We start from the raw sequence: 179,052 nt of genomic DNA, 5'->3' as shown, positions 1-179,052 counted from the left end.
ATGAAAGCCGTCCCCGACCAAATCCGCCAATTCATCCCCAACGACTTCGCCTCCCTCGGAGCAGACGGCTTCGGCTTCTCCGACACCCGCCAAGCCGCCCGCCGCTACTTCAAAAACGACACCCACTCCATCGTCGCCAAAACCCTCCAGTTGCTGGCGGCGAGGGGCGAAGTCGAGGAGGGCGCGCCGTCGTACGCTATTGACCGCTACAAGCTGCTCGACGTGAACGCGGGCACCACCGGCGGAGCAGGCGGCGACGCCTAACAACCCGCAGAAATACAGTTGGCGGCAGTGTTCGTGAAGAACACTGCCGCCAACTTGTTTTTGTGTGTAGTACCGGGGAGGCCTAGGTGCCCAGATTCCTCCGGTCTACGACGAATCCGGTTGCCGCGTTTTCGCGGACTGCGTTGATACCGGCCACGACGGCCTTCAAATTGGGAAACTGTGGCGACACTGCCACAACTGTGCCGTCATCGGCTGTGAGTCGGAACCTGAACGTGTTCGTCCCGGCCTTGAGTATCTCGAAACTGCCCGCCATCTTCCCCTTTTCCTCCACGCATCATTGCATTAGAGCTGATTTGAACAATTCCCTACCGACAATAATGGCCGTCGGAACCTACCAACAGACCTACTGAGGAGTAGTTTGCAACCGATTTTGGTAGATGTCCCGGAAAGCTCTGAGCAAGCTACAGACCGCGTGCATGCCCGCGCGTATCGTGAGGATATGACTGGATCCGGCGTGGCGCCCACTACGGGCGTCCTGCTTGCCGCAGGGGCTGGTACGCGCTTGGGCCGCGGACCGAAAGCGCTGCTCCCCTACCGCGGCCGCACGCTGGTTGAGGTGCTCGCCGATACTCTCTTCGACGGCGGCTGCCGGGAGGTTGTGGTCGTGGTCGGGGCCGAGGCGGACCGCGTTCGAAGCACCACAGATCTACGGACCTACACAGTGGTCGAGAACGAACACTGGGCCAAGGGAATGGCTGGCTCTTTCCGCGCAGGAATCGAGGCGGCCTCCCCGGGTCACAGCATCATGGTGGCGCTGGTGGACCAGCCCGGATTAACCCCGACGGCGGTCAGCAGGTTGCTGGGCAGCCACCGTCCCGGTCGGGTCACCGCAGCCGCCTACCCTGACGAATCAGGGCGCCTTAAGCGTCGGCACCCGGTGATTATCGACGTCGGGCTCCGATCCCAAGCCGCGGAAGCAGCGAACGGTGACACGGGCGCGCGATCGTTCCTTAAGGCGCATCCGGGCTTGGTGGATCTGGTGGATTGCAGCGACCTCTGCTCCGGGGAAGACCTGGATACAAAGGACCAGTTGCACCTGCTGGAGGACTGACTGCAGTTGGCCAATCCAGAGCCGGTACATTGGAATCCATGATCCAGATTGCCCCTGACGACCCCACGCGCCCGGATGTCCATCAGCTCCTGAGCGAGCATCTGGCCGACATGTTTGCGACGTCGCCGGCAGAAAGCGTGCACGCGTTGGACCATTCGGCGTTGTCCCATGAAGCGATCACGTTCTTGACGGCCCGCGAAGACGGCGTGTTGCTGGGATGTGGGGCGCTGAAGGAGCTGGCCGCTTCTGACGGAGAGGGCCGGTTTGGCGAGATCAAGTCGATGCGCACCACCGCCGCCGCCCGTGGGCGCGGCGTAGCCACGCTGATGCTCAAGCACATCGTGGCCGAAGCCGGCCGCAGGGGCTACGAACGCGTGAGCCTGGAAACTGGTACCGAAGATTACTTTGCGCCCGCGCGTCGTTTGTATGCCCGGCATGGATTCACCGAGTGCCCGCCGTTCGCCAACTACACCCTGGACCCGAACAGCGTGTTCATGGAGCTCGCCGTCTCCCCCAAGTAGCCGTCCTACCCAAGTAAGTCGCAGTTAAGCGCGTTCTCACGGCTCAAAACGCGCTCAACTGCGACCTAGTTGGGTAGGACGGACTCAGTTGGGGATCAGGGTTTTAGTTGGGGATCAGGGTGCGGTCGCGGAGGGCCAGGTAGATTTTGTCCCGGGCGATGGGCAGCTCGCCGAAACGGATTCCGGTGGCGTTGCGGATGGCGTTGGCCAGCGCGGGTGCCACAGGGTTGAACGGGCTCTCGCTCATGGACTTGGCGCCGAGGGGTCCGGTGCTGTCGTTCGTTGTTGCGAAATAGACCTCGCTCCGCGGCACGTCCGCGAAGGACGGAATGTGGTACTGCCGCAGGATATCCGTGGTGACATGTCCGGCGTCGTCCACTTTCACTTCCTCATACAACACTGCTCCGAGCGCCTGCGCGATACCGCCTTCGATCTGCCCACGGCACTGCCGCGGGTTCACCACAACGCCGGCATCTGCGGCCTGCACGCTCTGCAGGATCCGCAGCTCACCCGTTCCCGTGTTAACAGCAACGCGGAAACCGTGCACGTTGAATGCCACCGACCGCGGCGTTCCTCCCCAGTTGCCGTCGGTGGCGAGCCGAACGCCTTGGAGACGGGCGGCGTCGTAAATTTCCTTGAGCGGAACCACGCGGTCGCCGCACTCGACAGCTCCGTCCACCAAGCGGCAATCCGTTAATGCAGCCCCCGTGAGCGATGCCGCAACGGTCTGGATCCTGGTGGCAAGCTCGAGGGCTGCGCCGAGCGTCGCCTTGCCGGCCACCACTGTCCCGGACGAACCGAACGCGCCGGTGTCGTGCTCCACGAGGTCCGTATCGGACTGACGGACGGTAATTTTTGAGGCGGCTGTCGCCAGCGCAGTAGCGGCGAGTTGCGCATGCACGGTTGTGGTGCCGTTCCCGAACTCTGCAGTACCGACGTCGACGGCGAACCTTCCGTCCGCTTCCAGGCTCACCCTGGTGTGGGCGAAGTGGCCGCGCGGCGGGACGGTATCGATCATGGACAGGGCCGAGCCCTCCCCTACGACCCAGTCGGGGCCGAGGTCCTCCAGGCCAGCGGCCCGGTAACGCTCCTTGCCCCGGTCCAGAGCGTCCCGGACCAAGGCCACGCACTGGTCCAAACCGTAGCTACCGTAGTGAACGTCTTCCTCGGGCTCGGGTGTTGTGGAGAGCATGTGATCGCCTGGCCGGACCATGTTCTTGAGCCGGAACTCGAGCGGATCCATGCCGATGCCGATGGCAAGTTCGTCGACGGCGGACTCGATCGCAAAGATCATCTGGCTCAACCCATACCCCCGGAAAGCACCAGCGGGAACGGTGTTGGTGTAGACAGCCTGGGCGTCCACTTTCTTGTTGACGCATTTATAGACGGCCAGCGACTCGCCACAACCATGGAACATCACGCCGGGCGCATGGTTTCCGTAGGCCCCGGTGTTGGTGATGACGTCCAGTTGAAGGGCGGTGAGGTATCCGTCCCGGCTGGCGCCCGCCTTGAGATTGATGGTGAAGGGATGGCGCGTTGTGGTGGAGGTGAACTGTTCGGTCCGGGTGAACTCCAACTGGACGGGCCTGCGCAAAGCCAGTGCCGCGAGGGCGACAAGATCCTCGGTGAGGACCTCCTGCTTGCCGCCGAAACCACCCCCGACGCGGCCAGCCACCACACGGACAGTCTCCTCCGGCAGGTCAAACAACCGCATCAGGGTGCGCTTGACCAGGAAGGGAACCTGCGTGGAGGAACGGACAACCAGTCTGCCTTCCTCGTCCAGCCAGGCAATGGACGCGTGCGTTTCCATCGCGACGTGCTGAACCCTTTGCGTCTTGTACGTGTGCTCATGGATGAAGTCGGCTGCCGCGAAGCCGTCGGCCACGCTGCCCAGCTCGGCGTGGACCTCGGCTACCACGTTCTCCAGGGGCCGGGAGATTCTGGAATATACGCCATCCTTGTCACCATGGATGGCGGGGGCGCCGGGAAGGATCGCCTCCTGGGGCGTGAAAACTGGTTCCAAAAGCTCGTACTCCACAGCAAGCGCTCGGGTTCCGGCCTCCGCAGCACCAACAGATTCGGCCACAACAGCAGCTACGCGCTGGCCGATGAACCGCACCACGTTGTCCAGCACGCGGGTGTCATCGGGATCATCGGTGAAGTGTTCGTGCTGGGCCGTTGAGAACAACTGCGCTGGTGCATCTTCGTGCGTGAAAACAGCGACGACGCCAGGAACCGCCAGTGCCGCGGTCTTGTCGATGGACACGATCCGGGCGTGCGGATGCGGTGAACGCAGGAGCTTGAGGTGCAGTAGTCCAGGCAGCTGCTCGGCCGGAACATCCAGCGTGTACCGGGCAGCTCCGGTAACCACGGCTTGGCCGGCGGGTGCGGGAACGTTGTCCCCGAGCTGGCCGGGAGTAGCTTCCACAGCCACGGGATGTCCGGCGGTGGGATTTCCGGCTGCAGGCTGTCCAGCTGCAGGCGATTGTGCGCCGGAAACGTCAGCTCCGGCGTCGTGCTTGAGCTCGACGCCATGACCGTCGCCGTGACCACACACCGCGTCCGCGATGGAGCGGTAACCGGTACAGCGGCACAGATTGCCCTTGAGGTTCCGGGGCAGGTTGGCGCGTTGCTCGTCGTCAAAAGTGGCTGCGGTCATGACCATGCCGGCGGTGCAGAAACCGCATTGGAAACCCTGGGCTTCGAGGAACTGCTCCTGCACAGGGTGAAGATTTTCGCCGGTGGAGAGACCTTCGATCGTGGTCACGGCTTTGCCCTCGGCGCGGAGAGCCGGATAGATGCAGCTGTGGACCGCGGTGCCGTCGACGTGCACAGTGCAGGCGCCGCAGTCTCCGCCGTCGCAGCCCTTCTTGACGCCGAAGTTTCCTTGTTCCCGAAGGAAAGTGCGCAGGCATTGGCCGGGCCGGGGTGTGGCCTGAGAGGCAGCGCCGTTGATCTCAATTGCCATGGGAGGCCTCCTTCTGCGGGTTGTTCTGTGCGGGTTGCGTGGATGGTTGCGGCGAGGTGGCGTGGGGCGGCCAGAAATCGCCTGACACGGCCATTGACTCGCCCAGCAGCTCGGCCCGGATTTCCTCGGCCAATTTGAACGTCATATCGCGACGCCACTCCGGGAGACCATGGATGTCATCGTGGTACAGCGGCCAGGGAATGGAATCCCCGACGGCGTCAGCCAGCATCCCGGCGTCGGGAACCTGGCCGGCGGGGAACCGTAGTTGGACGGGCTTTTTGGTGGAGGCGGTGACGGTGATGACCAAACCGCCGTCGAGATCGAGGCATCCGATGAGCAGCACGCCGGAGCGTCCAAGGTTGCTCAGCGACAGACGCCGGAAGGCGACCCGGGCGGAGAGAGCCGAGGCTGGAAGGTGGATGCTGCGGAGCAACTCCCCCGGGGCCAGGACATTCTCCATGTCCCCGGTGACGAAATCGGCCACAGGTACTGTGCGGCTGGTGCCGTCAGGGCTCTGGATGGTTGCCGCGGCGCCGAGCCCGGCACACAGCGAAATCATGGGGCCGGCCGGCAAGGATGTGCAGATGTTGCCGCCCACCGTGGACATGTTCCAGATCTTGAAGGAGGCCACGAAGGAGTCGCAGCAAGGACGGATCAATGCCAGGCCGGGCCACTCACGGTTGGCTATTTCCGCGGACGCCGGCAGGGCGTAGAGCTCGGCAACAGTGCAGGTTGCGGCCAACTCAATGCCCTGATCGGTTACGGTAATGGCCTGCCAATCCGCTTGGCCCAAATCAAGGAGCCGTTTAAGGATAGTGCTTCCATAGGAGAAGAGGACAGTCCCTCCGGCGAGCCAGGCATCGCCGTCGCGCCATTGCGATGGATCCGTGGTGGGAACCACGGCCTCGATGGTGTTCATGTCCATGGGTCCTCCTGAGTGAGGTGTTGAGGTGCTGGTTGAATCGGCGCTGGGTGAATCGGTGCCGCGTGAATCGGGCCGGTGCTGTCCTTCAGCGAGGGGAAGCCGGGCTTTTTGTGGGCTGTGGCATTCTGGGCTGCTCCCCGCTCGGCGATGATTTCCGCCGTGATGGAGACTGCGACTTCGGCTGGTGTCACTGCACCAAGGTTTAGTCCGATCGGGGAATGCAGCCGTTCGAGCGCTTCGGAGGGCGTGCCGGCCTCAAGCAGGGCGTCAATCCGTTGCCGGTGGCTGCGACGCGAGCCCATCGCGCCGACGTAAGCCAGGTCCAAGCGGAGGGCTGTTTCGAGCAAAGGGATGTCGAACTTTGGATCGTGGGTCAGGACGCACACCACGGTCCGGGCGTCGACTCGTCCGGCCGCTGCTTCGGCTTCCAGGTAGCGGTGCGGCCAGTCTGTGACCACCTGGTCCGCGCCAGCGAAACGGCCCTGCTGGGCAAACGCAGGGCGGGCATCACACAGGGTGACGTTGTAACCAAGCAACTGTCCGGCGGGGAGCAACGCGGCGCCGAAATCATTGGCCCCGAAAATGAGCATCCGCGCAGCCGGCAAACGGCTTTCCACGAACAGGGTGATGGGCTCGGGCTGGGTTACTTCTTCCGGGTCCGCCGACGCCCACCTGTCCACGGTCACCCAGCCATCGATGCAGCCCTCGGGTGCGGCCAGCCGGACCAACCCGGTGCGTCCGCCTTGGAGCAGCGGCTCAACCTGGGCCGCCGCAGCCATCAAAGTGGCGGGATGATCGCCCACCAACCGCGCCAGTTGCGTTGATTCCATGGCGCGGAACCGAACAGGGTCATCAACGACCACCACTCCCCCTCCGCCACCGAGCCTGCGGATGAGCGCCAGGGCCGTGGGTTCGTTTGATACGGGCATGTCCAACAAGGCCATTTCGCCGGAATCGCTACCCAGTGGCTGGATATGGACTTCCAGTTCTCCTCCACAGGTGAGCCCAGCGGCGAAGGCGTCCTCGGCACTGTAGCCAAAAGACTCAAGGCGTGGGCCGCCGTCGCGCATTGCTTCCAAGGCTGCCTCAACGACGGCCCCTTCCACGCAACCGCCGGACAGGCTGCCCAGGATTTCGCCATGTTCGGAAACCATCATGGAAGTCCCCATGGGGCGCGGGACTGAGCCGCCGGTCCCTACGATCGTGGCCACAGCGCATTGTTGGCCAGAGACCGCAGTCCGCCAGCTGCCCAGTGAAGGCATCAGATCCAGCATGGCAACACGTCCTTTTTCCAGGTGTCCCGGCTGGGTGGCCCGGCCGGAGCAGTGCGCGATCTTGCCCTCATAATCTCATTTCCGGAGGGTGTTGAGGGGAAGTCGCAGCTAGTCAATAAGAGTTCATAGGAACGGGGGCAAGGGCTTCATCTCCCTGCCCCCGTTCCCTGACGGAGCATCAGCGCCCGTTCCTGAATCAACAGGGCCGCCGCCCGCCGTCGTGCCCGTTCCGGAGGTGCTGTTCGGGCAGGGACCACGACGGCGGACGCCTATTCGTGCGGTGGGCGCGGATGGACCGCCGTTCGAAGTGCCGGATGTGGACCCGCCGGCGCGGGGTAGGGCTCCGCGCTAGACGCCCATCAAGGCGTTGATCGGGCCCCGTGCGAAGTAGATAATGAAGCCCGCCGTGACCACCCACATGAGCGGATGGACTTTCTTGGCCTTGCCCGATGCCGCGCTGATCACCGCGAAGGAGATGAACCCGACGCCGATGCCGTTGGCAATGGAGTAGGTCAGCGGCATGGTCACGATGGTGAGGAACGCCGGCAATGCGATGGCGAACTTGGTGAACTTGATCTCGCGGATCTGCGCCATCATCATCGCGCCCACCACCACCAGTGCTGCGGCAGCCACTTCCAGCGGGACAACCGAAGTAAGCGGCGTGAAGAACATCGAACCCAGGAACAGCAGGCCAGTGACGACCGACGCCAGGCCCGTGCGGGCGCCCTCGCCGATTCCTGCTGCGGAGTCGATGTAGACGGTGTTGGAGGAACCGGACGTCCCGCCGCCCACTACTGCGCCCATGCCTTCAACGATGAAGGCTGACTTCAGCTTGGGGAACGTACCGTCCTTGTGTGCCACGCCTGCGCTCTTGGCCAGGCCCGTCATGGTGCCCATGGCGTCGAAGAAGTTGGTGAACACCAAGGTGAAGACCAGCATGGTCGCAGCCAGTCCGCCAATCCTGGCGAACGAACCAAAGAGGTCGAACTGACCCACCAGGCTGAGGTCCGGGACGGACATCAACTGGCTGGACAGGATCGGCACGTTGAGGTGCCAGCCGCCAGGGTTGTCGGCGGTGCCCGGACCAATGTGGAACACGGCCTCGGCTACAGCGGCGAGAACTGTCGTGGCGACGATGCCAATCAACAGGCCGCCCTGGATCTTGCGTGCCACGAGGATACCCATGACCAGCAATCCGATGATGAAGACGAGAGTTGGGATGGAGGTGATGGAACCATCCGTGCCCAGCTGGACCGGCGGGCCGCCCTTGGTGGGGCGGACAAAGCCGGAGTCGACGAAGCCGATGAAGGCGATGAACAGGCCGATGCCGACGGTGATGGCGGCTTTGAGTTCCTTGGGGACTGCCTTGAAGATCGCCGTCCGGGCACCAGTGGCGCCGAAGAGGACGATCAGGATGCCGTTGATGACCACCAGGCCCATGGCTTCTGGCCATGTGACTTCCTGGATGACAGCTACGGCGAGGAAGGAATTGATGCCCAGGCCGGCTGCGAGGCCGAAGGGCAGGTTGGCCACGAGTCCGAAGACGATGGTCATGACGCCGGCGGTCAGGCCAGTAACTGCGCCCACCTGTGCTGCCGAGAGCCAGCCGCCCGCCACATCCACCGGGGCGTTGTCTGCCGAGAAGCCGCCCAAGATGAGCGGGTTGAGGATGACGATGTACGCCATGGTGAAGAACGTGACCAAGCCGCCGCGGAATTCTCGGGCCAGCGTGGAGCCACGCTTGGTGATCTGGAAGAACTTATCCAGGAAGGAGTTCGACACCGGCGGCTTGTTGTTGCCATCTGCCAGGCCGGTTGCCGTGTGCTTTGCGTTTGCCGCTGTGGGCTCTGCGCTCTTGCCTCCGTTGGGGAGGAGCGCAGCCTGCTTTTCAGCTGCGGTCTGCATTTCTGCGGGATCCAGGATTGTCATGTCAGCCACCGGCCCTAGTAGTCGATCCTGGAATCAAGCGTGTTCCATGTGGTGAACGGCTGGAGGGCCGCCGGAGCCTGGGGGTCGCCCAGTTCCAGCTTGGCTACCGGCATCAGCGCGTCCCGGTTGTCGTTCTCGAAGAACTCGTAGAAGACGGCGTCGTCGAAGCCAACGGATGCGGCGTCGTGACGGTCTGCGGCAAAGAACACGCGGTCAACGCGTGCCCAGAGTGCGGAGGCCAGGCACATGGGGCATGGCTCGCAACTGGTGTAGAGGGTTGCTCCGCTCAAATCGAAGGTTCCCAGTTCGCGGCAGGCGTTACGGATGGCCGTGACTTCTGCGTGTGCGGTGGGATCGTTCGTGGCGGTGACGCGGTTGACGCCTTGGAAGGCTTGTCCATCCGCGGTAACAATTACGGCGCCGAAGGGGCCACCACTGTTGAGGACATTGGCTGTTGCCAGCTCAATGGTTGTGGCCAGGAATTGCTCGGCCGTGACGGTTGTACTCATGTTGCGACTTCCTTAGTGCTGAGGAAGCCAGGTGACCTGTTGGGGGCGCTACGGAACGGAGCTCCAGTTAGCTTGGTTACCAGGCTTCAGCATGTGCGATGAAGGTTAAGTTGCGCCTGGTAGATAGCTTCCCGAGGGCCGGGTGCCCGCCTTTGGCAGTTAGAGCGTAGCACCAGATTTGTGAGCCGCGCCATAGTTTTTTGAAAATTTAATTTCGTCATACGAAATCTTGGGGTGGCGACGGGATGTGACCGTGAGACGCCTGCGGGGGTTGACTGCCGCCGTCGTGCGTCTTACGCTTTTCGGACCGGACGCACTTGTTGGCTTCCGGCTCCTGGATCAGCAGACAGGGCCTAACTGAGCTGGAACGCAGACATGCCGACCAGACAAGGACCCTCATGACCCCTCTTTGGATCAAGAACCCGCTGGGTATCTTCACCGCAAACGACCTCGACGCCGGTGGCGGCTTGGTGGTTTCCGACGGGAAAATCGTGGAGCTCGTGCCTATGGGCGGGCAGCCGTCATTGCCTTGTTCCGTCTTTGATGCCTCGGACCACGTGGTCCTGCCCGGACTCATCAACACGCACCACCACTTCTATCAAACCCTTACCCGCGCCTGGGGTCCGGTGGCCAACGCCCCGCTGTTCCCGTGGCTGCAGAATTTGTACCCGGTGTGGGCACGGTTGACGCCCCGGAGCCTTGAGCTTGCAGTGCAGGTTGCACTCGCCGAGCTTTTGTTGTCCGGCTGCACCACCGCCGCCGACCACCACTACCTCTTCCCCGACGGCATGGAAGACGCCATTGACATCGAAGTGGGCGCGGTGCGGTCCATGGGGATGCGGGCCACGCTGACCCGCGGGTCCATGACATTGGGAGAGGACGACGGCGGGCTGCCGCCACGGACCACGGTCCAGTCACCGGAGGTGATCCTTGCGGACAGCGAACGGCTGATTCGTGAGTACCACGAGACAGGTGATGGTGCCGTTGTGCAGATTGCCCTTGCCCCCTGTTCGCCGTTCTCCGTGACCAAGGAGATCATGGCCGAGAGCGCCGCCATGGCCGAACGCTTCGATGTCCGGCTGCACACGCACCTTGCCGAGACCATTGACGAGGAAGACTTCTGCCAGTCCATGTTTGGGCTGCGGACCGTGGATTACCTGGAGTCAGTTGGCTGGTTGGGGCCCCGGACCTGGCTTGGACACGGCATCCACTTCAACGACGACGAGATCGCCAGGCTGGGAGCCGCGGGCACCGCCGTCGCACATTGCCCAACCTCCAACATGCGCCTCGCATCCGGGACAGCGCGGGTGCTGGAACTTGAAGCCGCGGGCGTTCCCGTGGGACTGGGAGTGGATGGCTCGGCGTCGAACGATGCTTCCAACATGATCCTCGAGGCTCGTCAAGCGCTGTATCTGCAGCGGCTCAGGTATGGCGCCTCGGTTCCCGTGGAGAGGGCACTTGGCTGGGCAACACGCGGGTCGGCTGCCGTTTTGGGCCGCTCGGACATCGGGCAGTTGGCTCCGGGGCTTCAGGCGGACCTTGCCATGTTCAAGCTGGACTCGCTGCGGTTCTCCGGGAGCCACGACCCCGTGGCTGCGTTGCTGCTCTGTGGGGCTGATCGTGCCGACCGGGTGATGGTGGGCGGTGCTTGGCGCGTGGTTGATGGCGCGATTCCCGGGCTCGACGTTGCCGGGCTCATCGCTGAGCACTCGGCTGCGGCGCGGAAGCTGGTGGCGGGGTAGGCCTGTTTTTTGTGGCGGCCACCCGATTCGATGGTTCCCTGCGCGCTAGACGGTAGGAGTCGTCTAACGCGCAGGGAGTCGTCTACTCGGCCGTGCGGAGGGTTCGCAGGACACGCAGCTTGAATTCCTGCTCCCGGAACAGATCCCTCCACGTGATGCGGATGAACTTCCAGCCCAGCTCCATCAGCGCCTTCTCGCGCTGCCTTTCCTTGAAGATCACTTCATCTGTTGGCTCGTAGTCGAAGTACTTCACCCTGCCGTCGAACTCCAAAGCCACCTTCTTCTCGCGCCACGCGAAGTCCAAGCGATGTCGGCCTTCCGTTGTTCGAACTCCTACTTGAAGGTCTGGTGGCTCAATGCGGAGTCGCTGCAGCAGTTCCCGGCTGAGAGTCTCGCCGGGAGACTCCGAGCGCGCATCGGCATTTTCCAAGGCCCGGCGCAACGAAAGCACTCCATTTCTCCCCGACAGAGCTAAGCAAATTTGCGCCAGCCTCTCAGCATCTGCACCCATGCGGAGGGCATGATCCATCAGCACAAGGCTCCGCCGGTAGTCCAACATCAAGCAACAGTCCGCCAAGGTCCGCTCCAGCGATGTACACGGGAGTCCGTCCACGAGGACTACATCGCCTTCCAGGAGCACCGTGGAATGAGCGACTACGTCGCGGCCATGCGAAATCGGCGACGGCGTCTTCTTCTGTGTAATGTGCACGCGATCGTCAACGTCCCACAGGAGTAATCGGTGGAGGCGCGCTGCAGAGGTGTGGCTGTACACCAAACCGCCGACCGATGTCGTGAGCGTCCCATGAGCGTGGGCGGCGATGAGTTGGCGGCTGCGTACCCACGGCTTCTGGGCGGACCAGGTGCTGCCACGGATGTAGCAACCTCGTCGGAGCCTTACCAGTTCACCCGACCGCACCAGGGTGGCTATACTCCGGTCATTGAATCCGGCTTCATTGAGTTCGGAGGTCCTCCACAGATCCATGCCCGCGGGGAGATCAGCCATTTTCGCCATGGCACAAGCATTGTCGAGCCTTAAGAACTTGCGACAGGGGACCCAGGGCGTATGTGGAAAAGCCCGTTTCGATGGCTCGCTGCAGACAAGACGACTCCTACCGTCTTGCCTGCAGCGAGCCGTCTAAACGGGCGGGAGCAGGGGCGGGCGCCGCAGGGAGTGCTAGGGGCGTTGGCGGCCGAACACCGGGAGTGCGCGGAGCCAACGGGAGAACCCGCCGGCATTTCGGTCGCAGTCGGCCGGGATATAGAAGTCCGGGTCTGTTGCACCGAAGGGCAGGTACAGCTCCTGACCCGGTGCCGGGAATTCAACGACATTGTTCGTATCCTTCGAGTCCATCTGTTCCTCCTCTTTCCAGTGCAGCACTTTTCCGTAGTTCGGAAAATCTTTATTGCTATGTGAAAAGGATAGGCAGGGCCCCGAGCAGCCGTCAAGACCTGTCCAGAAGGCACGAAGAGTCGCTCCGGTCACATTTGGCTGCTTCATAACGATCTCCAAAACCCATATACACAAGCCGAAATCATGCGCTACTCTCGAATGAGTTCGTGGCGTACGTCACGTAACCTGAGAGCAGCAGGCAGGGTCGTAATGAGCTGGCATCAATGGATGCCGGCTCTTTTTTGTTGGGTCGGCTCCACCAGAAACGCGGTGGAAACACGCGCTTAATTTCATTGATGGAACGTAGGTTCCACCTCACAGAAGTTGGGATATGACCATGAGCAACAACATCGTCCTCGGCGAAAACCAGTACGGCAAAGCGGAAGTCCGCGTCGTCAAGGTCACTCGGGATACTGACCGCCACCACATCGAAGACTTGAACGTTACTTCGCAGCTGCGTGGCGATTTCCAGGCTGCACACCTCGAAGGCGACAACGGCCACGTCGTTGCCACCGATACCCAGAAGAACACCGTCTACGCTTTTGCCCGTGACGGCATCGGCTCACCGGAGTCCTTCCTGCTGCGCCTTGCCAATCACTTCACCGGCGAGTTCGAATGGGTAACCGGTGGCCGTTGGGAAGCCGAGGCCTACAGCTGGGATCGCATCCAGGCACACGGCGCGGGACACGATCACAGCTTCGTCCGCAACGGACAAGAGGTGCGTACCGCCGTCGTCGTCCGTGATGGCGCAACCACCCACGTGATTTCCGGCCTCAAGGACCTGACCGTCCTCAAGACCACGCAGTCCGGCTTCGTCGGCTACCCGCGCGACAAGTACACAACCCTGCCGGAAACCACGGACCGCATTCTTGCCACTGATGTTTCTGCCCGCTGGCGCTACAACACCAACCTGGACTTGGCTGGCACGGACTTCAACAAGAGCTACGAGGACATCAAGGCCCTCCTGCTGGAAGGCTTCACCGAGAACTACTCGCACGCGCTTCAGCAGACGCTGTTCGACATGGGCAAGAAGGTCCTGGAAGCACACAGCGAAGTGGATGAGATCAAGTTCTCCATGCCCAACAAGCACCACTTCCTGGTTGACCTGAGCCCGTTCGGCTTGGACAACCCCAACGAGGTCTTCTTCGCCGCGGACCGCCCGTACGGCCTCATCGAAGCAACCGTCCAGCGCGACAACACCACTGCCGCGCCCGTTGCATGGAGCGGCATCGCCGGCTTCTGCTAAGCCCGCACCAAACCAGCACTAAAGACGCACCATCCAGGGGTTGTGTGCAGGTCCCCCAACGGCGCCCGTCAAGGCCGGACCTGCACACAAACCCCAGCCCCAAAAGAACCCAAGATTTTGTTAGCCAGACACAGTTAGCCAGACGAAGACGTCTGCCATGAACCCAGAAAGTCTGCCATGAACACGAAGAAGAAAACCCGCCCTGCGAATAGCACCCCTTCGCAGAAGCATCAGCCAGAACGTCCCGAGGACAAGCGCCTCTCGATCGGAAGCACCTTCGCATACGGCTTCCAGCATGTCCTCACCATGTACGGCGGAATCATTGCCCCGCCGCTGATCATCGGCGCGGCGGCAGGCATGTCCTCGCAGGATATCGGCCTCCTCATCGCAGCCTGCCTCTTCGTTGGCGGGCTGGCCACTATCCTCCAGACGGTGGGCATCCCGTTCTTCGGCTCGCAGCTGCCGCTGGTTCAGGGCGTCTCGTTCGCCGGCGTCTCAACCATGGTTGCGATTGTCCAAGGTGGCGGGGGCATCCAGGCGGTCTTCGGTTCGGTCATTGTGGCGTCCCTGATCGGCCTGGCCATCACTCCCCTGTTCTCCAAGATCATCAAGTTCTTCCCGCCAGTGGTCACCGGCACGGTCATCACCACCATTGGCCTGACGCTCATGCCGGTCGCAGCCAACTGGGCCATGGGTGGAAACGCCAAGGCCGATAACTACGGCAGCATGGCCAACATCGGCCTTGCAGCAGCCACCATGGGCGTCGTCCTGCTCCTGAGCAAGGTTGGCAACGCCGCTATTTCCCGGCTCTCCATCCTGCTGGCCATGGTCATCGGCACCATCATCGCGTTCGTTGCAGGAATGGCAGACTTCTCCAAGGTCGGCCAGGGCGACATCGTCGCTTTCCCCACGCCCTTCGCTTTCGGTGCTCCCACCTTCGAGATCGCAGCAATCGTCTCCATGCTCATCGTCATCCTGGTAACCCTGACCGAGACTTCCGCGGACATCATTGCTGTGGGCGAGATCGTCGATACCAAGGTTGACTCCCGCCGCATCGGCGACGGTCTCCGCGCAGACATGCTCTCCAGCGCCATCTCGCCCCTGTTCAACTCCTTCACGCAGAGCGCCTTCGCCCAGAACGTGGGCTTGGTGGCCATCACCGGCATCAAGAGCCGTTTCGTGGTCAGCGCCGGCGGCCTCATCCTGGTTGTCCTCGGCCTCCTGCCGATCCTGGGCCGAGTGGTCGCAGCGGTTCCGACGCCCGTCCTGGGCGGTGCCGGCGTCGTGCTTTTCGGCACAGTGGCAGCCAGCGGTATCCGCACCCTGGCCAAGGTTGAATACAAGAACAACATGAACCTGATCATCGTGGCCGCGTCGATCGGGTTTGGCATGATTCCCATTGCCGCTCCGAAGTTCTACGACCAGTTCCCTTCCTGGTTCTCCACCATCTTCCACTCCGGCATCAGCTCCGCCGCAGTCATGGCGATCCTGCTGAACATCCTGTTCAACCACTTCAAGGCAGGCAACACAGACAACCAGTCAGTGTTCGTCGCTGGTACGGACCGCATCGTCAGCGAGGAAGACATCAAGTGCCTGAGCGAAGGCGACCGGTTCGAGAACGGCAAGCTGATCGACGCCGACGGCAAGGAAGTCCCGCTCAAGACGTCCAGCGCGTCCGAGCACTAGCTCCCGCCCAAAAATGGCAGATGACGGCAGCGTTTCCTTGGGGGACGCTGCCGTCATTTGTGCTGCCGAGGGAAGCGCCGAGATGACAAATAACGCCCATGTTTATGGAAAACATGGGCGTCAAGTGCCAACTCGGCGGGTGGTGTGGAGAAGGAGAAGCCTAGTTCTGGTTGAGCTCCGCGGAAATCGCCAGGGCGGCCTCGCGCAGCATTGGCACAGCGCGGTCGGCGAAGCTCTGGTCCACGCGGGTGATGGGCCCGGAAACGGAGATAGCCGTGGGGGTGGGAGCGTTGGGCACGGCCATCGCGAAGCACCGGACCCCGAGTTCCTGCTCTTCCTCGTCAATGGAGTAGCCGCGTTCGCGGATCAGCTTCAGGTCCGCGAGCAGGGAGTCGATATCGCCGATGCTCTTGGCCGTGGGCGTAGGCATCCCGGTTCGGGCAACGATGCCGCGGACCTGCTCGTCGTCGAGCTGCGCCAGGATCGCTTTGCCAACGCCTGTGTCATGGGTGTGGGCCCGGCGGCCAACCTCCGTGAACATACGCATGGAGTGCATGGACGGGACCTGGGCCACGTAGATGACCATGTCCGAATCCAGGACCGCCATGTTGGACGTTTCGCCAAGGCGCTCCACAAGGGTTTTCAGCTGCGGACGCGCTACGGCACCGAGCTGCTTGCTGGCACCTTCGCCAAGCCGGATGAGCCGCGGGCCCAGGGCGTAGCGGCGGTTGGGCAGCTGGCGGATGTAGCCGAGGGACACCAGGGTGCGCAGCAGGCGGTGGATGGTGGGCAAGGGCAGGTCAGTGGACGACGACAGCTCGCTCAGAGTGACGTCGCCGCCCGCATCCGTGATCAGTTCCAGCAGTTCAAAGACGCGCTCAACGGACTGCACGCCTCCGGAGGCTTTTTCAGCCATTCCCTTGTCTCCAATGACTCAGATTCCGACAACTCTTATCCGCATCGTGAAAAGAATTGCTTAGAACACCCAAGATACAGCACAGCGGGCACCTGCGCGACGAGACGCAAAATGACCGGGCAAGGGGTTGTGTTTCCACTTGGTAGATAATAATATCCATAATACGAAAACATTTAGTTTGGAACGGCGGCCCGGGAACGGGCCTAACAGGAGGAATTTCAATGGCGAATCCGAGCCCCGGAAACTCGATCACCCTGCGCGTCGCCGCACCGTCCAGCTTCACAGCTACGAGCGAACTGGCAGCAGCCGTCGGCGCAGCCGGTGCCGCAATCACCGCTCTGGACGTCACGGAATCCCACCACGAGACGATCGTCGTGGACGTCACCTGCAACACCACTGATGACGACCACGCAGCACGCGTCAAAGATGCCCTGAATGCCCTCGACGGCGTCACCGTCCAGCACGTCTCGGACCGCACTTTCCTCATGCACCTCGGCGGCAAGCTCGAGGTGGTCCCTAAAGTAGCCCTGCGCAACCGTGACGACTTGTCCCGTGCCTATACTCCCGGCGTCGCGCGTGTTTGCCTGGCCATTGCAGAAGACCCCGCCGCTGCCCGGAACCTGACTGTCAAGCGCAACACCATCGCAGTCCTCACCGATGGTTCCGCCGTTCTGGGCCTTGGCAACATCGGCCCCGCCGCAGCCCTGCCCGTGATGGAAGGTAAGGCCGCACTGTTCAAGCAGTTCGCCAACGTGGACGCCTGGCCGGTCTGCTTGGACACGCAGGACACCGAAGAAATCATCATGATCGCCAAGGCCATGGCTCCCGTCTACGGCGGCATCAACCTCGAAGACATCGCCGCGCCGCGTTGCTTCGAGATCGAGAACCGCCTCCGCGAAGAACTGGACATCCCGGTGTTCCACGACGACCAGCACGGCACAGCGATCGTCACCCTCGCTGCCTTGGTCAACGCCCTCCGCGTAGTGGACAAGAAGCTGTCCGAGGTCAAGATCGTTGTCTCGGGCGTTGGCGCTGCCGGTTCTGCCATCATCCAGCTCCTCAAGGCCCAGGGCGCGCAGCACATCATTGCCGCCGGCCGCTCCGGAGCCATCCACTCCGGGGAGAAGTACGACGACGAGCACCGCAGCTGGATTGCCGAGAACACCAACGAAGAAGGCTTCTCCGGAACCCTGCATGACGCCCTGAAGGGAGCAGACGTGTTTATCGGCGTCAGCGCCCCGCATGTGATCGGCGAGGAGCAGGTGGCTTCCATGGCTGAGAACGCAATCGTCTTCGCCATGGCCAACCCGACGCCGGAAATCGACCCCGTCATCGCCTCCAAGCACGCCGCCGTTGTTGCCACGGGTCGCAGCGACTTCCCGAACCAGATCAACAACGTGCTGGCCTTCCCCGGCTTCTTCCGCGGACTGCTGGACGCCGGAGCATCGGACATCACGCCGAACATGCTGGTGGCCGCCGCCGAGGCAATTGCCAACCGGGTAGCTGACGATGAGCTGAACGCGAGTTACATTATCCCCAGCGTCTTCGATCCGCATGTAGCCGCCGATGTAGCGACCGCCGTAGCCAATGCTGCGCACGCAAACGCCGCCAGCGCTCTCTAGAAAAGGACACCGCCCCATGGCTATTACAGTCACTGATCCCCGGCCGATCGATCGCGCCGAGGAGATCCTCACCCCCAAGGCACTGGGCTTCATCGAGGAACTGCACAAGCGTTTCGCCGGCACCCGTGCCGAGCTGCTGGAGGCGCGCAAAGCCAAGCGCCAGAAGGTTGCGGACACCAGCCGCTTGGACTTCCTCCCGGAGACCCAGGAAATCCGCGACGGCGACTGGAAGGTTGCCGAGGCACCGGCAGCTTTGCAGGACCGCCGCGTTGAGATGACCGGACCGGCCACCCCGGCCAAGATGGCCATCAATGCGCTCAATTCCGGCGCCAAAGTCTGGCTCGCGGACCTCGAGGATGCCAGCACTCCCACGTGGCCCAACGTCATCGACGCCATCCTCAACCTCCGCGACGCAGCACAGGGCACCCTGAGCTACACCTCCCCGGAAGGCAAGGAATACCGTCTCCGCACTGACGCTCCGTTGGCTGTCGTTGTTGCCCGTCCGCGCGGTTGGCACATGGAAGAGAACCACCTGCTGATCGACGGCGAACCTGCAGTGGGCGCGCTGGTGGACTTTGGTTTGCACTTCTTCCACATCGCCAAGCAGCTGCTCCTCAATGGTCAGGGCCCGTACTATTACCTGCCCAAGATGGAGAGCCACCTGGAGGCCCGCCTGTGGAACGACGTCTTCGTCTTCGCCCAGGACTTCCTCGGCATTCCGCAGGGCAGCATCCGCGCCACCGTCCTCATCGAGACCATCCCGGCCGCGTTTGAAATGGACGAGATCCTTTATGAGCTGCGCGATCACGCCTCGGGCCTGAACGCCGGCCGTTGGGACTACCTGTTCAGCATCATCAAGTACTTCCGTGATGCCGGCGAAGAGTTCGTCCTCCCGGACCGCGCCACCGTTGCCATGACGGCTCCGTTCATGCGCGCCTACACCGAGCTCCTGGTCAAGACCTGCCACAAGCGCGGCGCCTTCGCCATGGGTGGCATGGCCGCCGTCATCCCGAACCGGAAGCAGCCCGACGTCACCGCTGCGGCCTTCGACAAGGTCCGTGCCGACAAGACGCGTGAGGCAAACGATGGCTTCGACGGCTCCTGGGTTGCGCACCCGGACCTCGTCTCCACGTGCCGCGAGGTGTTCGATTCGGTCCTCGGTGACCCGGCCAACGGTGGAAAGCCCAACCAGCTGGACAAGCAGCGCCCCGAGGTGAACGTCACGGCTGAGCAGCTGATCGACGTCGCCTCCGCAGGCGGCACCGTGACGGAGGCCGGCCTGCGGCTAAACCTCTACGTCGCCGTCGCCTACACGGGTGTCTGGATCTCCGGCAGCGGTGCGGTTGCCATCCACAACCTCATGGAAGACGCCGCGACCGCGGAGATCTCCCGCTCGCAGGTGTGGCAGCAGATCCGCAACAAGTCCGTCCTCGCAGACACGGGCAACACCGTGACCCGCGAACTCGTCAGCCGCATCCTCGGCGAAGAAACCGAGCGCCTGCGGATCGAGTTCGGCGACGAGAACTTCAAGGCTTACTACGAGCCGGCGTCCAAGCTGATCGAGGACATCTGTCTGTCAGACGACTACACCGATTTCCTCACCACGCCCGCGTACGAACTGGTGGGCTGAGATGGGCTCATTCTCTTCCTCTGATCTGGCTCACATCGAGTCACAGCTTGCCGCGACGGACCAGCTTCTGGACCGCAACTACCCGGGCGACGACGGCTCGCGCCAGCCCATCCACACCGTCTACATCCCGGCCGACCGCTTCACTCCTTCCTTCGCGGCAGAGTGGGGCGCGCAGGCCTTGGCGACGGCGGAAGCTCACGGTGGCCTGGAAAAGCTCGGCCAGCTGTTGGGCCAGGAGCCTCAGCTGGCTGCCGCTGTTGCGGAGCGTGTGGCGGCGAAGCTCTCCTCCGAGCCGATCGAGGATCTGCGCCTGGACTTCGAGGACGGCTACGGGGACCGCGGCGATGAGGCTGAAGACGCCGACGCCGTTGCTGCCGCCAACGCCGTGGCTGCTGCGGTTGCGGCCGGAACTGCTCCGCCGTTCATCGGCATCCGCTTCAAGTGCTTCGAAGCCCCTACGAGGGCCCGCGGCCTGAAAACGCTGGACTTGTTTGTGTCCACCCTTGCTGCAGGGGGCGAACTGCCCGCAGGTCTGATCCTCACTCTGCCTAAAGTCACCACGGTGGCCCAGGTGCAGGCCATGGACTTCGCGGTCTCGCGCCTCGAGGAAGTCCACGGGCTTCCCGCGGGGAGGCTCCGGTTCGAGGTGCAGGTGGAAACGCCGCAGCTCATTCTGGGCGCCGACGGAACATCCCCTGTGGCACAGCTCCCCCACGTTGTTCCGGGCCGCATCAGTGCCTTGCACTACGGCACTTATGACTACAGCGCCTCATTGGGAATCTCCGCGGAGTACCAGTCCATGGAGCACCCCGTGGCCGACTTCGCGAAGGAAGTCATGCAGCTCGCGGTGGCCGGAACGGGTATCCGCCTCTCTGACGGTTCCACCAACATCATCCCTCTGGGCGATGCCGTGGAAGACGCCTGGAAGCTCCACGGCCGGCTGGTCCGTCGCTCCCTGGAGAACGGTTACTACCAAGGATGGGACCTCCACGCCGCCCAGCTCCCCAGCCGTTTCTCGGCGTCGTACGCTTTCTACCGCGAAGGCCTGCCTGCCGCAGCGCTGCGCCTCCGGAACTATGTGGAGCACACCGAAGGCGGCGTCATGGACGAGCCCGCCACCGCCCGTGCACTCGCTGGTTTCGTCCTTCGCGGCGTCCAGTGCGGCGCAGTGGGGCCCGATGAGGTCAAGGCGCTTGCCGGCGTCGAACTTTCACAGCTGACCGCACTGGCGCACCCGCGGCTCGCGCAACCGACTTCCCACTGATAGGAGCATTTGGCATGGGCAAGTACTACTACCCGCAGGGCGGCCTGCCGCCGCAGACCCACCTGACCACGGAACGGGCGATCGTTACCGAGGCTTACACGGTGATCCCCAAGGGCGTGATGACGGACATCGTCACCAGCAACCTGCCTGGATTCTCCAACACGCGCTCCTGGATTATTGCGCGGCCGATTTCCGGCTTCGCCACCACGTTCTCGCAGTTGATCGTTGAGATCGCTCCGGGCGGCGGGGCTCCCAGGGCCGAGTTCGAAGCAGGCGTTGAAGGCGTCATCTTTGTCACCAAGGGCCAAGTGAACCTGAGGCTTGACGGCGAACTGCACCACCTCGAGGAGGGTGGCTACGCCTACCTTGCCGCCGGCGCAGAGTGGGGCCTGGAGAACGTGTCCGACGACATCGTCTCCTTCCACTGGATCCGCAAGGCCTACGAACGCCTTGAAGGCTTCGAGGCCAAGTCCTTCGTGACCAACGAGAAGGACGTGGAGCCTACCTCCATGCCGGACACCAACGACGTCTGGAAAACCACCCGCTTCACGGACTCCAGTGACCTCGCCCATGACATGCAGGTCAACATCGTCACCTTCCAGCCGGGCGGCGTGATCCCCTTCCCGGAGACCCACGTCATGGAGCACGGGCTGTACGTGCTGGAGGGCAAGGCCATGTACCTGCTCAACAATGACTGGGTTGAGGTGGAGGCCGGCGACTTCATGTGGCTACGCGCGTTCTGCCCGCAGGCCTGCTACGCCGGCGGTCCGGGCGAGTTCCGTTACCTGCTGTACAAGGACATGAACCGGCAGGTGAAACTCACCTGATCTGCGCCGAGATCGCCGGAAAGCTGCCAGTTCGCTGGGAGCCTTCCGGCGATTTCGTGCGTTTCCGGCGGTTTCGGCGCGGGCTCTGTGGAAACCACCCAATGTTCGCTTCCAGGCCATTCCATGCGAGGACGCAACCCACGATCACCGCGATCAGGCCAAGCAAAGGCACGACGGCGGCAAGGACTCTGCGCGCAGGCTGCCGTGTGTTGCGTTCCCCAAGTTTGCTGTGCTCCCCCATGCGGGCGAGTTTAGCCCGAGCTCACGCACCCAAGTAAGTCGCAGTTGAGCGCGTTTTGAGTTCTCTAAACGCGCTCTGCTGCGACTAGTTGGGTTCGTTTAGCGGGGGACGCCGGCGATCCTGTACGACTCCCGAAGCAGTTCATCGAGTTCGTCCACGTTGATGTTCTCCAGCCGGACCAGCAGCAACTTTGGTGACCGTTCGTGGTGAGGGGTCCAGAAATAGGTATCCGGCTCCATTGCTGCCAGAGCTTCGCGCTCATCCGTTTTGACCGTAACAACCCCCTCTTCCCAGATCCGAGCCATAAGGGACTTGCCAAACCAGGCAGGCTGGCCCCAACTTGGGCGCTCGGTGACGCCTGGCATGCCAAGGCAGATACGCCTGACGTCCTCTTCGGTTGCCATGGTTCACTGTGACACCGGCATCCGGGCCCCGGCAAGGAACGCGTGGACTCTCGCAGACTAGCTAGGCTAGGCACATGTTGACCATCGGCAGCACCGTCCTCGGCGTCAATGACATCACCCGGGCCACTGCGTTCTGGCACGCCGCGCTCGGCTATGTTCCACGGGAGCCTGGCGATGACACCTGGGTGATCCTCGTTCCGTCCGCCGGTCCAGGCCCCCAACTCGCGTTGATGCTGAGCGAAACGCCTGTCCAGGAGCATCCACGTACTCATCTGGACCTCTATGCGGATGACCAAGCTGCCGAAGTGGAGCGGCTGATCTCCCTCGGCGCTCAACGCGTTGACTGGGACCTGTATCCGGAGAATCCGGATTTCGTAGTCCTCGCCGACCCTGACGGCAACCGCTTCTGCGTTATCGACAAAAGTCCGCGGTAGCGCCGTCGTCGAGCCCCAACTGCCTGGCAGTAGTGGTGGTTTTGAGGGCTGAAAACAACCACGACTGCGACTTACTTGGGCGCTGCCAGTTCTGTCGGGGCCCTTGGGTAGAGTGCCATGCATGGACGACAAAGCGACATTGCTCGGTTATTTGCGCCTTCGTCGCGCGGACCTGCTCGGGAAGCTTGATGGCTTGGGTGAATACGATGCCCGAAGGCCCCTGACACCGACGGGTACCAATCTGCTGGGGCTCGTGAAACACGTTGCGAGCGTGGAGTTGGGCTATTTCGGGGAGACTTTCGGGCGCCCGAGTGGGCGCGAATTGCCGTGGCTGGAGCAAGACGCAGAACCGGATTCCGATATGTGGGTCCCGGCCTCGGAGAGCCGTGCGGAAATCCTGGAACTGCACCACTTCTCGGCAGCGCACAGTGATGCCACCATCCAGGCCCTCCCGTTGGATGCTCCCGGCGTTGTGCCTTGGTGGTCCGGAGAGAAGCGGAATGTGACGCTCCATCAGATCCTCGTCCACATGTGTGTGGAAACCGCACGGCACGCCGGGCACGCTGACATCATCCGCGAACTGATCGACGGATCCGCTGGCCAAAGGCCTGGGGATCCCAACATGGCTGGCCGCAACTCCGAAGAATGGGCAGCACACAGGTTCCGCATCGAAGAAGCAGCCTTGGAGGCAGATCTCCGCCACTGAAGACCCCTAGCACTGCTCAGCACGCCCCGATGGCATACTACCTAGCCGTCGGGGTGTGCTCTGTCGTTTTCAGGGCGGTGATGTTGGCCGGGTGTTGGCCTGTGGCATCCAATCGATCCCCAGCGCCTGCCGACTGCTGCTCGCGAATCTGCCCCAGCAAAGTTAGACCCCACAAACAGGGCCCGACGGCGGTACGCAAGTGCCGCCGTCGGGCCCATCTGAGTAGCAGTTAATGCCGTTCTGAGCGTCAAAACGGCATCAAATGCGACCTAGTTGGGCCAACCACCGCATGAGGTGCCCCGCCTCCGCAAGGCCGACCCGCAAACTTGATGCGAAATTGAGCCAAACAAACAGAGTCCTTGATTTTGCCGCGCCACGCTGGAAGCAGACGAAGCCTCATTACATCAATCCATCAAGGTTTCGGCGACGAATAAACAACGAGAATCACAATGATGTGGGGGACCCAATGGAACAGGCAGCAGCGCTAACAGAGGTGATCGCCATCAAGGGCATCATCCAGGACCAACACCCCGTGGATTTCCACGCACTGGGTGTCGCAGGATGCATCGACAGACTTGCTGCGCCGCTTCGACGCTCCGGCGTGACCGTCCACTGGCACACACCCCACCACGGCATCGAGATCTCCTCCGCATCCGCCGCCCTGCTGTACCACGTAGCCCAGGAGACCTTCAGCAACACCCTGAACTACGCCGACGCCAGCGAACTGACCATCCGTCTCAATGCCGTCTACCACGGAATCCAAATGACGATTATGGACAACGGCAAAGGTTTCGAAATCCACGCCGCCCCCAGCGGCCGCCGCCACGGCTTCGGCCTGCTGCTGATGTCCATTGCAGTGCACGACGCCGGAGGGTCCGTTGAGATCGACTCCGGGGCTGGGCGGGGCACCAGTGTGAGGGTCACGCTGCCACTGGATTGAGTCCAATTTGGGACCTTTTTGGGCTCCCAAACCATGGATTGGCGGCGTCCCCGGACGTATTCTGTAGCTACTTTTCAGCCTGACATCTCGACGGAATGGCACGAAATGGCGCGGAACAAGGGTCCCCGGTTAGGTCTTGGCAAGGTCCTTCTGAGGATCTTCGGGTTTTTCTTCGTGAGCGCCCTCTGCGGGGTGCTGATCTGCGGCTTCATGGTGCCGGTGGTTCAGTTCACCAGCACCACCATGGGCGGTTCCATCGGCTTTTACGAAAGCCTGCCCAGCCAACTCGACGTTGATTCGCCATCCCTTTCCAGCAACGTAGTCACTGCTGACGGCCAGCACATCGCCACGTTCTATGCAGAGAACCGGGTGAAGGTACCCCTGGACCAGATGTCACCCTTCATTCGGCAAGCGATCGTGGCAATCGAAGACAGCCGCTTTTATGAGCATCCCGGAGTAGATACGCAGGGCATCATCCGTGCGCTGACATCCAACGTGACCAAGGGGACCCGACAGGGCGCGTCGACCCTGACCCAGCAATACGTCACCAACGTGCTGAACGAGTCCCGCCTCTCGAAGGGCCGGCCCGAGGATGTGGTGCTCAGTGGGGACAAGAGCATCGGTGACAAGCTCCGGGAGATCAAGCTGGCCCTGGAGCTTGAGAAACGCTTCAGCAAAGACCAAATCCTTGAGGGGTACCTGAACATCGTGTTCTTTAACCGGAACGCGTATGGCATCGAAGCCGCTTCGCGGTACTTCTTCAGCACCTCAGCCAAGGATCTCACTTTGCCACAGGCCGCGCTGTTGGCCGGGCTGGTGAACGGGCCGAGCGTCTATGACCCAACAACCGCGCCTGAAGCAGCGTTCAGCCGGCGAAACATTGTGCTGGACAGAATGCTCGAGCAGGGAAAGATCACTCAAGCAGACCATGATGCGGCAGTTGCCGCCCCCGTGGAGCTGAAAATCACCCCGTCCCATCAGGGCTGCGCCGGGGCCTCCATCGCCATCTACTTCTGCGACTACGTGTCCCACCTGATCATGAACAACGAGGCCTACGGAGCAACCATCGAGGACCGCGAACGGCTCCTCTACCGGGGCGGGCTCACCATCACCACCACGCTGGACAGCCGGTTGCAGGCAGCGGCCCAAGTACAAGTGGATGCGTCAGCCGGCGTAAACCCGGACAAATGGGGCGCTGCCATGACCACCGTGCAGCCAGGCACAGGCAAGATCCTGTCCATGGCCCAAAACACGGTGTTCGTTCCGCAGGACGGGAAGTTCGATACCCAGCTGAACTTCAGCGTGGATGCCAAGGACGAAAACGGCAACGACCTCAATGGTGCAGGCGGATTCCAACCCGGTTCCACCATGAAGCCCTTCATCTTCGCGGAGTGGCTCAATGAGGGCAAGTCGCCCACTGCCGTGGTGGATGCTTCCCGACGGGTCTACCCGGTTGGCTTCCCTTGGCGCTCGAGCTGCGGCAAAGTGCTGGGTGGCTACAGCACCGCGCAGAAGGCGCAAAACCTGGGCGCTGATGATGACCTGCAGAACAACGACGAGGGCTACTACCGGCCCATGCCCATCAACTACGGCCTCTACAACTCGATCAACACCGCCACATTCGCTACAGCAGCGCAGTTGGATTTCTGCGGCATCCAGAAAATGGTGGACGCGGTTGGCCTGCACAGCGGCCTGGACAACGCCCAGATCAACATGCACCAGATCGGCAACCTCCTTGGCTCCATCGGCGTCGCTCCCGTCATCCTGGCGAGCGCCTTCGCAACATTCGCCAACGATGGCACCTATTGCAAGCCCATCGCCATCACCGATATCAGCGACTCACAAGGCAGGAAGTACCCGGCCCAAACACCTGAATGCAAAGAGACCGTGAAACCGGCCGTGGCCCGGGGAGTCACATCGGTGCTGCAGGACGTCCTCAAGCTCGGATCCGGCGTCTACATCGAACCCAAGGTCCAGAACCAGGTCCCGGTGGCCGCAAAGACCGGCACCTCGAACAACAACGGCGCAACCTGGGTGGCCGGATACACTACCCGGCTCGCCACGGCCTCCTTCTTTGGGGACACGACGGCGGGACAACAGCGAGCAGGACAAAACGTCACGATCAATGGCAAGTTCTACAAGTCACTGGACGGCTACATGATTGCCGGCCCGCAATGGGCCAACTACATGATGCAGGCCACCGCCCTCTACCCGAGCGGCGCCTTCAACCCACCGCCTCCCCCGCCGTCGCCTGGCCCGAGCACGTCGCCCGCAGCACCTCGCTGAGTGGCTCTGCGTTGCGAGGCCTGGTCTGCGTGCTATTCCATCCGGCTCAGCTGGCAGACACGTTGAAAGCCAGCCATTCCTCCCGCAGACTGGGCCTGTGAAGCCCTTCCTTCTGTTGGCCACCCGCGCTGAAGACGCAGCAGCGGATGACGAGTACCAGGCCTACCTCCGGTACTGCGGGCTCCGGGCTGAGGAATTGTTCCGCGTCCGGCTGGAGGCGGCACCACTGCCGGACATTGAGTTGGCCGATTACTCAGGCGTGATTGTGGGCGGCAGTCCTTACACCTCCAGCGACCCTTTGGAGGAGAAGAGTCATGCCCAGCTTCGCGTCGAAGCTGAACTCTCAGCACTCCTGGATCGCATCGTGGCCGAGGACTTCCCCTTCCTGGGTGCCTGCTATGGCGTTGGAACCTTGGGGGTTCACCAAGGAGCCATCATTGACCGTCGCTACGGAGAACCGGTCGGGGCTACGGAGATCAAACTGACCGCAGACGGGGAGCGCGACCCCCTGCTCAAAGGCATGCCACACACTTTCGAGGCGTTCGTTGGGCATAAGGAAGCCTGCAGCCAACTGCCGGAAAACGCCGTGTTGCTCGCAAGTTCCGCAGCCTGCCCTGTGCACATGTTCCGCATCAGGAAGAATCTCTACGCCACACAGTTCCATCCGGAATTGGATGTCGATGGCCTCATCACCCGGATTAACATCTACAAGGACGCGGGCTATTTTCCGCCGGATGCTGCCGACGAGCTCATCGAAACCGCCAAGCATGCTTCGGTGACTGAACCGATGCGGGTCTTGAGGAATTTCACGGAGCTCTACGCTCGCTAGGGATCTTGCGGGGCCCGCTCTGCGCCCCGAGAAAGGGGTTTCTATCAGAGCCTCCCTCGCGCTGCGTTGGCTGGGTAGCGTTGTGAGTACTCACCCATGCCCCCAAAACGTGATTCATCCATGAGGAGCAATCTTTGAAGCAGGACCCTTTGGCGGTCGAAGCCCATGTACACGCAGCACCAGATGAAGGAAACACCAAGCCAACCCCAGCGAAAACGCGGGCAGCGAGCAAGATCCCTTGGGGTGGCCTTTTGGTGCTGGCAGCCGCCGGTTTCACCGCAGTAACCACAGAGTTGCTTCCGTCCGGCCTGCTTCCGCAGATCAGCCGGGATCTTGGGGTGGAGGAATCGGCTGTAGGTTCCCTGACCGCAGCATATGCAGCCATCATCGTTTTCACGGCCCTTCCCCTGTCCCGGCTCCTCGGTGGGCGTGTCCCGCGGAAGACCCTGTTGATCGGGACCGTGCTTGCCTTTGCACTAAGCAACGTCCTGCTGGCCTTGAGCCCAAATCTTGAAGTGGCCATTGCCGCAAGGCTTCTTGGTGGCATTGCCCATGGCATGTTGTGGTCCAGCATGGCACCGTATGTGGCGCGCATCGTTCCTGCCCACTCGGTGGGCAAGTCCATGGCGGTGGTCTTCAGTGGTACGAGCATCGCGTTGGCTGTCGGGGCTCCGATTGGCACACTCATGGGCACGCTCATGACCTGGCGGGTTTCCTTCGTGGTCCTGGCCGGGGTTGGTGTCCTGTTGGCAGTTTTGGCGTTCTGGCTCCTGCCTGCTGCACATGATCCGGGCACCCACAAGACGCCGTCCATCCGGGCAGCGCTCAAGCTACCGGGCGTGATCGCCGTGGCCACCGCTTGGCCACTCTTGCTGCTGGCACACTTCACTCTCTTTACGTATGTCGCGCCTTTCCTGCTCGCCTCCGGCTTGCCCGAAGCCCTCACTGGCATTTCCCTGTCGGTGGTGGGGATCTCGGGCTTGGTCGGGATCTGGATTGCTGGCCTGACCGCCGATTCCCATCCACGGCGTTCGGTGATTACCGCCGTCGGGCTTCTGTTGCTTGCCTTCGCGCTGCTGCCGGTTCTTGGCGGCACGTGGGTGGGGGTTTTCGCGCTGATGGTTGCCTGGGGCGTTTCCTTCGGGGCGATCGGCATCTACAACCAGGCGGCGATCCTACGGGCCGGCGGCGAGCACAAGGATGCGGCCAACGGACTCACGGTAGTGACAATCCAACTAGGAATCGCCGTCGGTGCCGGGTATGGTGCATTGGCGCTGACCACTGTTGGGGCTCAGTTGGTGCCGCTGGCCGCTGCGCTGCCAACGGCAATTGCCTTGGCGATCATGATTTCCAGCAGGCGCGGCGGATACCCGGCAGGACCGCGCGAGAAATGACCAGGCGAAACAAAGGCGAGCGAAAAAGGACGCCGCGAGAAGCGCCGGTAACATTCCCGAAACATGCCGGTCACGTGATCTTCATGAAGGTGGGGTTTCTGTAACTTCCCTGCAACTTAGCTCTTCCGAGTCGGAAACATAGCTCACCGAATATTGATCGGGGGGTAGTGAGGGCCGTGCATCAACGGGCCCGTTTCGGACAGGCTTGATCAGAAGGGAACGCAGGTGGAGATCTCTGCGCAACACGTCTGGCTGATGTTGTCATCGGCAATGGTGCTTTTCATGACTCCGGGCCTCGGCCTGTTCTATGGCGGCATGACACGCGCCAAGGCAGCGCTCAACATGATCATGATGAGCTTTATCTCTGCAGGCATTGTGGGCGTCGTGTGGGTCTTGTGGGGTTACTCGATGACCACCGGCGACGGCTTCCTCGGACTGTTCGGCAACCCGTTCGCGCACTTCGGCCTCCAGGACCTCATAGGTTCGCCCGATCTCCTCAAAGCAGTCTTCGCCGCTACCTTCGCCATCATCACCGTGGCACTCATCAGCGGCGCCATCGCCGACCGCGCCAAGTTCAGCGCATGGGCGCTCTTCGTCCCGATCTGGGTCACCGTGGTCTACTGCCCGCTGGCTTACATGGTCTGGGGCGGCGGCTTGATGAGCGCAGGTGGAGCCGTCACGCAGATCTTCGGCCAGGTGATCGACTTCGCCGGCGGTGCCGTAGTTGAGGTCAGTTCAGGTACCGCCGCTTTCGTCCTCGCATTGATCGTGGGAAAGCGTCACGGATTCGCCAAAGACCCCAACCACCGCCCTCACAACGTCCCGTTCATCATGATCGGCGCAGCAATCCTCTGGTTCGGTTGGTTTGGCTTCAACGGCGGTGCCGCAACCACCGTTGAGCAGGCAGGCCTGATCTGGGTCAACACGCTGGTGGCCCCGGCCGCGGCGATGCTGAGCTGGTTGGTCACGGAGAAGATCCGCCACGGACACCCGACATCACTGGGCGCGGCCTCCGGCGTTGTTGCCGGCTTGGTCGCCATCACCCCTTCCTGCGCCAACATCACCCCGCTCGCGGCACTTGGCCTGGGACTCGTTGCAGGTGCCGCCTGTGCCGTGTTTGTGGACCTGAAGTACAAGTTCGGTTTCGACGATTCCCTTGACGTCGTGGGCGTGCACTTTGGCGCTGGCGTGATCGGCACGCTCTCTCTTGGCTTCGTTGCCTTTCCCACCGAAGGCGTGGCCGGCGGCCTCCTTTACGGCGGCGGAGTGCAGCAACTCGTGGCGCAGACCGTTGCCGTGCTGCTCACCATCGCCCTCTCCGGCCTGGGCACCCTGCTGATCGGCCGTGCTATTCACAAGACCATCGGTTTCCGCGTGGCCCACGAACACGAAGTTGCAGGAGTGGACCTCACCCAGCACGCAGAATCGGCCTACGAGTTCGGCCTCACAGCCCATGGACACTTCCGCCAGCAGCAGGCCCACCTATCGTCGCTGATCAAGGGTGGACGCAAAGAGTCGGAGCAGGCAAAGGAAGACAGCTTCGCCTAGCGGCCCCACCTTCAGAACAGCAGCCGACGGCGGAACCTAGGTCCCGCCGTCGGCTGCTGTTTGCGCCGTCTTACCCATGTAGGGTTAGCCGAAGCCGTTCCAGAGCCGCTGCCACCACGTTCGCTTGGTTGGTTCCTCCGGCTCTGGCTCGGATGGCGCCGCCGCGGCCCGCCGCTCGCGCCATCGTTCCAGCTCGGCGTCAACATCCCGCAGCTTGGTGGTCACTGGCGGCCCACCCTGGAGTTGGCGACGGGCCTCAACCACTCGCTTGTTGAAGTCCTCAAGGATGTCGCGGACCTGCTTCTCGGTGTACTGCTGATCCAGCTTCGCGTCGAGTTCAGCGTCCTCGATCCGTAGGAGAATGGCTGGCGGGCCGATCCCGCTGAGTCGCTCACGCTGGATCAGACCTTTGACCCACCAGTCCGGATCATAGTGCTCGCCCAGACCCGGGATCAGCTTGCCAGCGTATTTGAGGTTGTCGAACTTGCCCTGGTTCATGGCGTCCCGGATCAAATATTCGACCCGCGCGGCGTCGTCCACCTTCCGGCGTTTCTCCCGCTCTTCCGCCTCGGCCGCCTCGAGCTCTGCGTCTTCCTCGGCATTACCGCCCCACGAGCGGACGGCCCGCAATTCCGCGCCCCGCTCGAGCTTCCGCCTGAAGGCGTTGTTCTCGGCGTTCACGTTTCGCCACCTCCTCGCACGGCAGTCCTCTCCTGCCGGAAATCGTGGTTCCGGCTCCAGTATTCCGCACTTTGCTGGGCCACGGGGAGGGCTGAGCGTTACTCTCGATCCAAATACCCACACAGGAAGGGCCGCGCGTGACTACTGTTTCCAATGCATTCATTCCGGTCTCGGATCCGGGCCAGGCAGCCAAGTGGTATTCGGAACACCTGATGCTTCGGACTGTCACCGTTTCGGCGTGGTCGGCAGTTCTAACGGGCGACGGCGGCGCCACAGTTACGCTGATGGGTCCGCTCAGTGGGATCGCGGCTGAGCCCGGGCTGGCATGGGCGACCTGCGGTTTCCTGGCGGAGGACCTCACAGGCATGCGGGATCGCTTGCTCAGGAATGGACACGGCGTGTCAGTGGTGGAGGGCGATCCGGACACCTGCCTGTTCTTCACAGTCCGGGACCCCGACGGGAACGTCCTGCTGCTCACGGATCGCTAGGCTCGCTGGTTCCAGGGCGCCTCATCCCGTCCACCAGAGCCGCAGCCCTGTTGCTTCACCACCCCCTTTGATCGCCGGGCGGCCCCCGACACGCCGGGATTAGCGGCGTGTCGGGGCCACTGTCAGCTCAAAGCAGGTGATGGAGCAACGCAGGCTAGCTGGCAGGCTAGTGAACGGCCATGCTCGGATCCAGTTGCTCGATGCCCTCAGGAGTAACAAGGACCACCCGGGCCGTGCAGATGTCGTAGAACAAGCCCGTTGCCTGCACTTGCCCGGATGCCAAGGCCGGCCCGGTGACCGGATGCTCTTCGAGTTTCTGGAGCTGGACGGCGACGTTCACCATGCTTAGCTGGTCGAGGCGGCTGTAACCTTCAGCTTCGGCAGCGAGGGCGACAGGATGGCCATCCAACAGCGCGGTGTAGCTCGGCCGGGCGTGCTCCAACCACGTATCGAAGCCCGCGCCCAAGGCTGCGGGCGCACCCTCGGCGTCGGCTATAACGGCCTTCATCGCGCCACAGTTGGAGTGGCCGCAGATCACGATCGAGTCCACGGACAACCCCTTCACCGCGAATGCCAGTGCCGAGTCGATCGAGGCATCTCGGCCGTCGGGGCACACAACGTTGCCAATATTCCGCAGTGTCAGAAGGTCGCCTGGGCCACTGCTCGTGATGAGGTTCGGATTGACCCTGGAGTCGACGCAAGCAACAAACAATGTGTCAGGGTTCTGCCCTTCGGTCAGATCCTGTACCAGTGGGCGAACCTTGTCTGCGTACCGCCGATGGTATTTGTCGATGCCAAGGAGGATCGACCGCAGCGGAAGCTGCCCGCCGTCGTCGTGCGCTTCCTGCTGGGCAACACCCACGGGCGACGGCTGCCAGGAAGTCCTGGGCGGAAGCGGGAATTCACGTGGATCCTGACGCTGTGGAGTGTTGTCCGCGGCGTCGGTGAATGCGGTGGTTCCGTGCTCCTCCAGCACCACCGAGGCGCCGCTGGAGCGGTGTTGCGTCTGCCAGGCAACCAGCGCCTCGCGGAACGCGTGATCTAGGTAATCGGCGTTGAGTTCAACCACTACGTCCTGGCCCTCGGGAAAGGAGTGCAGGACGCGGTTCAGTCGGGGCAAGGCGAAGAAGCTGCAGGAGCCGGCGATTGTGACGCGCCACGGCAGCTGCTCCCCGGCCGGAGCATAGGCATGGATCTGGGCACGGAGTACCCGCCACAACACGCAGAGGGCCGCGAGTGCAAGGCCGATAATGACGCCCTCGAGCAGGTTCAGCACAACAACGCACGCGAGCGTGACCACGTAGACCAGGAGGTCGCCGGTGCGGAGACTGGTCTTGATGTCGGCGACCTTGATGAGCTTGGCGCCGATGACGAGCAACAGGCCCGCGAGCACGGACAACGGAATCAGCTGGATGAGACCGGCGAACAGTGCCGAGAACACCAGGACCCACACGCCGTGCAGGATGGCGGACGCCCGGCTCGCGGCGCCGGCCTCGACGTTGGTGGCGCTGCGGACGATCACGCCCGTCACCGGGAGGCCACCGAGCATTCCCGAGACCATGTTGGCGGAGCCTTGTCCGACGAGTTCCCGGTTGAGGTTGGTGCGCGTGCCTGCGTGCATCTTGTCCACCGCGACCGCGGACAGCAGCGATTCGATGCTCGCGATCAGGGCTACCGTGATGACTGCCATGGCTGCGGCGCGCCAGTTGCCGTCGGGCAAGCTGGGCAGGGCAACGGCGTCGAACAGCGAACCGCTGAAGCTGATGCGCTCGACGCTGGGCGCAACTGCTGCAGACAAAGCGGTGACAGCGACCACCGCCGCCAGCGGGCCGGGAATCTTCTGCACTGCAGTGGGCAGATATTTCCAGGCAAGGAGGATGGCAACAACTGCCAGGCCGAGAAGGGCGGAGTGCAGCTCGACATTGGTGATGGCCGCTGGAAGTGCGGTCAGGTTTTCGACGGCGGACCCAGCCGCCTGCCCACCGAGCAGCACATGCAACTGCTGCAGGATGATCGTGATGCCGATGCCAGCCAGCATCGCCTTGACCACTACGGGCGAAACTGCCAGCGCGGCCCGGCCTACGCGGCTGATACCCAGCAACAGCTGCACGACGCCGGCGGCTGCGGTAATGGCGCACGTCACCTGCCAACCGAACTCGTCAACCAACCCGGCGACGACGACGGTCAGTCCGGCGGCGGGGCCGCTCACCTGCAATGGGGAGCCGCCGAGGCTGCCAGCAACAATGCCTCCGATGGCCGCTGCAATGAGCCCGGCCATGATGGGTGCTCCGGAGGCAGCGGCGATACCGAGCGAGAGCGGAAGGGCAACAAGGAAGACGACGAGGGATGCGGGGAGGTCGGCTCCAAGGTTGCTGAGGAAGCTCGGCTTGGGTGCTTTGCCCCGGCTTCCGGGCGGGCTGTGGGAGTCGGTGGAGATGGAAGCGGAGTCGTTTGTTTGCGGCACTGGAATTTCCTAAGGCTCGGGAACACTGACTTCTCCAGCGTAGGAATGTTGTCACGTGCAATGACAAGATGATGTGATTCTTGTGACAAAACTTGTGAACAGGCAGCGTCATGTGGCGACCAATGGGAACTTCTGCAGGGAGTGGGATCGTTGAGGACTCCATGTGCGTGGACATAGTCTGAAGCAATGGATGAAGAAACCCGCACAATGGACGAACACAGCACACGGGGCTCGTACGTCACCGGCAGCGAGTTCAATCGGGATACCAACTACATCGAGGACCGGATCACCCGCGAGGGCACTCCCGGCCCGAACGATGAACCCGGCTGGCCGGTAGAGCCAGGTAGATACAGACTGATAGCAGCCCGGGCCTGTCCGTGGGCCAACCGTTCGGTCATCGTCCGCAGGCTTCTGGGCCTGGAGCACGTCATCAGCCTCGGACAGCCGGGCCCTACCCACGACGCCAGGTCCTGGACCTTTGATTTGGATGCTGACGGAAAAGATCCAGTACTGGGAATCGAGCGGCTACAGGAGGCCTACTTCCGCCGCTTTCCGGACTATCCCCGCGGCATCACGGTTCCGGCAATCGTGGACATCCCCAGCGGGGCCGTCGTGACCAACAACTACCCCCAAATCACGCTCGACTTCTCCACAGAATGGGCAGAGTTCCACCGTCCGGGCGCACCACAGCTCTATCCGGAGCACCTGCGCGAGGAAATCAACACGGTCAACAAGCGCGTCTTCACCGAGGTCAACAATGGGGTCTATAAGTGCGGCTTCGCAGGGTCCCAGGAGGCTTACGAAGCCGCCTATGTCCGCCTGTGGAGCGCCTTGGACTGGCTCGAGGAACGGCTGGCAAACCAGAGGTACCTCGTGGGTGACACCATCACCGAGGCGGATGTCAGGTTGTTCACCACCTTGGCTCGCTTTGATGCGGTCTACCACGGGCATTTCAAATGCAATCGAAACAAGCTCAGCGAAATGCCGACGCTATGGGCCTATGCCAGGGATCTGTTCCAAACGCCGGGTTTCGGGGACACGATCGACTTCGTCCAGATCAAGCAGCACTACTATATAGTGCACGAGGACATTAATCCCACACGCATCGTCCCCATGGGACCGGACCTCTCCGGTTGGCTGACCCCGCACGGAAGGGAATCGCTTGGCGGGCGTCCGTTCGGGGACGGGACTCCACCAGGGCCGGTCAAGGCAGGCGAGGAAGTGGCTGCTGGTCACGAGGCCGTCTAACCGGCGGCAGCTTCAGCCCATCTAATCGGCGACCAGCCGGTCTGTCACTGACGAAGGCCAGCCAGCGCCGCCTCCACCGCAGCGATCGCAGCAGCCGTGATCGAATCCCGCTCGCCGGAGCCGTCCACCATCAACAGAATTCCGCGTTGCGTGTACGCAGTCACCACAGGCTGCGTCTCATCCCGGTACAGCTCCAATCTGCGCTGAATCACCGGTTCAGTGTCGTCGCTGCGGCCCTGTTCCTGCGCCCGTTGAAGCATGCGCGCAACGAGCTCGGCATCCTCCACTGTCAATACAAGAACCACTTCAAGCGTCTGCTGTTTTGCCGCGAGGATCTCATCAAGGGCGCCAATTTGGATGACAGTCCGCGGGTAGCCGTCGAGTAGAAACCCGTTCCCCGTATCGGCGTCCTCCAGGCGCTGACGGAGCATGGCCGTGGTGACGTGGTCCGGAACAAACTCGCCCCGGTTCATGTACTCGCCGGCTTCTGCACCGAGTTCTGTCTTGTCCCGAACATGTGCGCGGAAGAGGTCTCCCGTAGAGATAGCGGGGATGGAGAAATGCCGCGCGATCACTTCCGCCTGCGTGCCTTTGCCGGAACCTGGAGGGCCCATGATGATCAATCGCGCCATGACACAAGTCCGTTTCAAGAGGCGGCCGGGACTTAAACGATACGCCGACGACGGCGCGACACTCCCGCCGTCGCCGGTTTTTCTTTGGGGTCAGAACAGCCGGATTCCGGCTCAAGCACCCACGCGCCGCGGGAATTGAGGGGCGACCCTCGAATGCATCCCCCGCCACGTGGATCCCGGTGTCGAGGTGCTTTCTGGGTGGCGCCCGGGCAGTGACGTCGCGAGACCAAAGCCCGGTCACCCCTTGCGGCGCGCAACACCGGCAGGTAAGTTTTTGAAACGTACCAAAGAAAGCGCTTTCCGAAACCTTAGGTGGAATCGAACATGACTCAGCACCAGATCACGTGGCTCGACGACGAACCGCCCGCGGGACTTAGCAGTGGGACAACGTGGGGGATGCCCTTTCCGCGGGGTACCGTGCGGGGTCCGGAAGAGCTGGCCGTTTTCGATGCCACCGGCGAGGCCGTCAACGCCCAAACCTGGCCGCTCGCCACTTGGCCGGACGGCTCGCTCAAGTGGGCGGGCGTCGCGGTCGGCGCGAGCGATAAGCCCTCGGCCGCCTATAGCGTCAGCACCGACAGTGGCGCGCACCCACCGGAAGAGCCCGACGGCGGTCCGGCAGCCGCCGTCGAGCGCTCACCTGACGTGACTGTCACCGAAACTGAAGAGTCCGTGACGGTCTCCACCGGCACTTTGGAAATGGTGCTCCCCCGATCAGGCCCCACGCTGTTCAGCACCCTGACCCGCAACGGTTCGGTGGTGGCGAAGGACGGCAGGCTCGTAAGTCTGCTCCAGACCGGGCTGAGCGAGGGAGCCGGCAGCACAACACGTCAGGGTTTCACGGGCCAAATCACCTCCGTGACTGTGGAACAGCAGGGGCCTGTTCGGGCAGTCGTGCGCCTGGAAGGCCGTCATCGGGCGGACCGGAGCGAAAGGGAATGGCTTCCGTTGACCGTCCGCTTCTACTTCTATGCCGGCGCGCGGAGCATCCGGATGATGCATTCGTTCATTTGGGACGGCGAGGCTGACAAGGACTTCCTCGCCGGGCTGGGCGTCCAGTTCAGCGTCCCGCTCGAAAGCGAATTGCACGATCGTCACGTCCGGATCGCCGGCGCGGACGGCGGATTCCTCGTGGAAGCGGTCCGCGGGTTGACGGGCCTCCGACGGGATCCGGGCGAGCCCGTGCGTCAAGCCCAAATTGCCGGAGAACCCACACCGCCGCTCAACGAATGGAGCCCGCTGGTTTCCGAACGGCTGCATCTCATCCCGTCGTGGAACGACTACACGCTGACTCAGTTGAGCGCCGACGGGTTTGAGCTGCGGAAACGTACCGCTCCCGGCCACGGCTCGGTGGGAATTTCCGGCGGCACGCGCTCGTCGGGATTCTGCTCCCTGAGTGACCTGAGGGGTGGATTCGGGATTGGCGTCAGGGATTTCTGGCAGTCGCATCCGGGCCAGCTGGACATCCGCGGCGCCGCAACCCCGGAGGCCACGATGACGGCTTGGCTCTACTCCCCCGAAGCCCAGCCCATGGACCTCCGCTTCTACCACGATGGCCTCGGCCAGGACACCTTTGAGGAACAACTCGAGGGCTTGGAGATCACGTACGAGGATTACGAGCCCGGCTTCGGCAATCCCACCGGAATCGCCCGCACCCACGAGCTGACCCTGTTCGCCTACGAAGCCACGCCCTCCACGGAAAGCCTCGCCGCCGATGCCCTGTCGGCGTCCACTCCCCCGCTTCTGCAGCCGACCCCAGAGTACCTGCACGCGGCCGGGGTCTTCGGCGACTGGTCACCCGTGGACCGCAGCACCCCGGCCCGGGCAGAGCTGGAAGACAAACTGGATTTCCTGTTCGGCTTCTACCAGGGCCAAACGGAACAGCGCCGCTGGTACGGGTTCTGGAACTACGGCGATGTCATGCACACCTACGACTCCGACCGGCATGTCTGGCGCTACGACGTCGGCGGTTACGCATGGGACAACTCGGAACTCTCGCCCGACCTCTGGCTCTGGTACATGTACCTCCGCTCCGGCCGCGCCGATGTTTTCCGCTTCGCCGAGGCCATGACCCGCCACACCGGTGAAGTGGATGTGTACCACCTTGGCCCTTGGCGCGGCCTGGGCTCGCGGCACAACGTGCAGCACTGGGGTTGCAGCGCCAAGCAGCTTCGAATCAGCACCCCGGCCTACCGGCGCTTCTACTATTACCTGACCGCGGATGAGCGCACCGGCGATCTCCTCACCGAACTCGTGGACAGCGACCAGAACTTCCTTGGCCTGGATCCGGTCCGCAAAGTACGTGCCGACGCCGATACTTACCGCCCGGACCGCCGCGCCTTGGGCGTCGGGCTCGGCACAGACTGGGGCTCGCTCGCAGCCACCTGGCTCACGGATTGGGAACGCACCGGAAACCCCCGCTCACGCGACCGCCTCTTGGGCACGATGGCCGATATCGGCGCCCTGAAGTACGGCTTCCTCACGGGCGAGGCCCTCTACGACCTTGACAAGGGAAGGTTCGACGCCGGCAGGGAAGCCATCAGCGTTTCGCACCTGAGTGCCGTGTTCGGTTTGGTGGAAATCTGCAGCGAACTGATCAGCCTGGTGCCGGACGCGTCCTTTGAGAAGGCGTGGCTGCAATACTGCAGGCTGTTCCTGGCTTCGCCGGAGGAGCAAGCCGCCGAAGTGGGGCAGCCCCTTGCAGGCATCTACCTGACTCAGGCGCACAGCCGACTCACTGCCTACGCCGCGGCTCGACTCGGGTCTCCTGATTTGGCGGAGCTGGCATGGGAGAGCTTTGCCCAGGGCGGGGAGAACCTGAACCATGCCGAGGCCTTCACCTTGAAGAAGATCCTGCCGCCACATGTCCTTCAACCAGTCGACGAAGCCCCCACTGTTTCCACCAACGACACCGCCCAGTTCGGCCTGGCCGTCATCCAAAACCTGGCCCTCGTCGGAGGTGCACTGCCCGGGGAGGAGGGCCCGGCGTCGTAAGTCCTGTTGACTCCTGACGCCACCACTTCCGGCAGGTATCGGGAACCTCTGGTTACTCCGCTCAAAGCTCGATATTGTAAGTATGCTGACAAATATGGTAGCGAGTCAGAGGAGGAGGACATTATGACCACGAAAGTCGACAAAACCATCATGGTCAACGTTCCGGTAAGTACGGCCTACAGACAGTGGACGCGGTTCGAGGAATTCCCCCGTTTCATGGGCGGAGTGGAACGCGTGACGCGGCTGAGCGATGACCGTCTGGAATGGGTGGCCGAAATCGCTGGCGTCCATCGCCGCTGGGAAGCGAAGATCGTTCAGCAGGACATGGACCGGGCCGTGGCATGGGCCGCGGTGGAAGGTGCCAAGAATGCCGGGTGGGTGGACTTCAAGGAAGCTGGCCCGAGCCAGACGTCCTTGCATCTATCACTCGAATACGAGCCTCACGGCGTCCTTGAATTCCTCGGCGACAAACTGCATGTGGTTGAAAGGCAGGCGGAGTCGGACTTGAAGAAGTTCAAGGAGTACATCGAGAAGAAGACCCCCCAACCGGATGCTGACATGGGCACCACGGGGACGAAGGACACTACGACAACCGGCACAGCCGCCAGCACCAGCGCAGCAACCGGGGCCACAGCAGCGGCCGCACCTGAGGCCGGCACTGATAAGCCCGGCGACGTCCCGATCGTAGACCCCATTACGCACGCCTTCGATCAGACCAACGGCCTGGCAGATCTGGACGGCGATTCCGACGAGACAGCGGACAGCGATACACGCAGCGCCGCGGAACGGAAGGACGACGAGGGTTTCGGCCCGGGCTACATCCCACCGATGGGTGGCCTGCCCGGCCAGCGGTAGCAGCCACCGCACGAAACAAAACAACCACTGCCGCCCGGATCAGCACGATCCGGGCGGCACGCCTGAGTGGTCCACCTATGAAAGGAACGTCATGACTACCTGGCTCATCACAGGCTGCTCCACCGGACTCGGCCGCGCGCTGGCCCAAGCCGTGCTCGCACGGGGCGATAACGCCGTCGTCACCGCCCGCGACGTCTCCAAACTGCAGGAGCTGACCACCGAGTTCCCGACGACGGCCCTGGCCGTGGCGCTGGATGTCACCGAGCAGTCGCAGGTCGACGCCGCCGTGCAACAGGCCGAGGACCAGTTTGGCGCGGTGGACGTGCTGGTCAACAATGCCGGCTACGGTTACCGCGCAGCCATTGAAGAGGGCGACGACGGCGACGTCCGGGCGTTGTTCGACACCAACGTTTTTGGTCCGGTCGCCATGATCAAGGCCGTCCTGCCGGGCATGCGCTCCCGTCGATCCGGTGCGATCGTGAATATTTCCTCCATTGGCGCACGGATCTGCCCGCCCGGTTCCGGTTATTACTCAGCGTCGAAGGCTGCACTGGAGGGCCTGTCCGGCTCGTTGCAGAAGGAACTGAAGCCTCTGGGGATCTCCGTGACAGTGGTGGAGCCCGGCGGGTTCCGAACCGACTTTGCGGGGCGTTCGCTCACGCAATCGGCACAGGCCATTGAGGACTACGCCGAGACGGCCGGCAAGCGGCGCAAGGAACATGACACGGTGCACGGCACCCAGCCCGGCGACCCGGACAAAGCAGCTGAGGTGATCATCGCCGCCGTCGAAGCAGCTGAGACGCCCGCGTTCCTGCTGCTGGGTGCCGACGCCGTCTACGCCTACGGCGCGGTGGAAGAGGCCCAGCGTGCCGAGGTGGAACGTTGGCGCGAGCAGAGCCTCAGCACGGGTTACACGGAGTAACTTCCAACGTGTAATCGGTCACACTTGGCCGGATGAGCTTGTCAATCGCGGTTGGCAGCATGAACCATGAATGAGGGAACTCGCTTCCCATACAAGCTGAATCAGCAATCCTCACCGACGAGGATGCGGCCCCTGCGAAGAAGCTTGGGGCTGTTAACGGCCTGAGTGAAAGTACTGACAATGACGACACATACTGACTCCATCACGCTGAAAATCTGGGACAAGTCGGCGATCGACCACACCATCGACGCCGCCATCCGGGATCTTTCCCCCCGCGCCGCTGCCGAAAACTGCGGCATTGCAGTAACGCTCAGCGGACCGAAAACCTTCACCGTTAGCCTGAGCCGCTAAGCAGCTCAAACTCACCACAAGAGGACGACGCCGGAACCTCCCGGCGTCGTCCTCTTGCGTTTTCTGAATCGTGACGGCGTCAGGGAACTCCTGATCAAACCTTGAGACTTCCTTGATGCTTTGCGGACAGGTTTCTTGCGTTTCCGTTGAAACTCTAAGTGAAACACCACTTCGAGTTCGAACGGAGGAATCCCGGATGCATCGGGCCGTCATTTCAGAGACAACTGCTGCACCACGGGGATCCCACCGTGCCCCCGGTGGTGTGGTCACGGTTCTGGTCCCGGCACACAACGAATCCGCCGGCATTACCGAAACCCTCATCTCGCTGAACAACCAGACCAAACGCCCGGATCGTGTGATCGTGGTGGCCGATAACTGCACTGACGATACTGAAGAACTCGCCCTGGCCCAGGGCGTCGAAGTCCTCCGCACTGCTGGCAACAGGGATAAGAAGGCCGGCGCCCTGAACTTCGCTCTGGGGCAACTTCTTCCCGGAGCCGATCCCGAAGACCTGGTTCTGGTCCAGGACGCCGATTCGCAGCTTGCCCAGGACTTCATCGAGAATGCCACGAACAACCTCCTCAAGGACGAACTGTTGGGGGCGGTGGGTGGAGTGTTCAGCGGTGGGCCGGGAGGCGGGTTCGTCGGACACCTGCAGCGAAATGAGTATGCCCGGTACGCCCGGGATGTGAAGCGCCTCCACGGCAGATGCCTGGTAGTCACCGGGACCGCGGCACTCTTCCGTATAAAGACCCTGCGGGACGTCGTCGCAGCACGGCTGAACGGTACGCTTCCTCCCGGAAACGGCGAGGGCGGCGTCTACGATACTTCGGTTCTGACCGAAGACAACGAACTGTCCTTTGCACTCCTCACCCTCGGATACCGCATAGCTTCACCGTCAAACTGCACGCTGGTCACCGAAGTCATGCCGACCTGGCGGGAACTATGGGCGCAGCGGCTCCGGTGGAAGCGCGGAGCCGTGGAGAACTGCGTGCAGTACGGGTGGACCAAAGTGACCAGGGCCTACTGGGGACGGCAGTTCCTCTCCATGCTCGGCGTCCTGGTAACCCTGGCCTACCTCGGATCCATCATCTTTGCCCTGACCAGCGGAATGGGACTGAACCTCCACCCATTCTGGCTCGCCGTCACCTGCATCTTCGTCCTGGAACGCATAGTAACTCTGCGTTTCCGGGGCTGGAGGTACATGTTGCTTGCCGCAACCATGTACGAAACCGTCATCGACGTTTTCCTCCAGGCAGTCCACGCCAAGGCCTACCTGGACGCCGCACTCAACAGAAAGAAAGTTTGGTAAACGACTCATGTACAACAACCCAGCAGGATCCGTAGGCGCAGCAATTGCAGGAGGAGCCGGCTCCGGCACTCTTGCCATGACCGGCGCCGGGGACCTCTTCTGGTTCGCACTGGCCGCCTTCGCCATGCTGGCCCTTGGCCTGGCCATCAAGAGGATCGTCCCGGTCCGCGCGCAGAAAAACTAGCAAGCCCAGCAAACCCGCAGTTGTGTCGGATCACGCCCCCAGCGCGACACAACCGCGGGTTTGTTGTTTTAACCCCGCCGTTCGTTAACTAACGAGCGCCGTATCAGCCGAATACTTGGAAACGGTGGTGTACCCGGCCTTCGTTCCGGTAACCCGAACTCGCATGGTGTCTGCTTGGTCGGCGGCCACAAGAACGTAGGTCTTGGCTGTTGCCCCTGTGATCGCCACACCGGAACGGTACCACTGGTACGTCAGTGTGGTTCCCGAGGTCCACGTTCCCGGGTTGGCCGTCAGCGTGGAGCCAACGGTGAGCGACCCCGTGACCGTGGGAGTGGGTGCGAGCAGCGTACCGGCCACCACGGCAGCCGTGGGCGCCGATTCCTTGGTGGTAGTTGCGTAGCCCGCCTTCGTGCCTGTAACCCGGACGGTCAAGGTGGCACCTTGATCCGCGGCTGCAAGGACACGGGTGGGCGCTGTTGCACCAGCGATGGCCGTGCCGTTCTTGTACCACTGATAGGTCAACGCAGTTCCGGTGGTCCACGCACCTGGATTGGCAGTCAGCGTTGACCCAACTGCCGCCGTTCCGGAGATCGTAGGTGTTGGGGCCGTCAACGGGATCCCTGGAACAAACGAGAAATCACGAATGGTCACGGACTCAGGTGCCACATGGGCAGCATCACCGCCACCACCTCCGGTAACCCACAGGTTGAAGTGGATCTGTTCGTTGGCCGGAAGTGGAACTGTGGAGCCCTGCAGGACCGTCCGCTTCAACAGCGTTCCTCCGTAGCCTTCGCCGGCAAACGTCTCGAAGGTGAGCTTGCCCGGTTCCCAGACCATCCTGTGGGTGAGGATCGGGGCGTTGGTGACATCGAAAGTGACCGTGTTGTTGCCCTGCCCAGGTGGCAGTGTGGCATCAAACCAATAGCCATGGCCTTGGGTGACAGGCCAGTTCTGGCCATAGGCAGCTCCGCCTCCCCAAGCGGACGCCTCGCAGAGGTCGATCTCCGTGTAACCAGGCTCGGCCGCGGGGTCATAGGTGAAGAGGCAACCCCAGACCACCTCCTTCTGGAGTGCGCTCACGTCCTTTTCCACAGTGGTGCTGTACGTTCCGTAGCCGAACCCCTCCCGTGTGGACTGGAACTCTGCACCCTTGGGAGCCGAGCCGGTTGGGTTGGTGATGGACAGTTTGACGTATCCGTTGGCGTCCGGGTTGCTCACGTTGTTGGCGTCCCAACTCGCGTTGTACATCGGGGCCCCACCCCAGAAACGCTTCTGCCAGTTCAAACCTTTCCAGGCGAAGCTGCCCACAGGGCCAGGGTCCTCAGCCAGGGGGGTTGTATCGGCCGCGTGTGATGGGCCTGTTCCAGTGAGCATTGATAAGCCCACCGCCAGCACGACGGCCAAACCTGCTGCTTTTATTCGCCCATGCGGAATGAGCCCTACTGACCATGCCATAGCCGTGTCCTCCATTGATGCGCCCAGACTCGTCGTCGGCAAAAACCGGCGACCGCAAAGACGTTCCACCCCCACGAGGAACGTGCAGTTCCTCGATTATCAAGTAGACGTGGGTCCTTAGGAAGGGAATTGAAGAACCAAAATGGGCGATGTGCCATCAATTGGATAACGGCAGCGTGCCCGGGAGTAATCTTGGCTTTGTCCGTTCATTTCGCGTTCAAATCATCACGTCGGGAGGCCACATCACGATTCGCAGCGCTGGAATCCTGCTTTACCGGCAAGGTTCCTCTCGAGAGTTGGAGCTTTGGATTGCCCACATGGGTGGACCTTTTTGGGCGCATAAGGACGAACACGCGTGGTCAATTCCCAAGGGTGAATTCCTTGAGGACGAGGACCCGCTGATTGCTGCCCGCCGCGAATTCACTGAGGAAATTGGAACCCCACCGCCACCTGGCGACTACGAGCTATTGGGGGTTTTCAAACAGCCCTCCGGCAAACTCATCACCGCCTTCGCCGCAGAAGCAGACTCCTTCCAGCCCGATGAGATCGTCAGCAATACCTTTCCCATGGAATGGCCGAAGGGGTCCGGCTCCATCAAGGAATTTCCGGAGATAGACGACGCCCGTTGGTTTGGTGAAGCCACGGCCCGGACCAAGCTCGTCAAAGGGCAACTGCCCATTGTGGACGCCTTGGTCCGGAACGTTGGCGGGAAAGCCCTTTAGAGACAGCCAGCCAGCACGAACTAGGCGCTCTTTTTGGTAACAAACTGCCAAATCCAGTCAATGGTCTCCGGGCGGTCCAGGTGCAGGCCATGTCCCGCCCCGGGAACCCTTACCAAGACCGAACGGCAGATATGCTCGCGGAGGAGGACGGCGTTGCGTAACGGCGTAAGCGCGTCCTCGGTGCCGTGAATTATCAGAGTCGGGGCTTTGATATCACCCAGCCGGCTCCATGCATCGTGCTCACGACTTGCCTTGAAATGACGTGCCTTGGCCCAGGCTGAAGCGTTGGAGGAGAAGAAGGTGTGAACGGCCTCCGGATTGTTGGACGCCCAGTCCTCATCAAAGAACAGCGGTACCAGGCGGTCCATATCCCCGCTGACCAGTGCCTGCAGGGCAGCCTTGTCGGGGTCCGTACCCTCACCTGGCCACCTTCCTCCGCTGGTGGCGGCCAAGGCCAGCGTCCGGACTTTCTCCGGGTAGTCGATGGCCAACCACTGCGCTACGCGTCCGCCCATGGAGTGACCGTACACGTGTGCTAAATCAACGCCTGCAGCCTTGAGAACCTCGGCTGCATCTGCGGCCATCAGCCTCGTGGTGTAACGGCCAGCGTCACCCTTGCTGCTGCGGCCTATGCCCCGGTGATCGAAGCGGATAACGCGGTAAGAGCGGGACAGTCGCTCCGCCGTCGGGCCCCAACCGTCCACGGCGGTCGCTTGGCCGGCAATTAACAGCATTGGTTCGCCGTCGCCTTCGGACGTCCAGGCGAGTTCAGCGCCATCAGGGGCCACGGCAAAGTTCACCGTGCCACTGTATCTTCAGGGGCGGCGCCGGCGCTGTGGCGTACGGCATAGGGCGCTGCCGTTCCGAGCGCCGAGGCATTAGCGTTGAATGATGACTGCTGAATTCAGGTACGACGTCGAGGTCCTGCATCTCTTGGTATCGCCGGCGCACGCCTATTTTGGCCGCGCCCGCGAAGGCGCCGCGGATGTTCCGACGACGGACGCTGAGCAGGCCGAGCTTGTGGCGGGCAAGGGTATTGTGGGTGACAGGTTCTTCGGCAAGGCCGCCCACATGGACGCCGCAGTGACCGTGTTCGCGGTGGAAGCGCTGGAGTCAATCGCCTCCGAACTGGACGCCGGGCCCTTCGATCCGTTGATGACCCGGCGAAACGTGGTGCTTCGCGGGGCCGAGCTGGCTCCCTTACTGGGGCATGAGTTCACTTTGGAATCCGGCGGAGATTCCGTGCGGCTGAAGGCAGGGAGGCCAGCACACCCTTGCGCGTGGATGGACCAGATGCTGGCACCGGGCGCCCACAAGGCGATGCGCGGCAGGGGTGGGGTTCGCTGCCAGGTGATCTCCGGGGGACTACTCCACAGAGGTCCGGCTGTGTTGGTGAGTCCTGTGCCCTTGGATCCAGCCAGGGCCGGCGAGGCAACGGCGCTGCGGCCCTCGCGGCTTCCTTAATCCCCGTGGCTTCCTGACCACCGAAGGCTCACACCTCTTCAGCCGCCGGCGCCGCAAACTGCGCCTCATAGAGCCGTGAGTACGCCCCGCCCGCAGCAAGCAGCTCAGAGTGGGTCCCCTGTTCCACGATCTGCCCGGATTCCATGACCAGTATGAGATCGGCGTCGCGGATGGTGGAGAGCCTGTGCGCGATGACGAAGCTGGTCCGGTCAGAGCGCAGTGCGTTCATGGCTTTCTGCACCAGAACCTCGGTACGGGTATCAACCGAGCTGGTGGCCTCGTCGAGGATCAGCACAGAGGGACGGGACAAGAAGGCGCGGGCAATGGTGAGGAGCTGCTTCTCGCCGGCAGAGACATTGCCGCCTTCGTCGTCGAGTACTGTGTCGTAGCCCTCGGGAAGGGAACGGACGAACCGGTCCACGTAGGTGGCCTGCGCAGCCTCAAGGATCTCGGGCTCAGATGCGGTGGGCCGACCATAGGCGATGTTGTCGCGGATAGTCCCGCCGAAGAGCCACGTATCCTGCAGGACCATGCCCATCCGCGAGCGCAGTTCCTGCCGTGACATGGAGGCGATGTCCACGCCGTCGAGGGTTATGCGTCCTGCATCAAGTTCGTAGAAGCGCATCATGAGGTTCACCAGCGTTGTCTTACCGGCTCCTGTCGGCCCAACGATGGCAATGCTTTGACCGGGCTCGGCCACCAGGCTGAGGTCCGTGATGAGTGGCTTGTCGGGCAGGTACCGGAAGGACACATTCTCGAACACGAGCCGCCCACGCGATGGACCGGACCGCGGAACAGGAGCAGGTTCGGCCGATTCTTCTTCCTCATCCAGCAGGTCGAACACCCGTTCCGCCGAGGCAACGCCCGACTGCAACATATTGGCCATGGATCCCAGCTGCGCCAACGGCATGGTGAACTGGCGTGAGTATTGAATGAAGGCCTGCACGTCACCCAACTGCATTGCACCAGAGGCCACTTGCAGGCCGCCCACCACGGCGATGCCCACGTACACCAGGTTTCCGATGAACGTCATGGCCGGCATGATCAGGCCACTCACGAATTGTGCCCCGAAGCTTGCTTGGTACAGCTCGCTGTTCTTGGCGCGGAACTTCGCTTGGACTTCGTTTTGCCGGCCGAAGACCTTCACGAGTGCGTGACCGGTGTACGTTTCCTCAATTTGCCCGTTGAGCTCACCGGTGTTTTTCCATTGCGCGACGAAGAGTTTCTGTGAACGCTTGGCAATGACCACCGTGGTCCCCAGGGTGAGCGGGATGGTCACCAACGCGATGACGGCCAGCAGCGGCGAGAGCAGGAACATCATCACCAGCACGCCCAGCACGGTCAGCAGCGAGGACACCACCTGACTGATGGATTGCTGCAGGCTTTGGGAGATGTTGTCGACGTCGTTGGTCACGCGGCTGAGCAGCTCACCACGTTGGATGGAGTCGAAATAGCGCAGCGGAAGCCGATGGATCTTCGCTTCGATCCGCTCGCGGAGCCGGTACACAGTCCGCTGTACGACGCCGTTGAGCACGTACGCCTGCATCCAGCCGAACGCTGAGGCCATGACATACAGCGCCAGCACCCAGAGCAGCACGGATGACAGCGCAGCAAAATCAATGCCAATGCCGGGTGTCAGGTTCATGGCGTTCAACATGTCGGCTTTGTTGTTCTCGCCGGAGGCCCGAAGGCCTGCGATCACTTGGGCTTTGGAAACCCCTGCGGGCAGTTGTTTGGACACGACGCCGGCGAAGATGAGGTTGGTTCCTTCGCCCAGCAGCCGGGGCCCGATGACGGACAAGGTAACGCTGACCACCGCGAAAACCAGGACCAGCATCAGCCAGAACCGTTCAGGCCGCAAAGTGCCCAGGAGCCGCCGGGCCGAGGCACCGAAATTGGAGGCTTTCTCCGCCGGGATGCTCATGCCAGCGAACGGACCGCCGCGTCCAGGCCCCATGGGTGGCCGCTGCGGCCCACGTTGACCTGCTGTCATGGCGCTCATGCCGCCTCCTCCGCTGCCAGCTGGGAGGACACGATTTCCCTGTACGTTTCGGAAGCCTCCAACAGCTCATCGTGTGTTCCCTGCCCAACGATCCTGCCGTCGTCGAGCACTAATATCTGGTCCGCGTCCGCGATGCTGGAGACGCGCTGGGCGATAATCACCAGCGTGGCGCCGTTGGTGTGGTGTTTGAGGGCCTGCCGGAGGCGGGCGTCCGTGGCGGTATCCAGCGAGGAGAACGAGTCGTCGAAAATGTAGAGCTCCGGCTGTTTCACGAGTGCCCGGGCAATGGCCAGGCGTTGCCGTTGCCCGCCGGAAACGTTGGTGCCGCCCTGCGAGATGGGCGCATCCAGTCCACCTTCCATCTCTTCAACAAAGTCCCGCGCCTGGGCCACTGAGAGGGCCTGCCACAGTTCGTCGTCGTTGGCGTCGGGTTTGCCGTATTGGAGGTTGCTGCGGACGGTGCCCGAGAAGAGATACGGCCGCTGCGGCACCAGGCCGATGTGCCCCCACAACAGGTCCGGATGCAGGTCGCGGATGTCCACGCCGTCCATCCGGACCGCTCCCGCAGTGGCGTCGAAGAGCCGTGGCATGAGGTTTACCAAGGTGGTCTTCCCGGCGCCAGTGCTGCCAATGATTGCCGTGGTCTGGCCGGCCAGGGCGGTGAAGGTAACGCCGCTGAGCACGGGCTGCTCGGCACCCGGGTAGGCGAATCCGACGTCGCGCATTTCCAGTTCGCCACGGCGGATACCGCCTGTAACAGGATTCGACGGCGGCTGGACACTTGAGGCGGTCTCCAGTACCTCCCCGATCCTGTCGGCAGAAACGGACGCGCGGGGGATCATCACGGCCATGAACGTGGCCATCATGACGGACATGAGGATCTGCATGAGGTAGCTCAGGAAGGCGATTAGCGTGCCTACCTGCATGGAGCCGTCCTCGATCCGGAACGAGCCGAACCAGATCACCGCCACACTGGAAATGTTCATCACCAACATGACCACCGGGAACATGAGCGCCATCAAACGGCCGGCGCGCAGCGCGACGTCCGTGACGTCGTCGTTCGCCTTGCCAAACCGGGAGGTCTCCATGTCCTCACGCACGAACGCACGGACCACGCGGATGCCGGTGAGTTGCTCGCGCAGGACACGGTTGATGGCGTCGATCCGGACCTGCATTTTGCGGAACAGCGGCACCATCCGGGTCACGATCAACCCGACGGCCACCAGCAATACAGGCACGCACACCGCAATCAGCCATGACAGTTGGGCGTCCTGTCGGACTGCCATGATCACGCCGCCAATGCTCAGCATGGGAGCCGCGACCATGAGCGTGCAGGACATGAGGACCAGTTGCTGAACCTGCTGGACATCGTTGGTGGACCGCGTGATCAAGGACGGCGCCCCGAACTTGGTGACTTCCTGCTCCGAGAACTCCCCCACCCTTGCAAAGACGGCGTCCCGCAGGTCGCGGCCCATTCCCATGGCTGCCTTCGCGCCGAAGTAAACGGCCACCACCGCACACGCGATCTGCAACAACGTGATCAGCAACATGAGACCACCCATGCGCAGGATGTAATCGGTATCGCCGGTCGCAACGCCGTTATCGATGATGTCGGCGTTCAGAGTGGGCAGGTAAAGGGACGCGATGGACTGCGCCAATTGAAATACGACGACGGCAATCAGCAACCGCTGGTGCGGCTTCAGGAACCGAACAAGAACCTTCCAAAGCATGGGAACTCCGAACCAACGTAGTGAACCGAAGGCCAGTTTACGTCTGGTTGCTGTGGGCAACTAGAGGGATTCTCAGACCACTGCTTTCCTGTTCAAACCTTGCAGGGCGGCCTGCGTTCCGGTTCCGCTTTTGGGTAGGTAAGTGAAAAGACGGAGGGCCCGGAACTGCGGGACACCCAGCACCATGGGAGCGAAACTTAGGCGGCCTACCTCGGGGTGATCATAAACAACATCCACGTGGTACGAATCGCCAACCACTTGCCGCTGCCATAACTCCCGGAAGGCTTCCGAGACCTGGCAGAGGCCGCGTGCCATGGCATCGAAACGGTGATCGTCCGGGAAGTTGGCTGACTGCGCACGGAACTGCGCCACCATGGAGCGGGCCATCATCTCCTTGTGCACGTGGGGCCTGGCGAGCTCCGGATCCGTGAAGAAGCGTTGCAGGCAGCTTTCACCTACGCGGGTATCGAAGGTTTCTGCGGCGGCGGAATTCATGACCACCACCGTCCAGAAAGGGTCAGCGACGTAGCTGGGATTCGCGATGGCATCCACCAGTTGCTGCAGCAGCGCAAGCTGGGCGTCATCGACGTCGAAGCTGTGACCGGTGGCCTGTCCCGAAGCCGGACCGCCGGTTGCGCTGACCGTGTTGCCGGTAGGGCCCGAACGGCGCCCGGACGCAAGCCGCCGGACATAGGTCCGGTCCTCAGGGCTGAGCCGCAGTGCGTTCGAAATGGCATCGAGGATTTCCTCCGAGGCGCCGATGGCCCGTCCCTGTTCCAGCCACGTGTACCAGGAGACCCCAACATTGGCCAGGACTGCCACCTCTTCGCGCCTGAGTCCGGGAGTCCGGCGTCGTGGGCTGACTGGTAATCCGACATCCTGCGGACGGGTCTGCTCGCGACGCGTGCGGAAGAACTCGCCAAGGCGGGCGTGGTTGGAACGGGCTTGATGGGAAAGAGGCTGGTCGGTAGGCAATGGGTCTCCAGTAAAAAGACGAGCGTCCGGCCACCCGCTGGGCAGCTACGGCACAGCGGATGGCCGGACGAACCGGTGAGCAGGATCCAAATGGATATTTCCTGGTTACTGCAGGACCCGCTCCCGTTCGGAGCGCACGTCCAGCTGCGCGTATTCCTCAGCTGCCAGGCGCGTGGCGTCCTGGGGACTCATGCGCGGCTCCAGGTTGAACAGGGAAGCAATCCGGACCAGACGCTCCTCCACGGAACCGGACACAACATGGAAGGGGATGCCCAACTCGTCCATGGTGTGCTGCAGGATCTCATCCGACATATTCCGGAATTGATCGTTGACCGGGCGGTGTCCATCAGCAGAGAGCGGAAGCTCGTTCTTCAGGTGCACGAACACATCGAAGGAGTTCTTGACGTGCCTCTTGAAGCTGTTGCCCAGGCTGGTCATCACCTCTTCGAAGAATGCGAGTTCCGGAGTCTTCTCCACGCTCTCCCCCGCCGCCAGGTGTGCCGAGGCACTGGGGTTCAGCCCAAGGGAAACCCGCACGGACCCGTAGATCCATTCCTGCAGCGATGAACCGTCGGAGATGAAACCGGCCGAGAGCTTGTCCTCATACACGGCACGCTCCACGTGACGGGTCACGATCATCTGGATGAGCTCCGCGGCAGTGCATTGCTCGAGGGTCTTGCCAGGGGCGGCCTCGGGCAGGATTTCCCGCATGGTCCTGGCCTTGGTGCGGGGCAACCCGGTGTAGTGGGACAAGGCCATGGAGGTAAATGTCTTGCCTGAGGAATAGGTACCCGAAATGCCGATGCGCACAGGGAGCTCCTAGTCGTTGACGAGCTGGAGGGTACCTGCGGCGCTGAGCTTGCCGGCGAACTCAATTGCGGCGTCGCTCAGGTCCGCTTCTGCAACCTTGCGGGTGCCATCGACGTCGCCGTTCAGGACGGTGGGGGCGAAGCGGACGTGGGTTGCGTCCTCGATGCCCACAAAGTTCAGCCAGTCAGCGAAGAAGGTGCTGCTGAAGTCGGAGCCGAAAGCGGCCGGAACACCCGGCGCGTAGACCCCGCTGGTGTGGATCGCAAGGGCCTGCTTGCCTTCCATGAGACCGCGGTAGCCCTGCTCCGGGTCAAAGCCGAAGCTCCAGCCGGGCTGGGTGATGATGTCGATCCACTGCTTCAGCACGTAGGGGACGCCCGAGTTCCACATGGGGACGTTGAAGACGTATGCGTCGGCTGCAGCGAACTGATCGAAGACAGCGCGGGCGGATTCCCAAGCGGCAACCTGCTCCGGCGTCTGGTCCTGTCCGGTGAAGACGGCCATCTTGGCGGCAGCCGCGATCCGACCGAAAACAGGCAACGCACCGTCGTCGAACAAGTTCAGGGTCTCCAGCTCAAAGCTCTCCGGACCGGCAGCCTGGACGGAGTCGATGAAGTGCCGGGCCAACCGCAGGGAGTCGCTGTTGGCGTAGCGCGGAGAGGCGTTGATGTGGAGGATGGTAGGCATTGGCTTCCTTTCGAGGCTTTGCTGCGGGGACGTTTTGTGCCCCGTATTCGATCCTCACGGACATCGCATCGGCGCGTAAGAACGCACTTTTTTGTGCCTAGGGCACCTCAAAGTGCCCTCCCCTGGAAGGCTTCCATGTGCCGGAGCGGTCCCTAGGATTCTTCCTGTGGAAGAATCCGGAAACAGCTTGCAGGCCGCCTACACCGACATCGACGGCACCGTCACCGCCTACAACACCATCTTCGAGTTCCTCCGCTTCGACGCCGGCAACTCCCGCAAAGCCGAGGCGGAGGACTTCCTTGAGGGCCTGCAGGCGGCAGCCAGGAACCGCGTACCAAGATCCGTGACGAACGCCCGGTACTTCAGCTGGTGGCGGGGCCGCAGCGTGAGCGAAGTCCAGGAACTCGGCGAGCGCTGGGCAGATTTCCAGGCCGCGTCGCCGAACGGCTGGTCCTTCCTGGAACCCGTCGCCTCCCTCCTGGACAAACACACCGCGGAGGGACGGCGCATTGTGGCCGTCACGGCGTCGTTCGAGCTTGCTTTGGTACGTGTTCGACGGCGGTGGCCCCAGCTCGAGCTGCTGTGCACGTTCCCTATTGCCGCGAATGGCATCTACACCGGCGACATCGAGGAAGCCCTGGTAGCCGACGCCAAAGCGCGGGCCGTGGCAGCGCACGCCGCCGAGTTCTCGGTGGACCTCTCAGGCAGCTTCGCCTACGGGGACCACAGTTCGGATCTTCCTTTCATGGCATTGGCCGGAGAATCCCTGCTGATCACCCCAGAGGCAGTTAAGGTTTGAGTCGCAGTTTCCCCACCTGTAACAACCCCCAAGTAAGCTGTGGCAAGCAGTCCATTTGATGAGGAAAGTATTGGGGAAATGACTCTCACGGCTGAACAGAAACGCATGAAGGCCCAGAAGCACTACAACGCCTCCCTGGATCTTTGCCCGGCACGCCAACTGCTTGAGGCCATCAGCAGCAAGTGGGTCACCTTGGTGATGCTCGCACTGGAGGACGGGCAGCAGCGGCACAGCGACCTCCGCAAGCGGATACCCGGCGCAAGCCAGAAAATGTTGACCTCCACGCTGCGCTCGCTTGAACGGGACGGGCTGGTCCTAAGGCATGTGACCGTCTCCGTCCCCGTGCGAACTGACTACGAGCTCACTCCGCGCGGACATTCGCTTCTGCGGATCATCTTCGAGATGAAGGAGTGGGCTGAGGAACACATGGACGACGTCGCCGCGTCCCGCATGGAACACGACCGCCACCGGCTCGCTTTCAACTAGCGCCAGGACGCCGGCATGCACCTGTTTTGCCTGCACCACGCCGGCGGAACCACAGCCAGTTTTGCGGGCTGGCGTTTTGACGGCATGCACGTCACCAAGCTCGCATATCGCGGCAGGGATTTCCGTTCGATTGGCGGTGCCGCGGCCGCTATGGCCGAACGAATCGCAAGCTCGCAGTCCGGGCAATTGGCGCTCTATGGCCACAGCATGGGGGCGGTGCTCGCCTTCGAGGCCGCCCTTTGGCTTCAGGAAACCGGGCGGGTGGTGCACGTGTTCCTCGCAGCCGCCCGGCCGCCGTCGGGAATGTACGACGCCGGTGCTGCCGCGGCAGCCGCGTCCGGCTCCCGGTCCGGGACAGCACAGTCCGGGGCTTCGCCATCCGTGGCGGCCCTGGCCGAGCTCGTGCTCAGCACGACCGCCCTGTCCGAGCGGGCCCGGGAAGTACTGCTTGAGGATCTGGCATTGTTGGAGAGCTATCCCGGCAGACTGCCTGCCCGCCAATTGGAGGTGCCGGCCACGGTCCTCTACAGCTCTGATGACCCTGTGGTTACGGCTTCAGAGTCACTGCGCTGGGCGGACTGGTGCGCGCAGAAGCCACGATTGATCGAGGTCGTGGGCGGTGGCCATCTGTTCCATGTAGGCAACCCGAAGGTCAGGGCGATCGTGGCAGCCACCCTGTCCGCCGAGGCCGCTTATGACACGCATGCCCCCTTATGACACGCAAACTGGCTGTGACACGCAAACTATTCGGCGCCATGGAAAAAGCCTGGCGACGCCCGGATATGGGCGTCGCCAGGCTTTTTCCGCGGCGCTGAGACTAGAAGGACCTAAGCTCCCGCGCTCACGAGTTGGCGGTCAAGAGCGGTCTTGCCGGCGGCGAAGATAGCGGCCATCTCCGCAACCCGCCGCCCCAGGTGCTCCGCAGTAGCGATGTCTGCAGGGTGAACGCCTTCCACACCGACGTCCGAGAATGTCTGGGCGGCGGCACCGTTGAAGTAGCCAAAGCGGTTGAGATCGTTTTCTGTGCCCTTGGTGCTCTTCCATCCCGGGAGCAAGCCCAGGTTGATCCAGTTCATACCGTGTTGGGCTGCGAAAGTGGAGAAGTAGTCCAGGGTGGAATTCTTGTCACCTGCCTTGCAGGCGGCATTGGTAAAGCCCGCACCCAGCTTGTTGTGCCATTTCTGCACGGCCCAACGCCCTGCAGTCTTCTCGGCGAACGCATGGAAGGCCGATGGTGCGGTGCCCATGTAGGTGGGGGCGCCGAAAATGATGGCGTCTGCCTGGTCGATGAAATCCCAGGATTCCTGGGTCAGCTCATCCACGCGCAGGAGGGCCGTTGTGGCTCCGGTGGCGGCGGCAGCGGAAACCACTGCGTCTGCCAGCACCTTGGTGTGGCCCGAGCCTGAATAATAAACAACTGCAATCGCCGGAGTGGGCATGGGTGTCCTTACTGTTTGCGTCTTCTTGTGGTGGTGTGGCTAGATGGCGGGCTGCATGGCCAGCTTTGCCGTGAGCATGCTGGCTGCGGCGCGGGCGCTGCCTGCCTCGGTGAGCTCGAATTCATCCACGCGAACACCGAATTTGTTGCTAAGGATCACGGCGGCTTCAACAAGTGACAGTGAATCGATGTCAAGGTCGGCGAACGAGTCGTCAGGCCCCATGTGGCCGAGCTCGTCCATGGTGGACCCGATCGCCCCTACGACGTCCATAGCTGTAATTTCCATTTGCTTCCCCCTTTTACAGGTGGCCCGGGTTAGCCGGCGCCACAGTGGTCCTGCATGGCACCCCGGCCTGCAGGAATCGGTGTCCGGCCCTAGTGCGGGTCGACAACCGAGATCGATGGCCAGGTCATGGCAATGGCCCCCCAGGTGGTTCCTCCGCCAAAGGCCGTCAGGACCACCTTGTCCCCGGGGCTCCTGTGGCCTTTGGTTCCGGCGTCGGTCATGGCCAACGGGATGGATGCGGCTGACGTATTGCCCACCCTGTCCAGGTGGACCTCGGCCCTGGATTCCGGAATGCCGGTCACCGAAGCAACGGCGTTCAGAATCCGAAGGTTCGCCTGGTGTGCAATCAAGGAATCCACGTCGTCGGCAACCCAATCAGCGCTTGCGAGCACTGTTTCCACAGAACCGGACATCGCCGCGACTGCCTGCGTGAACACCTCCTTGCCCTGCATCTCAAAAAATGAACCCAGGCCTTCCGGCACATGGATGAGCGTTTCGCCCTCGCCGTCGGAGTGCAGCGTCGACGCCTTGATGGCTCCGGGTTCGTCTGCCGTTCCGGCCGACAGGTAAGCCGCGCCCGCTCCGTCCCCGAAGATCACCGAGGTGGTCCGGTCCGTCGGATCGAGCAGGCGGGTGAACGTGTCAGCGCCGATTACCAGTGCCGAGTCCACGGATCCCGAGCGGATGGCCCACGTGGCCGTAGTCAAGGCATAGACAAATCCGGAGCAAACCGCGGATACATCGAATGCAGCGATGCCCTTCAACCCCAGGTTTGCTGCCACCTTGGGTGCCGTGGCCGGGCAGACCTTGTCCGGCGTCGAGGTCGCCACAATCAAGAGCCCAGCCGAATCGACGCCGGCACTGGCCAAGGCTCGCCGCCCGGCCGTGGTGGCCAAGACGCTGGTGCTTTCCGTTTTGTCCGAGTGGCGGCGTTCGGCGATGCCTGTCCTGCGCCTGATCCATTCGTCGGAGGTGTCCATGACGGCAGACAGGTGCTCGTTGGTGACCACCTTCCTGGGCAGCGCGCCACCCAGTCCCCGGACAACGGCGGACGCCGCACTCATTTTTCATCCCCCACGGAAGCGCGCACGGCCGCAATTCGGGACGGCAGTTGGTGGGCAACGCTGCAAACTACTTCGCCGCCGTCGAACGTTCCTACGACGTCGGCGCAGCGCCACCATCCGCCGTCCTTTTCGATCAACCGGCTCTTATGCAGGCGCACCGCAAGGCCGGTCCCCTGCCCGCCCCCATTCTTCGGGCAGGTGCCGCTGAGCGTGATGCGGGTTTTGCGCATCCACAAGGTGTTGCTGTCCGCACGGTTCAGGGAATCGAGCCGGTACAGGAGAACCTGTCCCAGCTGCAGCGAGGCAACAAAGTACTCGACGGCGGACAGCGCCTGTGGGTAGGCGGCCTCCAGCCCGCGGCGGTCATCCAGGCGTCGGCTCAGTGAGGGCTGCTGGCGGAAGGAGAGCCTGGCGCGGGCCGTTCCTTCACCGGCATCTCCTTCATTCGGATCCAGGACGACATCCAGCAGCGAAACCTGCCGTTCTGCCCACAGCCCACCGTAGAGACGCGTGCCGGCGTCACCCACCAAAGCTTCCTCGGACGGCGATTGGACTGACGCGAGCCCGAGTTCGGCGTGCTCGTGGGCCACCTGCAATACCGCGGTCATGGACGCAACAGAGCAGCGAAGGACCGAAGCGTTTCCCAGGTCCTGCAGCGTCGCCCGGCATTCGAGATCGCCCAGCGTACCTTCCACAGGTTCACTGCCACCCGAGATGGTCACCGACGCCAGGTAGGCGGCAGGTAACAGTTCAGGTGAATAGCGGCTGGCCAGCAAGGCCTCTGCCATCCTGGCAGCCAAAACAAGGACATCCGTGGTGCCAAGGTGCGGTGTTTGCTCGGAGTTCCCCTTGATGGACCACGTACCTTCAACGCCGAGAGCGGCACGGGCCGTGAGCGTGGATTCGGAGACCGTATGGTTCACGCGGAGTTCCCGGAGCCTTGGATTGGTGGTCTTGTAGCCGTGGCTGAAGAACCGACGGCGGCCATCGCCCAGGAGTTCGTCGATGGAGGCGTAACTCCGGGTGCTGGAGCGTAGGGCAAGTGGCATGGGTATTCCTAGGATCGTCATCGGCGGTGATCCTAGAATCCATCGCGCAGCCCTCGGCAACCAGTGTCCGTGGATGGTGGTGGTGGGAACACCACCCTCACCGCTGTGGGCGTGTCTCTGTATGTCTGGACAGTAGGCTGGACCTGTTCCACCCAGAACCGCTAAGAAGGGACTTCAGTTTTGGCTTACATCACCGTCGGAAACGAAAACAGCACCGAGATTGAGCTTTATTATGAGGACCACGGGACGGGCCAGCCAGTGGTCCTTATCCACGGGTATCCGCTGGACGGTTCATCGTGGGAGAAGCAAACTGCTGCCCTCCTGGACGCCGGCTACCGCGTCATTACCTACGACCGCCGGGGCTTCGGTAGGTCCAGCAAGCCCACAGTCGGCTTTGACTACGACACCTTCGCCGCAGATCTCAAGACCCTCCTGGAAACCCTGGACCTGAACGATGCCGTGTTGGTTGGCTTCTCCATGGGAACGGGAGAGGTTGCACGCTACATCAGCACCTACGGTTCGTCCCGGGTGGCGAAGGCCGTCTTCCTCGGTTCCCTGGAGCCCTTCATGCTGAAGACCGACGACAACCCGGACGGCGTTCCACAGGATGTCTTCGACGGGCTGTATGAGGCCGCCAAGGCCGACCGCTATGCCTTCTTTACCGAGTTCTTCAAGAACTTCTACAACACCGAAACCTTCCTGGGGACAGAGCGCCTCAGCCAGGAATCCCTGGACGCCAGCTGGAACATTGCCAGCCAGTCGGGTGCCTTTGCTTCCGCAGCCGCGCAGCCCACTTGGCTGACCGACTTCCGTGCAGACATCCCCAAGATCGATGTTCCCGCTTTGATCGTTCACGGCACCGCGGACAACATCCTCCCCATCGACGTCACGGGGCGGCGCTTCAAGAACGCACTGCCCAGCGCCGAGTATCAGGAGATCGAGGGCGCACCCCACGGTCTGTTGTGGACGCACGGCGCCGAGGTCAACGAAGCCCTTCTGACCTTCCTCAAGAAGTAGTACCTCTACTTTTTGAGGCGGAGCTTCCGGGCTTTCTTGCCGCTACGCAGATACTGCTGCTGCGCGGCGTCGGCCTTCGCTCGTTCTGCGGCATGGAGCAGGCCGTAAGTGAAGGCGCTGTTACCGGCACCGGACACGGACCCCAGCTTCAAAAGCTCGGCACGGGCCATGGCGCTGTCCTGATGTTCACCCAAAATGGTCTGGACATCATGGGCAGCGTCAGCGAGCTTCGCGGCGCGCTTCCCGTGGACACTTTCAGCGGTGGCCGCGGCGAAGCGCAGCTTCTTGGCAGTCTTGCGCACATTGTGAAACGCCGCGTCACGTGAAGGCCCGACGGCGGCACCCACCGCTGCGTCGTGTCGTTTGGTGAGGCGTTTGGCCGTTTTGTTGACGAGTTTCACTGTGGTCTTGCGTGCAGGCCCGGTTCCTTTCGGCGCAATGGCGGGAGAGTCCAGGAAGGCTTCGAGCCCATCCAGGAGCCTGAAATAGCGGGGGCTGTTGAGCCGTGTCCTGATGGCTGCCATCGCCGTGTCCGCCCGAACCTTCATCCGCTCATCCAGCTCAGCGTGAAGCGGACCCAAAACCAGCTTCATCGGCAGCTCATCCACATCCTTCCGGAGCCGCTCATGGAGGACCTCCACGTCCCGGTAGCGTCCAAGCGTCTTGGCCAACGATTTCAGCTCGAGCTCAAGTTCCTGAACCGGGGAACCCTTGAAAAGCTTTCGGTAACTATGGAGTACCGAGCGGATCCGCCGGGTCAACGAGCGCATCTCATGGACGGAATCGTCACGGTTCATTCGCACATGCGCGTCCTGCAGGAGCAACTTGGCCACCTGGGCGTCGAGGTAGTTCAGCACAGGCACAACGGCCGGACCCTTTCGGCTGGGGACCTCGCGGCCGGTCCCCTTTGCACGCGGCCAGGAATCTCCCAAAGCTGTTGCCAGTTTGGAGGTGCGTTCGCTGGGGCTTGCCCCGGCCTCGGTGAGCCGGGCTGCGACGGCATCCAGGATGTCGTCAGCATGGTCCGCGTGCCCGCTACCGTTGAGTTCCACTTCCCACTCGCGCCACTGCTGTTCAGTGGGAGGTTGTTCAGCGGTGCCGAGTGAAAGGGAATCCCCCAGCGAAACGAGCGCCCGCACGTGGTCATCCACGAACTCCGCCACCCGGCCGCCGTCGTCCTGGTAGAGGGGATAGCTGGTTCGTTCGGTATTGAGTGTGGCAACTGCAATGACCGCGTGTCCCCGCGTATAAGCAAGGACCCGGTCCATCAGCTCCACCGGCACGGTATCGGCCTGGCCCAAAGGCGCGTGGATCTCGGTACGACGTCCTGGGCTGTGGGGCAGCTTGAGGTGCCATCCGGCGTCGGGACCTCCGGTGCGCCGCCGCAACGTGATTCCGCGGGCCGCGAGCGCGAGATTGCTGGTGTCGAAGTAGACCGCTTCCAGGCTATGGGTGGCTGGCTCTCCCACCCGGGCCACGCCGTCGATCTTTTCAAGTGTGGGAAGCGGCGTGGACGGATCGACGTCGAACTTCCGTTCTTCCTCTACGTTGCTGGACGTGGCCATCACTTCTCCTTGCTGGAGCTTATTCTTCGTGGCACCCATGGAGGCCGGCCCGTTCGCTGGCCGACCTCCAGGGTAAGAGGCTTAACCGGAAGCCGTTAAACCAATGCTCCTCCGCCTTCGTCCACATCGCCACCCGATACCGTGCCACGCCAGGCTCCGGTTTCGTGTCCCTGGGCTTCGATGAACTTCTTGAATTTGTCCAGATCCGCGCCCACACGCAAACTGTCAGCTCCGACTGCCGAGCCGGCCTTTTCAGCGAGGGTGTCCGGCTCCCAATCGATCTCCACGTTGACGCGGGTGTGTCCGGTGTCCAACGGTTCAAACGTCACCGTTCCCGCGTTACGCGGGCCGTCCACGCTCGCCCAGCTGACCAGGGAATCAGGTACCTGCTCAATGATTTGGGCGTCGTATTCGCGCTTCACGCCACCCACGTTCGTTGCAAAGTGGAGCGCGGTGTCATCGATCTGCTCCACGGATTCAACCCCGTTCATGAACTGAGGAAAAGTCTCGAACTGCGTCCACTGGTTGTAGGCAACGGACACAGGTACATCTACTTCGATTGTTTTATTGACGGTAGCCATGGGTTGTCGCTCCTTCAATGTTCTCTTCTTGTACGGACTCTTTTGAGTTGGGTAATGCCGGCGGCGCGCCAGCCGGCTGGCTGCATAACCGTTGGCGCGCCTGTCTTATGGGGCGCGCCGGGGTTACGGCCTAACCTGCGTCGAAATCCTCTTCGTCGTCGTCCTTGGGTGACTGGTCCCGTGGCAGCTCATTGCCACTGCCATCGGCCAGTGAGTCAGCAGGCTGGTCCAGATTCTGCTCGGCCTGGGACTGTTCGTCGATGCCGCCAAAGCGGCCTGCCCCCGGTTCGCCCGCGCTGTCCGAGTCCTCAGGATCCAGGTGGCTGAGATTTGGGGCGCCGGTTACGTATGTTTCGCCGTCAGGGCTGTCCTCGCTCAAGCCGGCTTCGCTGAGATCCTCTTCCACGCGGGGCTGGGCTTGCGATCCGCCCGCTTCCTGCTCTGCTGTAGGGGTGCCGTAGCCCCCCGCTTCCTCTTCAGGCGTGGCGTTCTGCTTGTCCATGTGACCTGTCCTTTCCATGCGGTGGAACGTGTTAATGGAACACTTCGAACCTATAAGGACGGTTGGCGACGTGTCCATGCTTTGAAGAAATTAGTCAGCAAACTTAGCAATTTGGTGCTTGGGGCGCTATCGTGGCAGCCCGGATTCGTAAGCCACGAAGTCCGGACGCAACACCACCTCCTGTGAACCCATCATCGCTATGTCCTCCCACAACACCAGGAACGATCCTCTATGCCACCAACGCATGAACTGCGCCACCGGCCAGGGCTGCGTCATCCCTTGCCGTTCAAATCCAAGGAATGATGTCGCGGTGCGCGGACTGACGATGATGCCCACCAAACGGGCCCGGCTCAGTGGCTGGGTTGGCGTCGCGTCCAGTGCGAAGCGGGCGTCCGAGATTTGCCCCAGCAGCTCACCGTTGCTGTCCACCACCCTCGTTCCCAACACGTCATTCAGGATCATGTCTACCTCCCGGAATCCGGCCGATGACACGATCCCGAAGCCACCGCTCCACCCATGATGCTTCGAGCGAGTCAGAACGCACTCCAACCGTAATAACAGTGTCCACACCGGAAACCGCATCCCATGGAATACGGATCAACCTGTTCGACGGCGGCCTGCCGCCGAAGATCCGCGTGCCCAGTATTGCGCCTGTTAGCAGTGCAGTAATAGTGGGCGGTTCTGCGCCTTCCGGGATGGGCTCGTCAGCCGCGGGACCGCTCAACTCGAGGTCGTCCACGGTGGTGACAGGTACGCCGTCGACGTCCAACACCTGCCGGTCCAGCAGGTGGAGCTGGGCGTCAAGGACCAACCCGGCCGGGCGCGGCGCAGGCCTGATTTCCCTCGGCTGGATCCTCTTGCGCTTGGTGGCACTCATGCGCCTGCTCCTGTAACAATCATGAGCGGAATGGCCGCCAAGGATGCAGCCAGGATGATCACCAAATACACCATTCCGGCAATATTCACTGCCCTGTTGTTAACGTGCTCGCCCATATATTGGGGATCGTTCGCGACAATCAGGATCGGTAGATAGGTGAGCGGAAGGGCGATCGCGGAGAACACCACCGAATACTCCGTCACCAGGATGGGATCTACACCAGTGGCGAGGACTGCGGCACCTGCCAGAAGGACCACGATCATGGAGATATGGAACCTGGCTGCCTGAGCCGGGCGCCGGAACTTTCCCCACGACCACCCAAAGAACTGCGCCAACGTGTAGCCGCTTGAAAGCGTCGTTTCCAGAGCCGCCCCGAATGTAGCGGCCACAACGCCCAAAATCAGCACAGCCAGCGCTAACTGGCCTCCCCCCTGCGCGACGGGCAACGCCACTTGCGAAAGCGTAGTGACGCTGATCCCCGCAGGCAGGAGGACGACGGCGGCGCAAGCGGCGATTGCCACGGAAAGGAACCCACCCAGTGGGAAACCAAGCAGGACATTCATCCGGGCCTGGAGCAGATCCTTGACCTTCCACCTTTCCTCCACAGCGCCCGAGGAGAAGAAGAAGACCTCATAGGGTGTCATGGCAGCCCCGAACAGTGCGATGGCGAAGTACCAATAGACCCCTGAGCCCTCCTCCTGTGGGACCGACGGTGCGAACGCCTGGCTGGCCAGGACACCCCAATCGGGCTTGAGCAGGAAAAGGGCCACTGCAAAGACGATCAAGGAAAGTCCCAGGAGCCCGGTGACGTTCTCCATGATCTTGAACTTCACGCGCCAAATGACCAGCCACACAGCCAGCAACGCAACGGGGACCCACAGCAGATAAGCCACGCCACTGGCCAACTGCAGGGCCAGGGCGATGCCGCCGATCTCGGCGGTGACGGTCATCAGGTTGATCAGGAAGGAAGCGGCAAGGTTGGCCAGCCCGGCACGCGGCCCCATGCGCTCACGAATCACCTCGAAGGTTGCCCGGCCTGAGACGGCCGCCACCCGTCCTGACATGTTGGCAAAGAGGCAGATTCCGACGACGCCGACCACCACCACCCACGCCAGGGAAAGCCCAAAGCGTGAACCTACTACGGCATTGGTCACCAAATCCCCGATGTCAACAAAGCCCCCGATCGCCGTCAGGATGCCCAGGGCAACACCGAGGAGCCGCTTCACTGGATGCCGGCCTTGGTCATGAGGGCTTTGAGCTGATCGGTGGCACTGCGCAACTCACCCAGGACTTCTGGCAGGCCGTGCGCGCCTGATCCCGATTGCCCCTGTTCAGGGCCGCCGCTCGGGGCAGTCAACGCATCACGGGCATGGAGCAACGCGCGCGAGATGGTGGCGAAGGAGGCCAGCATGTCATCCCGAAGCGACTTTTCCTCCTCGGTTGGGGCTGTGAAACCTTCAACTTCATCGGCAGCCGACTGGACCTCGCCCAGCATGTCATCTGCCGCAGTGGACCCGGCAGCCGCCGTCGTGCTGTCCTTGATCCTGAGGTCTACAGCCAGGGTGGCGGCTTGGACGGCGGAAAACACGTCTTTCGCTGGTCCCTTAAGCGCGTCGGGGGAAGGCCGCTGTGAGCATGCGGTCAGCACCCCGGCGAGTACCGCCAGAGCCAGGAGAATCGACGCGAGGCGCCTGCCATTCGAACTCACGATGGCTGCGGAATCTGGCAGCCGGCTTGTGGATCCATCCCCGTGTAATTAAGGGGCCCGGCCACAATATTCAGGGCGATGGTCGCAAACTGCGAACACTGCGCGGGTGGGGCGTTGTAATAGCCGCGTTGACCGGCCGCTATTGCTCCAATGACGAGCCACACAACTACGAACAGCCCAATAATTGAACCGATTCGCATTTCTTCCCCAATCGATAAAACGGGAAACCCAGGTATTACTACTTTCTGGGTGGCCAAGGGCGCGGTCGGGGCGGGGATTCGTACCCTGCCCGCGACCGCAAAACCCGTGTCAATCCGAAGGATTGGTTTCGGTAGTCAAACCGCGATCATCTGCGGTTCGCTCATCCTTTTCTTCTGCCGGCCCGGGTGGATTCGCTGATTCATTCCCTCCAGCATCGGCGGCATCTTCCGAACCCTCCCCGGATGCGTCGCCAACAGGTACCTGATCGTTGGAGGCGGGTGCCCCAAGATCACGGGGGATCGGATGACCTGGTGTCGTGATCCCATCGTGTACCTGGCTGAAGCCGGCAACTTCGGTTGGATCAGTTGTCATACGCGCGACCGGCCCCGGCCAAGAACCCAGCCAATAAGGGCCAAGACCAGCAAGATAATTCCTACCCACAGCAGGAAACTCAAGGCCTGGTTAAAACCGCCAACAAGCAGCAGCACGATCGCAATGACGCCGGCAATCACCAATAGTGTGTTCATCTAAGCTACGCATCCCTTCAAACAAATTTGTCCAGTTAGGAAGGCGTCCGCTGGGACTCCAATTGGAGCTCCACCCCAAAGCAACGGGCACCGAACGGAGAAATGATCTCCTTATTCCGTACTTACCCCAAATGACAACAGTTCAAACAGAACCACTGCCCTCCGAAGCACGTGCACAGCATCATGATAGGCGCGCGTTCTGTCCCGGCGAAGTATTTCGACAGGAAACTTAGTACCTCTTCGCCGAAAAGGCTCCGAGTGCCTGGCTGATCTCCCGCGCAGTACCCGCAGCGGCCTCGCCGTACTCCTGATACTTGGCAGGCACGATCCTGCTTGAAGGCCCGGAGATGGAGATTGATCCTGCGGCCACGCCGCCTGGTCCCAGCAAAGGAACCCCGATTGAGGTGATTCCCGTACTGAGGCCCTGTTCATTGATGGAGTATCCGCGGGCGCGGGTTTCCCCGATCATGGCCCGGAGTTGGGCCGGGTCAACGACGGTTTGCGGTGTTAGGGCTTCAAGGGGTGTGGCCAGATATTCATCCACGATTGCGTCGTCAGCAGCTGACAAGTAGGCAATCCCGGTGGAGGACGCATGCATCGGCAGTCGGGATCCCAGCGGAAGGAAAGCCCGGAGGACGTGGGGCGTGTCGAGGCGTTCGATGATGAGCATGTATCCGCGGTCCGGGACTGCGAGGTGGACGGTCTCCGTGGTGTCCAACTGCAATGCGTTCAGAGGGCCCATGGCGGCGTCGCGGATGACGGAGCCGCTGCTGCCACGGCTTGCCACAGCAAAGGCATGGTTGGTCAGGACCCACTTTCCCGCCTGGGCTTCAGACTGTGCCACCCATCCCAATTCCGCCAGGGTCCTCAGCATACGAAGGACCGTAGCCTTCGGGACGTCCACCTCACGGCTCAGCTCCGATAGCCCTGCCGGCTGGTTGTCCGACACGGCTTCTAGAACCCGTATCGCCGTGACCACACTCTGGGTACTCATTCGCACTCCCCCTTGACCGCTCACTTTCTTATGCCCTACGGTACAGGCGATTTCCCAGAATGAACCATTGGTTCATCCAGTGAACCGACGATGTTTGATTGGAGAACGGCTCTTGGAACAACAAATAGCTGCCCTCGCCATCTTTGTGGGCGTCTTTGTCCTTGCAACCCTGCGCAAAGTGCACATTGGCGTGCTCATGTTCGCAGCGGCTGCCGGCGTTGGCGTTTGGATGGCAGGAATGACCATCGACAAGGTGGTGTCGGGCTTCCCCATCGGGATCCTCGTCCTGCTCGTAGGCGTCACGTATTTCTTCTCGATCGCCCAGGCCAACGGAACCATCGACCGCATCATCGAGATGGCCATCACCAAAGTAGGTGACCGCGCCTTCTTTCTCCCCATCGCATTTTTCGCGCTCACCATCGGCATCTCAGCTATGGGTTCCCCCTTGGCAGGCTTGGTCATGGCCCCCATCGGCATGCCGCTCGCCAAACGCTATGGCATCGACCGCATGCTGATGGGCATCGCCATTGGGTCCGGCCTGAGTGCAGGTGGCTTCGCCCCCACCAGCTTGTACGGCATTGTCACGTACGGCACAGCCCGGGCAGCGGGAATCGACCTTGATCCCCTGGTCCTCTTCAGCGTCGCCCTGGGAACCAATCTCCTGCTGCTGGCCGCCGCCTATGTGATGTTCGGCGGGTTCAAGCTGCTCAACAAGCGTACCGCTGATGGTTTCGGCACCCAGCTGCCGTCCTTCAGCGCAAACCGCCCGACGCCGTCGCACCCCTTTGAGCGCGAAGGCAACATTGCTCGCGGCAAGCAAGCAGCCGTTCAGGTCCTTGACCCGGCAGCCGCGCCTCAGGCAGCGGCGCCGGAGGTACCGACGTCGACCTCAAAGCTCAACCGCAACCAAATCATCACGGTGCTGTGCATGGCCGGCCTGGTTGTCACCGTCGTCCTCATGTCGGTCTTGGGCTCAAATCCGGACATCGGCGTTCTCTGCTTCGCGTTCGCATCAGTCCTCACCCTTTGCGATCCGCAATCCGGCAAATCTTCTGTCGCCAAAATCGACTGGTCCACCGTGTTGCTGGTGGGCGGGATCATCACGTTCGTCGGAGTGCTTCAGACCATGGGCGCCGTCGCAATGCTCGGCGAAGCAGCGGGCGCCGTCGGGACTCCCCTGCTGGCCGCGCTGGTGATCTGCGGGATCGGCGGGCTCATCTCCGCGTTCGCCTCCACCACCGGAATGCTCGCGGCGCTCGTGCCGCTGGCACTGCCGCTCGTGGCCTCGGGAGATATTGCCGGGTGGGCCGTCATCGCCGCACTGGGGGTGTGTTCCTCCATCGTTGACGTCTCGCCGTTCTCGACCGTCGGCGCCACCTTCGTGGCCACGGTCGATGCAGATGAGCGGCCCCGCATCACCAGGCTCCTCACCCGTTGGGGGCTGTCCATGGTGGTGGTCGGGCCCCTGCTGCTGGTCGGTGCGCTGGTGGTTCCGTCCAGCCTCTAGCTTCCTTTTCACACTCTTCTATGCACTCAAGTCTCCTATGCACGAAAGGTGCCCACCATGCTCAAACCACTCCGCGGAATCACCGTGGTCGATCTTAGCCGAGCCCTCGCGGGACCCTACTGCACCGCACTCCTGGCCGATATGGGTGCCCGGATCATCAAGGTAGAAAGCATCAATGGGGGCGATACCGCCCGCCAATGGCCGCCGTTCCAAGATGGCCACAGCCTCTACTTCGATTCTGTGAACCGGAACAAATCCTCTGTATGCGTCGATTTCTACTCAGCCGAGGGACGCGACATCCTCTCCACGCTGATCGCCGAGGCCGACGTCCTGGTGGAGAACTTCAAACCCGGCACCCTTGAGAAAATGGGGTTCGCCTCTTCACGATTGGACGAACTCAATCCCGGGCTCGTCGTCGGATCCGTCACCGGGTTCGGCAACACTGGGCCTCTTAAGGACGACGCCGGACTGGATCAGGTCATCCAGGGAATGTCCGGACTGATGTCGGTCACGGGGTCCGGTGCCGGCGAAACATACCGGGTTGGGATACCGATCGTGGATATCACCTCCGGAATGGTGTGCGCGGTTGGGATCCTCGCAGCGCTGCTCGGGGCCCGCAATGGTGTGAACGCCAGCAGGGTGTCCACTTCACTTTTGGAAACCGCGTTGAACCTGTCTGCTTTTCAAGGACAGAAGGCGCTCAGCCTCGGCGAAGCGCCCACGCCACAAGGGAACAACCACCCAGTCATCGCCCCTTACGGCAAGTTCGCCACCGCCACCGAACCCATCAACATCGCAGTGGGCAGCGACAAACAGTGGAAGGAATTCTGTGGCTTGTTAGGCATTCCCTTGGCCGTAGAGGATCCCCGCTTCATCACTGGTGCAGACCGCTCAGCCAACAGGCAGCTGCTTACCGAACTCATCGAAGCTGCCTTGGCGGGCAAACCAGCTGCCGAATGGGTGTCCTTGATCAGCCAGGCGGGTATCCCCTGCGGTCCCATCTACGACTACGTACAGGCGCTGGCTTCCGAGCAGGTTGCCGCTCTGGGTCTTGTCCAGCACACCCAGCGGCGGGATGGCTCTGAGCTTCCACTCCTGCGCGGGCCACTGAGCTTGGACGGCGAGGCCAGCGAGATCGTGTCGCCCCCGCCGCTGCTCGGCGAACACACCACCGAAGTACTCATGGAACTGGGAATGACGCACGACGACGTCACCCGGCTTGGGCGGGAGGGTCGCGTTCTCTGCGGGCCGGCGTCGGTTTCGGCACAGATTGGAGTCCTGCGATGAGCACAGTTTCCCAGGCTTCGTCTGTTTCCCCTGTTTCGCATGAGGGCGTTGTGGGCGTTGTGGGCCTTGTGGGCCGCATGGCGGTTTCGGTGGCTGGTGGCATAGCGACCGTGGAAATCTGCAACCCTGCGCAACGCAATGCCCTCACCAAGGCCATGTGCCTGGAAATCCAGGAGCTGATGCCCCGGCTCGAAGCCGATCCCGAAATCGCTGTGGTGGCTCTGCGCGGTGCGGGCGACACCTTCTGCGCAGGGGCTTCCATCAGCGAACTCTCGTCCGTGCTGTTGGATCCCCAGGCGGACGGTTCGGTGGTTGACCACCTCAGCCTGGCCGATCACGCCATTGCATCGCTTTCCAAACCGACCGTAGCCTTGGTTGACGGAGCCTGCATGGGCGGAGGGTGGCAAATCGCCTCGGCCTGCGACTTCATCATTGCCAGCGAGCTCGCCGTCTTCGGACTGACCCCGGCCAAAATCGGCATCATCTACCCCCGCCCGGGCATTGAACGGCTGGTCCGCTTGGTGGGGCACGCCAACGCCAAATACATCCTCCTTACTGGGCAAACATTTAGCGCAACGCAAGCCCAAGCGCTGGGTTTGGTGGCCGACGTCGTTCCTTCCGAATCCTTTGAGCAACAGTGCGAGGCGCTTCTTGGTTCCCTGCGGAGCCGCTCGCGTTTCTCGGTGCATTCCATGAAGCGGCTGGTGGACCTGGAGGCTGCGGATGCTTCGGACTCGGGACAGCCTGACATTGATCAGGAGTGGGCTGCCGCCTGGTCCGCGATGCCTGACAGTCCTGACATGGAGATCGGCATCAGCGCCTTCCTGAACCGTGAGCAACCCCGGTTTAAGTGGCGGCCTCTTGGGTGAGCAGGGCTTGCCCGGGACGTGATCTATGCCTCGATCAGGGACAAGACCGGCCTTTCCTCCGTTGGAATAGAGACGACGGGAGGCCCCATGCTCATTGTTCTGACAGGAATAGACGGTTCAGGAAAGACGACGGCGGCCCGCGCCTTGGTGGATTCGGCTCGCGCTGAGGGGCGGAACGCGCTGCTCCTCAGCAACCATGCTGCACGCCGACGGATGTCGCTCATTTCGGAGCAATTCGGGTGGAAGTTGCCGCCACGCGGTGCCGATTTTGTAGAGACGTGCATCCGCGTGGGCAACGTCCTTGTTTCACATACGCGAGCCCGGAACTTCAGCGGCCTGGTGGTCATGGACAGGCATCTGTACTGCCAACTTGCGCTGCGCCGTGCTGCTGGATTGAGCCGGGGCCGGCTGCTCCCCTGGCTGGTGGAAAAGCTCCCCGATCCGGACCTCATAGTCCACTTGGACGTTGACCCACGCCGTGCACATGAACGGGTCATCGAGCGGGGCACGGACCACGAAGAGCTAGCGGATCTGGAAGCTTTCCGGGCTGCGTACCGCTCGCTCCCGGAGTTCGCCGACTTCCTCGGGGTTGACGCCAACGGAACGCCCGACGACGTGTTCGCCAAGCTGAACCGGGTGCTCGCCGCGAAGGAACCGGTCCGCGTTTAAACCCCAACTGGCTGGCAGTAGTGGTTGTTCTGAACGCTGGGAGCAACCACTACTGCCAGCTACTTTTGAATCTCGGGCCGGCGATTAGTCGCGTGGGCGCATCAGGGGCGGGTTCAGGACGGCCTTGGTGGGGTGGCCCGGCGTCTGGCGCGCTTCCGGGGCGAGACGGAACAGCGCGGCCGGGCGGCCGGCGTCGCCCGTTGTCATGCGGCCAGTGTCCTCAAGGAAGCCAGGAGTCCCTGTAGCTTTTCGGTGGAAGTTGCGCGGGTCCAGGCGGGTTCCCCACACGGCTTCGTACACGGCCCGGAGATGGGCGATAGTGAATTCCTCGCCGCAGAAGGCTGCGGCCAAGGGTGAGTATTCAAGCTTGGACTTGGCGCGTTCCAAGGCGTCGTCGAGGATTCTCGCGTGGTCGAACGCCAGCTGGACGCTGCCGTCCAGAACCTGTTTCACCGGGTACCAGCCAGCCTGCTCCGCATCGCTGCCGGCCGCGAGAACCGGAAAGTCCGGCGCCAGCAACAGGTGGGCAACGGTGAGGACGTCGCCCCGGGGGTCGCGCCCCTTCGGGCCGTAACTCCCCAATTGCTCCAGGTGTCCGGGGAGATGCTCGACGCCGGTCTCCTCCGCGAGCTCCCGGCTCGCCGCCTCGAGCAGTTCTTCGCCGGCGAGTACGAAACCGCCCGGCAGGGCGAGCTTGCCCTGAAACGGCTCGATCAGGCGGGTAATGAGCAGGACGTTCAGCCCGCCGTCGCGAACGGTTAGGGCGACGACGTCGACGGTCACCGGAAAGCGCACGGGCGCCGCATGGGATTCAGGCATGAAGCAATCGTAGAGACTTAATCGTCACCTTGACAATAATCCCAGGCCAGCCGTACTGTTTTAATATCGTCAAATTGACGATAAAGAAACGAAAAGGAGAGCATCATGGCCACCATCAAGCGCTACCCCTGGATCAACCACTTCCTTGGGAGCCCCACTGGCTACGTCGTTCACCTGCAGAAGGGCACGGTGAAGCACCAAGGAGTGGGGCAGGCATTCTGGTTCCGGCCCGCGAACTCCGTACTGAGCGAAGTTCCCGTTGACGATCAGGAACTGCCCACGCTGTTCCACGCCATCACCCGCGACCACCAAGACGTGAGCGTGCAGGCCAATGTGACCTACCGCTTCATCGATCCTGTCGCCGTTTCCACGCGCCTCGACTTCGGCCTGCAAACAGCCGGATCCGCACCGGCAACGGGCCGGGAGCAGGTGTCCACGATCATCGGCCAGCTCTGCCAGAGCCACGCGATCGACCAAATCGCCGCCACCACGCTCGCCGAAGCACTCGAACGCGGAGTCAGCCAACTACGGATGGTCCTTACCGATGCCCTGCGGGCCGACGCCAGGCTCCAGTCCACGGGTATCGAAATCCTCGGTGTCCAGGTCCTCGCGGTGCGGCCCGAGTCCGACGTCGAACGCGCGTTGCAGACCCCAGTGCGTGAACGGCTCCAGGCCGAAGCGGACCGGGCCGTGTACGAGAGGCGGGCAGTCGCCGTCGAGCGTGAACGTACGATTTCCGAGAACGAGATGGCGAGTCAGATCGAACTCGCAGTGCGGCGTGAAAACCTGGTGGCACAGGAAGGAGCCAACGCACGTCGCAGTGCCGAAGAGAAGGCGGCCGCCGGACTCATCGAGGCCCAAGGATCCGCGGAACGAAAGGGAATCGGCGCGGCCGCCGAAGCCAACCAGATCCGACTGGTAGGTGAAGCAGCCGCAGCCCGCGAAGCTGCCACCATGGAGGTTTACCGCGGAATGGAGCAGGCTACCCTGCTGGCCCTGGCACTCAAGGACGCAGCTGGATCCCTTCCAAACATCGGGAACCTGACCATCACTCCGGACCTGCTGAGTGGAGCGCTTGCCGGCCTGTTCAAGGAACCGACCGCGATCGTCACGCCGGAAGCCAAGTAGGGACAGGTCATGGCAACCCCACGCGTCGTTTTCGTCCACCGACGGACCGAACTCCAGGAGCTCCTGGACCGGCACGCCACCCGCGGCCAAGCCGAATTCTTCCTTCGCACCCGCGGCCGGACCATCCAGGATGTTCAGGACCGGCACGATCGCCTCACCGCCGCCCTCGCGACGGTCCGGGCAGCAGTCCCTGCCGAATGGCGGCAGGCCGAAGTGGAACGAGCTGACCTGAGCCGATTCCTGCTCACAAGCGAGGACATCATTGCCGTGGTGGGGCAGGACGGTCTGGTGGCGAACGTAGCCAAGTACCTGAAAGGGCAACCGGTCATCGGAATCGATCCTGAGCCCGGCGCCAATCCCGGCATCCTTGTCCGGCACACACCGTCGGCCGCAGCTACGTTGCTGGGTTCGGGAGATATTGCACGGCTTCACTGCCAGAACCTCACCACCGTGACAGCAACGCTCGACGACGGCCAGCAGCTTTCTGCGCTGAATGAAGTTTTCATCGGGCACGCTTCGCACCAATCAGCGAAGTACTCAATCACTGCGCCGAGCTTCACGAATGCGGTCGGGCAAACCGAGCGGCACTCGTCGTCGGGCCTTATCGTTTCCACAGGCACCGGCGCTACCGGATGGTGCGCCTCGATCGCCTTGGAACGGGGCGGACGGGCACTGCCCGCACCCACAGACCCCCGGCTGGCCTGGTTCGTTCGCGAGGCATGGCCCTCCCCCGTCACCGGAGCCTCCTTGACTGAAGGTCTGCTCGAAGCCGGCGAGGTCCTTCGGATCACAGTGGCCTCGGACCAGCTGGTGGTGTTCGGCGATGGCATGGAGGATGATCGGCTGACCGCCTCGTGGGGGCAGGAAATCATCGTTCAACTGGGGCAGCGACCCTTGCGGCTGGTTGCCTAAATCTCCGGCTGACAAGGGAATTGATAGGCATAAACTATCGATGCCTCTGAAACCTCCCTATACCCAAAGGACCCCACACCGTGGACACGCGAAAGCTCAAGTACTTCCTCGCCGTCGTGGATCACGACGGTTTCAACCGCGCGGCCGAGCATCTTCTGATCGCCCAACCATCACTGTCCCAAACCATTGCGAGCCTTGAGAAAGAGCTCGGCGTTCCCCTGTTCCATCGGATTGGCAGGCGCGCAGTCCTGAGCGAAGCCGGCAAGGAACTCGTGGGCCCGGCTCGCCTGGTGATGAGGGATCTCGATGCGGCCCAATCTGCCGTCCAGTCTTTGAGGGGAATGCGCAGCGGCCGACTGGACATCATCACGATGCCCTCTCCTGGCATCGAACCTTTAACCTCCATGATCGCCGCTTTCACCAAGCTCCATCCGTGGGTCCGACTCAACGTGGGCGCCGCTTTCACGCCGGAAGAAGTGATCGAGTCCGTCCGCAGCGGCAGCAGCGAGATCGGCTTGGCGGGCTCGCCTACCAAAATCAAGGTGCCTGGCGTCGAAGTACTGGAGCTTGAGCGCCAACCCCTGATCTTGATCGTCAACCCACAAGCGGACACGTTCGCGCCGAAGGACACAGCCATCCAACGCGAGGACCTCGGCAATCATCGCCTCATCGTCAGCCAGCGTGGGTCACTCATGCGCTGGATGGTGGACGACGCTTTGGCGCACGGCGTGGAAGTGGAGATCGTGGTGGAAGTCGCCCACAGGACGTCCATCCTTCCGTTGGTTCTGGCAGGGGTCGGTCACGCTGTGATGCCGTCGTCATGGGCACCCACGGCGCATAAGGCGGGCCTGAGGACGCTGTTGATCGAGCCAGTCAATTATCTGGATGTCGCTGTGCTGAGCCGGAAGGAAAATCTCACGCCTGCTGCCAGAGCGTTCTTGGACGTGGCCCGCACCCACCGCGGCGAAAGAAACTGATAGGCGTTACCTATCAGCCGTATCGAAACTAAGTCTTGGACGCCAACGGACGCTGAACCGTCTACTTGAAGAGGAAGAACAGTGTGACCCCGCTAACAGGCTCACTGCTAACAAACTCAACGAGGAGGTAGGCATGAGCGCCACCCAGAAATTCACCATCGCATCCATTCCCGCAGACGGCGTGGGCAAGGAAGTTGTCTCCGCCGGACGCCGCGTCCTGGACGCACTCGCCGAGAACTCCAATGGCAAGTTCGCCTTCGAGTGGACCGAATTTCCTTGGGGCTGCGGCTACTACGAGAAAACCGGCCAGATGATGGATCCCAAAGGCCTGGACGCCCTCAAGGACTTCGACGCCATCTACTTCGGAGCCGTCGGCTGGGAGAACGTCCCGGACCACATCAGCCTCTGGGGCCTGCGCCTGAACATCACGCAGAACTTCGACCAGTGGGCCAACATCCGCCCGGTCAAGTTCCTTCCAGGCATCCAGTCCCCGCTTCGCAAAGCCGACAACACCGAACTCGACTGGATCGTTGTCCGCGAAAACAGCGAAGGCGAATACGCCGGTCTTGGCGGCCGCAACCTGAGCGGCCGCGGTCCCGGCAACGAAGTCGCTTTGCAGACCGCGCTCTTCACGGAAAAGGGCTGCGAGCGCATCATGCGTTTCGCGTTCGACCTCGCCCGTACCCGCACGGTCAAGAAGGTTTCCTCCGTCACCAAGTCCAACGCACAGCAGTACGGCATGGTCCTCTGGGACGAAACCTTCCAGCGCGTAGCACTGGACTACCCGGATGTGCAGACCGAAAGCGTGCTGGTTGACGCCATGAGCGCCAAATTCATTCTCAAGCCCGAGGACCTGTCCGTGGTAGTTGCCTCCAATCTGAACGCCGACATCCTCTCGGACCTCGGCTCCGCGCTGGCCGGCAGCTTGGGGCTTGCCGCGAGCGCAAACCTGAACCCGGAGCGCCGCTTCCCGTCCATGTTCGAGCCGGTTCACGGTTCCGCACCGGATATCGCCGGCCAAGGCATCAGCAACCCGATTGGTGCGATCGCCAGCGCGGCACTCATGCTGGACCACTTCGGCCTCCACGAGGAGGCCCGCCGCGTCGAAGCAGCAATCGAGCAGGCAACCGGTTCCGGACACCTGACCCGGGACGTTGGCGGCGAGGCCACCACGGACGACGTCACCGAGGCCATCATCTCTGCCCTCACCCACACTCTCGCGGCAGTCTAACCCAACAGAGTAAACGTTCGACGGCGGTCAGCCAGCCGCCGTCGAACCTCCCCTTCAGCTTCTCCAGAGACATTCCACAACGAGGTAGGAATCATGGAACACATCACCGCCGGCGCATCGCCAGCAGATAAGAACATGCCACGCAAGACCCGCTGGTATCGGCAGTTGTACTTTTGGGTGCTCACCGCGATCTTGGTCGGCATCCTCCTGGGCTGGCTCGCTCCGACCGCGGGCATCGCCATGGAACCCATCGGCACCACGTTCGTGAACGCAATGAAGATGCTCATCGGCCCCATCGTGTTCCTAACCATCGTGGGTGGTATCGCCAGCGTGGCCGATCTCAAGAAGGTGGGAATGACTGGCCTGAAGGCCCTCACCTACTTCCAGATCGGCACCATCTGCGCCATGGTGTTCGGCTTGGTTGCCATCAATGTCTTCAGGCTTGGGGACGGGGTCAACGCTGACGCCAGCAGCATCAAGACCTCCGAGTCTGCCGCGAAACTGATCGACGCCGGGCAGCACCAGGAGTGGTGGCAGTTCATAACCCACATCATTCCCAACAGCATCGCGGGCCCGTTCGTTGAGGGCGACATCCTGCAAATCATCTTCATTGCTGTGGTGTTCGGCATCGCCCTGAACGCCATGGGCAAAGTTGGCGCACCGGTGCTGGACGGCGTCCAGCGGCTGACCGGCGTGATGTTCAAGATCCTGGGCTTCATCATGAAGGCTGCCCCGCTAGGCGCCTTCGGCGCCATGGCCTTCGCCGTAGGCAAGTACGGTGTCTCGTCGCTGACCAGCATGGGCGGATTGATTGCCCTCTTCTACGGCACGTCCATCCTGTTCGTGATTGTGGTGCTCGGCTCCATCATGGCCATGCTGCGGCTGAACATCTTCACCATGATCCGGCATCTTAAGGAGGAATACATGCTCATTCTGGGCACCTCCACGGCTGAGCCTGCCCTGCCTGGGCTGATGCGCAAGCTGGAATATGCCGGCGTGAAAAAGGAGACCGTTGGCCTGGTGGTGCCTACCGGTTACAGCTTCAACCTGGACGGCGCCGCCATCTACCTTTCTCTCGCTGCCCTGTACATCGCACAGGCAACCAACACTGAGCTGACCATTGGCCAGCAGCTCGGCCTGCTCGCGGTGATGCTCCTGACGTCAAAGGGTGCAGCAGGCGTTGCCGGTGGCGGTTTCATTGCCCTCACTGCCACGCTCACTACGCTCGGCACCATCCCCGCGGCCGGAATCATGCTGATCTTCGGCATCGACAAGTTCATGTCGGAGTGCCGCGCCCTCGTGAACTTCACGGGCAACGCCGTGGCCACTCTGGTCATCGCCCGCTGGGACCGCACACTGGACACCGACCGAGTCCGCCGCGTCTTTGCCGGCGAGACCGTGGAACCGATGCCCGTGGATTACACTCCGGCGATCCCTATGGAGGAGGAGACCGAGCCGGACGAGGCACCCAAGCACTCAGCCGCCGTCGTGCCTTCTGGACCCGCTGCCTCCGCCGACCGGCGCCCCGCCTACTCGAAATCCCTCTGACATGAACAACTCCAGCGCCCCGAAGACGGTGCTCATCGCCCCCGACAAGTTCAAAGGCAGTCTCACCGCCGGCGAGGTTGCGGAAGCCCTGGCTGCCGGACTCCGTGCCGCCAGTCCGGTCGGGGCGCTTGGCTGCGAACTCCTTCCACTCGCGGACGGAGGTGACGGCAGCGTCGATGCCGCCGTCGCCTCCGGCTTCGGCCGCTACAACTGCACCGTCACCGGTCCCACGGGCCATCCCGTCCAGGCACACATAGCGTTCGACGGCGCCACGGCAGTTGTGGAGGTCGCGAACACGTGCGGTTTGGCCGTCCTGCCGCAAGGTGACTTGGCGCCGATGGAGTCCTCAAGCCGCGGTTTCGGCGAAGCTGTGTTGTTTGCTTTGGGCCTCCGGCCGGTGCGTTTGGTGCTGGCGCTCGGCGGCAGTTCCAGCACCGATGGTGGAATGGGGATGCTCGCCGCGTTGGGCCTCCGGTTCCTCGATGTGTCCGGTCTCGCGCTGCCAGCCAACGGGCGCTCGCTCTCGCTGGTGCATTCGGTGTCCGGCTCGTTGGTGCCGGAGCTGGCGAATGTGGAACTCATCCTCGCGAGTGACGTCCACAACCCGCTGTGCGGTACCGACGGCGCGCCCGCGGTTTTCGGGCCCCAGAAGGGCTGCTCCCCCGCCGATGTTTCAACGCTCGACGCCGGTCTAGCGCACTGTGTCTCGGTGCTCGCCGACGCGGGGTTTGCGGACACCGGGTTAGCTGAATCGCCAGGCGCGGGCAGCGCCGGTGGGATCGGCTTCGCCTGCTTGGCTTTGGGTGCGAAGCAAGTGTCAGGCGCCGACTACTTCCTGGACCTCTTGGACTTCGATGGCCGCAAGGAGAACTGCGATCTTGTGATCACCGGCGAGGGCAGCATCGACGAGCAGACCCTGGCCGGGAAGCTGCCAGCCGCCGTCGCCCGCCGTTCCGGCACCCGGCCCATCATCGCCGTCGCCGGCCGCTCGCTGCTGCCGCAGGAGCGGTGGGCCGAGATGTCTCTGTCCCGGGTGTATGCGCTGGCTGACTACACATCGCAGGACTCCTCGAAAGACCCTTTGCTTTCAGCGGAGTTGCTTCAACAGATCGGGCGGGAGATTGGCGAAAGTGTGCTGGAGGCTGTTGGCACTTAGAGGGCCGCGTGCGCCGCAGCTGGCCCGGAAACCGGGCCAGCCATTCCGCCGCTACGCCAGTTCTTCGCAGATGTCCCGCTGCTGGCCTGAACTACTCACAAGAGTGAAAACGCCTGTAACAGGATCGATGTCGTAGACCAATTTTCCGATGTAATGCGTAGTCGTAGGCCCCGCAGGAATGTCCGTCGGAAACAAAATCAGCCCGTTGTGGCCAGTTGCCGTGACCGTGAGCGTCCCATCGGCATTGAGCCGCGTGCTGGCTACCGAACCGTCAGTCCGGATCGTGACAGACTTCCCGGTATCCAGGTTGGTGTAAGTCAGGAGGACGCCCTTGCCGGCTTCGAGGAGACGCACCACGTTGCCTTCTTCGTCCTTGAATTCTCTTGTGTGGATGATGCCGCCAGATCCTTCAAGCAGCAGCGCAAACGAACAACCCTCCCCTGCTGGAAGGGATATGGGTAACTGCAAGGCGGCTGCCGCCGGCACCGTGGGGTAAAGCATGGCAGCGACCAGAACTGCAACCGGCGCAAGCCTGAGCGCGTTTTTGATTTTCATGGGGTTCCTCGATTTCGAGCGGAGCGAGTGTATTCCGCGGCACCATCCATGGGTTGTGGAAGGAGACCAAGTGCCTGCGCTCACGGGACAAGTCCCTAACAGCGGCCATTCCCCGAGACCGCCTGGCCGATGCCAGCGAAAAAGGGGCATCGGGCGAGAGATTACTCTCCATCGAATAGAAAAACCACACGTTGCGGCCTTCAAAAGAAAATCAGCCCGAGCCGTGAGGCGAGCGGGCTGATCGTGATAAGTAACAATACCACCGGGCTCCTTGGCCCTTCTTTACCCTTTCTGCACCCGGAATTACAACCGTTGAATCTCCCCAATGTCCCGAAGTAGGGTGGCCGGACCGTCAACCACATCATCGTCTGGGAAAAATCTGGGAGAACCATGACACATGTGAGACGCCAATTGGCTGCGGTCACAGCAGCCCTGGCCCTAAGCGTGACAAGCGGAGCGGTGGCGATTCCTGCCTTCGCCGACCCTCGCGAAACCGACAAAAACCCTACTGCCACCGGGTACGGCGGCGCCGTGAGCACAGTCGATCCGGAAGCTTCAGCAGCCGCCATCGAAGTACTCCGCAAAGGTGGTAACGCGGCCGACGCAGCTGTCGCCGCCGCTGCCACCCTGGGTGTCACCGAACCGTATAGCGCCGGCATTGGAGGCGGCGGCTACTTCGTGTTCTACGACGCCAAGACCAAGAAAGTCAGCACCATCGATGGCCGCGAAACGGCGCCGGCAACCATGCCGAACGATGCGTTCATCGATCCCGCCACAGGCAAGCCCTACCTCTTTACGACCAAGAGGCCTGAGCTGCCAACCAGCGGCGTCTCCGTCGGCGTCCCGGGGACTCCGGCCGCCTGGGAGCGGGCCCTTGAACGATGGGGCTCAGTAAGCCTGGGCGAGGCCCTCAAGCCTGCCATCAAAGTAGCCAACCGCGGCTTCGTGGTAGACGATACGTTCCGAAACCAGACCCTGGACAACAAGTTCCGCTTCAATACGTTCACCTCCACGCAGGACCTGTTCCTCCCCGGCGGTGACGCTCCCGCCGTCGGGAGTATCTTCAAGAACCCCGAGCTGGCCGAAACTTACCGCCTGTTGGCGAAGCAAGGCACCAGTGCTTTCTACACGGGCCCGCTCGCAGAAGAAATCGTGTCTGCAGTGAAAGCGCCGCCGAAATCGGGCGAGACTGATCTGCCCGTTCCAACCGGATTCATGAGCACTGACGATCTGGCGGCGTATAAGGCTGTGGACCAGGATCCGACGCACGTGAACTACCGCGGCTATGACGTCTACGGGATGGCGCCATCCAGCAGCGGCGGCACCACGGTTGGCGAATCGCTGAACATCCTGGAACCCTTTGATCTCGCCGGCATGGAACCGAAGGATGCCCTGCACCACTATTTCGAGGCCAGCTCGCTGGCCTTCGCGGACCGTGGCGCCTATGTGGGTGACCCGAAATTCGTTGACGTTCCCACCGATGTCCTCACCGACCCGGTTTACGGCAAGGAACGCGCTTGCGAGATCGACCCCAACGTGGCTGCCGAGAAGCCGGTCGCCCCGGGTGACATAACGACGTACGACGGCGTGTGCCCGGCCGGAACCGCACCGCTCGCTGACGAGACGGACACCGAGAACCTTTCCACCACCAACCTGACTGTCGCTGACAAGTGGGGCAACGTGGTGGAGTACACCCTGACCATTGAGCAGACGGGTGGATCTGGAATCGTCGTCCCAGGCCGCGGGTTCCTCTTGAATAACGAGCTGACTGACTTCAGCGCCGAATATAAGGCGACGGACCCCAACAGGATCCAGCCAGGCAAGCGTCCCCGTTCTTCGATGTCGCCAACCATCATCCTGGAAGACGGTGACCCGTTCCTGGCTCTCGGCTCCCCGGGCGGATCCACCATCATCACCACCGTGTTGCAGACGATTCTGAATCGCGTTGACCTGGGGATGGATATCTCTGAGGCCATCGCAGCTCCGCGTGCAGCTCCTCGAAACGGGCCCACCGTGAGTTCCGAGCCGGCGTTCATTGATGCTTATGGTCCTGCACTGAAATCGTTGGGCCATGATCTGGTCCCGGCCGGTGATGCTTTCACCTCAGCGGCCGAAATAGGTGCGGCTACGGCGATTGAGTTCGGCGACGGCGGAAAGCTTACGGCTGCAGCTGAGTCGAAACGTCGTGGAGGTGGATCGGCCATGGTTTTGAAGCCAAGCAGCGGGCCGTGATTGACGTATTAGCCAGGAAACAGGCCTCGGACTGTTGCCTGCAGTTTTTCCAACGTCGGGCTCTCTTGGGCGCTGGCAGCGAACTTCATAAGTCCGCGGCAGGCGAGTCCCGCGTCTGTCAGTTCACCGCTCAGCAGGAAGTCCATCAATTCATCGCTTGGCAATAGTCGTACGAAGCCCGCCTCGGAAGGGTCCCACGATGGGTCGCTTCCGAGGCGGGCTTCTGCTGCAATGATCAAATGCTTCCGGCGGGACGAGTTGGCGGACCACCATTCGGATCCTGCGTAGTAGACGGCTGACGATTCATAGCCTGTTTCTTCGGCCAACTCGCGTTGGGCGCCATGTACCGGAGTTTCGTTCTCATTCAGGTATCCCCCGCGCAGTTCCAGCAATGCCTTTCCTGGGCCCACGCGGAACTGCTCAAACAACACCACATCAGTTCCGCCCTCTGTGAAGGCGAGAACCGCTGCCGAGTCGGGGCTTGCGATGACGTCCCAGGTTGAGACTGAGCCGTCAGCTTCCAAGTACGTGTCTTGATTGATGGTGACAAAGCCTTTGTAAGCACGCGTAGTCCAGAGCTTTCGCCACAATTCGTCGGAATTGTTCACTCTTGGCGGTTGGTCTTGAGTTCCCGGCAGAATCTCCACACCATCACCAACGAAGCTGCCGCGATGATGATTCCGGAAATGAGGGACCAGACAGACTCGCTGCCGCTTGAGAGGAAAATGTAGGTGGCATAGGAGGCCATAACGAGGGCGAGAAGCAGCCAAACCATCGGTTTACGATTCACAATGAGTTCCTTGATTGAGTGGTAGTTTGTCAGGCCAAGTCACGCCTGGAGAACACGGCGCAGGCTGCCCCCAAGATGATTAACAGCCAAGCAACGGCCCCGAAGAAAGACTCCGACGCCGGTATGTGGACTGCCGCTTGATTCGCCCACTCGGCAGCTTCGAATGGGAAGAGGTAAGTCTCGGCATTGCCCAGGGACAGGATCTGCGGCACAACCAAACTGAGGGGAACCGCGAAGAGGCTCACAAGATGGCTGCGAAGGAGGGAACCGATCGCGAATCCCCAGGCCGATCCCATGGCTGCCATTCCAGCGAAGGCCAGCACCACATGCGGGCTGACCTGCCATCCTTGGGCGAATATTCCCCCGGCAAGACCGAAGCAGATGCCCACCATCGCGCCGCTCAGGATTGCTGCCAGAGCAGTTGTAAGTGCTCTTGCAATGAACGCCGGGTTCCTTTGAAACAACAGAACCCTGCGTGTAAGGCATCCTGCCCGGAAATCCGCGGTGAAGGAAAAAGAGCCCATCACACCCGCACCCGCGAGCATGAGCGATAACCCTGCCCCTCGAAGAACGCCTTCAAGATCCGGAGGGGGCGTGGTGGATTCGAGGATGGCTGCCACCACGAGCGTGGCCAGGAGCCCGATCACCAGCAGGGAAGCAATCCCTGACCCCTTCCACAGCCACGGGCGGCGAAGATCCGCAAGAAGTGCGGACACCATTTAGAACTCCTTTCTCGTGAGCACCGCAACGGCGCCGGCACTCGCCGCGAGGAGCCACGCCAGCGAGACCAACAAGGCGGGACCTGGTGGGAGAAGGCCCTCAAAAGGAAGAGAGGCAATGCCTGCCAACGCACCGGACGGCAGCCAACGCCCTATATCCGGATCGTTTGCCAAGATGGGCAGTTCGACGGCCAGCGGAATAAGCATGGTGGCGATCGTCGTCGCGTAGTAGTGCTGAATGATCCAGCCGAGCGAGCAACCCCACAGGGAACCAACAGCGGATGCAAGCACGACGCCGGGCAGGGCTCGCCAAGAGTCGGGGGAAATGAGGTCCGCGCGCACTTCCGGTGCCAGGGTGAAGGCGACGCTGGCTCCCCAAGCCGCGATCCCGGCCGCCAGAGTGGCAAGGCCGACCACAAGCGCCGTCGCATACTTGACCGCCACAAGGTGTATTAGCCCGGACATCACTACGCTGCGTCGGAGCGTCCCGTAGTAGGACTCGCGTGTGACCAGGTAGCTCCCGGCAAAGGTGGCCACGATCGCAATGGTGGTGGCCAAAGCCCAAAACGCTTGAATGTTCTCGGTCGCTGACAGTTCGTCTGCATTGTCCGGCCAGCCCAGGAAGTTGGCCACGAACCAAGGCACCAAGGCGCTGAATGCGATGACGCCCAGAATGGAATATCCGCTGAAGTACCTGAGTAGCTCAGCGCGTAGTCCACCGGCCCAGTTGGCGTTCGAATGCCCCATCATTGGGCATCCGCGAGGATCTTGAAATAGGCGGATTCAAGGCTTCCACCACCAAGGGCCTTCACTTGCTCGAGGGGTCCTTGGAACAATGTCCGCTGCTTCAGGATGACGACGTCGTGGGCAATTTGTTCGAGCTCCATCAGCTGGTGGCTTGAGACCAAGGCACTCCCGCCGGACTCAGCGAACCTGCGCAGAAAGCCGCGCAGCCACACGATGCCCGCCGGGTCCAGACCGTTCGCGGGCTCGTCCAGGACAAGTAGCCGAGGGTTTCCGATGACGGCAGATGCAATCCCCAGCCGTTGTTTCATCCCCAGCGAGTAGTCCCGGACCTTTCTGTCGGCGTGGGCCGCTAGGTCCACGATTTCCAGGACCCGCTCAACGTTTTCCCGACTCACGCCTGCTGCCAACTGACAAATCTGAAGATGACGACGGCCCGTCAATCCAGGCTCTACTTCCATCCCGTCCAAGTTCACTCCAACGTGTACGGCAGGCCTCTTGAGCGAGCGGTAGGCGGTTCCGAAGACTGTTGCCCGGCCCGACGTCGCCTCCACCAAACCTGTCAGCCCTCCGAGTGCCGTACTCTTTCCGGCGCCGTTGGGTCCGATGAGTCCCACAACCCGCCCGGCAGGCACATCGAACGTCAGATCCTCGACGGTCAATCGTTTGCCCCTTCTCTTGGTGAATCCCTCGAAGCTGGCGTGGATTGTCATGAGTGCCCTCTCGTGGAGTCGTCGCGTTCGGGTTGACCAGGCCATAACGGGGAATGTGAAATGGCTTTCCAGAGCCACTCCCCCAAAGTTGTTTGGCTTCGGCTGGTTACTTCCGCCCGCCCCGAAGCAGGAAGGGATGTGCTTTCTTCCACCTGACCTACGTAGGCCAGCACAGGCAGGGCGGTACCTGCGAGCGCAATGGGAACGATGGTGTCCACAGGTGCCGTGGATAACGACGGCGGGTGCTCCCCAATCGTGGCGCGGCCCAGGTTTTCGTGAATGACCATTCCCTGTGACTGCAAGGTGACGCTGTCGCCCGGTTCCAGCGCACCATCGCTGGCTCCGTTGGGCGTCACGATGAGCAGCTGGCCATTTATATAGGTGTAGCCCGCAACGGTCACGGGACTCACGGGGATCACGGCGAGAAGTGCACCGATGGCCAGAGAGCCGACGAGCGTGGCGAGGGCACGCCTCCACAGTGGGCTGCCGTTCTTCGCAGCCGCGCGGAAAAACTGAACCACGCTCCTGAACGCCACCACTATGAGCAGGCAGAGGATGGCAAACACCACGATGTGCCCTGAGTATCCGAGCTGCAGGAAGATCGGCACTATGCGTTGAAAGCCAATAATCATGAAGCCGACGCCAGCGATGAAACTCGCCAGTCCGAACCATGGAAGCAAACCATTGCCGCGAAAGGTGGCCCGCGCTCCAAGAATCCGGAAGCCCACGACGTCAGCCAGTGCCTTTACGGATTTCTGGCGAAGGTGGGGGATGTCCACAGCCGACATCAACGCAACGTAGCCGTCCAGCTTGATGAATGGGAAAAGATTCAGAATGGCAACAGCCCAACAAATGACGCCGTAGAGCAGAGCCGCATCCTTCACAGAGGACGCCGGAAGTAAAGTTTGCACCGCCAGCGCGATGCTCCCCAGACCAAGATGGACCAGGGGCCCGGCGAGGGCGATCACCACCCGCTGTTTTCGTGAGCTCAGCCGCCAGCCATCGGTTACGTCGCAGAAGAAGGCCGGGGACAGGTAGAACAGCATGATACCGATTCGCCGAGGGGTGCCGCCAAAGTAGCTGAGAGCCATTCCGTGGCCGAATTCATGAAGCAACGTGGAGGCAAACATCGCAAGAGCAACGTACAGATATACCTCAAGTGGCAGCGGCGTCGCCAAGACCCGCCAAATGCTTGGGCCAGCCGTCAAGGCACCCAGCATGCCGCCGATGAGAAGCAAGGCAAGGGGCAAGGCAACTATTGGCCGCGCAAAGGCAGCAATAACAGGGCGGAACCGCAGTAGGAGCGGCACCGGATTGAACAAGGTGAACTGCACCGTCAACGGTGCCCGGAATTGAACCCGCCGGTCCCTCGGCTGGTTCGTGCCGCCGTCGAAAATGCCAGTGTGCGCCAACTGCCGAACGATCCCCATGACGTCGGCAGCCGTCCACGGCAACCCCAAAAGATGGGCAACCTGGGCGGGGTTTCTCTCACCATCAACTGCTCTGAGGACGGCGGCCACATCTGCTGAAACCCGGGCTTTTGGAACACTGTTTGTGGCAACAATCCAGGGGCCGCCGTCCGCTAACGGTTGATCAATGGAGGCCGCTGGCGCCAGCTGAACCGGCCACTGAACGGGTGTCGGGGTCTTGGACGATCTGAGCATGGCGAGCTTTCTCATATCAGCGGGTGCGGTGTTAGGGACATACCGGAGGGGTCACAGACCGAACCGGACGGCATCTGGACCAGTCCTTTGGTTTCATCCATCGTCAGCGGAACAGCACCGGGACAAATCGCCTTGCCCGCTACCCACCCGAGTTCCTGAATTGCCGCTGGGAGGCGGTGGGTGAGGCTGACCCAGTGTGATCGAATGTGTCGCCCCGCCAAAAACTTCACCAGGACGTCGACGTTCGGAATGGGTTTGACCTGCGGAAAGTGGGCAGGCCTGAACGTTCGAACCCACAAGAGTAATTCAGCCAGGGCTTGCCCTGTGGTCCAGAAGTCGGCACGGGATTCGTCGTCGATCACTTCCGGTGATGGAACTGCCGACGGCATCCGTGAAAGGAACAGTTCGCGAATCTGCAGGCCTTCCTGCAGGGCTCCCTTCAGAGCGGCGACGGGGTCGGCGGCCGCCTTGAGTCCAACAGCACCGAAGTGGCCGTGCCCCGTGTCGCCAGCGATGATGCAGACCGCAATATGCAAGGGACTTTTACCCTGTGGGATGAAGGCCAGCGTTGGGGCGATGTCAGCTTTGCGTGCAGCCTCCAGAAGCAGAAGCAAACCCCGTGTGCCTGGGGCGTGGAGGACATCTGCCGGCATCGACCCAGCCACGAACTCGTGGAGGGGAACCCTTTGGCGCCAGGCAGAAAGGAAGGCATCCCGTTCTATGACTTCACCGATGCCGGATGCTCGCGCGAAGTGTTCTGACGGACCGGACGCTGCGCCATTCGGCGATGGATCAAAGAACCCGTTCCATGGATCCGGATGCGTGGATCCAGCAGCGGCGTAGTCCACCACAGGAGCTGGTACGTGTGATTCCTGGCCTGTCAGCAAGTCCGTTGCCCGGTACCACGGGAAGTCGAAGGCGAGGGCGGAGGCGCGTCCCAACCCTGCAGACACAAAATCGATCCGCTTGTCGATTGCGTCCCTGCCTATAAGGAGGTGTTCGACGTCAGCTGCCACCGGCGCCAGCGCGAAACGCTCTACGGCCTCGCCTGCGCCCCGCGTCATGGAGGACCGCTTCTTCACATCAAAAGCTCCGACGGCGGTCGCGAAACCCTTCCCGTCGGGCCGCCCATTTGCGAGCGAGGCTACGGTTCGCCAGAGCCCTACCTCGTTTGGCAAATAGACCGTCGCGGAGGAAACAAGACCCAGCGACGGATCAAGGGTAAGTACAGGATCGATGCTCATCTGCCACACACCCATAGCTCGATGTCGTTCAGGCCGGGAACCTGCGTGGCAATGCGGACTGGGCGACGCTCGAAGATAGTGAGGCCTTCTGCCAGCACTTCTTCCTCGATGAGGCTGTTACTGACGAATGCGATGTCGCTTGAATACGCGGACGATCGGTACGTGCCGCCTTCATCGAAGCCAACGTGGATCATGGTTACGTGCCTGGCCCCGTTGACCGGATCACGGCTTTCCACGGTGATAAGGAATGCGTCCTCGCCCAGCGCCGAAACTGTGGTCCCGCCGTCGTATCCTTCCGATGCCTGGTGAGTGTCGGCGTTCAGTACCGTCAACAGGAAGCGTCCGTCGGGCGTCAAGCAGTCACGGACGCGGCGGAACAACTCCCTCCTGTCTTGGGGGTCCAGGAGCGTGATGGAACTGGCGCCCAGAACGACGCAACCGAAGCCGCCGTCGATCTCAAATCGGGACATGTCCGCCTCGAGCAATTCCACCGGCACTTCGCGGGGATTAAAGGCTCTGGTGCCGATCCTTTCCGCGAGCATCGCGAGCATTTCCGGCGAGGAGTCGACGGCGGTCAGAGGACGTCCCAGGGCGAGGAGCGGCCGGGTGATCCGGCCCGATCCCGCAGCCAATTCCAGAATGGGGCCCGTGGTTTTGCGTGTCTCAGCCAGGATCTCGGGAAGTTCGGTCAGGTCATCAGCGGTGATCTGATCGTAAAGGCGGGACCCTGCAACGCTGTATAGATCCTCAGGAGGATCCAGGTGGCCAAGGACGCGCAGGATGGCATCGGCAGATTTGTCGGGAGGCATATTCATCAGCTCGTGTTCTCCGGGAGTTGGTAGGAGTCGGGGATCCACGCGGGCGGCGGCGAAGCGTCGCGCCACCCGCGTGCACCAGCTAGGTGGCGGCGATTCCGATGACGATGCCGGCGATGATGATGACGTCACCAACGCGCATGTACCACGGGGTATCGTCCGGGGTGTCGAGGTTCTCCAGTTCTTCGATGGTCAGCTGAAGGTTCGAGTTTGCGATCATTGCGTTCTCCTTTCTCTTGTAGTTCGTGCTGTTGTTCGGCCTGTCCGTTTCCCGGACGCGTTAGGTGATGCTGACGGCGATAATGCCGATGGCAACTCCCTGGGACACTCCGATGAACCAGTTGTTGAAGTCCGGGGTGTCCAGCGATTCGATCTCCTGGATGGAGATGTTGAGCTGTTTCTGCATTTGCGTTCACCTCCCTTCGCTGCAAGTTGGAAGGCCTGCGCGGGCTCGTCAGGTGATGCTGACGGCGATCCCGATCAATGCGAGGCCAACGGTGATGCCGTGGATGCGTTCGCTCCAGTCGTCAGGGACATCGATGCTTTCCAGTTCCTGAACGGTGAGGTCCAAAGTCCTGGGTGCAAGAGTGCTGCTCATGTGCTCACCCCCTTTCCCTTACCGCTCGTAGCTCGCCCACTGGGCCTGGCAAGATTTGTTGTTCCAGCGCTGCCTTGGAGAGGACGTACTGGATCTGCACGCCATCAAGGCCCCGCAGCATCGGCAACCCGCCACCCCAGTTCCGGAGCCCGGCGGCGGTGGTCTTCATCAACGCCTGCTCGCTAATGGCGTCCAGTCGCGCGATGCCCCACCGCCACATCAATTGGTTGATGCCCTTGGCGGGGTTGGGGTCCAATGAAGGATCCGCATCTGTAACCACTGACCAGAGCTCCAGAAGGCGGCTACGGTCACCCCAGGCTGCGGTTCCGTTGGCGATCTCCTCCCAGATGGGACTGATCACCGAGGCTGTGGCGGTCATCTTTCTCGCCCCAGTGATATAGGCGAGTTCGCTGGCGACATACCAGTGCTTCGCTCCGTAGGGGTCCCGAGCTACCAGGGCCCAACCCGTGTGCGTCTCCATGCTGAGGTGCGCCGCCTTCAGTCTGAGCTCGGGCCCGTCCTCACGCGTCACTCGATTCCCGAGCCTGACGATCCGCGCCAAAAGTGAGTAACCGTCGTCGTCGAAAATGTTGGAGCTGCTCCCGAGCATGGTGCCGGCCACCCGGAGGAACGCCTCAAGCAGCCCTTCGAAAAGCAGCTGCCTCGGCAGGGTGGCGAGATTGCCGGAGTCGAGCACTGCCACATCACCTGACAGGTGACGTGAGGCGATCAAACGGCGCCCGACGGCGGTGTCCAGGCACGCTACAGCGCTGACTTCAGCACCGGTCCCCACTGTTGACGGCAGAAGGACGGTTCGGGGACGCTCATTTGGATAAGCGACCGGAGGTAGAACGACGAGACCCGAGCGCTTGGCATGACGTTCGACGAAGATCGTGAGGCTCGGGTCTGCGGTGAATAATGCCGCCAGTTTTACGGCGTCCAGCACCGAACCGCCGCCAAGTCCCACAACGCTCTGAAGTGCGTGTTTGCGAATGAAACTGCCCACAAGCCTCAGGGTCTCCACTGTGACCGGGGCGGCTTGTAGGTCTAACGTTGGCGCTCCCTTGAGGTCGCCGGCCAAGAGGGCATCCCTCTGTCCTGCGAGTGCACTATCCACCACGAGTCCGGTCCGGCCGCGGGTAAGCCCGCCAATGTATCGGGGTGCCATCCCTGGATCGAGGACGACGCAACGCGTGTTCCACGTGCGATCCGCGATCATGCGAATACACCGTCGCGTTCTGCTTTTGCCAACCCGTCGACGATGGCCGCGTGCAGTTCCTCGAAGTTCTCCTGCGTATAGGTCAGTGCTGGCAGGAGTTGGATCCGGCCTGGCCCAGGCTGCACGATGGCTCCGGCTTGATGGATCCGCCGTACGACGGCCAGGACACCGTTGGGAGAAAGGGGTGATCCAGTCTTGGTTCGCAACAGGATGCCCCGCATGCAGCCCCGGCCGGAGGATTCTCCAACCCCTGGAATGCCCTGGAGTTCGGCAATGAGCTTGTTTACGGCTTCTGAGACCCGCTGGGTCAAAGTGGCGTGATCCAGCCTTTTCATCTCGGAGATCGTGCTGAGAATGGCAGCGCAGGTTGTTGGTGTTCCGGCCTGGGTTTCGCCGTGGACAAAGACGGCCTCGTTCTTATCAAAGAGCTGGATTACGCGCTGGCCGATAAGAAGGGCGGCGCATGCGCTGGTGCCGTTGGTCAGTCCCTTGGAAGTAACAATGACGTCCGGGGCTTCCCGCCACTCATCTGAAGCGAACCACCCTTTAATACGGCCGAATCCGGTGGCGACTTCGTCAGCAACAACAAGGAACCTCTGCTCCTCCCGGTGTTTGAGGAGTGCATTCACGAAAGCGTCCGGTACGACTTCCGCACCCGAGCCAAGGACGGGCTCGATGATGACCGCCGCGATGCGATGGCCCTCCCTTTGCATGAGATGGGCCAGCTCGGCACCACCGTCGTCGAACCGGACGTGCCGAATGTTGCGCCTGTCCACGCCATAGACGGCTTGGCCGAGCTCGTCGCCGCTGAGTGCCTGGCTTCCGTACGTGAGCCCGTGGTAGCTGCCGCTTAACCCGACGATGAGTTTGCGATCGGGTTGTTTGTCCAGGACAAAGTAGTGGCGGGCGAGCTTCATGCCGGCGTCGTTGGCGGCACCTCCGGAGGTGGAGAAGAGGACGCGCTCGAATTGATGATGGGGCAATTCAAGGAGGGCTTTCGAGGCCTCGATAGCCCTACTGTGCGCGGTCCGGAAGAGCGGGAGGTAGGACGCTGTTTCCAGTTCTTTGGCTATTGACTCCGCAATCCGTGCGTTGCCGTAGCCGAGGTTCGCGTTCCATAGGCCGCTCTTCGCGCAGAGCCGTCGTCGCCCGTCTTCGAACGTGACATGGACACCTTGTGCAGTGACCGCTGTGTAGCTTGCTGCTTCGAAATCGTGTTGGCTTACCAGAGGGACCCAGAGGGGGAGCTGCGTCGGGGGTTTTAGGGGTGCGGTCATCGGTTTGTGCCGATAAGGTCAATGCCGAGCTGTTCGAATTGATTCAGGACCGCCGTCACGGACCCTGTGGCTACGGCCTCTGAGACGTTGAGGGCTGGTGCTATGACTGCCGCAGCAGCGCTGACGTCCCGGAAGTTGGAGATGGCTTCGATGATGGTGGCGGCGTCAACCCCAATCTTGAAGACGCGACCCGACTTGGTGTCCAGGAGCGTGTACTCCCCTGCCCTTTGGACGATGAAGGGAGCGAAAGCCGAGGGGACCCCCGATGCTGCGCTGAGTAGGCTGACTCCGAAGCCCACAAACCTGGTGGTCTCGCGGGCTTCACGAGGGATGAACTTCCATGCATCGAAGGCGGCAAGGTAGCGCGGAATCCACGGGTTGGCTTTGAGGGCCTCCACGTCCACGTTGCAGTTGGCCATGGCTGATCCGGGGTCCAGTGCCTTTGCGCGCAGGTCTTCAATCGCATTGCCGACCCGGCCAATCTCTGCTCCATATGGGCCGCTGAGAATTCTTCCATCCGACGTGATGTGAAGCCTTGCCAAGGAGATGGTCTGCTGTTCTATCCCTGCGAGCAACGCCCGCTCGGACAGAACAGCATTCACTTCCGTCAGTTGCCGGACGAAACGTCCCGAACGCCGCGCTTCTTCAGCATCGTCAAAGAAGGCATGCCAGTCCTCGCTCGTGGTCATCCTGACCACTGTTACGCCCACCAGATTGACGAAAGGAATGGCCACGTAGTCCTGGATTTCCAGGCTGAGTGTGCCGTCTACCAGGAGTTCTTCCCCGGCGGCGTGGAACGAGCCGGACACGGTTGTGATGGCTTCGTCGTCCTTGTCCCCGTTGAGAGCAAGGATGACTGAGCCCTCAGTGACCAGCGTCTTCGCGTAGTCGATATGCTCGGGATTCTCCACGAAAATAACGCGGCCTGCGATGCGCCCTGGCATGCCGGTAATCCACTGATCCACTGCTGCGGCAATGGTCTGCTGCTGACTTAACGTCAATTCCCCAACCCCCAATAGTCCTTCGTTCTTGAGACGAAGCTATGGGCCGGAGTGGATGCCATGGTGGAGGAAATTGAAACTAGGTGGTGGAATGCCCCAAAGATAGGTGCTGCGTGGCGCTATCTAGGTGGTGGGGAAAGGTGGTCTAGGTGGTGGGAATCAATGCCCGATCATGTCGAGGCAACCGCCGTCCATGATGCTTCCACCTGGGCCGATGCCCACTTCGCCATCGAGCGAAACGTATCCATGGACGCAACCACCGCTTGGCGCTGCAGCTCCGAATCTGACGCCGCTGCCGATATCGTCTGTCTGAATCTCATTCTTGTTCAGGACTAGGGATCTTAGGGAGATGAAGTGGCCGACCCAGGGTGACTGTCAGTGACGCCTCGCAACCGGCCACAGTGAGAGCTGAGATCGCACTAAGGTGAGGCCGGCAGGGGTGAGGCCGGTAGGACCATCTTCTTTTCCCCATTCAAGGCCCCCTTTTGGATGGGCTACGGCAGGCATAGGCAATTTAGCTATCGATTTGATATTCTGGCGTTTGCCCTTCACGCGTATCGAAGAATCTTTGGGGGAACCTACGACGAACGCGAACTCAGCCAAGCGGGTCCGGAGTTACTGGATGGGATTAGCCATCTCTTATGGGCTGGCCCTTACTGTTGCGACCGTGGCCGATTGGCCATGGCGCCTGGTTGTTCTGGGCGTACTTATCCTGTTCATCATCCTGCAGGGACTCCACTATGGTCAGATCGGCCGCAGGGTCCATCGGGAGCCAGCCTCAGATGCACCAGCGATTAGCCTCCTCGCCTCCGCATTCACGGCTGCGGCGATCCTCATTCATGGAACGTCCATAGCGATCTGGGCCGGCCCCCTCCTGGGTGGGGTCGCCGCCGTCGTCATGTATTTGGTCTTGGCTAAGTATGGCCGGTTCTACAGTTCGTCTTCTGCGGGAACGGATCGGATCGAATATCCAAGGGTGGAATAGTGCGAAGAAGCCTTGCACTAACCCACCCTTATGAAGACCTACAGAACCGTCGTCCGCGAAAGCGACAGGTTCTTCGTCTCCCGGAAGAACAGAACGACAACGACGGCGGACACGAGAGCCATACCCATCAAGTAGAAGGCCGGAGCCAATGGCGTCCCGAAGCCCGCTACGAGCCCGGTAGCAACGAACGGCGCGGTCCCGCCGAACAGCACGTATGCCAGCGTGTACCCAATCGCGGAACCCGAGGCACGCACGGACGAAGGGAACATCTCCACCAAAGCCGGCACATTGGACGTACCGATCACGGCGACCAAGGCGCCTAAGATGCTCGTGCCCAGGATTGCGAAACCAAGTCCCAGTGGCATGATCGAGAAGGCCGGAATCGTCATGACGACGAATCCCACACACGCCACCAGCAGCATCCGTTTGCGTCCGTAGCGGTCACTGGCACGCGCCGCCAGAGGGCAGACCGCCGTGTAGACGAGCATCGTAATCACACTCGTGATCATCGACTCCGTACTGGAGTAATGAAGGCTTGAGGTCATGTACGCAATCATGTAGCTGCTCATCAGGTAGTAAGCGATGGCGTTTGTGATGCTGTATCCGAAGAGCGTGAAGATCTGCCGGGCGCAGAGACGAATTGCATCACCCAGCGGCTTCTTAGCCACGTCGCCCTTCTTCTCCAAACCACGGAAAACGGGGGTGTCGTCCACTCTGGACCGAATGTACAAACCGATCAGACCCAGCGGCGCAGCGAGAAGGAATGGGATGCGCCAGCCCCAAGCTTGAAGGTCGGCGGTGCTCAAGGTCGCGGTGATGGCTGCTCCCAGCAGCGCACCCGCTACGGAAGCCAGACCAACAGTGGCCGGGATGATGCTGGCATAGGTCGCCCGCTTCCCTTCCGGCGCGTACTCCACGATGAACGCGGAAGACCCCGTGTACTCGCCACCGGTCGTGAACCCCTGAACCGCCCGGAACAGGAACAGCAGGATAGGAGCCCACACTCCGATCACTGCGAACGTCGGCAGGATGCCAATGCAGAACGTCGCCGCGCTCATGATCACCACGCACAGGCCGAGCATCTTGTTCCGCCCAATCCGGTCACCGTAGCGTCCAAAGAAAGCCGCCCCGAGCGGCCTCGCGATGAAGCCGCCGGCGAAGATCGCCCACACGGCCAGAAGTGACGCCGTCGTGGAGTAATCGGGGAAGAAGAGCTTGGCGATGGTGACGGACATGACTGCATAAGCCGCGGAGTCGAACCATTCGACGAAATTTCCGACGGCGGCTGCCGCGGCGACGCGCTTTAGGCTGCGCCGGGGGGGAAGATTCAGTTTCAGCAACTTTCTCGGTCATCGTATTCATGATTGTTGTCCTTCGAGGTGGGGAGAGGCTACAACGTGTGGGAGTTCGCGGAGCTGGGCCCGCTGGACTTTTCCGGTGGCCGACTTCGGCAACGCGGTGACGTATTCAATGAATCGCGGGTACGCGAAGCGGGAGAAGTTCTTCTTCACGTGAGCCACGATGGTTTCGCTCAGGGCCGCTCCCCCAGAGTGACCGGGCATCAGTTCGATCCAGGCCTTGATGGACTGGCCGCGGAGCTCGTCGGGCACGCCTGTGACGGACACGTCCCGCACGGGATCGAGTTCGCGAATGACTGCCTCCAGCTCATAGGGCCCCACCCGGTAGCCGGACGTTTTGATGACGTCGTCGGTCCTCCCCAGGAACCAGAAATAGCCGTCGTCGTCTGCGTAGGCTTGGTCCTTGGTGTGGTACCAGCCGCCCCCGAATGCGCTGGCGGACGCCTCCGGCATGTTCCAGTATCCCAAGGGAAATTGGGGGTTGGAGCGTGCCCGGAGGCAGATCTCGCCGGTCTCACCGACGGGGACTTCCTGCTCGTTTTCGTCCAGCAGGCGGACCTCCCATCCAGGAAGTGGACGGCCCATCGAGCCGGGCTTCACCGGCACATCTGGGTAGTTGCCCAACAGCGGGTAGGACTCCGTGGAACCGTAATAATCCAGCAGCGTCACCCAGTACTGCGTTTCGAACCACGCGATCAGGTCCGGCGTCAGCGGCTCATTGGACGAGCAAACCGTCCGCAGGGACAGCGGGAAGCGTGTACCGGCGTCGGGCACTTCCTCGCGCATCTTCCGCAGAAATGTCGGGTTGACCAGAGCGCTGGTGACGCCGTGGCGACTCATGCTGTCCAGCAGGGCTGCGGGGTCGAAGCCGCCGTTGGGCCGGAAAACCAAGTGTGTTGCGCCTAGCCGGAGCGGTCCCATGAGCTTGGCGAGCGACCATGCCCAGTCCCCCGCGCCATAGAAGACGTCACCCTCGCCGATCTGGTGACAGTACTCGAACTCGTTGTGGCCGAGCAGGGTCCGATGGGCGTGGACGATGCCCTTAGCCCGGCCGGTAGTCCCGGAGGTGTAGAAGATGAGGGCGGGGTCGTCGGCTTTCGTTTCGACGTCCTGGAATTCTGCTTCGGCGGCGGCGATGTCTGGGCTGTCGATGTCGATAAAGGTGCCTTCGTAATCCTTGAACAGGTGCTTCGCGGAGTCTTCGGCGATGATCACCGAAGCGCCGCTGTCTTCAAGGCGGAACCGGATGGGTTCCGGGGCCCAGAGCAGGGACATCGTGACCAGGATGGCGCCGGTCCGGAGCACGCCGAGGTAGGCGGCGGGGGTGTCAGAACGCTGCGGCAGCAGGACGGCCACGCGATCGCCCTTCTTGATGCCGGCTTTTTGCAGGGTGGCGGCGATCTGGCGGGAACGGTCCTGGATTTCGCCCCAACTCACCTCGCGTTGGCCCTCGACGGCGGACTCCAGGATGAGCGCGCGCTTGTCCCTTGGGTGCCGATCGGCGACGTCGACGGCCATGTTGTAGAACTCCGGAACCTCCCAGCGGTGGCTGTTCCGCAGTTCAATGTAGCGGTCTTGGGTTGCGGTTTTCATGGTGTTGTCCCGTCCTTTCAGCGGCGGCCGGCGAGGAACCGGGCCATTTCGCGCTGGGGTTCGCCGGTGCCGTAGGCCTCGCGGTGGACGCGCTTGGCTTCTGCCATGGCGTCGCTGAGGTCGTCGTCTTCCAAGCTGCGCAGGCGGTTCTTTGTCAGGCGGACGGCGCCCGGGGGAAGGAGGCTCAAACGGGCGGCGAGGTCCTTGGCGTAAGCCAGCACGCCGCCGTCGTCCGCCAGGTAGTTAAGGAGACCGAGCCGCTGGGCCTCGGCAGCGTCCACGAGCTCGCCGGTGAGGACAAACTGGGAGGTCTTGGACTTGCCGAGGATGCTCCACATGGCCCAGATGCCGGTGATGCTGGGGATGCCGGAGAGGACTTCGGGCTGGCCCATGCGGACTTTCGAGTCGCCGACGCGGAGGTCCGCGAGTAGTGAGTACTGGAAGCCGGAGCCGGCGGCGACGCCGTTGACCGCGGCGATGGTGATCTGATCGAGGTTACGGACGGCGCGGTAGAGACGGTCGAAGCCGTCGATCCAAGCCTCGGCGGATGCGTGGTCCTCTGGATTCATTCCGGCCGTTTCGGCAAGATCCTGCCCTGCGCAGAACGCGCGACCGCTGCCGGTGAGGATGACGGCGCGGACTTCGTCGTTGCCCTTAAGGCCTTCCAAGTAGTCGATGAGTTCGTTGCGCATGGCTTCGGTCCAGGCGTTGAGCCTGGGAACCCTCGGCCGCGGCTACTGCAACCGGACCTAAGCTCCCCCTGTCAACAAGAACCGAAGCCAAATCGCGATACTTATGTTGATGCGCAAATAAGCTATAAGCTTATGATATGTCTCATAATGTAATAGCACTCATAGTGGACATTGTGAATTCTCGCAAGCTCGAAGATCGCTTCGGAGCCCAGAGGTCTATCCGCGCTGCATTTGAGGGGGCACTGAGGGTTCACCCACACCTCCGGCCACTATGGCCTACTGTGGGGGACGAATTTCAAGCCGTGTTCCCGACGCTCGGCTCCGCCTTGATGGCGACGACGCACGTGCGCCTGACACTTCCGGACACTGTGGACTGCAGGTTCGGGTTGGGGTGTGGCGAAACGGTGGACGTAGACGAGTTGGCCCCAGGCGCCATTCAAGATGGATCTGCTTGGTGGAATGCGCGAAAGGCCATCGTGGAGACGCATCGTCGCGAGCATAAGGGCGAGCCGTACCTCCGTTCGTGGTTCATTTCAACTACCCCCCGTGAGGCGGGTTCCATGGCGCTAGCCAACAGCTTTTTGCTACTTAGAGATGCGTCAATTAGCTCAATGCGCCCGCGTGACCGACGCCTGACTGCTGGGTACCTGATCGGACATTCACAGTCTGAACTCGCCGACCAAGAGCAAATTAGCCAGTCTGCCGTTTCTCAGAGTTTGCGCCGCTCAGGGGGCGCGGCCCTCGTTGTTACTCAACAGGAATTGATGAAAGGCGAAATCTCTTGATCGGGTCCGTGCTTTTCCTCATGGTGGGGCTTGGGGATTTCGTTGTCAGAGGACTCCGCTTCTCGCTACCGATCTATCTGCTGGTTCTCGTGGTCATCGCCCTGCTAGCGATCTTCGGCCTCGGGTTCCAACCGCAGATCGCCATCGGATGTATGGCGCTTTCCCTAGGTTGGATGCGGGCCACTCGCCCCCTCAAATCGTCAAAGCCCGGGGTGGATTCAGGCACGCCTGCTCCCAGGCTTTGGCCGGCCGTAGTCCTGTTCGCCCTCGTCTTCGTCATTACGGCATACGATCAAACACCCGAAACCGCTAGGGGCTTCATCGTCGACGCCTACTCGTCAGTCGCGCTGAAGTCTGCAACGTCAACTTCGCTTGAGGCTGTGTTAGCCGCGGGAGCTGTCGGCATCTTCCTATTGAAGAGCGCTAACGACATAACACTCGCAGCGCTTGGACGCGCCCACAAGAGCGACCCCGCGGATACGCCAACAGAAGTAGCCGATGCTAGCGCAAAGCCATCAGCCGTCCCCCATAACAAGTGGGAGCTCTTCGTCAGGAACGTCAGGCTGGCGAGCGTACGGAGCGGAGAAAAACCGAATGAAGGCCCAAAGCTCAAGGGTGGCCGAATCATCGGACCCATCGAGCGCCTGCTAATCGTCGTACTAGCGTTTGCCGGGACTCCACAGATCATCGCCGCCCTGGCAGCGGCGAAGGGCATCGTGCGCTTCCCCGAGATTTCAGAGGACCGAAGCTCGGGTTCCAAAGCGGAGGAGTTCCTGGTCGGCAGCCTCACGAGTTGGACCCTTTCAGCCCTCGCTGTCCTCTACATAAGCCTTGTCTCGAACGGCTAATACTCCGTGCCATATAAGCCATTAGCTAATACTCCATGCGTATAAGCTATATAGTAATGCCATCGACAGTCCTAGTCGGGCCTCATAACGAGAACCCGAATTTGCACGAGAGACCGCAAGGCTTTTCTGTCAGTGCCAACAGCTAGCGTTGGGCCCAACTACGACTAGGAGCAGTGTGACTTGAAACTTGTGGATCTGTTGAATTCCGTCAATTATCGAACGTCTGACAGGTTTGAGCGTATGCCCAAGGTCGAGCATAAGAGCACCCTGAACTTGGACCTACTGCCTGTCGACGCCAAAACGTGGCACCGCCTTGACGATTTGGTAGCCGTCTTCTTCGATCTGAAATCTTCCACCAATCTGGAGTCAGGGCGCCGCCCTGCCAGTACTGCCAGTATCTACGACGCGGGGGTTGGTGGCGTGGTCAAGATCCTGGATGCGTTCGACGCAGATTTTGTGGACATCCAAGGTGATGGTGGATTCGGGTTGTTCTGGGGCGAAAGACGATACGAACGGGCCTTGTGCGCCGCCATATCCATCCGTACCTTCAGTGGTGACTTCACGACAAAGCTAGAAAAGAAGTGGCCTGATGCGCCATCAACTGGCTTCAAGGTTGGAGTCGCTAGCGGCCCCATTCTGGTTAAAAAAGTGGGGCTGCCCAGACATCTTGAATTGCAGGAGCCGGTTTGGGCCGGTAAGCCGGTGAACTACGCTGCCAAGGCAGCCCAACAAACAGATCCCGAACACGTCCTAGTAACCGGCAGCGTCTGGGATGCAATTGAGGACAACGACTTCCTTGCGTTCTCTTGCGGTTGCGACGACGGCAGGCCAGACGAGGCTACCCCTAGTCTGCTCTGGGAGGAGAAAACTCTGGAGAAGATCCCCGACGACGAGCAATTCGGCCAGGCTTTGAAGAGCAGCTGGTGCAAAATCCATGGGGAGGACTTCTGCAACGCCGTTCTCGCCGGTGAGACAGGCAGAGCAGGAGTGGGCGAGAATGCACTTCACGGCCGAAACCTTCTTGCTTCCGGCTCCGTCGAGAGGACTGCAGCCAGCAAGCGCAGGCGTCACGCTCGAGCTGCGCTGCGTGACGAATTCAGGATCGAACAGGACAAAGAACGGCGTGCTTTGCTAGCGAAGCTAACTGCAGAAGCCGGAAGTGCCTGAGAATGAACAAGTCCATCTCCTCGACAACCCTCCCGCAGCCGGACTTGGTTCCTTCTTCAGCGGCTTATCACCCCAGCGACTCGTGGCCGAAGCTCTCCAAGTAACCCAATTAATCGGGCCTCAGAGCTTGGCCGAAGTCTCGCCCTTCAGACGTGCCTTCCGGTTCACGACCAAATGGGCGCCTCATCCACATCGAAGCCATTTAGTCGTGACAACGAACGGAAAACGAATGCCCTGGGCAATGAGAAGAAACCCCGACGAGCCGTCCATGCCGCAACCAGAGCCCGACCATGCTTGGAAGGCCCTCTCGATCACCAACGAGTGGATTCGCCATGCCGACACAAAGACTGGCGTGACCTTGGCATTTGTCGGCGCCACCACCACGATCCTGTTCCAACTGATCAAAGACGAAGACAACTGGACGTGCCTTCTTGCAACCGCCGTCACCGTTTGCTCGACGGCACTGCTGGCGTCCGTAATTTTCGCTTGGCTTGCACTTTTTCCTCGCGTAAAGGGGCAACCGCACAGCGGCAACGACGCAGATGAAGATGCAGTGAATTTGTTGTTTTTCGGTCACATATCCCGTCACTTTTCAAAGGACCGTCCCACTTACCAGCAGGTGCTTTCAACACTGACCACAGACCCTACGCGTCTCACGAAGCACGTGGCTGCGCAAATCCACGAGAATTCTCACATCGCCACAACCAAGTTCAAGTACGTCAACCGAGCAATCATGGCGGAACTCGCAGCGGTGGGCATGACGGTGCTGACCGCTGTGGCTGGAACGGCGGGGTGGTGACGTGGACGGCAATTACAAGTACTACTCATATACCAGCAGTTCTAAACGTATCGACGACATCCTGGATCAGCCCTCAGGCTAATTCGAAGAAACCAACAGTCTGCCGGACAGGGACAAGCTCACCTACACCAACGGCTACTACAGCTACTGCACGGCTATTTTTGTCGATATACGTGATTCATCCGGACTGACACAGAAACACAAGAGGCCGACACTTGCCAAAATCTACAGAGCATTCATCTCAGAAATGGTGGCAGTCCTCAATGACTCGCCCTACGTGAGGGAAGTGAACATCGTTGGCGACTGCGTGTGGGCCGTCTACAACACCCCATCCAAGCCGAGCATTGACTCCGTTTTCTCTATAGTCAGCACCGCGAACACCCTGAAGAAGTTGCTGAACGTCAAGCTCAAGAAGAAGAACTTCGGCCCCCTCAAGTTCGGCATTGGTGTCGAATACGGCAGAGCTCTCATGATCAAGGCGGGTTACAGCGGCAGCGGCATCAACGATGTGATCTATATGGGTGATGTAGTCAATCAAGCCGCCCATCTAGCCAACAAGGCAGGCCGTGGCTGGGCAGACCCTATATGGGCTGGCGAGACTTTCGCCCAAAACCTCAATGACCACAACGCTGGTTTGCTTACCCAAAATTACGAGTTTGGGATGGGTACGGTACGAAAAGGTGACGTCATCCAAACCACCATGAACGACTGGATTGACGAGACATTCGGCTGACCGCACGTTACGAACTGCACTCCTTACTAGTTCAGCCCGACTCGAGTAGTCGTGATTGAGCCCCATTTTCCAACACCGCATTCTGCCCTTGATATGGTGAACGAAAATTCAGTGAAAGGTTGGTAATGGGGCGTCGTCGGGGATTCTTCGCGGAAATGCAACATCAGGCACGGCTGGCTGAACAGCGACAGCGGGCCGCGGGCCGTGAGCAGGCGGCAGCGGCCCGGCGGGCAGAGCAAGCCTTCAAGGCGGAACAACGGGCAACTGCTGCGTTCCACCGGGCTTCAGAGGCTGAGCGGAAGCGTTTGGAGAAGGAAGCTGCCGACGCCCATGTCGCTGCAAAACAGGCTGAAGTGGAGCAATTGAATGCCGACCTTTCTGCGCTGTACGACCAAGTCGATTCTCTTCTGGAAGCAACTCTCGAGGTTGACGACTACGTAGATCTTGAAGCGCTCCGGCAGACGGCCAAGCATCCTCCGTTTGATCGGTCACTTGAGATGCCGACGCCTCCTCCTGTCGTCCTCTTGGATCCCGAAGAGCCAATATTTCAGCCTCCGGTTACCCCGACTGGGTTGTTTGGCCGGAAGAAGAAGCTGGCTGAAGCGCAGGCCCAGGCTGAAACGGAGTACGCAGCTGCCCGTGGGGCTTGGGAGGAGGAGATGGAGCAGTTACCCGGGCGCCGGCGTCAACTCGCGGAGCGGCACGCAGCAGCTGAGACGAAAAGGCAGGAGCACCTTGCGCAGTCGCGCAAGGTCTACGAGGCCGAGTGCGCCGCTCGAGAATCGGAAGTCGCCGAACACAATGCCTCCCTGGATCAGTTGATCGCGGGTTTGGGTTATGGCGTCGTCGATGCCGTGCAGGAGTACGTTGGAATCGTGCTGGCTAACTCTGTGTACCCCGAGGCTTTCGAGGTAGAGCACGAATCTGAGTTCGATGCTGCAACTGCTGAGCTTGCCTTGCGAACGCTCGTGCCGGGCCCGGACCGTGTCCCAACGATCAAGTCATACAAGTACGTCAAGGCATCGGATGAAATCACGCCGGTTGCTTTGTCTCAGAAGGACTCAAAGGACCGGTATGCCGGCGCTGTGCACCAAGTCGCGTTGCGTACGCTGCACGAGGTTTTTGAAGCCGACCGGCGTGGATTGATCCAGAGCATCTCACTGGAAGTGGGAACGAATACCATTAACCCGGCGACGGGCCATGACACCTACATTCCGTTCGTTGCTGTAGCTGTCCCACGCGACGTCTTCGCCGACATTGATCTTTCAGCCGTCGTACCTTCCGCCACGCTTGAGCATCTTGGGGCTTCTGTCTCGAAGAATCCGCTGGGTCTGGTTCCTGCCAATGTGTCTGGAGTACGTACTTCCTGATGTCGGCTGAGCAATCAATGATTTTCAATCCCCCGCCGGGGTGGCCCAAGCCCCCGCTTTCGTGGCGCCCTCCGGCTGGATGGACGCCCGATCCAGCATGGCCGGCCCCACCCGAGGGCTGGCAATTATGGCTACCCGCCGATACTGATGGGGATGACCTAACTCAAACGCCGCCAGCGGCGGTCGACGGGCAAGACCAACCGGTCGTTCGCACCTCCGGCGGTCAGTCTTCCGAATCAGCCAGGATCGCGTTCCTCGAGGCAGAAAACAGCCTTTTGAAGCAGCGTCTTGAACGGACCCCGACTGCCGCAGCGTCGTATGTTGAACTCAACGACGGACTGGTACTTCAAGAGGTCGGCATCTACCGCTATCACCACCCACTCGAGCACGCAGCTTCCTACCGTGACCGGCTAAGTGAGATCGAAACACGCATCGCCGACTTGGTACGGGCCGGTGGCGCCATCATCAAGTCCAACATGTTCACCTTCGACAACTCCTTGGCCAAGGGCAGACGGATGACCGAGGACTTGGCGAAACTCATGCTCAGGGCATACAACGCCGAAGCAGACAACAGCATCAGGTCACTCAAACTCGGCAACGTCATAACCGCCAAACGGCGTCTGGAAGCGTCACGGGTGGCCATCGCCAAGCTGGGTGCATTGATGGAAATGCACATCAGCGATGAATTCCATGACCTCCGGCTCGAAGAGATTGAGCTTACGGCCGACTGGTTGATGAAGAAGCAGGAAGAAAAAGAAGCGCAACGTGAAGAGCGCGCCCGCCTACGCGAAGAACAACGCGTCGAAAGGGAACTCGCCGAGGAACGCTCTCGACTGGACAAAGAACGTTCACACCTTCTCAATGCCCTTGCTGCCCTCGGCGCCTCCGGCCAACACGACGAAGAACTTGAACAGCGTCTAAGAGAAGTCGACGACGCCATCGCCCAGAACGACTTCCGGGCGGCCAATATCAGGGCCGGGTACATCTACGTGATCTCAAACCGAGGAGCCTTCGGCGAAGGGGTCGTGAAGATCGGTCTCACTCGCAGGCTGGAGCCAGAACAACGCGTGGCCGAACTCAGTGGCGCATCCGTCCCCTTCGGATTCGACATCCACACCCTGTACTTCTCCGAAGATGCAGTCACCCTTGAGAACGAACTCCACAAACACTTCGCCACCCGTGCGCTGAACCGGTCCAATCTCCGAAAAGAGTTCTTCTTCGCTACACCAGCCGAGGTACGCGATGTCCTGGAGCATAAGATCGGCAACCTGCTCGAATTCACAGAACATGCCGACGCAACCGAATACTTCCAGTCTGTCGGTTACTGGCCCCAGCGAGACGATAACCAAGTCACCGAACAGAGCTGAGTGCTACCGCTATGGCCAGCGCAGCACTTTCAAAGGGCCGATAACAACGCATCTGTCGTGTAGAAGCCGGGGCACCTCAGCAGATGGACAAGCGCTATGGGCCTTGATCAGAGCTGGCAGTTCGAGCTTCTTGGCCAAGTGCGTCGTAGGCCGGTGCCCAGGGCAAGGCAAGGCTCACCAGTCCCGTGCGTCCTCGACTCCCGACAAAAGGGCCAGCCGTTCGGCCGCGAGGGAGCGCCCCAACTCCAATTCAGACTCTGCCATGACCTTGTCGAGCGCAGCGAACAGTTCCTCGCGCTCCTCTGTCTCAATGAACGGGGACCGTCCGTCAAGCCGGTTGAAGGCGCTAGCGTAATTACGCCCAACGTCCTCCAACCGTCTCGAAGTGGTCTCGCCTGGCTGGCCGGAGAGTACTTCGAGCACCTCGCTTCGTGTCTTCTTGAATTGCGCCACAGCCTTTTTGAAACGGCCGGAACTAATGTGCTCCCGTCCGTCCCAGTCACGGAGCGGATTCTGACAATTCTCTTGCACCCATTCAGGCTTGCGTGCCTTGGTGATGCTGACACTTGTGCCGTTAGCTGCCTCTGATCGCCACCGACTCCGCATCGCAGAGGCGTACTCATGGGGGACGCTGTCCAGGTAGAGGTACTCGAGGTTGGGAACTTCGATAGGAAGCAAGCAGTCGGACTTTGTCATGCCGAACAGGTCGGAGATAAAGAGGTCCCGGAGCCGGCCGAGCTTGTTGAGCATTCCAGCGTTCGTGACCTGTCCGAGGTTGCCCCCGAGAGTCAGCCTCTTCAGGTTGGGAAAGGTGGACGCTATCCGAAGACAGTCCACTTCGGACAAACCGGTTGACTTCAGGCTGTGCACATCACTTTGAACGGGTGCTCCGTCGGCCAAGGCATGGTCCAGGTCCGCGGGGGTCATTTCAAGTTCCCCTGGTTCGTTCCAATCACGCTCGCCCCTGTCCCAAGCGCGTTGCCGGGCCAGCTGATAACCAACTCTCCAACTGCTGGTGTAGCTATTCGACGGTTGGTCGTGAATCAGCGGCAGACTGCCAAGGACGCGAAAGCTTCGAGGAAGCACCCAGTCGCAATTGACGTAGGACAAACGGCCATTCCACGAATTGTGCGTCAGTACAAGAGGCTCAATGACGCCCAAGTCATCCGTTGATGATGGTTCCGGACCTGACCAATCCAGGTCAAGGACACCAACCTTTTTCCAACTTGGATCGATACTCGTGACTTGGGCCGCCACCCATTCCCCGAGAAGATCGGTCGGCCCAACGACGATGTCTCCGACGCTCAGAGGACGTGGCGGGACGGCGGAAGTTGTATCTGACACGATGGCAATCCTACGGACCACCAAGGCACACAGGAAGTAAATGAAGTCAGCGCTTACAGCCAAGTGCGTCACCCTTGGTATCCCAAACCGCCACTTCACCACGCACCCTCTTGACTCCCACCCCCACCTTCCCTAAACTTTTCATAAAGCAGAATCTAAATTCCACAAAGCGGAAACTGAAGCCAAGCAGCAAGGCAGCAGCCAAGCAACCGGAAGATAGATCCAAGCCCCTCCTCGGAAGGACCTACGATGACGTACACAGTGAACTGCTCCATCCTCCTGACGGAGCTGCCCTTGCTCGAGCGCCCCGCCGCCGCGAAGGCAGCCGGTTTTGACGCCGTCGAGTTCTGGTGGCCCTTCGCCACTTCGGTTCCCACGGACAAAGAGACAACAGAGTTTGAAACCGCCATCAAGGACGCCGGCGTTCAGCTCACGGGCCTGAACTTCAACGCCGGCAACATGCCCGGCGGCGACCGCGGATTGGTTTCCTGGCCGGCACGCTCCACCGAATTCCAAGACAACATCGACGTTGTCGCCGGCATCGGTGAGCGCCTAGGCTGCAAGGCCTTCAACGCCCTCTACGGCAACCGCATCGACGGTGAATCGGCCGAGAAGCAGGACGCCATCGGTGCCAAGAACCTCGCCGCAGCAGCAGAAGGCGTCGCCCGCATCGGCGGCACCGTCCTCCTCGAGCCGGTCAGCGGCGCACCTAAGTACCCGCTCCTCACCGCCGAAGACGCACTCAAGGTCATCGCCCGCGTCAAGGCAGAGTCCGGCGCACAGAACATCAAGCTGCTGGCCGACTTCTACCACCTGGCAGTCAACGGCGACGACGTCGAATCCGTCATCGAGAACCACGCCAAGGACTTCGGCCACATCCAGATCGCCGACAACCCCGGCCGCGGCGCTCCCGGAACCGGCACGCTCCCCCTCGGCGAGTGGATCGCCCGCAGCCGCGAACTCGGCTACGACGGCTACATCGGCCTCGAGTACAAGGAACCGCAGGAATCGGCTTTCAGCTGGGCCATCCGCCAGCGCGCCAACGCCAACTAGCGAACGACGGCGGCACCCGCCTAAGCATCCAGCACACCTGAGCTAAAAAGACTTTCAGAAAGAGAACCACAATGAGCAACGTTGCAGTCATCGGACTCGGAATCATGGGCCTCCCCATGGCCATCAACCTCGTCAAGGCCGGCCACACGGTCACCGGTTTCAACCGTAGCCAGGACAAGATCGACAAGCTCGTCTCCGAGGGCGGCCAGGGTGCCACGAGCATCGCGGACGCAGTCAAGGACGCCGACGTCGTCATCACCATGGTCCCGGACTCCCCCGATGTTGAGGGTGTAGTCAGCGGCAAGGACGGCGTCTTCGCCAACGCGAAGAAGGGCACCATCTGGATCGACGCATCCAGCATCCGCCCGGACGTCGCCAAGCGCCTCTCCGACGAAGCCACGAAGGCAGGCATCCGCCCGCTCGACGCTCCGGTATCCGGCGGCGAACAGGGTGCAATCGACGCCGTCCTGTCCATCATGGTCGGCGGCGAAGCAGCAGACTTCGAAGCAGCACAGGATGTCCTCAACGCAGTGGGCAAGACCATCGTCCACGTCGGCCCGTCCGGCTCCGGCCAGACCGTCAAGGCTGCAAACCAGCTGATCGTGGCCGTCAACATCCAGGTCCTCGGCGAGGCCATCGCCTTCCTCGAGGCCTACGGCGTAGACACCGATGCAGCACTGAAGGTCCTCGGCGGCGGCTTGGCCGGCTCCAAGGTCCTGGACCAGAAGGGTCAGAAGATGCTCGACCGCAACTTCGACCCCGGCTTCCGCCTGGCCCTCCACCACAAGGACCTCGGCATCGTCACCTCCGCAGCCCGCGAAGCCAACGTCGCTGTCCCGCTCGGCGCAGTCGTCGCACAGCTCGTCGCCGCAACCGTCAACCAGGGCGATGGCGGCCTCGACCACTCGGGCCTCTTCAAGCAGGTCCTCCAGCTCAGCGGCCGTAAGTAAGCCCAAGGGCACTAAGCAACACAGCAGGGAACCCGCCGTCGTACTTAAACGACGGCGGCTCCCTCACCACACCCAAAACACCCCAGACTTCGCCCGTAAGGGCAACAAACAAGGAGTACACCATGGCTAAGATGCGCACCGTTGATGCGGCAGTCGCCATCCTGGAAAAGGAAGGCGCCACCGAGGCTTTCGGCCTGCCAGGCGCAGCGATCAACCCCTTCTATTCCGCAATGCGGGCCCACGGCGGCATCCGCCACACGCTGGCCCGCCACGTTGAAGGCGCCAGCCACATGGCTGACGGTTACAGCCGCGCAGCTGATGGCAACATCGGCATCTGCATCGGCACGTCGGGCCCCGCCGGCACGGACATGATCACTGGCCTGTATGCAGCCCAGGCCGATTCGATCCCCATGCTCTGCATCACCGGCCAGGCACCCGTTGCCAAGCTGCACAAGGAAGACTTCCAGGCTGTGGACATCGAGTCCATCGCCAAGCCGTTGACCAAGTTCGCCATGACCATCCTGGAACCGGGCCAGGTTCCCGGCGCGTTCCAGAAGGCTTTCCAGCTGATGCGCTCGGGTCGCCCGGGCCCGGTCCTGCTGGATCTGCCCATCGACGTTCAGATGGCCGAGATCGAGTTCGACATCGACGCTTACGAGCCCCTGCCGGTGGAGAAGCCCAAGGCTTCCCGCAAGCAGCTGGAAAAGGCCCTGGACCTGCTGACCGCTGCCAAGCACCCGCTGATCGTTGCCGGTGGCGGCATCATCAACGCCGGCGCTTCGGCCCAGCTGGTTGAGCTGGCCGAGATCCTGAACGTTCCGGTTATCCCCACGCTGATGGGTTGGGGCACAATCCCGGACGACCACCAGCTGATGGCCGGCATGGTTGGCCTGCAGACCTCGCACCGCTACGGCAACGAGACGTTCCTGCAGAGCGACTTCGTGATCGGTATCGGCAACCGTTGGGCCAACCGCCACACCGGCGGCCTGGACACCTACACGGCCGGCCGTAAATTCGTGCACATCGACATCGAGCCGACGCAGATCGGTCGCGTTTTCTCCCCGGACTTGGGCATTGCGTCCGACGCCGGTGCGGCGCTGACTGGCCTGATCGAACTGGCACGCGAGCGCCAGGCAGCTAAGACCCTGCCGGACTACTCGGGTTGGGTTGCCGAATGCCAGGAGCGCAAGGGCTCCCTGCACCGCAAGACCAACTTCGACAACGTGCCCATCAAGCCGCAGCGCGTGTACCAGGAGATGAACAAGGCCTTCGGCCGCGACACCACCTACGTGTCCACCATTGGCTTGTCGCAGATCGCCGGCGCGCAGATGCTGCACGTGTTCGGTGCCCGCAAGTGGATCAACGCAGGCCAGGCTGGCCCGCTGGGTTGGACCGCTCCGGCGGCTCTCGGCGTTGTTCGTGGAACCCCGGACGCCACCGTTGTTGCCTTGTCCGGTGACTACGACTTCCAGTTCATGATCGAGGAACTGGCCGTGGGCGCACAGTTCAACCTGCCGTACATCCACGTTGTGGTGAACAACAGCTACCTGGGCCTGATCCGTCAGAGCCAGCGCGGCTTCAACATGGAACAGAACGTTTCCCTGGCGTTCGAGAACATCAACTCCCCGGAGACCAACGGCTACGGCGTGGACCACATCAAGGTTGCCGAGGGCTTGGGCTGCAAGGCCATCCGCGTTGAGGACCCCAACGACCTGCCCGCCGCCTTCGACAAGGCCAAGGCACTGATGGGCGAGTTCAAGGTTCCCGTGGTTGTTGAAGTGATCCTGGAAAAGATCACCAACATCTCCATGGGTGTTGAGATCAACGGCGTGAACGAGTTCGAAGACCTGGCAGAAACCGCGGCGGACGCACCCACCGCGATCCTGACCAAGGCTTAAAGGAAAAGGAGCACCGGAATGCGTGTTGTCATCGCCCCGGACAAATTCAAGGGCTCGCTGTCCGCGCCCGACGTCGCCAAGCACCTGGCAACAGGCCTGCTCGCCGGCTTCGGTTCGAAGGGTTTTGAAGCAACACGCATTCCGGTGGCCGACGGCGGCGAAGGCACCATCGACGCCGCCATCGGCTCCGGCTTCACCCGCCGGACCACTACCGTCACCGGCCCGCTGGGCGAACCAGTGAAGGCAGACTTCGCAGTGCGGGACCAGGAAGCAGTCATCGAAATGGCGGCTGCTTCCGGCCTGGCTCTCCTCCCGGACGGCCCCACATCTGAAACAGCCAAAACGGCAACCAGCATCGGAACCGGCGAACTCATCCGCGCCGCGCTGGACCTCGGCTGCCGCAGGATCATCCTGGGTGTGGGCGGCAGCGCCAACACCGACGCCGGCGCCGGAGTCCTGCAGGGCCTCGGCGCCGTCTTCTTGGACAAGAACGGCAACGAGCTCCCCGGAGGCGGCGCTGCATTGGCACAGGTGAACACCATCGATTTCTCCAACTTCGACGTCCGCGTCGAGGCAACGGAGTTCGTGTTGGCGTCCGACGTCGACAATCCCCTTTTGGGGGCCAGCGGAGCCCCAGCCATCTTCGGTCCGCAGAAGGGCGCGACGCCGGACGACGTCGCCGAACTGGACGCCGCAATACAACACTTCGTCGACATCCTCGCAGCCACAACCGGTCAGCAGGCCAAGCACGCCGCGAAGGCACCCGGCGCCGGAGCAGCAGGCGGTGTTGGTTACATTGCCATCGCGGCCCTGAAGGCAGAGCGGCGGCCGGGTATCGACGTCGTGCTTGAATTCACTGACCTTGAACAGAGACTTAAGGGCGCCGATCTGGTGATCACCGGAGAAGGCAGCCTGGACGAGCAAAGCCTGCTCGGCAAGACCCCCATGGGCGTCTCGCGGGCAGCACAGAAGGCCGGGGTCCCCGTGATCGCAGTCTGCGGCCGGAGTACCCTGAGCCGGGAACAACTCACGGATGCCGGCTTCCACACGGTCCACGCACTCACCGATCTGGAAAAAGATGTCCAAAAATGTATCGCTGAAGCCGGTCCGTTGCTTGAACAATTAGGTAAGCACATAGGCGTGTATCTGGCGGAACGGACCGAAAACAAGGAGTACCTCAATGTCTGAAGCAATCGGAGCCTATGACCTCGTTATCCGGGGACAGCGCATCCTGACCACCGCCGGACTCGCAGCCCGCGAAGTTGGCATCCGCGACGGCATCATCGTCGCAATCGAACCCCTGGGCAACGGCCTGACGGGCAACGAGGTCATCGAACTCGCAGACGACGAAACCCTCATCCCCGGCCTCGTGGACACGCACGTCCACGTCAACGAGCCCGGCCGCACCGAGTGGGAAGGCTTCGCCTCCGCCACCCGCGCCGCAGCTGCCGGTGGCGTGACCACCATCATCGACATGCCGCTGAACAGCATCCCGCCCACCACCAGCGTGGACGGCCTGGAGCAGAAGCGCGTCGTGGCCAAGGATCAGGCATTCGTGGACGTCGGATTCTGGGGCGGTGCCATCCCGGGCAACAAGAAGGACCTCCGCCCGCTGCACGACGAAGGCGTTTTCGGCTTCAAGTGCTTCCTCCTGCACTCCGGCGTGGACGAGTTCCCGCACTTGGACGCGGATGAGATGGAAGAGGACATGGCCGAGCTCAAGTCCTTCGACTCCCTCATGATCGTGCACGCCGAGGACTCCCACGCGATCGACCGCGCCCCGCACCCCGGCGGCGACCACTACGAAACCTTCCTCGCCTCCCGCCCCCGCGGCGCCGAGAACAAGGCAATCGCCGAGGTCATCGAGCGCGCCCGCTGGACCGGCGCCCGCGCCCACATCCTGCACCTCTCCTCCTCCGACGCACTGCCGATGATCGCGTCCGCAAAGCGCGACGGCGTCCACCTCACCGTTGAGACGTGCCCGCACTACCTGACGCTCATGGCCGAAGAGATCCCCGACGGCGCCACGGCCTACAAGTGCTGCCCGCCCATCCGTGAGGCCTCCAACCGCGAGCTCCTCTGGAAGGGCCTGCAGGACGGCACCATCGACTGCATCGTCTCGGACCACTCCCCCTCCACACTGGATTTGAAGGACCTGGAAAACGGCGACTTCGCAGTAGCTTGGGGCGGCGTTTCCTCGCTCCAGCTGGGCCTGTCCCTCATCTGGACAGAAGCCCGCCACCGCGGCATCCCGCTGGAACAGGTCGTCTCCTGGATGGCTGAGAAGCCTGCCGCCCTGGCCCGCCTGCACAACAAGGGCCAGCTCGCCCTGGGCTACGACGCCGACTTCTCCATCTTCGCCCCGGACGAAGCCTTCGTTGTGGACGTCACAAAGCTCAAGCACAAGAACCCGATCACGCCGTACGACGGCCGTCCACTGGCCGGCGTCGTCCGCAAAACCTACCTGCGCGGCACCCCGATCGACGGCCAGAACCCCGGCGGCAAGCTGCTCCGCCGCGGCAACGTTTAGGGTCCACCGCCATGGCAGTCAGTGCCTACGGGCCACCGCCTTTCCGTGATCCCGCAGCGCGGGCCACGGGCCGCCGGCCGGACCGGCGACCGGGAGTCAGCGCGCGGGGCCTCGCCCTCTGGGTCAACCCGGCCGAGGGCGACGAGATGGATCCAGCAGTCTGGGAACGGGCAGCACGCCTTGTGCTGGCCCGGGCCATGAAACTTGCCCCGGAGGCGGAAGTCCGCATCTGGCCCGCCATCGGGGCAGAACACTCCGGCGTCGGCGATACTTCCTGGGGCGGCACTCCGCAGGAAGCCGCCGACGCCGGTACCCACCCTTCCCTGTCCCTCGCCGAGACTCTCGCAGACGGAAATTCCCCCTCCAACGGACGAATCACCTCCGTACGCGAGGGTGATATGTCCGTTGGCGGGGGCCAGACCACAGGTGGCGGCAGCACCGCCGTCGAGCCCGTCATGTTGGCCGGGCGTCGTAGTCAACTTGCAATCGACCTTGCCGCTGAAGTAGTGCTGCTCGACGGCGAGCCGGTTGCCTTTACTGGCATGGAATACAAGCTGTTGCGCTACCTCGTGGTGAACTGCTCGCGCGCCATCAGTCGTGAAGAATTGCAACGCTTCCTGGAGTCATTTGACCTCCCCGGCGCGGCATTTCGCTCCATTGACGTTTATGTTGGAAGGGTGCGGCGGAAGCTCGGAAGCGCCCGCCACACTGTCGCCACCGTCCGTGGTGGTGGCTACCAGTTCGTGCCAGGGCCTTATGCCACAGTGCGCGGACCTGCGGAATACAGCATCTGACTTCGCTGTTCTGTCTTTAGACAATCCGTTTACTTGAATGACCAATGCCGGCTGCGTGCCGGTGAAACGCAAAGGATCGCCATGACCCAGAAACTCCTCGTCGGAACGCAAGCACCTGACTTCGCGCTGCTCGACGCCGACGGCACCAAGGTCTCGCTGTCCGATTACCGCGGACGCAACGTCATTGTGTACTTCTACCCCAAAGCAGCCACCCCCGGCTGCACCACCGAGGCCTGCGATTTCCGCGACAACCTCGCAAGCCTGCAGGGCAACGGCTACGACGTCATCGGGATCTCCCCTGACGGCCCCGAGGCCCTCGCCAAGTTCACTGGTGAATTTGCGCTGACCTTCCCGCTGCTCTCCGATGAGGACCACGCCGTGGCCCTCGCATACGGTGCCTGGGGCGAGAAGCTGGTTGACGGCGAGATCGTCGAAGGCCTGGTTCGTTCCACTGTTGTGCTCGACGGCGAAGGCACCGTCAAGCTCACCCAGTACCAAGTCAGCGCCCAGGGCCACGTCCAGGCCTTGAAGGAAGAGCTGTTGGGCGTCTAACCCTCTCTCACATCCTGCGGCTTTGAGGCTATCCTTCTCTCACATCCTGCGGGTTTGAGGGAATCCCTCTCGCACATAACTGCACAATTTTTGTAACGCCCGCCCACTATTGTGAGCGGGCGTTACACGTCTCTTTACTAAACGTGACAAAACCTCCGCGGCAGTAGTTAATGGAGCCATGGTCTCAACCCCGTCCCCTCGCCATGCTGTAGTCGTCGAAGATGACGCCGACATCCGTGGCCTCCTCGTTCTGGTCCTTGAGCAGCTCGATTTTGTGGTGACAGAAGCCCCCGACGGTCTTTCCGGCGTCGAGGCTGTCCGTAACACCAACGCCGAACTGGTGACGCTGGACATCAACCTCCCGGACATCGATGGCATGGAAGTTTGCCGGCGTCTCCGGGAATTCTCTGACGCTTACATCATGATGCTCACGGCCCGTGCCGACGAGATTGACCGGCTTACCGGTTTGGACACGGGCGCAGACGATTACATCAACAAGCCGTTCAGCCCCAAGGAACTGCAGGCCCGCATCCGGGCACTGTTCCGCAGGGCACGGACGCCCGCCGCACCCGCCGAGGACACGCGCCAGACGGACGAACTCGCCCGCGCCGCGGTTGTGCAGACAAGCCTCCTCCCGCAGGAAACAGTCCGGCTGAACGATTACGACGTTGCTGGCGCTTTCCGCCCATCGCGCAGCGTAGGTGGGGACTTCTACGACTGGTACCAGACCAGCGACGGCATGCACCTGACGTTCGCCGACGCCATGGGCAAGGGAATGGGCGCGGCCTTGATAGCGGCCACCGTCCGCGCCGTGATGCGGTCAGTGGCGGATACCCCGGCAATTGCTGACGCTTTTGAGTCCGCCAGCGCCACGCTGACCTCCGATCTGGACCAGTCCGGGTCCTTCGTGACAATGTTCCATGCTCGCCTGGACAGTGCCTCGGGCAAGCTCAGCTATATCGACGCCGGTCATGGACTTGGCCTGCACGTCCCGGCCGAGGGGGCTGCCAGGAGGTTGGTTTCCGCCGGGCCACCTGTCGGGATCCTGGACGGACAGCAATGGCCGGCCGCGGAACTGCAGCTGGAGCCCGGGGATTCGCTGGTGATCGTCAGCGACGGCGTGCTCGACGCGCATGATTCCCTTGAAGAGTTCGTGAGGAACGTAGAGAAGGCGGCGCGGAGCGGGGGCACCTCGAATGACGTCTGCGCTGCCCTGCTCGAGCTGGCACCGGCGGACACGGCGGAAGATGACGTGACCGCCGTCGTGGTTCACCGACGCCGTGAAGTTGGCCGGGATGGTGGGCTGGAAGGCAACCACAGCGGAGTTGCCCAGACCATCCGGCACTAGCCACAAAAAGGGGGGAACGTGACGCGATTCTGGACTCGGCTTTGTGTTGTCCTCACGGTCATTCTGGGCGTCAATTACGTGGCGTGGCGCTGGCTGGCTTCGCTGAACTGGGAAGCGTGGTGGATCGCTGTTCCGCTGGTGATTGCCGAGACGTACAGCCTCATTGACGTCATGCTTTTCGGCCTGACGGTCTGGAACCTGAAGATTCGCAAGCCACCGCCCGCGGCGCCGGATACCGCCACCGTGGACGTTTTCATCACCACGTACAACGAACCGCTGGACCTGGTGATGACCACGGCCCTCGCCGCCAAGGGCATCCGCTGGCCGCACAGCACCTGGATTCTGGACGACGGCGACCGCCCCGAGATGCGCGAGCTCGCCGAGTCGAACGGGATCGGCTACGTAACCCGCGGCGCCGACTGGACGCCGGACATGCCGCGGCACGCCAAGGCCGGCAACCTGAACAACGCGCTCATGGTCACGTCGGGCGAGTACCTGTTGATTCTCGACGCCGACCAGATCCCCGAACCGGACATCCTGGACAAGACGCTGGGCTACTTCAACGATGACCGCGTGGCGTTGGTGCAGACGCCGCAGTACTTCATCAACGTTCCCGCCGACGATCCCCTGGGCAGCCAGGCGCCCCTTTTCTACGGCCCCATCCAGCAGGGCAAGGACGGCTGGAATGCGGCATTCTTCTGCGGCTCCAATGCAATCCTGCGCAGGGAAGCCCTGATGCAGCTTGGTTTGGTGGGCTACGTCAAGGCCACGGAGAAGAGCGTGCGCCGTGCCCTGGCTGCGTCGCGGTCAGCCATCAAGAAGGCCCGGCGTTCGGCGGAGGCGGAGAACCCGCTGGTGGAGCAAATGCTCAACGAGGTGGAAGCCGCCACGGAAAGCGCCCAGCAGGAGCTCGAAGCCGGGGCATCCCTCAGCGAGATCACGTACCGTGTACGCCGCAAAGTGGACGATGCCGTTCGCACGCTCGTGGCCGCCGACTTCTCAGCGCTCCAATCCGACCTCGAAGAAATCGCCGCCATGGAACTGGCCCACGTCGGCGAGTCCGGCGTCACGACTGTGGCGAGTGAGGCCGTCGACCGCATGTCCGGACGCGACTGGTCCCCGCTGGGCGCCCTCGAGTCCGTTCACGCAGTCCTGGACGCCATCTCCGTGGAACGCACCGAGGAAGCCCAGCCGATCATGCCCTTGGCCACCATCTCGGTCACTGAGGATATGGCCACGGCGATGCGCCTTCACGCCCTCGGCTGGAAGAGCGTGTACCACCACGAAGTCCTCGCCAACGGCCTGGCCCCCGAGGACATCAAGACCATGCTGACCCAACGCCTTCGCTGGGCCCAAGGCACCATGCAGGTCCTCCTGCGCGAGAACCCGCTGGTCCAACGCCGCCTCGCGTGGGGCCAGCGGCTCATGTACTTCTCCACCATGTGGAGCTACCTGAGCGGCTTCGCGGCCGTCGTCTACTTTGCGGCACCCATCATCTACCTGACGCTGGGCATCCTCCCTGTCAGTAGCCTGAGCTTGGATTTTTTCGCCCGTTTCATCCCGTTCATGGTGGTAAACCAGATGCTGTTCGTCATCGCTGGCCACGGGATTCCCACCTGGCGCGGGCAGCAGTACAGCCTCGCGCTGTTCCCCACCTGGATCAAGGCCTGCACGACGGCGGCACGCAACGTCTGGTTCGGACGTCCCCTCGGGTTCGCCGTAACGCCCAAAGCCAGGCAGAGTGGCGGCCCCAGCTGGAGCCTGATTCGACCACAGATCATCGTTGCTGTGTTGCTTGCCGTTGCCCTGGTTGTTGGGCTGGCGCGGCTTCTTACTGGCCTGTCGGAGCCCCTCGGAACCGTGGTGAATGTAGCGTGGGTAACTTACGATCTGGTGGTCCTCAGCGTGCTGGTCAAGGCGGTTTTGTACAAGGGCTTTGTTCCTGAAGTCTCCGAAGAGAGGAATGCTGATGCAGTTTAGCTACGAGGTCAAAGACTCCTACGCGGAGGTGAAGAGCGTCGGCCGGTTGAATATGGTGGCCGCTCCGAAGCTGCGCGAACTAGTGGCCGAGGTTGTGGCGGGTGGGTCCAGTCGCGTTGTGGTGAACCTTGAAGAGACCGACTTCATGGATTCCTCGGGCCTCGGAGCCCTCATCGGTTGCCTCAAAGCGGCCCGTCAGGCAGGCGGCGATTTGCGAATCTCGGGTGTGCAGCCACAGGTCAAAATGGTCTTGGAACTTACCAACATGGACCGTGTTCTCACCGCGTACTCCTCAGCCGAGGAGGCGTTCGGAAATGACTGAGGTCATCGCACGCAGGGGATTCCGCGGCCTGTCCAACGAAGAAGCAATCGAAGCCATCCATGGCGAGCTTGATGCCTTGTGGGACGACGCCTCCTTCGTCCCGGACATGGACCGCATGACCTTCACCACCGCCGTCATCGAGGCTGCCGCCAACATCGTGCAACATGCCCTTCCCGTGGCCGAGAAGCCCGTGGAGATCGGGGTGGACATCAGCGTCCGGCCAAGCCGCCTTCAAGCCCGCGTCAGTGCCTACAACGCCCGCGAGCCCTTCGCCGAGGACATGCAGGCCAACATGCCGGACGAGGACGCCGAATCCGGACGCGGCCTGGCGCTCATCGAAGCCTTGGTGACAACCGTAACCTTCGAACGCCAAGACGGAACCAACACGTGGATCCTGACCCGCGAAACCTGACCCTTCCGCACTACCGGAAGTGAGAGAACATCCGCCCAAACCAGTTCACACGATCTGAGAGAACGTCCGAAGTACCGACGTTCTCTCACATAATCGCCGGTTTCTCGGATCCTTCTCTCACATAATTGCCGGTTTCTCGGATCCTTCTCTCACTTACGCCTTGTCGATGGCCTCTTTGAGTGCGCCCAACACCAGGGTTACCGAGGCGCTGTTCGCGTTCGGCCCCATCATTCCGATGCGCCAGACCGTATCCGCGAACTCGCCCACCCCGGAGCCGATTTCCATACTGAAGTTCTCCAGGAGGTAAGCGCGGACGGCGGCCGAGTTGACGCCGTCGGGCACTTTCACGGTGGTGAGGCTCGGCAGCCGCGCACCCTCGGCAGCGAACAGCTCGAGTCCGATCTCCTGCAGTCCGTTCTGCAACGCAGCGCCGGCAGCGCGGTGGCGGGCTTGGACGACGTCGAGCCCCTCGGCGAGGATGCGGTCGAGCGCGGCTTCCAGCCCGGCGATCATGGTGACCGGCGCTGTGTGGTGGTAAGTGCGGGCGCCACTGGCAGCGCCGACGTAGCCGCCGAGCAGCCCGATATCCAAGTACCACGAGCGGGGATCCTTGACGCGCCGCTCGAAGGCGCGGTCCGAGACAGTGAACGGCGACAGCCCAGGCGGAACGCCCAGGCACTTTTGAGTCCCGGCATATCCGACGTCGATCCCCCAGTCGTCTGCCAAAAGCTCCAGTCCGCCGATGGACGTCACGGCGTCGGTGATCAGCAAGGCGTCGCCCTTCCCTGCCCCGAGCGCAGCGATGTCGGAGAGGACACCGACAGACGTTTCAGCATGGACGGCGGCAATCACCTTCGGATTCGGATGGGCAGAGAGCACGCGGTCCGCATCCACCGGTTGGCCCCACTCGTGGTCAACCCGGACGACAGTTGCCCCGCACCGCCGAGCGACCTCACACATGCGCGCCCCAAAAAGTCCGTTGACAGCGATGACTGCCACGTCGCCGTCGGACACGGTGTTCACGAAAGCGGCCTCCATGCCGCCTGAACCTGTGGCACTCAGCGGGAGCGTACGCGCATTCGAAGTACCCCAGACAGCCCGCAACCCCTCGCACGTGTGGTCCAAGCGTTCAATGAAGACCGGATCCAAATGCCCGAGCACCGGATAGGCCAGCGCGGCCATGGCCTCGGGGTAGCAGTTGCTCGGGCCGGGACCGAACAGGAACCTTGACGTCAGTATGTCTGGCATGTGCGAAACTCCTTCAGCTGGTTCTCGTCATTCTGCCCCAGCGTGCGGTACGGGGCGAGCCAAGTTGACCGACATCGATGCCCACCATAATGGCGTTCGTCGTGCTTTTCCCGCGAGGGACTTGGTGAACGGGGCCGATTTATCGCTGCCGACATGATTTAGCAAATGAGTAGAGTTTCCTAGCGGGAATGGCATTATTGCCTTAGCTCGGTTGATACCTACTGATCCAGCAGTTGCACTTGTGGGCGTGTAGTTTTTCGCGCCGCCGAAAGAATTGGGGACGTCTTGAAACACCGCATGCTAGGCCTCGGAGTCACGCTTCTTGCCGTGGCACTGGCTACTTCTGCCTGCTCCGCTCCTAGTGTTTCCACTCAAGTTGCAGGCGACCAGTCCAACTCGGTATCGGCAAGTCCTACAGCTACAGAATCATCGAAGAGCACTTCACCTTCGCCTTCCGAAAAATCTTCTTCGCCTCAAAGCTCCACTCCTGCCACCCAATCAAGCGCTCCGGCTTCTTCCGGACCGGTCGCTATTGATAAGGCGGGGTCGGTGCTTTCACTCGCCAACTTCTTCGATCCGGACACTAGTTGGACTGAAAGCCGTTTCGACGTCGCTGACAAGTCCGACGTCTCAGGCATCGCCACCCATGTCGGTAGTTATGGGCAGCAAAAGACACTGGAGTTGCGTCTGGCTAACAACTTTGACGCATTAAAGTTCAACGTCGGGCAAGCCAATGATTCGAAGTCTTCAGACAAGATACTCGTTGTAAGGGTGTTGGGTAATGGCAAGCAGTTGGATGTCCGCAAAGTCCCATTCAACACCGTTCAGGAAATCTCGGTGGCGACCAAAATGGTCAATGCTGTAAAGATCGAGTTGACTGCCGAGGACCCCCAAAGCAACGATTCGCGGTCAGTGACGGCAGTCATCTCAGACGTGACCCTCGACTGAAGCTCGAACTTGTGGACATTCCCGAGCAACCGGTCCGAACACCAAAGGGCAACAAAAAAGGATCACCCCGTCTTAGCTTGGGCAATGTGGCTTCTCTAGCCACGATAGCGGCTCTCTTCGTAGCCATAGCCCCATTCGTCCTTCCATTCGTGGTTCCGCAATTGAGCGCCGGAAACAGCAACCCATCAACGCAAAGCAGTGCAGGTAGCAATAGGACCGCAGAGAGTCGCAGCACTCCAGAAAGTAAACCTGGACCGGTTAGGGGCGATTGCTTGAGCGGCGCATCAGCTCTTTCATCGTGCGACCGGCCTCACTCAGCAGAGATAATTTCGCCTGACGGTCCATGCGATCTGACAGCTCTGGTTGAATTCGCTGGAGGCACGACCCACATGGACACCGTGCGGCAGGACCTCATTCCCACCGTGGTGGATTCGATCGGCTGCATAGTGAGCGTGCCGGCCGGACTAACAACGAAAATACAGGATGGATTGATCGGTCAGGACCATGCAGCTTTGAGACAGTGCTGGAACCGATTCTCTCAGCGTGATGTCAGTTGCGATCAGCTTCATACGGCCGAAATTGTCTTCTCCAGCGCCGACCCCGGGACCGCAGAAACAGATTGCCGGAAACGCGCCGAGGAATATACCGCAAACGGGTTCAGCCGCAACGAGACCAAGCTTGAAGTTCTCATCCAAGATTCAGCAGACAGATTGAGTTGCCTCGTTCAGGTTAAGGGAAGCAATGAACTGAAGGGATCGTTGAGGAATTTCGGAACCAAGGCGCTCCCAATCTCGCCACGTAGCTAGCACAGTCTCAGGGCGAGCTGCCCCCAAGCCCAAACTGCTAAGGTTACTCACCAATACGGAGGCCGCCACGGTGCGGGCACAGCCGCCACAGTGAGGGGACAAGGGTGACGACTGAAGGAAAAGAGCAGCCGGAGAAGGGCGTCCGCGGCGAGGTAACCCAGGACCGGTTCGTCGCAGGCCAGGACCTCACACGGTGGAACACCCGGGTAGGCCGCGTCCTGGCGGGAGCTGCACAACGAATCACCAAACTTCTGGGCCCGTATGCCGCGCTGATCATCACGTTGGCAGTGGGACTTGTCATCGCTGTATCCCTCGCAGTGGCTTTCGGCGAGGTCTACGAGTCAGTCACGGAAGCTGACGGGGTCGCTGGCCTTGACCACCCGGTCCTTGACGCCGCCAAGACGGTTCGCTCCCCCGCAATGGACCTTGCCATCACTGCTTATACGAATGTTGGCGGCACGGTTGGCATGCCCATCATCGCGGTGGGGATCATGATTGCGCTGGCCACAAAGCGCCGCTCTTGGACTCCTGTCATCCTGATGCTGACTGCGGGCCTGGGCTCACTGCTCATGACGATTCTGGGGAAGCCGTTGTTTGGCCGCACCCGCCCTGACCTCGCGGACGCCATTCCTCCGTACGAGCACTCGCCGTCGTTCCCCAGCGGCCATTCCCTGAACTCCATCGTGATCGCAGGAATTGTGGCTTACTTGATCATTCTTCGCCTCAAAACGGCCAGGGCCAGAATCACCACAGTGGTGGTTGCATCAGCGTTTGCCATGACCATGGGGTTGAGCCGCGTCTACCTCGGGCACCACTGGCTCACTGATGTCCTGGCCGCGTGGATTCTCGGGATAGCGTGGCTTGCTTTGGTGATTACGGCGCACCGCCTCTACCTCACTGTGAGAACGCGGCGCACGAACGCGATACTCTCTTGACACCAGCCCAAGTGCTCCGCTTAACTATTTACGTATGCTGAAATAACAGTTCCATGATGCGGAAGCAATGAGAAGCAAGCTTCCTCCTGCTGAAAGGCAGGAGTTCCGCATAGCCCACACCATGGATGCCAGCATTTGCACGAGGATGACAAGCATGGAGCTTGCAGTATTCAACAGTGTCGACCGGGACGAGGCCATCAGGACCCTGACCCCTTGCCTGGATATCAGCCGCTGGGTTGAGGACGTCGCCGACGCCCGACCCTTCACGAGCGTCGACGAACTGCTGGGGCGGGCCCGCCAAGCCGCCGAGCCGTTCACGCCGGAAGAGGTGGAGTCCGCGCTCGCCCACCACCCCCGGATCGGCGAACGACCCAAGGCCCAGACCACCGAGGCGGCCATGTCCCGTTCGGAACAATCCGGAGTGGACCCCAGCGACGACGGCACAGCCGCCGCCCTCGCCGAGGGGAACAGCGCCTACGAAGAGAAGTTCGGCAGGGTCTTCCTGATCCGCGCGGCAGGACGCAGCGCCCAGGAAATCCTGAGTTCCCTTCAGGAACGCCTCACCCACACCCCCGAAGAAGAAGACGCAATTGTGGCTGGCCAGCTGCGGGAGATCGCATTGCTGCGACTCTCAGGCGTGTTCAGCGAAGGAGAAAATGCATGAGTGTTTCACAGGTAACCACGCACATCCTGGATACCGGTTCCGGTCGCCCGGCGGCGGGGGTCGCCGTCGTACTCTACGTCCGCGAAGGCGATAACTGGACTCTGATCGCAAAGGGCGAGACCGATGGCGACGGCCGTGTCAAGGACCTCGGTCCGGAGCGGATTCCGGGCGGCGCTTACCGTCTGAACTTTGCCACAGGCACCTACTACGAGGGCCTCGGCACGGAAACGTTCTTCCCGGAAGTGGATTTGAACTTCACGGTTTCGGACGCCGGCGAGCACTATCACGTGCCGCTGCTCCTGAGCCCGTTCGCGTTTTCGACGTACCGCGGTAGCTGACGTACTCGCCGAGGTGACAGTTAATGCCAATGTTCCGCGAGGACATCGGCATTAACTGTCACCTCGGCGAGGAACGGTAGGCTTGAAGGCATGGCTTCAGAGGACACCAACGCCCAATCCGGAAATGGCACTGCCCGCCGCGAAATTACAGTTCGCCGGGCACCCAGGTTCGTTCCGTTCATGATTCTCGGTGCCATTGTGGGTGCAATCGCCGCCGCCTTCATCGCGTACGGCCGTCCCGCGGACCCCGCCTTCGACGCCAGCACCGTCTTCGGCTTCTTCCTGGTGGCCTGCGTTTCCGGAGGCGTCATCCTGTTCTCGATCCTGGCCTTGGTTCTTGACCGGATCAGCGTCAAGCGGACCAAGCGGGCCGTAGTGGAGGCCGTTCCGGATTCGGTTCCGGATGAGGGTCCAGAGCACGACGGCGGCCGCTAACTAAAGCAGCCGACCCGCCTCTTTCGGGGGTGCCGCTGTGAGACACACCGCATTTTGGCCGAATCGGGCCTATTCATGGGGTCACAAAGCCGGAGCGGGAAGTTACCACGGCCACAACATGAGACAATCGACCAGTGGCACGTGGCGACGGAAAACTTTCTCATGATCTTCTCCCCGGCGAAAAAGGCCCTCAGGACGCTTGTGGCGTCTTTGGGGTCTGGGCTCCCGGTGAAGAAGTAGCAAAACTCACCTATTACGGGCTGTATGCGCTGCAGCACCGCGGACAAGAATCGGCTGGTATTGCTACCAGTGACGGCAAGCGCATCAACGTCTATAAAGACATGGGCCTTGTGTCCCAGGTCTTCGATGAGACGACCCTCAACACCCTCACTGGGCACCTGGCCGTTGGCCACTGCCGGTACTCCACCACTGGTGCAAGCCACTGGGCCAATGCGCAGCCAACCTTGGGCGCAACCGCGACCGGCACGGTTGCCTTGGCCCACAACGGCAACCTGACCAACACCGCTGAACTCCGGGAAATGATCCTTCAGCGCAATGATGGCCAGTTGACCGGTGAGATGAAGCAGGGAAATACCTCGGACACCGCCTTGGTGACCGCACTCCTTGAGGGCGAAGAGGGCAAAACCCTGGAGCAGACCGCGTTGGAGCTGCTGCCCAAGATCAAGGGTGGCTTCTGTTTCGTCTTCATGGATGAAGGGACGCTCTACGCCGCCCGCGACACCTACGGCATTCGGCCGCTATGTCTGGGCCGCCTGGAGCGCGGCTGGGTTGTTGCTTCGGAGCAAGCTGGCCTGGCCACCGTTGGTGCGAGCTTTATCCGTGAGATCGAGCCCGGCGAGTTCATTGCCATCGACGAGGACGGCGTCCGCTCCCAGCGTTTTGCCGAGGCAACGCCTGCCGGCTGTGTCTTCGAATACGTTTACCTTGCCCGCCCGGATGCGGCCATCGCCGGCCGTTCCGTGTACGAAGCCCGTGTTGAGATGGGCCGCCAGTTGGCCCGCGAAAACACCCACGAGGCCGACATCGTCATCCCGGTTCCCGAGTCGGGAACCCCGGCCGCTGTTGGCTACGCGGAGCAGTCCGGCATCCCGTTCGCTCATGGCTTCGTCAAGAACGCCTACGTAGGCCGTACCTTCATCCAGCCGTCGCAGACCCTGCGCCAGTTGGGCATTCGCCTCAAGCTCAACGCCTTGGAATCTGTCATCCGGGGCAAGCGCGTTGTTGTTGTGGATGACTCGATTGTCCGTGGCAACACGCAACGCGCCATCGTACGGATGCTCCGCGAAGCAGGAGCCGCTGCTGTCCACGTGAAGATCTCTTCTCCCCCGGTCCAGTGGCCCTGCTTCTACGGCATCGACTTCGCCTCCCGCGCAGAGCTGATTGCCAACGGCGCCACGATCGAGGAAATCTCCCAGGCAATCGGCGCCGACTCGCTGGCCTACATCTCCGAAGACGGCATGATCGGCGCTACCCAGCAGCCTCGCGAGCGCCTCTGCACGGCTTGCTTCACGGGCCAGTACCCGATTGAGCTGCCGCATGCCGACAAGCTGGGCAAGAACCTGCTGGAGCGCACGGATCTCGGCGGACTGGCTCCGGCTGAAGACACCTCCTCAGTGGACGACTCCGAGGATCCGGCCGAGAAGCCCGGCGCTACGGGCTGCGATCCGGGCCCCGATGCTGAATTCGAGAACCTGCTGACCGACGCTGATCGTTTGACCGACGCCGACAAGAAAGAGTCTGTATGACCTCCGCAACCCCCGCCGCTGGAAGCACCCCGAATTCAACAGGCATCACCTACGCCTCCGCGGGTGTCGACGTCGAAGCGGGAGACCGCGCAGTCGAGCTCATGAAGGACGCCGTGAAGGCGACCCACAACACCTCGGTGATTGGCGGCGTCGGCGGTTTCGCAGGCCTGTACGACGTCTCGAAGCTGCTCACCTACAAGAAGCCTCTGCTGGCCACGTCCACTGACGGCGTGGGGACCAAGGTTGCCATCGCGCAGGCCATGGACATCCACGACACCATCGGTTTCGACCTCGTCGGCATGGTTGTGGACGACATCGTGGTGGTCGGCGCTGAGCCCCTCTACATGACGGACTACATCGCCTGCGGCAAGGTTGTCCCGGAGCGCATTGCGGACATCGTCCGCGGTATCGCAGCGGCGTGCTCTGTTGCCGGCACCGCCCTGGTTGGCGGCGAGACCGCTGAGCACCCGGGCCTGCTGGGTGAGCACGAATATGACGTCGCCGGTGCCGCTACCGGTGTTGTTGAAGCTGACGCCTTGCTCGGTCCGGACCGCGTCCGCGCCGGAGACGTCGTGATTGGCATGGCCTCCTCCGGCCTGCACTCCAACGGCTACTCCTTGGTCCGCCGCGTCATCAACCACGCCGGTTGGGCCTTGGATCGCCAGGTATCCGAGCTCGGCCGCACACTTGGCGAAGAGCTCCTGGAGCCCACGCGCGTCTACGCAGCCGACTGCCTGGACCTCGCCCGCACGTTCCCGGTCTCAGCCGGCCAGGCCGTCCATGGCTTCAGCCACGTCACCGGTGGTGGCCTGGCAGCCAACCTGGCGCGTGTCCTCCCGCAGGGCCTGGTTGCCACTGTTGACCGCAACACGTGGGAACTGCCGGCTATCTTCAAGCTGGTTTCCGAGCTTGGCAACGTGCCCCTCGCCGATCTTGAGCGCACGCTGAACCTCGGCGTCGGCATGGTGGCAATCGTGTCCCCGGAAGCCGCTGACGCAGCCGTGGCACGCCTCAACGAGCGCGGCCTGCCGTCCTGGATCATGGGTACGGTTACTGCAGATTCTGACTCGATCGACAAGACAGGCCCGGACTACGTCCAGGGTGCCAAGGGCGTCGACGGCGGTGCCGTACGTTTGGTGAACGCCTACGCATAGGCGCGCTTCCTCTTAGTGAAAGAGCGGCCGGGCAGTTGATCTCAACTGCCCGGCCGCTCTTTTTTGTTTTTGCTGTTCAGATCTGGATCAAACTGATAACGCCGCCCTGCGGATCCTGGATCGTAGCCAAAGATCCAGCTTCGGGCCGTTCTTCCGGCTCCACGAGCACGACTCCACCCGCGGCCACGGCAGCTTCGGCGGCTTTACGAACATCCGCCACTCCGAAATAGATCTGCCAGCCGGCTTCTTCGCCCTCTTCGGCAGGGACAATCCCGGCCACCTCCTCGCCTTTGACTATCAGCGTGCTGTAACTGCCGCCGTCGTCCTGGGGATATTCGGTGACTTCATGCCCGAAAAGCTGCTGGAAAAAAGCGATGGCTGCCTGCGGTTCCGGAGTCAGCAGCTCAGCCCAGGCCAAGGCGCCGGCCTGATTGAACAGATGGCTTCCAATGTGGGTGCCCGCTTGCCAGATCCCCGTGGTCCCGCCGCCGGGCGCCTCGATGAACGCCAGGACGCCTGTATCGGCAACCTGCTCCGGGCCAAACTCGAGCTTCCCGCCAGCATGGACGGCGCCTTCCGCTATCTCCTCGGCGTCCGTTGCAGCGAGGTAGATGTTCCACTGTCCATGCTTGCCCGCAGCCTCCTGCATGGGGTTCTGCGGAGCGATGACCGCCACCAGGTCCTTGCCAACAAAGGCCTGAGCGTAGCTGCGACCGTCCGGTGTGGGGAGGTCCGTGAATGTCCAGTCGAACAGCTTGCCGTAGAACTCCTTGGCTGCGGGTACGTCCGGGGTCTGCAGATCGGCCCAACAGGGTTCACCGCTTGAATAATGCGTCCGGGAAGTCATGCGGCAAGTCCTGTCATGATGCTGAATGCGGCGCCGGCGGGGTCCATGAGCACAGCCATTCGTCCGACACCGGGAACATCGAAAGCCGGAGCGATTACGTGCGCTCCAAGCTCAACGGCCCGCTCCACTCCAGTATCTACGTCCTCGACGCCGAAGTACGTCATCCAGAACGGCGAAAGTCCTTCAATCGGCAGCTTGAGGGCACCGGCAATCCGCTTTCCATCGACCAGCAGGCTGGTGTACTCCTGAAGATCTCCTGCGGGTGTGGTTTCGCTGCTGCACCCCGTGACGGCCTCGTAGAACCTGACGGCTTTGGGGACGTCGTCGGTCTGTAATTCGTTCCATATCATGGTTCCAGGCTCGTTGACCAAGCCGGATCCGGGATGCGTTCCAGCTTCCCAGAAGCCGATCTGTGCACCCGTGGGATCTATGGCGAAGAACATCCGTCCGCTGCCATTCGGCACGTCGTCAGGCTCGAACAAGATCGACCCGCCTGCCGCCACAGCCCGTTCCGCTGCCTCATCCGCTGAGTCCACGGCAATGTAGTTGGCCCAGTAGGACGGCATTCCCTCCGGCGCATCCGGCATTTGCTGCATCATGCCGGCAACGTTCCGGCCGTGGAGTTTTGCCATATAGTACGTCATGCCGTTGCCGGCGTCCATGGGATCCAGCTCCCAGCCAAAGAGCTCACTGTAAAACCTCCGGGAAACCTCGACGTCGGTGGAGGACAGGTCCACCCAACATGGTGTCCCCTGCTTGTAACTCTCGACCGCCGGCATGCCGCTCCCTTTCCTAGTAACGCGGGGTCACTTGTGGCCCATGTTGAGGCCTGGAATGGGGCCCTAACTGACCCCGCGTCGGAGTCCATGGGGACTACGCTATGGCGCTTCCACTGCTTGCGCCAGACGTGCGCCTGATTACCCGGGCTGGTACTGATGCGGAAAAAGGCCCGCAGGGTACGCCAATGAACGGCGTGCCCTGCGGGCCTCTTTCAGAGATATTCGGCATCCGAAGATGCGCGACGACCTTAATGTACGACGGCGGTACGCAAGTCAGTGCCAGAGGCACCGATTGTTTGCGACAGCTATCCGATACGGCGGGTGTCTACCTCGTCGTCATCGTCTTCCGCGTACTTGTCCTCATAAGCCGAGTAGTCCGGCTCCGGGGGATCTTCGGGGAAGTGGCTCTTTACACGACTCGATGGGCCCGTGAGCTCACGCTCAAGTGCCGAGTAGTCAGTGTTCGGGGAGTAGTACTTGATGTCCCGAGCCTGCTTGGTAGCTTTTGCCTTTTGACGGCCGCGCCCCATGGCGTGACCCCCTTTTGTACTTGGACCGGAGGTGGTCACCTTGGCTATCGGTGAGGCCCCGGAATGTTTGGTCAATTTGTCGTATGTCTAGATTACATGCTTTCGGGGGTGCCTGCGTGCCACCCCGGACCTGCATCGGGTACAACTACGGTCCAAACCGCTCCCCACCACCTCCAATACACCAAAAAATTGGGTAGAGTCTGCCTCAATGCGGCTCCAAAGCAGGAAGGCAGACTCCGGGATATGAGCGAGGACAACACCCCACCACGTGATGATTCACCGCGCGAAAAACGCGATAAAGGAGAGGCCGGGGTGCCACCTGCGCCCAGGGTACCGCCCACGCCACCGCAGGCCCCAGGTGTGCAGCCGAACCAAGCCTCGGAAACACAGCCCGAGGCTTCAGGCCTGCAGCCTGATCCTGCACCGGATCTTGATCCGGACTTCGTACCCAATCCCAGCGACCAGCCTGATCCTGCGCTGCCGGCATACTCCGGTCAGTCCCAGCACCCCGGCAAGCCGGAGCAGTCCGGCCAGCCAGAGCACCCCGGCAAGCCCGGGGACCCCTCCCAGCCAGGGGATCCCTCCCGGACAGGGGATCCCCTCCAGCAGCCCCAACCCGCCCCGCACGGGGATCCGGTAAAACGCCAGCGTTTTGTCATCGGCGCAATCGTGGTCGGTGTCCTGGTGCTCATCGGCGTCGTGATCTGGGTGCTGCTGAACCTGTTGGGTACACGGCCTCAGGCTGTTGTGTCCACCCCGAGCCCCACGGCAAGCCTTGGCCCATTACCGCGGGATACAGAAGCCAAGGATTTCCAGGTAGGCGATTGCTTTGCCGACTTCGACCCCAACGCATCCAAAGCCCGGGCCGTGCCCTGTGACACCGAGCATTCAGCCCAACTGGGCGCCGTCCACACATACCCAGCGGACGATTCCTTCCCCGGCACGAACGCGCTGAAGGACAAGGGCCGTGAAGTCTGCGGCGACGTAAAGCTGAATCACGCGGCGGCCGATAAGTACGTACTGCTCCAGCAGAACGTCTACCCAAGCACCACCAGTTGGGATCGGGGCGACCGCCGCGTTGATTGCTTCATCGTTGTGGATTCGGGCAACACCATCAAGGAAGACCTCCTCAATAAGTAGCCCGCCTACTTCTTCCGAACCAGTAGCCCAGTGCCCACAGACGGGCCGCCGTCAGGACCTGTCAGCGACTCAAATCCCTCAATGGTGAGTTCATCGACGTCGGCCGCAGTATCCACCAAGACGGTGTCGCCATCGGTGATCGTTCCGGCAAGGATCTCCTTGGCCAGGCGGTCTCCGATTTCGCGCTGGACGAGACGTCGCAGAGGCCGCGCGCCGTACGCCGAGTCATAGCCGGACATGGCGAGCCAGGCGCGGGCTCCGTCGCTCACCTCGAGGGTCAAGCGGCGGTCCCGCAGACGCTTGGTGAGTTCGGCAACGTGAAGTTCCACGATCCGGGCCAACTCCTCGACGGACAGGGGGTCGAACAGCACGATCTCGTCCAAACGGTTCAGGAACTCCGGCTTGAACGAGGCCTGTACCACGGCCATGACGGCATCACGCTTGGCTTTGGCATCGAGGGACGGGTCCACCAGGAACTGGCTTCCGGAGTTGGACGTCAGCACCAGGATCGTATTGCGGAAGTCCACCGTCCGCCCTTGACCATCTGTGAGACGGCCATCATCCAGAACCTGCAGGAGGATGTCGAACACTTCTGGGTGGGCCTTTTCCACCTCGTCGAGCAGCACAACGGAGTACGGCCGGCGACGCACAGCTTCCGTCAGCTGACCGCCTTCCTCGTAGCCGACGTATCCCGGAGGGGCACCAACCAAGCGTGCGACAGAGTGTTTCTCTCCGTACTCGGACATGTCGATCCTGATCATGGCCCGTTCGTCGTCAAAGAGGAAGTCGGCCAAGGCCTTTGCGAGCTCGGTCTTGCCGACGCCGGTGGGGCCAAGGAACAGGAACGAGCCCGTGGGGCGGTTGGGGTCGCTGATGCCCGCCCGCGCGCGGCGGACGGCGTCCGAAACTGCCTGTACAGCCTTGGTTTGGCCGATCAGGCGCTTACCGAGTTCCTCTTCCATATGCAGCAGCTTTTGAGATTCACCCTGCAGCATGCGCCCAGCGGGAATGCCGGTCCACGCCGAGATAACCTCCGCAATGTCGTCTGCTGTCACATCCTCTGCGACCATGAGTTCGGGCTTTGCGTCGCCGCGCGCGGACTCCTCCTCGGCCGCAGCATTGAGCTCTCGTTCGAGGGCAGGCAGCTCGCCATAAAGTATCCGCGACGCCGACTCGAGATCGCCTTCTCGCTGGTACTTTTCGGCGGCTGACCTCAGTTCGTCGATCTTGGCTTTGAGGTCACCAACCCGGTTGAGTCCGGCCTTCTCAGCTTCCCAACGGGCGTTGAGGGCCCTGAGTGCTTCCTTCTTGTCCGCCATGTCAGCGCGAAGGGCAGCCAACCGCTCAACGGATGCAGGATCAGTCTCGCCCTGCAGGGCCAGTTCTTCCATGGTGAGGCGATCGACGGAACGGCGGAGTTGATCGATCTCCTCCGGCGCTGAGTCAATCTCCATCCGAAGCCGTGATGCGGCCTCGTCCACGAGGTCGATCGCTTTGTCCGGGAGCTGACGGCCCGAGATGTACCGGTTGGACAGGGTTGCAGCTGCCACCAGGGCAGAGTCGGCGATGGCCACCTTGTGGTGGGCCTCGTACCGTTCCTTGAGGCCGCGCAGAATGCCGATGGTGTCCTCGACGCTCGGCTCGCCCACGTAAACCTGCTGGAAGCGGCGTTCCAAGGCAGGGTCCTTCTCGATGTTTTCGCGGTACTCGTCCAGGGTGGTGGCACCAATGAGCCGCAACTCGCCGCGGGCCAGCATCGGCTTGAGCATGTTGCCCGCATCCATCGCGCTGTCGCCCGTTGCGCCAGCTCCAACTACCGTGTGGATTTCATCGATGAATGTGACGATCTGGCCGTTGGAGTTCTTGATCTCCTCCAGAACCGCTTTGAGCCGCTCCTCGAATTCACCGCGGTATTTGGCGCCCGCAACCATGGAGGCCATGTCCAAGGCAATGAGGGTCTTGCCGCGGAGGCTCTCCGGGACGTCGCCGGCAACCATGCGTTGGGCGAGGCCCTCGACTACCGCGGTCTTACCTACGCCAGGCTCACCAATCAGTACCGGGTTGTTCTTGGTGCGCCGGCTCAGGACCTGAACCACGCGACGGATTTCGCTGTCACGCCCAATGACCGGGTCCAGCTTCCCTGAGCGGGCAATAGCAGTGAGGTCCGTGCCGAACTTCTCCAAGGCCTGGAACGTATTTTCGGGATCCGGCGAGTTGACCTTTCGATCGCCCCGGACACCCGGCAGCGCGGCAAGCAGTGCTTCGTGGGAGGCACCGGCGTCGCGCAATAACTTTCCAACGGTGTCACTGCCAGCCGAAAGCCCCAAGAGCAGGTGCTCAGTAGAGACAAAGGAATCGCCGAGTTTGTCGGCCTCATTCTGGGCAGCCTGGATGGCCTGCATGGACTGCCGGGAGAGCTGGGCTTGCTGGACCGAGCTGCCCGAAGAGGACGGCAGCGACTTGATGGCCGAACTGGCCTGAACGCTCACGGCATCAGGATCGGCACCCGTGGCGCGCAGGAGTGCAACAGCAACGCCCTCGCGCTGGTCCATGAGGGCCTTCAGCAGGTGTGCTGGCTCCAATTGCGGGTTGCCGGCAGTAGAGGCATTCATGGCGGCCGCAGAAAGGGCCTCCTGGCTTTTGGTGGTGAATTTGACGTCCAACGAAAGCTCCCTTTCTGGAGTAAGACCAATACTTTCAAAGTTGAGTCTACTACGCTCAACTTTGCTTTGTGGCCCATGTGTTCCATGTTTGCCCACGGCGAAACACCTGTCCAGACGAAACCATGGCTATGTGAATAACAGGGGTCTACGATCAGGCAGTGACAGGGTGGAACCACCGACAAATGCCTGCAACAAAGGACACGACATGACTAAGTACGTGGCGCTTTACACCGCTCCCCAGTCCGCCGAATCCGCAATGGAAGAAGCCTCCCCTGAGTCAGCAGCCGAAGGCATGAAGGTCTGGATGGACTGGGCCAACAAGGCCGGCGACGGGATCATCGATCTTGGCACGCCTCTGGGCGGAGGTAAGGAAGTGGCAAACTCAGGTGTCTCCGATACCAACACAGGCGTAGCGGGGTACACCATCCTCCAGGCCGAAAACATGGACGGCGCCCTCGCTCTCCTGGAGGGCCACCCGCACCTGATGATGCCCGGAGCCAGCATCCAGGTCTACGAGGCCCTGGACATTCCAGGCATGTAACTGCCAACCAGGCGGGGCTGGCCTCACGCCGGATAGATCGAGACCAGCGCGGACTTCACGACGAACCGCACGTCCACGCCCGGTGCCAGGCCGAGATCGGCAGAGGCAGCAGGAGTGATATCTGCGGACAACGTGCCGCGCTCCCCCGCGCCCGGTCCGCCCGCCCTGACGCGGATCTGGTCGCCGTGCGGCTCCAAGTCACTGACGGTGACAGGAAAGGAGTTGCGTGGGCTTCCGTGCACTTCGCCAAGAAAAACGGAAACGGCCGACGGCGGGAAGGCCGCCACGCCTGCCTGGCCGAGTGCAGGTGACCACTCCGGATCGTGCTGTCCGGCGAAAACCCGGCCATCCGGCGTCGTGATTCCCTGCTCGGAGATGATTCCGCCGACGAGGTTCAGTCCTGCAAGCCCGGCCGCAAAGTGGCTCCGAGGGCGTTCGAGGACTTGGCGGGTTGGGCCTTCCTCGGAAATCCGCCCGTTCTCCACGACAATGACGCGATCGGCGAGCATGTAGGCGTCCAGGACGTCGTGCGTGACGATGATGGCGTTGCGTCCATCCAGGACCCGTTTGAGGACGCGGCGCAGCAGTGGTGCGGCATGGATATCCAGGGCCGACATCGGCTCATCGAGGAGCAATAACTCGGGCTCCGTGGCGAGCGCCCTAGCAACGGCCACACGCTGTGCCTGACCACCGGACAGCTCTGCTGGTTTGCGGGATTCCAGATGAAGGGCGTCCACCTCAGTCAGCCAAAGCCGGGCGGTTTCGCGGGCCGCGGCTTTGGATCTGCCCTTGCTGCGCGGCCCGAAGGCGACGTTGTCCAGCACGGTCAGATGCGGAAACAGCAGCGCCTCCTGAGCGAGCAGCGCAGTGCCGCGCAGGTGTGGGGCGCTCCACCGGTGATTGCCGCCATCGAGGTCAAAAAGCTGCCTGCCGCCAATGTGGGCCCGTCCGGAATCCGGCCGCAGCAGGCCCGAAATCACGCCAAGAAGAGTTGATTTTCCGGCGCCGTTGGGACCGAGAATGGCTAGCGTTTCGCCGTCGGAAAGCTTGATTGACATCTCGAAGTTGCGGGATTTAAGGCTCGCTTCCAGTTCAAACGTCATGGCTGGACGTCCGCAGGGGCGTTTGCGCCAGTGTTGCTGGGGCGTCGACCGTAGCTGAGGCCAACTACTGCCGCGGCCACCGCCACCAAAACCAGAGACAGAGCGACGGCGGCGTCGGGGTCAGTTTCGCGCTGAAGGTAAATCTCCAAGGGAAGGGTGCGCGTGACGCCTTGCAAGCTGCCGGCGAAGGTCAAGGTAGCGCCAAACTCCCCGAGGCTGCGCGCGAAGGACAAAACGGCGCCCGACGCGAGCCCCGGCAGGACCAAGGGCAGTGTGACCCGGCGGAGGACCGTGGTTGGCCGCGCGCCCAGGGTCGCCGCCACGGCCTCATACTTGCTTCCCGCAGTCCGCAGGGCGCCTTCGAGGCTGACAACCAAGAACGGCAAGGCCACGAATGTTTGTGCAAGCACCACGGCCGTCGTGGAGAACGCGATCTGAATTCCGGCCATTTCGAGCGGCTTCCCCAGCAAACCTTGCCGCCCGAACGTGTAGAGCAGCGCGATACCTCCGACGACGGGCGGCAGCACCAGCGGCAACAGCACGAAGGAGCGCAGCAGCCTCTGCCCGGGAAACTCCCCGCGGGCCAGGACAAGTGCCAACGGCACACCAAGCACGATGCACAACAGGGTGCTTGCTGCTGACGTCCTCAGGCTCAGGCCCAACGCATCGAGCGACGATTCCGACGTGATGAGCGGAAGGAACTGGGACCAGTTCACGCGCACCAGCATCGCGAGCAGGGGAAGAATCACCAGCAGTCCGCCCACAACGGCGATTCCATAGATCCACCGTGGGATGCCGTGGTATCCAGTTCGATTCATTGCGTTCCTACGACGGGCCGAAGCCAGCGTCGCCCAGGACCTTCTGCCCCGCGCTGCCGGTGACCATGGCAATGAAGGCCCGGGCGAGGTCCTTGTTTTTGCTGGTGCCCACAGTGGCGATCGGATACGTATTGACTGCCTTGCCGGACTCCGGAAACGGTATGCCCTTCACCTTGCTCCCAGCACCCTTGATGTCCGTCACGTAAACCAGCCCGGCGTCGGCTTCCTGCGAGACGACCTTGCCCAGCACATCACTGACTGATGACTCTTCGCTGACCGGGCTCAAGGTGGTCCCCGAGGCCTTCTCTATCGTCTCCGCGGCCGCACCACAAGGAACCTGGCTGGCACAGATCACAACTTTGACGCCGGGCTTGGACAGGTCCGCGAAGGAAGAGATCGACGCCGGGTTGCTGGGCGGGACCGCGATCTCCAGTATGTTCGTGGCGAAGTTTGTCGCGGTGCCGTCCACGAGTTTTGCGTCCGAGACCTTGGTCATGTTCTTGGCATCGGCTGAGGCAAACACATCAGCTGGTGCACCCTGGGTGATTTGCGTTGCCAAGTCGGAAGAACCGGCGAAGCTAAGGTTCACTTTGGTGCCGGGGTTTTTGGCCTCGAAGTCCTGGGCAAGTTGAGTGAACGGTGCTTTGAGGGACGCTGCCGCGAAGACGGTGATGGTGCCCCCCAGCTGATTCCCGGTTGCCGTTGGGCCTGCGGCGTTGGAAGCACAGCCCGCCATACCGGCTGCCAAGGCCACCGCGACTAAGAGCCCCATGGCTTTCGTGCCAGTGTTCCTCATACGACGCTCTTTCCCTGAGGCGTTTCGATGATGACAGTTGTGGCCTTCACCACCGCTGTAGCCACTGACCCAAGTTCCAGACCAAGCTCGCGCACGGCTTCACTGCTCATCAGCGACACCACACGGAACGGCCCACATTGAAGCTCCACCTGTGCCATGACTTTGTCCGCCGTAATGCCCGTGACCAGACCGACGAAGCGGTTCCGGGCCGAGCTGCCTGTACGGGCGGGATCGTCCGGAAGGTGGGACTGATCGCGGGCAACCTTGGCGAGCTCCAAGCCATCCACAGCGAGTCGGCCCGCGGCGTCCTTCCGGGCGGTAAGTGTTCCGTTCTCGGTCCACCGCCTCACAGTGTCGTCGCTGACACCAAGGAACCGGGCTGCTTCGGAGATCCGTATTTGCGGCATGAAAATATTCTAAGGCCGTATTTGCGGATTCTATTGTGTGATAACTCCGCAAAACGGAATGTTACTGTCTAGTTCCAGGCGAGAGCGCCGCTGGTGCGCTGGGCGGCAAACGGTGCGGGCCGCCGTCGTACTCTATCCGGCGTGGAGCCATAGCCGTAACCTGTTGCCAAGGAACTCCTACGCTCCTTCCCAGTTGCTGTGACCACACGGGCAGTGAAGCCTGTGCTTCCGGGGCGGACGCTCGGCGGTAGCCGCTCCGACGACCGGTAACTGGGAAGGATCGTTTGGCTTACACTTTGCCAATGGCCGTATATGTCGATCCGCCCCTGTGGCCCGCCCACGGCACCGTGTTTTCACATCTGGTATCAGACAAGTCCTTGGACGAGCTTCACGCTTTCGCCGAGGCAGCCGGAGTCCCCGAAAGGGCGTTCGACGGCGACCACTACGACGTTCCTGAACGCCGCTACAACGACCTCGTAGCGGCTGGAGCCATTCCCGTGGAGGCAAGGGTCCTGGTCCGGAAACTCATTGCGAGCGGCCTTCGCATTCCCGCACGCGATCGCAGCAAAGCCCTCACCGTTCCGCTGATGGAGCGATGGAACAGCACCTACCCTGGGCACGAGGAACTCGGCTTGGAACTACTGGAACGGTGGGGCGAGGACGGCCGTAAGTACCACAGTCGGACCCATTTGCTGGCCGTCCTCGAAGCCCTGGACGTTTTGACGGAACCCGCCCTCCCTGCCCGCACAGTCACGCTAGCGGCCTGGTTCCACGACGCCGTCTATGAAGGTGTCGCGGGGCAGGACGAGGAAGAATCCGCGCGGCTTGCCGAGGACCGACTGACTGCTGCGCGTCTGGCCCCGGAAGACGTCGCCGAGGTGGCCCGATTGGTACGGCTCACCGCCGAACACAATCCCAAACCCGGCGACCATGCCGGAGCCCTCCTCTGCGACGCCGATCTCTCCGTACTCGGAGGCGACGAACAGTCCTACGCGCGCTACCTGGCCGCCGTCCGGGAAGACTATGCCCACATCAGCGACGACGACTTCGCCAAGGGGCGTGCCGCCGTCGTGCGTCATCTGCTGTCACTGGACCCTCTCTTCCACGGTGAGCGGGCCAAGGCGCTCTGGCTTGACGCAGCCCGCCGCAACCTCACAGCCGAACTCGGATGAGCGAACCGGGAGCGCCCCAGCGGCAATTGCCGTACTCGGTCCGGTTCGAATGGGGGCTCGACGGCGCCCGCGCCATAGTGCCTCGGGCGGACCTTGCTGTTGTGGTTGACGTCCTTTCGTTCACGACGTGCGTGAGCGTCGCCGTGGATCGTGGGGCGGCCGTTTTTCCCTACCCGATGCGCGATGCTGCGGCGAGTGAGTTCGCCGCTCATCATCAGGCTGCGCTGGCCGGACCGCGTGGCGGGGAGGGGTTGAGTTTGTCTCCGGCGAGCCTGCATCATGCGCCGCATCTGGAGCGTGTGGTCCTGCCATCGCCCAACGGCTCGACGCTGAGCCATGAGCTCGCCAACTCCGCACGGCAAGTAGTGGCCGTGTGCCTACGGAACGCCGCAGCGACCGCCGACTGGGTCCATGCCACATTGCCTCCCGATGCGGTGATTGCTGTGATCGCCGCAGGTGAGAAGTGGACCAATGGCTCGCTGCGGCCAGCATTGGAGGACGAGCTCGGAGCTGGAGCATTCATCGCCGGATTAGCAGGGTCGGGGCGCCGTAATTTCTCACCTGAAGCCGGATCTGCGGCCGCGGCCTTCGACGCCGCCGAGCCCAAGCTGGCCTCGGTGCTGCGCGGCTGCTCCAGCGGGCGGGAACTAATCGATGGGGGCTTCATTGAAGACGTGGCAATTGCCGCCGAGTTGGATGGCAGCACTGTGGTTGCATTGCTGACGGATGGGGCTTTTCAGGGCGTCGGTGCCACCGATTAGACCGGCGAGCTAGCGATAGGTGCTGACGAACGGCTGGTTTGTCGGCACAATCTGCTTGCCGAGAGGCATCAGCGATACCGGGATCAGCTTCAGGTTCGCGATAGCCAGTGGGATACCGATGATGGTGATGGCCATTGCGAAAGCCGTAACCACGTGGCCGATCGCAATCCAGATACCAGCAACCAGTAGCCAAATCACGTTGCCCAGAAGTGCGAAGACACCCGTTCCGCCGGGCTTCTCCACCACCATCCGGGCAAACGGCCACAAACAATATGCGCCGATCCGGAACGAAGCGATGCCCCAAGGAATGGTCACAATGAGCACGCAGCAGATAATGCCTGCTGCGAAATAGCCCAGTGCCAACCAGAAACCACCGAAGACCAGCCAAATGATGTTGAGCAGCGTTTTCATAGTCTCAATTCTCCCTTGCCGGACCGACATTAAGCCTCAGGGTCTGCCCTGAATCGGCCCTGAGTTTGACGACGCATCAGGGGCGATTTAGTCGAGCAACGCGTCCAGCTTGTCGAAGGAAGTTCCCCAGCCATCCCGTGTCATTTCGACCCATTCTTCAGATGCGAAAGGTCCCTGGGTGAGATGCATCCGGGTGCGTCCGTTGAGGTCTTCGAATTCGAGGTGCATTTCCTCGTACTCATGATCGGCATCGGGAGCAGCCTTTGCCCTTGCTACGAGGAGCGCGGGTGCATCCAACTCCGTGATGACAGCTTCGATGGGTGCTTCCTGCTCCCCCTCGTCGTCCGTCCATGCCATGACCACTTGCCAGATTCCGCCCACGCGCGGCTCCACGATGATCTTGTCGCGTGGAGCATCCACTTCCACGGGCCCGAACCACTTGGTGAGCTGATCCGGGTCCATCCAGGCATCGAAGATCCGATCACGCGGGGCGTCGAACTCGCGGATCAGGGTCAGGGTGTGCTGTTCCGTGCTCATTGCTTGGGCTCCTGGTTTCGTTGGTCCGATTGCTTGGTTCCGCGTGTAAGTCCAGTGGCGTGTTCCAGTGAATCGTGTCGCCGTGAGCGAGTCTAGGGTGTGCCAGTGCTAAGTCCGATGCTCTCTCACATCATCACCCGAATTCCCCAACGTTCTCTCACATCAATCACCCGAATGACCCGATGTTCTCTCACATCATGAACCGTTCGGGGGTGTCCGCCGGCAGGACGTGAGAGAAGAACGCCCCAAAAGCGGCAGGACGTGACAGAGGAACGGCCCAAAAGCGGCAGGACGTGACAGAGAACGGCCGAAAAGCAGCAGGACGTGAGAGAACGTCAGGCCTTTGCAGCTTCCACGAACGCGCGGATCTTCGCCAGGTCCTTCACTCCACGGGACGACTCCACACCTGAGGAAACGTCCACTCCCCAAGCACCGGCCGCAGCGGCGGCAAAGGCGACGTTGCCGGGTTCGAGACCGCCCGCGAGCAACCACTCCCGGTCGCCCAGTCCCTTGGCCAGCACGGACGCGTAGTCCCAAGACTCCCCCGAGCCTGGCACGGCTGCATCGATCAAGAGCAGATCCTCGCCAAGATCGCTGAACTCGTCCGGGGAGGCACCCATGGTGACGGCCCGGATGAGCCGCATTCCGGCGTCGTGCACTGTTTTGACGTCCTCGGCAGTCCGGGTGCCGTGCAGTTGAACCCACGTGAGTCCGGCGGCGCGGGCAACAGAAACGGCGTCGGAGGCGGGCTCGTGCCGGAACACGGCCACGGCACGAACACCTGCGGGCACCAGCGGCAGTAGTACATGTACCTGGTCAGGACTGACCTCACGTGGGCTGGACGTCAGCACGAAGCCGACGGCGTCCGCCCCGGTGTCCACGGCTGTGCGGACGGATTCGGGTGTGCTTAATCCGCACACTTTGACGAACATTCCTGTGCCTCCGGCCGTATTCCCAACGTATTCCACATATGACGTTAGCAAGCCATGCTGGCAACGCAGAAGCTGTGTCCACCACTAGGCTGGTCGGATGGAGATTATCCGCTTTGCCGACGTCCACCCCGAACCGTGGCGCAATGGAGGCGGGGTGACGCGCGAACTCGCCAGCCACCCTAAGGCCGCCTCGGCCCAGGATGGGGCATGGGATTGGCGCGTCAGCATCGCCGACGTCTCCAAGGCCGGGGACTTCTCCAATTTTCCGGGCATGGAACGGGTCATCACCATCATTGACGGTGAGTTGCTGCTGCTGACCGTCGACGGCGAAGAGCACCCGTTGGAGAAGTATCGTCCGTTCCGTTTCTCCGGCGAGGCAGCTTCGTCCGCCACACTGCCCACCGGGGACATCCGCGATCTCAATGTCATCGCTCGCGCCAGCGCGTTCAAGGGCTACACGTCCATCGTCGAGATCTCCAAGAAACGCGCGCACCCCGTCTTCGAGGGCCAGCTGGCCGTCCTCCTGGAAGGCAAGGCGACGGTCACGCCTGGCGCGGCTCCGGAGGAAGGCGCCGCTGTGGGGGAAGAGTCCGACGGCGCCAGCCCGGCTGCCAGCTTGGCCGAACCGGTTGAGTTGAACCGGTACGACGCCGTGGTGGGCTCGGATACGCGGAGCCCCGAGATCTCGGGCCGGGGTTTTGTTGCCGTAATCTCCATCGACAAAGTGGACCCCGCAAACGCCTGAGCTGGTGACTTTGACCACCAGAAGTGGCCACGCTCTGCAGGAGTTGCTAGCCTGAAATGAAGGTTCCGCTCTGGAACCTCCGGACGACGGTTCAGTACCCGGCACGCGACAAGACTGGCCAAAGGATCTGTCATGTCGTGGTTAATTCTCATTCTCTCCGGAGCGCTTGAAGCCGTTTGGGCTGCTGCCCTTCACCGATCACAGGGCTTCCGCAAGCCAGTCCCCACAGTCGTTTTCCTGGTAAGTGTCATCGCCAGCACCGGCGGCCTCGCGATAGCCATGCAATCCATTCCTACCGGTACGGCGTACGCGGTGTGGGTGGGTGTCGGCGTCGTCCTTACGTCGGCTTACGCCATGATCACCAAGGTGGAACGCGCGACGACGGCCCGGCTGCTGCTGCTCGCAGGGATCGGCGCGTGCGTGGTTGGCCTGAAGGTGGTGGCGTAGCCATGGCTGCAACGACCACCACGACCCAGAACTCTGCGAAGAACGGCGTCTTCTGGCTGGTTCTCCTTGCTTCAGCCGTCCTCGAAGCCGTGTGGGCCACCGCGCTGGGACTTTCCAACGGCTTCACCCAGTTGATGCCCACCTTGGTATTCGCGGTGACGGCAACGTTGAGCATGCTCGGACTCGGGATCGCGGTGAAACGGATTCCGTTGGGCACCGCCTACGCGGTGTGGGTTGGAATCGGCGCTGCGCTGACTGTTGGGTGGGCGATGGTTACAGGGGTAGAGCCTGCCAGCCCGCTGAAGCTTCTCTTCATCGCCGGAATCGTGGGTTGTGCTGCCGGTTTGAAGGCGTTGCCGGCTGAGAAACCTGTAGCCAAAGCCGAGTAGCCACGCTCCTTCCCAGTTACCGCCACTCGCACCTGCCCCAGTGCCGGCAAAACCCCGGAAACACGGGGACCGTGCATCTTTGGAGTTCGTCAGGGCCCGAGCAACTGGGAAGGACCGCAGCCTCACGCAGGAATACCCATCGCGTCCATGGAGTTCACGCCAACAAAGGGCACTTCGAATACCAACACGCATGGGAGAAGTTCATGACTGCAGTTCAACTCGGCGATGGCCTTTCTGTTAGCCCCCTCGGCTTTGGCGGCATGGCCCTGACGCCGGTGTATGGGGGAATCGACCCCGAGGAAGCCCTGCAGACACTTAGGCATGCGGTGGATGCGGGAATTACGTTCATCGACACCGCAGATGTTTACGGCGCGGGAAGCAATGAGGAGTTGGTAGGCAAGCTCCTGAAGGGCCGGCGCGACGAGGTCCAGTTGGCAACAAAGTTCGGGATAGAGGGCAACGCCGCGAACGGGTACACGGGAGTTCGCGGCGATGCGCCCTACGTCAGGCAGGCGGCAGAAGCTAGCCTCCGCCGCCTGGACACTGACGTGATTGACCTCTACTACCTGCACCGCCGTGACCTCCGCGTTCCGATAGTGGAAACCGTGGAGGCCATGGCGGAGCTGGTCCGGGAGGGCAAGGTTCGGCACCTCGGACTGTCTGAGGTGACAGCCGAGGAGCTTCGGCAGGCCAACGCCGTCCATCCCATTGCCGCGGTCCAGAGTGAATGGTCAATCTGGAGCAGGGATGTTGAGCAAAACGTTGTTCCCGCAGCGAAGGAACTCGGTGTTGGCTTTGTGCCTTATTCGCCGCTCGGCCGCGGGTTCCTCACGGGAACCATTAGCGCGAGCGACTTGGGCGAAAACGACTTCCGCCACAAGATTCCCCGCTTTGGTGGCGAGGCCCTCGATGCAAACCAGGCCGTAGTGGCCGCGGTTCGGGAGGTAGCCGATGACCTGGGTGCAACTCCAGCCCAGGTAGCACTGGCTTGGCTGTTCGCCCAAGGCAAGCGCCTTGGACTGCCGGTGGTCCCCATCCCCGGCACGCGCAAAACGCACCGCATCGACGAGAACCTTGGCGCTCTGTCCCTGCAACTGGGAACAGCGCAACTTGAGGTGCTCGACCAAGCCGCGGACGCCGTCGTGGGTTCACGTTCTGCCGACCCCAACTGGGTGTCGCAAGGCCGCGAAGCCAACACGACCACTGCATAGACTGAGCCGATGGATTCGCTTATTCACTCATCGCGTGACGTCACCATCCGAAGCATCTCGGTCAGCGAGATGAACAACAACGTGTATCTGTTGACCTCGAAGTCCACCGGCGTGCAGCTGTTGATCGACGCCGCCGACGACCTTCCAGCCATTCAGCAACTCCTGAAGGACAGCGAAACGGATGCTTCCGAGGTGCCGAAGCTCGTCCGAATCGCAACCACGCACCAGCATTGGGACCACATCCGTGCCTTGGGTGAGCTGGTCTCAGCTACGGGCGCCAGCACTTCTGCAGGAGCGGACGACGCCGATGCGCTGCCCGTCCCTGTGGATGTCCCGCTTGGTCACGGCGACGTCGAGCGGTTCGGCGACTTCGAGATCACGGCGGTCCACCTGCGTGGACACACCCCTGGCTCGATCGCTTTCGTTTACCAGGATCCGGACGGGCCTGCCCACATTTTCAGTGGGGACTCGTTGTTTCCCGGAGGCGTCGGCAACACACAAGGCGATCCTTCACGTTTCACTTCACTGTTGAACGACGTGAAAGAGCGGCTGTTCGACGCCTACCCGGACGAGACTGTGGTGCACCCGGGCCATGGATTGCCCACGACCCTCGGAGCCGAGCGGCCACACCTTGAGGAGTGGCGCGCCCGCGGCTGGTGAGGCATGCGTTGCGGGGCCTGCTCTGCGCTCTATTCCTTGGGGACAGTGCGCAGAGCGGGCCTTCCAACCCGGGCCCACGCCGGCAGGGTTCCCTGGCCGAGCTTGCGAGGCGAGGGTGCCGGTGGGGTATTAGCGGCCGCGACGCTCGTTTGAAGCCGGTGCCGATGCGCGGCGCGGGCCACTGCGTGCCGGACGACCGGCGCCGGAGCCCCCGCGACCGGAGTTGCCGGAAGCACCGGAGCCCGAACCGTAGGATCCGCCGGATGTAGCGCCCGTCGCGGAAGACCAAACAGCCTTGTTTCCGCCAGTGCGGGTGCTCGTGGTGGACGCGGTGCGCGGAGCCGAAGCAGAGCGCTGGCCACCGGTAGCGGCACGCTGGCCCGAAGCCGGACGGCCACTGCGGGCGCCCTGGCCCTGCGAGCCGGGAACGTCGTTGCGGTGCGTGGCACCAGCCTTACCGCGGCCGCGTGAGCTGCGGGCGACGTCGTCGTTCATTGCTGCGCGACGGTCAGCGCGGTTGATGTCGGTGCGAACCGGCTCAGCTGCCACCTTGCCGCGTCCGCCGCGACCGCCACGGCCACCCGTGGTGGGTGCAGCCTGGCCGCCGGTACGGCGTGCGCGCTTTCGCTGGGCGTTGGCGCCAGTTGACGTGCCACCACCCTGCGGGGCTTTCGCCGCGAGGAGGGCCGCACGGGTGCGGGGATCAACCTTGTCTGCGATGTCGCCCACGAGCTCGGCGACCAGCGGCGAGTTGGCAGTGACGCGCTCGAACGATACGTCGACGCCGGCAGCCTTCATGAGCTTCTTGACGTCGCTCTGCTGCTCCGGGAGCGTCAGGGTGACAACAGTGCCATCGGAACCGGCGCGGGCCGTGCGGCCTGAGCGGTGCAGGTACGCCTTGTGCTCTGTGGGCGGGTCAACGTGGATGACGAGTTCGACATCGTCAACGTGCACGCCGCGGGCTGCGACGTCGGTGGCTACCAGGACGCGAACGTCACCGTTGGAGAACTCGGCCAAGTTGCGGTCGCGGGCGTTCTGCGACAGGTTGCCGTGAAGGTCGACGGCGGGGATGCCGGCGTCCGTCAGGGTCTTGGCAAGCTTGCGGGCGTGGTGCTTGGTCCGCATGAAGAGGACGCGGCGGCCGGCGCCGGAGGCCAGTTCGACGATGAGCTGCTTCTTCACGGTCTGATCGTTGACTACCAGGACGTGGTGTTCCATGGTGGTGACGGCAGCCTGCGGGTCATCCACGGAGTGCGTGAGCGGGTTGGAGAGGTAACGGTTGACCAGCTTGTCAACACCGTTGTCCAACGTCGCCGAGAAGAGCAGGCGCTGACCCTGGGTGGGGGTCATGTCCATGAGCTTCTTGACCACCGGGAGGAAGCCGAGGTCAGCCATGTGGTCTGCCTCGTCCAGCACGGTGACCTCAACGGCTTCGAGGGTCAGGATCCGCTGGCGGATCAGGTCTTCGAGGCGGCCCGGGCAGGCGATGACGATGTCGACGCCGGCGCGCAGCGCCTTTTCCTGGCGTGCCTGGGAGATGCCGCCGTAGATCACCGTGGTGTTCAGGCCCATGGCCTTGGCCAACGGCTCGATGGTGGCGTTGATCTGCGTTGCGAGTTCACGCGTCGGAGCAAGGACGAGGCCCATGGGGCGGCCCGGCTTGCGGAAATGCTTTGCTTCGCGCTCGGCCAAGCGGGCCACAAGCGGGATGGCGAAAGCAATGGTCTTGCCGGAGCCGGTGCGGCCTCGGCCCAGGACGTCGCGGCCTGCGAGCGTATCCGGGAGGGTCTTCACCTGGATGGGGAATGCCTCTTCGATGCCGTCTGCGGCGAGGGAATCAGCAATGGCCTTGGGCGTGCCAAGGGCAGCAAAAGTAGTCATGTACTTATGTCTTTCGGGCGGTGTCCAGTTGCGGACATCGGCCCCCGACGCCGGTTGGGCCAGGGGTTCGCCGAGGAAAAGTCAGGTGGTCTACCGGTTCGCTGCTGGAGCGTTGGCCGGGACCAAATGGAAGCGTTCATCGACGCAGGATGTGCCTCTCACATGAAAAATGCCCCGTCACGTAGCCTTTTGGGCCACCTGCTTCAGGGCGTCACCGCACATCAAGTGCTCCCAGTCTAGCAGTGTTCGGCGTTCAGCCCTGCATCGGGCTGGCTCGGGCCTGCGTTGAGGGGCCCCAACTGGGTAGCAGTTGAGCGCATTTTGGACGCTCAAAACGCGCTCAACTGCTACTTACTTGGGCTTGGTGAAGGTCGGGCTACTTGTGGAGCGATGCCTCAGGTTCGGTTTCCCGCGTGGTGGAGAGACCCGCCCGGGTGGCGACCCGCGGCGCTATGAGGACTCCGACGACGGCGATCACCGCCGTCAGTGCGAAGACCCCCGCAAACGGGTTCGTCGTCGTAAATGCTGCGAAGACGAGTCCCGTGGCGGCGAGGGACAAGGCGCCGCCCAGAGAGTCCGAGATGGACATCGCTGCGCTGTTGAAGCCCTGGTTTTCCTCACCGGACAACGCCAAGGTCATCACCGAGAGCCGCGGGTACATGAGTCCCATGCCGCCGCCCGCAAGGATCCACCCTCCAATGGCAATACCCGCCGGCAGCGCCAAGGCCGCGGTCACCAGGGCCAGCATTATGGCCACCAGCACCAGCGCAGCACCAATTTTCACAGCGAGGGCATCGGCCAGCTTGGAACCTAACCGGCCCTGCAGAGCGGACGCTCCCGCCCATGCGAGCGCGGCGCCGGTCAGCGTGAGCCCGGCAAACGTCGGCGTGAAATCGTACTGTTCGGTCAGCAGGTACGGCAGGTAGACCTCTGCGCCGAAGAACGCTGCGGATGCCAAACCGCGGGTGAGGATCACGCTGGGAAGGCCTCGGCGGGCCACCAGTGTTCCGCGCGGGACCAACGGCCTTACCGCCACCACTGCAAGGACAAGCGCGACGACGGCAATCACCCCGCCCACGCCCGGCACCTCTGCTGACAGGTTCAGCGCGAGGACGGTCAGGGCAGCCAGCGCCGCCCAGCCCATGCGTCCGAAAGCCCAAGGCACACGCTGGGTATCTGTGTCGGGGTCGGGTGCCATCCCGCGTACAGCCGGAACCACCATCAGCAGTGCCGGAACGACCAGCCCCACAACGCCAAGGAACACCCAGTGCCAGCTGCTGAGTTGCGCCACAATACCTGCGGCAAAGGGTCCCACCAAGGAAGGGATCACCCAGGAAGCAGCAAAGGCGGCAAAGATTTTGGGATGCAGAGCAGGCGGGTAGACCCGTGCCACGAGCACGTATAACGCAACGGTCATGGCGCCGCCGCCAAGTCCCTGCACCAGCCGGCCGAGCACCAGGACTTCCATGCTCCGGGCTGTTCCTGCGATCAGGAGGCCTGCAACGAAAAGTGCCACCGATGCGTAGAGCGGCGCAGCCGGACCCCGACGATCGGACCAGTTACCTGCTCCCACCATGCCCATCACACCGGTCGCCAGGGGGCCAGCGAAGGCCAGCGCGTAAAGACTGGCTCCATCCAGATCCCGACTGACGAGCGGCATGATGGTGGTTACCGCCAGGGACTCGAAGGCGCTGAGGAAAACGAGCGCACAAGCACCGACGGTGGCCAGCAGGTATGGACGGCGGAGGATCCCAGCCGTTGAGGTATCAGAGGTCATGGACGTTACCCTAGAACCTCAACTAATGTTGAGGTCAATCCACCACGCCCACCACGGGAGGACCAGCCATGCCACAAGTTCCAGGCAGCGCCCACCGGCCCCTGAGCATCGGTGAGCTTTCGGAACGCAGCGGAGTATCGCCGTCGGCCCTTCACTTCTACGAACGCAACGGGCTCATTACAGCTGAGCGCACGGCCGGCAACCAGCGGCGGTACAGGCGCGAAACGTTGCGTCGGGTGGCATTCATCAAGACATCACAAAGAGTTGGCCTTCCTCTGAAGGACATCCGTGAGGCGCTGGACTCCCTGCCGGATGGGCGAACGCCCACCAAACGGGATTGGACGCGGTTGTCGTCGCGATGGCGCAGGGAACTCGACGAGCGAATTGCCGCGCTGCAACACCTGCGGAATGATCTGGATGGATGCATCGGCTGCGGTTGCCTGAGCCTGAAGTCGTGCACCCTGCAGAATCCTGCCGACGAACTGGGGGCGACCGGGGCAGGAGCCCAGCGCTGGAACCAGCCGAATTAGGAGGCAGAACTGTCACTTGCGTTGGAACAACTTGAAGCAAGGACCGGCTATGCGATTGCTGTCATCACGTTCCAGCCAGCCCCAACCTTTACTCTTGGCTGATAGCCTCCATGTTCTGTTCCCGGGTAGAGCCAGAAGTCGCCAGAGACATCACGCGCCAGGATGTCTGGAATGTCGTCACCATCGAAATCGCCCGGTGTCACAATGCTGGTCATCGCATTCCAGCCGGTGCCGACTTGCCGTCGAGGTACCCATTGGCTGGACAGATCGCGCTCGTAGAGCCACAAGGTTCCGGCACTGTCGCGTGCAAGCACATCGGTTCCGGGGATTGCGTTTCTCCCGGGTCCCATGATCGCCGTCATGTCATTCCAACCGGCACCGACTTTCGTCCGCGGTAACCACCCGCCCATGCCATTGCCCGGATAGAGCCACAGGTCGCCTGCGCTGTCGCGGGCCAAAATGTCCGAGTGCCCGTCATAATCAAAATCTCCGGGTGCGACCACTGCGGTCATGGCATTCCAGCCCACGCCGACCTTGGTAGGTGACCACCAATACGACTGTCCATCCCCTGGATACAGCCAAAGGTCTCCAGCGCTGTCCCGTGCCAGGACATCCGGCTTCTTGTCTCCATTGAAGTCACCGGGAGTAACAACTAGGTTCATGGCATCCCAGCCCGAGCCAGCTCGAGTCCGCGTAAGCCAGCCCTTGTTGGTGTTGCCCGGATAGAGCCACAATGCACCTCCCGAATCACGGGCCAGGATATCTGTGGCGTAATCGGAGTTGTAGTCCTTGCGCACGTTGTCGAGGCGAGGCGCATTGACCACCACGATGTGCCCACCGTCATTTGTTAGCCCGTAGCCCTTACTGCCATCCGGGGACATCGTGAAGCTGCTGACCACTCTGGGCATGGGGGTGCTGGCCAGGACTTGAAGGGAAGGCAAAGCAAGGACGACAGCTTTGCTGCCCAGCACATAGAGCCTCTTGCCGTCCGGGCTCGTTTGGATGACGGGACGTCCCGGAGTGCTTGAGCCTGAGTCTGCAGTGGCAATGGGCCTCACCGTATTCTTCGCAACGTCGATTTCAGCCACGAAGTAATCGCCCGCGACGTTCTCTCCGTTCACGACGCGCCCCGGATATTGATCCACGACGTATGCCCGCGAACCGTCTCGAGTGAATACAGGCGCGGTTACAGGAGAGATGGTCGGAACACTTGTAAGAACCGTGTCCGTCGAGATCGCCACGACTGCTATCCCGCCCGAAGGCTTGGGGTAGAAGATCTTGGTTCCGTCGGCCGAGATGGAGCCTTGACCCAATCCACCTTCGATTGGAAGCGTCTTGACCACTTTGTTGGTGACGGCACTGATGACAGTGATGGTGTTGTCAGCGTAATTCGATACGTAGATCTTGTCCCCGGACGGGGCGACTAGAACGTCGTTAGCACCAGCCCCGACCGGAACAACGGCCTTCACAGCTTTTGCTGCGAGGTCGATTACGTTCACCGACCCGTTTTTTAGTGGCGACTCATAGGGCCGCCCAGACAACGCGTAGAGAACGGCACCGTTTGCTGAGATGGCTACCTTCTGCGCCTCTTCAGCCAAAGGAATCCTGGCAGTGACCGTGTGCCGTACCGTGTCCACCACAGCGATGTCAGCCGTCTCGTATTTTGTAGGGAGGTACGCGGTGGATCCGCTTGGCGACATCGCGAGGTCGAAGGCGTTCATAACTTCAACGCTGCCGGACACGATGTCCGGTGGTACGTAAATATCTGCAAAATACTGACGGCCATATACGAAGGCCCTGGACCCGTCACGACTGAACTTCAAAATACTTGCGTCCACTGCAAGGGTGTCTGGAGAATCCATTGAAGCCAACGGAACTCCCATCGCTTTTATCCCCGCGGGACTTTGACCTGCGGAGATCAACGACGTAGCCAAGGGAAGAGACGATTTGACGGTTGGCTGAATGGGATGCCCGTGAGCAACCCCAGCGCCCACGAGCGAAAGCACTGCCGCAGCCGTTAGCGCAGCGGGCACACGAATATTGCGTTGCAGGAACACCATGAATCCCCCAGTACGAGGCGCCACCGGAATGATTCGGGCGCAGAAGGTCACAGGTTATCCGCCATCGCGGGCAAAAACCAGATGCGTCCGCCCAGCGGTGGAACTTGCCGAAGCAGCAACAGGGATTGCCTTGCGCCGAGCCTCACGGCACGCTTGGCATATGACTGAACAAACGCACGACGGCGATACTCACCACAGCGAGCCGAGGCATGGCGGGCTCAATCTCCACGAGGACGCTGACAACGCCGCTGACATGTGGGACGGCATGTACAAGGAGCGTCCAAAGGTCTGGAGCGGGAACCCGAATCCTCAGTTGGTCGCCGAAGTGGCGGGCCTTCGTGCGGGAACGGCCTTGGACCTTGGCTGCGGCGAGGGTGCAGACGCGATCTGGCTCGCCGGGCAGGGCTGGAAGGTCACCGCAATGGATGTGTCCGCCGTCGCGCTTGAACGTGCAGCAGCCCATGCCGTGGACTCCGGTTACGCTGACCGGATCACGTGGCAGCAGCAGGACTTGGCGGAATGGAAGCCGGAACCCATCTTTGACCTCGTATCAGCACAGTTCCTCCACAGCCCCCTCCTGCCGTGGCGCGACTCCGTAGCTTCCGCGGCAGCGGCAGTAGCCCCGGGCGGCACGTTGCTGGTGGTCGGACATCACCCGCATGGACTCGCTCCTTGGAGCCACCACCGTGAAACGGGCATGTTCTTCTCGCCGGAACAGTTGGCTGGCGCGCTCCGCCTGGATCGCGAGCCGTGGTTCGTCAACGTCCTGACTTCGCGGGAACGCACCGTCACGGCTCCGGAGGGCGAACCGGCTACTGTTGTGGACACGGTCCTCCGGGCAACGAAGCACGCCTGACAGAGGCGGGAACCGGCACGAAGGCGGGACCCGCCGTCGTCGTCAACTTCGGCAAAACCTCATGCTGTTTCCGGCAGCAGTTCCCCGTATGGTGCCACCACTGTCCCTGTAGCTGTGGAGTCCGGGTTCAGCATCCAGCCAACCCGTTTGGCCGTGTTCAACATGACGACGCTCTCCACGAGTTCGATGCCCGGTATCCGCTGCTGGATGGCGAGCTCCATTTCCATGACCTGCGCCAGCGAGCGCAGCCACATGATCATGGTGAAGTTGGTGCGGCCGGTGGTTGATGCGGAAAACCTGACATTCCGGATGGAACGCAGTTCAGTGGCTGCGGCCTCGTGCTGTCCCGCGGGGACGTTCGCAAACCACTGGACTGTGACGGGATAACCGGAGAATTTTTGGGCGATCTCGCAGCGAAAGGAGAGCATCCTGCTGTTCAGCACCCGCCCCAACTGGCGTTGCACGGTGGCGGGATGCCGCCCCAAAGCCCGCGCGATCTCAGCAGCAGAAGCGCGGCCGTCGCGGGACAGAAACGGGATAAGCGCCAGATGGCTCTCGGGCAGCGGCACGACGATGGCGTCCGGAGCGGAGGGATTGGCCGATTCGGGCCCTGCCATCGCCCGCAGCGCTTGCTGTTCCCCTTTCGTGAGCACATTCAGCCGCCACGCATATCCGCTGGTATGGATGCGGGTGCAGAGCGACGTGTGGTACTTGGTGAGCCCACGGATTTCCTTGAGCCGCGGCAGCAGGCTGGTGCTGAACTGATCGAGGTCCTGGGTGATGACCGTGAGCGTGAGATCGCGGTTACTGGCGGCTTCTTCCACGGTGATGACCTCAGGGAGCTCTGCGAGCGCAGTGACAACGTCCGGCCGTAGGTCCATGTCGCAGTCGATGTCCACCATGGCGAGGCACATGTTCTTCGGATCGCCCATCAGGTGCGCCGTAGTCCAGGCCGCTCCCGTGGCTTTCAGGCGGTCCCACCGCGCGGCCAGGGTTGTGGCATGGACGCCCAGGACCTCGCCGGCGTCGGACCAACTGATGCGGGGAGAGATCTGCAGGGCATTGACGAGGCGTAGATCCTCTTCACTGAGTTCCATGCGTACATTCTCTCAAGTGTGCATGAATCGTGCGTTTCTGCGGCTTCGTTGCATTTTTGTAGATGTTTTCAGGATTGTGAGTTAAGTCACCACAGAATTGCTGGAAGAACCCCGTAGCCAAGCGAGACCAGGAGTACACATGACCATCGCCGCCGACGCCAAGGAACTGCAGGACGACATCGTCCGCCTCCGCCACGACCTCCACCGTGAGCCGGAAATCGGCCTGCAACTGCCCCGCACCCAGGAAAAGGTGCTGAAGGCACTCGACGGACTCCCTTACGAAATCACCCTGGGCAAGGATACGACGTCGGTCACCGCGGTTCTGCGCGGTGGCGCCACCTACGCGTCGGCCGAGAAGCCCGTGGTGTTGCTCCGCGCAGACATGGACGGCCTTCCAGTCCAGGAAACCACTGGAGTGGACTACACGTCCCGCGTAGATGGAGCGATGCACGCCTGTGGCCACGACCTCCACACGTCCATGCTCGCCGGAGCCGCCACCCTGCTGGCTGAGCGTCGCGACAAACTGGCCGGCGACGTCGTCCTCATGTTCCAGCCCGGCGAGGAAGGCTTCGACGGCGCCAGCTACATGATCAACGAAGGCGTCCTGGATGCTGCTGGCAGGCGGGCAGATACGGCGTACGGAATGCACGTCTTCTCCTCGCTGGAACCGCACGGCCAGTTCGTCACCAAGAATGGCGTGATGCTCAGTTCTTCGGATGGGCTCGTTGTGACCGTGCTGGGCGCCGGCGGACACGGCTCCGCACCGCACTCAGCCAAGGACCCCGTGACCGCAGCAGCCGAAATGGTCACCGCCCTTCAGGTCATGGTGACGCGCCAGTTCAACATGTTTGATCCCGTTGTCCTCACCGTTGGTGTGCTGCACGCAGGAACCAAACGAAACGTGATCCCCGAGACCGCGCGTATCGAAGCCACCATCAGGACCTTCTCCGAAGAGTCACGGCAGAAGATGATGGAAGTAGTACCCAAGCTGCTCCAAGGCATTGCCGCAGCCCACGGACTGGAGGTTGATGTGGACTACCAACAGGAATACCCGCTCACCATTAATGACGAGGACGAAACCAACACGGCGGAGAAGGTCATCGCTGGCATGTTCGGCAAGTCCCGGCTGACCCGGATGGCAACTCCCCTGAGTGGTTCCGAGGACTTCTCCCGTGTCCTGGCCGAGGTCCCGGGAACATTCGTGGGGCTCAGCGCCGTTGCCCCCGGCACCGACCACGCGACGTCGCCCTTCAACCACTCGCCGTACGCGACGTTCGACGACGGCGTCCTCACCGACGGCGCTGCCCTGTACGCAGAACTCGCCGTGTCCCGCATCGCGGCCCTCGCCGCCCACTAACTCCCAGCCCTATCCCACCTTGGAGAATCACATGACCGCCACCGTTGGAACGTCCACCGAAGTCAAGGTCCACAAGTCCCATCTGCGCACGCTCGTCGGAACCGGCATCGGCAACGCCGTTGAATGGTACGACTGGGCCATCTACGCCACGTTCTCGCCGTTCATCGCAAGTGCTTTGTTCAGCCAGGCCGACCCCACGTCTGCCGTGCTGTCCACCTTGGCGATCTTCGCCGTCGGGTTTGTTGCACGGCCGTTCGGCGGTTTCGTGTTCGGCTGGATCGGCGACCGCATCGGCCGCAAGACCTCCATGACGGTAGCCGTTGCGCTTGGAGCTCTCGGCAGCCTCCTCATCGGCATCGCGCCGACGTTCCAGGCCGTTGGCGCGTTCGCATCTGTGATGCTCCTGCTCGCCCGACTGATTCAGGGCCTTGCCCACGGTGGTGAGCTGCCGTCGTCGCAAACGTACCTGTCCGAGATGGCACCCAAGGAAAAGCGCGGCTTCTGGGCCACACTCATCTACACGTCCGGCACCGCCGGCATTCTGGCCGGAACACTGCTTGGCGCGATCCTCACTGCTGTCCTGTCAAAGAACGACATGAGTGCCTGGGGCTGGCGTATTCCGTTCCTCATCGGTGGCGCGCTGGGCATCTACGCGCTGTTCATGCGGGCCAAGATGAAGGAAACCCACGCATTCGAGGCTGAGACGCCCAAGGAAAAGCGCCTGCCGATGTGGCCGCAGATCGTCAAGTACCGCAAGCAGGCCCTGCAGGTTATCGGCCTTACCGTTGGCCTCACGGTGGTCTACTACATCTGGGGTGTCGTGGCACCGAGCTACGCAGCCACCACGCTGAAGATGGACCGCGGAGCAGCACTTTGGGCTGGCGTGATCGCCAATGTTGTGTTCATCGCCGCACTCCCGTTCTGGGGCAAGCTGTCCGACCGCATTGGTCGCAAGCCTGTGCTGATCGGCTCGTCCATCGGTGCCATGATCATGCACTTCCCCATGACGTGGCTGCTGAAGGATTCACCATGGCAGCTGACCGTGTCCATGTCCGTGATGCTGTTCTTCATCGCGGGTAGCGCGTCCATTGTCCCGGCCGTCTACGCCGAGCTCTTCCCGACGCACATCCGCACCGTTGGCGTCGGCGTCCCGTACTCCATCTGCGTAGCGGCCTTCGGTGGCACGGCTCCGTACCTCCAGACCTGGCTGGGCACCATTGGCCAGGGGTACCTGTTCAACGTGTACGCGGTGATCCTGCTGGTGATCGGCATCGCGTTCGCCTTCTCGATCCCGGAGACCAAGGGCAAGGACCTGACGGTCTAGGTTCCCGTTGCGAGGCCCGTTCTGCCCCCTACGTTCGTACTTTGGGGCATCAGAGCGGGCCTCACCACGCGTTTAAACGAACTTGTTGCGGCCCGCGCGGTAGCCGAAGAACGCAGCCAGCGCTCCGACCACCAGGAACAGGATGCCCGCGGCGGTGAATCCACCCGTGGCTTGGTGCAGTTGGCCCACGAGCAAAGTGCCCACCGAGCCCACTCCGTAACCGACACCCTGCATCATTCCCGACAGGTGGGCGGCGGTGTGGGCATCACGGGTGCGGACCATGATCATCGTGAGGGCAACCGCCGTGAGGGAGCCCTGTCCCAGTCCCAGCAGTCCGGTCCAGATCCAAATCAGCTCAGTGGGCCCGAAGATGCTGAGGGCGAAGCCGCCGCCGGTCATCAGGGCTACCACCGTGTTGATCACCCTCTGATCCTTGAACCGCGTGGCCAGGGCAGGGGCGAAGAGTGAACCGAGCATCTGAAGCACAATCGACACCGACACGATCAGGCCGGCCGTCCCACCCTCGATGCCCCTGTCCCTCAGAATCGGCGCCAGCCACGCAAACACGCTGAACGACATCATGGCCTGCAGCACCATGAACAGCGTGACCTGCCAGGCCACCGCGGATCGCCACACGTTCACGCCGCCGCGGACCGCCTGGTGCTTTACCGATGGCTGGCGGATGGCCAGCGGAAGAAAGAGTAAAAGCACGACGCCGGCAGGCACGGCCCAGGACCACAGCGCCGAAGTCCACTGGCCACTTGCCGCAAAAACCGGATAGGTGAACCCTGCACCAAGGGCGGCGGAAGCACAGATTGCCGTGGTGTAGAGGCCGCCCATGAGCCCGAGGCGGTGCGGGAAGTCCCTTTTGACCACGCCTGGCAGGAGGACGTTGCAGAGCGCGATCGCTGCTCCGCATGCTGCCGTTCCGGCCAGAAGCGTAGGCAGATGGCCTACTCCCGGGATTTCGCTTGGACGCACCAAAAGCCCTGCTGTGAGCACCGCCATCGCGCCCAGCAGGACCCGTTCGGCGCCGAAACGGCGGGCAAGGATTGGGGCAAGGGGCGCGAAAATGCCCAGCAATGTCACGGGAACGGTGGTCAGGACCACCACAGCCCAGCCCGGCAGCCCGGCGTCGGACGTTATTTCCGGAAGGACAGCCGAGAAGCTCGAAAAGACCGTTCGGAGGTTCAGTCCGATCAGGACGAGGCAGATGCCGAGGTAGATGAGGCCCCTCTTGGAGCGCAGCTGCGTAGGTGGTGCGGGCGGGACGTCGTCGATCTCGGCATCCACAGCGATTTCAGGGCGAACGGCCTTGTAGCGGATCGGGTCTGCCTGGCCGCTTGCATCTGCGACGCCGGGCCTGTTCGAGGAGGTCACACGTCCTATTCTGTCAGCCATGTCCGGTCTGCTGCCCAAGGGCGTGATGTGACCGGGATCTGGGTGTCTGCGGGTTATGCACATACGCCGGATTACCTCTGTCTGTCCGGCATCGGCGTTCATAGCGTTGAGGGCATGAACCAAACTTTGCCTTCACCTACATCGTCGAACCCGGACAGTGCGGATGCGTCGATAGGATATGTTCTCGTCCCGCCAAAGCAACCCCCTGGCCTCAACACAGGAATTGGCGGCCTCGTCTTTGCCGTTGCTGCGCTCTTGTACTTTCCGGTCACATCGCCTGCGGCGTTATTGGTGGCGTTTTTCACCAGGTCACCGTCTAAGGCGGGACCTTACGATTGGATTGCCCCGGCCGTCTTGTGGAGCCTCCCGTCATTGTGCGGCCTCATTTCCCTGATACTCGGCACAGCATCGGTGGTGCTGGCTCGACGACCCACGCCAACTGGACGGCGCACCAAGGCGTGGTTCACAGGAATTGCAGGGCTGGGCGTTCTCGGGCTGGACGTTGCAATTGTTGCTGCCTGGATTTTCACCACGGGCCGCATCATGATCCTGTTTTGACGCCGGAGCACGGATTCAGCCTCGTCTGAGCCAACCATCTGCCCACCGGAACCAAAGTATTCTGGAAAGGATGAGTGAAACCCCAGATTCCCCGCGACCAGTAACGCCCGGCAGCCAGGCTTCCTTTGGAACGTACGGTGGCCGGCCGGTCAGTTTCGTGCGCCGCGGCACCCGTTTGCAGGGCCGTAGGCAGGCCGCGTGGGAAGAGCATGCCGAGCGGTGGGCGGTCCAGGTTCCGCGTCACGTCGCCAACACTTCGGTGCACCCCGATTACACGTTTGATGCCGAGGCCGTCTTTGGGCGCAAAGCTCCGCTGATCGTCGAGATCGGCTCGGGTTTGGGTGACGCCGTAGTGCATGCTGCCGAACAGAATCCGGACAAGGACTTTTTGGCCGTGGAGGTTTACACGCCCGGGTTGGCCAACACCATCATCAAGATCAACAGCCGTGGCCTGACCAACGTTCGAGTGGTGGAAGCCAATGCGCCCGAGGTTTTGGAATCGATGCTTCCCGCCGGTTCGGTCAGTGAGCTCTGGGTATTCTTCCCCGATCCCTGGCACAAGGCACGCCACCACAAGCGCCGCCTCATCCAGCCAGCTTTCGCTTCCGTGGCCGCCAAGGCACTGGAAAAGGGTGGTTATTGGCGCATCGCCACCGACTGGTCCAACTACGCTGTGCACGTGCGTGAGGTCCTGACAGGCTCAACGGAATTTGAGAACATGCACGAAGGCGAGCGCAGTGGCGAGGAGAGCCCTCTGACGCAAGTGTGGCAATCCGGCGTCGAGTCTGTTGTGGGAGGGGCGCCGGTGCGGGAAGGCCGCGCACCTGTCAGCACTGAGCACACGGGTCCGAACGAGGGTGTGGACGAGGAAGGCGGCTGGGCTCCCCGGTTCGAGGGCCGTATCCGCACGAGCTTTGAAAACAAAGCCCACGAGGCCGGGCGTATGATCTTCGACCTCACGTATCGCAAGATCTAGCCGAAGCACTTGGGGGAATCATGAGCTATCAGCCACCGGCTGAGTACTACCAGCAGCAGCAATGGTCCAGGACGCCTGGGTTGGGTGCCGGCATCACAAGCATCGTCTCGGCAGTCCTCTCGCCCATAGCCGCCGTGGTCAGCATTCCCCTGGGCGTCGCGGCCGTTGCTTCGGCGATGAGCCGCTACAACCCGGGCAACGACGTCTGGTGGTTCAGTGCGCTTATTCTGGCATTGGTTGCGGTGGTACTTGCTATTGTGTCTGTGGTCAGTGGGCTGATTGCTGTATTTCGGGCTGGGCGCATGAACGCCGGACGTATTACGGGGATCATCGGACTGGCGATCATGGCGGTCAACGTCTTTGGCGTCACCTTCATGGTTCTCCTGGTACTCGGTTCAGGGCAGGGGTCCTGAATGCCCCAGGTTCGTGCTGAACGATTTATCCGCCTGGATGCCGAGACAGCCTTCGCGCTCTCGCAGACCACTGGCGAGTTCAGGCTCAGATGGGATCCGTTCATTTCGGCGCAAAGCTTCGTTGACGGAGCCAAAGGAGCGGGCAAGGGAGTTCGTACACGAACCGTCTCCAGGATGGGCCTGAAGATGGTGAGTGAGTACGTCTCGTACACCCCGCCCCGCAATGTCGGAATGACTATGGTGTCCGGGCCGTGGTTCTTTGAGAACTTCGGCGGTGGCTGGCGGTTCACCCCGGACGACGGCGGCACCCGGGCAGTGTGGAAGTACACCTTTTCCTGCCGCCCGGCTTGGCTCAAGCCCGTAGCCGAGAGAATCGGAAGCTGGTTGTTGGGCCGCGAAATCGAACGCCGGATCGAAGCATTTGCCCGGGCCTGCGAGGACCCCGCCCTCGTCGCAGAGCTGGGGGCAAACTTACGGCGCTAAGACCTACGGCACTGAAATCTAGGGCGCTGACATCTACGGCACTGAAATTGAGGCCACTGTCTTGTCCCGTTCATCCCGGAGCTCCACTCCGGCGATGCCGCCAAGCTGCACGGGCGTAGCGCCAGTGATCTTGATGCGACCGCTCGGGGTCGCCGTCCAGCCGCAGGTGCGCTCTTCCGCCCCGTCCCGGCCCTTCACCCAAAGGTAGAGCGTTCCTTCGAGCGGCATGCTTTTGCCCTCGACCTCAAGCTCCGTGCCCCAGGTCTTCTTGACCATGCCTACTGTCAGTTGCAGGCCTGTTTCGGACTGCACCGAGTAGCTGGCATCGGGTTTTGGTGGTTGATTCAGCAGCGGGCCCGCAAGGAAACCAAGTGCCAGGCACGCAGCGGCGACTGCCCCCACGAAAGCCGCCCACCGCCGTCGTGATTTCTTCCTGCGTGCCGAAAGGTCAACCAGGATCTTCTGCGGCAATGCTTCCCGGCTCGGTTCCAAAGGTGAGAGTGCACCGGCGGTACCCGTCACGGTGAGCGCGACGGCGTCGGCGGAGGGAACGGCGTCGAGCAGCGCGGGGAGGCTTTCCAACTCCTCGAGTTCCTTGCGGCAGGCAGCACATCCGGCGAGGTGCGCTTCAAAAATGCGAGCTTCCTCGGGGTCGAGCCCGCCCAGCAGGTAGGCGCCCAGCAATTGGTGGACGGGGTTGCCGTTCATCGTTCCACCCCCATTTCATCAAGGATCGTTCGGAGGGCTTTCACAGCATAGAAAGCCCGGGATTTCACAGTGCCGGCAGGGATGTTCAGCTGCAGGGCTGCCTCGCTGACGGTGAACCGCTGGTAGTGCAGGGCCACAAGGACCTCTCGGTGTTCGTGGCTGAGCCGTAGGAGCGCCTCTTCCATGAGGACGCGGTTCAAGAGTTCATCAACACGTTCCGTCGCGACATGGTCTGGAAGGTCGTGCTCGCCTGCCTCGACGGGACGCCTCTGAGCCTTCCGGTAGTTGTCGATGATGACGTTGCGGGCGGTCCGGAAGAGGTAACTGCGCAGGCTGCCCGTAATCTGCGGGGCGTGCTGCCAGACCTTGAGGATGGTTTCCTGCACGACGTCGTCGGCCAAGTGCGTGTCCGAAGTGCAGCTGAGCACAAAGCGCTTCAACGCTGTGCCGTGATCGCGGTAGATTGCCGCCACCACGTCCTCGTCCAGCGGCATGGCCACCTCCTTCGCACTGTTTCCTGCTGCCCTACCCCCATACGACGCCGCGCGTGGGAAAAAGGTTCAGCTCCTTGAACCATTCTTCCCCCGCTGGCGTCGTAGGGGTTAGCGCCGACCCATCCCGGCCGGCCCGTCAAAGGAGCTAAACATGAGAAATAGACTCAGCGTTGGGATCGGCGCAATGGTTTTCGCCGTGGCTCTTGCCGGTTGCGGCGGAAGCCCCGGGACAAGCACCACGTCCTCTGCCGCGCCCACGACCGCCACTTCCTCGACGGCACCTACCTCCACGTCACCGAGTACGGACGCCATGTCCAACCCGGCCGCGGCCGGTGCCGAAATGAAGGTTGCATCATCCAGCGCCGGGCAGATCGTGGTGGACAGCAAGGGCATGAGCCTGTACTTCTTCACCAAGGACGTCAAGGATTCAGGAACCAGCGCGTGCACTGGCGCCTGCCTGACGGCGTGGCCAGTGTTCACGACGACGTCGGACAAGCCAGCCGTTGAAGGCGTCACCGGCACCGTGGGAACCATAGCGACCCCTGACGGGAAGAAGCAGGTCACCCTCAATGGCATGCCGCTGTACTACTACGCCAAGGACAAAGCTCCGGGCGATGTCACAGGCCAAGGCGTCCAAAGTGTCTGGTACCTGGTCAGCCCGAGTGGGGAAATGATCAAGGGGGCCGCAGCGGGCTACTAAGCCCTTGGTTTCTCCCCCTTGCTCTCGGCGAGTTCGCCGGAGCACATGCGAGGACGCCGGAGCACGCCAAAGACGCCGGAGCTATCCGGCGATCGGGCAGCGCTCCGGCGTCCTCGACGTGGAGCCCTACTTTTTCATTGCATCAGTCGCTCTATTTTGTTGCTTTTTTGTTGATTTACCAGCAGAATCAGAGCATGGAAGCTAGCACCCGGAATGAGATCTACCGCGATACAACCCGGATGAATATCCATGACCTTGTCCGGGAACTGAACGAGAACGTGGGCACTACAGTCGTGCAATCCATGGCAGGAGTCAAAGACCGAACTTCCCCCTTTAAATGGGCGAAGCCGAACGGTCCCGACCCCCGGCCCGAGGTCGAAGCCCGACTGCGGCTCGGACACCGCGTATGGAAAACCCTGGTGATGGCGGAGGGCAAGCATGTAGCTCTTTCCTGGCTGATGGGTGCCAACCCGCGGCTGGACGAAGAAGCGCCCATCCTCTACATCCAGCAGCAACGTACGCGAGAAGTCATAGGTGCCGCCGAAGCGTTCGTAAATGACAACTACGCCGCATGATCCCAGCGGCTCTCGGTCCCGTCTGCGCCAAATCTGGGCTACGTCTTGTGCCAGCTACCGGCCAAATTTCATACAGAGTGGCAAAGGATCGCTATGGTGCCCTCTCCGCGAGGTCCAACTCCGTTGTTGGTCCTGTGCCAGTAGGAACTGACAGGAGCATCGGTGATTCCCGCGGTCGGTTTGACAGCCTTGGATCAACCATTTACCTCGCAGACTCGCTGCAGTGCGCCTATTCCGAAGTACTTATCGGATTTCGCCAACAGCGCGCCGCTGTTGCCAGGATCGCCGAATCAGTCGGGTGGACTTTTGAGGAGTACATTGCGAGTGTTCAAGCACAGGCTGAAGCCAATGAGGTTGATGTGCCTTGGGCGATTTCGGTCGACTGGCAGATGGATCGATCAGTTTATGAGATCCGATTGCCTCGCGAAGGTTGGTGGGTGCAAATCGACGATCCGGACACCCTCCTCGCGCTCCAAGACAAGGCTCCAACGGTGCTGGGGACAACGGAACGGCTCCAGTTGCTCACCTCGGGTTCGTTAGGCGGGGAAGATAGAGATTTAACGACGCTTTTGGCCCACACGATCAGGGGCGTCACGCTCCACGACGGATCAGAACCGTTAGGGATCAGCTACCCGTCAAAGACCTTAATGGGACGCTGCTGGGCGTACTGGGATCGCCGGGCAGATCAAGGCCTATCCCCAGGAAGGGGTGGCTTGTTGCAGCTAACCTCTCAAAATGTAGGACCAGATCCTGAATTTAGACGTATAGCAAACAAGTACAATCTCCCGGTGCTTGGCGCCCGGGGACTCTAACGTAGGGCCACCACGACAACCTGAGAACGCCGCAGCACATGCGAGGACGCCGGAGCGCTCCGGCGATCGGGCAGCGCTCCGGCGATCTCGGCGGGTCTTAGGGGGAGGGACTTACGCGTCCGCGAGCTCGTCGGACTCTTCGAACTCCACGGCAGCGATGATTTCCTTGGTCTCCGGGTGGATCATGAAGGCTTCGTCATCGTCTTCCACCATGATGTAGTCACCGTGGTCGGTGGAGAAGTGCCAGGCGAGGGTCTTCACGCCGTCGTGCTCGTAGTTGGGGTCACCCATGGTGATCTTCTGCAGCGCGTAACCTGCCACGTCGCAGAGTTCCCGGATGATGACCTCGAACTCAGGAGCGTTAGCGAGTGCTTCTTCGTCAGCTTCGGCCTGGCGCTCGGCAAGGTCCGGAATGAGGGCAACGCGCTCGGCGATGTGCGCTTCGAGCTCCTCATCGGAGAGGACCAGCAGTTCGGACGAGCCGCGAAGGTAGGCGGCGTTGAGGTCGATGATGTCCTCTTCTTCCAGCAATGCCTCGAATTCGCCGTCGAGCTCATCCAGGACAACAACGGCCGCGAGAGGCGTTTCGGATTCGTCCAGCTCGCCGTCGAGGTAGGCCTCGGCGTCGTCCTCACTCAACGCATCAAAGGCTGCGGCGGTGCGGTTGAACAGGTCAAGGTGCCGGGTGGCGCCCATGCCTTCCAAACCGGCACGCACGTAGGCGTCAACCTCTTCACGCTCCGGGGCGGTGAACACGTACTGGGCGAATCCACCGGCCAATGCCTGGGTCATATAGAAATCGACAAAGTAGCTGTTGAGCGCAGCGGGCGCGATTTCGTCGCTGTTGAGGAGCTCCGCGTACATCTGGTTCACGACGTTGACGTTGGAATCCACTACGTCTGCATTGCCCGCTTCGAAGCTGGTTTTGTTCAGGACGACGGGGTACTCGTTGGTAGTCATGGGAAATCCTCACTGCTGAAAGCTGTTGGTGCTCCGGACCCTTTCAACGTACGCGTGGGAGCGGCGCTGCAATCGAGGTAGAGGTTAACGGAGGGCGAAGTTTGGGAGCCGTTTTCTGCTGACTAAGATTGAGCAGATAACCTCCTGCCGAAAGTAGCCCGACGCATGCCGTCCCACACAGACGAAACCTGGGAACTGGCCATTCAGACTCCTGCCATAAACGACCGCTCTTTGGCGGCCGGATTGGCCTATGCCATGGGCAGCCGCGTGAGCGGAATTTCTTTCGATTCGGCCACCGGCCTCTTGCTAGGCAAGGTCCGCGGCACCGGTCCGCAACCATATTCGACGTCGGCCAAGCTGGTTCGCAAGCCAAGCGGCTGGAGCTGCACAGTAGGTATTTGCAGCTGCCCTGTCCGCAAGGATTGCAAGCATGTGGCCGCATTGCTTTTCACGGCTGAGGACCACCCCACGATCCGCGCCCAGCTCCTGTCCCAGGCACCGGGGATCCAGACCTCGCGCCTTGGGTCCTCCGAGCAGGGCGGTTCCGGGCGGCCGGCTTGGGAGCAAGCCCTCAACAGGCTGATCGCGAAGCCGGGCACGGCGCCGAGCACTGCCGGCATTCCGCTCGCCCTGCAGTTCGAGGTGGAGGAACCGGCCGCGCACTTCTCCTACACAGGCCGCCGCGACCCCATGCGCAGTGTCCGGCAGCTCAAGGCCCGCCCCGTGATGATGGGTGCCAAGGGCAAATGGATCCGCGGCGACGTCTCCTGGAACAACCTCAGCTACGTCAGTTTCCGCCGCGAATTCAATGAGGCCCACGTCGAGTGGCTTCAGACTTTCCTCGCTGCGCATGGTTCCAGCAATGGTCGCCAGCAACCGTCCGGCGCCATGTGGTTGAGCCTGAATGATTTCGCTGCCAAGAACCTCTGGACCCTCCTCGCCGACGCCACTAAAGCCGGCATTCCCCTCATTCACGCCGCTGGTAGCGAGCCTGTCCACGTCGAGACCCAACCCGCCGTCGTCGGACTCAGTTTGGCGCGCCTTGAAGCGTTGGGCGCTAAGGACGAGAAGCAAACGCCCGACGGCGGCCTGCAGCTTGCGCCGTCCGTGACGGTGGCTGGCAAGCAGATTGATGCCGGAACTGTGGGCTTCCTGGGCAAGCCCGCGTACGGGATCTTCTTCACGCATTCCGGCGCCGAAGCCCTTCCCGGGGTGCCGCAGCAGAACAGCCTGATCACGCTCGCGCCGATTGAAGGCGGCCTCAGTGATGAACTGCTGGAGTTTGTTACCGAGGGCGAAACGCTTCAGATTCCGGCCGAGGACGAGAGCAGGTTCCTGACCTCGTTCTACCCGAAGCTGCGGCAGTCAACGCCCGTCAAGGCGGCGGATGAATCCGTGGAACTGCCAACTCTGGCGGTGCCTACGCTCTCCTTGCTCGCCAATTACGGCACCGATCACAAGGTCCGGCTGCACTGGGAGTGGCACTACAAGTCCGGCACGTTGGTCACTGCGCAGCCCTTGTGGCGGCATCCGGACGATCGTGGCTACCGCGATGACCTTGAGGAAGCCCGGATCCTGGATTCGATCGGCCGGCCGTGGGACGTGGTGCCTGCGCTGGCGGAATCCGCTACTGGTGGCTGGGGCGCTCCGCGGCTCTCTGCCTCGGCTGAGCTTTCCGGGCTGGACACGCTGGCTTTCACCGAGGAGATCCTGCCGGCGCTCAAGGACCTGCCCGACGTCGTGGTCGAAACCTCCGGCGACATCGCAGATTATCGCGAAGCCGCTGAAGCGCCGGTGGTCTCCATCTCCACGAAGGAAACGGCGAGCGGCGACTGGTTCGATCTCGGCATCGTCATCACGCTCGAGGGCGAACCGGTCTCGTTCGCCGCGGTGTTCTCCGCCCTTGCTGCCGGAATGAGCCGCATGCTGTTGCCCAGCGGCGCCTACTTCTCGCTCGACCTGCCCGAGCTGCACCAGCTGCGCGCACTGATCGACGAAGCCAGGTCCCTGCAGGACAACCCGGACAACAAGGACGGCACCCTGCAGATCAGCCGTTTCCAGGCCGGTCTCTGGGACGAACTCGCGCAGCTCGGGATCGTTGACGAGCAGGCCGCCGCGTGGCGTGAGGCCGTGGGCGGATTGCTCGACGACGGCGTCACCGGGCTTCCACTGCCGGCAGGCCTTAACGCTGAGTTGCGTCCGTATCAGCTTGAAGGTTTCAACTGGCTCAGCTTCCTGTTCAAGCACAGCCTGGGTGGCGTGCTGGCCGACGACATGGGCCTGGGCAAGACTGTGCAGGCGATCGCGTTGATCTGTGCGGCGAAGGAGTTGGCTGCTGCTGTGGACAAAGCTGACGGCGCCGCGGCCCGCGCTCCGTTCTTGGTGGTGGCCCCCACCAGTGTGGTGAGCAACTGGGCCGCGGAAGCGCAACGCTTCGCTCCAGGGCTTGTGGTGCGGACCGTCGGTGAAACTTTTGCCAAGAGCGGCCTGTCACCCGTCGACGCGTTGGCGGGTGCCGACGTCGTTATTACGTCCTATGCCCTGTTCCGCATTGATTACGATGCCTACGCAACATTCCAGTGGGCCGGCCTGATGCTGGACGAGGCGCAGTTCGTGAAGAACCACCAATCCAAGGCATACCAGTGCGCGCGCAAGCTGCCGGCCCGGTTCAAACTGGCCATCACGGGCACTCCGCTGGAGAACAACCTCATGGAGTTCTGGGCGCTGACATCGATCGTGGCGCCTGGCCTGTTCCCGAGTCCCAAGCGGTTCGCGGAAAACTACCAGAAGCCGGTGGAGAAGAACGGTGACTCGGCGCAGTTGGCCAAGCTCCGGCGTCGTGTCCGTCCACTGATGATGCGCCGCACCAAAGAGCAGGTCATCAAGGACCTGCCGCCCAAGCAGGAGCAGGTCCTGGAGGTGGTGCTCAACCCGCGGCACCAGAAGGTTTACCAGACGCACCTGCAGCGCGAACGCCAGAAGATCCTGGGGCTGATCGACGACGTCAACAAGAACCGTTTCACGATCTTCCAGTCACTGACCTTGCTGCGGCAGCTGAGTTTGGATGCGTCGTTGGTGGATTCGTCGCTGTCAGGAGTGCGGTCCTCCAAGCTCGATGTGCTGTTTGAGCAGCTGGAAGACCTCATCTCCGAGGGCCACAGGGCGCTGATCTTCAGCCAGTTCACGGGATTCCTGGGCAAGGTGCGTGAGCGTTTGGACGCTGAGGGCGTGGAGTACTGCTACCTCGACGGCAGCACCCGGAACCGCGGCGATGTGGTCAGCGAGTTCAAGAACGGCGCCGCTCCGGTGTTCCTGATTTCGCTGAAGGCCGGTGGCTTCGGGCTCAATCTCACTGAGGCGGATTACGTGTTCCTGCTGGACCCATGGTGGAACCCGGCATCCGAGGCACAGGCTGTGGACCGTACCCACCGCATCGGACAGGCCCGCAACGTCATGGTCTACCGGTTGGTTGCGAAGGACACCATCGAAGAGAAGGTCATGGCGCTGAAGGCCAAGAAGTCGCAGCTGTTCGCGGATGTGATGGAAGGCGATGCGCTGGCTGGTGGCTCGTTGACGGCGGATGACCTGGCGGCGCTGTTCGCGGAGTAATCTTCGCAAGTAACTCGCAATTGTGGTTGTTCCCAGCGCTGGGAACAACCACTAATGCCAGTCAGTTGGGCCGGCGGTCAGTCGTCCAGCCGCACCCCGCGCAGCAACAGCATCGTTCCGCCGACAGCCACTGCGGAAGCCAGGAAGACGCCAGCCGCGCCGAGGCCGACGGCCACAACTCCGATCGCGCTCGGCAGGACAACTTGGCCCACCCTGTTGCCGGCGAGCCTCAAGGCCAGCGCACGTCCGCGTTGGCCTTCGGGTGCCTGGGCTGAGAGCCAGGACATGGTCAGGGGCTGGCCGATTCCCAGGCCAAGGCCTAGGAACGCCATGACGACGAAGAGCAACCACATGGGCATCGGAATGGCAGCTACTGCCAGCGACACGGTGGAAACCGCAAGGCTCAGGACCAGCAGTCTCATCCGTCCCAGTTTCCGGGACATGTTGCCAAGCCCCAGCCGCGAAACCATGGACAACACCGCTCGAACAGTCAGCATCAGGCCAACAGTTGCCGCACTCAGGCCCCGCTCTGCGCCAAGGGCGGGCAGATAGACGACAGTCAGGTCAACCACTGCCAGGACGGTAGCGCTCGTTGCCAACGCCCGGACCACACCAGGGGTTTTGAGCAGTGCCATGGCGCCGCCCTTGCCACCAGCGGATCCCTTGGACATGCGTCTTCTCCGGCTGACCTTCGACGAGACCACAAAAGTAGTCACGAATAGCACCAGGCTCATGGCCGTCGCGAGAAGGAAGATCGCGTTCGTATCCGGTCGGACAGAGGCGCCGCCCACCAAGGAAATGGCCAACGGCCCAAGTGCCTGACCCAGCGACGCGGCGAACGTCAGATATCCGAACGCGGAGTCCAAGCGCGCCGACTCTGCGTTGTTCGCAACCACCGCCTGCTGCCCCACCACACAAGCGAGCTGCCCGGCGCCAAGAAGCGCTGTTCCAGCCACCAATGCGGGAACTGACGTTCCGAAGAACAGCAGAAAAGCGGAACAACCCAGCACGACGGCGGACCCGATCGCCATGAGCCGGCGCTCACCAAGGCGGTCCACCAGTCCGCCGATCGGCAGTGCGAGGAGTAGCGGGAAGACTGCGTAGCTTGCAGCGAGAAGACCGAGCGCAAACCCGGGGACGTCCAGTTCCAACGCCCTGTAGCTGGTGGCTGGCCGGACCAGGAAAGTAACGGCCTGGATGAGGGCCGAATGGATCAGAAGAGCGGTGGACGAGCGCCGTCCCAGTTCGCCAATCATCCGATTACGAGACCCGCGCCTGAAATGGCGCGCAGCGTCTCATCCCGGGCGGCGATGACGTGGTCGAACGCGATTTTTGCTGCCTTGTCCGGCTTCTTGGAAGCTATGGCTTCCACAAGTACCCGGTGGTCGGCGAGGGCCTCTTCCCGACGGTCAGGGGAGTTGTTGGTGAAATGCCGGTACCGCTCAACTTGGCTCGAGATCTGGTCATGGAAGCGTTGAGCCCACGAGTTCCCGGCGATAGCTGCGATGGTGGCGTGCAGTGTCACGCCATACTTCATGGCTTCATCAGCGAATCCCACCATGGCTGCATTGCGATCAAGGATCCCCTGCAACTTCTCGATATCGTTCGCCGTTGCCTTGGCACACGCTTCGCGGGCCATCAACGATTCCAGGGCAGCCCGGACGTCATACAGTTCCGAAATTGCCGTCTCATCCAGCATCGGAACCACCACTCCCCCGGTGGCTTGCTGCTCCAGGAGGCTCTCGGAAATCAGGCGCCGGATTGCTTCCCGCAGAGGCGTGCGGCTGACGCGTAGCTCGGTAGCCATCGCCGGCTCGTAGATGCGCTCGCCTGGTTTGAGTTCAAGGCTAAGGATGCGCCGTTTGAGCTCGTTATAGACGAGATGCGCTCCTGTGTTCCGTGGTTGTGGGTCTGCCATGCTGCCACCTCGGCTCAGCTAGGTGTGTACTTGTATACATCTATACAGTTCGCGGGAATTGTGAGCAAACCGGAAGCAACCCGGGGTCACTTATGGCCCCTTCCGAGGCGAAACACGGGCCAGAAGTGACCCCGCGTTGCTTGAATGGAGGTGACCACTTCTGACCAACCCCGTTCGAACCTGTTCGAGTACCTTGTTGCCACGTCAAGGGCCTCATAGTGTCGCATTGCCCAGCCTTCCAAAGGCCGGGCCAAGCACCCAAGACAACCGACGATGAGGTCCACCCATGGCGTTTACCGCGCGAAGAATCCGAAGGCCAGCAGCCGTGCTGGCGGCAGCTGTCACTGCGGCCTCGAGCCTTGCACTCATGCCCGCAACAGCACCGAAAGCAACAGCAGACGATGCAGCAGCCGTCACCATCACCCCCAACCCCGCCAGCCGGGGCAAGGCCTTTGAAGGTTGGGGAACGAGCCTGGTGTGGTTTGCGAACGCGACGGCGGGATACTCCCCCGAGCTCCGTGAGCAGCTGTACCAGAAGGTCTTCGGCGAGGACGGCCTCAACCTCAACATCGCCCGTTACAACGTCGGCGGCGGCAACGCCTCGGACGTAGCCAACTATCTCAACGACGGCAGCGCTGTGGAGGGATGGTGGAAGCCGGTCACCGACGCGCAAGCCGGCCAGGCGCCGTCGAACCTTTACAACCCCGACGGGACAGTCGACAAAACACAAGCTAACAAGCTCGCGTTCCTGAATCAATGGAACCCGGATGACCCCGCGTCGTACAACCCCGACGCCGACCAGAACCAACGGTGGTGGGTGGAGCGCCTCGCCGCCGACCAGCAAATCACCCACTGGGAGGCCTTCAGCAACTCCCCACCCTGGTTCATGACCAAGAGTGGCTACGTATCCGGCCAGGTCAACACCAACAAGGGCGAGAACCTGCTGCCCGAAGCTGAAGGTAAGTTCGCCTCTTACATGAGGCACGCCGTCGATCTTCTCGAAAAGGGCAGTGGCATCAAGGTGGACACCATTGATCCGTTCAACGAGCCGAACTCCGGCTACTGGGGCACGGACATCAACGCCGCCACCGGGAAGCCGCCGACGACGTACACGCAAAAGCAGGAGGGCGCGCTGATCTACCCTGCCGCCCAGGATCGCGTCACCAAACTCCTGGCCGCGGAACTGGAGAAGGGCAGTACGGATGCAGTCATCTCCGCGATGGACGAGACGGATCCCACCAAGTTCATGACCAACTGGAACGGCTACAACCAAGAGGCCAAGGACGCGGTTGGGCAGCTTAATGTCCACACTTACGGAACCAATGATCGCCGCAGGGTCCGCGACCTCGCCAACTCCACGGACAAGCCGCTGTGGATGAGCGAAGTGGGCGGATTCTGGACGGGCAACCCGGCGCTCGGCGACTCCACCAGCGGCTGGGACCGTTCCAACATCACCAACGGTCTGGGCATTGCAGGGCGCATGGTGAACGATCTCCGCGAACTCGAACCGGACGCGTGGGTCTTCTGGCAGCCGGTGGAGGACACCTACAAACAGGAAAAGGCAGACAAGGGCTGGGGTTCCATCTACGTTGACTTCGACTGCAATTACGACGGCCGCGAAGGCTTCTCCAATCGCCGGCTCAATGACGGCGCTTCACAGGACCAAGCCAAGTGCAAGGTCCTGACCAACCAGAAGTACAACACCACCCGCAACTTCACCCACTACATCCGTCCGGGCGACTTCCTCATCCAGAACGACAACGCCAAGACCGCCAGCGCCCTCCGCGCGGACGGCAACGGCGCCACCCTGGTCCACTTCAATGACACCCCGACGCCGGAAAAGGTCACCATCGATCTCAGCCGTTTTGGCAGCATCGCGGCAGGCGCCACGGTCACGCCGGTGGTCACCACCAAGTCCCCGCTGGATGACATCGAGAAGAACGCGCTGGTGAAAGGCACGCCTGTCGCCGTCAACACCACGTCAAAGTCCGCCACGCTTGAGGTTCCTGCCGCCTCAGTGGTGACGTTCGTCGTCGACGGCGTCAGCGGAGTTTCAGACGACGCCGCTCCTGTGCAGGACGGCCACAGCTATCACCTCACCGGTGAGGCAAGCGGCAAGTACCTGACGGCGCGCTCGGATAGTTCTTCCTCGATCGAAGAACTGGGTACGGACGCTGCGGGCGTGGCTCCGCAGATCTGGACGTTCAACGCAGTGAATGCTGACGATGAGTTCGCGAATGATCGCCGTTGGGTCCTGACGAACAAGGACGGCCGGGTGCTCACAGGCAATGGAGGTGTGCTGAACGCCAGTCAATCCGGTGCTGCTTCGCTTGCTTCCCTGACCTTGGACCAAGCCAAGGCGACTCCTGCTGCACAGTGGATAGTGGCGACCGAAAACGGCAAGCAGTGGTCGTTGGTCAACGCCGGCGCCGCAATTGCCCTGCAGGTTTCGGGCAATCAGACGTCGGCTGGAACGTCTGTGGCGCTGGCGTCTTCTACGGGAACCACAGCTACAGCAACGGGCAACCCGCACCAGTCCTGGGCCTTCACGGACATCGCGGACTTGAAACTTCTGGGCACTCAGCCTTTGGAACTCAGCACGCTCACCGGCGTCGCACCAGTCCTCCCCAGCACGGTGACTCCGCTCTACAAAGCCGGCCCGGGCAAACCGCTTGCAGTCACGTGGTCCCCTGTAGATCCAGCAGCGTGGCAGAAGGAAGGGAAGGTTGTACTCCACGGTTCAGGTGTTGATCCGTACGGGCAGGCATTCAGTGATGCGCTCTTGACTGTGACTGTAGGGCAGTACGTGGCAACGGATCCGGCGTCTGTGACTGTTGGTGTCGGCTCCACTTTGGCCTCGGTCCAAGCGGCAGCGCCGAGCACGGTCCCCGGCCAAATCGCTGACGGTCCTGCCCGCAATCCACTGCCCGTGGCGTGGAACTGGTCTTCCTTTGATGCTTCAGCGCTGCAATCCACAGGTTCAGTGACAGTTCCGGGCAAGGCCGGCTCCCTGTCCGCCACCCTCACTGTCGTGGTGGTGGACGGGGTTCCGAGCAGCAACATCTGCAAGGACGATTCCAGCACCGCAGCAACTGCCAGCTACACCGAGGGCTCCTACATCGCCAAGAACACGTGCGACGCCAACGCCTCCACCCGATGGTCCAACTGGGTGAGCGGCGGTCGCAACGGCGACAGCCTGAGCTACGCCTTCAGCCGGGACTACACCGTTTCCTCCGTGGCCGTGACGTCCGCGGAAAAAGCGGCGCAGAGCCTCAAGATCCAGTATCAGGACGCCGCTGGCATCTGGAAGGATACGTCGGCGGGAACCATCACGGGACTATCGACGGCGGCACCGGTCACCGTCCGCTTCGACCCCGTGACCACACGTGGGATCAGGGTTTCGTTCGTGACCACGGGTTCGTACACGAAGGTCGCTGAAGTGGCCATCGCCGGTTCCCGCTTGGCGGATGCCGGGCTCGCCGATCTCGGCAGGCTCCTTGTGAACCAAGCCTCGGTCGTGGGTTTTGCTGCCGGAACCAGCGACTATCGGGTTTTGTCGACGTCGGCGACTCCCGCCGTCGTCGGCTACCCGCTGGACACCAACGCGAAGGTTACGGTCCAGCAGCCCACCGCTGAAAACCCGACGGCGGTCGTCACCGTGACAGCGCCGAATGGGACCACGAAGGAGTACCGGGTGACGTTCTCCACCGGTAAGGACGCGTGCAAGAGCAATGGATGGAAGACGAGTCCATCGCCGGTGTTCGGTGATCAGGGCGAGTGCGTGACCTACTTCGCCGAGCGGAAGTAGGCACGATTTGTCACTACCCGTGCCTCCTCCAGATCCGTCCGGAGGAGGCGCGGGGTGCTTAAACGTGCTGGCCACAGACGGATTGTTCAGCCACGCGCCCAGCGGTACGGGGTGGTCGTCGAGACCTTGAGCAGTCCGGAGCGCTCCAGAATTGGGCGCGAGAATTCGGTGGAGTCGCTGTGGATGAGGGTCTTTCCCTTAGCGAGCGCGGACTGGGCACGGCGCGCCGTCAACGCCCGGTAAATGCCGCGGCCGCGCCATTCTTCGCGCGTCGCGCCACCCCAGATCCCCGCGAAATCGGTGCCGGGGACGGGCTCCAGACGTCCGGCGCTGACGATGTGACCGTCCGCCTCTGCCACCCACAGCTCCATGCTGTCGTCCAGAGAGAGCCGGCGCAGTAGGGCGTCGGCCATCTCATCCGACACCGGTTCGCCGAACACTTCGTCCTGCATCGCGCTCATTGCCCGGACATCGGCTTCGTCCGTCACTTGCCGCAGCGTGACGCCGTCGGGAAGTGGAACGTCGACGCTCAACGCCTGGGCTTCGCCGATCATGATGGATTCCGGTGGATCCGGGGTGAAGCCGTTGTGCAACAGAGCCTCGTGCAAACCCGGAGCACGGTCGTGGCCACGGGTTTTCCATTCGACCTTGGTGATTTCGGGTTTGGCCTGGAAGTACCCGACCGCCTCTTCGACGAGCCGCCTGACGCTTTGCTCATCCGCATCGCCGAGGTCCCGGTACGTGATGAACCCGCGTCCGCCAAGGAACGTCGCCAGACGGAGGGGGCCGTGCTTAGTGACCTCCAATGCACTCGGAGTCTCCGCATCGGTACGAAGCTGCTGATCATAGGCGGCGAGGAGTCGTGCCTTCGTCTCGCGTTGAGTCATTCGGCGAGCCTACTGCACCGTGGCGAGTCGCCCGATTCGATGGCTCGCTGCGCACAAGGCCGTGCGCAACGTCGAATGCGCAGCTACGCGTCGAAATGGGCGAGCCGCTCGAGGTCCACGGAAGCACCATCCGGGAACACGAAGCGCCCCTCGCCCTGCCCTTCCCCGGCAACAAACGTGACCCCTGCTTCCGGCGAGGCACCTCCGTCACCGGCGAGAATCACGACGGCGGCATAGTCGCCGTCGTGCGCGGTTCCCGCGGTTCCCACCCACGGAATAGTGAGTTCCGAACCCATCGGGTGGGCGCCGGACCGGACAAACGTGCCGGAAGCATCCAACGCCAAGCCAAACCCAGGCACGGCCCGCACAGAGCTCACCACGGAAGATGCGGCATCCACCGGCCAGCCACCAATTCGCAGCGAAGCCCCCGAAGAAGCAGCACCCCGCACGCGAACCAGCCGAAGCTCCACAGCCCCGCGCGTCACAGAAACCACCGTGACGGAAGGCCCGGGAGTCGCACTTCCGGCAACCCCACTGCCGTGGTCGGGGCCGGCGTCGGGATCAGGAGTAATCCAGTGAGCAGTGAACCGTGAAGCACCCATCTGGACTCCGCCCACGGAAAACGAACCAAGGTACTCAAACCCGGTCCGATGCGTCAACCGGCCCGAGGAATCAACGAACGTCACCGCGTTGTCCACGGACTCGGCGGAGAGGTCGGGAAACGTGTGTGTGGAGTACCCGATCCGGGCGTAAAGAGGGCTGTCGGCAACCAAAGCCCCAACCACAGCGTGATCGGTCGAGTGGTTCCGGATCCGCACCACACCGTCGGAAACAGTCCCATCCACTTGCCACCCCGGAACCGCGATTAAGCGCTGGGTGTCGGCAACCTCAACAGGCAAGGGGGCTTCCACGGCAGTCCACGCAGGGTGATCCGCCGGAAGGGCCAAGCCGAGCATCCCCTTCGCACCCCAGTACGGCGATCCGGCACCGGAGTACGCCTGCTTCATACCCGCGAACTCGCCGTGCCAGCCGATGGACAGGAGCCCATCCTCAGTGATGGACCCGTGCCGGGCAAAGTAGTCAAGCATTCCTGACGCTGCCCGGCGGGCTACACCGGGCTGCAGACGTGTGTGCCCGGACAACTCCCCTGCCCAGAACGGCGCTGCGGCTGCGAACCGGTAAATCAAACTTCGCCCCTGAATCAAGGGAGCCCCGTTGGACCCCACCAGGTAAGAAGCGTCATCCAGGAAATCAGCCAGCCGGTCGCCGTCGAGCTTCTTGCGGGCAGAAACCCGGGGATCGGAAGGCGCCATCAGAGCCCACAGCTGCGGGTACACCTGGAAAGCCCAGCCGACGTAGTGGTCGTACGCACGCTCCGGTCCATCCGCAAACCAGCCACCACCCCGGTAGAGCGAGTCGTGGATGGCGAGTCCGGCGTCGATGTCTTCGTCCGAGTAGCGCCCACCAACAGAAGCCAGGAACGTCTCCACCACAATCTGGAACCACACCCAGTTGATGGGCGGATAGTCCTCGCCGATCACCGTCTCAAACCAGGCTATGAGCTGCTCCTGCACACGCCCCGGGAGCTTCTCCCACAGGACGTCGCGGGTCAGTGCCAGGCCAACCGCCAACGACGCCGCCTCAACCTTCGCCTGTCCCAACTCCCCTGGCGTCGGCCAGCGGTTGGGATTCGCGGGGTTGGTTCCGGCGTCGAGCCCCTCGGCGTACCACTCGGCGATCCAGCCGGTGTTGGCAGGATCCCCGGCGATGCGGAAGGAAGCAAGCAGGAAGGTCCGGGCGAAGGCTTCCAGCGAATCACTCCTCGGGCCGTATCGGCTATTGGCGCCTGGGAGGTGAATGTTGGCGTGGTCATCAGTCCCAAACCGGTGGGCCGAACGCAGCAAGTAGTCCGCATAAGAGCACCAGTGATCGCGGGTCAGGCCGGTAAAAGGGGACAATGCAAAGTCCAGCGGAGGCAGCACAAGAGCCATCAGAGCGAATCCTCCAGCACAGCGCCAGTCCGGACGCGCGGAGCACCCACAGAGGATTCCCGCACTATCAGTTCAGGGTTCAGGTCAATTCGATGCACTGGGCGCATCCTTCCTTCGGCCAGGCGGGCAGCCATGAGCTGCACTGCAACCTTGCCGACGTAGCTCTTGGGGGGCCGCACCGCGGAGATCGCAGGCTCGGCAAGGTAGGCAACTTCGTCGTCGTATCCCACGATCGCCATGCTGCCGGGAACGTCCACGCCACGGTCCACGCAATGCTGCACGAACGCCACAGCTTGGGTATCCGAGTGCACCAACATGGCGGTGGTCCCCGAGGAACGGCAGAGTTCCAGGACGTGGTCAAAGTGTTTTGCGCGTTCGCCATTGTCCAGCTTGGCCGAATCCTCGTGGATGGATTTGTCCAGCGGGATCTTGAGCGCGGCAAGGGCTTGCTTCCAGCCGCGGACCACGTGCGGGCTGGTGGGGCTGGTGGAATCCGTGAGGCAGCCGATCATCCGGTGCCCCTCCTGCCACAGGTGCCGCACAGCCATTCCCGCCCCGAATGCATGATCAGTCGCCACCCATTCAAGGCGGTGGGCCGGGATCTCGGAGGGCGCACGCCGCTCGGGCAGGATCACGGGGATGGGCAAAGCATTGAGCCAGCGCAGCAACTCCTTGCCATGCTCGCCGCTCATGTCCGGCGCCACGATCAGCCCGTCGATGTTCTGGGTATCGAGCAGTGCCTGGACTTGGCGACGATTATCGGCAGCATCGTAGGCTGAGCCGCGAACCAGAATCCGGAGGTTCTGCAGTTCGGCCTCGCCGCGGGCTCCGCTGATGACCTGCGGCCAGTAGTAGTCGAGCGAGGGAACCACCATGCCGATGGAATAGCTGTGCGCCGATGGCCTTCCCACCGCAACTGAGCGGTCCAGTGGACTGGGTAGCGTAGCGCCGCCATGCACGCGGGAAACGAGGCCTTCATCGGCCAGAATGTTCACGTCACGCCGGATGGTCAGTTCGCTGACACCGAGTTTCGAGGCGATGTCGCGCACCGTGATGGCGCCGTGGGCGCGCAGTTCCTCCATCAACCGCTCGCGCCGTTGCAGCGAAAACAGCGACTTACCGCTGCCCTCGGGACTTGTTTCGTTAGTCATCGATGGTCTCCACAGTGAGGGTGAATGCGCCCGAAGCGCGCGTTTCGGCGGGCATGCGGAATCGCAGGCGCGTTAGCTTTTCGCCCCAAACGCCACTGAGGAGCGGATCGTCGAGGTGCCATTCGTCCACGAGCACGACGGCGGTCGCCGGCTTCCAGCGGAGGTGCACTCCCCTGGTGGTTTCCACGTTGGGAATGCCGTCGGGCGTGACTGTCGCCGTCGCGTCATGACCCAGGCGAACGGTGCCGGCCACGAGATAGGTGATGTCGACGTCGGGCGTTCCCTCCGCTGGCGCTGGCGGCAGGTTCCAACGGTCATCTATCACCACGGTTCCAAGTTCCCGGTTCAGCATGGAGGTCCGGATCCACTGCTCAGCGTGGTCCAGCCCGTAGGCGGAGCCAAGTCCGAGTGCGAGGGCCGGCTCCTCGGGAGTGGGCTCCTGGAGAACCGTAGCTGCGAAGGACGAATCGGTCCCCTGCTCCAGGCCGAACGGCGCCGGCACGCTGTGCCACGCGCTTTGCATGGCCCGGATCTGATAGCGGTCGGGGCCGAACGTCTGCGCTGTGTAGGTGGGCTGGCCGGCGTCCACCAGCAAGGGGACCCCGTCCATGGCAACCACCACGGACCCGACGTCGCGATGGTTGTGATGCTCGCCGTTATGCCCGCCCTTGGCCGCGAGAGTGAGTCCGTCCGTGGTGCCGGGAGTTTGCCGGGCGATCATGATCTGGACGGAAGGAAGGTACGTCCCCCAACCAGGTCGCAGCTGTGCGCGTTTTGAGGGCTCAAAACGCGCTGTGCTGCTACCTAGTTGGGTAAGGGAGGTGAGGACGCGGCCTAGTCCAGCCCACGGTTCGGGTTCGGGTTCGACGGCGGCAAAGGTTGCGGCATGGTGGGCTGCTCCGGAGTCACCGAGTCGCACGGCCCAACGGTGCAGCATGTCCCAGGAAAGGCCTGCGGGTGCGCGGGCGGGACCGTCGGCGACGTTCAGGAACCAACGATGACCCAGGTGCATGCGGTGTGGGAACGCGACGAGTTCGCGGATCACCGGCAGGTCCACGTTGAGCATTCCGTCGGTAGCTTGTTCCAGGACGGCGAGGCCTTCCAAGGCGCGCCCGGCCCCGTTCCACCAATAGGCGAAGCCTTCGTCAATAGCGCCGTCAGCAGGAATCGAGGCAAGAAAACGGTCAAGTCCCTCGATGCACCGGGCGACAGTTTGAGCCTGCACTTCCGGATCATCTACCAGCAACAGCGCGGCAACAATGATGTTCGAGTGGATCCACGGATTCCAGTTGTGGACGTCCCCGTCGAGGCCCAGCCAGTGCCAGTCCAGCCTGTCCAGGAACGGGCGGATTACCCTCTCGTCGGCCTCCAAGTGAATGCGTTTCCGCAGGCCAGGAGCGCGCTCATCCAGCTGCTCACCTAGCACGAGATCCAGCCACGCGAGCTGGGCAACTACCTCACCGGCGCCCAGGTCCAGGTAAGGGCGGGAGCGGTCAGGAACCACTTCGCCGTTGCGGGTAAAAACATCATCATGGGCAGCCCAACTCCAGGAGCTCTGCTCGCACAGGAGGTAGGCGCCGTCGATTACTTCATCAAGCCACCCGGCTTGGTCCGAGCCCTCCACCGCAGCCATCACGACGGCGCGCGTCAGCCGCTGCTGCCGGCTCGCCACGAGTTCTTCGTACGCCGTGCGATTACCGTCGCGAAAGTAGCGGGCGTAGTGGGACAAGAGCGGTTGAGGCCAGGGAGTGCCCTTCTCCGTCACGGCCTGGCTGCGTATCTTCGTGAGCGAGCATGCAGCAACGTGCTGCCACCCGGCGTCGGACGCTTGACGAATGGTGAGTCGATCGCGTGCGCCGCGAAGCGATTCAACGAGGGACCCAGCCTCAGCCTGGGAGCCCCACGAAGTGAGCAATGGTGGCGCTTGGACGGCGTCTGTGCCGATTGCCATAGGAATTCTTCTCTCATTTGTTCGAGTATGAACGTTTAAGATCAAGCTCGATTGAGTTGAATGAACTGTCTTGTTCATGAGTATGTACTGATTATTAGATGTGATGCAACACATAAATAACCGGTCGAACAGGCCGGCTGAAATCCGAAGGGAGGATCCCCTCAATGTCGCTCAAGCCCCAGGCAATGCTGGTCATGAATAGCGGAACCTTTGCTGATCAGTTCGATTCCACACGACTGGAGCGGCTGGCAGAATTGGTGGATCTTGGTGATGAGCCGTGGACGGATTCCCTGGACAATCCTGAGCTGTACGGTCGCTTGGAAGAGGTGGAAATCCTCCTCACCAGTTGGGGAGTTCCCCGGCTCAACGCCGAGCGCCTGGAGCGCATGCCCAAACTCCGGGCAATTTTTCACTGTGCAGGAACGGTACGTAGCTTCGTCAGCGAGGAACTCTGGGACCGCGGAATCACTGTCACCAACGGTGCCGATGCCAACGCGATCCCCGTCGCCGAATTTACCTTCGCTTCGATTGTCCTGGCTGGCAAGAAGGCCCAGGTGCTGGCCAATGATGCCCGCTCCTTCCGCGAAGACTGGAGCTACATCAGCGAGCGCGGCGAACTGGGCAATATCGGCCGCGTGGTGGGCGTGATCGGATTCTCGCGGATCGGACGACGGGTGGTCCAATTGGTCCAGCAGCTCCAGGACGTAACCTGCCTGGTGAGTGATCCGCACGCCGACCCTTTGGAAGTGGCTGCTGCGGGAGCGAAACTGGTCACGCTTGAAGAACTCCTGCCCGTATCTGACGTGGTCACCATCCACGCACCCGCGCTCCCAGAGACCCGCCACATGATCAGCACGGCCCAGCTCACAGCCATGAAAGACCACGCCACCCTCATCAACACCGCACGTGGTTCCCTGGTTGACACCGCGGCCTTGGAAAAAGAGTGCGCCACCGGACGAATCACCGCCCTGCTGGACGTCACGGAACCTGAACCACTGCCCGCTGACTCCACAATGTACGACCTCCCCAATGTGATCATCACCCCACACATCGCAGGCTCACTCGGAACCGAAACCCGGCGGATGTCCGATGCCGCACTGGATGACCTTGAACGGTACCTCGCCGGCAAGGACCTCCTGGCCCAAGTAGTCCACGCGGACCTCGGCCTCAGTGCCTAGCCCAAGCACAAAGAAGCCGCAATTGCGGCAGACTTAAACCCTTAGTAAGGAGAACGCAATGAAGCGCACAACCCTCGCCGCAATCGCCCTTGCGGTGACTGCAGGACTCGGACTCACCGGCTGTGCCGGCGCTGCGGGCCCCGCTGAACCGCAGACGGCCGAAGGCAAGACCAAGCTGACTGTCTCGGTATGGAACTATGCGGGCACTCCGGAGTTCAAGGCCCTTTTTGACGGCTACGAGGCCTCCCACCCCAACGTGGACATTGAACCCGTGGACATCCTGGCTGACGACTACCCCCAGAAGGTCACCACCATGCTGGCGGGTGGCGACACCACCGACGTCCTGACCATGAAGAACGTGATTGATTACTCCCGCTACGCCAACAACGGCCAGCTGCAGGAAATCAACAGCGTGGTGGACAAGGTGGGCAAGGACAACCTGGCCAGCATCGATGCGTTCGATATCAATGGAAAGTACTTCGCCGCACCCTACCGTCAGGACTTCTGGCTCCTGTACTACAACAAGGACCTGTTCAAGGCCGCCGGCGTTGAAGACCCCAAGGACCTGACGTGGGAGAAGTACACACAGCTTGCCAAGAAGCTCACCAGCGAAGCGGACGGCAAGAAGGTATATGGTACCTACCACCACATCTGGCGTTCCGTGGTTCAGGCAATCTCAGCGGCGCAGAACGGCGCTGACCAGAACAGCGGCGAGTACGGCTACTTCCAGGACCAGTACAACACCGCCCTGGACTTGCAGAAATCCGGAGCCACATTGGACTTCGGCACCGCCAAGAGCCAGAAAACCAGCTACCGCACCATGTTCGAGTCCGGCCAGGCAGCCATGATGCCCATGGGCACCTGGTACATTTCCAGTCTTCTGCAGGCCAAGAAGGACGGCAAAACCAACGTAAATTGGGGCTTGGCTCCGATGCCTCAGAAGAACGACGACGGTAAGGTCACCACGTTCGGGTCGCCCACTGCCTTCGCTGTGAACAAGAACGCAGCGCACTCTGATGAAGCCAAGAAGTTCATCGAATGGGCAGCCGGCGAAGAAGGAGCAAAGGCTATCTCCAAGATCGGCGTTGTGCCCGCCCTGCAGAACGATTCCGTGACAGCCGAATACTTCAAGCTCGACGGAATGCCCACGGACGAGCTGTCCAAGAAGGCCTTCACTCCGGAGGACACCGCCCTGGAAATGCCCGTCAGCGATAAGTCCTCAGCCACGGACAAAATCCTCAACCAGGAGCACGAGCTCATCATGGTCGGCGAGAAGTCCGTCACCGACGGCATCGCTGAGATGGACAAGCGCGTCAAGAGTGAAGTTCTCGGCCAGTAAGAACCATCATGACTACAGAAACCATCACCCCGACGCCTGCCCCGGCACTCAGCCGGGGCAACAGGAAGCAGGCCAGGCGTAATACGTTGATCGGCTGGACCTTCATCCTTCCGAACTTCCTTGGGTTCCTGGCCTTCACCCTCATTCCGGTCCTGGCGGCGTTCGCGCTCTCCTTCATGGAATGGACCTCGTTCAACGCACCCAAGTGGGTGGGCCTGGCCAACTTCCAGCGCATGTTCGCCAGCGACTCCTTCTGGATCGCATTGCGGAACACGGTTGTCTACGCACTCGGCCATGTCCCGCTCACCATGGCGCTCGCTCTCATCCTCGCGATGCTCCTGAACCGTAAGCTCAAGGGCATCGGCTTCTTCCGGGTAGCGATCTTCTTTCCGTACATTACGTCCCTGGTGGCCGTAGCGGTCGTCTGGAACATGCTGTTCAGCCCGGACACCGGCCCGATCAACCAGTTCCTTCACGCAGTCGGCATCGCCGAGGCCCCGGGCTGGACATCCAGCTCGGACTGGGCCCTGCCCGCCGTGATCATCACCAGCGTGTGGCGTGACATGGGCTATTACATGGTGCTGTATTTGGCCGGACTTCAGGCCATCCCAACGGAGCTTTATGAAGCCGCGGAAGTTGACGGAGCCAGCGCCTGGCAGCGTTTCTGGAACGTCACCATCCCGTCCCTGCGGCCAACCACGTTCTTCGTGGTGGTCATGCTTACGGTCTCCAGCTTCAAGGTGTTCGACCTCATTGTGGTTATGACCAATGGTGGCCCTGGCCGATCCACCACGGTGCTGTCCCAGCTCATCTACCAGGAGGGCATCGGCGAAGGTAAGTTCGGCTACTCCTCGGCCATCTCACTGGTCCTGTTCATCATCGTG

At 62.0% G+C, this 179,052-nt stretch carries 172 protein-coding genes, 2 pseudogenes and 1 riboswitch (1 of these 175 cut by a window edge); of the genes and pseudogenes, 94 read left to right on the top strand and 80 right to left on the bottom strand.

What is annotated here, in order from left to right:
• The coding region (locus tag AB4Z15_RS04110) for a hypothetical protein (RefSeq protein ID WP_441995931.1) at positions 1-264 on the top strand (264 nt) is incomplete at its 5' end.
• 82 nt (positions 265-346) lie between these two features.
• On the opposite strand, the gene AB4Z15_RS04105 is transcribed toward AB4Z15_RS04110, so the two are convergent.
• Positions 347-538, bottom strand: a complete 192-nt coding sequence (locus tag AB4Z15_RS04105) for a YegP family protein (protein ID WP_223934473.1) — start codon at positions 536-538, stop codon at positions 347-349.
• A 159-nt stretch (positions 539-697) separates the two neighbouring features.
• Here AB4Z15_RS04105 and nboR point away from each other — a divergent pair, with 159 nt between their 5' ends.
• Positions 698-1,336, top strand: coding sequence for a nicotine blue oxidoreductase (nboR, locus tag AB4Z15_RS04100; protein ID WP_442016196.1), 639 nt, complete (start codon positions 698-700; stop codon positions 1,334-1,336).
• Positions 1,337-1,374: 38 nt separating this feature from the next.
• Positions 1,375-1,857, top strand: a complete 483-nt coding sequence (locus AB4Z15_RS04095) for a GNAT family N-acetyltransferase (protein WP_442016182.1) — start codon at positions 1,375-1,377, stop codon at positions 1,855-1,857.
• Between the two features lie 103 nt (positions 1,858-1,960).
• Here AB4Z15_RS04095 and AB4Z15_RS04090 read toward each other — a convergent pair whose 3' ends face one another.
• From AB4Z15_RS04090 to AB4Z15_RS04070, 5 genes are all read right to left on the bottom strand, one after another.
• Positions 1,961-4,825 (bottom strand): molybdopterin-dependent oxidoreductase, encoded by a 2,865-nt coding sequence (locus tag AB4Z15_RS04090; protein ID WP_442016181.1) that lies wholly within the window; start codon positions 4,823-4,825, stop codon positions 1,961-1,963.
• Positions 4,815-5,750, bottom strand: a complete 936-nt coding sequence (locus tag AB4Z15_RS04085) for an FAD binding domain-containing protein (protein WP_442016180.1) — start codon at positions 5,748-5,750, stop codon at positions 4,815-4,817. Before AB4Z15_RS04085 ends, AB4Z15_RS04090 begins: the two co-directional genes overlap by 11 nt.
• Positions 5,741-7,024, bottom strand: coding sequence for an XdhC family protein (locus AB4Z15_RS04080; RefSeq protein ID WP_442016179.1), 1,284 nt, complete (start codon positions 7,022-7,024; stop codon positions 5,741-5,743). Before AB4Z15_RS04080 ends, AB4Z15_RS04085 begins: the two co-directional genes overlap by 10 nt.
• A gap of 348 nt (positions 7,025-7,372) precedes the next feature.
• A complete protein-coding gene (locus AB4Z15_RS04075) occupies positions 7,373-8,962 on the bottom strand; it encodes an NCS2 family permease (protein ID WP_442016178.1) in 1,590 nt (529 codons plus the stop codon).
• Positions 8,963-8,967: 5 nt separating this feature from the next.
• The gene (locus AB4Z15_RS04070) at positions 8,968-9,462 is read right to left on the bottom strand and encodes a nucleoside deaminase (RefSeq protein WP_442003169.1); all 495 of its coding nucleotides are present in this window, start codon (positions 9,460-9,462) and stop codon (positions 8,968-8,970) included.
• 398 nt (positions 9,463-9,860) lie between these two features.
• On the opposite strand from AB4Z15_RS04070, the gene AB4Z15_RS04065 reads away from it, so the two are divergent.
• Complete coding sequence (locus AB4Z15_RS04065) at positions 9,861-11,204, top strand: 8-oxoguanine deaminase (RefSeq protein WP_442016177.1); 1,344 nt, start codon at positions 9,861-9,863, stop codon at positions 11,202-11,204.
• An 82-nt stretch (positions 11,205-11,286) separates the two neighbouring features.
• Here AB4Z15_RS04065 and AB4Z15_RS04060 read toward each other — a convergent pair whose 3' ends face one another.
• Entirely contained in the window at positions 11,287-12,216 is a 930-nt protein-coding gene (locus tag AB4Z15_RS04060) for a type IV toxin-antitoxin system AbiEi family antitoxin domain-containing protein (protein WP_442016176.1), read from the bottom strand.
• A gap of 162 nt (positions 12,217-12,378) precedes the next feature.
• Positions 12,379-12,555, bottom strand: a complete 177-nt coding sequence (locus tag AB4Z15_RS04055) for a hypothetical protein (protein ID WP_216926482.1) — start codon at positions 12,553-12,555, stop codon at positions 12,379-12,381.
• Positions 12,556-12,925: 370 nt separating this feature from the next.
• Here AB4Z15_RS04055 and pucL point away from each other — a divergent pair, with 370 nt between their 5' ends.
• Together pucL and AB4Z15_RS04045 are read left to right on the top strand one after the other, a co-directional pair.
• The gene (gene pucL, locus AB4Z15_RS04050; protein ID WP_442016175.1) at positions 12,926-13,840 is read left to right on the top strand and encodes a factor-independent urate hydroxylase; all 915 of its coding nucleotides are present in this window, start codon (positions 12,926-12,928) and stop codon (positions 13,838-13,840) included.
• Between the two features lie 177 nt (positions 13,841-14,017).
• Positions 14,018-15,526, top strand: a complete 1,509-nt coding sequence (locus AB4Z15_RS04045) for a nucleobase:cation symporter-2 family protein (protein ID WP_442016174.1) — start codon at positions 14,018-14,020, stop codon at positions 15,524-15,526.
• Between the two features lie 160 nt (positions 15,527-15,686).
• Here the strand turns inward: AB4Z15_RS04045 and AB4Z15_RS04040 are convergent, their stop codons facing one another.
• Positions 15,687-16,442 (bottom strand): IclR family transcriptional regulator, encoded by a 756-nt coding sequence (locus AB4Z15_RS04040; RefSeq protein WP_224088895.1) that lies wholly within the window; start codon positions 16,440-16,442, stop codon positions 15,687-15,689.
• A 221-nt stretch (positions 16,443-16,663) separates the two neighbouring features.
• Between AB4Z15_RS04040 and AB4Z15_RS04035 the strand changes: the two genes are divergently transcribed.
• From AB4Z15_RS04035 to AB4Z15_RS04020, 4 genes are read left to right on the top strand one after another with little or no spacing between them, the layout of a single operon-like run.
• The gene (locus AB4Z15_RS04035) at positions 16,664-18,064 is read left to right on the top strand and encodes an NAD-dependent malic enzyme (protein ID WP_442016173.1); all 1,401 of its coding nucleotides are present in this window, start codon (positions 16,664-16,666) and stop codon (positions 18,062-18,064) included.
• A gap of 16 nt (positions 18,065-18,080) precedes the next feature.
• Positions 18,081-19,694: a malate synthase A gene (gene aceB, locus AB4Z15_RS04030; RefSeq protein ID WP_442016172.1), complete on the top strand. Its 1,614-nt coding sequence runs from the start codon at positions 18,081-18,083 to the stop codon at positions 19,692-19,694.
• A gap of 1 nt (position 19,695) precedes the next feature.
• A complete protein-coding gene (locus AB4Z15_RS04025) occupies positions 19,696-20,958 on the top strand; it encodes a DUF6986 family protein (protein ID WP_442016171.1) in 1,263 nt (420 codons plus the stop codon).
• 14 nt (positions 20,959-20,972) lie between these two features.
• Positions 20,973-21,785, top strand: a complete 813-nt coding sequence (locus AB4Z15_RS04020; RefSeq protein ID WP_442016170.1) for a bifunctional allantoicase/(S)-ureidoglycine aminohydrolase — start codon at positions 20,973-20,975, stop codon at positions 21,783-21,785.
• On the opposite strand, the gene AB4Z15_RS04015 is transcribed toward AB4Z15_RS04020, so the two are convergent.
• Positions 21,778-22,026 (bottom strand): hypothetical protein, encoded by a 249-nt coding sequence (locus AB4Z15_RS04015; RefSeq protein ID WP_442016169.1) that lies wholly within the window; start codon positions 22,024-22,026, stop codon positions 21,778-21,780. The genes AB4Z15_RS04020 and AB4Z15_RS04015 overlap by 8 nt on opposite strands.
• A 98-nt stretch (positions 22,027-22,124) precedes the next feature.
• Positions 22,125-22,430: an MmcQ/YjbR family DNA-binding protein gene (locus AB4Z15_RS04010; RefSeq protein WP_442016168.1), complete on the bottom strand. Its 306-nt coding sequence runs from the start codon at positions 22,428-22,430 to the stop codon at positions 22,125-22,127.
• Between the two features lie 74 nt (positions 22,431-22,504).
• Here AB4Z15_RS04010 and AB4Z15_RS04005 point away from each other — a divergent pair, with 74 nt between their 5' ends.
• From AB4Z15_RS04005 to AB4Z15_RS03975, 7 genes are all read left to right on the top strand, one after another.
• Positions 22,505-22,864: a VOC family protein gene (locus tag AB4Z15_RS04005; protein WP_442016167.1), complete on the top strand. Its 360-nt coding sequence runs from the start codon at positions 22,505-22,507 to the stop codon at positions 22,862-22,864.
• Between the two features lie 121 nt (positions 22,865-22,985).
• A complete protein-coding gene (locus tag AB4Z15_RS04000; protein WP_442016166.1) occupies positions 22,986-23,570 on the top strand; it encodes a DinB family protein in 585 nt (194 codons plus the stop codon).
• 466 nt (positions 23,571-24,036) lie between these two features.
• Entirely contained in the window at positions 24,037-24,510 is a 474-nt protein-coding gene (locus tag AB4Z15_RS03995) for a sensor histidine kinase (RefSeq protein ID WP_442003183.1), read from the top strand.
• 105 nt (positions 24,511-24,615) lie between these two features.
• Positions 24,616-26,796 carry a transglycosylase domain-containing protein gene (locus tag AB4Z15_RS03990; RefSeq protein WP_442016165.1) on the top strand — a complete coding sequence of 727 codons (2,181 nt, stop codon included), beginning with the start codon at positions 24,616-24,618 and terminating at the stop codon, positions 26,794-26,796.
• 97 nt (positions 26,797-26,893) lie between these two features.
• Positions 26,894-27,625 carry a glutamine amidotransferase gene (locus AB4Z15_RS03985; protein ID WP_442016164.1) on the top strand — a complete coding sequence of 244 codons (732 nt, stop codon included), beginning with the start codon at positions 26,894-26,896 and terminating at the stop codon, positions 27,623-27,625.
• 233 nt (positions 27,626-27,858) lie between these two features.
• Positions 27,859-29,019 (top strand): MFS transporter, encoded by a 1,161-nt coding sequence (locus tag AB4Z15_RS03980; RefSeq protein ID WP_442016195.1) that lies wholly within the window; start codon positions 27,859-27,861, stop codon positions 29,017-29,019.
• A 225-nt stretch (positions 29,020-29,244) separates the two neighbouring features.
• The gene (locus AB4Z15_RS03975) at positions 29,245-30,567 is read left to right on the top strand and encodes an ammonium transporter (protein WP_442003186.1); all 1,323 of its coding nucleotides are present in this window, start codon (positions 29,245-29,247) and stop codon (positions 30,565-30,567) included.
• Between the two features lie 84 nt (positions 30,568-30,651).
• Here the strand turns inward: AB4Z15_RS03975 and AB4Z15_RS03970 are convergent, their stop codons facing one another.
• Positions 30,652-31,248, bottom strand: coding sequence for a J-domain-containing protein (locus AB4Z15_RS03970; protein ID WP_442016163.1), 597 nt, complete (start codon positions 31,246-31,248; stop codon positions 30,652-30,654).
• Between the two features lie 137 nt (positions 31,249-31,385).
• On the opposite strand from AB4Z15_RS03970, the gene AB4Z15_RS03965 reads away from it, so the two are divergent.
• The gene (locus AB4Z15_RS03965; RefSeq protein WP_442016162.1) at positions 31,386-31,736 is read left to right on the top strand and encodes a VOC family protein; all 351 of its coding nucleotides are present in this window, start codon (positions 31,386-31,388) and stop codon (positions 31,734-31,736) included.
• Between the two features lie 166 nt (positions 31,737-31,902).
• On the opposite strand, the gene AB4Z15_RS03960 is transcribed toward AB4Z15_RS03965, so the two are convergent.
• Positions 31,903-34,200, bottom strand: coding sequence for a SulP family inorganic anion transporter (locus AB4Z15_RS03960; protein WP_442016161.1), 2,298 nt, complete (start codon positions 34,198-34,200; stop codon positions 31,903-31,905).
• A gap of 186 nt (positions 34,201-34,386) precedes the next feature.
• On the opposite strand from AB4Z15_RS03960, the gene AB4Z15_RS03955 reads away from it, so the two are divergent.
• Positions 34,387-35,448, top strand: a complete 1,062-nt coding sequence (locus AB4Z15_RS03955; protein ID WP_442016160.1) for a glutathione S-transferase family protein — start codon at positions 34,387-34,389, stop codon at positions 35,446-35,448.
• A gap of 44 nt (positions 35,449-35,492) precedes the next feature.
• Here the strand turns inward: AB4Z15_RS03955 and AB4Z15_RS03950 are convergent, their stop codons facing one another.
• Positions 35,493-36,080: an adenylate kinase gene (locus AB4Z15_RS03950; protein WP_442016159.1), complete on the bottom strand. Its 588-nt coding sequence runs from the start codon at positions 36,078-36,080 to the stop codon at positions 35,493-35,495.
• 324 nt (positions 36,081-36,404) lie between these two features.
• On the opposite strand from AB4Z15_RS03950, the gene AB4Z15_RS03945 reads away from it, so the two are divergent.
• The 6 genes from AB4Z15_RS03945 (at position 36,405) to AB4Z15_RS03920 (ending at position 42,698) form a co-directional block, all read left to right on the top strand.
• Entirely contained in the window at positions 36,405-39,074 is a 2,670-nt protein-coding gene (locus AB4Z15_RS03945; RefSeq protein ID WP_442016158.1) for an exo-rhamnogalacturonan lyase family protein, read from the top strand.
• 123 nt (positions 39,075-39,197) lie between these two features.
• Positions 39,198-39,929: an SRPBCC family protein gene (locus tag AB4Z15_RS03940; RefSeq protein ID WP_442016157.1), complete on the top strand. Its 732-nt coding sequence runs from the start codon at positions 39,198-39,200 to the stop codon at positions 39,927-39,929.
• A gap of 91 nt (positions 39,930-40,020) precedes the next feature.
• A complete protein-coding gene (locus tag AB4Z15_RS03935) occupies positions 40,021-40,851 on the top strand; it encodes an oxidoreductase (protein ID WP_442016156.1) in 831 nt (276 codons plus the stop codon).
• Positions 40,852-41,031: 180 nt separating this feature from the next.
• Complete coding sequence (locus tag AB4Z15_RS03930) at positions 41,032-41,202, top strand: hypothetical protein (protein ID WP_216926503.1); 171 nt, start codon at positions 41,032-41,034, stop codon at positions 41,200-41,202.
• 196 nt (positions 41,203-41,398) lie between these two features.
• Positions 41,399-42,514 (top strand): glycosyltransferase, encoded by a 1,116-nt coding sequence (locus tag AB4Z15_RS03925; protein WP_442016155.1) that lies wholly within the window; start codon positions 41,399-41,401, stop codon positions 42,512-42,514.
• A gap of 7 nt (positions 42,515-42,521) precedes the next feature.
• The gene (locus AB4Z15_RS03920) at positions 42,522-42,698 is read left to right on the top strand and encodes a hypothetical protein (RefSeq protein ID WP_442003195.1); all 177 of its coding nucleotides are present in this window, start codon (positions 42,522-42,524) and stop codon (positions 42,696-42,698) included.
• 84 nt (positions 42,699-42,782) lie between these two features.
• On the opposite strand, the gene AB4Z15_RS03915 is transcribed toward AB4Z15_RS03920, so the two are convergent.
• Positions 42,783-44,153, bottom strand: coding sequence for a hypothetical protein (locus AB4Z15_RS03915; protein ID WP_442016154.1), 1,371 nt, complete (start codon positions 44,151-44,153; stop codon positions 42,783-42,785).
• A 242-nt stretch (positions 44,154-44,395) separates the two neighbouring features.
• Between AB4Z15_RS03915 and AB4Z15_RS03910 the strand changes: the two genes are divergently transcribed.
• Positions 44,396-44,875 carry an NUDIX domain-containing protein gene (locus tag AB4Z15_RS03910; protein ID WP_442016194.1) on the top strand — a complete coding sequence of 160 codons (480 nt, stop codon included), beginning with the start codon at positions 44,396-44,398 and terminating at the stop codon, positions 44,873-44,875.
• A gap of 20 nt (positions 44,876-44,895) precedes the next feature.
• Here the strand turns inward: AB4Z15_RS03910 and AB4Z15_RS03905 are convergent, their stop codons facing one another.
• A complete protein-coding gene (locus AB4Z15_RS03905; protein ID WP_442016153.1) occupies positions 44,896-45,675 on the bottom strand; it encodes an alpha/beta fold hydrolase in 780 nt (259 codons plus the stop codon).
• 91 nt (positions 45,676-45,766) lie between these two features.
• On the opposite strand from AB4Z15_RS03905, the gene AB4Z15_RS03900 reads away from it, so the two are divergent.
• Positions 45,767-46,339 (top strand): MOSC domain-containing protein, encoded by a 573-nt coding sequence (locus AB4Z15_RS03900; RefSeq protein WP_442016193.1) that lies wholly within the window; start codon positions 45,767-45,769, stop codon positions 46,337-46,339.
• A gap of 28 nt (positions 46,340-46,367) precedes the next feature.
• Here AB4Z15_RS03900 and AB4Z15_RS03895 read toward each other — a convergent pair whose 3' ends face one another.
• The 5 genes from AB4Z15_RS03895 to AB4Z15_RS03875 form a co-directional block, all read right to left on the bottom strand.
• Positions 46,368-48,341, bottom strand: coding sequence for an ABC transporter ATP-binding protein (locus tag AB4Z15_RS03895; RefSeq protein WP_442016152.1), 1,974 nt, complete (start codon positions 48,339-48,341; stop codon positions 46,368-46,370).
• Positions 48,338-50,071 carry an ABC transporter ATP-binding protein gene (locus AB4Z15_RS03890; RefSeq protein ID WP_442016151.1) on the bottom strand — a complete coding sequence of 578 codons (1,734 nt, stop codon included), beginning with the start codon at positions 50,069-50,071 and terminating at the stop codon, positions 48,338-48,340. The genes AB4Z15_RS03895 and AB4Z15_RS03890 overlap by 4 nt, the downstream gene beginning before the upstream one ends.
• Positions 50,072-50,143: 72 nt before the next feature.
• Positions 50,144-51,046, bottom strand: a complete 903-nt coding sequence (locus AB4Z15_RS03885) for a helix-turn-helix transcriptional regulator (RefSeq protein ID WP_442016150.1) — start codon at positions 51,044-51,046, stop codon at positions 50,144-50,146.
• Between the two features lie 105 nt (positions 51,047-51,151).
• Entirely contained in the window at positions 51,152-51,856 is a 705-nt protein-coding gene (locus AB4Z15_RS03880) for an AAA family ATPase (RefSeq protein ID WP_442016149.1), read from the bottom strand.
• 9 nt (positions 51,857-51,865) lie between these two features.
• On the bottom strand, positions 51,866-52,543 hold the full coding sequence (locus tag AB4Z15_RS03875) for an FMN-dependent NADH-azoreductase (RefSeq protein ID WP_442016148.1): 678 nt from the start codon (positions 52,541-52,543) through the stop codon (positions 51,866-51,868).
• A gap of 166 nt (positions 52,544-52,709) precedes the next feature.
• On the opposite strand from AB4Z15_RS03875, the gene AB4Z15_RS03870 reads away from it, so the two are divergent.
• The 3 genes from AB4Z15_RS03870 (at position 52,710) to AB4Z15_RS03860 (ending at position 54,545) form a co-directional block, all read left to right on the top strand.
• The gene (locus AB4Z15_RS03870) at positions 52,710-53,342 is read left to right on the top strand and encodes an HAD-IB family hydrolase (protein ID WP_442016147.1); all 633 of its coding nucleotides are present in this window, start codon (positions 52,710-52,712) and stop codon (positions 53,340-53,342) included.
• Positions 53,343-53,420: 78 nt separating this feature from the next.
• Positions 53,421-53,828, top strand: coding sequence for a winged helix-turn-helix transcriptional regulator (locus tag AB4Z15_RS03865; protein WP_442016146.1), 408 nt, complete (start codon positions 53,421-53,423; stop codon positions 53,826-53,828).
• A gap of 15 nt (positions 53,829-53,843) precedes the next feature.
• On the top strand, positions 53,844-54,545 hold the full coding sequence (locus AB4Z15_RS03860) for a thioesterase II family protein (RefSeq protein WP_442016145.1): 702 nt from the start codon (positions 53,844-53,846) through the stop codon (positions 54,543-54,545).
• Positions 54,546-54,655: 110 nt separating this feature from the next.
• On the opposite strand, the gene AB4Z15_RS03855 is transcribed toward AB4Z15_RS03860, so the two are convergent.
• The 4 genes from AB4Z15_RS03855 to AB4Z15_RS03840 all read right to left on the bottom strand — a co-directional run bounded on the left by AB4Z15_RS03855 (position 54,656) and on the right by AB4Z15_RS03840 (position 57,665).
• Positions 54,656-55,267, bottom strand: coding sequence for an NAD(P)H-dependent oxidoreductase (locus tag AB4Z15_RS03855; protein ID WP_442016144.1), 612 nt, complete (start codon positions 55,265-55,267; stop codon positions 54,656-54,658).
• Between the two features lie 39 nt (positions 55,268-55,306).
• Positions 55,307-55,552 carry an acyl carrier protein gene (locus AB4Z15_RS03850; RefSeq protein WP_442016143.1) on the bottom strand — a complete coding sequence of 82 codons (246 nt, stop codon included), beginning with the start codon at positions 55,550-55,552 and terminating at the stop codon, positions 55,307-55,309.
• 89 nt (positions 55,553-55,641) lie between these two features.
• The gene (locus tag AB4Z15_RS03845) at positions 55,642-56,616 is read right to left on the bottom strand and encodes a beta-ketoacyl-ACP synthase III (protein ID WP_442016142.1); all 975 of its coding nucleotides are present in this window, start codon (positions 56,614-56,616) and stop codon (positions 55,642-55,644) included.
• On the bottom strand, positions 56,613-57,665 hold the full coding sequence (locus AB4Z15_RS03840) for an AvrD family protein (protein WP_442016141.1): 1,053 nt from the start codon (positions 57,663-57,665) through the stop codon (positions 56,613-56,615). Before AB4Z15_RS03840 ends, AB4Z15_RS03845 begins: the two co-directional genes overlap by 4 nt.
• Before the next feature lie 180 nt (positions 57,666-57,845).
• Between AB4Z15_RS03840 and AB4Z15_RS03835 the strand changes: the two genes are divergently transcribed.
• On the top strand, positions 57,846-58,682 hold the full coding sequence (locus AB4Z15_RS03835; protein ID WP_442016140.1) for an alpha/beta fold hydrolase: 837 nt from the start codon (positions 57,846-57,848) through the stop codon (positions 58,680-58,682).
• Positions 58,683-58,687: 5 nt separating this feature from the next.
• Here the strand turns inward: AB4Z15_RS03835 and AB4Z15_RS03830 are convergent, their stop codons facing one another.
• The 9 genes from AB4Z15_RS03830 to AB4Z15_RS03790 all read right to left on the bottom strand — a co-directional run bounded on the left by AB4Z15_RS03830 (position 58,688) and on the right by AB4Z15_RS03790 (position 65,637).
• Positions 58,688-60,247, bottom strand: a complete 1,560-nt coding sequence (locus AB4Z15_RS03830; protein WP_442016139.1) for a CYTH and CHAD domain-containing protein — start codon at positions 60,245-60,247, stop codon at positions 58,688-58,690.
• 95 nt (positions 60,248-60,342) lie between these two features.
• Entirely contained in the window at positions 60,343-60,828 is a 486-nt protein-coding gene (locus tag AB4Z15_RS03825) for an SRPBCC family protein (RefSeq protein WP_442016138.1), read from the bottom strand.
• Between the two features lie 130 nt (positions 60,829-60,958).
• Positions 60,959-61,330: a hypothetical protein gene (locus AB4Z15_RS03820; protein ID WP_442016137.1), complete on the bottom strand. Its 372-nt coding sequence runs from the start codon at positions 61,328-61,330 to the stop codon at positions 60,959-60,961.
• Between the two features lie 126 nt (positions 61,331-61,456).
• The gene (locus tag AB4Z15_RS03815; RefSeq protein WP_442016136.1) at positions 61,457-61,792 is read right to left on the bottom strand and encodes a PRC-barrel domain-containing protein; all 336 of its coding nucleotides are present in this window, start codon (positions 61,790-61,792) and stop codon (positions 61,457-61,459) included.
• Positions 61,779-62,207, bottom strand: a complete 429-nt coding sequence (locus AB4Z15_RS03810; RefSeq protein ID WP_442016135.1) for a hypothetical protein — start codon at positions 62,205-62,207, stop codon at positions 61,779-61,781. The genes AB4Z15_RS03815 and AB4Z15_RS03810 overlap by 14 nt, the downstream gene beginning before the upstream one ends.
• Positions 62,204-63,433 carry an Nramp family divalent metal transporter gene (locus AB4Z15_RS03805; protein WP_442016134.1) on the bottom strand — a complete coding sequence of 410 codons (1,230 nt, stop codon included), beginning with the start codon at positions 63,431-63,433 and terminating at the stop codon, positions 62,204-62,206. The genes AB4Z15_RS03810 and AB4Z15_RS03805 overlap by 4 nt, the downstream gene beginning before the upstream one ends.
• A complete protein-coding gene (locus AB4Z15_RS03800) occupies positions 63,430-63,915 on the bottom strand; it encodes a hypothetical protein (RefSeq protein WP_442016133.1) in 486 nt (161 codons plus the stop codon). Before AB4Z15_RS03800 ends, AB4Z15_RS03805 begins: the two co-directional genes overlap by 4 nt.
• A gap of 569 nt (positions 63,916-64,484) precedes the next feature.
• Positions 64,485-64,643 (bottom strand): hypothetical protein, encoded by a 159-nt coding sequence (locus AB4Z15_RS03795; RefSeq protein ID WP_216926527.1) that lies wholly within the window; start codon positions 64,641-64,643, stop codon positions 64,485-64,487.
• A 229-nt stretch (positions 64,644-64,872) separates the two neighbouring features.
• Complete coding sequence (locus AB4Z15_RS03790; RefSeq protein ID WP_442016132.1) at positions 64,873-65,637, bottom strand: IclR family transcriptional regulator; 765 nt, start codon at positions 65,635-65,637, stop codon at positions 64,873-64,875.
• 112 nt (positions 65,638-65,749) lie between these two features.
• Here AB4Z15_RS03790 and AB4Z15_RS03785 point away from each other — a divergent pair, with 112 nt between their 5' ends.
• The 4 genes from AB4Z15_RS03785 to AB4Z15_RS03770 all read left to right on the top strand — a co-directional run bounded on the left by AB4Z15_RS03785 (position 65,750) and on the right by AB4Z15_RS03770 (position 69,969).
• Positions 65,750-67,144, top strand: coding sequence for an SLC13 family permease (locus AB4Z15_RS03785; protein ID WP_442016131.1), 1,395 nt, complete (start codon positions 65,750-65,752; stop codon positions 67,142-67,144).
• 57 nt (positions 67,145-67,201) lie between these two features.
• Positions 67,202-68,431, top strand: a complete 1,230-nt coding sequence (locus AB4Z15_RS03780; RefSeq protein ID WP_442016130.1) for a CaiB/BaiF CoA transferase family protein — start codon at positions 67,202-67,204, stop codon at positions 68,429-68,431.
• A complete protein-coding gene (locus AB4Z15_RS03775) occupies positions 68,428-69,300 on the top strand; it encodes an enoyl-CoA hydratase/isomerase family protein (protein ID WP_442003221.1) in 873 nt (290 codons plus the stop codon). The genes AB4Z15_RS03780 and AB4Z15_RS03775 overlap by 4 nt, the downstream gene beginning before the upstream one ends.
• Before the next feature lie 87 nt (positions 69,301-69,387).
• Positions 69,388-69,969 (top strand): thymidylate kinase, encoded by a 582-nt coding sequence (locus AB4Z15_RS03770; RefSeq protein WP_442016129.1) that lies wholly within the window; start codon positions 69,388-69,390, stop codon positions 69,967-69,969.
• 84 nt (positions 69,970-70,053) lie between these two features.
• On the opposite strand, the gene AB4Z15_RS03765 is transcribed toward AB4Z15_RS03770, so the two are convergent.
• Positions 70,054-70,788 (bottom strand): NUDIX hydrolase, encoded by a 735-nt coding sequence (locus AB4Z15_RS03765; RefSeq protein ID WP_442003223.1) that lies wholly within the window; start codon positions 70,786-70,788, stop codon positions 70,054-70,056.
• Positions 70,789-70,893: 105 nt separating this feature from the next.
• On the opposite strand from AB4Z15_RS03765, the gene AB4Z15_RS03760 reads away from it, so the two are divergent.
• The 6 genes from AB4Z15_RS03760 (at position 70,894) to AB4Z15_RS03735 (ending at position 77,740) form a co-directional block, all read left to right on the top strand.
• Positions 70,894-71,916: an SPFH domain-containing protein gene (locus AB4Z15_RS03760; protein WP_442016128.1), complete on the top strand. Its 1,023-nt coding sequence runs from the start codon at positions 70,894-70,896 to the stop codon at positions 71,914-71,916.
• 9 nt (positions 71,917-71,925) lie between these two features.
• Entirely contained in the window at positions 71,926-72,828 is a 903-nt protein-coding gene (locus tag AB4Z15_RS03755; RefSeq protein WP_442016127.1) for a hypothetical protein, read from the top strand.
• Positions 72,829-72,908: 80 nt separating this feature from the next.
• Complete coding sequence (locus tag AB4Z15_RS03750) at positions 72,909-73,805, top strand: LysR family transcriptional regulator (protein WP_442016126.1); 897 nt, start codon at positions 72,909-72,911, stop codon at positions 73,803-73,805.
• Between the two features lie 133 nt (positions 73,806-73,938).
• The gene (locus AB4Z15_RS03745; RefSeq protein ID WP_442016125.1) at positions 73,939-75,036 is read left to right on the top strand and encodes a tartrate dehydrogenase; all 1,098 of its coding nucleotides are present in this window, start codon (positions 73,939-73,941) and stop codon (positions 75,034-75,036) included.
• A gap of 93 nt (positions 75,037-75,129) precedes the next feature.
• A complete protein-coding gene (gene dctA / locus AB4Z15_RS03740; protein ID WP_442016124.1) occupies positions 75,130-76,584 on the top strand; it encodes a C4-dicarboxylate transporter DctA in 1,455 nt (484 codons plus the stop codon).
• A gap of 1 nt (position 76,585) precedes the next feature.
• Complete coding sequence (locus AB4Z15_RS03735) at positions 76,586-77,740, top strand: glycerate kinase (RefSeq protein WP_442016123.1); 1,155 nt, start codon at positions 76,586-76,588, stop codon at positions 77,738-77,740.
• A gap of 51 nt (positions 77,741-77,791) precedes the next feature.
• Here the strand turns inward: AB4Z15_RS03735 and AB4Z15_RS03730 are convergent, their stop codons facing one another.
• Positions 77,792-78,295 (bottom strand): hypothetical protein, encoded by a 504-nt coding sequence (locus AB4Z15_RS03730; protein ID WP_442016122.1) that lies wholly within the window; start codon positions 78,293-78,295, stop codon positions 77,792-77,794.
• A gap of 390 nt (positions 78,296-78,685) precedes the next feature.
• On the opposite strand from AB4Z15_RS03730, the gene ggt reads away from it, so the two are divergent.
• Positions 78,686-80,527: a gamma-glutamyltransferase gene (gene ggt / locus AB4Z15_RS03725; RefSeq protein ID WP_442016121.1), complete on the top strand. Its 1,842-nt coding sequence runs from the start codon at positions 78,686-78,688 to the stop codon at positions 80,525-80,527.
• An 8-nt stretch (positions 80,528-80,535) separates the two neighbouring features.
• On the opposite strand, the gene AB4Z15_RS03720 is transcribed toward ggt, so the two are convergent.
• Genes AB4Z15_RS03720 through mpaB form a run of 14 tightly spaced genes read right to left on the bottom strand, consistent with a single transcriptional unit; the run spans position 80,536 to position 91,311 of the window.
• On the bottom strand, positions 80,536-81,135 hold the full coding sequence (locus AB4Z15_RS03720) for an NUDIX hydrolase (protein ID WP_442016120.1): 600 nt from the start codon (positions 81,133-81,135) through the stop codon (positions 80,536-80,538).
• The gene (locus AB4Z15_RS03715; RefSeq protein WP_442016119.1) at positions 81,132-81,317 is read right to left on the bottom strand and encodes a hypothetical protein; all 186 of its coding nucleotides are present in this window, start codon (positions 81,315-81,317) and stop codon (positions 81,132-81,134) included. Before AB4Z15_RS03715 ends, AB4Z15_RS03720 begins: the two co-directional genes overlap by 4 nt.
• A 29-nt stretch (positions 81,318-81,346) precedes the next feature.
• Positions 81,347-82,036, bottom strand: coding sequence for a hypothetical protein (locus tag AB4Z15_RS03710; RefSeq protein WP_442016118.1), 690 nt, complete (start codon positions 82,034-82,036; stop codon positions 81,347-81,349).
• Entirely contained in the window at positions 82,037-82,786 is a 750-nt protein-coding gene (locus AB4Z15_RS03705) for a hypothetical protein (protein WP_442016117.1), read from the bottom strand.
• On the bottom strand, positions 82,783-83,493 hold the full coding sequence (locus AB4Z15_RS03700; RefSeq protein WP_442016116.1) for an ATP-binding cassette domain-containing protein: 711 nt from the start codon (positions 83,491-83,493) through the stop codon (positions 82,783-82,785). The genes AB4Z15_RS03705 and AB4Z15_RS03700 overlap by 4 nt, the downstream gene beginning before the upstream one ends.
• Positions 83,490-85,157: a daptide biosynthesis intramembrane metalloprotease gene (gene mpaP, locus AB4Z15_RS03695; RefSeq protein ID WP_442016115.1), complete on the bottom strand. Its 1,668-nt coding sequence runs from the start codon at positions 85,155-85,157 to the stop codon at positions 83,490-83,492. Before mpaP ends, AB4Z15_RS03700 begins: the two co-directional genes overlap by 4 nt.
• 11 nt (positions 85,158-85,168) lie before the next feature.
• Positions 85,169-86,401: a YcaO-like family protein gene (locus AB4Z15_RS03690; protein ID WP_442016114.1), complete on the bottom strand. Its 1,233-nt coding sequence runs from the start codon at positions 86,399-86,401 to the stop codon at positions 85,169-85,171.
• Positions 86,398-87,285 (bottom strand): daptide-type RiPP biosynthesis methyltransferase, encoded by an 888-nt coding sequence (mpaM, locus tag AB4Z15_RS03685; protein WP_442016113.1) that lies wholly within the window; start codon positions 87,283-87,285, stop codon positions 86,398-86,400. Before mpaM ends, AB4Z15_RS03690 begins: the two co-directional genes overlap by 4 nt.
• A gap of 13 nt (positions 87,286-87,298) precedes the next feature.
• Positions 87,299-87,436 carry a daptide-type RiPP gene (locus AB4Z15_RS03680; protein WP_431116703.1) on the bottom strand — a complete coding sequence of 46 codons (138 nt, stop codon included), beginning with the start codon at positions 87,434-87,436 and terminating at the stop codon, positions 87,299-87,301.
• Between the two features lie 60 nt (positions 87,437-87,496).
• Positions 87,497-87,622, bottom strand: coding sequence for a daptide-type RiPP (locus AB4Z15_RS03675; protein WP_263422335.1), 126 nt, complete (start codon positions 87,620-87,622; stop codon positions 87,497-87,499).
• Between the two features lie 48 nt (positions 87,623-87,670).
• A complete protein-coding gene (locus AB4Z15_RS03670) occupies positions 87,671-87,814 on the bottom strand; it encodes a daptide-type RiPP (protein WP_431116704.1) in 144 nt (47 codons plus the stop codon).
• Between the two features lie 4 nt (positions 87,815-87,818).
• Positions 87,819-89,033: a daptide-type RiPP biosynthesis dehydogenase gene (gene mpaC / locus AB4Z15_RS03665; protein WP_442016112.1), complete on the bottom strand. Its 1,215-nt coding sequence runs from the start codon at positions 89,031-89,033 to the stop codon at positions 87,819-87,821.
• On the bottom strand, positions 89,030-90,310 hold the full coding sequence (gene mpaD, locus AB4Z15_RS03660) for a daptide-type RiPP biosynthesis aminotransferase (RefSeq protein ID WP_442016111.1): 1,281 nt from the start codon (positions 90,308-90,310) through the stop codon (positions 89,030-89,032). Before mpaD ends, mpaC begins: the two co-directional genes overlap by 4 nt.
• Positions 90,307-91,311: a daptide biosynthesis RiPP recognition protein gene (gene mpaB / locus AB4Z15_RS03655; RefSeq protein WP_442016110.1), complete on the bottom strand. Its 1,005-nt coding sequence runs from the start codon at positions 91,309-91,311 to the stop codon at positions 90,307-90,309. Before mpaB ends, mpaD begins: the two co-directional genes overlap by 4 nt.
• 162 nt (positions 91,312-91,473) lie before the next feature.
• Between mpaB and AB4Z15_RS03650 the strand changes: the two genes are divergently transcribed.
• Together AB4Z15_RS03650 and AB4Z15_RS03645 are read left to right on the top strand one after the other, a co-directional pair.
• Complete coding sequence (locus AB4Z15_RS03650; RefSeq protein ID WP_442016109.1) at positions 91,474-91,647, top strand: hypothetical protein; 174 nt, start codon at positions 91,474-91,476, stop codon at positions 91,645-91,647.
• Positions 91,648-91,933: 286 nt separating this feature from the next.
• Positions 91,934-92,296 carry a hypothetical protein gene (locus AB4Z15_RS03645; protein ID WP_442016108.1) on the top strand — a complete coding sequence of 121 codons (363 nt, stop codon included), beginning with the start codon at positions 91,934-91,936 and terminating at the stop codon, positions 92,294-92,296.
• 38 nt (positions 92,297-92,334) lie between these two features.
• On the opposite strand, the gene AB4Z15_RS03640 is transcribed toward AB4Z15_RS03645, so the two are convergent.
• The 3 genes and pseudogenes from AB4Z15_RS03640 to AB4Z15_RS03630 form a co-directional block, all read right to left on the bottom strand.
• Positions 92,335-93,531 carry an MFS transporter gene (locus tag AB4Z15_RS03640; RefSeq protein ID WP_442016107.1) on the bottom strand — a complete coding sequence of 399 codons (1,197 nt, stop codon included), beginning with the start codon at positions 93,529-93,531 and terminating at the stop codon, positions 92,335-92,337.
• A 123-nt stretch (positions 93,532-93,654) separates the two neighbouring features.
• Positions 93,655-95,247 carry an acyl-CoA synthetase gene (locus AB4Z15_RS03635; protein WP_442016106.1) on the bottom strand — a complete coding sequence of 531 codons (1,593 nt, stop codon included), beginning with the start codon at positions 95,245-95,247 and terminating at the stop codon, positions 93,655-93,657.
• A 17-nt stretch (positions 95,248-95,264) separates the two neighbouring features.
• A pseudogene (locus tag AB4Z15_RS03630) lies at positions 95,265-95,951 on the bottom strand (enoyl-CoA hydratase/isomerase family protein); the annotation flags it as partial.
• A 125-nt stretch (positions 95,952-96,076) separates the two neighbouring features.
• Between AB4Z15_RS03630 and AB4Z15_RS03625 the strand changes: the two are divergent.
• From AB4Z15_RS03625 to AB4Z15_RS03595, 7 genes are all read left to right on the top strand, one after another.
• Positions 96,077-96,724 carry a SatD family protein gene (locus AB4Z15_RS03625; RefSeq protein ID WP_442016105.1) on the top strand — a complete coding sequence of 216 codons (648 nt, stop codon included), beginning with the start codon at positions 96,077-96,079 and terminating at the stop codon, positions 96,722-96,724.
• Positions 96,721-97,572 carry a hypothetical protein gene (locus AB4Z15_RS03620; protein WP_442016104.1) on the top strand — a complete coding sequence of 284 codons (852 nt, stop codon included), beginning with the start codon at positions 96,721-96,723 and terminating at the stop codon, positions 97,570-97,572. The genes AB4Z15_RS03625 and AB4Z15_RS03620 overlap by 4 nt, the downstream gene beginning before the upstream one ends.
• Positions 97,573-97,752: 180 nt before the next feature.
• A complete protein-coding gene (locus AB4Z15_RS03615) occupies positions 97,753-98,739 on the top strand; it encodes a hypothetical protein (RefSeq protein ID WP_442016103.1) in 987 nt (328 codons plus the stop codon).
• Positions 98,732-99,538 (top strand): Pycsar system effector family protein, encoded by an 807-nt coding sequence (locus AB4Z15_RS03610; RefSeq protein WP_442016102.1) that lies wholly within the window; start codon positions 98,732-98,734, stop codon positions 99,536-99,538. The genes AB4Z15_RS03615 and AB4Z15_RS03610 overlap by 8 nt, the downstream gene beginning before the upstream one ends.
• A 100-nt stretch (positions 99,539-99,638) precedes the next feature.
• Positions 99,639-100,271, top strand: coding sequence for an adenylate/guanylate cyclase domain-containing protein (locus tag AB4Z15_RS03605; protein ID WP_442016192.1), 633 nt, complete (start codon positions 99,639-99,641; stop codon positions 100,269-100,271).
• A gap of 155 nt (positions 100,272-100,426) precedes the next feature.
• Complete coding sequence (locus AB4Z15_RS03600) at positions 100,427-101,641, top strand: hypothetical protein (protein ID WP_442016101.1); 1,215 nt, start codon at positions 100,427-100,429, stop codon at positions 101,639-101,641.
• Positions 101,641-103,008 carry a DUF4041 domain-containing protein gene (locus AB4Z15_RS03595; protein ID WP_442016100.1) on the top strand — a complete coding sequence of 456 codons (1,368 nt, stop codon included), beginning with the start codon at positions 101,641-101,643 and terminating at the stop codon, positions 103,006-103,008. The genes AB4Z15_RS03600 and AB4Z15_RS03595 overlap by 1 nt, the downstream gene beginning before the upstream one ends.
• A 174-nt stretch (positions 103,009-103,182) precedes the next feature.
• Here the strand turns inward: AB4Z15_RS03595 and AB4Z15_RS03590 are convergent, their stop codons facing one another.
• The gene (locus AB4Z15_RS03590) at positions 103,183-104,352 is read right to left on the bottom strand and encodes a hypothetical protein (RefSeq protein ID WP_442016099.1); all 1,170 of its coding nucleotides are present in this window, start codon (positions 104,350-104,352) and stop codon (positions 103,183-103,185) included.
• 249 nt (positions 104,353-104,601) lie between these two features.
• Here AB4Z15_RS03590 and AB4Z15_RS03585 point away from each other — a divergent pair, with 249 nt between their 5' ends.
• From AB4Z15_RS03585 to AB4Z15_RS03535, 11 genes and pseudogenes are all read left to right on the top strand, one after another.
• Positions 104,602-105,405, top strand: a complete 804-nt coding sequence (locus AB4Z15_RS03585; protein ID WP_442016098.1) for a hydroxypyruvate isomerase family protein — start codon at positions 104,602-104,604, stop codon at positions 105,403-105,405.
• Between the two features lie 53 nt (positions 105,406-105,458).
• Positions 105,459-106,355 (top strand): annotated as a pseudogene (locus tag AB4Z15_RS03580) (2-hydroxy-3-oxopropionate reductase); the annotation flags it as partial.
• A gap of 122 nt (positions 106,356-106,477) precedes the next feature.
• A complete protein-coding gene (gene gcl, locus AB4Z15_RS03575; protein ID WP_442016097.1) occupies positions 106,478-108,253 on the top strand; it encodes a glyoxylate carboligase in 1,776 nt (591 codons plus the stop codon).
• A gap of 18 nt (positions 108,254-108,271) precedes the next feature.
• Entirely contained in the window at positions 108,272-109,441 is a 1,170-nt protein-coding gene (locus AB4Z15_RS03570; protein WP_442016096.1) for a glycerate kinase, read from the top strand.
• Positions 109,434-110,783: an allantoinase AllB gene (allB, locus tag AB4Z15_RS03565; RefSeq protein ID WP_442016095.1), complete on the top strand. Its 1,350-nt coding sequence runs from the start codon at positions 109,434-109,436 to the stop codon at positions 110,781-110,783. Before AB4Z15_RS03570 ends, allB begins: the two co-directional genes overlap by 8 nt.
• Before the next feature lie 11 nt (positions 110,784-110,794).
• A complete protein-coding gene (locus tag AB4Z15_RS03560; protein ID WP_442016094.1) occupies positions 110,795-111,577 on the top strand; it encodes a winged helix-turn-helix domain-containing protein in 783 nt (260 codons plus the stop codon).
• Positions 111,578-111,658: 81 nt separating this feature from the next.
• Entirely contained in the window at positions 111,659-112,129 is a 471-nt protein-coding gene (gene bcp / locus AB4Z15_RS03555; protein ID WP_431116728.1) for a thioredoxin-dependent thiol peroxidase, read from the top strand.
• Between the two features lie 178 nt (positions 112,130-112,307).
• The gene (locus AB4Z15_RS03550; protein WP_442016093.1) at positions 112,308-113,477 is read left to right on the top strand and encodes a PP2C family protein-serine/threonine phosphatase; all 1,170 of its coding nucleotides are present in this window, start codon (positions 112,308-112,310) and stop codon (positions 113,475-113,477) included.
• A gap of 18 nt (positions 113,478-113,495) precedes the next feature.
• Positions 113,496-115,457 carry a glycosyltransferase family 2 protein gene (locus tag AB4Z15_RS03545; RefSeq protein ID WP_442016092.1) on the top strand — a complete coding sequence of 654 codons (1,962 nt, stop codon included), beginning with the start codon at positions 113,496-113,498 and terminating at the stop codon, positions 115,455-115,457.
• The gene (locus tag AB4Z15_RS03540; protein WP_431116731.1) at positions 115,447-115,779 is read left to right on the top strand and encodes an STAS domain-containing protein; all 333 of its coding nucleotides are present in this window, start codon (positions 115,447-115,449) and stop codon (positions 115,777-115,779) included. Before AB4Z15_RS03545 ends, AB4Z15_RS03540 begins: the two co-directional genes overlap by 11 nt.
• A complete protein-coding gene (locus tag AB4Z15_RS03535) occupies positions 115,772-116,191 on the top strand; it encodes an ATP-binding protein (RefSeq protein ID WP_442016091.1) in 420 nt (139 codons plus the stop codon). Before AB4Z15_RS03540 ends, AB4Z15_RS03535 begins: the two co-directional genes overlap by 8 nt.
• A 153-nt stretch (positions 116,192-116,344) precedes the next feature.
• On the opposite strand, the gene AB4Z15_RS03530 is transcribed toward AB4Z15_RS03535, so the two are convergent.
• Positions 116,345-117,439 carry a pyridoxal-phosphate-dependent aminotransferase family protein gene (locus AB4Z15_RS03530; RefSeq protein ID WP_442016090.1) on the bottom strand — a complete coding sequence of 365 codons (1,095 nt, stop codon included), beginning with the start codon at positions 117,437-117,439 and terminating at the stop codon, positions 116,345-116,347.
• Positions 117,440-117,988: 549 nt separating this feature from the next.
• Between AB4Z15_RS03530 and AB4Z15_RS03525 the strand changes: the two genes are divergently transcribed.
• The 8 genes from AB4Z15_RS03525 to purM all read left to right on the top strand — a co-directional run bounded on the left by AB4Z15_RS03525 (position 117,989) and on the right by purM (position 124,485).
• Complete coding sequence (locus AB4Z15_RS03525; protein ID WP_442016089.1) at positions 117,989-118,387, top strand: hypothetical protein; 399 nt, start codon at positions 117,989-117,991, stop codon at positions 118,385-118,387.
• A 389-nt stretch (positions 118,388-118,776) separates the two neighbouring features.
• The gene (locus AB4Z15_RS03520; protein ID WP_442016088.1) at positions 118,777-119,193 is read left to right on the top strand and encodes a hypothetical protein; all 417 of its coding nucleotides are present in this window, start codon (positions 118,777-118,779) and stop codon (positions 119,191-119,193) included.
• Between the two features lie 104 nt (positions 119,194-119,297).
• Entirely contained in the window at positions 119,298-120,128 is an 831-nt protein-coding gene (locus tag AB4Z15_RS03515) for a phosphatase PAP2 family protein (protein WP_442016087.1), read from the top strand.
• 154 nt (positions 120,129-120,282) lie between these two features.
• The gene (uraD, locus tag AB4Z15_RS03510) at positions 120,283-120,792 is read left to right on the top strand and encodes a 2-oxo-4-hydroxy-4-carboxy-5-ureidoimidazoline decarboxylase (RefSeq protein WP_442016086.1); all 510 of its coding nucleotides are present in this window, start codon (positions 120,283-120,285) and stop codon (positions 120,790-120,792) included.
• Entirely contained in the window at positions 120,789-121,130 is a 342-nt protein-coding gene (uraH, locus tag AB4Z15_RS03505; RefSeq protein ID WP_442016085.1) for a hydroxyisourate hydrolase, read from the top strand. The genes uraD and uraH overlap by 4 nt, the downstream gene beginning before the upstream one ends.
• A 90-nt stretch (positions 121,131-121,220) precedes the next feature.
• On the top strand, positions 121,221-121,565 hold the full coding sequence (locus tag AB4Z15_RS03500; RefSeq protein WP_442016084.1) for a hypothetical protein: 345 nt from the start codon (positions 121,221-121,223) through the stop codon (positions 121,563-121,565).
• A 134-nt stretch (positions 121,566-121,699) separates the two neighbouring features.
• A complete protein-coding gene (purF, locus tag AB4Z15_RS03495) occupies positions 121,700-123,331 on the top strand; it encodes an amidophosphoribosyltransferase (protein WP_442016083.1) in 1,632 nt (543 codons plus the stop codon).
• The gene (gene purM / locus AB4Z15_RS03490) at positions 123,328-124,485 is read left to right on the top strand and encodes a phosphoribosylformylglycinamidine cyclo-ligase (RefSeq protein ID WP_442016082.1); all 1,158 of its coding nucleotides are present in this window, start codon (positions 123,328-123,330) and stop codon (positions 124,483-124,485) included. Before purF ends, purM begins: the two co-directional genes overlap by 4 nt.
• A 76-nt stretch (positions 124,486-124,561) precedes the next feature.
• Here the strand turns inward: purM and AB4Z15_RS03485 are convergent, their stop codons facing one another.
• The 3 genes from AB4Z15_RS03485 to AB4Z15_RS03475 form a co-directional block, all read right to left on the bottom strand.
• Positions 124,562-125,332: a VOC family protein gene (locus AB4Z15_RS03485; protein ID WP_442016081.1), complete on the bottom strand. Its 771-nt coding sequence runs from the start codon at positions 125,330-125,332 to the stop codon at positions 124,562-124,564.
• Entirely contained in the window at positions 125,329-126,111 is a 783-nt protein-coding gene (locus tag AB4Z15_RS03480; protein ID WP_442016080.1) for a VOC family protein, read from the bottom strand. The genes AB4Z15_RS03485 and AB4Z15_RS03480 overlap by 4 nt, the downstream gene beginning before the upstream one ends.
• A gap of 305 nt (positions 126,112-126,416) precedes the next feature.
• Positions 126,417-126,641 (bottom strand): DUF3073 domain-containing protein, encoded by a 225-nt coding sequence (locus AB4Z15_RS03475; protein WP_024818182.1) that lies wholly within the window; start codon positions 126,639-126,641, stop codon positions 126,417-126,419.
• A gap of 243 nt (positions 126,642-126,884) precedes the next feature.
• On the opposite strand from AB4Z15_RS03475, the gene AB4Z15_RS03470 reads away from it, so the two are divergent.
• Positions 126,885-127,781 carry a septum formation family protein gene (locus tag AB4Z15_RS03470; protein ID WP_442016079.1) on the top strand — a complete coding sequence of 299 codons (897 nt, stop codon included), beginning with the start codon at positions 126,885-126,887 and terminating at the stop codon, positions 127,779-127,781.
• 5 nt (positions 127,782-127,786) lie between these two features.
• Here AB4Z15_RS03470 and clpB read toward each other — a convergent pair whose 3' ends face one another.
• Positions 127,787-130,444 (bottom strand): ATP-dependent chaperone ClpB, encoded by a 2,658-nt coding sequence (gene clpB / locus AB4Z15_RS03465; RefSeq protein ID WP_442016078.1) that lies wholly within the window; start codon positions 130,442-130,444, stop codon positions 127,787-127,789.
• Between the two features lie 205 nt (positions 130,445-130,649).
• On the opposite strand from clpB, the gene AB4Z15_RS03460 reads away from it, so the two are divergent.
• A complete protein-coding gene (locus AB4Z15_RS03460; protein WP_442003282.1) occupies positions 130,650-130,985 on the top strand; it encodes a hypothetical protein in 336 nt (111 codons plus the stop codon).
• A gap of 23 nt (positions 130,986-131,008) precedes the next feature.
• On the opposite strand, the gene AB4Z15_RS03455 is transcribed toward AB4Z15_RS03460, so the two are convergent.
• The 4 genes from AB4Z15_RS03455 to AB4Z15_RS03440 are packed head-to-tail and all read right to left on the bottom strand — an operon-like array spanning position 131,009 to position 134,109.
• The gene (locus AB4Z15_RS03455; protein WP_442016077.1) at positions 131,009-132,088 is read right to left on the bottom strand and encodes a sulfate/molybdate ABC transporter ATP-binding protein; all 1,080 of its coding nucleotides are present in this window, start codon (positions 132,086-132,088) and stop codon (positions 131,009-131,011) included.
• Positions 132,085-132,906 (bottom strand): ABC transporter permease, encoded by an 822-nt coding sequence (locus tag AB4Z15_RS03450; RefSeq protein WP_442016076.1) that lies wholly within the window; start codon positions 132,904-132,906, stop codon positions 132,085-132,087. The genes AB4Z15_RS03455 and AB4Z15_RS03450 overlap by 4 nt, the downstream gene beginning before the upstream one ends.
• Positions 132,907-132,913: 7 nt before the next feature.
• Complete coding sequence (gene modA, locus AB4Z15_RS03445; protein ID WP_442016075.1) at positions 132,914-133,702, bottom strand: molybdate ABC transporter substrate-binding protein; 789 nt, start codon at positions 133,700-133,702, stop codon at positions 132,914-132,916.
• Positions 133,699-134,109 carry a TOBE domain-containing protein gene (locus AB4Z15_RS03440; protein WP_416417530.1) on the bottom strand — a complete coding sequence of 137 codons (411 nt, stop codon included), beginning with the start codon at positions 134,107-134,109 and terminating at the stop codon, positions 133,699-133,701. The genes modA and AB4Z15_RS03440 overlap by 4 nt, the downstream gene beginning before the upstream one ends.
• A gap of 302 nt (positions 134,110-134,411) precedes the next feature.
• Here AB4Z15_RS03440 and AB4Z15_RS03435 point away from each other — a divergent pair, with 302 nt between their 5' ends.
• A complete protein-coding gene (locus AB4Z15_RS03435) occupies positions 134,412-135,281 on the top strand; it encodes a DUF4031 domain-containing protein (RefSeq protein WP_442016074.1) in 870 nt (289 codons plus the stop codon).
• Complete coding sequence (locus AB4Z15_RS03430; protein ID WP_442016073.1) at positions 135,278-136,042, top strand: 2-phosphosulfolactate phosphatase; 765 nt, start codon at positions 135,278-135,280, stop codon at positions 136,040-136,042. Before AB4Z15_RS03435 ends, AB4Z15_RS03430 begins: the two co-directional genes overlap by 4 nt.
• Positions 136,043-136,051: 9 nt before the next feature.
• On the opposite strand, the gene AB4Z15_RS03425 is transcribed toward AB4Z15_RS03430, so the two are convergent.
• The 3 genes from AB4Z15_RS03425 to AB4Z15_RS03415 all read right to left on the bottom strand — a co-directional run bounded on the left by AB4Z15_RS03425 (position 136,052) and on the right by AB4Z15_RS03415 (position 137,922).
• Entirely contained in the window at positions 136,052-136,453 is a 402-nt protein-coding gene (locus AB4Z15_RS03425; protein ID WP_442016072.1) for a YccF domain-containing protein, read from the bottom strand.
• A gap of 87 nt (positions 136,454-136,540) precedes the next feature.
• On the bottom strand, positions 136,541-136,990 hold the full coding sequence (locus AB4Z15_RS03420; RefSeq protein ID WP_442003289.1) for an SRPBCC family protein: 450 nt from the start codon (positions 136,988-136,990) through the stop codon (positions 136,541-136,543).
• A 335-nt stretch (positions 136,991-137,325) separates the two neighbouring features.
• Complete coding sequence (locus AB4Z15_RS03415) at positions 137,326-137,922, bottom strand: phosphoribosylanthranilate isomerase (protein ID WP_442016071.1); 597 nt, start codon at positions 137,920-137,922, stop codon at positions 137,326-137,328.
• 97 nt (positions 137,923-138,019) lie between these two features.
• On the opposite strand from AB4Z15_RS03415, the gene AB4Z15_RS03410 reads away from it, so the two are divergent.
• From AB4Z15_RS03410 to AB4Z15_RS03390, 5 genes are all read left to right on the top strand, one after another.
• Positions 138,020-138,667: a HutD/Ves family protein gene (locus AB4Z15_RS03410; protein ID WP_442016070.1), complete on the top strand. Its 648-nt coding sequence runs from the start codon at positions 138,020-138,022 to the stop codon at positions 138,665-138,667.
• A gap of 57 nt (positions 138,668-138,724) precedes the next feature.
• A riboswitch (guanidine-III (ykkC-III) riboswitch) is annotated at positions 138,725-138,790 on the top strand.
• A gap of 9 nt (positions 138,791-138,799) precedes the next feature.
• Positions 138,800-139,114, top strand: a complete 315-nt coding sequence (locus AB4Z15_RS03405; protein ID WP_442016069.1) for a DMT family transporter — start codon at positions 138,800-138,802, stop codon at positions 139,112-139,114.
• A 2-nt stretch (positions 139,115-139,116) separates the two neighbouring features.
• Complete coding sequence (locus tag AB4Z15_RS03400; protein ID WP_442016068.1) at positions 139,117-139,503, top strand: DMT family transporter; 387 nt, start codon at positions 139,117-139,119, stop codon at positions 139,501-139,503.
• A 203-nt stretch (positions 139,504-139,706) separates the two neighbouring features.
• Positions 139,707-140,714 (top strand): aldo/keto reductase, encoded by a 1,008-nt coding sequence (locus AB4Z15_RS03395; protein WP_442016067.1) that lies wholly within the window; start codon positions 139,707-139,709, stop codon positions 140,712-140,714.
• A gap of 9 nt (positions 140,715-140,723) precedes the next feature.
• The gene (locus AB4Z15_RS03390; RefSeq protein WP_442016066.1) at positions 140,724-141,374 is read left to right on the top strand and encodes an MBL fold metallo-hydrolase; all 651 of its coding nucleotides are present in this window, start codon (positions 140,724-140,726) and stop codon (positions 141,372-141,374) included.
• A 129-nt stretch (positions 141,375-141,503) separates the two neighbouring features.
• Here AB4Z15_RS03390 and AB4Z15_RS03385 read toward each other — a convergent pair whose 3' ends face one another.
• Positions 141,504-143,255, bottom strand: a complete 1,752-nt coding sequence (locus AB4Z15_RS03385; RefSeq protein WP_442016065.1) for a DEAD/DEAH box helicase — start codon at positions 143,253-143,255, stop codon at positions 141,504-141,506.
• Between the two features lie 376 nt (positions 143,256-143,631).
• A complete protein-coding gene (locus tag AB4Z15_RS03380) occupies positions 143,632-145,032 on the bottom strand; it encodes an MFS transporter (protein WP_442016064.1) in 1,401 nt (466 codons plus the stop codon).
• A gap of 68 nt (positions 145,033-145,100) precedes the next feature.
• On the opposite strand from AB4Z15_RS03380, the gene soxR reads away from it, so the two are divergent.
• Positions 145,101-145,562 (top strand): redox-sensitive transcriptional activator SoxR, encoded by a 462-nt coding sequence (soxR, locus tag AB4Z15_RS03375; protein WP_442003298.1) that lies wholly within the window; start codon positions 145,101-145,103, stop codon positions 145,560-145,562.
• A gap of 47 nt (positions 145,563-145,609) precedes the next feature.
• Here soxR and AB4Z15_RS03370 read toward each other — a convergent pair whose 3' ends face one another.
• Positions 145,610-147,424: an FG-GAP-like repeat-containing protein gene (locus AB4Z15_RS03370; protein ID WP_442016063.1), complete on the bottom strand. Its 1,815-nt coding sequence runs from the start codon at positions 147,422-147,424 to the stop codon at positions 145,610-145,612.
• Between the two features lie 358 nt (positions 147,425-147,782).
• Between AB4Z15_RS03370 and AB4Z15_RS03365 the strand changes: the two genes are divergently transcribed.
• Positions 147,783-148,478 carry an SAM-dependent methyltransferase gene (locus tag AB4Z15_RS03365; RefSeq protein WP_442016062.1) on the top strand — a complete coding sequence of 232 codons (696 nt, stop codon included), beginning with the start codon at positions 147,783-147,785 and terminating at the stop codon, positions 148,476-148,478.
• Between the two features lie 59 nt (positions 148,479-148,537).
• Here the strand turns inward: AB4Z15_RS03365 and AB4Z15_RS03360 are convergent, their stop codons facing one another.
• A complete protein-coding gene (locus AB4Z15_RS03360; RefSeq protein ID WP_442016061.1) occupies positions 148,538-149,575 on the bottom strand; it encodes an Lrp/AsnC family transcriptional regulator in 1,038 nt (345 codons plus the stop codon).
• 139 nt (positions 149,576-149,714) lie between these two features.
• Between AB4Z15_RS03360 and AB4Z15_RS03355 the strand changes: the two genes are divergently transcribed.
• Positions 149,715-150,932 carry a M20 metallopeptidase family protein gene (locus AB4Z15_RS03355; RefSeq protein ID WP_442016060.1) on the top strand — a complete coding sequence of 406 codons (1,218 nt, stop codon included), beginning with the start codon at positions 149,715-149,717 and terminating at the stop codon, positions 150,930-150,932.
• Positions 150,933-150,963: 31 nt separating this feature from the next.
• Positions 150,964-152,256: an MFS transporter gene (locus AB4Z15_RS03350; RefSeq protein WP_442003303.1), complete on the top strand. Its 1,293-nt coding sequence runs from the start codon at positions 150,964-150,966 to the stop codon at positions 152,254-152,256.
• Positions 152,257-152,328: 72 nt separating this feature from the next.
• Here AB4Z15_RS03350 and AB4Z15_RS03345 read toward each other — a convergent pair whose 3' ends face one another.
• On the bottom strand, positions 152,329-153,636 hold the full coding sequence (locus AB4Z15_RS03345; protein WP_442016059.1) for an MFS transporter: 1,308 nt from the start codon (positions 153,634-153,636) through the stop codon (positions 152,329-152,331).
• Positions 153,637-153,771: 135 nt separating this feature from the next.
• Here AB4Z15_RS03345 and AB4Z15_RS03340 point away from each other — a divergent pair, with 135 nt between their 5' ends.
• The 4 genes from AB4Z15_RS03340 to AB4Z15_RS03325 all read left to right on the top strand — a co-directional run bounded on the left by AB4Z15_RS03340 (position 153,772) and on the right by AB4Z15_RS03325 (position 156,087).
• Positions 153,772-154,215, top strand: a complete 444-nt coding sequence (locus tag AB4Z15_RS03340; protein ID WP_442016058.1) for a hypothetical protein — start codon at positions 153,772-153,774, stop codon at positions 154,213-154,215.
• 70 nt (positions 154,216-154,285) lie between these two features.
• Positions 154,286-155,191 (top strand): tRNA (guanosine(46)-N7)-methyltransferase TrmB, encoded by a 906-nt coding sequence (gene trmB, locus AB4Z15_RS03335; RefSeq protein ID WP_442016057.1) that lies wholly within the window; start codon positions 154,286-154,288, stop codon positions 155,189-155,191.
• A 20-nt stretch (positions 155,192-155,211) separates the two neighbouring features.
• Complete coding sequence (locus AB4Z15_RS03330) at positions 155,212-155,604, top strand: hypothetical protein (RefSeq protein WP_442016056.1); 393 nt, start codon at positions 155,212-155,214, stop codon at positions 155,602-155,604.
• Positions 155,605-156,087 carry a type II toxin-antitoxin system RatA family toxin gene (locus tag AB4Z15_RS03325; RefSeq protein ID WP_442016055.1) on the top strand — a complete coding sequence of 161 codons (483 nt, stop codon included), beginning with the start codon at positions 155,605-155,607 and terminating at the stop codon, positions 156,085-156,087.
• A 33-nt stretch (positions 156,088-156,120) separates the two neighbouring features.
• On the opposite strand, the gene AB4Z15_RS03320 is transcribed toward AB4Z15_RS03325, so the two are convergent.
• Positions 156,121-156,795, bottom strand: coding sequence for an anti-sigma factor family protein (locus tag AB4Z15_RS03320; RefSeq protein ID WP_442016054.1), 675 nt, complete (start codon positions 156,793-156,795; stop codon positions 156,121-156,123).
• Positions 156,792-157,289 carry a sigma-70 family RNA polymerase sigma factor gene (locus AB4Z15_RS03315; protein ID WP_223934624.1) on the bottom strand — a complete coding sequence of 166 codons (498 nt, stop codon included), beginning with the start codon at positions 157,287-157,289 and terminating at the stop codon, positions 156,792-156,794. The genes AB4Z15_RS03320 and AB4Z15_RS03315 overlap by 4 nt, the downstream gene beginning before the upstream one ends.
• A gap of 151 nt (positions 157,290-157,440) precedes the next feature.
• On the opposite strand from AB4Z15_RS03315, the gene AB4Z15_RS03310 reads away from it, so the two are divergent.
• Both AB4Z15_RS03310 and AB4Z15_RS03305 read left to right on the top strand, forming a co-directional pair.
• On the top strand, positions 157,441-157,989 hold the full coding sequence (locus AB4Z15_RS03310; RefSeq protein WP_442016053.1) for a COG4315 family predicted lipoprotein: 549 nt from the start codon (positions 157,441-157,443) through the stop codon (positions 157,987-157,989).
• Between the two features lie 194 nt (positions 157,990-158,183).
• Positions 158,184-158,564 (top strand): hypothetical protein, encoded by a 381-nt coding sequence (locus tag AB4Z15_RS03305; RefSeq protein WP_442016052.1) that lies wholly within the window; start codon positions 158,184-158,186, stop codon positions 158,562-158,564.
• 923 nt (positions 158,565-159,487) lie between these two features.
• Here AB4Z15_RS03305 and AB4Z15_RS03300 read toward each other — a convergent pair.
• On the bottom strand, positions 159,488-160,336 hold the full coding sequence (locus tag AB4Z15_RS03300) for a DMP19 family protein (protein WP_442016051.1): 849 nt from the start codon (positions 160,334-160,336) through the stop codon (positions 159,488-159,490).
• 165 nt (positions 160,337-160,501) lie between these two features.
• On the opposite strand from AB4Z15_RS03300, the gene AB4Z15_RS03295 reads away from it, so the two are divergent.
• Positions 160,502-163,945, top strand: a complete 3,444-nt coding sequence (locus tag AB4Z15_RS03295; protein ID WP_442016050.1) for a DEAD/DEAH box helicase — start codon at positions 160,502-160,504, stop codon at positions 163,943-163,945.
• Between the two features lie 77 nt (positions 163,946-164,022).
• Here AB4Z15_RS03295 and AB4Z15_RS03290 read toward each other — a convergent pair whose 3' ends face one another.
• Positions 164,023-165,201 carry an MFS transporter gene (locus tag AB4Z15_RS03290; protein WP_442016049.1) on the bottom strand — a complete coding sequence of 393 codons (1,179 nt, stop codon included), beginning with the start codon at positions 165,199-165,201 and terminating at the stop codon, positions 164,023-164,025.
• Positions 165,198-165,863, bottom strand: a complete 666-nt coding sequence (locus AB4Z15_RS03285; RefSeq protein WP_442016048.1) for a GntR family transcriptional regulator — start codon at positions 165,861-165,863, stop codon at positions 165,198-165,200. The genes AB4Z15_RS03290 and AB4Z15_RS03285 overlap by 4 nt, the downstream gene beginning before the upstream one ends.
• 286 nt (positions 165,864-166,149) lie before the next feature.
• On the opposite strand from AB4Z15_RS03285, the gene AB4Z15_RS03280 reads away from it, so the two are divergent.
• Positions 166,150-169,671 carry a discoidin domain-containing protein gene (locus AB4Z15_RS03280; protein ID WP_442016047.1) on the top strand — a complete coding sequence of 1,174 codons (3,522 nt, stop codon included), beginning with the start codon at positions 166,150-166,152 and terminating at the stop codon, positions 169,669-169,671.
• Positions 169,672-169,757: 86 nt separating this feature from the next.
• Here AB4Z15_RS03280 and AB4Z15_RS03275 read toward each other — a convergent pair whose 3' ends face one another.
• The 4 genes from AB4Z15_RS03275 to AB4Z15_RS03260 form a co-directional block, all read right to left on the bottom strand.
• Positions 169,758-170,558 carry a GNAT family N-acetyltransferase gene (locus AB4Z15_RS03275; protein ID WP_442016046.1) on the bottom strand — a complete coding sequence of 267 codons (801 nt, stop codon included), beginning with the start codon at positions 170,556-170,558 and terminating at the stop codon, positions 169,758-169,760.
• 83 nt (positions 170,559-170,641) lie between these two features.
• A complete protein-coding gene (locus AB4Z15_RS03270) occupies positions 170,642-172,549 on the bottom strand; it encodes a DUF2264 domain-containing protein (RefSeq protein ID WP_442016045.1) in 1,908 nt (635 codons plus the stop codon).
• A complete protein-coding gene (locus AB4Z15_RS03265; protein WP_442016044.1) occupies positions 172,549-173,700 on the bottom strand; it encodes a LacI family DNA-binding transcriptional regulator in 1,152 nt (383 codons plus the stop codon). The genes AB4Z15_RS03270 and AB4Z15_RS03265 overlap by 1 nt, the downstream gene beginning before the upstream one ends.
• Positions 173,693-175,651, bottom strand: coding sequence for a heparinase (locus AB4Z15_RS03260; protein ID WP_442016043.1), 1,959 nt, complete (start codon positions 175,649-175,651; stop codon positions 173,693-173,695). Before AB4Z15_RS03260 ends, AB4Z15_RS03265 begins: the two co-directional genes overlap by 8 nt.
• Before the next feature lie 164 nt (positions 175,652-175,815).
• Between AB4Z15_RS03260 and AB4Z15_RS03255 the strand changes: the two genes are divergently transcribed.
• The 3 genes in view from AB4Z15_RS03255 to AB4Z15_RS03245 are tightly spaced (at most 58 nt apart) and all read left to right on the top strand, a layout consistent with a single transcriptional unit that may run on beyond the window.
• Positions 175,816-176,829 carry a hydroxyacid dehydrogenase gene (locus tag AB4Z15_RS03255; protein ID WP_442016042.1) on the top strand — a complete coding sequence of 338 codons (1,014 nt, stop codon included), beginning with the start codon at positions 175,816-175,818 and terminating at the stop codon, positions 176,827-176,829.
• A 58-nt stretch (positions 176,830-176,887) separates the two neighbouring features.
• Positions 176,888-178,168, top strand: a complete 1,281-nt coding sequence (locus AB4Z15_RS03250; protein ID WP_442016041.1) for an ABC transporter substrate-binding protein — start codon at positions 176,888-176,890, stop codon at positions 178,166-178,168.
• 8 nt (positions 178,169-178,176) lie between these two features.
• Positions 178,177-179,052, top strand: the 5' portion of a protein-coding gene (locus AB4Z15_RS03245; RefSeq protein ID WP_442016040.1) for a carbohydrate ABC transporter permease. It continues 51 nt past the right edge of the window; the window shows 876 of its 927 coding nt (coding positions 1-876); its start codon is at positions 178,177-178,179; the stop codon falls past the right edge of the window.

Origin of the sequence: Paenarthrobacter sp. 2TAF44 (assembly GCF_052114885.1) — a bacterium.
Taxonomy (GTDB): Bacteria; Actinomycetota; Actinomycetes; order Actinomycetales; family Micrococcaceae; genus Arthrobacter.
The sequence above is the reverse complement of the archived record's forward strand: the minus strand, read 5'-3'. Positions and strand labels throughout refer to the sequence as shown.

What these genes read in the sequence shown, in the direction of transcription:
- AB4Z15_RS04105 (WP_223934473.1), bottom strand. Translation starts at nt 538, where the DNA reads ATGGCGGGCAGTTTCGAGATACTCAAGGCCGGGACGAACACGTTCAGG.
- AB4Z15_RS04095 (WP_442016182.1), top strand. Translation starts at nt 1,375, where the DNA reads ATGATCCAGATTGCCCCTGACGACCCCACGCGCCCGGATGTCCATCAG.
- AB4Z15_RS04090 (WP_442016181.1), bottom strand. Translation starts at nt 4,825, where the DNA reads ATGGCAATTGAGATCAACGGCGCTGCCTCTCAGGCCACACCCCGGCCC.
- AB4Z15_RS04085 (WP_442016180.1), bottom strand. Translation starts at nt 5,750, where the DNA reads ATGGACATGAACACCATCGAGGCCGTGGTTCCCACCACGGATCCATCG.
- AB4Z15_RS04080 (WP_442016179.1), bottom strand. Translation starts at nt 7,024, where the DNA reads ATGCTGGATCTGATGCCTTCACTGGGCAGCTGGCGGACTGCGGTCTCT.
- AB4Z15_RS04070 (WP_442003169.1), bottom strand. Translation starts at nt 9,462, where the DNA reads ATGAGTACAACCGTCACGGCCGAGCAATTCCTGGCCACAACCATTGAG.
- AB4Z15_RS04065 (WP_442016177.1), top strand. Translation starts at nt 9,861, where the DNA reads ATGACCCCTCTTTGGATCAAGAACCCGCTGGGTATCTTCACCGCAAAC.
- AB4Z15_RS04060 (WP_442016176.1), bottom strand. Translation starts at nt 12,216, where the DNA reads ATGGCGAAAATGGCTGATCTCCCCGCGGGCATGGATCTGTGGAGGACC.
- AB4Z15_RS04055 (WP_216926482.1), bottom strand. Translation starts at nt 12,555, where the DNA reads ATGGACTCGAAGGATACGAACAATGTCGTTGAATTCCCGGCACCGGGT.
- pucL (WP_442016175.1), top strand. Translation starts at nt 12,926, where the DNA reads ATGACCATGAGCAACAACATCGTCCTCGGCGAAAACCAGTACGGCAAA.
- AB4Z15_RS04045 (WP_442016174.1), top strand. Translation starts at nt 14,018, where the DNA reads ATGAACACGAAGAAGAAAACCCGCCCTGCGAATAGCACCCCTTCGCAG.
- AB4Z15_RS04040 (WP_224088895.1), bottom strand. Translation starts at nt 16,442, where the DNA reads ATGGCTGAAAAAGCCTCCGGAGGCGTGCAGTCCGTTGAGCGCGTCTTT.
- AB4Z15_RS04035 (WP_442016173.1), top strand. Translation starts at nt 16,664, where the DNA reads ATGGCGAATCCGAGCCCCGGAAACTCGATCACCCTGCGCGTCGCCGCA.
- aceB (WP_442016172.1), top strand. Translation starts at nt 18,081, where the DNA reads ATGGCTATTACAGTCACTGATCCCCGGCCGATCGATCGCGCCGAGGAG.
- AB4Z15_RS04025 (WP_442016171.1), top strand. Translation starts at nt 19,696, where the DNA reads ATGGGCTCATTCTCTTCCTCTGATCTGGCTCACATCGAGTCACAGCTT.
- AB4Z15_RS04020 (WP_442016170.1), top strand. Translation starts at nt 20,973, where the DNA reads ATGGGCAAGTACTACTACCCGCAGGGCGGCCTGCCGCCGCAGACCCAC.
- AB4Z15_RS04015 (WP_442016169.1), bottom strand. Translation starts at nt 22,026, where the DNA reads ATGGGGGAGCACAGCAAACTTGGGGAACGCAACACACGGCAGCCTGCG.
- AB4Z15_RS04010 (WP_442016168.1), bottom strand. Translation starts at nt 22,430, where the DNA reads ATGGCAACCGAAGAGGACGTCAGGCGTATCTGCCTTGGCATGCCAGGC.
- AB4Z15_RS04005 (WP_442016167.1), top strand. Translation starts at nt 22,505, where the DNA reads ATGTTGACCATCGGCAGCACCGTCCTCGGCGTCAATGACATCACCCGG.
- AB4Z15_RS04000 (WP_442016166.1), top strand. Translation starts at nt 22,986, where the DNA reads ATGGACGACAAAGCGACATTGCTCGGTTATTTGCGCCTTCGTCGCGCG.
- AB4Z15_RS03995 (WP_442003183.1), top strand. Translation starts at nt 24,037, where the DNA reads ATGGAACAGGCAGCAGCGCTAACAGAGGTGATCGCCATCAAGGGCATC.
- AB4Z15_RS03990 (WP_442016165.1), top strand. Translation starts at nt 24,616, where the DNA reads ATGGCGCGGAACAAGGGTCCCCGGTTAGGTCTTGGCAAGGTCCTTCTG.
- AB4Z15_RS03955 (WP_442016160.1), top strand. Translation starts at nt 34,387, where the DNA reads ATGGATGAAGAAACCCGCACAATGGACGAACACAGCACACGGGGCTCG.
- AB4Z15_RS03950 (WP_442016159.1), bottom strand. Translation starts at nt 36,080, where the DNA reads ATGGCGCGATTGATCATCATGGGCCCTCCAGGTTCCGGCAAAGGCACG.
- AB4Z15_RS03945 (WP_442016158.1), top strand. Translation starts at nt 36,405, where the DNA reads ATGACTCAGCACCAGATCACGTGGCTCGACGACGAACCGCCCGCGGGA.
- AB4Z15_RS03940 (WP_442016157.1), top strand. Translation starts at nt 39,198, where the DNA reads ATGACCACGAAAGTCGACAAAACCATCATGGTCAACGTTCCGGTAAGT.
- AB4Z15_RS03935 (WP_442016156.1), top strand. Translation starts at nt 40,021, where the DNA reads ATGACTACCTGGCTCATCACAGGCTGCTCCACCGGACTCGGCCGCGCG.
- AB4Z15_RS03930 (WP_216926503.1), top strand. Translation starts at nt 41,032, where the DNA reads ATGACGACACATACTGACTCCATCACGCTGAAAATCTGGGACAAGTCG.
- AB4Z15_RS03925 (WP_442016155.1), top strand. Translation starts at nt 41,399, where the DNA reads ATGCATCGGGCCGTCATTTCAGAGACAACTGCTGCACCACGGGGATCC.
- AB4Z15_RS03920 (WP_442003195.1), top strand. Translation starts at nt 42,522, where the DNA reads ATGTACAACAACCCAGCAGGATCCGTAGGCGCAGCAATTGCAGGAGGA.
- AB4Z15_RS03915 (WP_442016154.1), bottom strand. Translation starts at nt 44,153, where the DNA reads ATGGCATGGTCAGTAGGGCTCATTCCGCATGGGCGAATAAAAGCAGCA.
- AB4Z15_RS03900 (WP_442016193.1), top strand. Translation starts at nt 45,767, where the DNA reads ATGACTGCTGAATTCAGGTACGACGTCGAGGTCCTGCATCTCTTGGTA.
- AB4Z15_RS03895 (WP_442016152.1), bottom strand. Translation starts at nt 48,341, where the DNA reads ATGAGCGCCATGACAGCAGGTCAACGTGGGCCGCAGCGGCCACCCATG.
- AB4Z15_RS03890 (WP_442016151.1), bottom strand. Translation starts at nt 50,071, where the DNA reads ATGCTTTGGAAGGTTCTTGTTCGGTTCCTGAAGCCGCACCAGCGGTTG.
- AB4Z15_RS03875 (WP_442016148.1), bottom strand. Translation starts at nt 52,543, where the DNA reads ATGCCTACCATCCTCCACATCAACGCCTCTCCGCGCTACGCCAACAGC.
- AB4Z15_RS03865 (WP_442016146.1), top strand. Translation starts at nt 53,421, where the DNA reads ATGACTCTCACGGCTGAACAGAAACGCATGAAGGCCCAGAAGCACTAC.
- AB4Z15_RS03860 (WP_442016145.1), top strand. Translation starts at nt 53,844, where the DNA reads ATGCACCTGTTTTGCCTGCACCACGCCGGCGGAACCACAGCCAGTTTT.
- AB4Z15_RS03855 (WP_442016144.1), bottom strand. Translation starts at nt 55,267, where the DNA reads ATGCCCACTCCGGCGATTGCAGTTGTTTATTATTCAGGCTCGGGCCAC.
- AB4Z15_RS03850 (WP_442016143.1), bottom strand. Translation starts at nt 55,552, where the DNA reads ATGGAAATTACAGCTATGGACGTCGTAGGGGCGATCGGGTCCACCATG.
- AB4Z15_RS03845 (WP_442016142.1), bottom strand. Translation starts at nt 56,616, where the DNA reads ATGAGTGCGGCGTCCGCCGTTGTCCGGGGACTGGGTGGCGCGCTGCCC.
- AB4Z15_RS03840 (WP_442016141.1), bottom strand. Translation starts at nt 57,665, where the DNA reads ATGCCACTTGCCCTACGCTCCAGCACCCGGAGTTACGCCTCCATCGAC.
- AB4Z15_RS03830 (WP_442016139.1), bottom strand. Translation starts at nt 60,247, where the DNA reads ATGGCCACGTCCAGCAACGTAGAGGAAGAACGGAAGTTCGACGTCGAT.
- AB4Z15_RS03825 (WP_442016138.1), bottom strand. Translation starts at nt 60,828, where the DNA reads ATGGCTACCGTCAATAAAACAATCGAAGTAGATGTACCTGTGTCCGTT.
- AB4Z15_RS03820 (WP_442016137.1), bottom strand. Translation starts at nt 61,330, where the DNA reads ATGGACAAGCAGAACGCCACGCCTGAAGAGGAAGCGGGGGGCTACGGC.
- AB4Z15_RS03815 (WP_442016136.1), bottom strand. Translation starts at nt 61,792, where the DNA reads ATGATCCTGAATGACGTGTTGGGAACGAGGGTGGTGGACAGCAACGGT.
- AB4Z15_RS03810 (WP_442016135.1), bottom strand. Translation starts at nt 62,207, where the DNA reads ATGAGTGCCACCAAGCGCAAGAGGATCCAGCCGAGGGAAATCAGGCCT.
- AB4Z15_RS03795 (WP_216926527.1), bottom strand. Translation starts at nt 64,643, where the DNA reads ATGAACACACTATTGGTGATTGCCGGCGTCATTGCGATCGTGCTGCTG.
- AB4Z15_RS03790 (WP_442016132.1), bottom strand. Translation starts at nt 65,637, where the DNA reads ATGAGTACCCAGAGTGTGGTCACGGCGATACGGGTTCTAGAAGCCGTG.
- AB4Z15_RS03780 (WP_442016130.1), top strand. Translation starts at nt 67,202, where the DNA reads ATGCTCAAACCACTCCGCGGAATCACCGTGGTCGATCTTAGCCGAGCC.
- AB4Z15_RS03775 (WP_442003221.1), top strand. Translation starts at nt 68,428, where the DNA reads ATGAGCACAGTTTCCCAGGCTTCGTCTGTTTCCCCTGTTTCGCATGAG.
- AB4Z15_RS03770 (WP_442016129.1), top strand. Translation starts at nt 69,388, where the DNA reads ATGCTCATTGTTCTGACAGGAATAGACGGTTCAGGAAAGACGACGGCG.
- AB4Z15_RS03765 (WP_442003223.1), bottom strand. Translation starts at nt 70,788, where the DNA reads ATGCCTGAATCCCATGCGGCGCCCGTGCGCTTTCCGGTGACCGTCGAC.
- AB4Z15_RS03760 (WP_442016128.1), top strand. Translation starts at nt 70,894, where the DNA reads ATGGCCACCATCAAGCGCTACCCCTGGATCAACCACTTCCTTGGGAGC.
- AB4Z15_RS03755 (WP_442016127.1), top strand. Translation starts at nt 71,926, where the DNA reads ATGGCAACCCCACGCGTCGTTTTCGTCCACCGACGGACCGAACTCCAG.
- AB4Z15_RS03745 (WP_442016125.1), top strand. Translation starts at nt 73,939, where the DNA reads ATGAGCGCCACCCAGAAATTCACCATCGCATCCATTCCCGCAGACGGC.
- dctA (WP_442016124.1), top strand. Translation starts at nt 75,130, where the DNA reads ATGGAACACATCACCGCCGGCGCATCGCCAGCAGATAAGAACATGCCA.
- AB4Z15_RS03735 (WP_442016123.1), top strand. Translation starts at nt 76,586, where the DNA reads ATGAACAACTCCAGCGCCCCGAAGACGGTGCTCATCGCCCCCGACAAG.
- AB4Z15_RS03730 (WP_442016122.1), bottom strand. Translation starts at nt 78,295, where the DNA reads ATGAAAATCAAAAACGCGCTCAGGCTTGCGCCGGTTGCAGTTCTGGTC.
- ggt (WP_442016121.1), top strand. Translation starts at nt 78,686, where the DNA reads ATGACACATGTGAGACGCCAATTGGCTGCGGTCACAGCAGCCCTGGCC.
- AB4Z15_RS03710 (WP_442016118.1), bottom strand. Translation starts at nt 82,036, where the DNA reads ATGGTGTCCGCACTTCTTGCGGATCTTCGCCGCCCGTGGCTGTGGAAG.
- AB4Z15_RS03705 (WP_442016117.1), bottom strand. Translation starts at nt 82,786, where the DNA reads ATGATGGGGCATTCGAACGCCAACTGGGCCGGTGGACTACGCGCTGAG.
- AB4Z15_RS03700 (WP_442016116.1), bottom strand. Translation starts at nt 83,493, where the DNA reads ATGACAATCCACGCCAGCTTCGAGGGATTCACCAAGAGAAGGGGCAAA.
- mpaP (WP_442016115.1), bottom strand. Translation starts at nt 85,157, where the DNA reads ATGCTCAGATCGTCCAAGACCCCGACACCCGTTCAGTGGCCGGTTCAG.
- AB4Z15_RS03690 (WP_442016114.1), bottom strand. Translation starts at nt 86,401, where the DNA reads ATGAGCATCGATCCTGTACTTACCCTTGATCCGTCGCTGGGTCTTGTT.
- AB4Z15_RS03680 (WP_431116703.1), bottom strand. Translation starts at nt 87,436, where the DNA reads ATGATCGCAAACTCGAACCTTCAGCTGACCATCGAAGAACTGGAGAAC.
- AB4Z15_RS03675 (WP_263422335.1), bottom strand. Translation starts at nt 87,622, where the DNA reads ATGCAGAAACAGCTCAACATCTCCATCCAGGAGATCGAATCGCTGGAC.
- AB4Z15_RS03670 (WP_431116704.1), bottom strand. Translation starts at nt 87,814, where the DNA reads ATGAGCAGCACTCTTGCACCCAGGACTTTGGACCTCACCGTTCAGGAA.
- mpaC (WP_442016112.1), bottom strand. Translation starts at nt 89,033, where the DNA reads ATGATCGCGGATCGCACGTGGAACACGCGTTGCGTCGTCCTCGATCCA.
- mpaD (WP_442016111.1), bottom strand. Translation starts at nt 90,310, where the DNA reads ATGACCGCACCCCTAAAACCCCCGACGCAGCTCCCCCTCTGGGTCCCT.
- AB4Z15_RS03650 (WP_442016109.1), top strand. Translation starts at nt 91,474, where the DNA reads ATGCCCGATCATGTCGAGGCAACCGCCGTCCATGATGCTTCCACCTGG.
- AB4Z15_RS03645 (WP_442016108.1), top strand. Translation starts at nt 91,934, where the DNA reads ATGGGATTAGCCATCTCTTATGGGCTGGCCCTTACTGTTGCGACCGTG.
- AB4Z15_RS03640 (WP_442016107.1), bottom strand. Translation starts at nt 93,531, where the DNA reads ATGTCCGTCACCATCGCCAAGCTCTTCTTCCCCGATTACTCCACGACG.
- AB4Z15_RS03635 (WP_442016106.1), bottom strand. Translation starts at nt 95,247, where the DNA reads ATGAAAACCGCAACCCAAGACCGCTACATTGAACTGCGGAACAGCCAC.
- AB4Z15_RS03625 (WP_442016105.1), top strand. Translation starts at nt 96,077, where the DNA reads ATGTCTCATAATGTAATAGCACTCATAGTGGACATTGTGAATTCTCGC.
- AB4Z15_RS03600 (WP_442016101.1), top strand. Translation starts at nt 100,427, where the DNA reads ATGCAACATCAGGCACGGCTGGCTGAACAGCGACAGCGGGCCGCGGGC.
- AB4Z15_RS03595 (WP_442016100.1), top strand. Translation starts at nt 101,641, where the DNA reads ATGTCGGCTGAGCAATCAATGATTTTCAATCCCCCGCCGGGGTGGCCC.
- AB4Z15_RS03585 (WP_442016098.1), top strand. Translation starts at nt 104,602, where the DNA reads ATGACGTACACAGTGAACTGCTCCATCCTCCTGACGGAGCTGCCCTTG.
- gcl (WP_442016097.1), top strand. Translation starts at nt 106,478, where the DNA reads ATGGCTAAGATGCGCACCGTTGATGCGGCAGTCGCCATCCTGGAAAAG.
- AB4Z15_RS03570 (WP_442016096.1), top strand. Translation starts at nt 108,272, where the DNA reads ATGCGTGTTGTCATCGCCCCGGACAAATTCAAGGGCTCGCTGTCCGCG.
- allB (WP_442016095.1), top strand. Translation starts at nt 109,434, where the DNA reads ATGTCTGAAGCAATCGGAGCCTATGACCTCGTTATCCGGGGACAGCGC.
- AB4Z15_RS03560 (WP_442016094.1), top strand. Translation starts at nt 110,795, where the DNA reads ATGGCAGTCAGTGCCTACGGGCCACCGCCTTTCCGTGATCCCGCAGCG.
- bcp (WP_431116728.1), top strand. Translation starts at nt 111,659, where the DNA reads ATGACCCAGAAACTCCTCGTCGGAACGCAAGCACCTGACTTCGCGCTG.
- AB4Z15_RS03550 (WP_442016093.1), top strand. Translation starts at nt 112,308, where the DNA reads ATGGTCTCAACCCCGTCCCCTCGCCATGCTGTAGTCGTCGAAGATGAC.
- AB4Z15_RS03540 (WP_431116731.1), top strand. Translation starts at nt 115,447, where the DNA reads ATGCAGTTTAGCTACGAGGTCAAAGACTCCTACGCGGAGGTGAAGAGC.
- AB4Z15_RS03535 (WP_442016091.1), top strand. Translation starts at nt 115,772, where the DNA reads ATGACTGAGGTCATCGCACGCAGGGGATTCCGCGGCCTGTCCAACGAA.
- AB4Z15_RS03530 (WP_442016090.1), bottom strand. Translation starts at nt 117,439, where the DNA reads ATGCCAGACATACTGACGTCAAGGTTCCTGTTCGGTCCCGGCCCGAGC.
- AB4Z15_RS03520 (WP_442016088.1), top strand. Translation starts at nt 118,777, where the DNA reads ATGGACACCGTGCGGCAGGACCTCATTCCCACCGTGGTGGATTCGATC.
- uraD (WP_442016086.1), top strand. Translation starts at nt 120,283, where the DNA reads ATGGAGCTTGCAGTATTCAACAGTGTCGACCGGGACGAGGCCATCAGG.
- uraH (WP_442016085.1), top strand. Translation starts at nt 120,789, where the DNA reads ATGAGTGTTTCACAGGTAACCACGCACATCCTGGATACCGGTTCCGGT.
- AB4Z15_RS03500 (WP_442016084.1), top strand. Translation starts at nt 121,221, where the DNA reads ATGGCTTCAGAGGACACCAACGCCCAATCCGGAAATGGCACTGCCCGC.
- purM (WP_442016082.1), top strand. Translation starts at nt 123,328, where the DNA reads ATGACCTCCGCAACCCCCGCCGCTGGAAGCACCCCGAATTCAACAGGC.
- AB4Z15_RS03485 (WP_442016081.1), bottom strand. Translation starts at nt 125,332, where the DNA reads ATGACTTCCCGGACGCATTATTCAAGCGGTGAACCCTGTTGGGCCGAT.
- AB4Z15_RS03480 (WP_442016080.1), bottom strand. Translation starts at nt 126,111, where the DNA reads ATGCCGGCGGTCGAGAGTTACAAGCAGGGGACACCATGTTGGGTGGAC.
- AB4Z15_RS03475 (WP_024818182.1), bottom strand. Translation starts at nt 126,641, where the DNA reads ATGGGGCGCGGCCGTCAAAAGGCAAAAGCTACCAAGCAGGCTCGGGAC.
- AB4Z15_RS03470 (WP_442016079.1), top strand. Translation starts at nt 126,885, where the DNA reads ATGAGCGAGGACAACACCCCACCACGTGATGATTCACCGCGCGAAAAA.
- AB4Z15_RS03460 (WP_442003282.1), top strand. Translation starts at nt 130,650, where the DNA reads ATGACTAAGTACGTGGCGCTTTACACCGCTCCCCAGTCCGCCGAATCC.
- AB4Z15_RS03455 (WP_442016077.1), bottom strand. Translation starts at nt 132,088, where the DNA reads ATGACGTTTGAACTGGAAGCGAGCCTTAAATCCCGCAACTTCGAGATG.
- AB4Z15_RS03450 (WP_442016076.1), bottom strand. Translation starts at nt 132,906, where the DNA reads ATGAATCGAACTGGATACCACGGCATCCCACGGTGGATCTATGGAATC.
- modA (WP_442016075.1), bottom strand. Translation starts at nt 133,702, where the DNA reads ATGAGGAACACTGGCACGAAAGCCATGGGGCTCTTAGTCGCGGTGGCC.
- AB4Z15_RS03440 (WP_416417530.1), bottom strand. Translation starts at nt 134,109, where the DNA reads ATGCCGCAAATACGGATCTCCGAAGCAGCCCGGTTCCTTGGTGTCAGC.
- AB4Z15_RS03435 (WP_442016074.1), top strand. Translation starts at nt 134,412, where the DNA reads ATGGCCGTATATGTCGATCCGCCCCTGTGGCCCGCCCACGGCACCGTG.
- AB4Z15_RS03430 (WP_442016073.1), top strand. Translation starts at nt 135,278, where the DNA reads ATGAGCGAACCGGGAGCGCCCCAGCGGCAATTGCCGTACTCGGTCCGG.
- AB4Z15_RS03425 (WP_442016072.1), bottom strand. Translation starts at nt 136,453, where the DNA reads ATGAAAACGCTGCTCAACATCATTTGGCTGGTCTTCGGTGGTTTCTGG.
- AB4Z15_RS03420 (WP_442003289.1), bottom strand. Translation starts at nt 136,990, where the DNA reads ATGAGCACGGAACAGCACACCCTGACCCTGATCCGCGAGTTCGACGCC.
- AB4Z15_RS03415 (WP_442016071.1), bottom strand. Translation starts at nt 137,922, where the DNA reads ATGTTCGTCAAAGTGTGCGGATTAAGCACACCCGAATCCGTCCGCACA.
- AB4Z15_RS03410 (WP_442016070.1), top strand. Translation starts at nt 138,020, where the DNA reads ATGGAGATTATCCGCTTTGCCGACGTCCACCCCGAACCGTGGCGCAAT.
- AB4Z15_RS03405 (WP_442016069.1), top strand. Translation starts at nt 138,800, where the DNA reads ATGTCGTGGTTAATTCTCATTCTCTCCGGAGCGCTTGAAGCCGTTTGG.
- AB4Z15_RS03400 (WP_442016068.1), top strand. Translation starts at nt 139,117, where the DNA reads ATGGCTGCAACGACCACCACGACCCAGAACTCTGCGAAGAACGGCGTC.
- AB4Z15_RS03395 (WP_442016067.1), top strand. Translation starts at nt 139,707, where the DNA reads ATGACTGCAGTTCAACTCGGCGATGGCCTTTCTGTTAGCCCCCTCGGC.
- AB4Z15_RS03390 (WP_442016066.1), top strand. Translation starts at nt 140,724, where the DNA reads ATGGATTCGCTTATTCACTCATCGCGTGACGTCACCATCCGAAGCATC.
- AB4Z15_RS03385 (WP_442016065.1), bottom strand. Translation starts at nt 143,255, where the DNA reads ATGACTACTTTTGCTGCCCTTGGCACGCCCAAGGCCATTGCTGATTCC.
- AB4Z15_RS03380 (WP_442016064.1), bottom strand. Translation starts at nt 145,032, where the DNA reads ATGACCTCTGATACCTCAACGGCTGGGATCCTCCGCCGTCCATACCTG.
- soxR (WP_442003298.1), top strand. Translation starts at nt 145,101, where the DNA reads ATGCCACAAGTTCCAGGCAGCGCCCACCGGCCCCTGAGCATCGGTGAG.
- AB4Z15_RS03370 (WP_442016063.1), bottom strand. Translation starts at nt 147,424, where the DNA reads ATGGATTCTCCAGACACCCTTGCAGTGGACGCAAGTATTTTGAAGTTC.
- AB4Z15_RS03365 (WP_442016062.1), top strand. Translation starts at nt 147,783, where the DNA reads ATGACTGAACAAACGCACGACGGCGATACTCACCACAGCGAGCCGAGG.
- AB4Z15_RS03360 (WP_442016061.1), bottom strand. Translation starts at nt 149,575, where the DNA reads ATGGAACTCAGTGAAGAGGATCTACGCCTCGTCAATGCCCTGCAGATC.
- AB4Z15_RS03355 (WP_442016060.1), top strand. Translation starts at nt 149,715, where the DNA reads ATGACCATCGCCGCCGACGCCAAGGAACTGCAGGACGACATCGTCCGC.
- AB4Z15_RS03350 (WP_442003303.1), top strand. Translation starts at nt 150,964, where the DNA reads ATGACCGCCACCGTTGGAACGTCCACCGAAGTCAAGGTCCACAAGTCC.
- AB4Z15_RS03340 (WP_442016058.1), top strand. Translation starts at nt 153,772, where the DNA reads ATGAACCAAACTTTGCCTTCACCTACATCGTCGAACCCGGACAGTGCG.
- trmB (WP_442016057.1), top strand. Translation starts at nt 154,286, where the DNA reads ATGAGTGAAACCCCAGATTCCCCGCGACCAGTAACGCCCGGCAGCCAG.
- AB4Z15_RS03330 (WP_442016056.1), top strand. Translation starts at nt 155,212, where the DNA reads ATGAGCTATCAGCCACCGGCTGAGTACTACCAGCAGCAGCAATGGTCC.
- AB4Z15_RS03325 (WP_442016055.1), top strand. Translation starts at nt 155,605, where the DNA reads ATGCCCCAGGTTCGTGCTGAACGATTTATCCGCCTGGATGCCGAGACA.
- AB4Z15_RS03320 (WP_442016054.1), bottom strand. Translation starts at nt 156,795, where the DNA reads ATGAACGGCAACCCCGTCCACCAATTGCTGGGCGCCTACCTGCTGGGC.
- AB4Z15_RS03315 (WP_223934624.1), bottom strand. Translation starts at nt 157,289, where the DNA reads ATGCCGCTGGACGAGGACGTGGTGGCGGCAATCTACCGCGATCACGGC.
- AB4Z15_RS03310 (WP_442016053.1), top strand. Translation starts at nt 157,441, where the DNA reads ATGAGAAATAGACTCAGCGTTGGGATCGGCGCAATGGTTTTCGCCGTG.
- AB4Z15_RS03305 (WP_442016052.1), top strand. Translation starts at nt 158,184, where the DNA reads ATGGAAGCTAGCACCCGGAATGAGATCTACCGCGATACAACCCGGATG.
- AB4Z15_RS03300 (WP_442016051.1), bottom strand. Translation starts at nt 160,336, where the DNA reads ATGACTACCAACGAGTACCCCGTCGTCCTGAACAAAACCAGCTTCGAA.
- AB4Z15_RS03295 (WP_442016050.1), top strand. Translation starts at nt 160,502, where the DNA reads ATGCCGTCCCACACAGACGAAACCTGGGAACTGGCCATTCAGACTCCT.
- AB4Z15_RS03290 (WP_442016049.1), bottom strand. Translation starts at nt 165,201, where the DNA reads ATGATTGGCGAACTGGGACGGCGCTCGTCCACCGCTCTTCTGATCCAT.
- AB4Z15_RS03285 (WP_442016048.1), bottom strand. Translation starts at nt 165,863, where the DNA reads ATGGCAGACCCACAACCACGGAACACAGGAGCGCATCTCGTCTATAAC.
- AB4Z15_RS03280 (WP_442016047.1), top strand. Translation starts at nt 166,150, where the DNA reads ATGGCGTTTACCGCGCGAAGAATCCGAAGGCCAGCAGCCGTGCTGGCG.
- AB4Z15_RS03275 (WP_442016046.1), bottom strand. Translation starts at nt 170,558, where the DNA reads ATGACTCAACGCGAGACGAAGGCACGACTCCTCGCCGCCTATGATCAG.
- AB4Z15_RS03270 (WP_442016045.1), bottom strand. Translation starts at nt 172,549, where the DNA reads ATGGCTCTTGTGCTGCCTCCGCTGGACTTTGCATTGTCCCCTTTTACC.
- AB4Z15_RS03265 (WP_442016044.1), bottom strand. Translation starts at nt 173,700, where the DNA reads ATGACTAACGAAACAAGTCCCGAGGGCAGCGGTAAGTCGCTGTTTTCG.
- AB4Z15_RS03260 (WP_442016043.1), bottom strand. Translation starts at nt 175,651, where the DNA reads ATGGCAATCGGCACAGACGCCGTCCAAGCGCCACCATTGCTCACTTCG.
- AB4Z15_RS03255 (WP_442016042.1), top strand. Translation starts at nt 175,816, where the DNA reads ATGTCGCTCAAGCCCCAGGCAATGCTGGTCATGAATAGCGGAACCTTT.
- AB4Z15_RS03250 (WP_442016041.1), top strand. Translation starts at nt 176,888, where the DNA reads ATGAAGCGCACAACCCTCGCCGCAATCGCCCTTGCGGTGACTGCAGGA.